We start from the raw sequence: 176,124 nt of genomic DNA on the forward strand, positions 1-176,124 counted from the left end.
GAGGTCGATGGCCGCGGCCGTGTGTTCTGGGAGCTGAACAACCCTGTCGATGTCGCCCGCATCGAACAAGTGATTTAGGAGTACACCATGTCGATCCAGCCGCAGCACGTCAAAACCAAGGTTTTCGAGATCGGTGATTTCAGCCAGCCAAAGATCAAAATCGGCGGCGACGAACCCTTCGTCCTGATCGCCGGCCCCTGCCAGATCGAAAGCCTCGACCACGCCCTGATGATGGCCGAAAAGATCGCCGAGGCCTGCGCCCCGACCGGCACGAAATTCATTTACAAGTCGAGCTACGACAAGGCCAATCGCTCCTCGATCGGCACCGCGCGCGGCATCGGCATGGACGAGGGCCTCGATATCCTGGCCGCTGTCCGCGAGAAATTCGGCTGCCCGGTCCTCACCGATGTGCACGACGCCGGTCAGTGCGAGCCGGTGGGCAGGCAGGTCGATGTCATCCAGATCCCGGCCTTCCTGTGCCGCCAGACCGACCTTTTGCTGGCCGCCGGCGCCACCGGCCGCACGATCAATGTCAAGAAGGGGCAGTTTCTCGCCCCCTGGGACATGAAGAACGTCGCCAACAAGATCGCCAGCACCGGCAATGAGCGCATCATCCTGTGCGATCGCGGCACCAGCTTTGGTTACAACACGCTGGTCAGCGATTTCCGTGGCCTCCCGATCATGGCCCAGACCGGCTATCCGGTGATGTTCGACGCCACGCACTCGGTGCAGCAGCCGGGCGGCCAGGGCACGACCTCCGGCGGCCAGCGTGAGTTCGCGCCGGTGCTGGCGCGCGCCGCCTGCGCCGTCGGTGTCTCGGCGGTGTTTATCGAAACCCACGAAGACCCCGATCATGCGCCAAGCGATGGCCCCAACATGATCTATATCGATAAGATGCAGGAATTGATCACCACCCTGCGCGCCTTCGACGATCTCGCTAAAGGGAAATAATACCGACAGCTTATTCTTGATCAGAAATCGACGGCGATGCCCTTGCGTTCCCAGTCGCCATAGCGCGTCGGTTCGGGACCATTGGGGCCGCCTTCCTCGATGGCCTTGGCGATCTCGGCTTCCTCTTTCGCGCGGCGCTCGGCGGCTTCGGCCAGGGCGCGCTTGGCGGCGGGCGACAGGATCTTGCGCACCTCAAGGGCGCTGAGATCGGCCGGCTTTTCAATTTCAGATGACATTTTCGTAACCGTCTTGCAGGGATGTGCGCGGATTTCCATATCTAGGCTCTTAATCATTGTTTCTCAAGGAGCCTAAACGAAAATGAACCCGTTAAAGACCTGGCTGCTGCTGGCTGGCCTGACCGCGCTGTTTGGCGTGATCGGTTTCGCCCTGGCGGGGCCGACGGGCATGCTGATCGCGCTCGGTATCGCCGTGGCGATGAACGTTTTCAGCTACTACAATTCCGACAAGATGGTGCTGCGCATGTATGGCGCGCAACGCATTGACGCCAATGCGCCCAATGCCCTGCTGCGCGATTACTATGCCGATGTCGAACAATTGAGCCGTCGCGCCGGCCTGCCCATGCCGGCGGTCTATATCATGGAGTCCGATCAGCCGAATGCCTTTGCCACCGGCCGCGATCCTGAACACGCGGCTGTGGCCGCCACCACCGGCCTGCTCAGGATGCTGGAGCGCGAGGAAATCCGCGGCGTCATGGCGCACGAACTGGCGCACGTCAAAAACCGCGACACCCTGACCATGACGATCACCGCCACCTTGGCCGGCGCCATTTCCTCACTGGCCAATTTCGCCATGTTCTTTGGCGGTTCGCGCGATGACGAGGACGGTCACAACAACATCATCGTCGTGATCCTGATGGCTGTGCTGGCGCCCTTCGCCGCCATGCTGGTGCAGATGGCGATTTCGCGCACCCGCGAATATGCCGCCGACCGCATGGGCAGTGAAATCTCCGGCGATCCGGAAAGCCTGGCGCGCGCCCTCAAGAAGATCGAGGTCTATGCAAAAGGCGGCGCGGTCAATCATGGGGCCGAACGCCATCCGGCCTCGGCGCATATGTTCATCATCAACCCGTTGAGCGGGCGCGGCATGGACAATCTGTTCTCGACCCATCCGGCGACGGAAAACCGCGTCAATGCGCTGATCCAGCTCGGCATGGATATGAAACGCCGCGGCACATCCTACGGCCAGACGAGTGTGCCGACCGTCCAGTAACCGCCATGTGCCAGTAACCGTCATGTGATTGACAGGAAGCCCGCAAAAGTGATATCACTTTGATATACCTGTGGAGGGCTTCACGATGGCTGATGATAATATCAAACCCCTGAGCGACCTGGTGGCGCAAGGCTGGGAAATCCTGAACTACAGCGCCACCGATTACGGCGGCGCCAAGGTTGAAAATTTCCTGCTGCGCAAACAGAAGATGCACCGCGTGCTCAGTGTCCGGCCAAAGATGGTCGGCAAGGGCTACGTCGTCAAAGAGTTAGATATCTAGGGGAAAAATCACATGACCGATCAACAAATCAACAGCACACGCGAACAGCCGGGCACCAGCAGCGGCGGCGGCCTGTGGCTGATCATTGTCCTGGCCCTTGTGGTTGCGGGCATAATTTCCCCCATTCTCAGGGGGCCGCCCGGACTCATCCTGTCCATTCCGTTGGTGCTTGCGGCGCTTTTCGTTTCAATAGGCTTCTATACCGTCCAGCCCAACCAGACCGTGGCGCTGACCGTCTTTGGTAACTACAAAGGCAGCGACCGTATTACCGGCCTGCGCTGGGTGCCTTTCTGGTATGGCCGCAAGAAGGTCAGTCTGCGGGTGCGCAATGTCACCAGCGAGGCGCTGAAGGTCAATGATCAGCGCGGCAATCCGATCGAGATCGCCGCCAATATCGTCTGGCACGTTGCGGATTCCGCCCAGGCCCTGTTCGATGTCGATGACTATACCGCCTTCGTCAATATCCAGATCGAGACGGCCCTGCGCGAAACGGCGCGGCAATATGCTTATGATCATGCCGCCGACGGTGAGCCGACCCTGCGTGATGACGCCGATATCGTCGGCGCCCGGCTGCGTGAGGACTTGCAGGTGCGCGTGGCGGTGGCCGGTGTGGCGGTCGATGAGGCTCACCTGATGCACCTGGCCTATGCGCCGGAAATCGCCGGCGCCATGCTGAAACGCCAGCAGGCCGAGGCGGTGATCGCCGCCCGTCAGAAGATCGTGGCCGGCGCCGTCGGCATGGTCGAAATGGCGCTGGAGCAATTATCGCAGCGCGGCGTGGTCGAGCTTGACGAGGAGCGCAAGGCATCGATGGTGTCGAACCTGCTGGTCGTGCTGTGCGCCGATCGTGAAGTCCAGCCGGTGGTCAATACCGGCACGCTTTACGGCTGATGGCTTCGCCCGGCAAGAAAGCCTATCCTTTGAGACTGCCGCCGGAGGTTCTGGCGGCAGTCGAACGCCTGGCCGCCGCCGAACTGCGCTCGACCAATGCGCAACTGGAAATGCTGCTGCGAGAGGCGCTGAAAAAGCGCGGCTTTCGCCTGACCCCGCCGGGGGTGGAGGAGTAGGCGGCGCGGCTGGTGCACACTGACCGATCAGGGTCGGGATATGCAGGCGCGCAGCGCCTGCCTGGGCCAGACCCTGTTTACCTCTGCCAATATGAGCGTCGAAAAACTGATGCAATTGAACAAGGACGTTCAGGCCTTCCGGGAGTCTGTTTCGCACTTTGTTGACGAACGCGCGGAGCATTAAGAGCGGTCGTGACACGTATTATCGCGTCATCTTGTTGTAATGCGACCTAATTCGCACTGTATATTACTAGTAGCTCAACTGTTGCAGACAATGTGAAATGACGAATCCACCAGAAATACATCCTTCCTTTCCACAGCCTGAAGATCCATCACAAGTCATCTGGCGATATATGGACGGGGAAAAATTCCGTTGGTTGTTGGAACACCAGAGGTTGTTTATGCCTACAGCGGACAATTTGGGTGATCCTTTGGAAGGATCAACGCCTCCCGGAGAAATTGAATGGTGGAAACGTGAGGCTGAAAACGCAACAAGTGAAGAGGTGCGCGCAACTATTATTCATAATCGACATTTCATTGCATCTCTTTCCGAAAAATTTCGCAACCAATATTACGTGTCCTGTTGGCACATGAATGGACATGAGAATTATTCAATGTGGCGGTGTTATACAAATACGGAAGAATCAGTAGCAATTAGAACGACATATTCTGAATTAAGAACGGCGCTTCCAGCTCAAGTGTTTATGGGCAGCATTCGATACATTGACTATTCAATAGACCGCCTCCCTTTCGGCAATATGTTTGAGCATATTATGCACAAAGACAACTATTATAGGTATGAAGCAGAGGTTCGCGCAGTTGTGGCTCTACCGCCCACCAACGCGTTTGGGTTGGATGAATTTTTAGTCGATCATTTTAATCTAGCTGACGATGAAAACTTCCGTGTCTATGCACCGCAGCTTGATGTTCGCAAGCTAATCCAAGGTATTGTGTTGCATCCAAAAGTGTCAGATGACTTTGCTGTGGAAGTCCGTGATCTCTGTTCCGCAAGAGGGTTACCTGAGCCAGAGTTGTCACGGGGAACGAAGAAGCCGGTGTATTAGCGCTAACCCTCCGGTCTTTGCTGTGGGCTATCTCTCAATACGTGAACATTGAACGCCATCTTTAACCTGTCAACGGTTGGCCCGTCTAAGCATCTCGCGTAGGTTCCAAGTGCACTATCCCCCCGGATGCAGGCCCGGTGCTTCCTGACCGGTGCGGGCGACATATTCGCTGTAGCCGCCATCATAGCGATGCACGCCTTCCGGCGTCAGTTCGAGCACGCGGTTTGACAGCGCCGCCAGGAAATGGCGGTCGTGCGATACGAACAGCATGGTGCCTTCGAAATCGGCCAGGGCGGCGACCAGCATTTCCTTGGTCGCCATGTCGAGATGGTTGGTCGGCTCATCGAGCACCAGCAGGTTGGGCGGATCGAACAGCATCTTGGCCATGACCAGGCGTGCCCTTTCGCCGCCGGAGAGCACGCGGCACGGCTTTTCGACATCGTCGCCGGAGAAGCCGAAGCAGCCCGCCAGTGTGCGCAAAGCGCCCTGACCCGCCTGCGGGAAGGAGCCATCGAGCGACTCGAAAATCGTCTCTTCGCCATCGAGCAGGTCCATGGAGTGCTGCGCGAAATAGCCCATCCGGACGCTGGCGCCGACCGTCACCGTGCCCTTATCGGCCTCGGTCGCGCCCGCCGCCAGTTTCAGCAGGGTGGATTTGCCGGCGCCATTGGCGCCCAGCACGCACCAGCGTTCCTTGCGGCGCACCTTGAAATCCAGCCCGGAATAGATCGGCAGGCTGCCATAGCTTTTGTGGACGTTTTGCAGGTTCAGCACATCGTCACCCGAACGCGGCGGTGTGCGGAAGTCGAACTGCACCGACTGGCGGCGGCGCGGCGCCTCGACCCGTTCGATCTTGTCGAGCTTCTTTACCCGGCTCTGGACCTGGGCGGCATGCGAGGCCCGCGCCTTGAAGCGCTCGATGAACTTGATTTCCTTGGCGAGCATGGCCTGCTGGCGCTCGAACTGCGCCTGACGCTGCTGTTCGGTGAGGGCGCGCTGTTGTTCGTAGAAATCGAGATCGCCGGAATAGGTGATGAGCGAGCCGCCGTCGATTTCCACCACCTTGCCGATGATGCGGTTCATGAAGGCGCGATCGTGCGAGGTCATCAGCAGGGCGCCGTCATAGTTTTTCAGGAAGGCCTCTAGCCAGATCAGGCTTTCGAGATCGAGGTGGTTGGAGGGTTCATCGAGCAACATGCCGTCCGGGCGCATCAACAGGATGCGGGCCAGGGCGACGCGCATCTTCCAGCCGCCGGAGAGTAAGCCGACATCGCCATCCATGCGTTCCTGCGAGAAACTGAGGCCGGCCAGCACTTCGCGCGCCCGCGCCTCCACCGAATAACCGTCTAGTTCCTCGAAGCGCGCCTGCACATCGCCATAGCGCTCGATAATGGCGTCAAATTCATCCGCCTGATCCGGATCGGCCATGGCCGCTTCCAGTTTCGTCATTTCGGCCGCCAGCGCGCTCACCGGGCCGACGCCATCCATCACCGCGGCGACGGCGCTCTGGCCCGACATCTCACCGACATCCTGGCTGAAATAACCGATGGTCATGCCGGCATCGATGGCGACCTGACCGTCATCGGGCTGTTCCTGACCGGTGATCATGCGGAACAACGTCGTCTTGCCGGCGCCATTCGGCCCGACCAGGCCGACCTTCTCGCCCTTCTGAATGCCCATTGAGGCATCGATGAACAGGATCTGGTGGCCGTTTTGCTTGCTGATATTATCGAGGCGGATCATGGGTGCGGTTTTACTGACTGAAAAAGGGGCGTGACAGGCAGGCCTCTACAGGGGCGCGGCGGATTTGGGAAGGGTGAGTCTGGGCGTATGCCTCTCAAAGGTTGACCCGTCTGTCAGCGGGGCATATAGGACGCCACCTTCCAAGCATCTTAGAAAGCGCGCCCCTATGGCCCCCAATAAGCCGCATGCCGGCAAACCGACCTTCCAGCGCAAGCTCGTCAAGCGCCCGCCGTCAAAAGGCATGGCCGCTAAGATCGCCGCTAAGCAGGCGCCGATCCAACATCCCGAACCGACCGTGAATACCGATGACGACGGCGATATCGGCATGAATGCCCGCATCGCCGCCATGAGCCTGATCGATGCGGCCCTGACCAAGCGCTCCGGTTTCGACGAGGCGGTGACGCGCACGGAATTTCTGGCCCTGAGCGACGGAGAACGCGCCTTTGCCCGCGCCATGGCCCTGCTGGTGCTGCGTCGCCTGGGCCAGCTCGATCACATCATCGAAAAGCGCACGCAAAAGACGCCTTCGGCCGCCGTCTGTGATCTGTTGCGCATCGGCCTGGTGCAGATCGGCTTTATGAATGTGCCCGATTTCGCCGCCGTTTCCACCACAGTGAAATTGGCCGAACGCGCCTCCAATACCCGGCCGTTCAAGGGTCTGATCAATGCCATTCTGCGCGGGGTGCTGCGCGAAGGCGGCCTGCCGGCGCCGATCGCTTCACGATTAGCGCCCGACTGGCTCTATGCCCGCTGGAAAGGCGCCTATGGCGAGGATAATGCCAGCGGCGCGGCCTTCATGCTGACCGAGGAACCGGCGACCGACCTTAGCTTCAAGTCACAGGCCGACCTCGACGCGCATAAAGAGGCGCTGGAAGGTACCGATCTCGGCGGGCTTACCTTGCGCAGTGCTCTGCGTGGCGATGTGCGTGAGTGGTCGGGCTATGCGGATGGCGTGTGGTGGGTGCAGGATGCCGCCGCCGCCGCCGTGGTCAATGTGCTCGGTGATCTCAGTGGTAAGACGGCCATCGACCTGTGCGCCGCGCCGGGTGGCAAGACCATGCAACTGGCGGCGCGCTGGGCGTCCGTGGTGGCGCTTGATCGCTCGAAAAACCGCCTCAAGCGCGTTGAGGAAAATCTCGAGCGTACTAAGCTAGCGGTCGAAATCCAGATGGCCGATGCCGAAACCTTTGAAGATAACCGCAAGTTTGATGTGGTGCTGCTCGATGCGCCCTGTTCGGCCACCGGCACCTTCCGCCGCCAGCCGGACGTTTTGTGGGGCACCAAGCCGACCGATATCGCCAAGCTGGCCGATGTGCAGCATCGCCTGCTCGATTCCGCCGCCAAACGCGTCAAAACCGGTGGTGATCTCGTCTATTCGACTTGTTCACTCGAACGTGAAGAAGGCGAAACGCAAGTATTGGCTTTCCTGCGCCGCCATAAAGAGTTCAGTCTGGTCAAGCTTTTGCCTGAAAAGGCTGCCGATATGGGGATACCGGCCGAATCGATCACACCCGAAGGCTGGGCGCGCCTGCTGCCGCATCAGCGTCCCGGCGGTCAGGATGGTTTTTTCATCGCCCGATTAACCCGTAACCCCGCTTGACCTGATATAGGCAATCTCCTTAACACAGACGATCAAATCCGCGAGTACCCGATCATGACGACCCCGCTCATTTGCCCCTCCATCCTGGCTTCCGATTTCTCCAAACTTGGCGAAGAAGTCCGTGCCATCACCGAAGCGGGCGCCGACTGGGTCCATATTGATGTCATGGACGGCCATTTCGTGCCGAACATCACCATCGGGCCGGACGTGGTGAAGGCGCTGCGGCCGCATTCAAACCTGCCGTTTGATTGTCACCTGATGATCTCGCCGGTCGACAGCTTCCTTGAGGCCTTCCGCAATGCCGGCGCTGACTATATCAGCCTGCATCCGGAAGCCGGGCCGCACCTGCACCGTTCGCTGAAATATATCCGTCAATTGGGGGCAAAGGCGGGCGTGGTGCTCAATCCGGCCACGCCGGTCGAGATTCTTGATTGGGTGATGGACGATATCGACCTGGTGCTTGTGATGAGCGTCAATCCCGGTTTTGGCGGCCAGAGCTTTATCGACAGCCAGTTGCGCAAGATCGAAGTCATCCGCAAGAAGCTGGATGCCGTTGGCCATCCGGCCATTCTGCAGGTCGATGGCGGCGTCAATGCCGCAAATGCCCATCTCTGCGTCGAGGCTGGCGCCACGGCGATGGTGGCCGGTACGGCTGTGTTTAAGGGCGGGCCGTCGGCCTACGCTGTCAATATCAAGCAACTCAAGGGACTTTAAGCGCCCATGCAGGCCTACGAGTCGACGCCCCTGGCCGAAGTGCTGACCGCCGCCACGCCGTGGCAAAAGGTGGTGGGCGCGTGGCTGCGCAAGCAGGCGGGGGCCGAACTCTTTGGCATGCCGGGCTATCGCCTGACGCTGAAAGGCCGGGTGCCCGATGGCTTTCTGGCGACGCCGCATGATGGCCGGCCGGCCAATGCCCTGCTCGGCAAGGCGATCCTTTCCGGCCGCTATACCCTGGCCAATGCGCGCATGAGCGTGCAGGGGTCCGGCGATCCGTGGAACCGTGCTTCGCCGACCCGCGCCTTTGCTATCGAACTGCACCGTTTTTCGTGGCTGCCGCACCTGATGACCCAGGGCGATGACGGCGCGAAGGAAGCCGTGCGGCTTTTTCTGCTATGGCAGAAGACATTCCGAAGCTGGACGCCCTTTACCTGGGGCGAAGAGGTGCTGTCGCGCCGGCTGATCACCCTGTCCATTTTTGCCCGCCGCCTGTCCACCGTGGCCCAGCCGTGGGAGGCGCACGCCTTGGCGCAATCCCTGGCGGAGCAGGGCCGGCATCTGCTGCGCCTGCATAATAACGCCGCCTGGCAGGCCAGCCGCGCCGTGGCGCTGGTGGCGATCGGCTGCGTGCTGTCGGGCAGCGTGGGCGATGGCTTCCGCCGCAAGGGCCTGAAGCGGCTGCCAAAAGCTTTGCGCCGCAGCCTGTTCAGCGACGGCTCGCCGGTTTCGCGCAGTCCCGAACAGGGGCTGGAACTGCTGTATGACCTGTTGCTGCTGGTCGATGGCTTGAGCCAGCGCAGCCAGGCCGTGCCCGACTATATCGAAGAGCATATTGAGCGTTTGTCGCGCTTTGTGCGCACCCTCAGCCATCCGGACGGCAGCCTCGTTTCCTTTCAGGGATCGGAAGCGCTGCTGGAAGACCAGATCGCCCCGGCCCTGACCCATACGGAAGCTAAGGCCGGAGCTACCCTGCCGAACGTGATGGAACAGGGGCGTTATCACCGGATGCTTGGCCGCAGTTTGAGCGTCTTTGTCGATTGCGGAGAAGCCAGGGGCGGCGATTTCGGTTTCGCCGCCTGTGATTATCCGATGGCGTTCGAGGTTTCCGGCGGCCGCGACAAACTGATCGTATCGCCCGGCTGGTCGCCGGCGCAGTCGGACCGGCAGGCGTTTCGCGTTATCGGCGCCGCCAATACGCTCACGCTTGGCGATGAACTGATCCTCAAGCCGATGGCTGGTAAATTCGGCGAACTGCTCAATTTCACGCTCGAAGGGCCGCGCTACAAGGTGCGCAGCCGCCGCGTCGAGGCCGAGGACTCCGGCACCTTGCTGGAGCTGGAGCACGAGGGCTGGCGGCCGAAATTTGGCCTGAAACACGAGCGCCGGCTCTATGTCGATGCCCAGCGCGACGAACTGCGCGGTGAAGAACGCCTGACGCCGATGGCGACGAAAAAGGAAATGCCGGCTTCCGTGGTCTATGCGGTGCGTTTCCTGCTGCATCCGGAGGTACAGGCTTCGCTGGCGCGGGATCGCAAGAGTATATTGTTGCGCGGGCCGGGTGGCCGTGGCTGGTGGCTGCGTCATGATGCCCAGGATGTGGCGCTCGATGAAGGCACGGTCTTTGAAAAGGGTGTGGCGCGCAAAACCACGCTGGTCGTGCTGCATGGCGCGGCGCGGCTTGATACGCCGACACGCCTGCGCTGGAAATTGTCTCCGGCCGAATCCTGAAAACGGGCCGGCTCTTTATATGAGCGTCGTGTCATCCTGACTGCATTCTTATATCGAAAAACGGATACTCCCGGTCAAGTCCGCGCTTGCGAAACTGCGCGCCCAAAGGAGTAAGTACAATGACACGTATCCTGAAGACCACCACTGCCGCCGTATTGAGCCTCGGCCTGATCGCTGGCACAGCCGCGATTCCCAATATGGCCGATGCCTATCCAGCCTATCGCTGCAAATACGAGCAGAAGAAATCCGGCCAGACCGGCATGATTGTCGGCGCTGTCGCTGGCGGCTTGCTTGGCAGCCAGATTTCCAAGAACGAACGCGGCCTCGGCACGGTTGGCGGCGCGGTCGTTGGCGGTGTGGTCGGCAATAAGGTCGGCAAGAACCACGCCAAGAAGAAGTGCGTCGAGGAAGCCGCCTACCGGACGCGCACTGTCTATGAGACCGACAAATACGGTCATCGCCACAAGGTGGTTTACCGCTACGTGCGCAATTAATTTTTGAATGATCGAATCTGAAAAGGCCCTGCCGGTGACTGCGGGGCCTTTTTGCATATGGCGTACAGGCTTTTTAAGGCGTTCTAAAATAAATGCTTTTCTGAACAAGCATGAACATGAAGGTCAAATCCTGTTCAGGTTGGAAGGCTTATAACTGTCCTCATGAACGGCACATCCGATCAACGGAAGCCAAAGACACGAAGGACTAAAGTTATGAGCAAGATCATCAAAAACACCATGGCCGCCATCGTTTCGACCGGCCTGATCATCGGTTCCACGGCCGCTGTCATGGCCCCGACCACCGCTTCGGCTCGCACGACCTATCAGTGCGAGGTCACCAAGGCGAACAGCGCCAAGACCGGCGCCATCCTGGGCGTTATCGCCGGTGGTTTGCTGGGCAGCCAGGTCATCAAGAATGAGAAGGGCCTGGGCGCGGTTGGTGGCGCGGTTGTCGGCGGTTTGCTGGGTAACAAGCTCGGCAAGGACCAGGGCAAGGACACCTGTAACAAGGCCGAGGCCGCCATGGAACGCCAGCGTTACGAAGACCGCCACTATGGCTATCGCAGCCAGCCTGTCCGCTACAACAGCTACAAGCATTATCGCAATGATGATCGCTATGGGTCTCGCTACTAAAATGCTCCCATAAGTAGTTTGAGATTGCGATCATCAGCGAAACCCCCGCCGTGCTCACCCACGGCGGGGGTTTTGTTATATCCCGTCGCAACCCGTTACGGCTTGTTACCCGGTGAGCCTAGTCAAATATGACGGCTTCGTGTACACCGCGCGCATTATTCAGCTCAAACGCCGCATGGCTCCTCGCCCAAAAAACGTATTTGGCTCGGGCGGGCCTTGCCCTAGCCGGAACATTCACATGTTCCGGCGTAACCCACATATACGGATAGCCCATGCCCGCCGCTCCCGATTTCCCGCCTGCCGCCGATCTCGTCACCCCGAAACGCGCGCTGATCTCGCTGTCCGACAAGACCGGCCTGATCGAAGCCGCCCAGGCGCTCGTTGCCGCCGGCGTCGAACTGCTCTCGACGGGCGGTACCAAGGCGGCCCTGCAAAAGGCCAATATTGCGGTGAAGGACGTCGCTGATATTACCGGCTTTCCGGAAATGATGGACGGCCGCGTCAAGACGCTTCATCCGAAAGTCCATGGCGCGCTGCTGGCCTATCGTGACGCCCCCGAACACGCCCAGGCGCTGAAGGATCACGACATCCAGCCGATCGATATCGTCTGGATTGACCTCTATCCGTTTGAAGCGACCGTCGCGGCTGGCGGCACGTTCGAAGCGGCCATCGAAAACGTCGATATTGGCGGCCCCGCCATGATCCGCTCGTCGGCCAAGAACCACCCCTATGTCAGCATCTGCGTCGACAAGGCCGGCATGGATGAGGTGCTAGCGGCGATTGCCGATACCGGCACGACCTCGCTGGCCCTGCGCAAGTCCCTGGCCGCCCGCGCCTTCGCCCGCACCGCGTCCTATGACGCCGCCGTCTCGACCTGGTTTGCCGCTCAGTTGGGCGACGCCTATCCGGAGCGCAAAACCATCGGCGCCACCCGCCTGCAAACCATGCGCTATGGCGAAAACCCGCACCAGTCCGCCGCCTTCTACAAGACAGGCGAGGACCGCCCCGGCGTCGCCACAGCGAAGCAGCTTCAGGGCAAGGAACTGAGCTACAACAACGTCGCCGATACCGACGCCGCCATCGAACTGGCGTCGGAATTCGATCCCGCCGCCTCGGCCGCCTGCGTCATCGTTAAGCACGCCAATCCGTGCGGTGTCGCCACTGGCCCTGACCTGCTGACCGCCTATAAGCGCGCGCTCGAATGTGATCCGGTGTCGGCCTTCGGCGGCATCGTGGCGCTCAACCGCAAGCTCGATAAGGCCACGGCCGAAAAGATCGTCGAGATCTTCACCGAGGTGGTGGTGGCGCCTGACGTCGATGAAGACGCCATTGCCGTGTTCGCCGCCAAGAAGAACCTGCGCCTCTTGATCACCGGCTCCCTGCCCGATCCGCTGGCGGGCGGTCAGGTGTTCCGCTCAGTGGCCGGCGGCATGCTGGTCCAGTCGCGCGACACCGCCCGCATCACCGCGACGGATCTGAAAGTGGTCACTAAGCGCCAGCCGACCCCGGCCGAGATCGAGGACATGCTGTTCGCCTTCACCATCGCCAAGCACGTCAAGTCGAACGCCATCGTCTACGCCAAGGACGGCCGCACGGCCGGTATTGGCGCCGGTCAGATGAACCGCCGCGATTCCGCCCGCATCGCCCGCCTGCGCGCTCAGGAGGCCGCGGAAGGATTGGGCCTGACGGAGTCACTGGCCAAGGGATCGGCCTGCGCCTCGGAAGCCTTCTTCCCCTTCCCCGATGGCCTGCTGGAAGCGGCCGCTGCTGGCGCCACGGCGATCATCCAGCCGGGTGGCTCCATGGGCGACCAGGCGGTGATTGACGCCGCCGACGCGGCAGGCTTGGCGATGGTGTTTACAGGCGTGCGCGTCTTCAGACACTAATTTGGCGAGGTGCTTTTTGCCCCCGAAGGCGCAGTCTGCGCTTGCAGGTACGAGATGTACCTGCGGCGCTTGCCGGCTGTTCGGATGACAAAAATCCCTCACGCCAAACCCGACAGCGATTAAAATAAGAAAATCCCCGGATGTCCGACATCCGGGGATTTTCTTATTTATGTGCCTGAGCTTACGCCGGTGCTTTGATTTCGCCGGTGAAGTGCCCGTTGAAGACAATATCCGACAGCGGCAGGCGCACCGAAGGTGTTTCACGCGTTTGCAGGAAATCGGCCAGGCTCGACGCATCGCCCTGATGACCAATGGCGACGGCCGCCTCGATCTTCAGGTTCTGCGGCAGGCCCAGCACGGCCGGTGCCTTGTCATATTCGATGCCTGCCATGCCGTGCGCGACCAGGCCCAGGCTATGGGCCTGCAAACTGAGCGACATGAAGCTCGAGCCAGCATCGAAGCTGTTGGTGATATTCTGGCGCTCGCCGTCGAAAGTCGTAACCGAGGCGATGAAAATCAACGCGCCAGCTTCCTTGGCCCAGCCTTCGTTGAACGGCACCAACAGGGAAAGAAGGGTGTCGAACTCCGGTGTGCCGCGCAGACCATAAAAGAAGCGCCACGGCTGGAGATTGGAGGCCGACGGCGCCCAGCGCGCGGCTTCCAGGACGGTCAGGATCTGTTCTTCAGTCACGGGTTGCTGCGTGAAGGCGCGCGGCGACCAGCGCTCCAGGAATTGTTTGTCGATAGGGTATTCAGAGGTGCGCGGGGCGGCGGTCATAGGGAACTCTCACAAGGGCTAAATATATTATAGACTGGCTTTTCCGGCCGATTTCTGATTCACCAACAAGGCAGATTGGCCGGAAGACCATTCAGTAACTATATGTGTGACAGTTACGTTTTTTCAAGGAGTATTTGATTGCTCGATACACTTCAGCACCGCTTTAACCTCCTTGAACCTTACCTCACTGCCTACGGCCCGAAGGACGAGACAAAACGACCGGCGGTTTTGCTGTTCCACGCCTGTAACGGGGTGCGCGACCATATCCACGCCTATGCGAAGCAGGTGGCCGATCTTGGGTTTCGCGCCTATGTCGTTGATTCCTTCCTGCCGCGCGGTTGGGATGAAAACGCCGCCATGAGCCTGGTCTGTACTGGCCTTGCGCTCCACGGTTACGAGCGGTCCGGCGATGTGCTGGCGGCGATCTGGGGTCTGGGTCAGCGGCCGGAGGTCGACGCCGATAATATTATCCTGGCCGGCTGGAGCCACGGCGGCTGGGCCATTATGGATCTGATGACCGAAAAACTTACGCGAGACGGCGAAGCCCGCCTGAAAAACCCGACGCCTGAGCCGATGACCGGCGTCAAGGGTGTCTTCCTGGTCTATCCTTACGCCAACTACCCGGCGCGCACCAATATCCACGGCTGGCAATATGCGCCGAAGACCCTGGCGGTGCTGGCGAAGCAGGATTTCCTGACCAATCACAGCCATGCCGATCACCTGTTTACTCACCTGATATCCGAAGGCCTGCCAGTCGAGCGGCTTGATCTCGACTGCACCCACTGTTTCGACGAGGACAGCGCCCTTCATTTCGGCCCGCTGATGTCTTATGATCGCAAGAGCCATGACAAAACCAAGGCGGTGTTCGAGGGGTTCGTGAAGGATATCTTCGCTTAGGTTGGCTAACTCCAGAGTTCGCAGAACTCTGGCAAGGCCGACTGGCCGCCGCGCACGTTTGCGCGTAAGCCATGCGGCGTTTGAGCTAAGGGGGAATAAATGGATACAATGGCGCAGCGCTACGCCCTGCTGGAGCCGGATATGACGGTTTATGGCCCGCAGGATGAAGTCGTCCGGCCAGTTGTGGTCCTGTTTCATGGCTGCGGGGGTATGCGGCCGCATGTTCATCTTTATGCGCAGGCCGTGGCCCTGACAGGCGTGCGCGCCTATGTCATCGACAGCTTCAAGCCGCGCGGCTGGGATCGCAATTTCGCCGTGTCGCTGATCTGCTCCGGCGCGGTATTACAGGGGTATGAACGCGCCGGCGATGTCCTGTCGGTGCTATATGGCCTGCAAAAAAGCAGCCGGGTCGATATGGATAAGGTCATTTTATGCGGATTCAGTCATGGCGGCTGGTCCATCATGGACCTGATGACCTCACCATTGACGAAGGCGGGTAATGTCAGGATCGCCGATCCTGATCCGGCGCTGGTGGACCGGCTAAAAGGGCTTTTTCTGGTTTACCCCTATATCAATTTTCCGGCGCGCTCGAATACGGCGAAGTGGCTGCATAAACCGGAGACCTTTGTGGTTCTGGCCAATAAGGACCACCTGACGCCGATCAGGCATTCACAAAAGGTCTTTGGCAAGCTGAAGGCGCAGGGGGTTGATGTGACGGCTTTGGAACTCGACGCCAGCCATGCGTTTGACGAAGAGGATAACAAGGGTCTGATCATGCAGTACGATCCGGCGATCATGCAGACTTCGCTGGAAGGACTGCTGAGTTTTGTCACCGAGCGGTTTGAACTCACTTAATCATATGGGGCGTGGGGTCTGTGACCCCACAAACTTACCTTATTCCAAAGAAAAACCCGGTCAATCGACCGGGTTTTTCTTTGGAAACAGAGAAGACTTGGGGCCACAGGCCCCGGGGGCGCCGAGCTAAACCCCATTAGTTAGTTGTTGCGCTGATCGCGTTTCGCCGCCACGCGGAGGCGCAGGGCATTGAGCTTGATAAAGCCCGCGGCATCGCGGTGATCATAAGCGACCCTGCCCTCTTCAAACGTCACCAGATCCTGATCGTACAGCGAATACTTGCTTTCGCGGCCGATGACGGTGGTATTGCCCTTGTAGAGCTTGACGGTGACGCGGCCGGTGACCTTCGATTGCGAATAGTCGATGGCGGCTTGCAGCATTTCGCGCTCCGGCGAGAACCAGAAGCCGTTATAGACCAGCGAGGCGTATTTCGGCATCAGCTCGTCCTTCAGGTGCATGGCGCCGCGATCGAGCGTGATCGACTCGATGCCGCGGTGCGCCGCCAGAAGGATGGTGCCGCCGGGAGTCTCGTAAACGCCGCGCGATTTCATGCCGACGAAGCGGTTTTCAACGAGGTCGAGACGGCCGACGCCATTGTCGTGACCCAATTCGTTCAGTTTCGTCAGCAGGGCGGCGGGCGAAAGCGCCACGCCATTGATGGCAACCGGATCGCCGCGCTCGAAATCGATGGTGAAGACGGTCGGGGTATCCGGCGCGGCTTCGGGCGAAATCGTGCGCTGATAGACGAATTCCGGCGCTTCGACGGCCGGGTCTTCCAGCACCTTGCCTTCGGACGACGAGTGCAGCAGGTTGGCGTCGACCGAGAAGGGCGCATCGCCGCGCTTGTCCTTGGCGATCTGGATCTGGTGCTTCTCGGCGAAATCGAGCAGGGCCTCGCGGCTCTTGAAATCCCATTCGCGCCACGGGGCGATGACGTTGATATCGGGTTCCAGGCCGTAATAGCCGAGTTCGAAACGGACCTGATCATTGCCCTTGCCGGTCGCGCCGTGCGACACGGCATCAGCGCCGACCTTGCGGGCGATTTCGATCTGCTTCTTGGCGATCAGCGGACGGGCGATCGAGGTGCCTAGCAAGTACTGGCCTTCATAGACCGTGTTGGCGCGGAACATCGGGAAGACATAGTCTTTCACGAACTCCTCGCGCACGTCTTCGATGAAGATGTTCTCAGGCTTGACGCCGGCAGCCAGTGCCTTGGCGCGCGCGGGTTCGATTTCGCCGCCCTGGCCGAGGTCGGCGGTGAAGGTGACCACTTCGGCGCCGTACTCGGTTTGCAGCCACTTCAGGATGATCGAGGTATCGAGACCGCCGGAATAGGCGAGAACGACTTTCTTGACGGACTTTTGAGCGGGTGCGGACATGGGAGCGTGTGACCTTAGGTTAAAGCAATCACGCGCGCTTTAAGGTTTAAGCCCCCCGGATGCAAGACCGAATATGTGAAACTTACGGGTCAGGGGGCTCGCGCCCTTGTTACACCGTCACCTGCGTGCCCAATTCGACCACACGGCCCGGCGGAATATGGAAGAATTCGGTCGGGTTGGTGGCGTTTTTCATCAGAAAGATGAACAGTTTGTCCTGCCACAGCGGCATGCCCGAATTGGCCGAAGGCACCACCGAGCGTTTGCCGACGAAGAAGCTGGTCGCCATGATGTCGAACTTCAGGCCGAGCTTACGGCAGAGTCCGAGCGCGCGCGGCAGATTCGGGCTTTCCATGAAGCCGTAGCTGAGTGTTACCTTCTTGAAATCGTCATTGATGATCTCGATGGTGACGCGCTTGTCTTCCGGCACGCGCGGCACGCCGATCGTCTTGACGGTCAGGATGATGTTCTTCTCATGCAGGACCTTGTTATGCTTGAGATTGTGCATCAGGGCCACCGGGGCGGAATCGGCGTCCGAGGTCAGGAAGATGGCGGTGCCGGCGGCGCGGTGCGGGGGGCGCTTGCCGAGCATATCGACCAGATCGAGCAGGGCCACGCTGTCGCGTTTCGATTTTTCGGTCAAGGTCTTGGTACCGGTCGCCCAGGTCAGCATGATGAGGATAAGCACCCCACCGAGCATGAGCGGCAGCCAGGCACCCTGCGGAATTTTCAGCAGGTTGGAGCCGAAGAAGACAAGATCGAGTGCGCCGAGCGGGATGAGCAGCAGCCAGGCCTGCCAACGCTTCCATTTCCACACATGGCGCAGGAAGACATAGGCCAGAAGGGTATCGACCAGCATGGCGCCGGTGACGGCGATGCCGTACATCGAGGTCAGGCGGTCGGTCGAGCGGAAGGCGAACAGCAGGACCAGGACGCCGATCATCAGCAGGGTGTTGATTTGCGGCACGAATATCTGGCCTGCCTGGGTTTCCGAGGTGCGCTTGATGTCGATACGAGGCAAAAGACCGAGCTGGACGGCCTGCTGGGTGATCGAGAAAGCGCCGGTAATGACCGCCTGCGAGGCGATGACCGTGGCCATCGTCGCCAGAATGAAGATTGGCCAGTAGGCGACTTCCGGCACCATGCGCCAGAACGGATTTTCCCGCGCCGAAGGGTCGGCCAGGGTGAGCGCACCCTGACCGAGATAGTTGAGCGTCAGGCAGGGCAGGGCGAAGAACAGCCAGGCATACTGGATCGGCTTCTTGCCGAAATGGCCCATATCGGCATAGAGCGCCTCGGCGCCGGTGACGGCCAGGAAGACCGAACCGAGGATGACGAAGCCGGTAAAGCCGTTGGCCAGCAGGAATTTGATGCCGTATTGCGGCATCAGCGCCACCAGAATGCCTGGCTGGTCAAAGATATGAAAGAGGCCAAGGCCGCCAAGGACGAGGAACCACAGCACCATGACCGGTCCGAAGAAGCCGGCCACCTTGGCCGTGCCTTTTGACTGAACCATGAACAGGCCGACAAGGATAACGGCGGAAATCGGCACGATCAGGTGATGGACCTGGCCGCCGATGCCGGGGGCGTCCTTCAGGCCTTCGACAGCGCCCAGCACCGAAACCGCCGGGGTAATGATGCCGTCGCCATAGAAAAGCGCCGCGCCGCAGATGCCGAGGAAGAAGACCGTAGGCGAATATTTGCCGAGCGCCTTTTGCGTCAGGGCCATCAGGGCCAGGGTGCCGCCTTCGCCCTTGTTGTCGGCCTTCATCAGGAAAATGACGTACTTGACCGTCACCACCATGATCAGCGCCCAGAAGACGAGCGAGATGACGCCCTTGACCGCCAGTTCGGCGCTGGTGCCTTCGCGGGTGTGGAACAGGGCCTCGCGCATGGCGTAGAGCGGGCTGGTGCCAATATCGCCGAAGACGACGCCGATCGACCCAACCACCAGGGCCATGAACCCTTCTTTGCCGTGCCCGTGGCTCGATACCGCCTCGGTTTCCGACATATGGGGATCGCCTGGACTCGGAGGAAGGTCGGGATTCGGAGAAGGGGCGTGATTTTCCGGCTGTGTCGTATCCGAGCCGGGGCCAGTGGCCGGCGTCTCAGGAGGGGGGTCCCCAATCATGCGTACTCTCCTGAGGGCGCCAGAAAACAAAGATGACACATAGCCACTCTGGGAGGCCCTCGCTTGAACTCGGCGCTCTTACGCCTATTTATAGACACATTCAATCTCGAATCTGGCTCGCTTCTTCGGCTCAATTTTTGAGGGATCGGGGGGACGGGCGTCTACCCCCTATGAAGATGTCGAGAAATGTCGTATCAAAGCTAGGCAAATGTCTGACAGTCAAAGATTTCCCGTGGCCGCCCACACGCTGGCCTATCTCGCTCACAAAAACGCCTATTCTCGTGAACAGGCGGTATCTTCGTCTGTGCTCGCCGCCTCGATCCCGACAAACCCCGTCGTTATTCGCCGCATGACCACGCAACTGGCCAGAGCTGGTCTGCTGGCTACCTGTTCCGGTGTTTCCGGCGGGGCATGGCTGTTGAAAAGGCCGGAACATATCAGGCTTGATGAGGTGCTGAAGGCCGTCAATGGCTGCGCGCATCTGGGGTCCGCCCCTTTGGGCGCCGAGGGCTGCCCGGTCAGCCAGGCCATTCCGAAGGCGGTCAATGAAGCGATGACGGCGGCCAATATGGCTGCGGCGCAAAGCCTTTCGACCTTCACGGTGGCCGACCTGCTGAAACATTCGGCAGAACTGCCCGTTGAAGTTCTGGTTGGGTAAACTGTTTTAAATCTTGCAATTTTCTTGCAATTTCAACAGCGCTCGTGTTCGATCCGGCTTGATTTTTCAATTGAGGTAACGACGTGGCACGCCGTCTTGTTCTGATCACGGGTGGATCTTCCGGCATCGGCCTGGCCTTCGCCCGCACCTATGCGGCGCATGGCTGGGATGTGGCGGTAACGGCACGACGCGCCGACCGCCTGGAAAAACTGGTCGAGGAAATCCGCCTGCGCTTTGGCGTCGAGGCCCACGCCCTGCCGGCTGATCTGGCTGATCCCGCCACACCGGAAAACCTGCAAAAGAGCCTGCTGGCGCTCGGCCGCACCGTCGATGGTCTGGTCAATAACGCCGGCTACAGCCTGCCCGGTGGTTTCGTCGCCAATGCGCTGGAGCAACATCAGGCTTTTCTGCGGGTGATGATGCTGGCGCCGATGGAGCTGACGCACCGCTTCCTGCCCGGCATGGTCGAGCAGAAATTCGGTCGCATCGTCAATGTGGCGTCGCTGGCCGGATTCCTGCCGGCCTCGCCGGGCGATACGCTCTACGGCCCGGCCAAGACCTTCCTGACGCGCTTCTCGCAAAGTCTGCATTTAGAGATGCGTGATCACGGCATCCATGTCACTGCGCTCTGTCCCGGCTTCACCTATTCGGAATTTCATGACGCCGTTGGCGGGCGCTCCAAACTGAGCAAGGCTATCCCCGAATGGGCCTGGATGGGCGCCGATGAGGTGGCGCGCGAAGGCTATGTCGCCGCTGAGGCCAACCGCGCGGCCTGCGTGCCGGGGGCGCCTAACAAGGCGATGTCGGCCCTGCTCAAGGTGCTGCCGGATGACTGGACGATGGAGTTTTCATCCGGCCAGTTGCGCAAGTTGCAGCGCTGATACCTACTCGTCCGCGATAATAATGGCTGGATTTTCCGGCAGCGGGAAATCGAACAGTCCGAAATCGAGCGCTTTTTGCGGCCGTGCGGCCATCAGCGGGCCTTGCGACAGAGCCGCGATCTCTTCCGGCGTCAAATCCCGGCCGGTCGCCTTCTTGCGCAGATGCCGCGCCTGGCCGATGGGGGGAATGCCGGCGGCTTTCGCCTGCGCCACCGTCATGATCTTCCAGTAGCTTAAAGACAATTGCCACACCGAGGCCACTGGCTCGCGCTTTTGCGGCCAGCGCTGGCCCTCGGCGAAAACCGGCTGCATGGGTTTGGATTTGCCGCGTTTTGGATCACGGATACGGCAGGTTAACACACAGAACCGGTCGCTCTCGGCCGGCATGAAGGTCCGCCCCTTGCGGTCATCCTCGACCAGTCCGGCATAGGCGTCGAGCGCCTCGTTACGCGATTCGTAAACCGGCCCCACGGTCTGGGTCACGAAGGCGACGCGGGCTTTCGCCGCCAGTTCCGCTTCCTTTTCGCGCACGGCGCGCAAGCCCTCGCCCGCTTTCAGGCGGGTCAGGGCCTCATGGGCGTCGGCAGCAATGGGGTAGGCAATAAGCGACATGTGTGTTCACGATTTGATCCGAAGGCAAGATAGACCGTAATACGACTTTGTGGCAAATTTTTCGTGTACGCCTTGATCTATTTTTCATTATTTGTTATTTGCCAAATTAGCAAAATGAAAGCATCCCATGTCCGAAGTCTACAAGGCCCTGTCCGATCCGACCCGCCGCCACATCCTCGAAATGCTGCGCCGGTCCGAGATGTCGGCGGGTGATATCGCTGCTCAGGTGCATGTCTCCAAGCCCACCCTCTCCGGCCACCTCAATGTGCTCAAGGCGGCGGAACTCGTCGATGTGACGCGCCACGGCACCACCCTGATCTATCGGCTGAACACATCGGTGCTCGAAGAGGCCATCTTCGCCCTGATGAGCGCTTTCAAGATCGGCGCACCGACAGGGGGCCACGCTGTAAAGGAGATTAACCGTGCAACTGAGAAGTGAAAAAATCCTGTGCCTGATATTGTTCGCTGTCATGGCGGGTTTTGCTGTTTGGGGTCGCTTCAATCTGCCGGATGTGCCTGTCGCCGTGCACTTCGGACCAGACGGACAGCCAAACGGTTACCAGCCACGCGATATGGCGATGGTCCTCATGCCTGCCATAACCTTTGCCACACTTATTAGCTGCCTGTGGATCTTGCCGCGTTTGCTGCCAAAGAGCGCTTCGCTTGAACGGTCTCAAACAGTCTACGGCATTATCGTGCTGGCTGTAACGGCGCTTCTGGTGGTTTGCTTTGCCGGCATTGTGATGACGGCGGCCGGTAATGCGCCGGATACGCTCAAGATAGTATTGGTCGGAACGGGGCTTCTGTTCATACTAATTGGCAACTACATGCCCAAGATGCGCCGCAACTGGGTGATGGGCATTCGCACGCCCTGGACGCTCGCCGATGAGCGTGTCTGGGACAAGACCCATCGCTTTGCTGGCCCCTTGTTCATGCTGAGTGGGCTGGTGACGACAGGCGGCGCCTTGCTGGCGCCGGTTGACTGGCGCGTGGCTATCCTGATGTTTGCCACTTTGAGCGTCTGTTGCGCCAGCTATATCTATTCCTGGGCGGCCGCAAGACGCCTTCGCTAACCCCATCCGGCCCTGCTTTTTACAGGCGAATCAACTTGCTCTATAGTACAGGTCACAGTGATTCGTATGGATGCCCTGATGGCTATTGCCTCTATCGCCTATACCGCCGCCGCTGGCGGATTGGCCCTGGCCCTGTCCACGACGTGGCTGGCCTTGCGCAACCGTATGCTGTTCATCAAAACCCGTGATCTGCTGGCCGCCGACCTGACCGCCAAGGACGGTATGCTGCGCGAACTCGACTCGGCGACCACGGCCTTCGATGAAGCTTTCCTGGCCGTCGAGGGTGATGTGGTCCGGCTGGTCTGGGGCGAGGATACCCTGCGCCATTGCGGCGAGGCGCTGGGTCTGAAAGACCTCGATCCCTCCGCCGCCATAGCCCCGCAGGTGGTCCAGGCCCTTGGCGACACCTCGCCCGAAGCCGCCGAAAGCCTGAAACAGCTGATCAGCGAGGGCACAGCCTGCCGCTTTGAGGTCTTCGCCGAAATCCCGCCGAACAAGCTCAGCAACACCACCGCCGGCCTGACCCTGATCGTCGAAGGCCGGGCGTCGGGCGCCACGGCCTGGCTGCGCCTGGCGATTGCCGGCGCCAGGGCGTCCCTGTCCTCCGGACCGTTCGCCCAGATGGCCGAGCATCTGCCGGCGCCCTGCTGGATCTGCGCCCGCGACGGCCGCATCGTCTGGGTCAATGCGGCCTGGCTCAGGGCCGCTGAGGCGACGAGCCTCGAACAGGCGCTGAAAAACAACCTGTCGCTTGATCGCAATGCCGACGCTCTCGTCATGGAAGCGCTGGAGCAGCACATTCGCCGCGAAGGCTTCCGGTGGCTGACCATCGGCGGGCAAAGACGCGCCTTTCAGGTGATCGCCGAACCGCTGAACGAAGCCTATGTCTGCGCCTACGCGATCGACGTCACCGAGGCCGAGGAAAGCCGCGAAGCCCTGAAACGCCACGCCAAGGCGCATGACGAAACACTTGACGCGCTGGAAGACGCCGTGGCCATCTTCGGGCCGGAAAAGCAACTGACCTTCCATAACCGCGCCTTTGAAAAACTGTGGGATCTGGAGCCGGCCTGGCTGGCTGAGCGCCCGACGCACGGCGAATGGCTCGATCGCCTGCGCCAGAAGCGCCGCCTGCCGGAAACCGGCGATTACAGCGCCTTCAAGGTCCGTGAACTGGAATTCTATGGCCTGACCCATACGGCCGATGACGAGATGTGGAGCCTGCCCGATGGCCGCTCCCTGCGCGTTGTACGCCAGCCGCATCCGCTCGGCGGGCTGCTGATCCTGTTTTCCGACAAGACCGGCGAACTGAAGCTGACATCCCGTTTCAACAGCCTGATCCAGGTGCAGAAATCGACGCTCGACCAGCTCAACGACGCTGTATCGGTCTATGGCAGCGATGGCCGCCTGCGCCTGCGTAATCAGGCGTTTGACCGGTTCTGGAATATAGAACCAGACGATATGACGGCGGTGATGGATTTCGCCCAGGTGGCCGAACTGTGCCTGCCGCTGGTTCATGATCGCGGCTTCTGGAGCGAACTCAAGGCCCGCGTCACCGATACCGATCCGTTGGCCCGCGCGCCGCAACTGGGCGAGGTCAAGGTCTCCGACGGCCGTCTGGCGCAATGGCGCACCCAGCCCCTGCCCGATGGCGCCACCCTCGTCGCCTTTTCCGATATCACCGCCACCCGGCAACTGGAAACCGCCATCGAGGCGCGCGATGAAGCCCTCAATGAATCGGTGCGGCTGAAGCGCGATTTCGTCGCCAATGTCAGCTATGAACTGCGCACGCCGCTGACCACCATCGTCGGTTACGCCGATCTGTTACAGAGCCAGACCAACGATAATCCCAAGCAGAAAGCCTTCCTCGATTCGATCCAGTCGGCGGCGCAGGAACTGGCGCGCTCGATCGACGATGTGCTCGATATGGCGCAGATCGACGCCGGCGAAATGTCGATCACCCGCAGCGAAATCCGCCTGCTTGATGTCGTGGCAGAGGTCGGTTTGCGTCTCTCCGATGTCTTCAAGGCGCGTGATGTGGCCTTTGATTACACGGGTGTGATCGAGGCCGGCATGGTCCGGGTCGACGCCAAGCGGTTGGCGCAATGCCTCGAACACCTGCTCGGCAACGCCATCCGCAACGCCAGCAACGGCGGCGCAGTCAAGCTGAACGCGCAAAAGGACGATGATAATCTGGTGCTGGAAGTGGCCTATACCGGCCGCGGTATCCCTTATCATGTGCAGGCGCACATTTTCGACCGCTATATTGGCCGCGAACGGGGCGGGCCGGGCCTGGGCCTGGCGCTGGTCAAGGCGCTGGTCGAGTTGCACGACGGCTGGATCACGCTGGAATCCGAGCCGAACGAAGGCGCCAGCTTCAAGATTCACCTGCCGGGACAGGCCCAGCCTGTGCGGGAGACTGCGCCGGACACCGGGCCGAAGCTGGAACTGGTTGAAACCAAAAAGGACACCGGTCATGGCAATGACGCTGCCGGCGATCCGGTCGTGGACGTCGCCTGAGAAAAACGTTTATCCGCAGGTTAACTGGCGTGGAACAGCGCGCGCATCAGGTCGGACTTACTGACCATGCCTTCCAGCCGCCCCTCATCGTCAACCACCATGACATGGCGGCGGTCACCCTTCGCCAGGATATGCAGCAGTTCCGTGGCGGAATCATCGGCCTTCACACGAGCGAAGCCCTGGCGCATGATCTGCCCTGCCGGCAGGCTGGGGTCCGATTTCAAGGCGTCGTCCAGCCGCAACACCCCCATCACCTTGCGACGGTCGTCGATCACCGGCAGGGCCTTGATATCATAGCGCTGCATATTGGCGATCGCCACGCCCAGCGCCGTGCGCGGCGGTATGGTGCGCAGTTTGGTGGTCATGATCTCGCCGCAGGTCAGGTTTGACGCCAGACGCGTATACGCCTGCATCTCGGTCTGTTCGATCAGTTGCTCAACCTCTTCGCGGCTGATATCGAGCGCCCGGTTGTAGCCCAGAAGGGCGGCTTCGAGATCGGACGGATCGAAACGATGCAGGGCCGGTTGATGCGAGGGCGCGTTGATCTGGCGCTGCGGGTATTTCTGGTCCGTCAGCCAGTGATAGATGATGGCGACCAGCACCAGGAGCGCGGCGTTGGCGGCGACCGGGAACAGAATAAAGTGCCAGTCCGCCGTGCCCGACACCACCATGAAAAGAGCCGTGCCGCCGCCAGACGCGTGCAGGGCGCGAAGATACAACATCACTATGGTGGCGACCGCGACCGCCAGGGCGGCGGCCAGCGAGGTTTGGCCGAAAAAATGCAGGCACATCAGGCCGGACAGCGCCGACATCATATGACCGCCGACAATCGGCCAGGGCTGCGACATCGGCGATCCGGGCACGGCGAAGACCTGCGCCGCCGAGGCCCCCAGCGGCGCCATCAGCCACCACTTCAACTGAAAATCGTGGCTGACGAAGCTGCACACCATTGCTGTGATGACGATGCCGATAAAAACGCCGCCCACGATAATGAGGCGCTGACGGGCATCAATACGTGTGGGCGGCGGGACGAAGGCGCCTATGCCCGTAAAGACATCGCGCAGGGTTTTCAGATCAGGCGGGGTCAGGGTCTTTACCGTACCAGTTGATGTTTCTTGTCAGGACCATCACGGTGGCGATGACCACGAAGGCCGCCACGGCGCCGATCAGCAGCGCATAGTCTTCCATTCGCATGAGCGTATAGATCATTCCGTACAGTAAAGAAAAGACCACCAGGGCGGCAAATCCGCGGAGGCGACTTTTAAACACCATGCCGGCATAGACCGAGATCAGCCCCACGGTAGCACCGGCGGCGGCCAGGAAGGCGAAATCAAAGCCGATGCGTTCGGCCAGCGACAGCAGCAACAGGTAAAACGTAATCTGGGCCAGGCCGATCAGGATATATTGCGCCGGATGCAGTTCGCGCTTCGAGGTGCTCTCGAAGACGAAATAGGTCAGGAAGACCAGACCGACAAACAGCAGGGCGTATTTCAGCGACCGGCCGACATTCTTGTAAGGGTTGGTCTGCTCGACGAACGAGACCGACAGTTCCGACTTGCCGAGCGATGACAGGCTGTCGAGATTGATCACCGCCGGCAGGCCGCGCGCGATGAAGGGCACCGACCAGGTGGCCTTGAAGCCTGATTTCAGATCCTGCTCGCCCTTCATCAGCGGGGTTTGCTGATCGTGATGGAAGGCACGCGTCGCTGGCAGGAAACCGCCGCCGAAAGAGGGCGAATTCCAGTCACCTGAGAGCGTCACTTCGGAGGACTTGGCATAGGCCAGCACGCCCAGTTTCTGCGCACCGGTAAAGCTCATATCAAGGGTGATATCGTGTGGTTTGGTTGTGTCGAGCGCCGCCAGTGGACTGGAAAAGAGATCAAGCTGGCCGTTGCCGCCCTCGGTATTGATGTTCTGCGCGCCTTCGGGGGCCGGGGCGAGCGTCACTGGCTGGCCATTGACCACGGCGACGATATCCTTGCGCGCGCCGCGTGAATCGGATGCACCGGAGATGAGCTGGGCACGGCTCCAGTCGAGCGTGGCATTGGCCGGGGCGGTCACCTGCGACAGGTCGAATCGGGCGGTGAAATGCAGGTCGGTGCTGTAGACCGGTACGCGGAACAGGGAGCGCGAACGGACTTCGCTCTTGCTGGTGGCGACCGCGTTGCCCGTCACGGGAAAGACAACAAGCTGGCCGGTTTGCGAGGGCGTCGTGGTCTTGTTGCCCTGGCTGTCGATCTCGGTTTTCGGCGGGGTCGTATAGGGCACGGTGATGACAGGCCCCAGGAAGGTCTGCGGACCGCCCATCAGGCCGCCGATCTCGCGGGTGACCTCCTCGGCGCGGTGGGTGCGGTCAAGCAGCAGCAGGAAGACACAGCCGGCCGGCACCGACATCAGGACGGCGAGGATGCACACGATCAGAAGCTTGGTGCCCTTGCTGCGGCTGATGATCTGGCGCGGTGGAGGGGCATATTGTGGCGTGGATGTAGTGGACATTGAGGTTTCCTTGAGGTGTCCATGACGACAGCATAAACGCTATCAATTGCTATGCTACCACGACGTGAACAATGTTCAAGATATTATTTGAACGTCGTTCATAGCGCCGCTTGCTTAGATGTGGAGCAGTGGAAGGACAAGGCCGAACAAGGCGCATATTGCAATGACTGCGACGACATTGGCCTTGAAGCGCACCAGAGCCAGAGCAGCGATAAGGATCATCACGGCGGCGGTCCAATCGAAGCCATTCCTGAACCCATCAGGCCACAGCACATGATAGGCAAAAAACAGGCCCAGATTAAGAATGACACCGACGACAGCCGCCGTGATGGCCGTCAGCGCCCCCGTAAATTTGAGGTTTTTGTGGGTGGTCTCGATCAAGGGGCCGCCGGCGAAGATGAACAGGAAGGACGGCAGGAAGGTGAACCAGGTCACGACGCAGGCAGCGGCCGCACCGGCCATGAAGAGCTGGTCGGGGCCAAAAATGGCCTTTGTGTAGCCGCCGATGAATCCGACGAAGGTGACGACCATGATCAGCGGACCGGGCGTGGTTTCGCCCATGGCCAGGCCATCGATCATCTGCGGGCCGGTGAGCCAGCCATATTGGGTGACGGCCCCCTGATAGACATAGGGCAGGACGGCATAGGCGCCGCCGAAAGTGAGCAGGGCCGCCCCGGAGAAAAAGACCGCCATTGCGCTTAAGGGGTGCGTCCAGCCCAATCCGTAGCCGAGCATAAGGATCGGGCCGGCCCACAGCACCAGTCCGGCAATACCGACGCGGGCCAGTCCTGACCAGCGAAAGCGGGCATGGAGCGGTGTCGGCGTATCATCATCAATCGCGGCGGGGCCATAGACTGGCCCGGCAGCCCCATGGCCAGCCGTAACCTTAAACGCCCTGTGAGACATCCTGTCGCCGATCAGGCCAACGACGGCAGCAGCGGCGATAATCAGGGGAAAGGGCGTGTGAAAGGCGAAAATGGCGGCAAAGGCGCCGGCGGCGATCAGCCAGAGCGCAGGGTTTTTCAACACCCGGCCACCAATGCGGTGAACGGCCTGAAGAACGATGGCGGTAACGGCGGGTTTGATACCATATAGCAGGCCCGCGACGATCGGCAGGTGGCCAAAGGCGATATAGGCCCAGGAGAGCGTAATCAGCAGAAACAGCGAGGGCAATACGAACAGCCCGCCCGCCATAAGCCCGCCCGCCGTCCGGTGCATAAGCCAGCCGATATAGGTGGCGAGCTGCTGCGCTTCGGGCCCCGGCAGAACCATGCAGTAGTTGAGCGCGTGCAGAAACCGCTTTTCAGATATCCAGCGGCGGCGCTCAACCAGTTCGCGGTGCATGATGGCAATCTGTCCCGCCGGCCCGCCAAAACTGATGCAGCCCAGGATCAGCCAGAACCAGAACGCCTGTCTGAAGCTGGGCGCAGGCGGAGGCGTCAGATTCGCGGCGTCATTACGTTCCATGACAGGCGAACATAGCCATATTGATCGAAATAACAATGACAGCCGCAGCCGCGGATTTTGTCGCGGTGCGCAATATTTCCGCAAAGACATTGCCTCGGCAAAAGCCTTGCGTTATCACGAGTCACGCGCAACCGCCACAAGCCGGTTCGGCGGGGCTAACAGTGTTTGAGGGATAGATCATGACGAATATGGTCACGGTTTTCGGTGGTTCGGGCTTTCTCGGCAAGCAGGTGGTGCGCGCCCTGGCGAAACAGGGCTGGCGCGTCCGCGTCGCGGTGCGCAAGCCGACCTTTGCCTATGACCTGAAGCCGCTCGGCGATGTCGGCCAGATCCAGGTTGTGCGCTGCGATGTGCGCCGCGAAAAAGATATCGAAAGCGCGCTCAAAGGCGCCTCGGCCTGCGTAAACCTCGTCGGTGTCCTTTATCAGACCGCCGGCATCAGCTTCGACGCCGTCCACCGCCAGGCCTCGACCTGGATGGCCGATATGTGCAAGGCCAAAGGCGTCCAGAATTTCGTCCAGATATCGGCCATCGGCGCCAATCCGGATGCCGCCTCGAAATATGCCTCGACCAAGGGCAAGGCCGAACTGGCCGTGAAAAAGGCGCTCCCTTCGGCGGTCATCCTGCGACCGTCTATCATATTCGGCCCGCAGGATGGTTTCTTCACCTCGCTGGCCGGCCAGATCAAGATGTTCCCGATCATGCCGGCCATCGGCGGCGCCAATAACAAATTCCAGCCGGTCTATGTCGGCGATGTCGCGGAGGCCGTGGCGCGCACGCTCGGTAACAACGACGCCTATGGCAAGACCTATGAGCTGGGCGGCCCGGAAGTCTTCGCCTTCAAGGACCTGATCAAATACACCGCCGCCGAAGTGCAGTCTCCGCGTCCCCTCGTGTGGATGCCGATCGTCATCGCGCGCCTGATCGGCCTGGCGGGTGATATCCAGGCGGGCCTCAAGGGTATGGTGCCGGTTATCCCCGCACCGATACTGACCACCGATCAGGTGCTGCTGCTGGCCAATGACAATGTCGTGGCCAAGGACGCCCGGGGCCTGAAAGACCTCGGCATCGCCGCCACGGCGGTCGAATCGATCGTGCCGACCTATCTGTGGCGCTTCCGCAAGAATGGCCAATTCGCCGTTACCGCGTAAGTTGACGTAGCGTCCTTCCGGCGATATGGCTTAGGCCTGCGGGAGGGACTTCATGAAATATCTGCTGTTTGCCGGCGCTCTGATCGCCGCCGCTGTCGCCATGCCTGCGACGGCGCAAGACTGGCCCATGTTCATGGGCGACGCGAGGCACACGGGCCTTGTATCAGCCACACCCACGGATATCGCCAAGCTGAAACCGGTGTGGCGGTATCGCCTGGCGGCCGAAGTCAGCGCCTCGCCCGTGGTCGTCGGCAACCTCCTCTATATCGCAGCCGAGAACGGTAATCTCTACGCTTTCGATCTCACAACGCACAAACAGGTCTGGCTTTATCGCGCCGAAGGCGGGATTGGATCGACGCCCGCTGTCGCCGATGGCCGGCTGTATATCTTAAGTCGCGACGGCTATCTGACGGCGCTCGATGCGGCGTCTGGCAAGGCCTTGTGGCGGTTCAAAACCGGCGGCGAGGCGCGGTTCGGCGTCCCCGGCGGTTACGGTATGCCCAAGGCGGACGGCATAGTGCCCGATCCGTGGGATTTCTGGCTGTCCTCGCCGCTGGTTGAGGGTGGCCGCGTCTATTTCGGCAGCAGTGATCACCACGTCTACGCGCTCGATGTCGTGACAGGCAAAGAGGTCTGGCGTTTCGAGGCCGATGACAGCATCCACGCCGCACCGGCGCTGAGCAATGGCCGGCTGTTCATCGCCACCTGGGGCACGAAGCTCTACGCACTCGACGCCAAAACCGGCGCGAAGCTATGGGACTTCCAGGGCGGCAAGGACGCGGAAACCGGCATTTTTCAGGGGTTCAGCGCCGCCCCTACAATTGATGGCGATACGGTCTATATCGGTTCGCGCGACGGCTATGTGCGCGCCTTCTCTGCGGCTGATGGCAAGTTGCGCTGGGCCTGGGACGCCGAAAAGAGCTGGGTACTGGCTACCGCCGCGGTCGATGCCGACAGCCTCTATTTCCCGACCTCCGACACCACGGTCTTCATCGCGCTCGATAAAAAGACCGGCCGGGAAAAATACCGCACCGACACGAAAGTCTGGACCTATACCTCGCCGGTGATCGCGGGTGATTACGCTTTTGCCGGCACTATGACGGGCGATCTCTATGCCTTTGATAAACGCACCGGTAAAATCCTCTGGCATTATCAGACCGACGACGCGAAGACCGACACGCAAGATCTGATCGACGAGGCGGGCAAGCTGCGTATGGACGGGCTTTTTCCGCAAGGGTTTCCACCCGCGCCTGGCGTGGAAAACGTGAAGGCTCTCGGCGCTTTCGAGGCGTCACCAATATGGGCTGGAAACCGGTTGATAGTGGTCACTGCCAATGGTGAAATTCTCATTTTCAGCGATGGCACTGAATGACGAGTGGCCGGATTGCCACATTGAATCCTTGCAGAATAAACATTTATTTGGCGCCATGGGTGAAGGCTTCAATATTCTCATAAATCGGAAATCGGGCACGGTCCTCACCATGGGTGAGCCGGCGGTAGAGGCCGCCATAACGGCCAGCGAAATCCCGGTGGCCGAACTGTGCCTGTCCGAGCCGGATGACATGCAGGCCAATCTCGAACGCCTGAGCCAAAAACCTCAGCGCCTGCTGATCGGCGGGGGCGACGGCACGATCCGCGAAACGGCCAAATACCTTTCGACGCGCAAAAAAGCCTTTGGCGTCCTGCCCTTCGGCACCATGAACCTGCTGGCCCTGGACCTCGGATTTACCTCGCTGGCGCAGGCGCTTGACGCGTATGCCAACGGGACCTGTGAGGAAGCCATGGACGCCGGCTTCGTCAATGGCGAAATTTTCCTGTGTTGCGCCAGTATCGGCACCATGCCCCAGGCCTCGGTCTACCGCGAGGCCAATCGCATGACCAACAAGCTTCTGCTTCTGCCGCAGATGTTCCTGTTCGTTGCCGATAACATGGCCCGGCATCGCCGCGAGCGCATCGTGGTGGAGGCCGATGGAAAGATGACCCGCTACCGTACGCCGGCGGTGGTGGTCTCGGCCAACCGCTTCGCCGACTCGGAAAAGCTGACCGAAAGCAATTTCAAGCGCGTGTCGCTCTCAGGCGGCGAACTGGCGGCCTATATTTTCAGCACCAAATCACCGGCCGGCCATATCCGTCTGCTATGGCGGCTGATCTTCGGTCACTGGCTGAAAGACCCCGACCTGATCGAACGCACCGGCCCGCGCTTCAGGATCTGGAGCCAGCATCACAGGCCGCTGGTCTCCATCGACGGCGAGGTGATGAAGCTGAAATCGCCGCTCGAATTCACCCTGAAGCCCGATTTCGTTCACCTGCTGATGCCTGTGCCAGAGGCGTCGTCATGACGGCGCGCCAATGGCTGGATGTGCAGATCGGGCGGTTGCCAGCGCCGTTCCGTCAGGAATGGCGGGCGCTTCTGTTGTTTGGTATTATTTTCCTCGTCGCCACCTGGCTGTGTTTCGAGGTCATCGAGGAAGTTTTTCTCGAAAGCGGGGTGTTCGCCCCGGATCAGGCGGTTTATGCCGCCTTGCAGAGCCTGAGGACGCCCTGGCTGGACCAGGTGATGACCGCCATTACGGAACTGGGGGACACGCCGGTGGTGATCGCCATCGCCGTCGTGGTGGCGCTATGGCTGATCCGCGAGCGCGCCTGGCATACCCTGACCTACTGGCTGATGGCCATCGGCGGTGGATCACTGATCAATTCCGCCATAAAGCTCGGTCTGCATCGCGTCCGGCCCGGCGACATGCACTATGACGGCGTCAGCGTCTTTTCCTTTCCCAGTGGCCACTCTACCACCAATGCTGTGCTTTATGGCTTTCTGATCATTATCATGTCGCGTAAACTGCCTTTTCTGGCACGGATTCCGGTGGTTATAACGCTCGTATTACTGGTGGGGCTTATCGCTTTTTCCCGCCTCTATCTGGGGGCGCACTGGCTGTCGGACGTGGCCGGTGGACTGTTCTTCGGCTCCGGCTGGCTGGCCCTGCTTGGCCTGTTCTATATGTGGCGGCAGGCTGAACCCGTTGAACCGCTGAAATTGCTGGCCATAGCTGTGGTAACGTTAGTTATTGCCGGCGGACTGAATATCGTCTTCAATCACAGCGCCGACCTGACCCGCTACGCCGTGCAAAGGGGGCTTACATGAAGATCGCCCATATTTCCGACCTGCATTTCGGCGCGCATGATCCGGTCGTGGTGGATGCTCTGGCGGCGCACCTGATCGAGGCCGGGCCCCATCTGGTCATCGCCAGCGGTGACATTACCCAGTCGGCGACAGAGACCGAATTCGCTGCGGCGCGCGCGTTTTTCGATGCCCTGCCGATGGAGGTCTTCGTCATTCCCGGCAATCACGACCTGCCGGGGATGGACCTGACACGCTTCGTCAATCCCTTCAAACGCTACAAACATCATCTGACCGACGACCTCGATCCGGAACTGGCCGCGGGACCGGTGCATATCAAGGGCATCAATACCGCACGTCGCATCCTGCCGCACTGGAACTGGGCCAATGGCGCCGTAAGTGCAAAACAGCGCCGCGAGATTGCCCGGACCTTCGAGGCGGCCACGGCGCCGTGGCGTCTTCTGGTGCTGCATCACCCCTTGATGAGCCCGAAAGAATTCCCGCTCGATATCACGGTCTTCAATTCAAAAGCGCTGCTCCAAACCATTACCGACCAGCGCGTCGATATCGTGCTCGCCGGGCACCAGCACCATGCCTATATCGAGACGCGGCAGGAAGTGACGCATAAGACCCTGTTTGTCAGCGCCTCGACCGGTACGTCCACCCGCATCCGCCACCAGCCCCAGGGCTTCAACCTGCTGGAATTCACCGACACCACCCTGCGTATCGATCAGTTGCGCTATGCCGATGGCCGGTTCACGACATTCGAGGCCCATACGCATACAAAGCCGGTCGTTTCCGGGTAGCGTCTGACGGCAAATATGCTATGCGACGGCATGTTTTCCCTCATTGATCCGCATACCTACTGGGCGTTTTTCGTCACCATGTTCTTCATGGCCATTACGCCGGGGCCAGCCAATCTCTATGCGATCCGCACGGGGCTTGGCCGCCTCAAACGCAACGTCATCGCCGCCGTGATCGGGCTAAACTGCGCCTCGCTGATCTGGTTCATCGCCTGCGCCTTCGGTCTGCAAGTCCTGCTGACAGCCTTTCCCCTCTTGTTTCAGATGGTGGCTGTGGCCGGCGGGCTTTATCTTGGCTGGATGGCGGTCAAAGGCTTCCGCTCGGCGCTTGATATCAATAATGAAAACATAAGCTCCAGCCTGACCGCCCTGCCGGACCCGGATAAAACCACCAGCGCCACCTTCAGGGAGGGGTTCATGGTTCAGTTGCTCAATCCGAAGGTGACTCTGTTTTTCACCGCCGTCCTGCCGCCGTTCGTCGACATTCACCGCGCCGTGCCGCCGCAGATGGTCGCATTCGCCGCCACGGCCATCGGCATGGATACGATCACCATGACGGGCTATGGCCTGGCCGCGGTCACCCTGTCGCACGTTCTGGCCGATCCACGGAACAAGCAGCTATTCGACCTCGGCGTCTGTCTGATTTTGATGGGGATAGCCGCCATTATCATCTGGCACGCGGCTATGGAACTGCTGCGGCTGTAAAGCGCCTTTATGCCCGCATTACGGACGGCCCAATATTGCCACATTGACGGCCCACTCTCGACGGTTAATATATGCAAAAGTTTTGCATCTGTGGGGAGTTACATCATGAACCGCCTAAGTCTCGCCGTATTGGCCGCCGCCAGCCTGACCGTTCTGTCGGCCTGCGCCACGCCCACCCCTTACCAGCCCGTCGCCGCGACCGCTTCACCGGCCAACCAGCGCGGTTATTCCGAAACGCGCATAGAGGAAAATCGTTACCGCCTGAGCTTCGCCGGCAACGACATGACCAAGCGGGAAACGGTGGAAAATTACCTGCTCTATCGCGCGTCCGAAGTCACGATCAATTCGGGTTATGACTGGTTTGAGGTTATCAGCCGCAATACCGACGAAAAGAAGCGCGCCACCACTTTTGAAGACCCCTACATGAACAGCTTCTCGTGGCGCTTCTACGGCCGCAATCGCTGGAGCCGCTGGGGGGCCTTCGGCGCTGACTGGGGCACGGATACGGTCGTCTATTCACGCTATGAGGCGACCGCCGAAATCCTGATGCACAAGGGCGCCAAGCCCGACAACGACCCGCACGCCTATGACGCCCGCGCCGTGAAGGCCAATCTGGAACCCGGTATTATTCGCCCGGTGGCGAAGTAACCCAGCCAAAAAAGCGCTCCTGACCACGGTCAGGAGCGCTTTTTACTATTAACGGGATTTTTTCGGCCGGATGACCTTCGGCATTTTGAGGCGGCGGCGGTTGGTATGGTCATCGACCTTCTCCACCACCACGCCGGTTGGGTCCGGCTTCTCGCCCTTGAAGTAGAACTTCTGCCAGGCTTCCTTGACCGCATCGGGATCGCGGCGGACGAGGCTGTCATTGAATTCCTGCCGCGTGCGCGCCCACGCGTCGAACTGCTTCTTGAAGTCGGGATCGCTCTCCAGTGACTTGATAACCGGCTGGATGTTGTCCTGACCCTTGTGCTGGACAACCTGAATAAAACAGAACGGTTCGCCTTTTTTGAAGGTGACCATGCCGGGACGCGTCATCAGCCAGTTCATGGTGAAGGGGAAGGGCAGCCAGTCGGTTTCGACCAGGCCGGTGAGCGGGGCGATGCCGTCCTTGACCTGATTAGGCGCGCCGGACGCCAACACGGCGTAGCCCGGCGGGGTGCGGAACATATAGCCGGTGTGGAAGGTCAGGACGCCGTGGGTGAAGTGCGATGACACCACATGTTCGAGATTATAATCCGGGTCGGCGTCGCAGGAGATGATCAGGTCGTTTTTGCCGATGCCGCCGTTCCAGATGATGGTGATATCGGTCGGGCAAAGGATTTCCCAGCCGGTGGTGTTGGCCATGGTCATCGGCAGGCAGCGATAGGGAAAGCGCGCTTGAAAACTGTCCATCCAGTCGCGCTCCGGCCGTCCCGGCACGATTTCCGGCGGATAGGTGGTCATGACAAAGCACTCAAGTTCCATCGGGGCAGTTCCATCGTCAAAAGGATTGCGGTAAAGGCAGTCTCATGACCGATCCCCCTTACACGCCTGAAAAACTGCTCGAAGCCTTAAATGATTTGGGCCTGAAAACAAGCACCCTCACTCATGAAGCCGTCTTTCGTGTCGGCGAAGGCGATGACATAAAGGCAGCTCTGGCAGGCGCGCACACCAAGAACCTGTTCCTCAAGGACGACAAGGGGCAGCTCTGGCTGATCTCGGCCGAGCAATCGACGCAGATCAATCTGAAAACCCTGCCCAGGGTGATCGGTTCGGGGCGTTTGAGTTTCGGATCAGAAGAGCGGCTTTATAACGCCTTGGGTGTGCGGCCGGGATCGGTAACGGCGCTCGGCCTGATCAATGATCCTGAACACAAGGTGCGATTTATCCTCGATAAGACGCTGGCCGATGCGGAGATCGTCAATTTCCATCCGTTGACTAATACAGCGACGACCTCGCTTAGTCAGGCGGATTTCCGGGCGTTTATCGCCTCTCTCGGACGAGAACTGATAATCGTCGATTTTAGCCTACTCACTTGATTCCATTGAAGCGCACGCCCACTTGAGTTAAGCCACACGTAAGAGGTATCACATGGCCAGCAACGACCCCAATATCATCGACGGTTCCGAAAACACCTTCATGGCCGACGTCATCGAAGCGTCCATGACCCAGCCGGTCATCGTCGATTTCTGGGCAACCTGGTGCGGGCCTTGTCGGCAATTGACGCCGGCGCTGGAAAAGGTCATCGGTGAGCAAAAGGGCAAGGTGAAGCTGGTCAAGATCGATGTCGACCAGAACCAGGCCATCGCCGCGCAGATGCGCGTGCAGTCAATTCCCACCGTCTATGCCTTTTTTGGCGGCAAGCCGGTCGATGGCTTCATGGGCGCCAAGTCGGAAACCGAAGTGCGCGCCTTTATCGACAAGCTTGGCGTCGGCCAGGCCGGCCCGACGATCGAGGAAACCCTAGCCCTGGCGGCGCAATCGGTGGCTGACGGCGATATGCCGAGCGCCATGGAAGCCTATGCCTTCATCCTGGAGCAAGACCCGGAAAACCCCAAGGCCATCGCCGGCATGGCGCGAATTTATTTGAAACTGCAACAGCCGGATCACGCCAAGGCGGTGCTCGATCAGGCTTATGCCGACAGTACCGACCCGGAAATCCTCTCCTTGCGCGCCGCGCTGGAACTGGCCGAAGGCGCGCCGACCGATATCGCCGGTCTGCGTGCGAAAATTGCGCAGAATGACCGTGATTTCGACGCCTGGTATGATCTCGGCCGCGCCCTGGCCGGTCAGGGTGAAATGGCCGAGGCCATCCAGTCGCTGCTCGAAATCGTCAAATACGATCCGGAATGGAATGGCCAAGCCGCCCGCACCTATCTTTTCAAGATTTTCACCGCGCTCGGTTCAGCCTCCGAACTGACCAAGGCCGGCCGTCGCCGCCTGTCGTCTTTGCTTTTCAGCTAGGAAACCCCATGACCGATATCGAAACCTACGCCAAAAACGAGCCTCTGAAGGCCGAGCTGGAAGTCGATCCGCGCCTGCTGGAAGCTCTGGTCTGCCCGGTGACGCGCCGCCCCCTGACCTATGATAAGCTAGCTCAGGAACTGATCAGCCCGACCGCCGGCCTGGCCTATCCGATCCGCTCCGGCGTACCGATCATGCTGGTCGATCAGGCGCGCAAGTTCGATCCGGTCAAAGCTTGAGACGGTTCTTGCCAGCTTTCAGCGACCAGGTCTTGCCTTTCCAAACAAATTCGCCGGGCAGACCCGACGGCATATCGATCTCGGTCGTCAGGCCGGACTTCGTTTGGATATAGTTCACACGTACTGGCCCGTATGGCGTCTCCACCGTAGCGGACAAATCTTTCAGATCGCCGAGATGCGGCGCTATCCGCACCCCTGCATAACCAGGCGCCGCCGATTGCACGCCGGCGACAATGGCGAGCAGGTCGGCGGTGGGATGCGCGCTCCAGGCGTGGCTGTCCGAGCGGTCTTCCAGCTTCGCTTCCGGCCAGGTCGAGAAACGCAGCGGCAGCAGGTCGCGCCAGGTCTGCAGCAGATCAAGGTAACGGTCGCTCAGACCGGCATGTTCATAAGCCCGCACCAGATACCATGAGAAATAATAGCTGACGGGGATGAGATCGCCGGCTGGTTCGATACCGCGTCCTGTGATTCGTGTCAGGATATCGATCTGCTGATCCGCCGGTGCCACATCGTAAAGCACAGCCAAAGCATTGGTATGCTGCGAAAACAGCGTCTTCGACGGATCGTCGGCATAGAGCTGGCGTTGCGCATCCCAGCATCTGGCCTGAAGGCCCGCCTTGATTGTTTCGGCCAGGGCTGCGTCTTCATCGCCCAGCCTCACATTACCAAGAGCGTGTTCCAGATCAGCGGCCTGTTGCAGGGCGCCGAGATAGATCAGCGAGGTCAGGCAGGATTCTTCATTGTCATCGAAGCTCGGAAAGGCGTCGCGGTCCTTGCCCACCCAATCAACAAAGTTCCAGGTCGGATTTTTGCCGAGCAGGCCATCGGCGTGGAGATAAGGCCGGAACCAGGCCAGCACTTCGCGGGCGCGCGGCAGGTTGCGCGAAATGATCGTCGTATCCGGCTGGTTCATCCAGTAATCGTGCATCATGCCGAGCCACAACAGCGAGAAAGGCGCAATCGGATTATGACCGCGGCTGGGATAGGCCCCTTCGGTCAGGCCGCCCTCGGTATTCGACCAGCCAAAGGCGTCGATGGCGTTATCCGCCAGTCGCTTGTCGCCTGAAACGGCATAGGAGATCAGCATCTGGATGCGGGTGTCGCCGACATACTGCAACTGCTCCCAATAGGCCGAGTCCATGTAGGTTTCGTGGGCATCCAGCCGTGCCGTACGCCAGCCGATAGTCCAGATGTCATTAAGCACCGGATCGCTGGATTTGAACCGGCCGACGGTTTCAAATGGATAGCCGGTCTCAAAGGTCTTGAAGCCTTCTAGGGTCAGGGGCTGGTTCTGCGTTTCGATATCCAGTTGCAGGAAGCGCCAGACGCGCCAGTGCAGCGACTCGAACGTGGTGGGTTCACCTCCGGCGATAAAGGTGTCGGTCAGGCCGCGAATGACGCGGTCGCCGACCTCGTCCCGGATACCTTTCCGGCCGGCCTTGTCATACAACGCCTCGGCATAGGTCGCCTTAATAACCGCATCCTTACCGCCGGAAACGCGAAGCTGCGGATAGGCGGCCAACATGTTCTCGCGCCGGATCAGCAGGGTGACATGGCTATGAGCCGGAATGATCTGCGGCGCATCGGGAAAATGGCCTTCTCCACGCACCAGATGGCCGTTATCGGTCAGGGCATAGGTCATTTGCGGCAAGGGATCGGACGTTAACGCCCTGGGCTGCGATACTACCACCGACTCCCATCCGCTTACGGCTTGGCGGGCATCGATGGTTTCGGGTGCGCCGGCGACATAATAGCCCACCCAGTTTGGCGTATTAATCCGGGCCATGCTGGGATCGGCGTAACGTCGCTTATCAAGAGCGACCTGCCAATCCGGGCCACTGTTCAGTCCGGCAAAGGCGTCATCCTCGGTCTTGAGATAAAAGCCGGCGCCCGCCGATTGCTGCGAAAGTGGCCCGGTCTGTTTGCTCAGATCATCCTGGTTTGGAATAACGAAATCCCACACAGTAGCGCTGAGAGTATTCTGGCCCGGTTTCAGAAATGGTGCGATGTCGATGCGGGCATAACGCCAGTGCGCCAGGTCGCTGGTTGCCGGACCGGAAGCGGCTCGCCGGCCGTTGACATAGAGCAGGAAGCGATTATCGGCGCTGACATCGACCCACAGATGTGCCGGCGTTTTATCAAACGTGAGAGCCTTACGGAAATGCAGCACAACAGGCGCGGCGGACGATGCCGGAGATGTGATCCAGTCAGCCGCTTTCGCATGGGCAGACGTGGTCAATCCAGCCAGCAGCAAGATCAGCCAAAGCAGCCTCATACAAGCTCGCCCTTCAGCAGCTTCGGCAGGTCGCCCGTCGCCGCGCCAGCGTCTTCCATAACGAACTGGCGCAGGGCCGGCACCTTGTTGAACAGGCCGATGCCGACGCCGCGGACCGCGCGCAGCAAGGGGTTTCCGTTAGAGAACAGCCGCACAAACCCGTCCATGACCACGGAGGTCGAGACATTATCGAAGCGCCGCCACTTGGCATAACGCTCCAGCACCAGATCCGTGCCGATATCCTCGCCGAGGCGCGCCGCCTCGATCAGCACTTCGGCCAGGGCCGCCACATCTTTCAGGCCGAGATTCAGCCCCTGTCCGGCGATCGGGTGGATGCCGTGGGCAGAATCGCCCAACAGGGCCAACCGGCCCTTGTGCATCTCCTCGGCCAACCCCAGGCCTAACGGATAGATGAATTTCTCACCCACCACAGTCAGGTTTCCAAGGAATTCGCCGAAACGCCCGATCAGGTGATCATAAAACAGCTGGTCATCGACCTGCATCAGCGCCTTGGCTTTGGCGTGGGTTTCCGACCAGACAATGCAGGCCTTGTTGTCATTCAGCGGCAGGATGGCGAACGGGCCAGTCGGCAGGAAGTGCTCATAGGCGACGTGGTTATGCGGGCGCTCCATCTGCACCGTGCAGACGACCGCGCTCTGGTCGTAATCCCAGTTAATGTGCTTGATCCCGGCCTTTTCGCGCAGGGACGACCGGCGGCCTTCGGCGGAGACGACCAGCGGCGCGCGCAGGGTTTCACCCGTATCGAGATCGACCTCGGCGAAGCTGCCGCCTTCCCGGTTATCGATCACCGCGGCGGGGCTGATCAGGCGGATGCCCTGCCTGACGATTTCTTCGTAAAGCGCCTTGCGCACCTGACGGTTCTCGACCATGTAGCCCAGCGGTTCGTCGCCGGTGCGATCGGAAATTTCATCGGCCGCGAAATGCAGGAAAAAAGGCAGCGGCGCCGGCGCGGAAGCGCCCGGCAGGTGGCCGTCGGTGACGAAAATCTCGTCCATGCGGCAGGAGAGGGGTTCTAGCACATCGCCGACGCCAAGCGCCTTCCATTGGCGGAAACAGGCATAGGCTATGGCGGAGGCCCGGCCATCGAACGAGACATCAAGCATATCACCGAACGGCTGCCGCTCGACCAGAGCGACCTCCAGTCCTCCCGCTTTAAGGGCCAGGGCCAGGGTCATTCCGGCCATGCCGGCGCCGACGATTACGACATCATAGGTTTTCATGACGGCATCATAGCTTTACCGGCCAAAAGCGCAATGCGTTGCAATGACGCGCCGGGGTAAGAAAGTAAGAAGCCCCAACGCCACATCTCATCCGTCTAAGAAGACGGCCTCCCCGCTTGTCTGGGAGGGGGACCGCGAGCGAAGCGAAGAGATGGCGGGGGTTCTGACTTTTTCCATGTCGAAAGCAAACATCGTAAACCGCTATTAACCCTTTTCATGGCATCTGGTCAGGCTGAGACGTCCGTTAAAAAGCCGCGATACGAGTATCCATGTCCAGCCTGACCATGACCGTTTGGAACGCCTTCGACACCCACATGCGGGCCATGTGGCAATCGCCTTTGATGGCCCGTTTGCGTGGCGCCTTCACGGCTCTGGCGGGCTTCGCCGGCTTTGTCGCGCTGGCCACCTATCACGCTGAAGACGCCAGCCTGAATACCGCTGGTCATGGTGAAATCCATAATGCGCTTGGTTCCTTCGGCGCGATGATCGCCGATATTGGCAGCCAGTCGATCGGTCTGGCGGCCTGGCCCGCCGCCGCCCTGATGATCTATTTCGGCCTGCTGCGCACCTTCCATCCCGATCCCGACCAGACGCGCCTGAAACTGCGTATCCATGCCTTGTGGGCGACCCTGTTCGTGCTGTGCCTAAGCGCCGCCATCGCCCCGATTATGACGTCGGATGATCCGGTGCTCAGGCAGAGCATCGGTGGTTTCTGGGGATCAGGTATCCATAACCTGCTGAAATCCCTGTTCGATTTCATGCACCTGCCAGTCTCCGACATCATCGCTAGCGTAATCTATGCCGGCCTGGCCCTGCTGGGTTTCAACAAGGCGCTGAGCCTGAACATGGGCCATTACCTCCATCTGTCCAGCCTGCTTGGCGCCCTGACCCGCAAGGCCGTGGCCGCTGTCGGTGTTGGTCGCGTGACGACCGGCGTCAGCGATGCCGTCGTCACCAAAGTGAAACGCGCGCCGAAGGTCAAGGTTTCTGTCGATGAAGAGACGTTTGACGAGGCGCCCGCGCCCGACTTCGCGCCGCGCATTTCGCCGAATACGGCCAAGACCGGCGCCCTGCCGCCGTTCGAAGACGAAATGGCGCCCTACGAAGACCCCGATTTCGCCGGCTTAATTGAAACGCCGGTCATGGACGTGAAACCCATCAAGCCTTCGTCACGCGCCGAGGCTGAAAAGCAGCCGGTGTTCGATTTCCTGCGTCCCGGCAATTTCCGCCTGCCGGAACTGTCGATCCTGGCCAAGCCCAAGCCGCGCAACCATACCTTTGACGAAGATAGCTTGCGCCAAAACGCCCGGATGCTGGAAAGCGTGCTGGCCGAGTTCGGCGTCAAGGGGGTGATCGATCAAATTCGCCCCGGCCCCGTTGTTACCCTCTACGAACTGGCTCCGGCCGCTGGCGTCAAGGGCGCCCGTGTCGTTGCCCTGGCCGACGATATCGCGCGTAATATGTCGGCCCGTTCCTGCCGCGTTTCCATCGTGCAGGGCCGCAACGCCATCGGTATCGAACTGCCAAATCAGAAACGCGAAACCGTTTATCTGCGCGACCTGCTGGCCTCCAGCGAATTCGAACGCGCCGGCCATACCCTGCCGATGGCGCTGGGGGAATCGATCGGTGGCGAACCCTACATCACCGATCTTGCCAAGATGCCCCACCTGCTCATCGCCGGCACCACCGGTTCGGGTAAATCGGTCGGCGTGAACGCCATGATCCTGTCGATCCTCTATCGGCTGGACCCGGATCAGTGCAAGTTCATCATGATCGACCCGAAGATGCTGGAGCTGTCGGTCTATGACGGTATTCCGCACCTGCTGGCCCCCGTCGTCACCGATCCGAAAAAGGCCGTCGTGGCGCTCAAATGGACGGTCAAGGAGATGGAAGACCGCTATCGCCGCATGTCGAAGATCGGCGTGCGCAATGTCGCCAGCTTCAACGAACGCGCCCGCGCCACCGCCGCCGAGGGCAAGAATTTCGTCCGCAAGGTGCAGACCGGCTTCGACGAGACCGGCCAGCCAATCTACGAATTCGACGAAATGGTGCCCGAACCCATGCCCTATATCGTCGTCATCATCGACGAAGTAGCCGACCTGATGATGGTGGCCGGCAAGGATATCGAAGGCGCCGTGCAACGCCTGGCCCAGATGGCCCGCGCCGCCGGCATCCATCTGATCATGGCCACGCAGCGCCCGTCGGTCGACGTTATCACCGGCACCATCAAGGCCAACTTCCCGACCCGGATTTCCTTCCAGGTCACATCGAAAATCGACTCCCGCACCATCCTGGGTGAGCAAGGCGCCGAACAACTCCTCGGCCAGGGCGACATGCTCTATATGGCTGGCGGCGGCCGCATCACCCGCCTGCACGGTCCGTTTGTATCCGACGAGGAAGTCGAAGCCGTGGCGCAATATCTGCGCGACCAGGGCACGCCGAACTATCTCGAAGACGTCACCTATGGCGGCGACGAAGAGGGCGGCTCAGAAGGCGGTGCGGGCGAAGGCGGCGGCTCCGGCGACGACCTTTACGACAAGGCCGTCTACTTCGTCACCTTCGACCGCAAGGCCTCGACCTCCTACATCCAGCGCAAGTTGCAGATCGGTTATAACCGCGCTGCCTCGCTGATGGAAAAGATGGAAATGGAGGGCGTGGTCGGCCCCGCCAACCATGTCGGCAAGCGCGATATCCTCGTCGGCCCGCCTCCGGGGCATTAGGGGCAAGCCCCTAGAACCGGAATCGCGACAGCGTAGATTGCAAGCTCATAGTTTTAAGAACGTCCGCCGGGTAACTGGCGGGCGTTTCTTTTATGGCCATTTACAAGGTGATTCAATTATAATATAAATCAGATATAATAAAATTCATGAGGAAATCCGATGTCCAAAACCTTAAAAGCCATTGGCCTGGCGCTTGCCGCCCTGTGCGTCACCACGCCGGTCTGGTCGCAGACCTCCGCCTACCCAAAACCCGGCGCACCGGCCGATTCGACCAAGGCCTATCTCTTCGCCCACATGATGACCGGCGATTATGGCGTTCTCTACTATTCGGTCAGCCTCGATGGCCTGCACTGGACCTTTCTCAATTCCGGCAAACCGGTCTATCCGGCCTATCACGGCCACGCCTCCATCGCCCAGGGGCCGGACAACCGCTTCTATCTGGTCGGCAACAAGAGCGACGACGATCCCGCCATCCGCTTCTGGGTCTCCGATGACCTGATCCACTGGCAGCCCTATGGCGAATATACGCCTGACCTCTCCAAGGCGGTTGATCATCCGCTCCAGCGCATCGGCGCGCCCAAGCTGTTCTTCGACAAGCCCTCCGGCAATTTCATCCTGACCTGGCATACGCCCAATGTCCCCGGCACCCCCGAAGAGCCGGAAACCTACTGGGCCAGCCAGCGCACACTCTATGTTATGTCGCCCGATCTCAAGACCTTCGCCGCGCCGCCGAAGCGCCTGTTCAAATGGGAAATGGCGACCATCGATACGGTCATCCAGCCGAATCCCGAAGGCGGCTATTGCGCCATCCTGAAAGACGAGCGCTATCCGTCCTATAACTGGACGACCGGCAAGACCGTGCGCATCACCTGCGCGCCTTCGATCACCGGCCCTTACCCGGAACCTGGTCCTTCGCTCAGCCCGAACTTCCGTGAGGCGCCCACCATCATCCGCTCGTCAAATGGCGCCGACTGGTATCTCTATTACGAGCAATATGCCGGCACCAGTTACGGCATGTCGATGGGGCCACGCCTTGAGGGGCCGTGGTATCAGGTTTCCGGCAATTCCGGCGTGCCGGAATGGAACCGTTTCGAGATGACTCCGCGCGCCCGTCACGGTTCGATGATCGAAATCACCCGCGACGCATACGACAAACTGGTAAAGGCCTTCCCGGCATCTCAATGACAAATCCTGTCATGTTCGCGGATCAGGAATCCTAACAACGCTTGTAAGTGGCGGGGGCGGCGAACGTGCGCCATCCTGTGCCCCTGTTCAACGGGAGGCACCTTTATGAAAACCACTATCAAGACATCGCTGCTGCTGGCCGCCGCTATCGGCCTGACCTTCGCCACGCCTTTGCTCGCAAAGGATTACAATAACGGCGGCGTCACCGGCGATGAGATCGCCAATGACCTGAAAAGCATCGGTCACAAGGTATCGGTCGGCAAGGATTCGACCGGTGATCCGAAGGTTATGGCGTCCTTCGCCGTCGGCGACACCGACATCAATTATCAGGTCTATTTCTTCGGTTGCAAATCGGACCGCTGCAATGCGATCCAGTACCACGTTGCGTTCGATGGCGACATCAGCAAGGTGGACGAATGGAACAAGACGCGCCGTTTCGCCCGCGCCTATGCCAGCGATGCGACGACCATTCACCTGGAATATGATGTCGATGTCGAAAAAGGCGCCAACACCGTCGCCATTCAGAATTCGGCCGAACGTTTCAAGGCGGTGGTCGTCCAGGGCGTCACCTTTCTTGGCAAATAGGTCTTCGTCCGAGAGACGCGGCATCATCCCAAAGCGGGGAATATAAATGAAACTCGCAGGCTTTATTCTGGCTTCCGGACTGGCTGCCGGATTGGCATTCGCCGCCGGAAGCGGCGCGGCGCAAGCGCCAGAAACGGCAGCGCCAGAAACCTCAGCATCGGAAACCATGACAATCGAAAAGCTTGGCGAAATGCTCGCCATGAATACGGTTCTCAACGAAATCTGCAAGGAGGTGACGGAACCGAGCGTCTATTCGGCCATTCAGTCCGTCAATCATCTGCTGCTGGAGAAATCCGGGGCCAGCGCTGCCGAACTGACCGAGTATGACGCCGGCGCCGTTTCGGGCGCCGCCGTCATATGCGACGGCAAGGCCGAGTGCTGGCGCAGCATCACCAATCTGCCGGAAACCGCCATGGCCTCGGAAGGGGCCAATGTCTGCATGCAGATGCTGACGGAGAGCACCAGCCGGACGACAGAAGGCCTGAAACAGCTTCTGGCGAAGGAATAGGCTCTAATTAGTGATCAGATAAAATCGCGTGGGCCGGTCAGCGGCGTTCTCAACCTCGATACGGAACAGGCCGGTCCACAGCGGCACCCATGTACAGCTTATCCTTTTCGATACACGCGACTGGCGGCACGCCGGCGCGCCGTCGTCGTCGAGGACGGACAGTTGCAGGTTTTCGCCACCCGGCGAGACCACGGCGATATTGGCCTTCTCACCGGCGTTGAAGCTCTGGTGCGTGGCGAAGCGCCCCATCGCCGCGACATCGCGGGCGCTGTAGGCTGGTCCCAGCGTCCGCCCGCGCGATACGGTTGTGCGGATATCAGCGCCAAGGCCGACGGCCGCCTTACGCCAATAGGCGGCGATATCTTCACCGGCTTCAGGATGCGCGCCCAGGCTGTCGAGGCGTTCGGCGGCCCGCAGCAGGGCGGGGCCGTCGTGATCGGCCTCCGCCTGTAATCCCGCGCTCAGGGCCTCGGCCACCAGATCGGCGGGACGCGGCGACGCCTGTGCTGCCAAAGCCATGGGCAGGCCCATCAGCGATAAGACTAAAACCGTCCGCAGATGAACTTTCACGCGTCTCATACCTCTTTTGCCGACACAATGAACCGCGCCCCTTTCCGGGGGGCGTCCGGCTGGGTGTCTTCAATCCGAACGGTGAGATCATGCCTTGCCGCGATGGCGCTGACAAGGGCCAGCCCCAGGCCGTGGCCGGGTTGGCCGCTGGCGCTGCGATGGAAGCGCTGGAATACCAGGTCGCGTTCGTCTTCCGGAATACCGTCGCCGTGATCTTCCACCGTGATGACCGGGCCGGGGGCCAGTGTGAAGCGGACAAAGCCGCCGTCACCGCCGTATTTGAAGGCGTTGTCGAGCAGGTTGACCATGAGCCGCGACATCTGCATGACGTCGCCATGTTGGCACACATTATCGGCGATCCGGCTTTCCAGGGTGATGCCGGCCTCTTCGGCGCTGGCCTGATAGAGGTCCATCAGGCTGCGGGCGGCGACAGACAGGTTGATAGAGTGCAGGCTGGCGGCGTCGCCGCGCCGGGCCTTGGCCGAGGCGATATCGAGCAGGGCATCAAACAGGCGCAGAATGCCCTTGATATGGCTGCGGCTTTTTTCCAGCTCGTCGGCCATGCCGGGGTCTTCGGCATTCTGCTGCGCCGTCATCAGGCTGGCGTCGAGCCGCATGAGGGGGGTGCGCGTCTCGTGGGCGATGTTTTCGGTGACGTCGCGCTGGGCCGTGATCAAGGCTTCGAGCCGCTCAAGCATGGTGTTGACGTTGCCGGCCAGGTGATCCAGTTCGTTGCCCGGATCGCTGACCGGAATCCGCGCCGACAACTGGCCATTCTGCACATTGCCGAAGACCGTATTGATCGCCATGACGCGCCGCTTCAGTCCGCCGGCGGCCATCAGCCCGACCCAGAAGGCGGATACGGCAATCAGGCACAGGGCGAGGGTGAAGGTCAGGGCCACCGTGTTCAGCGCGGCGTCGCGGGTGGCCACTGAGCGGCCCGTCACCAGGGTCAGTCCGTTTTTCAGCCGGGTGGCGCGCGCCAGTATGTGCTCGCCTGACGGCAGGGTAAGGGTGCCCACGCCGGAATGGCCGGCATCGAGCGCGGGCAGGCGGGCGATATTGCCGCTTAAGGCACGGCCGTCCGGACCAGCCAGCAGATAGTAGGGCATCTCGGCGGCCCGCGGCATCAGGCTCAGGCGGTCATCCAGCCGCCTGATGAGTCCACCCTGGCCCTCGGCGGCGTAGATATCGACCAGCCCGGCCATGTCGGTATCGATTGTGGTGACAAGACTGGCACGGCTCTGGGTGGCGAGCAGCGCGTAGACAAGCGCGAACATGACGGCGCAGATGGCGAGGGTGGCGCCGGCTACCCTGAACATCACGGCGAATCCGATGGAGCGCAGAAGCGGGATCACGCCGGTTCCTGGCCATCGGGGCGGCGCATGGCGGCATTGAGGCGGTAGCCGGCGCCGCGCACCGTCTCCAGTACGGGAGTCTCGAACCCGTCCTCAAGCTGGCGGCGCAGGCGGCCCATATTGACGTCGATCACATTGGTCTGCGGGTCGAAGCTGAGGTTCCACACCCGTTGCAGCAGCATGTTGCGCGTCACCACCTCGCCGGAGTTTTCCATGAGGAATTTGAGAATCTCGAACTCCTTCGGACTGAGGGCGAGGTGTCGGCCCTGGCGGTGGACCGTGCGGGCCTTTACGTGCAGTTCGAGATCGCCATACAGCATCACCGCGCTATGGACCTTATGGGCGGCGCGGCGATGCAGGGCGCGGATGCGGGCGATCAGTTCGCCTGGCTCGAACGGTTTTCCGAGATAGTCGTCGGCGCCGTGTTCCAGGCCTTCGATCCGGTCCTCGCTGCGTGACAGGGCCGAAAGCATCAGCACCGGGGTTTCGATACCGGCGCTGCGCAGGCGGCTGATAATATCCATGCCGCTGAGATCGGGCAGCATGCGGTCGAGGATGATGACGTCATAAATACCGGCCCCGGCCTGGCTGAGACCGCTGAGGCCGGTTTCGCACCAGCTTACGGTCTGGCCGTCGCCGATCAGGACGTCCATGATGATCGACGCGGTGTCGCGTTCGTCCTCGACCAGCAAAACCGACACATGACTCATCGCCTCTACGCTCCCTTTGCGCCCAAGTCTGACATTATACCCGCCGCAAGGAAAGGGCCAAGCGGCTTAAAGCCCGGCCTTGATCCGGGCGACAGCCGCAGCGGACACGCCTTTCAGCGCGCCGGTGACATCGGCCTGCCAGACGTCGGGATCGACCACGATATCGTAGGATTTAGTCTTGCTCATGCCGACCCCGCCGAGAAGGCTGATGGCGTTACCGATGGCTTGGCCGGTTTTCTGGCCGGATGTCTGGTTATCCGCCATGTCGGTGATGGCTTCGCTGTCGATCATCAGCGGCGACTGGAGTTCGAGGCGCATACGGCTTTGCGGATCGATCATGGTCGCCTTGGCGTTCGGCGTGATCAGAAACACCTGCGTGGCGACGGGGCGAATGAGCAGGCCGGCCTCGCCCTTGGTTTTGGCGTTGCGGGCGAAGGCGCGCAGGCCCCGGCGATCGCTGGCCGAAAGGGTGGCGAAATCAACGACGGCGCGAAAGCCGATCACGGCCGCGCCCGACTGGCTCATCAGGTCCGCTTCCTTGCGAACGATCGAGGCGTTGCCGATCGCCGTCATCGAACCGCCGCCGGCCAGGTCCGGCAGCATGGTCGGCAGGTAGTAAAAGTTCATGCCGGTGGGGGCGTAGAAGGCGGAGGTGACCGAATTCATGCCCTTGACGATCTCGCCGGAGGGTTTGGCGGCAGCCATGATCTCGCTGTAGGCGCTGTAGGTTTTCGCTTCTTCCGGGCTGACCACTTCAAGGCCGGCCGTCTTGAGATCGGTGACAAAGCTCTGATAGACCTCATCGGTAATGGCCTGCATCTGGGCCGGCGTCGGCCCCTTCAGGCGCATGGCCATTTTCGCGTGCGCCCCGCCGGCGCCCGTCGCGCCAACCTGGGACGCCGTGACGAACTGCACCTGGAAGAAGGGCATGATGACCTTTTTCACCCCCTTTGCGCCGTCGGGCTGGTTGACCCAGAACAGGCTGCCGCCCTCACCGGCATGATCGGCCTGCGGATCGAAGGCGACCGGCGCGAGGATTTTCGCGGTCTTTTCGCCACCGAGGGCGAAGGCCGGCTGGGTCAAGGCACCTGTCAGGCAGGCGGCGCTCAGGGCCAGGACGGCGAAGGTGGGTTTGCTGGAATGGATCATGACGCGTTCCCCTTGGATTATGCCGCATACGATGGCGGCAATGGCGGGGCGGCACAATTAACAAAGACTGTCAGGTGTGGAGGAGAGGCCACATGACGGCCTTTGTCATGTTCGCGGGGCCTTCCCATGCGGCGGATTACCGTCTAGCTTCGCAGAACGCTGATACGGGGAGGGGAAATGACACGCAAACTTAAGGGGGCCATGTTGGCCTCGGCGATGCTGCTGATGCCGGTCATGGCGGCGGCGAGCACGTCATTACACGATCGTCTTCAGGCCGCCTATGTGGCCGACCCGTCGCCGGTTTACCTGCCCGAAGGACAGGCTCAACTCAAGGCGCTTTATGACGAAGCCCTGCGCACGAAAGGCCTGCCGCCGGAGGACACAGTGCGCGCCATGCTGCTCTATGCCGTGGCGGTCAATGAGAAGGGCGATGCCGAGGCGGGACTGGGCCTGGCGACGGACGCAGAAGCCCTGCTGCGGAAAACCGGTCGCGCCGACAGCGATCTGATGGGCGAGGTGCTGCGTGATAAAAGCGTCTACCAGACCCTGAGCGGGCAGGTTGAGGCCGCCCTTGAAACACAGACCGCCGCCCTGGTTCTGACCCGAAAATATAACGGCGACGACAGCCCGGAGGCGGGAAAGCTGATGTGTTCGATGGCCTATGCCTATGGCCTGCTGGGGCGGCTGGGTGATGCCCTGGCCTATTACGACGATGGGCTGAAACGCATGAGCAGCGATCATGACGCCGACGGCAAATATACCGATCCGGGCAGCTACGCCGCCAATCTGGGCAACTATGCCGGTCAGTTGCGGCTGGCGGGGAATCCGGAAAAATCTCTGACCTACAGCCGCGAGGCCCTGCGCGTCGCCTACCAGATGCCCGAAGGGGATCGCGGCGTCAGTTGGGGGATGATGAATGTCGCTTCCAGCCTGCTGAACATGGGGCGGTATGCCGAGGCGGAAAGCCTGTACCGCGAGGCGCTCGATTTTTCGGTCAAATACAGCGGTAAGGTCTCCTACGAGACGGGCAGCTACAGCTATAATTTGGCCCGCGCCCTGATCCGTCAGGGCAAGACGGAAGAGGGTGAAGCCCTGCTGCAAAACGCCCTGGACATCTTCCGGCAGGTCAAGATCGGCTCCAGCCCTTACCTTTCGGGCACGACGCTGAATATCCTCGGCCAACTGGCCTACGAGCAGGGCGACACGGTAAAAGCTGAAACCTACCTCAATGAAAGCTTCACGGTTCTGTCGGCCTTAGGCAAACGCGGCGAGGCGCAGAAAGCGACAGTCCAGGCGGATTTGGCGCTTGTTTTTCTGGCCAAAAAAGACTGGGCGGCGGCGCTAGCTCAGGTCGATCAGGCCCTTGTCTATTATCAGCGGGAAAAACCGGCCTATGAAAAGGGGCGGGTCAGTGCCGAAACCTTACGGGCGTTGATCCTGTCACGCATGGGGCGCCACGATGACGCCCTGACGGAGGCCACGCGGACGGCGGCGGTGATGCGCGCCCGGCTCAGCGAGGCCGGTGTCAGCAAAAGCGATCAGAGCGACACCGCCCGCAGCTATGGCCTCGGCTTTACGCGTATCGCCGATATCGCCCTGTCGGCGGGCAAGCCTGAACAGGCGTTCGAGGCGGCGCAACTGGCGGCCTTCTCCGAAATCGCCGCGACCTCGCAGGCGGTGGCGGCCGGCGCGGCTCTCTCCGATCCGCAGACGACGGCCCTGATGCAGGACCTCACCGCCTTGCAGGAAAAACGGCAGCAGCTCGATCGCGCACGCTCCTTCGCCCTTGGCAAATCAGAGAGCGAAGTAACGCGCCTGGGCGGCGAGATCGCCACGGCGGATGCCGGGCTGGAGGCCTTGCGCGCGAGGCTGGCGGACATCTTCCCGCAATATGCCCGCCTGAGCCAGCCCCAGCCCGTCACAATCGCGGCTGCCGGCGGCGCACTGGCGAAAGGGCAGGCTGTGGTGATGCCGCTGACCAGCGACGACCGCACGCTTAGTCTGGTGCTTACGGTTGCAGGCCTGACCTGGGAGGAAAACCCGCTTGGCCGCACCAGGGTCAATAAGGATGTCCGCCTGATCCGTGAGTCGGTCGATGCCGATCCCTCCGCGTCCGGTACGCTGGGCTTCAATCGCGCCCCGGCCTATGAACTGGGACGCGCCCTGTTTTCGCAAAAGACGCTCGACCGGCTGAAATCGGCAAAGGAGGTGCAGATCTTAGGCGCCGGACCGGTCATGAGCCTGCCGTTCGGCCTGTTGCTGACCAAAGCCCCACAGGGGCGTGACGACGATCCGGCGGCCCTGCGTGACAGCGACTGGCTGATCAGGGCCTTTGCGATTTCGGTCAGGTCCACGCTTGCCGCTGATCCCGGACCGGCCAAAAAGATAAGGACAGGTGGTTTCGCCGGCATCGGCGCGCCCGTGCAAGCCGTGGGGGATGACGGGCAAAAGGCGTGGCCGGCCCTGCCGCAGTCGGTGGTCGAGCTTGAGGCCATCAATGCCGCCCTCAGCCTGCCCGGCAGCACCCTGATCACCGGGGCGCAGGCCACCAAGGCCAATCTGAAATCCGCCGGTCTGGATCGTTATTCGGTCATCGCCTTCGCTACGCACGGACTGGTCAGCGGGGACCTGCAAACCCTGCGCGAACCGGCATTGGTCATGACGGCATCGGGCGATGACGATGGCCTGCTGACGGCCTCGGAAATTGCCGGGCTACGCCTGAAGGCGCAGTGGGTCATCCTGTCGGCCTGCAATACCGGCAGCGCGCGCGAAGCCGGCGGCGCGGGCTATTCCGGGCTGGCCAGGGCCTTCCGCCAGGCGGGGGCGCGCAATGTGCTGGTGTCCTTATGGCCGGTACGCGATGACGTGGCGTCGAAGCTGAGCGTGGCGACCGTCCGGAACTATACGAAGGGCCAGACCCAGGCGCAGGCCTTGCGAACGGCGACGCTCGCCATGATCAATGATCGCGGCGCGCCGAACGCGGGAAATCCCGTGGTATGGGCGGCTTTCTCGTTGGTTTCACCGTAACGGCACGTGGCTAAAATACCAGTTGCAGGCGCGTATGGGCGGTGATGTCTCCGGGGCGGACCGGACCGTTAGGGGCCAGGGCCGCGGCGGCGTCGATCTTGAGCGCGACGTGAGAAATCAGGCGGATATTGGCGCCGATGCCGGCGGAAGCCAGATCGGTATCGCTGCGGGCAAAGTTATCCCGGCCATAGCCGAGGTCGGCGAAGGCGTAAGGATCGATGGAGCCGTTGCCCCAGATTTTGCCACTTATATGCAGTTCGTTGCGCAGGATCAGGGCTGTATCAACCGCGCCGCTGTCGAGGTTGTAGCCGCGCACAAGATAGGCGCCGCCTAAACCGGCCTGTTCGGTGCGCGGCAGGGCCACCGGCGTGAACTGGCCGAAGACCTGCGTCTTCAGGTCGAGATTATCCGCCAGGGCGGTCGTGCGGTTATAGCTGCCGGTCAGGTAGCTGTAGGTCGCGCCGGGCAGGCGGCCTTGCGAATAGAGGGACATCTGTTCGGCGCTGTTGCCGTCGCTGACGCCGCCGGGACTCATGTGCAGGGCCAGATCCCAGTTCGCGGCGCCGGCGGCATCCGAAGCCGCATGGTGCAGTCCGGCATAGAATTGATACACGTCCACCGAAACGTCATAGACATTGATGCCGCTGAAATAAGTCGTGCCGGTCTGGTGGCGCGCCTCGATTCCGAACCGCGCGTCGGTGACGCCGCGATCACCGTATAGCCGCGACAGGGCCGCCCGGTAACCGAAGCTGGCCTCGGTCGCCTTGAGGCGCACCGTGAACGGGTCCGAGGTCTGATATGTGGTAACCGTATCAGCCGTCGCCTCGAACAGGCCGCGCCGCCCGACAGGGAGAGCGTAGTTCAGGGCTACGCTTTGATAATGCGGGTCTGTTTCCCCGGCCAGGGCGTCGCGCGAGGCCGTCGCCTGCACCGACAATACGCTGTCATGGCCCAGCAAACCGCCGGCCGCGCCGCCGATGAAGTAACGGTCGAAGCTGGTCGAGGGCGAGCCATCATTGCTGTAGCCGCCATAGGCCTGCCACGGTTTCGTTTTGCGCACGGTCAGCAGCATGTTGCTGGCGCCCAGATCCTGCCCCGGCGTGAAAGCGGCTTGTACCTGACGGAACGGATAGCGGTTCAGGCCGTCCAGGTCATAGGTCAGTTCGCGGGAATTGATCGCATCGCCCGATTTCAGGGCCACGCGCGACTGCACATAGGCGGCTTCGCGGTCCGAAGCGCCCTTTACCGAAATATCCCCGGCATGAAATTCGATCACCCGCACCTGAAGCCGGCCGCCGTCGATTTCCTGTTCCGGCGTCGACAGGGAGACAAACGGATAGTTCAGGTCACGGTAGTCCTGGGCGATGCCCGCTTCGATTTCGGCGATCAGCTTGCGCGACAGGGCTTGACCGAGGAAGGGTTGCAGGCGCGATCGGAGATCGGCCTGAACGGCGGCGGGTTGCAGGCGGTCCAGCCCCCCCACCGTGATCCCGGCGGTGGCATCGGTGTGGATGGCTTCGTCAGGCCCCAGCAGCACGATGGCTTGCAGGGCAGGCCCGATCGGTGTGGCGTCCTGGTCGTTCGGCACCGCATTGGGGGTGACCAGTGCTCTGGTCGTGACCTGCGGCGTTTCGGGCAGGTGGCGTTCGATGACCTGAGCGTGAGTCTGGACGGCGACAAGCAGCAAGGGGGACAGGCTGACGGAGGCCCGGTGAAGGTTTTTGATCAATGACATGATTTAATAGCTCAGGAAGCTGACATAGCTGGAAAAGGACTGGTTGCCCGGATAGGGCTGGTTGGCGCAGGCGCCGCCGTCGGTACAGGTGGTGGACGACGAAGGGCTGTCGCCGGTGCCGGGTCCGGTCGCCGCCGGAGCGCTGCCACCGGCATTGCCGCCGGATGAACCGCTGTCCGGCCCGCTATTGTCCGAAAACGCGGAGAAGGGTGGTGGCGGCGCAAAGCTGTTCTGGACCGGATTGACGACAGGCTGATTTTGCATACCCGCGGGCGTGATCGTGAACTTCGCACCGATGAAGGTGACAGTGTAATTGTCAGAGGCCGCCAGCGAACCCTGGGTGATGGCATAGGTGCCGGGGTTTTCACCCGTGGCGCGCGACAGGCCGCCGCTAACCGAATCGTTGCCGGCCAAACTGCCCAAGGTCATCTGCCAGGTCAGCAGCGGATCGTTGACGCCGCTGATCTTGCCGATGTCGTCGGCGGTGATCGTAACCGAGCGTTTGTCGATGACACCGACAGCGCCGAAAGCCGAGGTGTTGACGGTGTAATTGCCGGCGTCTTCACCCGACAGGGCCAGACCGGAGACGCTGACTGTCTTGCCCGTGCCGGCATTTTGGTCGGCATAGCTGCCCGAAGCGGGATCATTGAGCGTAACGCTGTCGCCGCCGAACACACCGGTCAGCGTGTAGTTGGCGTTGGTCAGGCTGGCGTCCGTCGTGGCGTCATAGGTCTTTTCGACCATGCCGGTCAGATCCGCAACCAGCGTGGCTTTATTGATAGTTCCCGAAGCGGTCTGGGTCGTGATGGTGTAGTTGCTGCCGCCGTTGCCGTCATTGACGACATAGCCGCCATTGACGCCGAGCGTGCGCGAACCGGCGTTCTTGCTGTCATAGGATTGCGATAGGCCGGTGACCGTATCCGAACCCTGCAAGCCGTATACGCCCACTGTGCCCGATGAGGTGGTGGTGGCGTCATAGGTCCTGGTTCCGGTCACCGCCGCCAGGGACAGGGTCGCCTTATCGATGGTGCCGATCGCCCCGGAGGCCGAAGTGTTGACCGTATAATTGTCCGCATCGCCGCCGGACAAGACAAGGCCCGACACCGAAACCGTCTTGCCCGTCCCGGCATTCTTATCCGCATAGCGGCCCGAAGCGGGATCGTTCAGCGCCACATCATCGGAACCGAACACACCGGTCAGCGTGTAGTTGACCTTGGTCAGGCTGGCGTCCGTCGTGGCGTCATAGGTCTTTTCGACCATGCCGGTCAGACCCGCGACAAGCGTTGCCTTATCGATGGTGCCGACCGCCGCCGATGCGGTTGAACTATCCAGCGTGTAATTGTTCGGGTTACTCGACAGGCTGATATCCGCGGTGACGGTCTTGTCTGTGCCCGCATTCTTCGTGTCATAGCTGGCGTTGTCGATGCTGAACGTCACGCTGTCATTGTCCGACAGAAGTGTGCCGCTGACCGTCAGGCCCGTCGTGTCCGCGTCCGTCGTCGCGTTATAGGTTCTGGTGGCATCGCCGGAGAGTATCGGCGTCAGGCTGGCCGCATAGGCGTAGACGAAATGGTCGCCCGTCGGTACGGCGCTGGCGAAAGTACCCGTGCCGAAGTCATAGGCGTCGTTGTAGTAATTGGTCGCCGTCAGGCCGCCGAAGCTGTTGACCGGCATTGTCCCGGTCGGATCGTAGGCGTCTTGCGTATAAACAGTGAAGCCGCCGCCGGCATTGAGCGCCGTGGCGCCGGCCGTATTGGTGAAGCTTCCGTTGGCGGCCAGCCTAATCGCGCCCATGGTGGCGATCCGGCCACCGACCGTGATGTCGCCAGCGGTCGCCGTGCCGGCCAGCGAGGTCAGGGCGCTTGTGCCGCCCACCGCGCCGGCGAAATCGAGACTTGTGCCGCTGAGCGTCAGGTTGTGCGCGCCATTGATTGTGGAATGGAAAGCCAGCGCATTGTCCGATGTCAGGGTAACATCCCTTCCCAGGGTGACAGCGCTGTTGAAGGTGGCAGCGCCGCCGGTCGTCAGATTGGCGGACAGGATAATCCCGCCGGCCGCCGTGGCGTTCAGGCCGCCGCCGGTCGTCAGTGCCCGGTCGAAATTAAAGGCGCCGTTGGCGGTGATTTTGTAATCGGGATGGGTGAGGCTGGCCAGGGCGCTGGTCAGGGCCGAGTTGCCGAAGGTGGCGGTCAGCCGGCTTTGCAGGTTGCTGTAGCTGGTCGCACCGGTGGTCAGGTCGATCAGGTCGGATGTGATATTGAAATTGACGACATTGCCGCCCGACAGGCTGGGCGCATTGGTATAGCTCAGACCGGAGACGCCCGATGCGCCGTTCAGGGTCAGAGTCGCGCCGAGTTCGGTAGAGGCTGTGGCCGTTCCCGGCGCTGTCACGAAATAATAATAGCCATTGGCGCCGCTGGATGCGCTGCCCAGTTGCGCGCCGCCGGTATAGAACGCCAGTTGCGCCGCGCTGGCCGCCCCGCCGCTGTTATTCTGCGCCGTACCGGTAATCGCCTGGAGGCCGCCAGGATAAAAGGTTTTCAGATAGGGGTAGAGGCCCGTCCCCGTCGCCCAGGCCGATGATGAAAAGCCGGAAGGCAGGCCGCCTTGCAATTGCGCGGTGGTCAGCGTCGTTCCCAAACCGTTGACCGCACCGGTGGTCCCGGAATCGTAATAGCTGTTAGTGATCGTACCGCCATTATCACTTCCCGACAGGCCGCCCATGGCGCCAGTGCCAGTAAGCGCACCGGTGGCGAAGCTGTTTATGATTGTGCCGCCATTGTTGATGCCGGCAAGTCCGCCACCCTGTGTGCGGGCATAAACCGAACCCGTCGCATAACTGTTGCTGATGATGCCGCTACCATTGTAATTGGCAGCGACCAGGCCACCCGCGGTCCAGCCGCCTATGACCGCACCAGTCGCAAAGCTGTTGCTGATGACGCCGGAGTTCGTTTCAACCAATCCACCTGCGCTGCTGCCGCCCATAACGGTGGCGGAACTGAAGGCGTTCTTGATCACACCGCTGTAATTGAACCCGACCAGTGAACCGGTTTCATCGGCCTGAATTAAACCGCCAACCAGTCCAATGTCTCGGATCGTCCCGAAATTAAAGCCAAACAATCCCGTGTAACCGTAATAAGCGGTGATCTTCAGATCGGTGATTGTATTGCCCAGACCGGTGAAGATACCGGTGTGATTGCTGGACGTACCGAAATTGGCGACGACGGACGCAGTATAGCTGCTGGCGGTTGCATCCAGAGACTTCGCCAGCGCGAACTTGCCCGTCGAACCTTCCAGACTGGAAAAATCGCTCAGGCTATACAGCAGGGTATAGGCCTCGCCATTGATATTGAGGCTGGCGCCCGAACCGGTGAAGCTCAGGGAATCGCCGAGCGCGAAATAATAGTCGCCAGATCCGCCGTCGGCACTTTTCAGAGTCACGGCATTGCTGCCTGAAGCGGTCAGGTTGGCGTTTACGTACAGGTTATCATGTGAATCCAGCGTCAGGGCCTTGCTGCCGCCGACCGTGACCGCGCTGTTTACGGTCAGGTCGCCACCGGTCTTGATCGATACCGCACCGCCGCCGGTCAGGGCAGAACCGAGCGTGAAAGCGCCGCTGGCGGTGATCCTATAATCGGGATTGGTGATGGAGGTCAGGGCGCTGCTTAAGGTCGAGTTGCCGAAGGTCGTGCCCAGCAGGCTTTGCAGGCTGCTGTAGCTGGTCGCGCCGCTGGTCAGATCGATCAGGCCGGACTTGATGTTGAAGTCGGTAACATCGCTGCCGGTCAGGGTCGGGCTGTTGGTATAACTGAGACCGGATACGCTCGATGCGCCGCTCAGGGTCAGTGTGCCGCCCAGGGCGGTCGATGACGTGGCCGTGCCAGGAGCGACAATGATGTAGTAGTATCCATTCGCGCCGGTCGAGGCGGAAACACCGAGCGAAGCGCCGCCCGACCAGATGCCGACCGTGGCGGCATTGGCGAATGTGCCATCGGCGTTATAGGCATAACCGCTGATTTTCTGGTCCGCCGTGACCATGCCGAAGCTTTTCAGATAGGGATAGAGGCCGGAAGTGGTGCTCCACGCTGAACCGAAGCCCGAGGGAAGCGTACCATTTTGGAATTGCGCGGTGGTCAGACCCGTGGCGCCGGCGAGGGTGCCGCCTTGAACACCGACCGTCATGCCTGTCGTATCGGTATCGAAGTAAGTATTGGTCAAGGTGCCACTGGAATTGTAGCCGGTAATTCCGCCGGCGTTGCCCCCGGTCGCAGTGACCGCGCCGGTGGCGTAAGCATTGGTAATCGTGGCATACTCGTTGAACCCCACCAGTCCGCCAGTGAAGCCCGTACCGCCGGTGACGGCGCCCGTCGCATAAGCATCGGTAATCGAGCCACCCGCATTGCCGCCGACCAATCCGCCCGTAGAAGACCCATTTGTATTGATTACGCTGGCGGTCGAGTAGGCATTGTTGATCGTGCCGTAACTGATCCCCACAAGACCGCCTACATTGCCACCCTGATTTTCCGAAATGGTCCCCGTTGTGTAGGCATTTTTAACGACACCGGCAGTGTAAACCAGGCCGGCCAGAATGCCTGCCTTGCCCATGCCCATGCCCATATTGCCAGATGTCACAGTGGCATTGGTCACACCAATGTCGCGCAAGGTGCCAGTGACGTAGCCGAACAGGCCGACGTTAGACATGCCATACGCATCGTTGAGGCTAAGGTTATCGATCGCATGGCCCAGTCCGTCGAATGCGCCATAGAAATAGTTGACGACCGAAGCGTTGTAGATGGTGCCGGAGGCGTCAAGCGAGGTCGCCAGTGCGTAATTGCCCGAAGCGCTACTCAGAGCGGCAAAATCGCCCATTGTGTAGAGCAGGGTATAGGGACTGCCGTTGATCGTCAGGCTGCCACCGGCGCCCGTATAGTTCAGACCATTGCCTATAGTGAAATTGTAGTCGCCGCCCGTGCCGCCGTCATTGGTGGTAAGGACCACTCCGCCCGCGCCGGCAACGGTGACATTTCCATTAACGGTAATGCCATGATAGGCGTCGAGCGTCAGGGTATTGCCGCTCGCCCAGGTGATGTCGGAATTTATGATGATATCGCCGTCACCGGAACTGGCCGTGCCTATGGCGCTTGTGCCGGATGCTGTCGTTTGCAACGTCACGTTTGTGCTCGCCAGATTGGTGCTGATGGTCGTGGCCGCGCCGGCATCGATTGTCAGGTTATAGGGATCGATCAGCCAGTTGCCGCCCTTGCCCGCCGCTGCCGAAGTATCGATGCGGGCGCCATTGAAATCGACCGCCGCTCCGGATGTTTCGACAAAGCCGCCATTACCGCCCAGGCTGCCGGCCCGCGCCAAAGCCTTGCCGGCGAAGGTCAGGTCGCCCGAAGCCATGTCGGCGATCACCTTGACCGTGCCGCCATTGCCGTTGGCTGCCGCGCTCGATGCGTCGAGCGTGGTATCTGCTGCGACAGTGATGGTCTGGCCAGTCACCGAGATCGTGCCGCCGTCACCGTTCGCCGCACTGGCCGCGACTGTGCCGCCCGACATAGTAACCGAACCGTTCGTGCCGGCTATCAGCCAGACCTTGCCGTCCTTTTCCGACACACCGGTAGCGCGGATCACGCCCGATGTATTGCCGGCCAGGGCATAGATATTACCGCCCTCGGCGCGCAATTCGGCCGAAGCCGCTGCAATCGCGCCGTCATTGGTCACCGTCGTATCCGCCCCGCCGGTGACGATCAGGAACCGGCCGTCATTGACGCTTGAGTCGCGCAGGATGATCTTATGGCCTGCCAGCAGGCCCGCCGTGCCGTTCGCCGCATCGATCGCGCCGCTGTTTTGCACATTTACGGCCATCAGCGCCACGTCGCCGCCCAGGGCGCCGATCTTGCCGAGATTGACCACCGAGGCCAGTGACGGCCCTGAGAAGGTCAGGTCACCGCCGCTGAGGAAATTGTCGTTGGTTATATCCAGCGCTGAGGCGACGAACCCCCCGCCGACATTGACCACGCCTGTCTTGCCGATGATGACCCCATTGGGGTTGATCAGATAGACCGAGCCGGTGGCGTTCAGCAGGCCGTCAATGCTGGACAGGTTGCCGCCGGTGACCCGGTTCAGCGTCGTGCCCGTGCCGTTGTTGAAAGTGACCTTGCCGCCCTGGCCGATGGAAAAATCCGTCCAGTTGATGATCGCCTTGTCCGAAGACTGGCTGACCATCGTCTGGCTGCCCGATCCGTTAATGGTTGCTGCGCCCGCGATCACCTGTCCGCCCGAAGGCAGGACTGTTTGAGCCAGAGCCTGACTGGATAATAATATGCCGCTCATCAGCAGGGTCGTTGTCAGGAGCGCGGCGCGGGTACGGGCAGGGGCGCAAAAGCGGGCTTGCATGGAGATTTCCTGAAACATGGCCGCGCCCAGGCATTGGGCGAATGGCGAGGCTGGATAGCCGCTTTTCACCGTTGCAAAAAACAACTGTAGCGACATTCCTGACGTAACGGATCAGGCTTAATAAGGCATAAATAATCCAGGCCGCCGCCATTAAATTGCTGTGGGCTGACAGCGGCATTTGACGGTAAATTTAACCGCTATACACCACCTGCGTCAAAACCCGCTCCAACAGGGATTTTCAGAACCACCTTGCCGGAGATCAGGCCTTCGGAACGGGCGGTTATGGTCACGGCCCCGTCGCGCTTTCTTTGCACAATCGCCTGAGCCAGACCGTTGAAGGCCTTGCGATAGAGCGCCTTGTCCGGTTCGTGACTGGTCGGGTTGCCATTGCCAACGCCGATCACCTCCGCCGGGCCTTCGACATCGAAGAAGATCAGGTTGTCGGCCTTGGGCGCCGCCACGCCATTCCTGTCGAAGATTTCGGCGCGCAGCACGGCGATATCGTCGATCCGGTCGGCCGTCAACACCACTCGCGCCGCCGCACCGGCGGTCACACGTTCGGCCTTCATGGCCACCTTGCCCCCGCGATAGCCATAGGCAGTGATCTTGCCGGGCGCAAAAGGCACCGTCCATTCGAGATGAAGGTCCTTGACTACATCCTTGCGGCCGACCGACTTGCCATTGACGAACAGCTCGACCGCCTCACAATTGGAATGGACCCAGACGGGGACGTCCTTGCCCGGCTCCCAGTTCCAGTGCGGGAAGAGGTGCAGCACCGGCTTATCGGACCACCACGCCTGATAGTACCAGAAATTATCCTTCGGGAAGCCGCACAGGTCCATGATGCCGAAATGCGAGGTGACGGACGGCCACCAGTTGAATGGCGTCGGCTCGCCGCGATAATCGAAACCGGTCCAGACAAAGCCGCCGAGCAGGTTGGGCGTCTGGTTATAGAGCGGCCACCAGTTTTCCGCCGTATGTCCCCATTTCGGCGCGGTGACATCATAGGCCGGGACATAGAGCTTGGTTTCCGAACGTTCGTATTCGCCGCGCGTGCAAAGCGTCGAGGCTGTTTCCGTCCCGACCACCGGCAGGCTCGGATATTTTTCGCGCACCGGCCCCAGTCGCGTGACGTAATAGTTGACGCCGAGCACATCGAGCGACTCGGTAATGCCAAAACCCTGGCCATTGTTCATGGCCGCCGTGATGGGTCTTGTCGGGTCGAGGCGCTTGACCAGCCGCACCATGTCGCGGGCGATCTTCGCGCCGCGCGGCGTGCCCTGCTGTGGTTCCTCATTGCCGATCGACCACAGGATGATGGACGGGTGATTGCGCCCGCGCCGGATCAGGGTTTCCAGTTCATCCATGCCTTCCGGCGCTGAGGTCATCAGGCGGTTTTCATCGATGACCATGATCCCCAGCCGATCGCAGGCCTCCAGCACTTCGGGCGTCGCCGGATTATGCGACGAGCGATAGGCGTTCGACCCCATCTCTTTCAGTTGCTGCAAACGCCAGACCTGCAAACCGTCCGGAATGGCCGAGCCGACGCCGGCATGATCCTGGTGATTGTTGGTGCCCTTGATCTTCATGGCCTCGCCATTAAGGAAAAAGCCATCGACCTTGAACACCACTTCGCGCACACCGAAGGTGCTGGCAAACATATCGATGGCTGCGCCATTCTCGATGATTTCGGTGCGGACGCTGTAAAGATGCGGGTCTTTCAGCCCCCACAGACGCGGCGAGGCCAGTCTGGTCGTCTGGTTCGTTGTCGTCTCACCTTGCACCGCCAGATCAACCGGCGTTTCCAGCCGGACCACGGCCTTGCCATCGGCATCGCTGATCGTGGAGGCCAGCGTCACCGTCTTGGCTGTATCGGTGGCGTTGACGATGCGCGTCTCGATATCGACCACGCCGGAAATATCCGATTTGATCCAGGTGCCCCACTGCGGCACATAGGTCCGCGCCGTCTTGACCAGCCAGACATGGCGATAGATGCCGGCGCCTTCATAAAACCAGCCCTCGCCATAGGAGGCATCGACCCGCACCAGCAGGATATTCGGCTTGTCGTCGGTATTGATGAAGTTGCTGATATCGACCTCGAACGGCGTATAGCCGCTCTCATGCCGGTTCAGGATGTAACCATTGAGGATAACGAGTGAGTCTCGGAAAACGCCGTCGAATTCCAGAGTCAGGCGCTTATTCTCATCGCCCTTTTCCAGCTTGAGCACCTTGCGGTACCAGCCGACACTGGTTTCGGGGAACTTGCGACCGACCGGCTTGTAGCCATGGGCGGCGGCCTCGTCCTCTTCATACTCACGGCGCTTGTCCGGCGCTGGCAGGCTGTAGGTGTCGTTATTGACGAAGGGCAGTTCGACCGCCCAGTCGTGCGGCAGGTTGACGGCTCGCCAGGTACTGTCATCGTAATCCGGTTCGGATGCGGTGACGCCGGAAAGGCCTTGCTTGGCATGGGTATATTGATAGGCGCCGAAGCCGAAATCGCGCGTCACGTCAGACGCATGACCAAAAGCGAAGCGCCAGTCATCATCAAAGCGAATGCGCTTTCGGGGCGTCAGGTCGGCTGACACGGGCAGAACGCCGGCCAGGGTCGGTTGCGCCGTCACCTCAGCACTCAGGCCGACACCCAGAACAGCCGCGCCCTGCAGCAGGTGACGACGATGCACTTCGACCATGATTCAAGCCCTCCATAAAACAGCCGCTATTAAAGACGGTTTTTTCCGCGCCGCACAAGCATAAAGTATACGATTTTAAGCTAACGCCGCCATTCACGCCGGGTTCAGCGGTCAGCGGTCAATGTCGCAAATATGCCGCCTTGAGATGTTTTCTGAAGGCATTGGATTTTTACGAATTTTGCTTTTATGGGTAGGCCATGACCGATTTTACCAAACGCACGCTTTTACTGGGCTTCGCCGCCGCCCTGATCACCACGCCTGCCGTCACTCCAGTTTGGGCGCAAAGCGGCAAGAACCAGTTCAGCGGCCTGATCACGCCGCCCAGTTTCAATGTGGCCGACAAGGCGCGCATCGCCAGGGCCACCGCCTATCTGCAAGACCTCGACACCGCGCATGGCCGTTTCGAGCAGACCGATTTCAAGGGCCGCAAGAGCGCTGGGAACTGGTATCTCGCCCGTCCCGGCAAGATGCGCTTTGAATACGATGCGCCGACCTCGCTGCTCATCGTTTCCAACGGCAAGACGGTGAGCATGTGGGACCCGCGCCTGCAAACCTTTGATCAGTATCCGTTGTCTGAAACGCCGCTGTCGCTGTTTCTGGCGCGTCAAATCCGCTTCGATCAGGGCGTCATCGTCACCGCCGTCAGTTCCAACGCCCACGGCTTTACGCTGAAAGCGCGCGATCGCCGCAAATCGAGCGAGGGCACGGTCGTTCTGGGCTTCGATCAGACGGCGAACGGCGCGCTTGCCCTGCGCGAATGGACGATTACCGACGCCCAGAACCGCGCGACAAACCTGAAACTAACCAGTTTCACGCGTGATTCGGCGCAAAAGGCTGATTTGTTTGTGTTAAATAAGCCGCAGAAGAAAAAATAACGGCCGAACAACTTTTTCCTTGCAGTTTTTTATCATGAGTGTTATTTTGAACACATGGAGATGGAACGGCGGATTGTCTCCCGGCCTGGTTTTCCAGGTGTGCGTTTTCCCTTTTTTCTCTTCGTGTTATGTGCCAAAATCTTTAAACCGATCCGTCAGCGCGGATCGGTTTTTTTTGGTTATTACACGGTAAAATCCCTTATGCGCCTAAGTCTTGTCTCCTGGAACGTCAATTCCGTTCGCCTGCGCCTGCCCCAGATCGAACAGTTCCTGAAGGCGAATGATATCGACATTCTGTGTATGCAGGAGATCAAGTGCCAGGAACACGAGTTCCCGCGTGAGGCCTTCGAGGCGCTGGGCTACAGCCATATCCACATTGCCGGACAAAAAGGCTGGCACGGCGTGGCGCTGGTGTCGAAAATCCCATTCGAGAGCCTGCCGGCGCCGGCTTTCTGCCGCCGTGGCGATGCCCGCGCGCAAGGTATCCGTATAGACGGTACCGAAATCTGGAATTTCTATATCCCGGCCGGTGGTGATTTCCCCGATCGCGAGGGCAATGACAAGTTCGACCACAAGCTAACCTTCTATGAACGCCTGATCGAGGATCTGGAACGGCGCGGTACGGACAAGCCGCTGCTGATCTGCGGCGATCTTAATATCGCGCCGGGCGAATTCGACGTCTGGAGCCATCGCCAGATGCTGCGCGTGGTCAGTCATACGCCGGTCGAGATCGAGACCTTCGGCAAGCTGATGCAGGCCGGAGACTTTCATGATCCCTTCCGCGTCACCTATCCTGACCCGCAGAAAATCTTCACCTGGTGGAGCTATCGCGCCGCCGATTTCCGCGCGTCAAATCGCGGCCTGCGCCTCGATCATATCCTGCTCAATCCCGGTTTGATGGGGAAGGTGAAGGGTGATATCACCGCCAAAATTCACGATACTGTGCGCGAATGGGAGCGTCCCTCCGATCACGCGCCGATCCAGACCCTATTCGAGTTCTAAAATGCCCGAACTAACCGAAAGCCGTCTGCCGGCTGATATTCTTGCCAAGGCCGATTTTCGCCATGATGAATATGCCTGGCGCATTGCCGATCTGCCGGAAGTGATCGAAGCGGCGCGCGCCATGGGCCTGCGCAATATCGGCGGCCAACTGCAAATCCGCACGCCCGACGCCATCGGTGAATGTGACTGGGTGCAGATCGATGCCTGTCAGTTGATCCCGCCGGTCCTGCCGTGGGAAGCCCAAGTTGAAATGGCCGCCAATGTCGCCGTGCAGGACCTGCAACTGCTTAAAGCCGAATTCAATTTTGCGCGCGAGATAAAAGACGCCTTTCCGGAACCAGTGGCGAAATTCACAGAAGCCGGCGGCCAGCTTGAGGACGCCATCTGGTTTGTCTGGTATGTCGACGCGGAAGAGGCCTAACGGCGCTTGCTTTTGCGGCTGAACACGATCAAGGCAATTGCCCGGATCAGAACCGTAGCCGCGATAATCGCAATGACAACATATTCAATAATCGTTTGCATGGTGCTGGTCTGAATAAAACTGGCCTAAAAGGCCGGAAATTCCAGCTTGTCGACATCATAGCCCAGTGCTTTGGCCTTGGCGACCATGACGGCACGGGCTTCCGAAGAGGGCACGGCGCGGCTGTAGATCCACAGGTTTTTCATCTTCGGATCGGCGCTGATAAACCAGTCGTGTTCCGGCGCCTCATAAAGCACCCAATAATGCCAGGTGATGAAGAAGGGATAATGCGCTGCCAGCCTGGCATTGTCGCCGCCAGCATCCGTCAGCACCCCGCGCGCCTTGATTGTCTTGAGCTTGCCGGTCGGCATATCCTTATGGCAGCCATCTTCGACCGCGATTTCATTCGGTTTGGCGCCGGGGCTATAGGTGGTGTAGCCGGCGACGCAGCCATCGGTCAGCCACATCGGCCGGCGGGCGATTTCCAGCCAGGTGCCGCTGTAATGGCTCATGGGAACGGCCACCGTCTGGGGCGGATTGGCCGCCGATGGCATGGAGACGCAGGCAGATAACAACAGGGCGCTGGAAGCACCGGCAATGGCGAGTTTCAGAAACATGCGAAATCCTTTGGTTGCCGCCCTTAAAAAGATACGTTGGCGAACCGGATTGGATCACACATGCGAAAGCCGGCATTTCGCAACGCCGGCCTTTGCAGAGTTCAATTTCGTCCGAAAGACAGACTATTTAACCAGCGCAGCTTCCCATCCGTCATATTCTCCGCCCTCTGATACGGCCATAGCTTCAAATTTATGGCTTAGGGGCAGTATATTCGTTTCACTGGGAACCAGTGTTTTATTTGCTGCCAGCGTCCATTCGCTATACCCATCAAGTTGATGAATATCGAAATTGAATCCCATTGCTGAGATTGAATCTCTAAGCGCTTCGGCGTGTGCCTGGGTCGGAAAAAATAAGATAGAAAATGACGTCAGTCGGTTTGGTTGTATCCGAGCCTTGGGTCTTCAATTGGGCAATAACCGATCGATCCGCTTCATCGGCATCCGTTGTTGCGCTTCCCAAAGTCACTGACGACTGATTATCAGCCCATGCGGGATTGTTTTGACTCGGCGCGTTTACCCCGCCAGCCAAACCGACGACCGCCATAATTCGCAGAATTAAGCTATCCAATTTGTTCCCCTCAAACAAATGGGGGCAGGGCCTGTGGCCCTGCTAGAATTGCAACCTATAGCCGCCGGCATCCGTCATCAGCAAACGCGCATTGGCCGGATCGGGTTCGATTTTCTGGCGCAGGCGATAGACGTGGGTTTCCAGCGTGTGCGTGGTGACGCCGGCATTATAGCCCCAGACCTCGGTCAATAGCTCTTCACGGGTGATTGGCTTGCCGCCGGCGCGATAGAGATATTTGAGGATATTGGTCTCTTTTTCGGTCAGGCGCGTCTTCTTCTGCGTCTGATCGACCAGCACTTTCAGCGCCGGCTTGAACTCATATGGCCCGATGCGGAAGGTGGCGTCTTCGCTGGTCTCGTGCGAACGCACCTGCGCCCGGATACGTGCCAGCAGGACCGCGAAGCGGAACGGCTTGGTGACGTAATCGTTGGCGCCGGCGTCGAGACCGAGGATCGTATCGGAATCCGAGACCTGCCCGGTGAGCATGATGACCGGCGTGGTCAGCCCGCCCTTGCGCAGCAGGCGGCAGGCTTCGCGGCCATCCATGTCCGGCAGATCGACATCAAGCAGGATCAGGTCGGCATTGACGCTCTTGCCCAGCCTGAGGCCTTCGGTGCCGTTAGCAGCCTGAATAACCTTGAATTCTTCGTGAAGTTCAAGCTGTTCCGCCAGAGCTTCGCGCAGTTCATCATCATCATCGACGATCAGCAGGGTTTTTTGTTGCACCATGATCCTGTATCTTTAAGTCTTGTCGTTATGAGATTAAGCCGCGATGACAAATAAATGATCAATAAGTTTAGTGCCACCGCCGTTGGCCAATTTTACTCTAATGAACATAGTGTGCGTTGCGCTATTGGGAAAGGGGGCGTTCGCCCCGCAGGCGATAAAAGAGAGGGCGACGGCGCGTCTCCACTTGGAATCTGGCCGATTCGTTATGTTTTCTACCGTCCCGACCGGATTTCGCCGCCCGAAACCGCGCTGAGGCTGGTGCCTTTGTCGCCGGATGACGGCTGGTGCGACGATCCGTCGTCCCCGTTTTATAACCAACATGTGAAGCTGCCCTTTGCGCAGGGCCATGAGAAACTTTGGCGGGATGATCATGTCTATGATGTGATCGTGATATTGGGTCATAATGATGACCCGCCGGTGCCCGGCATAGGATCGGCCATTTTTATGCATCTGGCGCGCACGGATTACAGCGGCACCGAGGGCTGCGTGGCGGTGGCTCTACAGGATATGCTGGATTTTCTCGCTGTGGCCAAGCCAGGTGATGCGGTCGAGATCCGGACCTGAATCATATGGGGTTTGGGGGCCGTGACCCCAAGTCTTCTCTCTTTCAAAGAAAAAGCCCTGCCAAATCGGCAGAGCTTTTTCTTTGAATAAGGCAAGGTTTATGGGGCCGCTGGCCCCAAACCCCATTTGTTTAGTGCGCGAAGCCGAACCACCACACCAGCCCGCTGACGCCGACCACAACCCGCCACAGGGCGAAGAAGCCATAGCCGCGCTTTTGCACGAAGCTGATAAACGGTTTGATGACCAGAAGCGCTGACAGGAAAGCCACGATGAACCCGATGGCGATAAGGCTGTACTGATCGGAGGTCAGTAGTTTGCGACTGTCGGCAAACTCGACCGCGAACGCCCCCAGCATGGTCGGAATGGCGAGAAAGAAGGAGAATTCGGCGCCGGCCGTCTTGTCTACCTTGGCCACCATGGCGCCGATCAGGGTCGAACCCGACCGTGACATGCCCGGAATGATGGCCAGGCATTGGAATAGACCAATCAACAGCGAGGTCTTGACATCCAGCTTGGCGGAATCGTGATGCACCGGCTTGGGCGCATACTTATCGACCGCCCACAGGGCCACGCCGCCGACGATCAGGGCGCCGCAAATCAATGGCACATTGTCGAAAAAAGCGCTCAGAAGACCGGACTTCTTGACGATGACGCCGATCACGACCGCCGGGAAAAAGGCGACCAGCACGCTGATGGCGAAGCGGCGCGACTCCGCCGAGGTCGGCAGGGTGATGACGGCCTTCCATAGCCGGGCAAAGTAAAGCACGACAACGGCCAGGATCGCACCCAACTGGATCATGATGGTGAAATTGCCGCCGGGATCGCTGAAACCCATCAGCTTTTCAGAGATCAACAGGTGCGCCGTGGAAGACACGGGAAGGAACTCCGTGAAGCCCTCGATCAGGCCCAGAAGCGCCGCCAACAGATAGTGCATGGATAAGTCCCTCTCAGAATAGTCAAATCCTTAGAGCACTTCCCAGGCCAAGTGAATCGAAATTATGCGTCTTGCGTGTCGGCGGCTTCGGGGTGGACGCCGATATAGCGCAAACGCGCGCGCGGCGAGGCGCCGGTCTGCATCTGCTCGATGGCATGGGCCAGCCAGCCAGCGCTGCGGCCAAGGCCGTAAAGCGTCAGGGGCGCTTCACGCGGCAGGTCGAGGTGACGGCCGATCAGTGCCAGGGCCAGCGACATGCCGGCGCTCTGGCCGGTCAGGTCTTCGCCGACGCGCAGGATCAGCTTCAGATCCTCACCCATGTGCGGCGCGGCTTCGATCAGGTCTTGCGCCCGCAGGGTTTCCGAGGATGACGGTTCCTTCTCGAAGCCCGGTAGTTCCAGGCCCTTTTCGAGCAGGCCCTTGGCCAGGGCCAGCGGATTGCCATGACGGCGCACCTGGGTGACATAGGATTCCGCCCGCGAAATACGGCCGCCCAGCTTCGGGCTGGTCAGCGTGGCGAAGCCGGCGATCAGCGGAATGGCCAGCGGTCCCATAGTCGCGGCGGCGACGCGCACGGCAAGCGTCGCCTCATCAAGGCTGGTATCGGCCGACAGCACCAGGGCGCGGCGCAGCAGGTCGACATCTTTCAGGTCATAGACCTTCCACGCCCGCGCCAGGCGCTGGTGGAAAAACAGACGCGGACCGCCATTGGTGACCGAATCGAACATTTCGTTGAGCAGGCTGGCGGCTTCGGTGCCAAGGTCGCGCCCGGTATTGATTTCGGACAGGGCGTCTTCTTCCAGGCGGCGGCTCAGCATGGACAACACACGAGTGCGTGGCCCGCCGGGAAAATTGACGTCCGGGCGCGGCTTGAGCGGCCCGAAGGGATTGGGGCTGCCACTTCGCCACAGAAGCGCCGCCACGCTTTCGAAATTCTCGGTTTCGGCCAGCGTAACGAGATCGCGGCCGCGAACATAATGGTGGCCGTGAAGGGTAATGGCGACTTCGGTATCGATGGCCGCTTCGCCGCGCGTGATGGTGCCGCCGGCCAGGCTGGCGGCGGCATGGGGCCGGGGCGTGCCGTGATCAGCCCGCGCTATCCGGCCGGGTGCGCGACGCGACAGCCGCTCGATATCATCGAGTGCGTACAGGCTCAGGCGCGGATGCGTCGGGTCGCTCTTGGCGGCGATGCGCTGGCGGCTGACATAGGCATAGAGGGTTTGCGGCTTGACTTCGAGACGCTTGAGCGCCTCGGTACGGCTGATCCAGACTCGTGACATGTCTACCTGCTCAAAAACGAAACAAAAACACTGCAAATATCAAGATTGATTATTGCGAGACTTACACCCTTTGGCACAAAGTCAAAGATGGATTTACGATTTGTTAACATATTTTTTCATCGTAACGCCGCGGGGTGCGCCACTGATAAACCTCCGCTGGCTTCCGGGCCAAATTGAGACCAGAAACGGGCGGTCGTGCGGCTTTGCAGGGGTGAGCCAAGGTGCTAAGGCAATTCAATGACATCTTCCAAGCCTCTCCACGCCAAGGGCCCTGGCCTGCACAATCTGTCGCCGGAAAATCTGGTCCTGCTGGCCACCTCCCTGTCGGTCGTCGTCGCCTGCGTCATGGTGGCAATGAAGGGCGTGACGCTTTATTTCTCTGGTTCGCAGTCGATTCTGGCGTCACTCGCCGATTCCGGGCTTGACCTGCTGGCGTCTCTGATCACTTTCGCCGCCGTGCGCTACGCCAAGGTGCCGCCGGACAAGGAGCATCCGTTCGGCCACGGCAAGGCGGAAGCCTTCAGCGCCCTGTTCCAGGCCGGGCTGGTGTTCGCATCCGGCGCGCTGATCATGCAATCGTGCATCCATAATTTGCAAAATCCCCGGCCGATCACCCAGTCCGGCCTGGCGATCGGTGTGCTGATCCTGTCGCTGGCTCTGACGGTAGGACTGGTCGTCGTGCAGAACATGGCGCTGAAAAGCAGCCAGTCGGTCGCGGTGTCGGCCGACCGGATGCACTATGTCACCGATCTGGTCAGCAATGGCGTGGCCCTGGTCGGCGTGGTGCTGGCCAGTCTTGGTTTCGGTTTCATGGATGCGGTGGCCGGCTTCCTGATGGCGGCGTGGTTTATCTGGGGCGCCGTCAACGTGCTGAAAGAAGCGGCGGATCACCTGATGGACAAGGCGCTGGGCGATGACGAGGTGGCGCGCATCCGTGACTTGATCGTCAGTGACGATCGCGTACTTGGCGTCCACCAGTTGCGCACTCGCCTGACGGGGCCCTATATCCTGATCCAGGCCCATGTCGAAATGGCGCCGACCTTGTCTCTCGACGCCGCACACCAGATCATTATCGCCGCCGAAAAGCGCCTGCTCGACGCCTTTCCCAATGCCGATATCCTGATCCATCCCGATCCCAAGGGGCTGGCGGAGGCGCATGGCGGCGTTTTCAGTGAAGAACATGCCCCGGATGTTTGACTTGGCTTTGACTTGGATAGTCCGGATAAGGCATAGAGAAAGTCATGACCTCCTATTCGCGCCAGCTTCACCATTTCGCCTTCGACCCGCACTCGCGCATGGTTCGTCTGGCGTTGGGCGAAAAGAAACTGTCGTTTGAGGAAACCCTGGTGCGATACTGGGAGCCGGATGACGCGACCTTGCGCCTCAATCCCTCCGGCCTGCTGCCGATCCTGGTGGAGATGCCGGAACAGGACTCCGGTGGGCAGACCCACCGCATCTGCGAGGACCGCGCCATCATGGAGCACCTCGAAGAAGCCTATCCCGAAATCCGCCTGTGGCCGCAGGACGTCAACGAACGCGCCGAGGCCCGCCGTCTCGTTGGCTGGTTCGAGCGCAAGTTCGATTTCGAGGTCAATGCCCTGCTGCTGCACGAAAAGATGGAAAAGCGCCTGATGGGCGGCGGCGTGCCCGATATTCCGGCCATGCGCGCCGGGCGTGAGGCGTTGAAAGACCACCTGCGCTATTTTGAAAGCCTGCTGGCCGTGCGCAACTGGCTGGCCGGGCATTCGATCTCCTATGCCGATTTCGCCTGCGCCGGGCAGTTGTCCATTCTCGATTATCTCGACGAGATCAACTGGTCGCGCTATCCACACCTTAAGACCTGGTACATGGTGATCAAGTCGCGGCCGTGTTTCCGCCCGCTGCTCAATGACAAGCTGCCCGGCATGGCGCCTTCGGCCCACTATAAAGAACTCGATTTTTAACGGGATGGACCTCGCGGACGCCATTCGTATTGAGGCGCAAAACCTGGGTTTCAGCGCCGCGCGCTTCGCCGAATTACCCGATGTGTGGGCGGCTTCGGATCGCCTGAAGACCTTCGTCGAGGCTGGTTTTCACGGCGATATGGCGTGGATGGAAGAAACGCTTGAGCGTCGCCAGCACCCGCAGAATATGTGGAGCGGGGCGCAGTCGGCGCTGGTTCTGGGCTATAATTACGGGCCGGAAAGTGATCCCCTGGCCCTGTTGCATCAGACCGATATCGCCAATATCAGCGTCTATGCCCGCGGTGACGATTATCACGAACTGATCAAGAAGAAGCTTAAAGCTCTGGCGAGCTGGATCGTCAGCGAAACGGGCTGTGAACTAAAGGTGTTTGTCGATACCGCGCCGTTGATGGAAAAGCCGCTGGCGGCGCTGGCCGGCCTCGGCTGGCAGGGCAAGCACACCAATCTGGTATCGCGGGAATTCGGTTCGTGGTTATTCCTCGGCGTTATCCTGCTCGATCGGGTGATCGAGAGCGATGCGCCGGAACGCGATCATTGCGGCTCGTGCCAGGCGTGCCTCGATATCTGCCCGACCAATGCCTTTGAAGGGCCGTATCGGCTGGACGCCCGCAAATGCCTGTCGTATCTCACCATTGAATATCGTGGTGCCTGGCTTGAACCTTTCCGTAAGGCGACGGGCAACCGCATCTATGGCTGCGATGACTGCCTGGCCGCCTGTCCGTGGAACAAGTTCGCGCAGGCGACCCATGAAATCAAATTGCAGGCGCGGGAGGGTTTCGACGGCCTGAAGCTGACGGAACTGGCCAGGCTGGATGATCCGTCTTTTCGGGCGCTGTTTTCCAAGTCGCCGGTCAAGCGGATCGGCCGCGAGTCGTTCCTGCGCAATGTTCACTATGCGCTGGGCAATCATTTCAAAATGTCACGCGATATGGAAACTAAAACGGCACTGTTGCGCAGCCTGAGTGATGAAAGTGCCGTAGTACGGGGTGCGGCCGTCTGGGCCTTGAAGCAGGGATTGAATGCAGATGATTTCGCCAATGTGCTGGCTGAATATGCGCTATCCGAAACGGACGAAGATGTGCAAAAGGAGTGGCAGGCATGACCTTTTCCCTGATCACCCTCAGCTATCATTCCAAGGCGCAGATCGAGCGCTGCCTGTCGGCGCTGGTAGCGCAGGACGCGGAAATCATCCATGCCGATAATGGCGGCGATCTCGACATGGCCGCACTGGCCAAAAAGTTTCCGACCGTTCGCCAGATGGCCAATCCGGTTAATTTCGGCTTTGCCGTCGGCATGAACCGCGCGGTAGCGGAAAGCGCCGGCGCGTGGATCGGCCTGATCAATCCGGATGCTTTCATCGACGCCGGCTGGCTCAATGCCATGAAAGCCGCCATCGCCCGTTATCCCGATGTGAAGCTCTTTACCTCGCTGCAACTGAACGCCGAACAGCCGGACCGCCTTGATGGCGCCGGCGACGCCCTGACGTTTTTTGGCTTCCCCTATCGTGCCGGTATCAGTCATTCCGTGCCGCCGCACATGGAAATCGCTGAGGTCTTCGCGCCCTGCGGCGCCGCCATGCTGATCCGCCGCGACCTGTGGGATGAACTCGGCGGCTTCGATGAGGATTTCTTCTGCTATTGCGAGGATGCCGATCTCGGTTTCCGCGCCCGGCTGCGCGGCGAACGCTGTCTGTTTGTGCCCGACGCGATCGTCAGCCATATCGGCTCGGCCTCGCTGGGGGTGCGCTCCGATTTCGCCCTCTATCACGGCTATCGCAACCGCCTGTGGCTCTATCTGAAAAACATGCCGCTGGCCCTGTTGATTGCCACCTTTGCCATCCATATTGGTCTGACGCTGATAGGCGCGCTCAAGGATACGCTCAGAGGCAAGGGCGCTCTGGTTTTCCGCGCCCTGCGCGACGCCTTTCAGGGCCTAAGACCAATTTTTGAGCATAGAAAACTTATTCAAAAAACCCGACAGATAGGCTCTTTACGGCTGGCCAAAAGCTTGACATGGAACCTCCAGAAAATCCTTACACGCCAAATTGTCCGCCGTTCAATTGATCACAGGAAATTGCCATGACCCTCGACGCCCTGAAAACCCAGGCCTATGCCGATTCCTCAGTCAAGATCGTTGACCAGTTCAAGGTCGATCCGGATCGCCTGTCGCGCATGAGCCTCGATGTCGCCGGCCTCTTCGTCGATGTCTCCAAGCAGAGCTGGTCGCAGGCCGGTTTCAATACCGCCATCGCCGCCATCGAGCACAGCGGCATCGCGGCAGCGCGCGAGAAGATGTGGACCGGACAGACCATCAATGTCTCCGAAGGCCGCGCCGTGCTGCACGTCGCCCTGCGCGATTCCGATGCCGAAAACCTGCGCCTGCGCGGTGCGGAAATCACCGCCGACGTCAAGACCGCCCGCGACGCCATGAGATCTTACGCCGACGGTATCCATTCGGGTGCCATCGCCGGCGCAACTGGCAAGCCCTTCAAGACCATCATCCATATCGGCATTGGCGGTTCGGACCTCGGCCCGCGCCTGGTCTGGCATGGTCTGGCGCCGCTCAATCCGCAGATCGATATCCGCTTCGTCGCCAATGTCGATGGCTCGGAACTGGCCCTGGCCACCGCCGATCTCGATCCGGCCGAGACCCTGGTCATTGCCGTTTCCAAGACCTTCACCACCCAGGAAACCTTGGCTAACTTCCTGGCTGCCCGCGACTGGCTGATCAAGAGCCTGGGCGAAGAGGCCTCGAAGGCGCACCTCGCCGCCGTCTCCGCCGCGCCCGACAAGACCGGCGCCTATGGTATCCCTGCCGACCGCGTGTTCGCTTTCAAGGATTGGGTCGGGGGCCGTTATTCGCTGTGGTCGGCGGTGTCGCTGTCGGTTATCATCGCCGCTGGTTACGATGTCTATGAGCGCCTGCTCAAGGGCGCGCACGAGATGGATCAGCACTTCCTGACCGCGCCACTGGAAAAGAACGCCCCCGTCCTGCTGGCTGCTGCGCAACTCTATAACCGGATCGGTCTCGATCGCCCGGCGCGCGCCGTCATCCCCTATGTTCATCGCCTGCGCCGCCTCGCTGCCTTCCTGCAACAGTTGGAAATGGAATCGAACGGTAAGCGCACCTCACCGACCGGTGAATTGCTCAAGACCAAAACGTCTCCGGTTGTCTTCGGCGACGAAGGCACCAATGCCCAGCACGCCTTTTTCCAGATGCTGCACCAGTCGGAAGACGTGGTGCCGCTGGAGCTGATCGCCGCGCAGACCAACCAGGAAGCCTCGACCGACATGCAGCAAAAGCTGCTGTCGAATGTGATCGCGCAAGGCGAGGCCTTCATGGTCGGCAAGTCGCTGGAAACCTCGGAAGCCGAATGTAAAAAGCTCGGTTTCGATGATGCCAAGACCGCTCAGATTGCCCCGCAAAAAGTCTGCCCCGGCAACAAGCCATCAACCACCGTTCTGCTTAACGAACTGACGCCCGAAACCCTCGGCGCCCTGCTGGCCATGTACGAACACAAGACCTTTGTTGAAGGCATTGTCATGGGTCTGAACAGCTTCGACCAGTGGGGTGTCGAACTTGGCAAGACCCTCGGCGTCAACGTGCTGAAGGACATCACCGGCGCCGAAATCGCGCCGCATGATCCCTCGACCACGGCGCTGATCAAGCGTATTAAAGGGTAAGACCAGGGTGCTTGCACCCTGCACCCATAAGTGGGAGTAGAACATGTCCAGGCCGGTTGTCGGTGGCGGTGTCAAGAAGGTGCTGTATGCCTTGCAGACGGCCCAGCGCATCGGTCTGGAAAATACGGCCAAGGCATTAACCGCTCACAATACCTGCAAGGCCTGCGGGCTCGGCATGGGCGGGCAAAAAGGCGGCATGACCAATGAGGCGGGTGAGTTTCCTTCGGTTTGTAATAAATCCATTCAGGCACAATCGACCGATATCCAGCCCGGTATTCCGCTAGGCGTCCTGACCCATTCGCTGACCGATCTGCGCGAACTCGACGGCTATGAAATCGAACATCTCGGCCGTCTCGCCATGCCGATCTGGAAGCCGAAGGACAGCGACCGTTATCAGCCCATCGGCTGGAATGAGGCGCTCGATCTGGCGGCGGCGCGTTTCGGGGCGGCCACGCCAGCACGCAGTTTCTTCTATTCGTCGGGCCGCGCATCGAACGAGGCCGGCTTTATCCTGCAATTGCTGGCGCGGGCCTTCGGCACCAATAATGTCAATAACTGCTCCTACTACTGCCATCAGGCGACCGGCGTGGGCTTAGGCTCGACCATTGGCACCGGCACCTCTACCGTTGAGCTGGAAGATCTCGACCGTTGCGATTTCGTCATGGTCGTCGGCGCCAACCCGTCCTCCAACCATCCGCGACTGATCCATAAGCTGAAAGCCGTACGTGATCGTGGCGGCGAGGTGGTCATCATCAATCCGGCGAAGGAGGCCGGACTGGTGCGCTTCGCCCTGCCGAAAAGCGTGAAGTCCATGCTGAATGGTGGCGACTGGATCGCTTCGGATTACCTCCAGCCGCGCATCGGCGGCGACATGGCGGTGCTGAAAGGCCTGGCAAAGGTGGTGCTGGAACGGGGCGCGCAGGATGAGGATTTCATTACCGCGTACAGCAATGGGTTCGATATTTTTCGAGCCGATATCGAGGCGACCGAATGGGCGGAAATCGAAGCGCAATCGGGCCTCAGCCGCGCCGGAATCGAGCGTGTGGCCGGGCTGTATGCCAAATCAAAATCGGCGATCTTCGCTTGGGGCATGGGAATCACGCACCATCTCAATGGCTGCGACAATGTCGAATATATCGCCAATCTCGCCCTGTTGCGCGGCCAGATCGGCCGACCCGGCGCGGGGCTTTTGCCCTTGCGTGGCCATTCCAATGTGCAGGGTATCGGCACGATTGGTGTCAAGCCGGTATTGGCGAAAGAGATCCTGGAAAAGATGGAAGCCGCCTTCGGTATCGAGCTGCCGCAGGACAAGGGGCTCGATACCATGGCCTGCATGAAGGCGGCCCATACCGGCGGTATGGATGCTGCCCTGCTGATGGGCGGCAACCTCTTCGAGGCCAATCCGGACAGCGCCTTTGCCGAAGAAGCGATGGACCGGGTCGGCTTCAAGCTCTACCTGACCACCACGCTTAACAAGGGCCATATCCACGGCTGCGACGAGTCCGAAGCCCTGATCCTGCCGGTGACGGCACGCGATGAGGAGTGGCAGCCGACCACGCAGGAATCGATGTTCAACTTCGTCAGGCTATCGGATGGCGGCATTACCCGTCTGCGCAATGTCCGGCCGGAAAGCGATATTTTGTGCGATCTGGCGACGCGTATGATGCCGGGCAGCCCGATCGATTTCACCGCTTTCAAGCAGCACAAAACTGTGCGCGAAGCCATAGCCCGCATCGTACCTGGTATGGAAGACCTGGCCGATATCGATGTGGCCAAACGCGAATTCCATGTGCGCGGTCGGCTGCTGCATACGCCGCAATTCCATACGATCGACGGCAAGGCCAGCTTCGTTACCCGACCCCTGCCGAAGCGCCGCTACGGCCTGTGGCTGACCACGGTGCGTTCCGAAGGCCAGTTCAACAGCATTATCTATGAGCGCACCGACAGCTATCGCGGCGGCATTGATCGCTGGAGCGTCATGCTCAATGCCGAAGACTTGGCCCAGCAAGGATTCAAGGATGGCGATATCGCCACGGTCGAATCCGATACCGGCGTGATGGCGGATGTCACCTTGCGCGCCTTCGATATCGCCCGTGGCTCGGTCATGGCCTATTATCCGGAGGCCAATTGCCTGACCGGCACAGCGGTCGACCCGCGCAGTAAAACGCCCTCGTTCAAAGCGACCGCGGTGAGGCTTATTTCCCCTGCACGCCCAGCAACTGAATGCGGAAAATCAGCGTTGAGTTAGGTGGAATTTTTCCCTTATCAACTTCACCATAGGCCGCGGAAGCCGGCGTGTAGAGCATCACCTCGTCGCCGACACGCATCAGCGGAATAACCTCCTGCCAGGCTTCAATGACGCCGCCAACCGGGAAGCTGGCTGGCTCATTGCGCACAAACGATGAATCGAAAACCGTGCCGTTGAGGAGCTTGCCTTCATAATGGGTAGTGACCGTGTCATTGACCGTCGGCTGGGCGCCGGGATTGGCGGCATGGGAGACGAACTTGTACATCACGCCAGACGGCAGTTTGATGATACCCGGCTGTTTGGCGATATCGGCCAGATAGGCCTCGCCTTCTTTCAGGTTTTGTGAGGCCGCGGCATCGGCCGAAGCCTGCATGGCTTCAAGCTGGGCGCTGGTGTCGGCGGACTGGCCGCAAGCCGTCAGGGTGAGCAGGCCAGCGAGCACGATAAAAGGAACGATACGCATTACTGATTGATGCCCAGCAATTGCACGCGGAAGATCAGAGTCGAGTTGGGCGGAATTTCGCCGAGGTCGCGTTCGCCATAGGCGGCGGTCGGTGGGGTGTAGAGCACGATCTCGTCACCGACGTGCATCAGCGGAATGACTTGCTGCCAGGCCGGGATCAGGCGGCCGAGCGGGAAATTGGCCGGTTCATTGCGGGCGAAGGACGAATCGAAAACCGAGCCGTCGAGCAGCTTGCCTTCGTAATTGATGGTGACGTTATCGGCCACGGTCGGTTGCGCGCCTGGCCCGGAAGCGCTATCGGGCGAGCGCGAAATGATCTTGTACATCACGCCCGACGGCAGGACACTGACGCCCGGCACCTTGGCGGTCTGCGTCAGGAATTCCTGGCCCTTTTGCAGGTTCTGTTCGGCCACTGTCTGGGCGTTTGTCTTGTCCATGGCTTGTCCACATGCGGTAAGAATGAAAGCGAGGGCGAAAAGGGTGGCTTTTTTAGTCCATCCCCCATTTTTAATCCATGCGTAGGGCATATCCGGTGCTCCTGAGGGCTTCTGAAATTTCAAAGGCGTGGATGGGGCCTTGCGTCTCCACCATGATGTCGAACTCGGCCCCCTTGGCGGGCACATCGAGCACCAGGCGGTTGTGCGCCACATCAACGATATTACCGCCCTTCAGGGAGATGACATCGGCCATGCGTGACAACATGCCGGGGCGATCGTCGCCTAAGATTCGGTAGGTGACAAGGCGTTTTTCGCGGACCAGTTCGCGTTGCAGCACGCTGGCCATCAGGCGCAGGTCGATATTGCCGCCGCAGAGGATCAGGCCGACATTCAGGCCCTCGAAGCGTTCGGGGAAACGCATCACCGCGGCCAGTCCGGCAGCGCCGGCGCCTTCGGCAATGGTCTTCTCGACATTGGCATAGGCGGCGATGCCGCGTTCGAAATCGGCCTCGTCGATGATCAGTACGTCATCGACCAGCGGATTGGCGAGGCCGAATGAGATATCGCCGACCTCTTTCACCGCGATGCCTTCGGCGATTGTGGCGCCGCCCATCGGGATCGGCATATTGCGGCGCCTGGCGGTAAAGGACGGGAACATGGCTGCCTCGACGCCGATGATCTTGATCCACGGCTTGATGCCCTTGGCGGCGATGGCCGCGCCAGCGATCAGCCCGCCGCCGCCGATGGGGACGATGATCACGTCGAGTTCCGGCACGTCCTCAAGCATTTCAAGCACAAGCGTGCCCTGGCCGGTCAGGACCTGTTCGTCATTGAACGGATGGACATAGACCCCGCCTTTTTCAGCGCAGAGTTTTTGCGCAATGGTGGAGGATTCGTCGTAGCTGGCGCCTTCGATGACGACATTGGCGCCGAAGCCCTGCGTCTTCTGTACCTTCACAAAGGGGGTGCCGAACGGCATGACGATGGTGGCCGGAATGCCGAGCCGCGTGGCGTGATAGGCCAGGCCTTGCGCGTGATTGCCGGCGGAGGCCGCGAAGACGCCGCGCCGTTTTTCGTCATCGCTCAGTTGCAGCAGCTTGTTGAGCGCGCCGCGTTCCTTGAAGGCCGAGGTATATTGCTGGTTTTCCGACTTGATCCAGACCTTGGTCTTCGTCGCCGTGCTCAGGCGTTGAGAAAAGACGCAAGGCGTGCGGACAATATGGCCCTTGATGCGTTCGGCGGCGGCTTCGATGTCTTGAAGGGTGACGGTCATGCGGCCTCCATAACAGAGGCGAACAAAAGGCGCTTTCAAAAAATGGGCGCGATTGCAAAAAAGCTAAATAGTTTTAAATGAAACCAAAATGACAAATCAGGCTATCGTATCAGCCATATTGATCAAATTTACGGGCTAAATCCGGATATCGTTCTTATATGATTTGTGATTATCTGTCATTAATGACAAATCATGAATCCTGAATTGCTAAAATGACCAAAAAACTGCAAAATTTCTTTTCTCCGGCCTCTCATGGTTTTGTCCGCATCGCCTGCGTGACGCCGAAAGTGCATATCGCCGATCCGCAGGCCAATCTGGCGGAGCATTTGTCGCTGGCAAAACGTGCCGATGAAGCTGGCGCCGATCTGGTTGTTTTCCCGGAACTTTCCTTAAGCGCCTACGCCATCGATGATCTGTTCACGCAGGAGGTTTTGCTGGATGCGGTGAAGCAAGCGGTCAATGATCTGGCCGAAGCCTCGAAAAAGCTGCGTCCGGTTCTGGTGGCCGGTGCACCGCTCCTGATAGATGGCGCCGTATACAATTGTGCCGTTGTGATCCATCGCGGCCGGGTATTGGGTGTGGTGCCAAAAACCTACCTGCCGAACTACCGCGAATATTATGAGCGCCGCTACTTCGCTTCGGCCGCTGATCTGGCCCCGACCTTTATCGAATTGGCGGGCCAGCCGGTATATGTCGGCACCGATCAGATTTTCCGGGCGCAGGATTTCGAGGCCTTCACCTTCGGTGTCGAGATCTGCGAAGACCTGTGGGTGCCACAGACACCTTCGACCTCTTTAGCGCTTCTTGGCGCCAATATCATCGTCAACCTGTCAGCCTCGCCGGTGGTGATCGGCAAGTCGCGGGCACGCAAACGCCTGTGCGCCGCCGCTTCCGAGCGGATGTTTTGCGCCTATGCCTATTCCGCCGCCGGGCCGGGCGAATCGACCACCGACCTCGCCTGGGACGGTCAGTCGCTGATCTATGAACTGGGCGATCTGATCGCCGAAGGGCCGCGCTTCACCTCTGACAGCGTGACCTTAGCTGATATCGACGCCGACCGTATCGCCAATGAGCGCCTGCGTACCGTCACCTTTAATGACGCCCGCCGTACCAGCGCGACCGATGTCACGATCACTCTGTTCGACCACGAAGCGCATGACCTGACCGATTTTCATCGTCAGGTGGCGCGCTTTCCCTATGTGCCGGCCGATCCGGATCGGCGCGACGAAGACTGCTACGAAGCCTTCAATATCCAGGTGCATGGCCTGATGCAGCGTCTCTCGACCAGCAACACGCAGAATGTCGTCATCGGCATTTCCGGCGGGCTGGATTCCACCCATGCGGTGATTGTGGCCTGCAAGGCGTTTGACCGTCTGGGCCTGCCGCGCGCCAATATCCACGGTTACACCATGCCGGGTTTCGGCACTTCGACCGGCTCACGTAATGATGCGTTAAAACTGATGAAGGCGTTGGGCATCTCCGCCGAAGTACTTGATATCCGTCCGGCGGCGAAGCGAATGCTGCTCGATATCGGCCATCCGTTCTCACGCGGTGAGCGCGTTTACGATGTCAATTTCGAGAACGTTCAGGCCGGCCTGCGCACTGATTTTCTATTCCGGCTGGCGGGTGAAAAGAAGGGCTTTGTCGTCGGCACCGGCGATCTGTCCGAACTGGCGCTAGGCTGGTGCACCTACGGCGTCGGCGACCATATGAGCCACTACAATGTCAATTGCGGCGCGCCGAAAACTCTGATCCAGCACCTGATCCGCTGGGCGGCGATGCGGGAGTTTGACGCAAAAACCGGCCGCATCCTGCAATCGGTGCTCGACCGGGAAATCTCGCCGGAACTGGTGCCGATTGAGGCGGGTGTGATCCAGAAGACTGAGGACAAGGTCGGATCTTATGAGCTTCAGGATTTCAATCTCTATTATATCACGCGCTATGGCCTCAAACCCTCCAAGGTCGCTTTCCTCAGTTATCAGGCGTGGAAGGACAAATATACGCTTCCTGAAATCCGGAAATGGCTGGAACTGTTCCTGTTCCGCTTCTTCACGATCTCGCAGTTCAAGCGCTCGGCGGCGCCCAATGGTCCGAAACTGATCTCCGGCGGCGCTCTCTCTCCGCGCGGCGACTGGCGGGCGCCTTCCGACGGTAATGCGAAAATCTGGCTGGATGAACTCAATCGGAACGTGCCTAATTGATCAATCTATGGCAATGGGAATTTATGACCGAAGATTCTAAATCCGAAAAACCTGCGATCACTATTGAAGAGGCGATGCGGCGAACGCTTGATCGGTATGACGGTGTGTTCAAAGCCCTCGCCGAGCTTGAAAGACGTGAGTTGGCTGAAAGCGGTGACGTAGATTCGGGATCACAGATTTCTCTACCAGATGATCCGCAAACCAAGAAATAAACCACGAATGAACACGAATACGCGCGCTTTCGCGCGTATTCGTGTTCATTCGTGGTTCAAATTCTTACTTCAACATGACGGCCGAACCGTTAAAGCTGCAAGCCAGGCCGTGATAAACCGTGCAGATGCCGCTTTCGGAGACCGTCAGCTTGTCGCCGTCTTTCTTGATAGTGACTATACAGGTTGTCGTTTCGTTGGGCTTGAGAGTCAGGTTCAGTTCGGTCGGAGAGATGTCTTTCGCCGGTTCGCCGCCGGCCAGACCGATATCGCCCGTGCAGCCATCGGCCGTCGCCGCCACCAGCACCACCTTGTGCGCATTCGGCTGGCCGCTGATGCGCACCATCAGATCGCCTTCGTATTTGCCGGGCCAGTGATCTTCCACTGGCGGCGGAGCGACGGCAGATGCTGATGACACCTCCGCTTCCGGTGCTGGCTTCGAGCAGGCGGCGAGTAGGAGAACAAGAGCCATACAGACGATCCGCATCGGCTACTCCTTGAGCTTTTCGGCCAGCAGGCGCGCCTCGGCGGCCCGGCTGGAACCGGCGCGCCAGATGACGACAATATCGCGGAAGGCATGGTCGGAGGCAAGGGGGCGCACACTGACCTCGGAGGCCTTGACCATGCCGGACTCGACCGCCATCGCCGGCAGCAGCGAAACGCCCAGACCAGAGCCGACCATCTGAACCAGCGTATTGAGTGAGGTCGCCGCGAAGCCGCCGCCATGATTGGCCGTGTAGGTCGAGAGCGATTCCGAGGTGCCGGTAGGTGAGGTCCACGAACAGGCGGCCAGGGCATGATCGCGCAGGCAGTGGCCGTCCTCCAGCAGGATTAGCTCCTCGTTCTTCAGGTCTTCCGGTGCGATATGCGAGCTGTTTGACAAATGATGCCCGAACGGCGTGGCCGCCACGATCTCGTCCTTGCAGATAAAGGCGTGATCCAGCCCGGCCAGATCATAGGGCAGGGCGATGACGGCGGCATCGAGCGCCCCGGATTTGAGCGACGTGATCAGCCGCGCCGTCTGATCCTCGCGCAGGAACAGGCGCAAATCGGGAAAGTCCGTGCGCAGTTTCCGTAAGGCCTTGGGCAGCAGGAACGGCGCCACGGTCGGGATGACGCCCAGCCGGAAACGTCCGGTCAGCGGCCGATTGGCGCCGCGCGCCGCCTCCACCATATCTTCGCTGCGCGCCAGGATATCCTCGGCGCGTTTCAAGGTTTCCTCGCCGACGGCGGTCAGGATCACCTGCCCGCGTGAGCGATCGACCACGCGGACGCCGAGTATCTTTTCCAGCTCGGCAATGCCGGAGGAAAGCGCCGGCTGCGACACGAAAGCCGCTTCCGCCGCACCGCCGAAGCTCTTATGTTCGGCGAGCAGCTTGAGATATTGCAATTGTCTGAGAGTAGGGAGCATGATTGTAATATAAGATCAGTTTATTGAGTTGTCAAAATTCATAACCATTTCTAATTTACAGCCGAGGTCCCCATGTCCATTGATACCCTGCAAAGCCTGATCCCCGCCTATGCCCGCGACCTGTCACTGAACCTGACAAATCTGTTGGCTGAGACCCTCCTCAATGACCAACAGAAATGGGGCACCTTCCTGTCCTGCGCGCATGCTGTCGGTGTGCCGGCGGTGGTGAAAAATATCGAGGCCGCCGTTGGTGAGGTTATGACGCCGGAGGCCATCACCGCCGCCAAGGCCGCGGCCGCCATCATGGGGCTGAACAATGTCTATTTCCGCGCCCTGCACCTGATGCAGAACAAGGAATATGAAAAGATGCGCGCCGGGTTACGCATGAATATCCTGGCCAATCCAGGCGTCGACAAGGTCGATTTCGAACTGTGGTCGCTGGCGGTTTCGGCGGTCAATGCCTGTGGCCTGTGCATGGACAGCCACGAAAAGGTGCTGCGCAACCACGACGTCACCGCCGTACAGATTCAGGCCGCCCTGCGTATCGCCTCCACGGTCAATGCCATTTCGGCGGTTATCCGCGCCGAAGCGGCTTTAAAAGCGTCATAAGTAAAATCTATGTAAAAATAAAATAAAACAAATTTGCTCTATTGCGCGTTTTGAGCGATTGTCCCCTCGTACCGCTTAACCCGGTTCCACACTTATCAAGGAAATACCCCATGGCTCTCATCAACACCGCCATCAAGCCTTTCAAGGCGACCGCCTACAAGGCAGGCAAGTTCGTCGACATCTCCGAAGCCGACACCAAGGGCAAGTGGTCCATCTTCTTCTTCTATCCGGCCGATTTCACCTTCGTCTGCCCGACCGAGCTGGAAGACCTGGCCGGCATCTATCCCGAACTGCAAAAGCTGAACGTCGAAGTGTTTTCGGTCTCGACCGACACGCACTTCTCACACAAGGCCTGGCACGACACCTCGCCCGCCATCAGCAAGATCAGCTACTACATGGTCGGCGACCAGTCCGGCACGATCACCAATAACTTCGACGTGATGCGTCCGGGCATCGGCCTGGCCGATCGCGGCACCTTCCTGGTCGATCCGGACGGTATCATCCAGTTCATGGAAATCACCTCGGAAGGCGTCGGCCGTAACGCCACCGAACTGCTCCGCAAGGTGAAGGCTGCGCAATACGTGGCTTCGCACCCCGGCGAAGTCTGCCCGGCCAAGTGGGAAGAAGGCGAAGCCACTCTGGCGCCGTCGCTCGATCTCGTCGGCAAGATTTAGTGATCATGGGGGAAACAAGCTTTCCCCCATGTGCCCCCTTTGAGGGGAGTTCGCTCCCCTCATCATTCTCCTTATGCAGGCTCTGCGGAGCCTGAATATGGACAATGATTTCCCCCTATTACTAACGGAGTACCACCATGCTTGACGCGGGTATGAAGACGCAACTGAAAGCGTATCTGGAAAACCTCCGGATGCCGATTGAACTGGTCGCCACGATTGACGACAGCGCGAAGTCACGCGAAATGATCGAGCTTTTGAATGATATCGTTGAGGCATCCAGCAAGGTTTCGCTGAAGACCGATGGCGCCGATGCCCGCGTGCCGTCCTTTGCTATCGTCCGCCCCGGCACGGATATTTCAGTCACCTTCGCCGGCCTGCCAATGGGTCACGAATTCACTTCGCTGGTGCTGGCGCTTTTGCAGGTCGGTGGCCACCCGCCGCGCGTCGAAGCCGATGTGATCGAGCAGGTCAAGGCGCTGGATATCGACGGTGAGTTGAAGTTTGAAACCTATTTCTCGCTGACCTGCCAGAACTGCCCGGACGTGGTGCAGGCGCTGAACCTGATGAGCGTGCTCAACCCGAAGATCAAGCATGTCGCTATCGACGGCGCCCTGTTCAAGGATGAGGTCGAGGCGCGTCAGGTCATGGCCGTCCCGACCATCCTCGTCAATGGTCAGCCGTTCGGCCAGGGCCGCATGGGCCTGGAACAGATCCTGGCCAAGATCGATACGGGCGCCCAGGCGCGTGAAGCGGCCAAGATCGACGCCAAGTCGGAATTCGATGTGCTGGTGATTGGCGGCGGTCCGGCCGGTGCGGCGGCTGCCATCTATGCGGCGCGCAAGGGCATCCGCACCGGCGTGGTGGCCGAGCGCTTCGGCGGCCAGGTGCTCGATACAATGGCGATTGAAAACTTCATCTCGGTCTCGCACACCGAAGGCCCGAAACTGGCCACGGCGCTGGAGCAGCACGTCAGGGACTACGAAGTCGATATCATGAACCTGCAAAAGGCCACGTCGCTGATCCCGGCGTCCGAGCCTGGCGGCCTGGCGGAAGTGCGTCTCGAAAGCGGCGCCGCCCTGCGCGCCCGCACCGTGGTCATCTCCACCGGTGCCCGCTGGCGCCAGATGGGCGTGCCTGGCGAAGACCAGTACCGCAACAAGGGCGTGGCCTATTGCCCGCACTGTGACGGGCCGCTGTTCAAGGGCAAGCGCACGGCCGTGATCGGCGGCGGCAATTCCGGCGTCGAGGCGGCCATCGACCTGGCCGGCATCGTGGCCCACGTCACCTTGCTGGAATTCGCTCCGGAACTGCGCGCCGACGCCGTCCTGCAACGCAAGCTCTACAGCCTGCCGAACGTGACGGTCATCACCAATGCCCAGACCACGGAAGTGCATGGCGACGGCAATAAGGTCACAAGCCTGACCTACCGCACCCGTCTGCACGACACCCTGCATGATATCGAACTGGAAGGCATCTTCGTCCAGATCGGCCTGCTGCCCAACACCGAATGGCTGAAGGGCACGATCGCCCTGTCGAAGCACGGCGAGATCGAGATCAATGCGCGCGGGGAAACCTCGGCCCACGGTATCTTCGCCGCCGGCGACGCGACGACCGTGCCCTACAAGCAGATCGTCATTGCCATGGGCGAAGGCTCCAAGGCGGCGCTGTCAGCCTTCGATCACCTGATCCGGACGTCGGCGCCGGTGGATATCGCGGCGGAGTAGGTTAAGGCCATGAGGCACAGCCTACCGCGTTTCGGGGTCAAGGGGGCTGTGACCCCTTGCCTTTTCTACTCCTTAGGCGAAGACACGCTGTAACCCGCCGTGCGCAGGCGTTCCAGCACACCACCCTTGCGCAGCAGCAGGGCCAGTGGCAGGACAGCCACGGTCTTACCGGGTTTGCTGGCGGCCGTGGTGATCGCCCGAACGGAGTCGCTGACGCTGCGGTCGAGCATGGCCGAAGCGCCCGAAGAGCCGGACAGGCACTTCATCAGTGCCGAACCCTGATAGTTGGCGCGAACGGTTGAGATATCACCGACCGCCCAGGCCTTGGCGGCGATAGGGGCGCGGTTAAGGTCGAAATCGATATCGTCCAGCGTATAGGTCAGGCAGGCCTGGCTGGCGGCATCATCCATGGCGTTGACCGTCTTGAACAGCGGTCCCATGTCATAGCGCCCGGCCGCGCGGACCGGCACACCTGCGGCGCCGGCCAACCGCTTGACCGCAGATGTCGTGGCGTCGTCGCTCAGGCCGTATTTTTGCAGCACTTCCCGGCGCAGGCGGGCGCCGGCCCAGACCGGTTTGTCACGGGCGAAATCCTTGATCGGAATGCCGGCGCGTTTGGCCGTGGTCTCGTAGCGGGCATAAAGCGCCGGTGGCAGGTCTTCCTTGAGCGTGCGGCGATTGGGCAAACCCTTTTTCGACATCATCAGCCACATGTCGCCGACTCCGGTACTGCTGGCCGGCGGGGTGATCAGGCCATTGGCGCCACGCAGGGCGTTCTCAACGCGCTTTGTGCTCCATGCCTGTTTCTTCGGGAAAACCGGAAGTATGCCAAGAATGATGATCTGGCTATCGCCTTTGGTGACGCGCCACATGGCCGGGCCGGTGGCGATCTTGCCCTTCACGACAATTTCAGCGTCGGGCCAATCTTCCTGCGCCATAGCCATTGGAGGTAGGGCCAAAAGGGCAATTGCAGCGATCAGGGCTTTCAGCATGACGGATTCCAACAGCGGGAATTGTCAGCCTAGCGACCTATTGTGACGGTTTTTACGCTGCCTTGACTGCGCTAACCGCTTCGAACGTCAAAGGTGCGCCCCAGAAGGCTTCGATCAGCGCGGACTGTGTGCGGGGTTCTCCGGTCGTCAGGAAAGTGCGTTCGCCGGTGTCGCCAATGGTGTATTCCGGATGGCGCTCGATATAATCGGCCAGAGCCTTCGATACCGGCGCGGGCTGGTGGATCAGCGGCGTGCCGGCGGGCAGGTGTTCGCAGAAAAGGTCGGCGACCAGTTCATAGTGGGTGCAGCCGAGGATGGCGCGGTCAGGATAGCGGCCGATGCGGATACGCAGGCTTTCGACATGCCCCTTGATCTTGGCGGACAGATATTCGCGCGCCGCCCCCTGTTCAATCATGTCGGCCAGGCCGGAACAGGCTTCGGTGAAGACGGCGATATCCTGACGGCGCTTGTCGATTTCGATCTCATAGACACGCGAACGGGCCGTGGCGACGGTGGAAAAAACGCCGACAACATCCAGTTTCTGAATCTTGTCACCGCGGCGTTCGGCCTCGTGTTCCCAGGGCAGGCCGGTGGCGGCTTCGATGGTGGGGACGATGATCCCCAGCACGTTGACCGGGCGTTTGTAAGTCTTGCGGAATTGCGCGAGCCATGAGGATTGCAGGCGGCGCAGGGCGACGGCCGAAGCGGTATTGCAGGCCAGCACCACCAAAGATGCGCCGGCTTCAAACAGGGTTTCGCAGCCAGCCTTAGTCAGTTCGACGATCTCCTCGCCGGAGCGGTCACCATAGGGCGTATTCTTCTGGTCGGCGAGATAGACGAAATCGGCCTGGGGCATTCGATCGACCAGCGCACGATGGATGCTCAAACCGCCGATGCCGGAATCAAAAACGCCTATCGCCATGAACTGATTTCCTGTGTTACGAAAACTTAATTTGGCCGCGTTTGTTGCGGTCTATAGGTTCATCAGTTACGACTTTTGTCTTGTGCCGTAAACAGGCCTTTTCTGACCTGAACCCATAAAGGAGTTCACAATGCCTTCATCCCATATGAACCGCCGCACGGCCCTCAGCCTGATGGCCGGCACCAGCGCCGCCGCCTTCGTCACCACGCCCACATTCGCGCAAAGCACCGGAGGTGCCGCCATCGCTACTGCTTATCTCACCCAGCCCTGGACTGGCCCTTACGGCGGCGTGCCGCCGTTCGACAAGGTGAAGATCGTCGATTTCGAGCCGGCGACGCTCGCCGCCATGGACGCCATGCGCGCCGAAATCAAATCGATCACCATGAAGCGCTCGCCCCCGACCTTCGAGACCATCATTGAGCCGTTTGAGGTTTCGGGCGCGGAATATGATCGCGTCGGCGCTGTCTACAATGTGTGGGACAGCAATCTTTCAACCGGCGCTTTCCCCGATGTCTCCGCCAAGCTGTCGCCTATCAAGGCGGCCTTCGGCGACGAGATCATGCAGAACCCCGATCTCTTCCAGCGCATTGAGACGGTTTATAATAATCGCGAACAGTTCAAGCTTAATCCACAGCAGGATCGCCTGTTGTGGAAGAAGTACAATAATTTTGTCCGCGCCGGCGCCAAGCTTTCGCCCGAACAGAAGAAGGAAGTGGCCGATATCAATCAGCAACTGGCCACCCTGTTCAACAGCTTCGCCAACAACCTGAAACACGACGAGGCGCAAGCCACCTTCATCACCAGGGACGACCTGGCCGGCCTGCCGGAGCCTTTCATTGCTGCCCTTGCTTCCAAGGCGAAGGAACTGGGAAAGCCGGGCATGTATGCCGTGCAGAACACACGTTCGGCCATGGAGCCCTTCACCACCTATTCGACCCGCCGCGACCTGCGTGAAAAGGTGTGGACCGCCTACATCATGCGCGGCGACAATAACGACCAGTGGGACAACAAGAAGATCGGCGCCCAGATACTGAAACTGAGGGCAAAGCGCGCCAAGCTCTACGGCTACCCGACGCACGCTCACTGGCGCCTCGAAGTCGCCATGGCCAAGACGCCCGAAAATGCCATGAACCTGATGGAAGCTGTCTGGGGGCCGGCGGTCAATCGCGTCCACGAAGAAGTGGCCGACATGCAGAAAATTGCGGACAGTGAAGGCGCCAACATTACCATCGCGCCGTGGGATTACCGCTTCTATTCCGAGAAGGTGAAGAAGGCGAAATACGATCTCGATGAGTCGGAAGTGAAGCCCTATCTCCAGCTCGACAAGATGCAGGACGCCATGTTCTGGACCGCCAACAAGATGTACGGCTTCGAGTTCATCAAGATCACCGATGTGCCGGTCTTCCATCCCGATGTGACGACCTACAAGGTGATGCGCGCCGGCAAGCAGATCGGCGTCTGGTATTACGATCCCTATGCGCGCGAAGGCAAATCTTCCGGCGCCTGGGAAACCGAGTATCAGGGCCAGTCCTATATGCTCAAGCACATCTGCATTTGCTCGAACAACTGCAATTTCATCAAGGCCGAGCCGGGCAAGCCGATCCTGATTTCGTGGGATGACGCCGAAACCATGTTCCATGAGTTCGGTCATGCGCTTCATGCCCTGTCGTCCAATGCCTATTACCCGTCGCAAGGCGGCACGAATACGGCGACCGATTTCGTCGAGTTCCCGTCGCAGCTCAATGAGCACTGGCTGCCGCTGCCGGTGGTGCTGAACCAGTTCGCCATCCACTATGAAACCGGCAAGCCGATGCCGGCCGAATTGCAGGAAAAGCTGGTGAAGTCGTCGAAGTTCAATCAGGGCTTTGCCACGGTCGAATATCTCGCCTGCGCCCTGATTGACATGATGTACCACCTGGCTGGTGAGGTCGATATCGACATCGTCGCGTTTGAAAAGACTGAACTGGCCAAGCTGAACATGCCGAAGGAAATCGTCATGCGTCACCGCCCGACGCAGTTCGCGCATATCTTCGCCGATGACGGCTATTCGGCGGGTTATTACTCCTACCTGTGGTCGGATGCTCTGGTGGCCGATGCCTATGAGAAGTTTATGAAGGAGGGCGGACCTTTCAAGGGGCCGATGGCGAAGCACTATTTCGAGACTATCCTCAGCGTCGGCGACACCGTCCCGCAGGACGTGGCCTATCGCAACTTCCTCGGCCGCGATGTGAACCGTGATGCGCTGATGCGGTTGCGTGGCTTCGCTTAAGCTTATGGGGTGTGGGGTCTGCGACCCCGGAGCCTGCGGCCCCGCATCTTCTCTCCTTCCAAAGAAAAACCCGGTCCAAAAGGCCGGGTTTTTCTTTGGCATAAGGGTTAAGTTTTTGGGATCACGGACCCAAACTTCGTAAGTTTTGCGTAACCATTCCGTTTAGCGCGAAATTAAAAGCGTGATGCCATTCTGACGCGTAATCAGAAGGGGCCGCGCGTGGTCTGGAAATATTCACAATCCGTCGTCCTGGCCGCCGCGTGTGGCTATGTGGTCGCTCATCTGCTTGTTCTCAGCCTGTTTCCTGGCGCAGCAAAGGCTATATCCTATGGCTTTCTGATTCTGGCGCCCCTGCTGGCGGCGGGGGCAGTCCTGGTCTGTGCCCGTTCGAGTCAGGCCGCGCTGAACTGGTACGCCCTGGCCTTGAGCCTTTGCCTGTGGGATGTCGGTATTGTGGCGACCTGGTATATGGATGTCGTCGCGCCTGTGACGACCGATCTCTCCGGCCTGTCGATGCTGTTTTATGTGCTCTACGGCGTGCCGCTTACATTTATTGTCGCTAGTTCGAACGACGAAATCTGGCCGGCCCGCGTGATCGATGCCGTGCTGGCGCTGGCGCTGGGCGGATTGTTCTTTGCCGGCACCTTCACCTTCGCCACCATGGCCGGCGCCAATAATGCAGGCATGTTGCAACTCAGGTTGATGCTGGACGTCCAGAATCTCTTCATTTTCGTGTTCAACTTGGTGCGCTGCCAGGCCAGCACGGACCGCTTTCAGAAGGATTTTTTCCGGATCACCACTGTCTTTTCGGGCGTCTATCTGCTCGTGGCGGCCTATATCAACCATCACGAAATGAACTCGGATTACGGCGGGTCTGTCGATGTCCTGATCGATATTCCTTTCCTGATCCTGGCCGTACTGGCCTCGCGGCGCTTTGCAGGGCCGCCCGAGAGCCGCACCTCGCTGGCTTCGCCGAAAATCAGCATGATCGTGCGCGCCGCCAGCCCGATCATGCTGCCACTGACCCTGTTCGCGATTTCCTGCTTGCTCGTCTTTTACAAACCGGTGCTCGCGGTCCTGGGTTTCGTGATCGCGCTGGTGGGATATGGCGCCCGCACCGTGCTTGTCCAGTTGCGGGTACAGGCCGACAAAAGCCATCTTGAGCATCTCAGTCGGATCGATGGGCTGACCGAACTCGCCAATCGCCGTCATTTCGACGAGACATTGTCGCATGAGTTCAAACGCGCGTTGCGTTCACGCGAAAGCCTGTCGCTGCTTATGGTGGATATCGATCATTTCAAGATGTTGAACGATAGCTATGGCCACCCTGAAGGCGATCAGTATTTGCGCCGGATCAGCCGTGCGCTCAACGCCTGCGCGTCACGTTCAAGCGACCTGGTGGCGCGCTATGGCGGTGAGGAATTCGCCATCGTCATGCCCGGTACGGACGCAGAGGCCGCCGCGCATATCGCGCACAGAATGCTGAGTACCGTAGTAGGGCTTGCCCTTCCGTCACCTTCCGTCAGTGGCGTTGTGACCATCAGTATCGGCCTGGCATCGACAGAAGGGGCCTGGGCCACGGAGGGCGCGCAACTGGTCGCGGCGGCCGACGCGGCGCTCTATAAGGCCAAGCAATCTGGCCGCAATCAGGTTGTGCAGAGTGACGATACCCTGCGCGCCATGGCCGGTCATCCGGCGTGACTATATGATTTGCGAAAAGACCTGTAAGTCCGGCGGGTTTGCGACTATATAGCGCTCAATGACCCGTCCTTTTCTCAAGATGAACGGCCTCGGCAATGATTTCATTGTCATTGACGCCCGCGACACCGCCTTCACACCGGCGCCGGAGCAGATCCGCGCCTGGGGCGACCGCACGTCCGGTATCGGCTTCGATCAGCTTATCTCCATAGAAGGCTCGCCACAGGGCGATGCCTTTATGCGCGTCTGGAACAATGACGGCGGCACGGTTGAGACCTGCGGTAATGCCCTGCGCTGCGTTGCCTGGTATCTCAATCAGGACGCTTCGGACAAGACGCTGAAGATCGATACGCTCGGCGGCCTGACCAAGGCGCGTGTGCTGCGTGCCGACGCCATGACCGGCACGGCCAGCGTCGACATGGGCAAGCCGGGACTCGACTGGCAACAGATTCCGCTTGCCGAGGAAATGAACACCGAACGCCTCGAATTGCAGGTCGGGCCGATCGATGCGCCGCTCTATCACACGCCGGTCGCGGTCAGCATGGGCAATCCGCATGTCGTTTTCTTCGTGCCGGATGTCAATCGCGTCGATGTCGCCGCCACCGGTTCGCTGATTGAAAACCATCCGCTGTTCCCCGAAGGCGTCAATGTCGAATTCGCGCAGATCATCGACCGCCAGACCATCCGGATGCGCGTGTGGGAACGCGGCGCCGGCATCACATTGGCCTGCGGCACCGGAGCGTGCGCCACGCTGGTGGCCGCCGCCCGTCGAGGCCTGACCGACCGATCCGCCACCGTCATCATGGATGGTGGCCCGCTGCATATCGCCTGGGCGGAAAACGATCACGTCATCATGACCGGGCCGATAGAGGTTGAGTTCTCCGGTGAGCTGTCGTGAGTAAAGTCGATATCGTCACCTTCGGCTGCCGGCTGAATTCGTACGAGAGCGAGGTCATCCGCAAGACCGCCGCCGAGGATGGGCTCGACAACGCCATCATCTTCAACACCTGCGCGGTCACCGGCGAGGCCGTGCGTCAGGCGCGTCAGGCCATCCGTCGCGCCCGCAAAGAGAATCCGGACGCAAGGCTGATCGTCACCGGCTGCGCCGCCCAGACCGATCCCGACACCTTCGCCAATATGGCCGAGGTCGATTTCATCATCGGCAATGGTGACAAGCAAAAGGCTGGCAGTTACAAGCTGACGCCGGACAGCGCTCGCATTGTCGTCAACGACATCTTCTCGGTGCAGGAAACCGCCGGTCATCTGATTGACGGCCTGAAAGATCGCGCCCGCGCCTTTGTTGAGGTGCAAAACGGCTGCGACCATCGCTGTACCTTCTGCATCATCCCCTATGGCCGCGGCAATTCGCGGTCGGCCGCCGCCGGTGATGTCATCAGCCAGACGCAAAAGCTGGTGGCGCAGGGCTATAATGAGGTTGTGCTGACTGGCGTCGACCTGACCTCGTGGGGCGGTGATCTGCCCGGTAATCCGCAGCTTGGCCATCTGGTGACGCGCATCCTCAAACTGGTGCCCGATCTCAAACGTCTGCGTCTCAGTTCCATCGATGCCGCCGAGATCGATGATACACTGCTGCGCGCCTTCGCCGAGGAAGAGCGGCTGGCGCCCTATCTGCATCTCAGTCTTCAGCATGGCGACGATATGATCCTGAAGCGGATGAAGCGTCGGCACCTGCGCGACGATTCGATACGGCTGGTCGAGAAGGTGCGGGCCGTTCGCCCGGATATCTCGTTCGGCGCCGATATGATCGCCGGTTTCCCGACCGAAACCGAAGAGATGTTTGCCAATGCCGTGTCGCTGGTCGATGCCTGCGATCTCAGCTTCGTCCACGTCTTCCCCTATTCGCCGCGTCCGCAGACCCCGGCCGCCAAGATGCCGCAACTGGCACGCCCCGTCATCAAGGAACGTGCTGCCCGTCTGCGCGCTAAGGCCGAAGAGGCGCTGACTCGCCATCTGATCCGCCAACAAAGCCGCATGCTGTCCTGCGTGGTCGAAAAACTCGGCTTCGCCCGCGCCGCCGATTTCACGGAAGTGGTCTTTGAGGGCGAGGCACCGGTTGGCGGCATCAGCGATATCCGCATCCACGGCCATGATGGCAAACATGTGCTTGGCGCGGTCGTTAAAACTGAGCTACAGCAAGCGGTATGACTGACGATAAGAAAAAAGGCTGGTTCCAGCGCCTGACGCAGGGCCTTTCCCGCACCTCGACACAACTGACTGAATCCGTCACGCAAGTGTTCCAGCAAAAGGAAGCGCTGGACGATGCCGCGCTTGAGGAACTGGAAGACCTGCTGGTCGAAAGCGACTTAGGCCCGCAGATTGCCGCCACCATCGCCGGCAAGATGGCGCAGCAAAAATTCAATTCCGCCAAGGATTCCAATGCCGTCCGTGCGGCCCTGGCCGAAGCACTGGCGGATGAACTGGTTGACCACGAAGGCACGTTCGACCCGCTCTCCGGTCCCAAGCCCTATGTCGTGCTGTTCGTCGGCGTCAATGGCTCCGGCAAGACGACGACGCTCGGCAAGATCGCTTCTTCGCTGGTCAAGCAAGGCGCGAAAGTCCTGATCGTGGCGGGTGATACCTTCCGCGCCGCCGCCGTTGAGCAGCTTAAAGTCTGGGCCGAGCGCGCCGGCGCCGATTTCATGGGCCGCAAGACCGGCGCCGATGCGGCGGGCCTGGCCTATGACAGCTTCGTCAAGGCGAAGGCAGAAGGCTACGATGTCGTGCTGATCGATACCGCCGGCCGCCTGCAAAACAAGCAGGCCCTGATGGATGAACTTCTCAAGGTCGTACGCGTCATCAAGAAGGTTGATCCGGACGCGCCGCACGAAACCCTGCTGGTGCTCGACGCCACGGTAGGCCGCAATGCGCTTAGCCAGGAACAGATTTTCGGCCGTCAGGCGTTTGTTTCCGGGCTGGTCATGACTAAGCTCGACGGTACGGCGCGCGGCGGTATCCTGATCCCGATCGCCAAGGCCTCCGATGCCCCCATCAAACTGATTGGCGTTGGCGAGGATATCGAAGACCTGCACGCTTTCAAGGCGCGCGATTTCGCCCGGTCGATGGTTGGCCTGGAGCCGCTCGGAGATAAAAATGACGGATGAGCCGAAACTGACCGACGAAATCCGCGAAGGCGACAGGATTGTTGATCGTGCCTTGGGCGCTGCCGCTGAAAAGCTTGGCGAGGCCAATCCCGAACTGGCGCTGGAACCGGGCGAGCCGAAGCAAAACTATGTCAAGATGGCGGTCGATTACGGCCCGCTGATCGCCTTCGGCCTGACTTTTTTTATCTGCAAGATATTCAAACTGGTGCCGGCGGCCGATAGCCTGATCTGGGCCAGCGGCGTGCTGGGCGCGGCGTCGGCGCTGGCCCTGATCGGCGGTCTGCTTGCCGAGCGCCGGATCGCCTGGATTCCGTTGGTGTCCTGCCTGATTACCATTCCGATGACCATCCTTACGGTCGTTTTCCATGACGCCACCTTCGTCAAGATCAAGATGACCATCGTCGATGTGCTGATCGGCGGTATCTTGCTGGGGGCGCTGGCTTTCAAGAAGCAACCGCTCAAACTGCTGCTGGGTGAGGCACTCAAGCTCAAGGATACGGCGTGGCCGAAACTGACGGTCTATTATGCGCTATTCTACCTGGCTATGGCGGGCGTAAACGAAGTCATCTGGCGGACGCAAAGCGATGAGTTCTGGCTGACCTGGAAGCTGGTTTCGATGATCGCCGGCCCAATCCTGCTGTCGATCTGCCTGCTGCCCTTCCTGATGAAGAATATGATCACTGATCAGCCTGCGGACAAAGCCCAATAGTCACTTCCTCCGTGTTCGGATTGAATTGTCGTAAAAGCTACATATAATGATGACACTATCCCAATGGTTCATTCGGAATCGGGAGGGCGTCATGAAGAAGTCAAAGTCAGGCGAAAAGACCATGTCTAAAAACGGGCTCGATGAGTCGCCGTCGCACCTGCTGCACCGCGTTTTGCAGATCGCCCTCGATATCTACAATGCCGAAGCCGGCGAAGGTGCGCTTTCGCAAAGGCAATATGCCGTCCTGAAAGCGCTGGAAGGCACTGAAGGCCTCAGCCAGACCGACCTGGTAAAAGTCACCGGCATTGATCGCTCAACACTGGCCGATCTGGTGTCGCGGATGCTGGCCAAGGAACTGGTGGTCCGTGAACGCTCGGCCACCGATGCCCGCGCCAATCTCGTCCAGATCGCCGAAGGCGGCAAGGCGGCGCTCACCGATATGGAACCGCGCGTTCTGGCGGCTGACGAAAAGATCCTCGCCCTGCTGTCGCCGCCCAAGCGTGACAGCTTTGTCAAGCTGCTGCGCAAGCTGACCCATGCCCGCGAGGAAGGGGCCGCCGAGCCGAAGCCACGCAAGGAGAAGGGCCTTAAGGCTGAAAAGCTGCCCAAGCCGGAAAAGAAAAAGAAGCTGAAAACCAGGCTCAGCGCGCGCAAGCTGAAAAAGCTGCCCTTCCCACCGTTGTCGGAGGGCGTTTCAGACGGAACGGACGAAGAAGAACTGGTCCATTCGCCGGTCGAAAAGACGGTTTAAACCACGATATTGAGGTAGGAGCCGGGCCGGCGCAGGGGCTGGGTGGCGTCCTGTGCGGCGGGCGTCTGAATGGGCATGGGGTTTGCCCTGGCGATATCCGCCGCCGTATAGGTGGCCGGGGTGACTTTTGGCGCGGTGACCTGCTGAAAAAAAGCCTTTTGCGCCTGGAGCGCGCTCACAAAACTGCTTTCGTCCGGTTGCGGCGCGGCTTTCGCGACAGCGTGAGCCTGCGGGTTCAGCATTTGGGCGAGGGAGGGCCGGATGGGTGTGGTCATGCCGCGAACTCTACGCAGAATCAGGTATTTAAATGGTTAACGTATTTTAAGGCCGGGTTAATTTCAGTTGGATTCGCGGGACGGTAGATGCGTATGGCGTTCAGTGGTCACGACCATCGCTACCTAACGCAAAAACGATGTGTGGACCCTGATGGGGTTCAATGGTCTCTGACCATAACCCTAACGCAAAACGATGTATGAGACCCTGATGGGGCGCAATGGTCCCAAAACGCAAAACGGAGACCATTGGGGGGCAATGGTCTCCGTCGCATGCCACCGGTTTCGAGGGGGGGGTGATCCCGGTGACGAACTTGTAGCTTCAATTGTCAGCTATACTGACTTTCGACTCGTATGATGAGTTATAGCTTCAAACTCTTACTTAATACTTTATGCGAAAAATGCTAGTGCGATGCACAAGATATCTCCGCATTTTATGGGATAAACTCCCAGTCTCACGCTTTTTTGAACATATTCTTGCATGAGGCCGGATTCGCGCGTCAGGCGAACAGTTTTGCCCAGCGCGGTTTAACGCGACCCTGCCAGGCGCCGCGGTGATAGGCGTCGGAACCGATCAGCGGCACGACCGTGGTGGCTTCGGCGAAGACCATCTGTTCATAGGTAGTGTTGACCTTGCCCCATGAGGCGGCTTCTTTCAGCGTCGAGGACGAGCAGGCGCCGTCACGTACGTCAGCGACGGTGATCTGGACAGCGTATTTGTGCATCTCGGCTTCGACGCCGAGGATTTCGGCGCAGACGACCGTATCCTGAGCGAAGTTCTTCGGCACACCGCCGCCGACCATGAACAGGCCGGTGGTGCCGGCAGCGATCTTAATGTCGGTCAGTTCGCGGAAATCGGCCACGGCGTCGATCATGACGTAAGGCTGCTTGGCGGCGATGCGTTCCTTCTGGTGCTTGACCAGACCGAAACCCGCCGAGGAATCGACAAAGGCCGGGCAGAAGATCGGCACGCCTTCTTCATAGGCGGTCTGGATCAGCGAGCCGGGCTTTTTGGCATTGCCCTCGGAGAGCCACTTGCCCATTTCCCAGATGAATTCACGCGAGGAATAGGCGCGCGGCTCCAGGCGGTTGCAGATTTCCAGGATCGTGTGATCGCAGTTCTGCAACTCTTCTTCATCGATATAGGTGTCATAGATGCGGTCGATGTAGTTGTCGCGCAGCACATTGTCGTCCACCGGACCGGCGGCCTGATAATGCTTGAAGCCAAGGGCCTCGAAGAAGTCCATGTCAACAATCGAGGCGCCGGTGGCGACCACGGCGTCGATCATGCCGAACTTCACCATGTCGCGGTAGACGTGCATACATCCGCCGGCCGAGGTCGAACCGGCCAGGATCAGCCAGGGCGAGCAGGACTTGTCTTCCAGCGCCATGTTGAAGATGTCGGCGGCGCGGGCGGTATCTCGGCTTGAGAAGCTCATCTTGCGCATCGAATCGATGATCGGGCGCGCGTCGTAGGACGTGATGTCGACGTGCTCAACCGTATCGGCGAGCAGGACGGCTTTCATATTCGATTGGGGGGTATCAGCGTTCATCTCTTGCTTCCTTGTGAACAGGATAAGGTGGACGCCCGTCATTGGCCCTTGATCCCCCAGACGGTGCGATGGGGCGGGAAGCGGGCGCTATAACGCATAGCTGATCGTTTTGCAATTCTTGTGACAGCCGTTTTTGCCGTATGAGCGCCGCGAAATTAAAACTCGAAATAAGGAGCTGGTAAGAAATTGTGGCGGGTTGCGAGGCTGGCGCAAGGCTCAAACAAACCAGTGTCTTTTCTTTATTTGCTTGTATTGAATATTATCAAAGCAATCCTGTGTCAGGTATGGATAACACCTTTCGACTTATGGCTAATTTAGGAAAAACGGCATAAATAACTATCACTAAAGGCTTTGTGCTTAATGATCAGGTGGATTATGTGCAAAGAATAGACATTTTTTTGCAAGGCGGACTTCCCTATTATTGCCGGAGAGCCGCTTCCTTTTTACAGGAGGTGCTTTTGCTTTACTTCCTTGCCGATTCCATTGGGCGGTGTGCGAGATGACAGATTTCGGGCTGAAACTGAACAATGCCGCGGGGCCAATGCCGAACCATCTGCATCTGGCGCGCGATTTCATGCACCACGAGGCGCGCAATAATCCGAGCATGGGGACGGTGGCGCGGGCGGCAAATATCAGCGTCCGCACTCTGGAAACCAGTTTTCGCTTACATATGGATGTCACGCCACACGCCTACCTGCGCACCCTGCGGCTGAAAATGACGCACGAGGCCTTGAAAGATATCAATGATGTCCGGCCGATCGCCGATGTGGCCGCCGATCATGGCTTCCCGCACGCCGGTCGCTTCGCGCAATACTACACTCAGTTGTTTGGTGAAACGCCGTCACAGACTCGCCGCAAGGAATCGAGCGCCGGCTGACCAGGGAGCAACTGTGTTTAGCGCCGCTTTTCACGTCCCATTGGCGGCGATAAGCTCAAGCCTAACGGCCTGACTTAACGACGCTAAACACAGTTGCATATTAGTAGCGGTAGTGATCCGGCTTGAACGGCCCATCCACCGGGACGCCGATATAATCGGCCTGTTCCGGATTGAGCACGGTCAGCTTGGCGCCGAGCTTGGCCAGGTGCAAAAGCGCGACCTTTTCATCAAGGTGCTTCGGCAGGGTATAGACCGACTTTTCATACTTGGCCGCATTGGTCCACAGTTCGATCTGGGCCAGGGTCTGGTTGGTGAATGAAGCCGACATGACGAAGGACGGGTGGCCGGTGGCGTTGCCGAGGTTGACCAGACGGCCTTCCGACAGCAGGATGATCTTCTTGCCGTCGGGGAATTCGACGTGGTGAACCTGCGGCTTGATTTCGTCCCACTTGAAGTTCTTCAGGGCGGCGACCTGAATTTCCGAGTCGAAGTGACCGATGTTGCAGACGATGGCATTGTGCTTCATCTCGCGCATGTGTTCGAGGCGCAGCACGTCCTTGTTGCCGGTACAGGTAACGAAGATGTCGGCGGCAGAAGCGACCTCTTCCATGGTGCGGACCTCATAGCCTTCCATGGCGGCCTGAAGGGCGCAGATCGGGTCGATTTCGGTGACGATGACGCGGGCGCCGCCGTTGCGCAAGCTTGCGGCAGACCCCTTGCCGACATCGCCATAGCCCAGCACGACGGCGACCTTGCCGGCCAGCATCACATCGGTGGCGCGGCGGATGGCGTCGACCAGCGATTCACGGCAGCCGTAAAGGTTGTCGAACTTCGACTTGGTGACCGAGTCGTTGACGTTGATGGCCGGGAAGGGCAGTTCGCCCTTTTGCGCCATGGCGTAAAGACGGTGAACGCCGGTGGTGGTTTCTTCCGAAACGCCGGTGATCGCCTTGGCGATGGCCGAATAGAAACCGGGCTTTTCCTTGATGTAGCGCTTCATCACCTTGTAGAGCGCTTCTTCTTCCTCGTTCTGCGGATTGGCCAGCAGCGACAGGTCTTTTTCAGCTTTCGGCCCAAGCACGCACAGCAGGGTGGCGTCGCCGCCGTCATCGAGGATCAGGTTGGGGTAACCGCCGTCATGCCATTCAAAGATCTTGTGGGCATAGTCCCAGTATTCTTCCAGGGTCTCGCCCTTGATGGCGAAAACCGGCGTGCCGGTGGCGGCGATGGCGGCGGCGGCGTGATCCTGGGTCGAGAAGATATTGCACGAGGCCCAGCGCACTTCGGCGCCGAGGGCTTGCAGGGTTTCGATCAGCACGGCGGTCTGGATCGTCATGTGCAGCGAGCCGGCGATGCGGGCGCCCTTGAGGGTCTGCGTCGGGCCGAATTCGGCGCGCGTGGCCATCAGGCCCGGCATTTCGCCTTCGGCGATGTCGATTTCCTTGCGGCCAAAGGCGGCGAGCGAGATGTCTTTGACTATAAAATCTTGGTCTTTGGCGGCCATGTTGGGATTCCGTTTTGTAAGATATGAAGCGGCTTATAACGGCCTGCCGACGGATTGGCAATAAAGATATAAAGATATCTTTATATGGACGGCCTCAATTGCCGGTTCAGTGCGCGCTCGGCAGCAGGATGCAGAACTTCGCGCCGACAATTTGTCCCTTGTCATCCTTGCGATTTTCGACCCAGATCTTGCCGTTGTGCGCCTCGATGATCTGGCGCGAGATCGACAAGCCGAGGCCGGAATTCTTGCCGAAGCTCGTGCCCTTGGGGCGTGAGGTATAGAAGCGCTGGAAGATGGTTTCCAGATTGTCTTCCGGAATGCCGGGGCCATCGTCCTCAAAAACAATGCTTATCGGCCGGGCCGGATCGCTGGTGCCGTGCGCCAGCGTGACGCGCACTTCGCCGCCTTCCGGGGAGAAGGAGCGGGCGTTATCGATGATATTGCGGAAAACCTGACCAAGCGGACCCTCGCGGCCGCTCACACGGGCAGCGGCCGGCGACAGGGTGCGCGTAAGGCTGACCGCCACCTGGCCGGCGATATGGCTCTGCTGGTAGAGCGAGATAATATCTTCCAGCAGGGTGCCGACCTCGACCTTTTTCGGCGTGTCGCGCGACAGCTCGGCATCGAGGCGCGAGGCGTTGGAAATGTCGGTGATCAGGCGGTCGGCGCGGCGCACATCCTGGTTGATCACCGCCATCAGACGCTCTTTAGCCTCGTCACTCTTGACCAGCGGCAGGGTTTCCAGCGCCGAGCGGATGGAGGTCAGCGGATTCTTGATCTCGTGCGACACATCGGCGGCGAAGCGGTCGATCTCCTCCATGCGCCGCCACAGGGTATCGGTCATCGATTCCAGTGAGCGGGCCAGTGTGCCGATCTCGTCCTTGCGGCTTTCCAGATCGGGCAGGGAAATGGCACGGGTGCGCGCCAGCCGGACGTTATCGGCGGCGGCGGAGAGGCGATGGATCGGCCGGCTGACCAGCCAGTTGAGCAGCAGCGACGACAGCATGGTGACGCCGAACGCGACGAGGATAAACGGCAGCATGGCCCAACGCTGCGCCGCCACGATCTTGTCGACATCACCGCGCTCGATGGTGAGGACGCCGAGCACTTCTTTCACGTGACGCAGGGGCACCGATACCGACACCACCTTGATGCCGCGTTCATTGTGGCGAACCACGGCGGTGGGCGGCGAGCCGGACAGGGCCATCATGACCTCACCGCGCAGTTGCTGTTCGGCGATGGCGCGGCGGGCCTGACGCTTGGCAGATTTATCTTCCGGCGGTGGGTCCTTGGGGCTGCGCGCCGGCGGCAGGCGCGACACGTCGATCATGTCGGACACCGCATAGGAATCGGAGATCAGGTTGCCTTGCTCGTCAAACAGCCGCGCGCGCTGGCCCGACGGAATGAACCTGGCCAGCACCACAGCAGCATTTTCCGCTTCGAGATGCGGTTCCGGCACGCCCTCGGTAGCGACCTCGGCGATGACCTCGCCCATCAACTGGGCCTGCGAGAGCAGGGAATCGCTCTGCGCATTGATCAGGCCGCCGCGGAAATCGCTCAGCACCAGAGCGCCGATGACGATGATGATCAGCCCCAGCACATTCAGCCCGAAGATCAGCCGTCCCAACCGGGACTGACCGAAAGGGAGCCGTTTTAGCCAAGGCTTACTCATTCGTCTTTAAATCTCTCTATAGCGATAACCGACGCCGTAGAGGGTTTCGATCGAATCGAACGTCGGATCAACGACGCGGAACTTCTTGCGCATCCGCTTGACGTGGCTGTCGATGGTGCGGTCATCGACATAGACCTGATCGTCATAGGCGGCGTCCATCAGGTTGTCGCGACTCTTGACGAAGCCGGGGCGCTGAGCGAGCGCATGGAGCAGCAGAAATTCTGTGACCGTCAGGCGGACCGGCTTGCCGTCCCAGGTGCATTCGTGGCGGGCGGCGTCCATCACCAGCTTGCCGCGCTTGAGCGACTTGGCGTTCAGCGCCTCGGTGACTTCCGGGGCCTCGCCCTGTTCGACGATGCCGGCGCGGCGCAGCACGGCCTTGACGCGCTCCAGCAACAGGCGCTGCGAGAACGGTTTGTGCATGTAGTCGTCGGCGCCGAGATTGAAGCCCAGCACCTCGTCGATCTCGTCGTCCTTCGAGGTCAGGATGATGACCGGCAGGTTCGAGGTGTTGCGCAGGCGACGCAGCACTTCCATGCCGTCCATGCGCGGCATCTTGACGTCGAGGATGGCGAGGTCGGGCGGGTCTTTTTCAAGCGCGGCCAGACCGGCGGCGCCGTCATAATAGGCCTCGACGGTGTGACCGCCGCTTTCGAGCGCGAGAGACACGCTGGTGACAATGTTCTCGTCGTCGTCCACCAAAGTAATCTTGGCCATGTGATCTCCGATTGAAAAACTATTCTCTTAAATAAACGCATATCGCCAAAGTTCAATTGAACTTTGCCGTGTAAAACCCCCATCGGTGGTTTGTTATCTGCACTAAACGCATGGCTGCGGTCTTTTCAGGGCGGCAACACGGCGTTTTTATGCCTTGGGCCGCTCAATTCGGGCCTAAATCATAATTTAACGTCATGTGTGTAATAAATCCATGCAGATCAAGCACTAACGATTTCAGGCACACCATGAGTCACCATCAGGTGCATTACGAGTTATTCACCCGTCGCACGCCGCAAGCGTCATGGGTGCTGGAGATGGCCGGAGAATCGCGGGAAAGCGTTACACTGACTGCCGAGGAGCTGTTGAAAAGCGGTCGGTCGGCGGTGCGCGTCACCAAGGAAACGCTCGATCCGGAAACCGGTGAATACCGCAGCCTGACCCTTCTCGACAAAGGCGTCTCCGCGCCGCAAAAGAAAGTCAAGCTGCCGCCCGCCACCGATACGGTCTGCATCAGTCCGCAGGATCTATACAGCGTCCATTCGCGCGAAAAGATTTCGCGGCTGCTCGAAGACTGGCTCAAACTGCAAGGCGTGACCACCTTCGAACTGCTGCACAGGCCCGATCTGGCGGAAAGGCTGGAGGCCTCCGGCAGCGAACTGCTGCATGTGGTGCAAAAGCTTTCCGTGCCCGAAAGCCACGAGACCGGCCAGGACCTGCATGAACTGATGCGCCGCTGGACCGGCCTGATCGACCGCGCCTGCACGCGCCTGATCCAGGATGGACGAAAGGCGCTTTTCCCGGTGATGACGCCGGAAAACTGCCTCAGCCTGATCGACAGGCTACATGAGCATCCGGAACGCGCCTATATCTTCGGCGGCGCGCTGGCGGCAGTGCTAAAAGGTCAGCGGCGCTCTTCGACCAAGCTCGAAATCCTGCTGAGCTACGCCAAGCTCATCACGGCCTATCTTGAGGCCCACGCCGACCACGAATGGGCGCTGCAGGTGGTCGAAATACCGGTGACCGAAATCTTCGGCCTGCGCGCCAGCCTCAATGAAATTCTCGGCCAGAACGCCGATCTCGGCGACGCAATGACGGTCATGACGCGTATGGCGGCCGGGCGCGAGGTGGCGGTGATCGCCCGCAGCGACGCCCGCGTGGCGCGGCTGATGCCGCCGCTCGCCGGTGTGCTCGGCGGCTATCACGATCTGATCCGCGACGGCCATTTGTCGCAACTCAGTTTTCATATTTCAAAGCGCCTGGTGGAGGAACTCAAGAGTCCGCGCCGGCTCAAGCCCAGCGATCCTGAAGCCGAGATCGAGACCCTGCGCGTGCTGGCCCTGTGCATGACCGCTGCCGGGCGCGATGAGGCCCAGCGCGACGACATCAAGGACGCCTTTGTCGAACGGTCGAAAAGATTGGTCTCGGCGGAATTCGTCACCAGCCTGCTGGAAACCGCCGAAACGCCGGTCGAGGAAGCCGATCGTTTGATCTGGCTATGTGAAAACATGGTCGGCGCCGCCAATAAGCGCCAGGCGGCGCGCTGGCTGTCGCAGATCGTCGGCACGGCCAAGTTCGAGCGGCATATGCGTGAGAACAGTCAATCGGCGGCGCAGCGTTTGCTGGCCCTGGCGCAGATGCAGGGCCGGGTCGCGGCGGCGGCGCTGGTCGATCAGGATGGCCGGGAGGTCAGCCAGAAACTGGGTGAGATCGGCAATCTGATTGCTACCGATGTCAAGCTGCTGGCCCATATCCTGCGTGGCGGCGCGTCGGCGATGCAGAAGTTTTCGATGCTGCTGAGCTTCGCCGCAGGCCAATCGGCGCCATTCGGTCCGCTGAGCGATCAGGCCAGGGCAGAGGCGATGAAGATGCTGCGTGACCCGGATATCCGGTCGGGGCTTTCCTCGCAGCCGCAGGTGCTCGCCACGCTCAAACCGATGATGCAGGCAGCGGGACTAGCCGCCTAATATCGAAAATTCAGTTCCAGCAGCACGTTATTGGGATCGACGACGAATAGCTGCGTCAGATTGATTTCCGGCAGTTCGGCGCGCTCATAGCGCAGGCCTTTCGTCTCAAGCCGCGTCACCATGTCATCAAGGCTGTCGCACTCGAAAGCGATATGGTGGATGGCACCGGTCGTGCCGCCGGGAATGACCTCGCGCACATAGGTGTTGTCCGTGCCGAAGAGATTAAGGTGGATAACGGCGCGCTCGCCGGCATAGAGCCACTGACGCTCAGCGGGTTTGCGGCGCGGCGCGGTCTTCGCCACCAGACCCAGCAGGTCTTCGTAAAAGCGGATGGTCTCAGCCATGTCGCGGGTCTGGATATTGATATGGTCGAGGGTTTTGACGGTCATGGCCACCATTACGCGTCGTCCCTTATCTTCTGTCAATAAATCCTGACTGATTATTTACGCGCCAAGGTCGCACCTGTCGTCAGATTAACCGATCACAGGGAGATATGATCATGGATGACAAGGCCGGATTCGATACGACACAAGGTAATGGTGGCGAGACCCATCAGCAGGTGCATCATGACGGGTCTACCCGCGAGGTACACCTGACGACCAATCAGGGCATCCGCATATCCGACAACCAGAACAGTTTGAAGTCCGGTGCGCGCGGCCCGACGCTTCTGGAAGATTTTGTCCTGCGCGAAAAGATTTTTCATTTCGACCATGAGCGTATCCCCGAACGCATTGTCCATGCCCGCGGTTCCGGCGCGCACGGTTATTTCGAACTGACCGACTCCCTGGCCGATATCACCAAGGCCGATCTGTTCCAGCGCGTCGGCGAAAAGACGCCGCTGTTCACGCGCTTTTCCACAGTGGCTGGCGGCGCCGGATCGGTCGATACGCCGCGCGACGTGCGCGGCTTCGCGGTCAAGTTTTATACAAAGGAAGGCAACTGGGATCTGGTGGGCAACAATATCCCCGTCTTCTTCATCCAGGACGCCATCAAGTTCCCCGATCTGGTTCATGCGGTGAAGATGGAGGCCGACAAGGCCTATCCGCAGGCGGGCAGCGCGCATGACACCTTCTGGGACTTCGCTTCGCTGATGCCGGAAACCACCCATATGCTGATGTGGGCCATGTCCGACCGCGCCATCCCGCGTAGCTTGCGCATGATGGAAGGCTTCGGCGTTCACACCTTCGTCATGGTCAATGCCGAGGGCAAGGAAAGCTTCGTCAAGTTTCACTGGCGGCCGAAGCTTGGCGTGCAATCGACGGTGTGGGATGAGGCGCTGAAGCTACAGGCGGCGGATAATGATTATCACCGCCGCGATCTTTATGAAGCCATCGACACCGGTAATTTTCCGGAATGGGAGTTGGGTCTTCAGGTGTTCGATCAGGCCTTTGCCGATTCACAGCCCTATGATGTGCTCGATTCGACCAAACTGATCCCCGAAGAAGTCCTGCCCTTGCGTATCGTCGGGCGGATGGTGCTCGACCGCAATCCGGATAACTTCTTCGCCGAAACCGAACAGGTCGCTTTCTGTCCGGCCAATATCGTGCCCGGCATCGATTTCTCCAACGATCCCCTGCTGCAAGGCCGGCTGTTCTCCTATCTCGATACGCAGAAGTCGCGGCTCGGCACGGCCAACTTCCACCAGATCCCGGTCAATGCGCCGAAATGCCCGATGCACAATTTCCAGCGCGACGGCCTGATGCAGACGCAGGTGCCGAAGGGCCGCGCCAATTACGAGCCGAATTCCCTAGCCGATAATGGCGAGATCGGCGGGCCGCGCGAATGTCCGGCGACCGGTTTCACCAGTTTTGAGGGACGTGCCGAACAGGATGAGCAGGGGCCGAAACTGCGTATCCGCGCTGAACTGTTCGCCGATCACTATTCCCAGGCGGGGCTGTTCTGGCAGTCGCAGACTGACAATGAACGCGCCCATATCGCTTCGAGCTTCGTGTTCGAATTGTCGAAGGTAGGGGTCGCGCCGGTCCAGACGCGCATGGTCGCCAATCTGCGCAATGTCGATGAAGACCTGGCCAAACGGGTCGCCGCGGGCCTCGCCATCGACCTGCCAAAGGCCAGTCAGGCGGCGCGCAAACCGATCGATATGGCCCCGTCACCGGCCCTCAGCATTCAGAAGAAGATGCTGGAAACGCTGAATGGCCGTCAGGTCGGCATCCTGATCGCTGATGGCAGCGACGCGGCGGAACTGACCGCGCTGATCGAGGCGATTACGGTTGAGGGCGGTAAGGCCGTAGTGGTGGCGCCCAAGATCGGCGCGGTGAAACTGGCGGATGGGTCGGTGGTCAAGGCCGACGGCCAACTGGCCGGATCGCCGTCGCAGATATTTGACGCCGTGGCTGTGCTGCTCTCCGAAAAAGGGACGCAAATGCTGCTGAAGGAATCGGCGGCGGTCGAGTTTGTGATGAACGCCTTTGGCCACCTGAAGGCCATCGGCCATACGCCGGAAGCCAAGCCCTTGCTCGATAAGGCGGGCGTGGTCCCCGATGCCGGTATCGTCAGCATCGAAGACCTGCCGAAGGCTGGCGCGAAGCGTTATTTCGACCGCGAGCCGAATGTGCGTATGCTGGCTTAAGCGGCTCTGACGTGCGCCAGGAAGCTGTTGATCTGCGTGCGCAGGTTGGCCGCCTGCTGGGCTAGTTCGCCGGAAGCAGAAAGCACCTGAGCGGCGCCGGCGCCGGTTTCCTCGGCCATGCGGGCCACGCCGGTGATGTTCGAGGTCACCTCCTGCGTACCTATCGACGCCTGATTGACCGCCTGTACGATCTCATTGGTGGCCGAGCCTTGCTGCTCGACGGCAGCGGCGATGGTGGAGGACGAGTCGTTGATATCGCGGATCGTGCCGGTGATATTTTCGATGGCTTCAACGGCGCGTTTCGTGGTCGACTGGATGCTGGCGATGTGCTGGCTGATCTCGGCGGTGGCGCGGCTGGTCTGGCCGGCGAGGGCCTTCACTTCCGAGGCGACGACGGCGAACCCGCGACCCGCCTCACCGGCGCGGGCCGATTCGATGGTGGCATTGAGCGCCAGCAGGTTGGTCTGCGAAGCGATGCCGGTAATCATATCGACAATGCCGTTAATGCGGTCGGCGGCTTGGGACAGTTCGAAAACAATCGCGGCGGTGGCGTCGGCTTCACGCACGGCCTCACGCGCCTTTTGCGAGGAGTGCTCGACCTGACGGCCGATTTCCGAAACCGAGGCGCCCAGTTCTTCGGCCGAACCGGCGACCGAGGTGACATTGGTGCCGGCTTCTTCGGCGGCGGCGGAAACCGAGGTGGCCTGGGCGGCGGACTCTTGCGCCGATGAGGTCAGTTGCGAGGCCGTGGCCTGCATTTCTGTGGCGGCGGAGGACACCATCTCGACGATGCCGCCGACGGCGTTCTCAAACTGATCGGCCAGGTCATACATGGTCTTCTTGCGCTCGGCTTCGGCTTCGGTGCGCAGGCGTTCCTTGTCGGCTTCGGCGGTATTGTGGGCGTGCAGGGCGGCCAGCAGGAATTCGCCGGCGGTGGACATCTGCTTCAGTTCGCCAACCTCGTCCTTGCACGGCACGACGACCGAGGTATCGCTGTTGCACAAGCGGGTAAAGGCGGCCGCTAGTTCTGCCAGCGGCTTCGAAATGCCCATGATCATCAGCCAGCCGATGACGACGCAGAAAGCGGCGGTGACGCTGAGCGCGATCATGATGAGAGTGATGGCGGCCTTGCCTTGCGCCACGCCGGCCATGGCAGCCTTGTTGCCTTGATCGAGCTGGAAAGCGCGGTCGGCGCGGATGGCCTTGCGCACGGCATTGGCGTTGTCCTGCATATCGCCCTTATAGCGCGCCACCGATCCGACCATGTCACCGGCATCGACCTCGGCGATCAGGGGGGCATTATCAGCGACATAGGTAGCCATGGCGGTCTTGATCGCTTCGGCCATCTGGCGCTCTTCGCCCTCCGTCGTCAGTGGCTCGTAGGCTTTCAGATCGGCGGCAATGCGGGTCTCGGAATCGACCAGCTTGTCCTTCATTTCAGCGCGACCCTCGACAGGGACGAGGATGAGCTGGCCCTGGCGGGCGCGCATTTGCTCGAAATCCTGCGACAGATCGCCCAACACATTGGCGGCCGGCAGCCAGTTGGTGGCGACGTCCTTTGCCGAGGTATTGACCGCATTCAGGCGCTGGATCGCGAAGACGCCCAATGCGACAGCGGCGCAGAGCACAAGCGCGAAACCAAGAATAACCTTGGCGCGGATGGTGAGTTTTTTCAGCATGACGAACGCAAATCCCCTGGACCGACACAAATACACGTCGCATCCAACAGCCTGCGTTATGCTGTACTGGATCGGTTTTGGCCCTGAAAACGCAGCCCACATCGACACTGAAGGTGGTCATACGTCCGACATGGTAAAAAACGGATTAAGGATATTGGCCGCGCGAAAATATTAATGCGCCTCGTCCCAGTTGAGGGCGGCGTGGGCCTCGACGACCAGCGGCACGCTCATTTCCAGCGCCGGCAGGGTGGCGTCGGACATGATGCGCTTGATCAGCGGGATCACGGCCTCGACCTCGGCATCCGGCGCCTCGAAGATCAGTTCATCGTGGACCTGTAACAGCATCTTTGTGGTGAAACCGGCATCGGCGAGCGCCTGCGGCATCCGCATCATGGCGCGGCGGATGACATCGGCCGCGGTGCCCTGGATCGGCGCATTGATGGCGGCGCGCTCCGCGAAGGACTTGATCGCGCCCTTGCCGTTGATTTCGGGGATATGGATCTTGCGGCCCATGAGGGTGGTGACAAAACCGTTGGCGCTCACGAAGGCTTTTGTTGAGTCCATATAGGCCTTGATGCCGGGGAAGCGGTCGAAATAGGTCTCGATATAGCGGCCGGCCTCTCCGCGTTCGATGCCGAGCTGATTGGCCAGGCCGAAGGCGGAAATGCCGTAGATGATGCCGAAATTGATCGCCTTGGCGCGCCGGCGGATTTCGGAGGTCATCTCTTCCATAGGCGTCGAGAACATTTCCGAGGCGGTCATGGCGTGGATATCGTCGCCACGGGCGAAGGCGGCCTTGAGCTGCGGAATGTCGCCGATGTGGGCGAGGATACGCAGTTCGATCTGGCTATAGTCGGCGCTGATCAGCTTGTGGCCCGGTCTGGCGATAAACGCCTGGCGGATCTTGCGGCCTTCGCTGGTGCGGATCGGGATATTTTGCAGGTTGGGTTCGTTGGAACTGAGGCGCCCGGTCGGGGTGGCGGCGAGATGGAAGCTGGTGTGGATGCGCTGGGTGTTCTTGTCGGCATAGCCGGTGAGGGCGTCAGTATAGGTGCCTTTCAGCTTGGCCATCTGGCGGTAATCGAGCAGCATCTTGGCGAGCGGCTGACCGCTTTCAGCCAGTTCTTCCAGCACCTTGACGTCAGTGGCCCATTGGCCGGAGGCCGTGCGCTTGCCGCCGGGGAGCTGCATTTCATCGTAGAAGATCTGGCCGAGCTGCTGCGGGCTGTTCATGTTGAACGGCCGGCCGACAAGCGCCTGCGCTTCCTGTTCGATGGCGTTCATACGCGTGCCGAAATCATGCGACAGGCTTTGCAATATGGCCGGATCGATGCGGATGCCGGCCAGTTCCATCTCGGAAAGGGTAGCGGGCATCCCGCGCTCCAGGGTCTCATAAACGGTCAACAGGCTTTGCTGGGCCAGGCGCGGTTTGAGGATGTGCCACAGGCGCAGGGTGACATCGGCGTCCTCGGCGGCGTATTCGGTGGCTTCTTTCAGGGCCACATATTTGAACGACTTGGCTGACTTGCCGGAGCCGGCCACCTGCTTGAAGGTGATCGGCGTGTGGCCGAGGTGCAATTCGGAAAGTTCGTCCATGCCGTGGCCGTGCAGCCCGCCTTCGAGCACATAGGAGATCAGCATGGTGTCGTCATAGGGCGCGACATCGATGCCGTGACGGTGCAGGACCGACAGGTCGTACTTGATGTTTTGCCCGACCTTCAGGATGTTCGGATCTTCAAACAGGGGCTTGAGCGCGGCGATAGCCGTCTGGAAATCGATCTGCTGGAGGCCGCCACCGTCGCCAAAATCAAAACCCTCATTGCTGGTGTGGGCCAGCGGAATATAGCAGGCCTGATTGACGCCGACGGCCAGCGAAATGCCGACCAGTCCGGAATGGGAGGCGGAAAGATCGTCGGTTTCCGTATCGATGGCGATGACCTGAGCCTCATAGGCGCAGGCGATCCACTTTTCGAGCGCTTCCTGGGTCTGGACACATTCGTAAGTTTCGCGGTGAACCGGCTGGATAGCGGCCTCGGCCGGGCCTTTCTTTGGCGCGCCGTAAAGCGGGCGCAGAATCGGTGCGGTCGGCAGCTTGTCGAGCGCTGAAGAGCCTTGCAGCAGGCTCAAGGCATTGCCGCCGACGCGCTTGGCCAGTGAATTGAACTCCATCAATCCCAGGAAGGTCAGCAAGACGTCCTGTTCCGGCTCCTTCAGGATAAAGCTGTCGATATCGACCGGCGTGGGCGAGTCACAGCGCAGCGTCACAAGCTCGCGCGACAGCAGGATCTGATCCCTGAAGTCGATCAGGGTCTGGCGGCGCTTCTCCTGTTTGATCTCACCGGCGCGCGCCAGCACGGCGTCGAGATTGCCGTATTCGAGCAGCAGTTGCGCGGCGGTTTTGACGCCGATGCCGGGGGCGCCCGGCACATTATCGGCCGAATCCCCGATCAGGGCCTGGGCATCGACCACCAGTTCGGGCGGTACGCCGAACTTCTCGATCACCCCTTCGCGGCCAACGAGCGTGCCTTTTACCGGGTCCATCAGGCTGACATCGTCATCGACAAGCTGCATCAGATCCTTGTCCGACGAGATGATGGTGACCTTGAAGCCGTCTTTTTTCGCCAGGTGGGTATAGGTGCAGATCAGGTCGTCAGCCTCGAAATTGGCCATTTCGACCGCCGGCACACCGAAGGCGCGGGTGGCGTCGCGGATCAGGGGGAACTGCGGGATCAGGTCTTCCGGCGCCGGCGGACGGTGGGCCTTGTACTGATCGTAAAGCTCATTGCGGAAGGTCTTCGAGCCGGCGTCGAAAATGACCGCCAGGTGCGAGGGCGCGTCATCGCCGCGGTTTTCCTTGATCAGCTTGAACAGCATATTGCAGAAGCCAGCCACAGCGCCGACCGGCAGTCCGTCCGACTTGCGCGTCAGGGGGGGCAGGCCGTGATAGGCGCGGAAAATATAGCCGGAGCCGTCGATCAGGACGAGGCGTTTTTGCTTTTCGGGGACGGCTTCAGACATAGGTGCTCTGTTCGGCTGGGAATCGGCGTTGGCCTTTCATAAGGCCATATGATCCCTATACCAAATCAAAGCTGCTGACCAAATCAAGTCACCATCGTTCGCGGCAGGCGAGATAGACGACGAGCACCAGACCCACTGGCAGCAGGGCAAAGGCTTTCGCGGCGTCTAAAAGGGGTGAGTGGTGGTCGGTGGCAATAGCGGCCCTGGTCATGTCAGCACCTCAAAACATACTATGTGCGGACGTCGCAAACCCTGCGGCAGTCTGGCCGTCTCTTCAGGCGGCCAAATCAAAAAACGCCGTTATAGAGGCAAAGACAATCCACAAATCCGTGATAGCTAACACCGCATTAAGTTTACCGACAGGGTGTGGTTTTTGGGTGCGAGGCAGTCATTCGCCCTCCCCGTAAATGGGGCGGGCGAGATTTACCAGTTCTACCAGCTTCCGGTATTGGCCATCGAGGCCCACGGCTCTGCCGGTTCGAGCGCGCCGTTCTTTTGCAGCAGTTCGACCGAAATGCCGTCAGGTGAGCGGACAAAGGCCATATGGCCGTCGCGTGGTGGGCGATTGATGACCACGCCCGCATCGGCGAGATGCTGGCAGGCGGCGTAGATGTCATCGACCTCATAGGCGACGTGGCCGAAATTGCGGCCGCCGGTATAGGTCTCGGCGTTACCGTCGGCGTCCGGCCAGTTCCAGGTCAGTTCGAGTTCGGGCGCGTTGAATGACCGCGCCTGGTCTTCATCGCGCAGGCCCGCCAGATAGATCAGCGTGAACCGGCCTTTCTCTGATTCCATGCGGCGGGTTTCGATCAGGCCAAGACCCTGGCACCAGAATTTCAGCGAGGCATCGAGATCATGCACCCGCACCATCGTATGTAAAAAGCGCAATTAGTGCTCGCCTTCCGGACGTGGCGCCGGATCATGATAATCGTTGGCGTGGCTCTGATGAACAAACTTGCGGTCGCAATAGCCACATTCGGCCGTACCGTCCTCGCCCAGGTCGTAATAGGTCAGCGGATGGCCGAGCGCGCCGCCGCCGCCGTTGCAGGCGACCTTATGGGCGTCGACATAGATGACTTCGGGGGGAGGAATGGTGTCGCTCATGAGACTTGATACCTTGCGGGAGACGGTTGCTGATCCTTAAAACAAACCGCCTTGTCTCGTCAATTGAACTGTGAAAGCTTCGGCGCATGAAACAGGGCAATAACAAACTGGGTTCCATCCTCGGTGGATCGATCGGCAATCTGGTCGAGTGGTACGACTGGTACGCCTATTCGGCCTTTGCCCTCTATTTCTCGCCGGCCTTCTTTCCCAATGCCAGCCCGACGGCGCAACTGCTCAATACAGCGGCGATTTTCGCGGTCGGCTTCTTCATGCGGCCGATCGGCGGTTGGCTGCTCGGCTGGTATGCCGACCGCTATGGCCGCAAGTCCGGGCTGACGGTTTCTATCCTGCTGATGTGCGCCGGCTCGCTGATCATCGCCCTCACGCCGGGCTACGCCACCATCGGGATCGCCGCCCCGGCGCTGTTGTTGCTGGCGCGCTTGCTGCAAGGCCTGAGCGTCGGCGGCGAATACGGCGCCAGCGCCACCTATCTGTCGGAAATGGCCGGCAAAACCCATCGCGGTTTCTGGTCGAGCTTCCAGTATGTCACCCTGATCATGGGTCAACTGATCGCGCTGGGCGTGCTGATCCTGTTGCAGAAGTGGCTGCTGACGCATGAGCAGCTTGAGGCCTGGGGCTGGCGAATTCCGTTTGTCATCGGCGCCTTGCTGGCCCTGGCGGCGCTGTTTATCCGCCGTCATATCAGAGAAACGGCTTCCTTCGAGGAGAGCCGGAAATTTACCGGCAACCGCACTTTGACGCTCCTGAAAGAGCATCCGTGGCAGGCTTTGCAGGTCGTCGGCCTGACCTTGGGCGGCACGGTCGCCTTCTATACCTACACCACCTACATGCAGAAATTTCTGGTGAATACCGCCGGCTGGAGCAAGACCGAGGCGACGAGCCTATCGGCGCTGACCCTGTTTCTCTACATGCTGGCTCAGCCGCTTTTTGGCGCCCTGTCCGACCGGATAGGCCGCCGCCCCCTGCTGATCGGTTTCGGCGTGCTTGGCGTGATCTTCACCGTGCCGATCATGACGGCGCTGGCCCATGTGCAAAGTTTCTGGGCCGCCTTCGGGCTGGTCATGGCGGCGCTGATCATCGTCAGCGGCTACACCTCGATCAATGCCGTGGTGAAGGCGGAACTGTTTCCCTCGCATGTCCGGGCGCTCGGTGTCGCCTTGCCCTATGCGGTGGCCGTGTCGGTCTTTGGCGGCTCGGCGGAATATGTGGCGCTATGGCTGAAACAGGCGGGCGTGGAGCAGAGCTTTTTCTGGTACGTCACCGCCTGTATTGCCGTATCGCTGCTGGTCTATCTCTTCACGGCGGATACGAAGGCGAAAACAGCCTTTCATCCGGATGAGGGCTAGCAAGAAACCCCACCACCACCACGCCTTCGGCGCGGTCCCCCTCCCCGACAAGTCAGGGAGGTATAGGAAGGTTTCGAAACTGCTATTACTTCTGCGCCGCTGGCTCGATAATGCGGAACTCGCCGCTCAGGTGCATCAGGCTCATCAGGTACAGCATCCCGTCGAAATAGCGCTGCTCGCCGGCCGGCACGGGCATATCCCACAACTCTTTCAGGAAGGCATCGGACACCGCGCCCGGCGTTGCCGCCAGGCTGCCGACGGCGGTGGCCGCCACCATGCCGGTGGAATGGCGATCGGACATCGGCTTGCCGTCCAATGTGTAACGGTCGGCGAAGGTGTCGATACCCTGGCCATAGAGGAAGGTCTGGATATGGTCGCTGCGGGTTTTCGCCCGCGCATCCTTGCCCCACCAGCTGTAATCGACCGACCAGTTGCTGGCCGTGCGCCAGCTGTCATAGGCGAACTGGCTCGGCTTGCCATCCCAGCCCATAGCCGGCTGGCCATCAAATTCGCTGCGGTCTGGCGTCAGGCCGGTTTTCGGATCGGCGACGGTTTCAAAGAAATTACGGCTGACATCGGCAGCTCTGGCCCAGAAGGCGCGATCCTCGACCGGCCCCCAGCGCGCCCAGAGTTCGTAAAAGGCCGGCAGGTGGTAGGAGGCATCGGTGCCGGGTATGCTGGTTTCAGGCACGAAGCGGATCATGGTGTGGTCTTCATCGACCATCGGCCCGACCGTCACCGAACGCGGGGCGCGCATCGGCCGATAGGGCGGCCACGACTTGCCCTCTTTCAGCGCCTGCGTCTGTGCCGTCCGGTTATTCGGGCTGGGCCACGGCGTCTCCGGCTCGACGAATCATTGGGATGGATACGGAAGGGCGTCGTGGCGGTCTTGACCGGATGGTGGCGCATTCCGCTCAGGATCTTGTCGGCCTCCGCCTGATAATTATAGATGCCTTTGCCATTGCCCCAACGGTGCGCCGCGAAATAGAGCGCCATGACGTAATATTCCTCGCCATCGGGCGCCGCACCGACCGCACGCGCCGAGCCGTCGGTGCCCATCGACCAGGCGAAATAGCCCTGTGACGGATTTTCCGGGTCGGTGGTCAGCATATAGGTCTTCGACCAGTTCCACAGGGCGTCGAATTCGCGTTTTTTATCAAGCTGCACGGCGATCATCATGCCGTAGCTCATGCCTTCGGAGCGGGCGTCATTATTGGCCCAGTCGGTGATATAGGCGAGGGGGCCATCGGCATTGGCGCCGGTCTCGAAATAGACGCGCTGTTCCTGACCATCACCGTGGAAAAGCTGCTGGAAGGTCTGTTCAATCTTCTGGCGGCTTTCGGCTTCGGTGTGGCCCAGCCGCTCATTGAACAGGTTGTGATACTGGCCGGTTTTGTAAGCGCCTGAGCCATCGGTCACTGTGGCTGTAGCGGAGGCAGTGGCCAGAGCGGTCACCGGCAGGGTCAAGGTCAATATGATAGCGGTAACATTTGCGATTAGAACGCGGCGCGTTTTCATGTCAGTCGTCCTCCCTGGGCAGTTGCGCGAGGCTGAGGTGCTGCCCTCATTAAACCCGCGCTGGTCCGTTTCCGGATACCTACATGACATGCAATCCATCTCAGGAAAAGAGCAGAGCATAAAATCGCGCCCTCTTCGCGGGGGAGCGAAGAGGGCGCTTATGCCGGCGCTTATGATTGTGTTTATGCCGGGTCTTATTCGTAACCGTGGGCGGCCTCGTTGATGACCAGTGACGGCATCCGGGAGAAATCGACCCTCACCGGGCGAGCGGCCTGCGCCTGGAAGGTCTTGAGCGCATGGTCGAGGCGGCGGGTCACTTCACGGGCGGCTTCGCTGTTGGGGTCGAGGTTCAGCGGCGCCAGGCAGTAGGCGATGATCGAGGCACGATTGCTGGTCTCCATTATCATATCTCCTGTTTGGGTTGATCTCCAAGGGCAACGCCCTTGGCAAGCGCGACCGCGCGCCGCGCACGTTTGCGCGTCTCTTCGCGGCCTATTCGGCCGCTACGGTAAATTGCGCGGTTTCGGTTGAGGCCTTCATGGCCGTGGTGGAGGATTGCCCATTGCTGATCGTCATGGCGACCTTGTCGAAATAACCTGTGCCGACCTCGCGCTGGTGACGGGTGGCGGTGTAGCCGGCCGCTTCATTGGCGAATTCGCGCTGTTGCAGCTCGGAATAGGCCGCCATGCCGCGATCGCGGTAGCCGTCGGCCAGCTCGAACATGGCGTTGTTGAGCGAGTGAAAGCCGGCCAGGGTGACGAACTGGAACTTGTAGCCCATGGCGCCGAGTTCGCGCTGATATCTGGCGATGGTGGCCTCATCCAGCTTGGCTTTCCAGTTGAAGGACGGCGAGCAGTTATAGGCCAGCAGCTTGCCGGGATGGACCTTGTGGACGGCTTCGGCGAATTTGCGCGCGTCCTCCAGGTCGGGGTGCGAGGTTTCCCACCACAGCAGGTCGGCAACTTTCGCATAAGCCAGGCCGCGGGCGATGCAGTGATCGAGGCCGGTGCCGGGTTTCAGGCGGAAGAAGCCCTCAACCGTGCGGTTGCCGCGCTCGATGAACGGATGGTCGCGTTCATCGACATCGGAGGTGATCAGTTGCGCCGATTCCGCGTCAGTGCGGGCGACGACCAGGGTCGGTGTACCCATGACGTCGGCGGCGAGACGGGCCGAGGTCAGGGCGCGTTCGTGGGCCTGTGTGGGGATCAGCACCTTGCCGCCCAAGTGGCCGCACTTCTTTTCCGACGCCAGTTGATCCTCAAAATGGACACCGGCGGCGCCCGCTTCGATAAAGGCTTTCATGATCTCGAAACAGTTGAGCGGCCCGCCGAAACCGGCCTCGGCATCGGCGACGATGGGCGCGAACCAGTCGCGCTTGGCGCCACCCTCACTATGCTCGATCTGATCGGCGCGCTGCAGGGTCTTGTTGATGCGCTTGCACAGCTCCGGCGCGGCATTGGCCGGATAAAGCGACTGGTCGGGGTACATGGAAGACGCGGTATTGCTGTCGGCCGCGACCTGCCAGCCGGAGAGATAGATGGCCTTCAGGCCGGCGCGGACCATCTGCATGGCCTGGTTGCCGGTCATGGCGCCCAGTGAGTTGATGAAGGGTTCCGAGTGCAGCAATTCCCATAACTTGTTGGCGCCGCGTTCGGCGAGCGTGTGCTGGATAGGGAACGAACCGCGCAGGCGCAGGACGTCTTCGGGGGAATAGGGGCGCTCAATGCCGTCAAAGCGGTCTTTCGGGGCGGAGGGGACTAAGTCCTGAAATGTGGTCATGGTCATTTATCCTTGCTGGGGAGGTTGAGGAGTCGTTTGTTCGGTCTGGCGGCGGGCAGCCATCAGGAGACCGGGGGCGAACAATCCGAAGGCGGCGGCATAGACGGTGGCCATGTCCCAGGGAGTGGTGATGGGTGTGGATTTAAGCTTTTTTGTCATAATATGTCTCGTTTCAGACAGCGTGCCGTCAGTGTGCTTAAAAGCATAAAGCGCTTATACTGTTTGCAAAGATAGGTGCGTGGGTCCACAAATGGCGTCATTTGGAAAATTGTGACATTGTGCTTTTTGTAAATTTATGACAATATTTGCCATGGAGACATCACATGGCCGAACTCGATCGCAAACTCTTCCTCGGCGGACGTCTCAAGCGGCTGCGCTATGATCTCAGCCTGACCCAGACCCAGATGGCGGCCGATCTCGGCGTATCGGCCTCCTATCTCAACCATCTGGAGCGCAATCAACGACCCGTCACCGCGCAGGTGTTGCTCAAGCTGGCCGCCACCTACGATCTCGACCTGCGCACCTTCACCGACGACTCAGAACCGGCGGGCGAGGCCGATCTGGTCGAGATTTTCGCCGATCCGCTGTTCAAGGATCTCCACCTGCCGCGCCGGGAAATCTCGGAACTGGTGGCGTCATCTCCCATGGCCGCCGAGGCGGTGACGCGACTCTATCGCGCGTATTCCGAGCGCCGCAAACGGGATGCCCTGGTGGCGGTGCCGGAAGAGACCGAGCAGTCCCCCACCGACTGGGTGCGTGACCAGATACAAAGCCATCATAACTTCTTCCCCGAACTCGACGAACTGGGCGAGCAGCTTTTCGCCACACTCGGCGGCGATCCCCATACGCTGGAAGAAGTGGCGCAGGCGCGCTTGAAAGATCAGCACGGCATCGAGATCCGCCTGATGCCGGCACAGGTGATGATGATGTACCAGCGCCGGTTCGATCCGCATCGCCGCCGCCTGATGATCTCGGAAACGCTCGGCCCCTCCTCGCGGCGCTTCGCCATCCTCTACCAACTGGCGCTCAGCGCATATGGCGCCGAGATCAATGCGTTGACGGAAAAGGCAAAAGCCCCCGACCTGGCCACGGCACGCCTCTACAAGATCGCGCTCCTGAATACACTCGCCGCTGCCACACTCATGCCCTACGGCCGCTTTCTCAACGAAGCCGAAAGCAATGCCTACGATATCGAGCTTTTGCGCGCGCCGTTCGAGGTCTCCTACGAGCAGGCGGCCCAGCGCCTGACCACGCTCTCCCGACCCGGCAGCCGCGGCGTCCCCTTCTTCCTGATGCGCATCGATTCCGCCGGCAATGTCTCGAAACGCTTCGCCGCCGGACATTTCCCGTTTTCCCGCTATGGTGGCGCCTGCCCGCGCTGGAATATCCACCAGGCCTTCCAGACGCCCGGCCGGATCATCACCCAGGTGATCGAGACGCCGGATGGCCTGCGCTATTTTACTCTCTCCCGCACCCTCGACCGGCACTTGAGCGCCTATGTCGACGGCGCCTATTCGCAACAGGCCATCGGCCTCGGCTGCGAGTTGAAATACGCCGAGAAGCTGATCTATGCGCGTGGGCTTGATCTGGTCCAGCCGAACGCCGTTCAGACCGGACCGATGTGCCGGCTGTGCGAACGGCCGAACTGCCGCGAACGCGCCGCCCCGCCGGCGGTCAAGGCGCTGGTCATCGACGAATGGATCAAGGGCGTGACGGCTTTTCCTTTTTGAAGGGCCATGGGCCCTTCACCCATAACTCGACAACGCGCGTGGCAGTTTACAGCGCTACATAAACCACATAGGCTTTAAATTGAAGGAGGACACATGGCCGGAGCTACGCTGAAAGACATTGCCCGCGAAGCCAATGTGTCCATCGCCTCGGCCTCCCGCGCCATCAATGGCCTCGATAACGTCGCCGATGATGTGAAGCAGCGCGTGCTCGAAATCGCCAAGCGCCTGCGTTATGTGCCGCACGGCGGGGCGCGCTCACTGGTCATGTCGCGCACCAACACCATCGGCGTGCTGCTGCCCGATATCTATGGCGAGTTCTTTGCGGAAATCATCCGGGGCATCGATGTGGCGGCGCGGGCGCGTGGCTTGCACCTCCTGGTCTCCGGCTCGCACAGTAATCCGGACGAGGCCCTGCGCATCATGCGCGCCATGGGCGGCCGGGTCGATGGCCTGCTGGTCATGTCGCCCTTCGTTGAGTCGCATGACCTGGCTGCTGTCCTGCCGCTCAATCTGCCGGTGGTGACCATCGCCAGCCGCATCGGCGCCGATCAGAGATCTATCAGCGTCGATAATTTCGGCGGTGGGGTCACGGCGGCAGGGCACCTGCGCGAACAGGGTTGTCAGCGGCTGGCTCATATCTCCGGGCCGTTGCGCAATTTCGAGGCCCAGGAACGCCGGCGTGGCTTTCTGTCGGTATGCGAAGGCGCGCCGCTGTTTGAGGGCGATTTCACCGAGGAATCCGGCTATCGCGGCGCCAAGGCCTTCCTGACCCTCGATGAGCGGCCGGATGGCATCTTCGCCGCCAATGACGTGATGGCGGTCGGTTGCCTGCTGGCCCTGCGCGAGGCGGGGCTGACCGTGCCGGGTGATGTGGCGGTGGTCGGTTTTGACGATATCCCGATCGCGCGCTTTACCTCGCCGCCGTTGACCACCCTGCGCGTCGGGATTTTCGATCTCGGCCGGCAGGGTCTGGAAATGCTGGTGGCGGCGCTGGAAGCGGGCGAACAGACGGCGAGCGAAGGCATTATCGTGACGCCGGAACTGGTGATGCGCGACAGTTCGCGCCACAAATCAGGATAATCGCATTTTTGCGGTTGAGTGCCGGGCCGCTTTCGCTTAGGTAGCTCTGGCCCCTTATAGCGGCACCCGTAGCTCAGCTGGATAGAGCGCTGCCCTCCGAAGGCAGAGGTCACAGGTTCGAATCCTGTCGGGTGCGCCATATTTTATAAAGGCTTGCTGAGGATTTGCTCGGCAAGCCTTTATTTCACGGAAGCACCACGGAAGCAGCCAGCTTAGTAATTGTTTTGCTGTCGCTCCGAGGGATAGCCCGACTATGCAGCATGGCCGCCTATTTACGCCTTTTGACGGCAAATTACTGATTTGCTTGGAAAAGGTTTTGCCTGCGGAGAAATTCGATGTCCGAGGCTTTTCTCGCCATGTACTTCAAGACTTCGTTCAATTTTTCCCTCAGAACAAACGTCGCTGGCAGAGGCCGATGAGGCAAGCGTAGGCGATCGGCTGTCTGCCAAATTGGACGATTAACGACCAGTCCGCCTTCATTTAAGAAAATCAGATCACCAACAATCCTGGCCCGGCTAGCGCTATGAATTCTCCGACTATCCATCATGGCGAGCAGCGCAGGGTTTCGGACGAGAAATGCCCGTGCAACTTGGCCGCCGACTCGTGTGAATTGGTCAATCGCATAGGCCGGAACCTGATCTATCATTTTAGTTTCTGGAATGAGATCATCAGTACTCGGCACTTCTCGCTCCTTCATCCACTCCAACCAAATGAACGGCAGCAGGAGGGCCATTGGGTTGCGACACAACCGCCATGCGGCCTGGCAGGTGACGAAGACATGGGAACTAAATCCAATGCCTTCCAGTGCCCTAAAAACGGCTGCTGCTTGGTGAAGGGGTTGTTCTTCGGCAAGCCCACCTCCTAGAGCGAGTGCCGCCTCCGCCCGCTCCATCAATTCGGCATCGCCGTCACGAATAATGTCCACCAAATCGGCGGGATTTCGATCCATTGCGGCGATTCTGCTGCCTTCACGTAACGGATCATTTGTCAGTCGCATCAGGAGATCACAAGCCGCTTGGCAATGCCTCTCAGCGGCCATTTGACAAACAAGGACCGACGCTGCCCGCCAATCACCTCCAAGTAGGGCACGCCATTTGCGGTTTCGACCGGCTGCAACGACGCGGGCCACCGTATCAATTCCAGCGGCCCCAATATCCTCCAGCGCTATAACCGTCAGGTGCCGCCAGATGCCTTCGCCAACTGCTTCAAATAGCGTAGCCAAGGCTGCCAAGGCTATGTCGGCCTCACCTCGCCGGATTGCCTTTTGTAGAGCGCTGCGAGCTATCCATCGATCGCAAGGTATAGGGTGAGTGATGATAATTTTGGCGGTGGTGATTTCTTCAGCCAAACCGGCAAGTACGAAATCGAACAAATCTTCTGGCCACATAGCGGCTCGGCACGCTGAGGGGCGATATCAGCGTTCATGCTGGCAATAATCGTCCGCTTTAAAACTCTGATTTCCTCATCGGTTCGAAGCATTTCGGAGGTTGAGTTTTTATCGATAATTTCCAAGGCGCCGAAGCCGTCGCCGGCATCGAATTTCGATTTGGCCTGGTTCAATATTTGTTCGCGGCTTATGTGCGGGGCTTGACGATTTGAACCCGACGGTTTCGAGCACATTGACAACAGCCCTATAAGGACTGCCACACATAGCGCCAGCATTATAAGAGCAATGAAAGGTTTTCTCTGCTCCATTCGACGAATAGCTTCTGCTTGTGAAATTACCGGCTTCATAATGTTCCCCATTTGTAAGTGACTTGCGGGGATTATAGACCTGTGCCACCTCATTGCAATGTTAGTGCAATTAATTGCAATTCCGTATTTTGACTTCATTCTGACTAGGCACTATTCGGGCTACCCATGTCCGAAAGCCATGTTAGATGAATTAAAAAAGAGATTCGGTTCCCTGGTGGCTGCAAATCGCAGGCAAAAAGGGTGGACGCAGCGTCAATTGGCCGAAGAAGCCGAGCTTACTGGGTCAGTTTTGAGTGATATTCAACACCCGTGCAAACCGATGGCTATTTTCCTAGTTCTGCCTTGAGACCGATATTGAAAAACGTAGGATTTCTTCCCTGATGGAAACACCCTGAGGCCAAAGCCTGGAAAGGTTTCGTCCCAAATTACGTACTCTTTTTCTCGAATATCTACCGCATCAACAGTGCGCTTTGTAATTCTGACCATATTGTTCTCACGGAAGCGTCACGGAAGCGCGGGGACGGAAAATAAGAGAAATGAGAGGAATGTTATGCTGTGTTATATACAATTAAAGCTATGAAATATATAAATAAAAGAATGCGGAAGAATTTTACGGCTAGATAGATTGTTGCCCTCCGAAGGCAGAGGTCACAGGTTCGAATCCTGTCGGGTGCGCCATATTTTGAATTGATGAGGTGAGGTGGATATAATCCGCGTTCACTTGGGCACTTCAATCACGAATTAGGTTAGATCAATTTCCATAAAGTCCGCCACTTCGGGCAGCCAGCGGGTCTGGACAAAGGCGATATGGTCCGGATGGTTGTTATAAGCCTGATAGGCGGCTTGGTCGGCAAAGGTCATCGAGACGCAGAAATCGAAATCGTTTTTCGGGCTGATCTGGCGCAGCAGTTCAAACTGTTCGACGCCGGGGATATCGGCCAGCTTGCGGTTGGCGGCAAGGAAGCCGGCTTCCTCGGCTGAGCCTCTGGCGTGTTTCAGGCGGAACGGAACGATGTGACGGATCATGGTGTGTTTCCTTTTTTAGCCAGCTTACAGGTTCGGGCGCATAAGGAAAGTCCGGTAAAAGGCCGTTCTGCGTGATTATTTGCACCTATGGATTGTAATTTCCGCGCGCTTGCGTTTGATTGGGGTTATGTTAACTATTCCCGTACCGATTGAATGTTTCGCGTTTGGGTTGTTAACGCAATCATGCCCCGCGTGTCAGCCACGGAGCCAGCCATGTCAAAACCCATCAGGACCACGCCGCATATCGTTGATGTCGCGGTGGGGGCCAATATTCGTCAGCGCCGCCGCGCGTTGAAAATTACACAGGAAGCGCTGGCCGAAGCGATCGACCTCACCTTCCAGCAGGTACAGAAATATGAACGCGGCGCCAATAGGGTCAGCGCGTCGTGCCTGTATGAAATCTGCCGGATGCTCAAATGCCATCCGTCGGACCTGTTGCCGGCGCCAGACTGGTATCGTGACGAGACGACGCCGAAATGGATGACAGATGCGCGTGTGCTGCACGCCCTGCATCCACGCCTGTTCGAAACCCTGATCGCCTTGCCGGAAGAGAATTTGCGCCTGCTGGTTGCCGGATTGCAGGCATTGACGGCCGAATTGCCGACGAAGGGTGCCCACAACCGCCAGCTTATTGCATGACTGTGCATTGGTTGATATGGATTTAAAAAGGTTGATTTTTTAGCGATAGCGTTTGCGTTGGTCTCGTTGATGATGGCGGTATGAGACGACACGCCGCCAAAGATCCCGCCTTCGCCTCCGCCATGAAGCTTCTGCGCCAGCGCGCCGGCAAGTCGCTGGTCGAATTACAGGCCGATGTCGGCGTTTCGGCCCAGGCGATGAGCCGCTGGGAAAACGCCGCTGCTGCCTGGCCGGAAGAGCGGGTGGCGCTCTACCTGCGGGCGGTCGGTGCCAGTGAGGCCGATCTCGACCGCGAACTCTATTCCGTTTCCGAAGACCCGTTCGCGGCGCGTTTTCAGCGAACATCATCATGGTGGCAAGGTTTTCCGGCGGAACTGGAAAGCCATATCGTCTCCGATGAGAGCATGGCGCCGTGGTGCGAGCCGGGGGAAAAGGTCTTCTTTCAGCGTGGTCGCCAGCCCAAACGCCTGGAAGGCTGCGTGGTGGAAATGAAGGATGGCGCCACCTTGGTCCGGCTTTACGAACGCGAGCGCGATGGTTTTCTTTATTTCAAGCGGGTGAATCCGGAAAGCACCGAGCAGGTGCTGCATTCGCAGGTATTGGCGCTCCATCGTATTCTTTTGCGTGGTGATTGACGCTGGTTGATTTGGGTGATAATTTAAACTTCATGGTTGAAATTATCACGTGGAGAAGTGGTGAGCGGGAATAAGCGAAAAGGACCGCACGTCGTCGATGTCGCGGTTGGGGCCAATATCCGACGGCGCCGGCGCGATCTGCGGATTTCGCAGGAAGCACTGGCGGCCGCCGTCAGCCTGACCTTCCAGCAGATTCAGAAATACGAACGTGGCGCCAATCGGGTCAGCGCCTCCATGTTGTATGAGATCAGCCGGGTGCTGAACTGCGACGCCGGCGATCTGATGCCGCGTGGAGACTGGGACGCTGATGTGCCGGGTTGTGGCTGGCTGCATGATGCACGCGCCTTGCATGGCCGCCATCCGCGCCTGTTCGAGCAATTGCTGGCATGGCCGGAAGACCGGTTGCGCGTTCTCATGCTGGCGACGCAGGCGCTTCGGCCGCTGTCAAAAGCATGTGAATAGATGATGACATGTCTTGCAAAGGGACGGGAGCGGCCTACCTGTGACGGATCTCCCCTTATGACAGGATAAATGCCATGTTCCGATGCGAAGCCTATGCCGCGCCCGCCAACGATAAACCCCTTGGCCCGCTGACCATCGACCGGCGCGACCCGACGCCCGAAGACGTCCAGATCGATATCCTGTTCTGCGGTGTCTGCCACTCCGACCTGCACACGGCGCGCAACGAGTGGGGCATGACCACCTATCCTGTGGTGCCGGGCCATGAAATCCTCGGCCGTGTCGCCAAGGTCGGCTCCAGCGTGACGAAATTCAAGGTGGGCGATCTGGTCGGTGTCGGCTGCATGGTCGATTCCTGCCGCGTGTGCAGCAACTGCAAGGAAGGCCTGGAGCAATATTGCGAGGTCGGCAATATTCAGACCTTCGGCTCGCCCGACAGGCATCTGGGCGGCACGACCCACGGCGGCTATTCCAAGAGCATCACCGTCTATGAAGGCTTCGTGCTGAAAGTCTCCGAGAAGCTCGATCCGGCGGCGGTGGCGCCGCTGCTCTGCGCCGGCATCACCACCTGGTCGCCACTGCGTCACTGGAAGGTCGGCCCCGGCATGAAGGTCGGCATTGTCGGTTTGGGTGGTCTTGGTCACATGGGCGTCAAGTTCGCCCATGCCTTCGGCGCCCATGTCGTGCTGTTCACCACCTCTCCCGGCAAGATCGAAGACGGCAAGCGTCTCGGCGCCGATGAGGTCGTGGTGTCGAAAAACGCCGATGAAATGGCGGCTCATACCGCGTCGTTCGATTTCATTCTGGATTGTGTGTCGGCCGATCACGACATCAACGCCTATCTCATGCTGCTCAAGCGCGACGGGACGATGTGCCTGGTTGGCGCGCCGGAGCGGCCGATGCAGGTGGCGGCCTTCCCGCTGCTGATGGCGCGCCGCTCATTCGCCGGTTCGGGGATCGGCGGCATCGCCGAAACGCAGGAAATGCTCGATTTCTGCGCCGAACATGGCATCACCGCCGATGTCGAAGTCATCAATATCAAGGACATCAACGCCGCCTATGAGCGGATGCTGAAATCGGACGTCAAGTATCGCTTCACCATCGATATGGCGACGCTCGGCGCGCCCGCCTTGTAAAACGCTGAAGATTCCCCATTTAGACTATATAGAACGGCGGCTCTGCGAAGGGCCGCCGTTCTGATTCACGGCGCTAAAATGCCCGTTTCCCCCGCACAATGCGTATGACCGCCTGGCGCCACGCTTGTCCACACGTGTGGATTATTCGGACGCTACATATAGATATGTTGTGGACAGATGGAATTCCCCTGCCACCATATATTGCGGTTTTTAACTTTTCGTTTACCATCTGTTGATGACTGGGGAGCAAGTCCCTTCGGGAACATCTATATGTTGTGGTTTCATTAATTTTGAATCGCAAGCGATTATAGAGAGCATGGGAGAGTGAGAAAAATGAGCTGGACCGACGAACGCGTTGAGACCCTGAAAAAGCTCTGGCAGGAAGGCCATTCCGCCAGTCAGATCGCCAAGCAATTGGGTGGCGTTACGCGTAATGCCGTCATCGGCAAGGTGCACCGTCTCGGCCTGTCGGGTCGCGCCGCGCCCTCGCAACCAACCCGTCCGCTGTACAAGCCGGCCCGTCCGTCGCGCCCGGCCGCTTCAGCGTCGCCACATGCGGAACGTCCCGCGGCTCAGCCAATCCGCCGCACCGAGCCGGCCCTGGCCCGCCCGGTGATCAGCGCTGTCGTAGTGCCCTATGTCGAGTCGCCCGGCACCGCCACGGTGCTAACGCTCGGCGCCAAGATGTGCAAATGGCCGATCGGCGATCCGTCGTCAGTCAATTTCTCTTTCTGCGGCCGCCGTTCGGATGATGGTACGCCCTATTGCGTCGAGCACGCCCGGGTCGCCTATCAGCCGTCGCAAAAGGCCAAGAAACGTGACGGCGGCAGTGATCTTTCCCGCAACCTGCGCCGCTACCTGTAAAAACGCGATCTTTGCGGGGCGGCCCGTCAAAGCTCAAGCTTTTACGCATGGGTGTTTGAAACTTGAAAAGGCTCGCAGTCTCCAGACTGCGAGCCTTTTCAGTTCAGTGTCCGCCTGGCGTTCGGCAGGTCGAGCGAAAAGGTCGGGATAATGACCTTCAGGGGGCGCCCCTCATCCGTCTCGAACATGTAGTAGCCGCTCATCGAACCGGACGAAGTGCTTAAAGGGCAGCCGGACGAATAGCTGAAGGTGTCGTGCGGCCTGAGCACCGGCGTTTCGCCGACCACGCCAGAGCCGTTGACATATTCGACCTGGCCGCGCGCATCCATGATCGTCCAGTGGCGCGTCTTGAGTTGTACCGTTTCGTCGCCGCCATTCATCAGGGTGATGTGATAGGCCCAGACGTGACGCGTCTCAGGTGCATGATTATGCGCCTCAGGCGGAACGTAATCGACCTCGACGCGGATAGTGATATCGTGACTGGTGTGCTGATAGAACATGTTACTACTTGCTGACTCGTGTAAGCTCTCTTAAATGGTGCGCCCGATCATGAAAAGAGAATAGCGACTCTGATGTCTTTGAAACCTGTCCCTGTCGAAGAGCCCGCAGCCCAAGGCATATTGCCGATGCAGAGCCTGGCGGCGCTTGTAGATGAGGGCGCGGTGATGAGCACGTCGCCACTCGATGATAATCAAATCCAGCCGGCCAGTATCGATCTGCGCCTGGGCGACCGCGCCTGGCGGGTGCGGGCCTCCTACCTGCCGCGCGCCCGCACGGTAGCCGATCGCCTGCGCGATGTGCAGATGCACGAAATGGACCTGACCAGGGGCGCGGTGTTTGAATCCGGCTGCGTCTATATCGCCGAACTGAAAGAGTCGCTGAACCTGCCGAAGGGCATTTCGGCGCGCGCCAATCCGAAATCCTCGACCGGCCGGGTCGATGTTTTCGTGCGCCTGCTGACTGATTATGGCTGCGCCTTCGATGATGTGGCAGAGGGTTATTCCGGTCCGCTCTATATCGAGATCGCGCCGCAGACCTTTTCGGTGCTGGCGCGTTCGGGCACGCGCCTCAACCAGTTGCGTCTCAAGCGCGGGATATCGCCGAAGCTGCGCACCTCCGATTGCGGCGTCGACCTGACCGGCGAACTGGTCGGTTTCCGTGCCCGCCGCCACGCCGGCATCATCGACCTCGACCATATCGACGGCCACGATCCGAAGAAGTTCTGGGAACCGCTCTATCATGCCGGCGGCGAACTGCTGCTCGATCCGGGCGAATTCTATATCCTGGCGTCGAAAACCGATGTCGAGATTCCGGCGATGGAGGCGGCGGAAATGCTGCCGATCGATCCGGGCGTCGGTGAATTTCGTGTGCACTATGCCGGCTTCTTCGATCCCGGTTTCGGTACGGCGGAAGCCGCCGGCACGGGGTCAAAAGGCGTGCTGGAAGTGCGCTGCCACGAAACGCCGTTTCTGCTGGAAGACGGTCAGACCGTGGCGCGGCTGGTCTATGAACCGCTGACGGCGCGTCCGGACAAGCTTTACGGGCAGCTTGGTTCGAACTACCAGAAGCAGGGATTAAAGCTTTCCAAGCATTTCAAGCCCTGGTAAAGCGCCATCTTTGGACGATTGCGTCGCAGTCGTCGCTAGCGGGTACTAAAGTGTACCCGCGTCGCTAGCCGGCTAGCACTCGCCTCAAACCTGACGCTTTACTACAACGGCGCATCTTAAAGTCACCCTTTCGCCTCATCAAGATGCAGGTCCTTTTCGCCGGCCTCGTTGCTGCCATCTGCGCGTTTCAGGCGGCTGAAGATCAGGGTCGAAATCAGGGTAAAGCCGCCCAGCACAAAGAAGGCCTTGTGCAGGCCGTCGATCATGAGTGAAGGCGCTGCGGTCGCCTCGGTCGGCAGGAAAAAGACCGTCGTCAGGCCCGCCACCGCCACGCCGAAGGACACCGATAACTGCTGCAAGGTGCTGGCGATGGTGCTGGCGCCGCTCGACTGGTCGCGCGGCACGTCGGCATAGACGAGGGTGTTCATGCTGGTGAATTGCAGCGAGGTCAGCACGCCATAGACCAGCGCCTGAACCACGATCACCCAGATTGGCGTATGCCTTCCGATGGTGCCGAATAGCATCAACATGCAGCCCAGGGCCAGTGTATTGCAGATCAGCACATTGCGGTAACCGAAGCGTTCGAGCACGCGCGGTAGCAGGAATTTCGTGCTCATCGAGGCGAGGGCCTGCGGCATGATTAGCAAGCCGGACTGCACCGGCGTCAGGCCGAGGCCAATCTGGTAGAGCATGGGCAGAAGAAACGGCGCGCCGCCGACGCCCAGCCGTGTGATGAAGCTGCCGTTGACGGCGGTGGCGAAGGTGCGGATGCGGAACAGGGTCAGGATGAGCAAGGGGAAGGCGGTCCGCGCGGCATGCAGGCCGTAGCCCAGGATCAGCAGCAATGAAATGGCTAGCAGACCGAGGATGCCGCCGGCGCCGAGGCGATGCTCGCCGAAGACCTCCAGCACGTAGGACAGCAGCGCCACGCCGGAACTGAACAGGATCAGGCCCAGCACATCGAGCGGTCGTGGCGCCCCGCGGTAGTCCGGCATCTTGAGCCAGACGAGGATGGCACCGGCGATGCCGACCGGGATATTAACGAGGAAAATTACCCGCCAGTGCAGGTAATCGACGATCAGCCCGCCGACGAGCGGCCCCAGCATCGGCGCGATCAGCACCGGCACGGCGACGAAACTCATGGCCTTGACCAGTTCGGAACGCTCGAAAGTGCGCACCATCACCAGGCGGCCGACCGGGGTCATCATGGCGCCACCCATGCCCTGCAGGATGCGGCAGGCGACCAGCATATGAATATTGGTCGATAGTCCGCACAGCAGCGAGCCGAGGGTAAACAGGGCGATGGCGGCGGCGAAGACATTGCGAGTGCCGAAGCGGTCGGCCATCCAGCCGCTGATCGGGATGAAGACGGCGAGGCTGAGGGTATAGCTCGACAGCACCGCCTTCATGCTGAGCGGCGTGACCTCCAGCGCCTGTGCGATCACCGGTACGCCGGTGTTGAGGATGGTGGTGTCCAGCGCCTCCATGAAGAAGGCGACGGCAACCAGCCAGGGCAGGATGTGCCGGGTCATTTCGGGGGTCGGCTCGGCCTTGATCAATCCGGTAATCCTGTCGTGGTGCGCTCCGGATCATTATGCGGCGGCGGATTTTTCTATGCAAGACGATACCGTCACGCAGCAATCGAACGGATAACCCGCGCCGGATTCCCGGCGACAAGTGTATCGGCAGGCACGTTCTTCGTGACGACGGAACCGGCGGCGACGACTGCATTTTCGCCCACGGTCACACCGCCGATGATCGTCACGCCGGCGGCGATCCAGACGTTTTTCCCGATCACGATTGGCTTTGCAATCACGCCGTCGCGCCGTCGGGAAGGCTCAATTGGATGGCTTGATGTGATGAGGCTGACATTCGGCCCGATCATCACGTCATCGCCGATATCGATTCCGCCCAGATCGTACAGGGTGCAGTTCTGGTTTATGAAGACATTGCGGCCAATACGGATATGCTCGCCGCCGGTCGTATAGAAGGGCGGGATCAGTGAAAAGCTGTCGTCCACCGGGGCGCCGATAAGATCGCTGAACACAGTTCGGATTTCTGTCGCATCGTCGAATGTCAAACGGTTGAGAATCGAGGTCATCGTCATGGCCCGTTTGACGCTGGCGACCATGGCCGCTGATTCCGGCGTCCGTCTGGCAATGATTTTGGTGCGATCGTCATTTGGCATCCGGTACTCCTTAAAGAACTTCAGCCTGAACCTACTTATCCGTCTCTTCAAAACAAACTCATTTGTGGGTCGCCGCCGCGAAACTGGCTGATATCGAGCGGGTGGCGGGGCTTGTCGAGCCCGTAGCGCTTGATGGCCAGTTTCAGGCGGCTCTGGATCAGGTCGGCATGGGGGCCGGTGCCGCGCATCCGGCTGCCGAATTCGGCATTATAGAGCTTGCCGCCGCGACATTCGCGGATGTGATTGAGCACCTTGTCGGCGCGATCGGGGAAATGGGCGCGCAGCCATTCCTCGAACAGGGTCTTGATCTCGTGCGGCAGGCGGATCAGTACGCCACCGGCCCGCGTAGCCCCCGCTTCGGCTGCCGCTTCCATGACCTTTTCGATCTCGTGATCGGTCAGGCCGGGAATAACCGGCGCCATCAGCACGCTCGTTGGGATGCCGGCGTCGGTCAGGGCGCGCACCGTATCGAGCCTTCGTGACGGCGTGGCGGCGCGCGGTTCCATGACGCGGGCCAGGTCGCGGTCAAGCGTGGTAATCGATAGGGTGGCCTTGAAGAGGTTCAGTTCCGCCATGGCGCTGAGGATATCGATATCGCGCTGGATCAGGGCCGATTTGGTGACGATATGGACCGGATGGCGGAATTCATGCAGAACCTCCAGAATGCCACGCGTCAGTTTTTCCGAACGCTCGGTCGGCTGGTAGGCGTCGGTATTGATGCCGAGTGCGATGGGAGCGGGGGTGTAATTGTGTGCCGACAGTTCCTGACGCAGGGCTTGGGTGGCATCCGGCTTGCGAAAGATGCGCGTTTCGAAATCCATGCCGGGCGACAGGTCGAGATAGGCGTGGGTCGGGCGGGCAAAGCAATAGATGCAGCCGTGTTCGCAGCCCTTGTAAGGGTTTATCGAGCGGTCGAATCCGACATCGGGCGAGGTATTGCGGGTGATGATGCGCCGGACGCTATCGACGCCGAGGATGGTGTGGCGCCGGGCTTTCGCCCAGTCCTCGCGCTCATGGTCGCTCCAACCGTCATCGATCTCGTAACGGTCGGCCACGCCGAAGCGATGGCTCGGCCGGTTGGACACCGACCCGCGCCCCTTGCGAGGCAGGTCGGGCAGGGCTTCGTTATCTTTCGTACGCGTATCTGGCGGGGGAGCGGGCATGGCCGCACCCTATACCCGAATAAGAACAAATCAAGAACAAAATATCAGGCGGCTTTTTCGCGCTTTCGGACGACGGGCGCAACAAACGGCCTGACGCCCTCATCGTAAATGATGGTTCCGGGGCGCTTTGGATCGAGCGAAAAGGCAGGCGTCAGCGGACTCTTGTGACCCTTGAAGCCGCCGCTGAACAGCTTGTAGGCGCGGGCGAAGGCGATCTTGAACGGCTCCAGTATCTTAGGCGATTTCGCCACGCTCGGATTGAGCCCGAACAGGCGACGCAGCAGGCCATTGGCATAGATGACATTGGCGTGCCACAGGGCGCGCGGCGTCATGAATTCGATGGAGAGGGACACATTGACCATATCGCCATTGACGATGCGATGCGGCGCGTTCTGCGGCCAGGTCAGCATTTCGCCCGGCTTGAGGTGGTGGACCAGCGCCTTGTCGTCGAAGGCGGTGTCATAGGGCAGGTTCTCGTCGCTTTCGCGCAGGGCGATGCCTTCGATCTGGCGGTCGGTGAAGAAGCCAGCGTCGGCGGGGTAAAGATAGACCTTTTTCACGCCGCGGATCTGCCACAGCATGACCATCGGCATATCGAGGTGATAGACGACATGGGCGTTGGGCGAGGAGATCAGCAGGCCGAGATCGGTCTTGAGATTATGTGTGCCGGTCTTTTCCGCCACCTCGGCGAAGATACGGTCACACAATTCGCCGACGGCTGGATCGGCATGGTTGACGCGGCGCAGATTGAGCCACAGGCGGCCGTGTTTCACGGCTTCCATCAGGGCGCGGCCATCCAGTTCGGTGCCGTCTTTCGTTGTCTTGCGGCCGAGATACCATTCGCCGAAAACCGTCTGGTCATAGCCCATGGTGAAGACCTCGACGCTGTCACGCGGATAGCGGTCGATGAGGGCGATCAGCGCCTCTTCGCTAAAGAGTTCGCTGGCCGCGATGCTGTGCGTGAACAGCAGGTTTTCCTTCGTGAAGGCGCGTTGCTTTTCCGGTGTCCAGTTGATCAGGGTCATGGCTTTATCTTCTTGTCTTTTTTGAGCAGTACCTGCCCGTAAAATTTCATCTTGAAGGGCGGGAACCACAGGGTCTTGCCGAGGCCGCGCGCCGCCTTATCGAGCACAAAGGCGCGGCGCGGATGGCGGAGAGCGAACAGGACAAGGCTCGCCAGGCCGAACACCGCGGCCTGGATCAGGCCTTGCGCCATCCAGCCGGCGCAGGCGAGATAGCGGCCATTGACGCCACTGGAATGACTTGGCCCCTGGCCGTAGGCGAAGCCGCGCTTCAGCGTGTACGCCAGGGTAGCGCGGGCGGGCGGCACGTCCTCGAAAACCGGCGCATCGGCGGCCCATGCCATGATGCGGCCCTCAGCCTTCATGGCGGTGAAGAGGATATCGTCTTCGCCGCCCATCTCATTCTGCAGCGTGCTGAAAGGCGTTTTCGAGGTGAGCGCGGATGTCTTCAGTAGGGAATTGCCGCAGCCATAATAGTGCGGCAGGATTTCCGATTGCGCGGGGCCAAAGCGCGAGAAGAAGTGTTCGTAATAGGGGCGGTTATGGCGCGTGTTTTCCGTCAGACGGGCGGTGACCGGGCCGAAAATAACATCAGCATTGAACAGCTTTTGTGCGGCCATCAGGTGGTTGAGCCAGCCCGCTGGCGCTTCTTCGTCGTCATCGAGAAAGGCGATGAAATCAGCCTGACAGGCGCTGACGGCGCTGTTGCGTGCATTGGCGACACCGGTTTGCGGTTCATGAATATAAATGACAGAAAAGGGTGCGGCAAAGGCTTCGACCTGAGCGCGCGCCGAGGCTTCGGGGCTGTTGTCGCAGACGATCAGGCTGAGGGCATGGGTGCCGGTTTGCGCCTTGATTGACCGCATCGCCGTTTCCAGCCCCTGCGGACGCCGGAAGGTCGGGATAATGACGCAGACGCTTTCGGGGCGTTTGATGGTTTTTTGGGACACAAAGGCCTGCGGACTGCTGTCGGGCATATGGGAAACGAAAGCCTTCGGGATTCGGAATGATCGAAAAAACCGAGACCTGCAAGGTCCGGGCCATGCCGCACTCTGCCGCAAAAGGGTAAATTTCAGGTGTGGCGGCAGGCTTAACGGTCGTTAACAGACAACTGTACATGACCTTTTGACAAGCGAGCTTGACAAGGTCTGTGCATATATGTAAAGCATCCTTGTCAGTTATCGGGAGGATGGTTATGGCTGGGTCCAAATGGAAATTCGCTGGTGGCATTTTCGTGCTGGCGCTGGTCGGTGGCCTGCTGGGCGGCTTCAATATGAGTTGGAGCCGGGAGGCGTCGTTCCCGCTCTACGGCGCTATCATAGATGTATGCGCCATGCCGGTCGTGATCATGCTCATCCTGTATGTGCGAAAACTGAAAGCGGCCTCGACCGACGAATTCAGTGTAGCCAAGAAGCGCTATGCCGCGCAGAACGGTTTTATAATCGGTTTCGCGCTCTTTCTGATCAGCGGCGTGTTTCCGATTTTCTTTCCCGACCTGTATCATCAGTTCATCGCCAGTCTTGATGGCGCACATGAAGGCTTTCTGATGGGACGCGTGACCGGTATGGCGCCGTTCGTGCTCGGCCTGCTGATCGGTCAGGTGAGCGCCTGGCTGAAATATCGCTGAGTATGGAGGGGAAAATGCGTGAACCCGAAAGTCGTCAAAGTCCGCCAGTGGACAGTTGGCTTGCCTTTGCCATCAGGTGCATAGGCGCTGTTGCTTTCTACATATTAAGCTTTTGTGCGCAGAACTATATGGATGACGTCAGTCGATCAATCGTCGTGCGTTGTTTAGCTGTCCTGGGCTATGTTTTTGGGTTAAGCATAGCCCTTATATGGCTATATCGATGGGCTAGGAGAGCCGATGAGTACCAGAGGCTACTGACCTTTCGCAATCTGGCCATGGCGTTGATATCCAGCATGGGCATATTCATCGCCATACATATTGTATATGTTTTTGATAATCCACCCAGCCATGATTGGCCAATCATGGGGATGCCGGCTTACGGAATCCTGTTTGCCGTCATAGGGTCGCGACCCAAGAAATCATGAAAAACCGTCTGAAAATTTTACGTGCCGAGCGCAACTGGTCACAGGCCGATCTGGCCGGGCGGCTGGCTGTGTCGCGTCAGACGGTCAACGCCATCGAGACGGAAAAATACGATCCGTCCCTGCCGCTGGCCTTTAAAATTGCCGAGCTGTTCGCTTTACGCATAGAAGATATTTTTACGCCCGTTTAGGGCCTTTGGGGGGCTGCATGATTTCCAGACTGAAAACCGGCCTGCTGGCCGCCGTACTGTTCGTCAGCGCCTTCGCGCCCATGGCGGCACCGGCAAAGGCACCCGAAGTGGCGGTCAAGCCGGCCATGTGGGTGATCAGGGACGCCGACTCGACCATCTACCTGCTGGGGTCGATCCACGTCATGAAACCGGACACGGTCTGGCTGACACCGGCGATCCAGAGCCGGTTCGACAGCGCCGAAGATGTCTGGTTCGAGATTCCTGACCTCGATGACAAGGCCGCCGCGGCTCCGATGGCGCAGAAATATATGTTCGATCCCATTGGCGATATGAGCGCAGGCCTGACACCGGAAGAAGTCGCCGGGGTCGATGCGTTGCTGAAACCGATGGGGCTGAATACGGCGGCGCTGAAAGCCATGCGCAAATGGGCGGTCGGGCTGATCATTACCCTCCAGCAGATCAACAGCCTGGGCTACACGACCGAAACCGGCGTCGATGTCACCCTCATGAAGCAGGCCCGCGCGAAGACAAAAACGGTTCATGGTTTCGAGACGATGGAATCGCAGATGCAGGCCCTGGTGCCCGATAATGAAGCCGATGAACTGACCGCCTTGCGCACCACGCTGAAAGACATAGACACCATGCCGCAGGACATCGGCGATTTGTTCGCCGCCTGGGAGCGGGGCGATGCGGAAGCGCTCAACCATCTGATGATCGACAAGATGCAGGCGGAAGATCCGAAAAGCTATCAGCGCCTGATCGTTCAGCGCAACGCCGCCTGGGCGCCGCAGATCGAGGATATCCTCGCCGGCAAGGGCACGGTTTTCATCACCGTCGGGGCGGGGCATCTGGTCGGGCCGGACAGCGTGATCGCCATGCTGAAAACGCACGGCATTGCCGCCGAGCGCGTAGCGTACTGACTGTCCCGATCTGAAAGGTTAAGTCTGGCCCAAAGCTTGCAGTTGTCCGTCTCAGGTATGTTTCAACCGGAGATCGGCAATGCGGGTAATTCCTTACGCGGACGGTGCTTTCGCCAAGAAGAGAAAGCGGTCGTCCCGCTGGCTGGTCGAGGCGGGTATCATCATGGGCGCGGCTGTCGGCATCGCCATTGTCGTGCCGCCGCTCGGCATGTGGTGGCATCGTTCGCATAATTCCGACGCGACCGTCGTGGCTTTTTCAGCTGCCGCCGATCCGGACGCCGCCGAAGCTCTGGCCGGCCCGACCGGATCGCCCCTCCTGTGGGTCATGAAGACCGGCGATTCCACCGTCTATCTGTTTGGTGGTTTCAACAGCGCGGACAACATCGCCTCCGGCTGGATGGATCAGCGCCTGTTCAAGGCTTTTGACAATGCCGATACGGTCGTCTTCGAGGTCGGCGCCTACCCCGATGCCCTGCCGGCGGACAAGGTGACGCTGCGCCCGGACGCCGCGCTTTTCCAACGCGCCACGGCGCTGAGAAAGATGACGCTCGGTCTCGATGGCGGCGCCGAAGCGGGGCGCGTTACCGCCGAAGGCGTGACCGATGACGGTTTTGTCCTGCCGGCTGACGCCTGGCGGAACGGAGACCAGAAAGTCCTGACCGACACCCTGGCCCTGCTGGCCGAGGCCGATCCGGCGGGCTATGACAGCCTGATCGTGCAGCGTAACCGCGCCTGGCTGCGGGCGATCGAAAAAGCGCTGAGTGAAAAGGGCACGACCTTCGTTACGGTCGGGGCGACGCATCTCATCGGTCCGGATGGACTGGTGGCGCAATTGCGCGGTCACGCTTACCCGGTCACGCGGCTAGATTTCGTGGCCAAACCGGTGATAGCGGGCTGACCAGCGCCTGTGAATATCATTGACAATACGGCGATTATTCGACAAAAGGCCCGCCTAAGCCCCCAACAGCTTAGACGCCTTCTTTCCCTTGCGTAATATGCGCAGGGTTTTTCGCCGTTTTTTGGGGTAATACCATGGCTCAGTCGGAAGATCATTTGTTCGGTGTGTATGCGCGGGCGCCTATCGAGGTGGAACGCGGTGAAGGCAGCCGACTGTATGACCGATCGGGCCGTGAATATCTCGATTTCGTGCAGGGTATCGCCGTCAATGGTCTGGGCCACGCCAACCCGATCCTGATCGACGCCATGACTGCACAGGCGAAGAAGCTGTGGCACGTCTCGAACATTTTCCGTATCCCCGGCCAGGACGAACTGGCCGGCAAACTGTGCGATGCCTCCTTTGCCGATCAGGTGTTCTTTACGAATTCGGGCACCGAGGCGATCGAGTGCGCCCTCAAGCTGGCGCGCAAATATCATGCCTCCAGGGGCCATGACGAACGCATCGACATCATCGGCTTCCAGGGCGCCTTTCACGGCCGCACCTATGCCGCCGTGACCGCCGCCGGCAACCAGACCTATCTCGACGGTTTTGGCCCGCGCCTGCCGGGCTTCGTCAATGTCTCGCTCGATGACCACGACGCCATCCGCGCGGCGGCCGAGGCCCCGACCGCGGCAGCCATTCTGGTCGAGCCGGTGCAGGGGGAAGGTGGCGCACGCGCCCTGACCGACGCCGAACTGCATATGCTGCGCGACCTGTGTGACGCCAACGGTCTGCTGCTGATCTTCGATGAAATCCAGTGCGGCATGGGGCGGACCGGCAAGCTGTGGGCCTATGAGCATTCCGGTGTGGCGCCTGATGTCATGTGCATCGCCAAGGCGCTGGGCGGTGGTTTCCCGATCGGCGCCTGTCTGGCCACGCGTGAGGCGGCCTCCGGCATGGTGGTCGGTTCGCACGGCTCGACCTTCGGTGGCAATCCGCTGGCCATGGCGGTCGGGATCGCGGCTTTCGATGAAATTTCGAAGCCGGCACTGCTGGAAAATGTCGTCAAGGTGTCGGGTTATCTCAAGCAGCAGCTTGAAGGACTGAAGCAGGCTTATCCGGACATGATTGTGGATGTGCGCGGCAAGGGCCTTCTGGTCGGCATCAAGCTCAAGCCGAACAACCGCGAAATGATGGCCCTGGCGCGTGATAACGGCCTGCTGGTGGCCGGCGGTGGTGAAAACTGCATCCGCCTGCTGCCGGCGCTGAACATCACCGAGGCCGATGCCCGCGAAGCGCTCGACCGTCTGGAAAAGACGTTCGTGGCTACCCGTGAAAAGGCCAAAGAAACCGCATAACGCAACCATTTTCGTCTCCTCCATTTATGGGGGAGGTGGCGCGGCGCTTGCGCCGTGACGGAAGGGGCAATTCCATCGTCTCTTAGCCCCTTCCACCATCGCTTGCGATGGTCCCCCCTCCCCGTAAACGGGGTGGGCGAAGGAAAAAAATCTCAGGAGTCCTCCATGACCCGTCATTTTCTCGATATTTCCGACCTGACCAGCGAAGAGTTGCGCACCATCGTCGATGACGCTCACGCCCGCAAGCGCCTGCGCCGCGATTGGCCCAAGGGCAAGCCCGACGCCGATGTCCCGGCGAAGGATCGCGTGCTGGCGATGATCTTCCAGAAGAACTCGACACGCACGCGATTCAGCTTCGATGCCGCCATTCGTCAGCTTGGCGGTCAGGCCATCATCTCGACTGCGAACGACATGCAGCTTGGCCGTGGCGAACCGATCGAGGATACCGCCAAGGTGCTGTCGCGCATGGTTGACGCCATCATGATCCGCGCCAACGCGCATGACGACGTGCTGCGCCTGGCCGCGGCCGCCACCGTGCCGGTGATCAACGGCCTGACCGACGCCTCGCACCCGTGCCAGATCATCGCCGATATACAGACGATCGAGGAGCATCGCGGCGCCATCGAGGGCAAGACCCTGGCCTGGATCAGTGACGGCAACAATGTCTGCAACAGCCTGATCCATGCGGCGGCGCGTTTCAATTTTACGCTGAAGATCGCCTGCCCGGCGGCTTACAAGCCATCACAGGCCGCCATGGTCTTCGCCTCGGAAACGCGCGCCCATGTGACGGTGACTCAAAGTCCGGAAGAGGCCGTGCGCGGCGCCGATGTCGTGCTGGCCGATACCTGGGTCAGCATGGGCGATCTCGATCACGAGGAGCGCCTGGCGGCTTTCCACGACTATCAGGTCAATGCCGGGCTGATGAAACTGGCCAAGGACAATGCGCTGTTCCTGCACTGCCTGCCCGCCCACCGGGGCGAAGAGGTGACGGATGATGTCATCGACGGTCCGCAGTCGGTGATCTGGGACGAGGCCGAAAACCGCATTCATGCACAAAAGGCCATACTCGCCTGGTGCTTCGCCGGTTAGTCAAATCGCGGTCTTGGCCGATTGCGTCGCAGTCGTCGCTCGCAGGTACAATCTTACCCGCATCGTCTGGCCGGCTGGCACTCGACGCAAGTCTCACGATTTTACAGCGCCTGCGTAGTGTTAAAGAGCAGGCAGAACTTAATAGCGAGTCGGCGGCTTGGTCTGGATGCCCACAAGGTTGAGCAGGTGGACGATCAGGAACAGGGTCGCTGTGAAAAACAGCAGCATCAGGAGACTCCACGGCACCATGCGCGGGCCCTTGTGCGGGTTCATCGGCCGGGTGCCCATATATCCGAACAATGCGGTAAAAAGGCCGCAGACAATCGTGAGAATCACGGTAAGGGGTAAGGTGAGTTCCATCCGCCGCATATGTCGCGGAATGGCGTCGCGGGCAAGATGGCGGGCGATTTTATCGCGCTTTTCCGCCTGACTGTGGCATTTCCCGCATCCGGTATATGGGGTTCGCCAGTTTTCCCCAGAAGATTAACGCCTCGCCATATATAGTGGTTAACAAGGTGTTTACACCCCACATAATGTTGTCTACGCTCGCCACCTGACGAAGTTAGGGGAATCGCATGAGCGCGAACGCACCGTGGAGTGTGAAGGGTATTGACGCCAGGGCGCGCGAAGTCGCCAAGGATCTGGCGCGTCGCTCAGGCATGACTCTCGGTGAATGGCTGAACCAGATGATTCTCGAAGGTGAGGATGTCGGCGCCCTGATCAGCCACGAAAGATCCCGCACCGAACGGCCCGCCTATCGTGATCCCTATAATGAACCCGAAATGGGAGGCCGCATGGCCCAACAGCCCCGCAAACCAGCCGCCCCCTATTCACCGGCGGCCAGGCCCTTAAGCTCGCATGATCTGCGCCGCAAATCGATCTTTGCCGAACGCCCGGTCTATGACGACGGCTACACCGCCGAGGAAGCGCGTTATGAAGCCGCCTCCAGCGACCTTAGCCGCGTCGCCCGCGCTTTGGAAACGCTCGGTGCGCGCATGGAAACTTCCGAAGCGCGGTCGGCCACCGCCGTGCGTGGCGTTTCCCATGCCGTCGAATCGGTGCTGAGCCGGCTGGAACAAAACGAAGCCGCCCTCGACGCCACGCGGGCCGAAGTGCAGGGGCGCGGCGAAGACAATCACGGCCTGTTCGCTGAGCGGCTTGAGCAGGCCGAACGCCTGATCGACGCCCAGGCCGAGCGCCTCGAAGGCCTCTCCGGTCATGTCCGTGAGGCGCGTGAGCGCGCCGCCAGAATCGAGCAGGATCTGGCGTCGCCGCAGGTGCATGAAGCCGTCCACGCCGTCGAAGGCGCGCTCGGCAAGCTGGCCAATCAACTGTATGAAGGCGAGGCCCGCGCCCGTGACAGCCTGACCGGCGTGCGTGAGGATATGGTCGGTCTGTCGCACCGTCTGTCGCAAATGGAGATGCGTGACCCGGACCGGGCGGCGCAGGGCCTGATCGACAAGGTGGTGGCGCAACTGGCGCACCGCCTCGACGCCGCCGAAGCCAATACCACCGGCGCGATCCGCACATTGGAGCAGGCGTTCAAGACGCTCGAAGGCCGCATGAACCATGTGGAAGAGGGCGGCGACGTCACCGATCCCGAAACCATGAAGTCGCTGACCGGCCTGGCCGCCGACCTGTCGCGTCGCGTCGAGGAATCGCGTCAGGACCTGTTCAGCGCCCTGCACACCGGCAAGCAGGAAACCATCGAACTGGCGGTCAAGGTCGTCGGTGAACGGATCGAGCAGTCGGAAAAGCGCTCCGCCGGCGCCATCGAGCGCATGGGCCAGGACGTGCTGCGCATCGCCGATAATCTCAACCGCCGCATGTCGGGCGTCGAAAGCAGCAGCCATGATGGCCTGACTCGCGTCAGCCGCGATGTCCAGCGCATCGCCGATACGGTTGAAGGGCGCTTCAACCGCGTCGAAGGCAGCCACGCTCAGGCGCTGGAACGCCTCGGCGGCGAGATCGCTCGTATTTCCGAGCGCCTGAGCGGCAAGATGGCGGAATCCGAACGCCGCGCGGCGGAAGTCGTGGGCGCGGTAGGCGAACAATTCGAACGCCAGCGCACGGATCTGTCCGACCGTATCCGCGCCAGTGAGGAACGCACGGCGAAGCTGCTGGAAGAGACCCGCGCCCGTATCGATTCGCGCCTGGCCAAGGTGCAGACGGAGAGTCTGCTGGCCGAAACCGTGGCGAAACCGGCCCCGCATGATGATGATATCAATGGCGGCCTGCCTAATCCGTTCGCCGCCGTGCCGCAGGAAAAGCCTGAACCGGCGGCGGAAGTTGCGCCTGCTTTGCGGGAAGAAGAGGCTGACCTGACCGGCCGTCTGCTCGATCTGGGGAGTTTCGGCGAGCCGGATTTCAAGCCCGATTTCGATCCATTCGAGGAAGATGACCTGGAAGCCGAACTGGTGATGAACGCACCGCTGACGGCGGCTGCCCCGCGCATCAAGACGCCGCTTCCGGTTCTGGAAGAAGAAGACGACAGCGATCCGTTCGCCGATATCGAAGTGTCGCGCAAGACGGCGCCGCGTCATGCTGTGCACATGGAAAGCATTCCGCAACAGCCGATGATCAGTGAAGAGATTCCGGTCGCGCGCAATCCGTTCGATGATGAGGATGATGCGGATTTTGGCGCGACGCCAGTGTCGGTATCGACGCGTGACGCCCTGGCCGCAGCCCGCGCCGCCGTCCGCGCCAGCATCGAAGGCAATGACGACCGCAAGTCGCGCGGACTGAGCCTTGGGGGCGGTTTGGGTCTGCTGAAAGCCGGCCCGTCGCGCGCCAAAGATGTCAAGCCGGAAACGCCCAAGACCAAGGGCGGCAGTACCTTCCTCAATGCCGTGAAGGCCTCGTCCATCGCCGTGGGCGTGGTGGCGGTCGGCGCCGCCGGCTGGGTAGTCACCAACAAGCTGGCCAATGACCAGAAGGCTCCGGCGCCGATCGCCGCCTCGGCGCTGACGGTCAGCGCACCGACGGTGCAGGATCAGCAGCTTCTCAAAACGCGCTATGATCTCGCGCTCCAGGCTTTGAAGGCCCGTGATCCGAAGTCGGTCGATCTGATGAAGGTCGTCGCCAATCAGGGCTATGCGCCGGCGCAATACATGCTGGGCACGATTTACGCCGGCAAGGACAATCTGGTCGAGGTCAACAAGACCGAAGCGCGCGCCTGGATCAAACGTGCGGCCGAAGGCGGCGTGCCGGACGCCATGAACCAGTACGGCTATATGTTCTATAATGGCGAAGGCGGGGCGCAGGATCGCCCGACGGCGGCGCTATGGTTCCGCAAGGCGGCTGAACGCGGCGTGGTCGACGGCCAGTTTAATCTGGCCCAGCTCTACCAGACCGGCAAGGGCGTGCCGCTCAATCCGAGCGAGGCCTACAAGTGGATGAAGATCGCCGCCAATAACGGCGCAGATGGGGCGAAGGCCTATGCCGCCGATCTCGGTGCGCAACTAAGCGACGAACAACGCGCCCGCTCCGATGATGCGGCGGCGCGCTTCACCCCGATCAGCGATGGCGCGGCGGTGGCCGGTTCGGAATCGGCTGGCTGATCCCGATCTGTGATTTGACCCGTTACGCCCCCGCAGCAGAACCGCGGGGGCATAATTTTCACAGTTTGTTCCTTTTAATCCGGTGCGGCGCACGTTAAGCTTTGGCCGTGAGTGAAGACGTAACCCTGAAGTCCCCTGAAACGCCTATTGGGACGCCTGTCTGGTGGCGTGACCACGCGCCGAAGATGGCGCTGGGCTATTCGCCGGTGCGCGCCTGCATACAGGGGGATGACGGCCGCGATCTGCTGCCCAATGAACTGCGCGAACTGTGGGGCCGTGACAACCTGATCGTCGCCAATGCGGCGCTGGTCCGCACCCGTCTGTTCGGCAATCGTACTCACCGTGAGGCGAAGCATTTCGATGTGCTCGAACTGTTCGCCTTTGTGCGTCCGGCACAGTTTTGCGCGCCATCGGCGGCTGGCCTGGCCCTGGCCTTCGGCTTTCCCGAACCACAGACACCGGAAGCGCAGGCGCGGGTGCTGTTCGATGTCGTTTCCAGCCTGTGCGATGAACTGAAAAGCGCGCCGCTCGGTTTCCGGCTGGTGGCGCAATCGGGCGTGCGGCTGATGGAAAAGCAAGGCTGGCCCTGGGCGCCGCTGTTGCAGGCCGTGCTCGACCAGAGCCAGATTCCGGCCGACTATATTCCGCCGCCGGCGCTGGATGTCTGGACCCTGCTGGAGGAGTGGGAGGACCAGCCGCCCGAAGGCCAGGCCCGCGCCGTATCGCTATCGGACGAAGAGGTGGGCGAGGCGCTTGATGCTGACTTGGCGCGCGCCGGGCTGGATGAACGCCGGCCGGAACAACGTGAATTCGCCATGAAGGCCAAGGATATTTTCGCGCCGAAATTCATGAAAGATCAGCCGAACATGTTGCTGGCCGAGGCCGGCACAGGCGTGGGCAAGACGCTGGGTTACCTGGCGCCGGCCCATGCCTGGGCGCGCAAGGCGCAGGGCCAGGTTTGGGTCTCAACCTTCACGAAAGCCTTGCAAAAGCAGATATATAACGACACCCGCGCCCTGTTCGACAGCGCCAATGAGCGCGCCGAGCATGTGGTGGTGCGTAAAGGTAGAGAGAACTATCTGTGCCTGCTCAATTTCCAGGAACGGCTGAACGGCGCGCACAGCCAGCCGGAGATCATCATGGCGGTGCTGATGGCGCGCTGGGTGCTCTATAGCCGCGATGGCGATATATTGAGCGGCGATTTCCCGACCTGGTTGCCGTCGCTTTTGCCGCCGACTTCACCGGCGCATGTTTTCCAGACCCTGACGCCACAGGCTTTGGTCGATCGCCGGGGCGAATGTACCTATGCCGCCTGTCCGCATTATCGCGTCTGCTTTATCGAAAAGTCGGTACGCAAGGCGAAGTCGGCGACTCTGGTGATCGCCAACCACGCTCTGGTCATGGCGCAGGCGGCCTATGACCTGCGTGACGTCGCCCGCGCCGAAATGGAGGCCGAACTGAATGGCGAGGACATGGCCGAGGAACACGCCATGCCCGCCCTGTCACGGCTGATCTTTGACGAAGGCCACCACGTTTTCGAGGCGGCGGACAGCGCCTTCGCCACGCGGCTTTCCGGGCTGGAGGCGTTTGAATTGCGGCGCTGGATTCGGGGTAATGAAGGCCGGTCGCGGCGGGGGCGGGGACTGGAAGCGCGGCTCGGTGATCTGTTGTCGGGCGATGATACCTCGAAGACCGCCATGCAGGAGCTGGTGCGCGCGGCGGCGCTCCTGCCAGCGGAGGGGTTTTCGCAACGTATCACCGTGCGTACACAGGATGGCGGCGGGCTTGATCCGGTCGGGCCGATCGAGGCGCTGCTGGTCGAAGTCTACAGGCAGATCGATGTGCGCCTCGGTGAAGTGCGCGTCCGCTCGCGGTTTTCACAGGACGCTGAGCAGGGTGGCGAATGCGAGGCTCATCCCTGCCTCGAAAGCGTGGCCCTGGCGGCCAAGACGGCGGCGCGCGCTTTGGCGGCGATCGAAGCGCCGCTACTGGCATTGGTGCGGGCGCTGGAAGATCGTTTGAGTAACGGTAAGGAAGATATCGAGCCCGCTGACCGTATTCGCATCGAGGGCGCTCTGCGCGGGCTGGAACGCCGGGCGCGGATGCTGCTGCCGGCGTGGCGGTCGCTGCTGCAACAACTGACGCTCGGCGATGAACCGACGCCCGAAGGCGCGCAGACCATCGACTGGTTCTCGACCGAGGTGATCCGCGGCCGCGTAGTCGATGTCTGCCTCAACCGCCACTATGTCGATCCGTCTTTGCCGCTGGCCGAATATGTGCTGAAACCGGCGCATGGCGTGCTGGTCGCCTCGGCCACGCTCAGCGATGGCGCCAAGGATGGCGAAACAGACATTTTCGCGCTCGCCCGCCAGCGCACCGGCGCCAACCATCTGGTCATGGGGGCAAAGGCCATCCGCGTCGCTTCGCCGTTCGATTATGCTTCGCAGGCCCGGTTGTTCGTCATGACCGATGTCAGCCGCGAGGATACCCGCTCGGTGGCTGCCGCCATGCAGGCGCTTTTTATCGCGGCGAAGGGCGGCGCGCTGGGGCTTTTCACCGCTATCCGCCGTCTGCGCGCCGTCTATGACCAGATCAACAAGCCCTTGGGTGAGCAGGGCCTGTCGCTCTACGCCCAGCATGTCGATCCGCTCGATGTCTCGGATTTGATCAGTGTCTTCCGCGCCGAGCACCATTCGTGTCTGCTGGGCACGGACGCGGTGCGAGATGGCGTCGATGTGCCGGGGCAGGCGCTGCGGCTGATCGCCTTCGACCGGATACCATGGCCGCGACCGGACACGCTGCACCGCGCGCGCCGCCAGCATTTCGGGGCGAAGCTCTATGATGACGCCTTGACCCGTGGTAAGCTGGCCCAGGCTTTCGGCCGCCTGATCCGTCGCAAGGACGACAAGGGCGTGTTTGTTATGCTCGATTCCGCCGCCCCGACGCGGCTGTTCTCCGGTCTGCCGGAAGGGGTTCTGGTGCAGCGTTGCACGCTGGCGGAAGCGATTACGGCGATTGAGTTGTTCCTCTTTCCAGCAATTTAAGAACTGGCCGAATTGACTTTGTGAAGACCGGCGTGTTTGGTTAATGCAATGGCGGTTTTCTTCGCCTCCCCTGTTTACGGGGGAGGTGGCATTGAGCGCAGCGAAATGACGGAGGGGGCAATTCCACAGCCTTAAGCCCCTCCCACCATCGCAAGCGATGGTCCCCCCTCCCCGTAAACGGGGCGGGCGAAGTATTTGGGACTGCCAGTGGTATATAATCCGAGGACCTCACCGTGACAGACGACCTGACCTTGCCCGCCAAGCCGCAAAAGAAAGCCAGCCGTTGGGGTCTGTTCGGGCCGGTGCTCCTGCTGGCCATTATCTGCGCGGCGTGGAGCGGTTACTGGTTCTATACCGCCCAGCGCATCCAGACACAGGTGCTGCAACATCAGAAAGTCCTGATCGCTGCCGGCTATCAGGCCAGTTTCGACCCGATCCGGGTGACGGGCTTTCCCTATCGCATGGTGATCGATTTCCACCGCCTTAACATTATTTCGCCGTCGGGGAAGGGCCTTTCGGCGCCGGAGGTGCGTGCCGAGGCCTATGCCTATGCGCTCGATGACTGGGTGGCGGAGGCGCCGCAGGGCCTGACCCTCTATCGCGGCCGGACCGGCGGGATAGACCGTGGCAAGGTCTCGGTCATGGGCACGCAGTTGCGCGCCAGCGCCTTCAACCTGTCGAAACCGGTTCCGACTGTCGCCATTGAAGGCGATGATCTGATCCTGGCGGCTTCGGATGCCGGTTATCCCCTGCCGTTCACCACGGCGAAAGCGCTGGAATTCCATTTGCGGCCGACCGCGAATGTAGCCGACAGCGCCGATATCATGCTCAATTTCACCGGTGCGCAGGGCCAGCCGAAAAGCCTCGCCGGCGACTTCGGATCAGCCAGGGCGCTATCCATGCAGGTCGAAGGCGCTATCAGCCATGTCTCCACCATCCGCGACGTCGGCATTGCCAGCGCCTGGGCTGCCAAAGGCGGGCAGGTGTCGGCTTTCCGGCTGAAACTGGTGCAGGGTGGATTGACGCCACTGCCGACAGGCACCTTCACCACGGGCTGTCAGGGCGGTAATGCGGGCGGCGACCTGAATGTCTGCGCCAGCAGTGATCTCCTGACCCCGGAGGCTACGGGACACGTCAACGGCAAACTGAATATCGAGATGGCAGGCACATTCAACCCGATCGATGTGCTTGGCGCTTTGAACCTCATTTCGCCGGATAACATGACCATCGCCAGGCCCTTGCTCAACATGACCCTGGCGACGCAGGGCACACAGACATTCACGGTCGAATTCCATGACGGCGGGGCCTATATCGGGCCGCTGAAAGTTTCAGATGCACCTATACTGCCGTAATACTGCCTATGTGCGCTTTTTGGCCCAAACAAGACTTGTGATGGCTTTATTACCGGCCTAAAGTCAGGTTCCTATCGTTTAATGGGATCTGGTTTATTGAGTACTCTTGCCGACCTTCGCACTCAGATTGACGCCCTCGATGCTGAATTGCTGCGCCTCGTCGATGCCCGCGCTGCGCTTGGCAAGGCCATAGGCGAGGCCAAGGCCAGCGAAGGGAACGCGAACGCGCAGGTCTCGCTGCTGCGCCCGGACCGTGAAGCCATGCTGATCCGCAAGCTGCTGGCCATGCCGCGCCAGGCTGCCAGCGAGAACGTGGTGGTGCGTATCTGGCGTGAGCTGATTTCCGAAAACCTGCGTATTCAGGGGGCCTCCAATGGGGGCCTTCATTTGAATCTGAGCACCGCCGAGCACTCGAAAGAGGTGCTGGTGTGGGCGCGCGAACGCTTCGGTTTCGCGCCGTCTTTCGGCTATGTCAATGATGCGACGGCGGCGATCCAGGCGGCGCGCGATGTCCGCCATATCTCTGTGTTGTCACTTGATCCGCGTGGCGGCGCGTGGTGGGCGCGTCTGCTGGCCGAACCGAAGGTGCGTATTATCGCCGCACTCCCCGAATTATCGAGCGCCCGGCCGCACGCCGTGGCGCTCGCTTCGATTCAGCCAGAGCCTACCGGCGACGACATGACCTTCTGGGTCAGTGATTCCGCCGAACACGAAAACAAGATCATAGACGCACTCGGCCAGCGCGGTTTCGCCGCAGAATGGCTTTGCACGGCGCAGGGATTAAAGCTATTTGGTCTCATCGGCTATGTGCAGGAGCATGACGAACGGCTGGTGACGAAAACGCTTGGCAGCCTGTCGGGCATTATCGGCGCGGCGCCCAGAATATAAAGCAAGAGACCTCCCATGACCAAGACCGCTCCTGCCCCGAAGGCGGGCATACTGGATATCGCCCCCTATGTCGGTGGCAAGTCGAAGATCGAGGGCGTGGCCGAACCGATCAAGCTGTCGTCTAACGAGAACGCATTGGGCTGTTCGGTCAAGGCGATCGAGGCCTATGAAGCCGCCAAGGTGAAGCTGTTCCGTTACCCGGATGGCCATGCCGCGCCATTACGCGTCGCCGTCGCCGAATATCACGATCTGGAGCCGGAGCGGTTGGTGTTCGGCAATGGCTCGGATGAGGTGTTCGCCCTGCTGAATCAGGTCTATCTCGAAGCCGGTGACAATATCGTCACCGGTGAGCATGGTTTCCTCGCCTATCGCATTTCGGCGCTCGCCTGCCAGGCCGAGGTGAAACTGGCCGAGGAACCGGATCAGCGTGTTTCCATCGACAAGCTGCTGGAACTGGTCGATGAGAAGACCAGGATCGTCTACATCTCCAATCCGGCCAATCCGACCGGCACCTGGAATACTCAGGAAGAGATCGCCGACCTGCGCGCCAGGCTCGATCCATCCATCCTGCTGTGTATCGATGAGGCCTATGCCGAGTTTGTCGATGAACCGACCTGGGAAACGGCGTTTCCGATGGCGCGCGATCATGACAACATGGTCGTCACGCGGACCTTCTCGAAAATCCACGGACTGGCCGGCCTGCGCATCGGTTTTGGTTATTGCCCGGTCGATGTGATTGCCGCCATCGACCGTATCCGCCTGCCGTTCAACGCCAACCTGCCGGCGCAATATGCGGCCGTGGCGGCGTTGTCGGATGCCGTTCACATCGAGGCGTCGCGCCAGCAGATCCTCAACTGGCATCCGCGTTTGCGTCAGGCCATCAGCGGTTTGGGCTTTGAGATACGCAAGAGTATTGGCAATTTCGTACTGATCTATTTCAGGGATGCGGCGGAAGCGGCGCGGGCCAATGAATTCCTGATGTCGCAGGGGATCATCATCCGTCATGTAGCGAATTACGGCCTGCCGCAATGTTTGCGTATCACCATCGGCAAGGATGAGGAAAACCAGGCGTTCCTTGAAGCGCTGGGTAAGTTCGCGGACCAAAGATAAGCAAGGCCCCCTACCACCAAAGCGTTTTTGCGTATTGGTGGTAGGGCATCTCACTTTCTTCCCACAGTGCGCAAATGCCGCGCTGTTTGCGGTTTCGCGTTATGCTATCTATATTGCCCGCATAGCTTACAAATGAAGACTCTCATGCCTGATCAATCCGCCCCTGCCGCTGCTGCCAAGATCGTCTTCGGACAGGGCTTCCTGAAGGACTGCTGGTGGTTTGCCGCGCTTTCAGGCGATCTGGTGGCCGGCAAGCTGCAACGCTATGTCATCCTCGGCGAACCCGTCATGCTGGCGCGTGATCTCGACGGTCGTGCCTACGCCATGCGCGATATCTGTCCGCATCGCGCTGCACCCTTATCCGCCGGTGAGATGATCCGGGATGGAAAAGATGGGGGCTGCGTGGTGCAATGCTGCTATCATGGCTGGACTTTCGACACGCAAGGCACCTGCAAGAGCATCCCGTCGCTGACCGTTGACCAGCCGATGGATGTCGAAAAGATCAAGGTGCGATCCTACGAAATCCGCGAGCAGCAGGGCATTGTCTGGATCTATATCACGGCCGATCCGCGCCGCCCCTCTGAGCCGGATCATGAGCCGCCCATGCTTCCGGGCGTGGTCGGAGGCAAGCCGATCATCGTCGAGACGATGAATTTCGACAGTCATATCGATCACGCCGTTGTGGGCCTGATGGACCCGGCGCATGGCCCCTATGTGCATCAGCAATGGTGGTGGCGGTCGGCCAAGAAACAGCTTTCGAAGATCAAACAATTCGAGCCGCGCGAATACGGTTTCTCGATGGTGCGTCACGCGCCGTCATCCAACAGCCGCGCCTACAAGATCCTGGGCGGCGCACCAGCCACCGAGATCACTTTCCGCCTGCCGGGCATCCGCTACGAGCATATCGAGATCGGTAAGCAGCAGGTACTGGGGCTGACCTGCCTGACTCCGGTCGACGACACCACAACGCGTATCACGCAGATATTCTGGTCGGATCACGGCCTGTTCCGCTTTATCGCGCCGTTGTTCCGCTTCGGCGCCAAGGCCTTCCTCAGGCAGGACGGCGATATGGTCAATCTGCAAAACGAAGGGCTGAGGTACGACCCGGCCCTGATCTGGATCGACGACGCCGACACGCAGGCCAAGTGGTATCAGCAGATCAAGAAGGAATGGATGTCGTCTCGCGCCGAAAAGCGGCCGTTCGTCAATCCAATCAAGCCTACGACGCTCAAGTGGACGAGCTGACAAAAAAAGCCTCCAATCGGATGATTGAAGGCTTTTTTTGTATTATTTCGTCAGTGATCAGGCGGCTTTTAATCCCGCAACGACGAGGGCGATCTGGGCAGTCAGGCTTTTCGCCAGCTTGTCCATGTCGAAAGCGCCACTTTCATCGCTGGCCTGATAGGCGCGGCGCAGGTTAGCCAGGCACAGATCTTCCAGCACCTCGGCGGCGACCTCAATGTCAACGCCCTGCGGCACTTCCTTATGCGCCTGGGCTGATTTCAGCGTATCGAGCAGAACGAAACGGATCAGGTCGCTCATCTGGCCGACCTGATTGACCGGTGACTGGCCCTGGCTCCATTTCATCACGAAGGCGGACAGCACGATGCGGGCGTTATGCTGGGTGGCTTCGTAGCCGCGCATGAGTTGTGTATGCAGGCGGGCGACGAGATCGAGTTTTTCGTTATGGGCGTCACGCATGGTCCGGATAACGCGGCTGTTCTCGCTTTCCAGCACGGTCAGGAAAATTTCGTTCTTGTCGGCGAAATTGGCGAACAGGGCGCCGGTGGAAAGGCCGGCGGCGCGGGCGATGTCGCGCAGGGTGGCGGCCTCGAAGCCGCGCTCACGGAAAAGTGTCGCCGCTGATTCCAGAATCTTCAGGCGATTGCGTTCCTTGGACTTGGCGCGGTTGCCAGTCGGTACGGGCTTGTCGCTGGTGATGGCGGGTTCACTCGCAGAAGTGGTTATGTGGTTTGGGTCATACATACGCGGCTACTCACACACAAAAATTAAGTTTACTTACAGGGAAGGATTCTCGTAAGATTTTTCCCTACTTAGTATGGGCTATCCCGTATTACAAGGATGACGCCGTTATTTCCGTGCGTGGCTTTTCAGTACGCAGGGAGACGGGAAGTTCAACGCAGGGCGATGAAAAGTCCGTCGCTCTTGCGGATATAAAACTCGACTTTTGGCTATAAAAGGGCGATTTAGCATCATGACCAAAATACTTTTCTATCTCGCGATTATCGCCATGTTCGCCGTACTTGTTGTGCTTGGCGCCGGCATATTCAGTCTGGTGCGCGGCGGCGCCTTCCGCGAAAACTGGTCGAACAAGCTGATGCGCTTGCGCGTGCTGTTCCAGGCCATCGCCATCGGTTTGCTGGTGATCCTCGCCTGGGCGATGAGGCATTCTTCTTAGAGAGTATACGCCGCAACGGCGGGCGGTCGCCCTTGCCCAATCTCAATGAATGAGACTTGGAGGCTGCCTGTAATTTCGATGAAAGCATTATGGTCAAACTCAACAAAATCTACACCCGCACCGGCGATGACGGCACAACCGGCCTGGCGGACGGTACGCGCCGGCCAAAGGATGATCCGCGGCTGGTCGTTATCGGCAGCGTCGATGAAACGAATGCGGCGTTGGGGCTGGTGCGGCTAAACAGCGCCAGCGATCCTGCGCTCGACGCCCTGTTGGCGCGTGTGCAGAATGAACTGTTCGATCTCGGCGCCGATCTCGCCACGCCGTCGGATAATATCTCGTGGACGCCGCTGCGCATCAAGACACATCAGGTGGCGGCCCTGGAAGAAGCGCTCGACGCCTATAATGCGCCGATCGGGCCGCTGACCTCCTTTATCCTGCCCGCCGGATCCAGCTTAAGCGCGCATCTGCACCTGGCGCGCACCGTGGCCCGCCGCGCCGAACGCGATTGCGTCACTCTGGCGAAAATCGACGGTGAAAGAGTCAATCCGGAGGCATTGAAATACCTCAATCGTCTGTCCGATCTGTTGTTCGTGCTGGCGCGCCATGCTAACGATCAGGGCCGTGCCGACGTGCTGTGGGCGCCGTCGAAATAATGACCGGGAGATACGGATGTCGAAAACCTTAGCCGCGATGGCGTTGATCCTGCCCTGTTTGCTGCTGACGCAATGCGATGTCGTCAAGAAAGTGACGGGAGGCGCCAATCCCGAAAACCCGGCCGTTGCCTTTGATGTGGCGATCGAAATGACTCCGGCCGCGGCGGCGCGTTTCAAGGCGACGGGTGACACCCTGGTGGTTGATGTCGCCTATTACGGTTACCCGACCGAGGCGGCGCGTCCGAAAGTCAACAATCTACAGCAGATCGATCTGGGGCAGGACCTGGTGGGCGTTATCCCGACGACAGAGAAGGTGCATGTGCCCGGCGGCGGGCTTAATCAAAAAGCCTTGCCCGATGTCATGGGGGGTAACGTCATGGTGCTGGTTGACGGCTACAGCATCACGCCGGACAGTAATCCGGACGGTCAGGTCAAGTGCAGTTATTACCGCGACCGTTTGGAAATGGCGCGTACCCGGGCGGCTATAAAATGCGATATCGAAACGCCGTAATTATTGCGAAGCGGCGGCGCTGTTTACGGCTCTGGCGTTGCTCGCCTTGAGTGCGTCGTCATGATAATCGACGGTGGCCGTTTCGCCGTCCTTACGCCCGGTGATGGTCGACAGGGCGATAGGGGCATAGCATTGGCGGTCCTTCCACGAGAACCAGCCTTCGGCGGCTTCGCACTTCTTGCGTGGAATATCGTAAAGCCAGCCATAGCTGACGATGGCCACACTGAACAGGCCCAGAACGATGACGAAAATGTATTTCAGTTTGCCGATCTGGCTGGGCATAGGCGGGGTTTTCCGAAGCTATAACTTGACGTGAACGTAAAGATGTGGTTGTTCCTTTATGCGCTAATACGGGCGCAAGGGCAATTGAAAAGCACCACCCCGGTCACTGAAAACACCCGCAAAATACCAAACAACAATTGACTTTGCGGGCATTGATCGTCATTTGATCCCCAACCGAATACGCCCGATAAGGGCAACAGGAAACGAACTGCCAGAGGTGAAAACCATGAAGATTTTGGTCCCGGTGAAGCGGGTGCTGGATTACAACGTCAAGGTCCGCGTCAAATCGGATCAATCAGGCGTCGATCTGGCCAATGTCAAGATGTCGATGAACCCGTTCGATGAGATCGCGGTCGAGGAAGCGGTCCGCCTGAAGGAAAAGGGCGTCGCCACCGAGATTGTGGCCGTCTCCATCGGGCCGGCGCAGGCCAAGGACACCATCATCACCGCCCTGACCATCGGCGCCGATCGCGGCATCCTGATCCAGACCGACCAGGACGTCGAGCCGCTGGCCGTCGCCAAGCTGTTGAAAGCCGTGGCCGAAGCCGAAAAGCCCGACCTGATCATCATGGGCAAGCAGGCCATCGACGGCGACAACAACGCCACCGGCCAGATGCTTTCGACCCTGCTGGATTGGCCGCAAGCCACCTTCGCCTCGAAGGTCGTGATTGAAGACGGCGAGGCGCATGTCACCCGCGAAGTCGATGGTGGTCTGCAAACCCTCGGCGTCAAGCTGCCGGCGGTGATCACCACGGATCTGCGCCTGAACGAGCCGCGCTATGCCTCGTTGCCCAACATCATGAAGGCCAAGAAGAAGCCGCTGGAAATCAAGACGGTCGCCGATTACGGCGTCGATGTCACGCCACGCCTGAAAGTGCTGAAAGTGACCGAGCCGCCGAAGCGTTCCGCCGGCATCAAGGTGGCCGATGCCGCCGAACTGGTCGCCAACCTCAAGTCCGCAGGAGTTCTGTAATGGCTGTTATCGTAATCGCCGATCACGACGGCGCCCATCTGCGCGACACCACCAACAAGACCGTCACCGCTGCTTTGGCCCTGTCGTCCGATGTAGACGTTTTGGTCTATGGCGACGGTGTGCAGTCCATTGCCGATGCGGCCGCGAAGATCGCCGGCGTCCGCAAGGTGCTGCTCAGCCAGTCAGCCGACCTCAAGCAGGATATCGCCGAGGACGTCGCCACGCTGGTGGCCGGACTCGCCGCGAACTATGATGCGGTCGCCATTCCGGCCTCGTCGGCGGGTAAGAACTATGCGCCACGCGTCGCCGCTTTGCTTGATGTGTCGCTGCTGTCGGACGTGATGGTGGTGGTCGACGCCAACACCTTCACGCGTCCGATCTATGCCGGCAACGCGCTGGAAACCGTCCAGACGGCTGAGGTCAAAAAGGTCATGACTGTACGAACGACCGCCTTCAAGGCGGCGGGCGAGGGCGGATCGGCGGCGGTCGAGACGGTCGCCGCACCCGCTTCCAAGGCCGGTACGCGCTTTATCTCGGAAGAGAAGGTCGTGTCGGATCGTCCGGAACTGGGCGCGGCGAAGATCGTCGTTTCCGGCGGCCGGGCGCTCGGCTCGAAAGAAGAATTCGACGCGGTGATCGATCCGCTGGCTGATAAACTCGGGGCGGCGGTTGGCGCGTCGCGTGCGGCGGTCGATGCCGGTTATGCCCCCAATGATTACCAGGTCGGCCAGACCGGCAAGGTGGTGGCGCCGGCGCTCTATATCGCCATCGGTATTTCCGGCGCCATCCAGCATCTGGCGGGCATGAAGGATTCGAAGGTCATCGTCGCCATTAATAAAGACCCGGAAGCGCCGATCTTCTCGGTCGCCGACTACGGTCTGGTGGCCGATTACAAGACCGCCGTGCCTGACCTGATGAAGGCTTTGGGATAGCAATTTCTGTACCTCCCTGGCTTTGCCGGGGAGGGGGACCGAAGCGCTTTTGCGCTTTGATGGTGGGGTTTCTTGCTTACTAAGAAAGTAAGAAACCCCACCACCGCATCTAACCGCTGCGCGGTGTCGTGTGGTCCCCCTCCCCATCAGAGATGGGGAGGTACAAGTTTATTGTGCGTCTCTTTTCCTTATTGCCTTGCGCCATCACGCGCATTATTCCCATATAACGTACAGACTTCACGTAAGGCGGACAGTATGACCACGATCAAGACCGTAGGCATTATCGGCGCGGGCCAGATGGGGGCGGGGATCGCCCAGGTTTGTGCGCAGGGCGGATATGATGTCCTGCTCTATGACGCCTCCGCCGATGCCGTGAAGGCCGCGCTCGCCCGCACCGAAAAGGGTCTGAACCGTCTGGTCGAGAAGGAAGTCATCACCCAGGCCCAGGCGACCGATGCGCTCTCGAAGCTGATCCCGGCCGGCGCCATCTCGGAACTGAAGAATTGCGATCTGGTCATCGAAGCCGCCACTGAAAAGGAAGAGGTCAAGAACGCCATCTTCAAATCGGTCTGTGAGCACCTGAAGCCGGAAGCTCTGCTGGCCTCCAATACCTCGTCGATCTCGATCACCCGCCTGGCCGCCGCCACCGACCGACCCGGCAAGTTCATCGGCCTGCACTTTATGAACCCGGTGCCGATCATGAAGCTGGTCGAGATCATTCGCGGCATCGCCACCGATTCCGACACCTACGAAATCGCCGTCAATTTCGCCAAGTCGCTTGGCAAGATCACCGCCAATTCCGAGGATTTTCCGGCCTTTATTGTCAACCGCATCCTGATCCCGATGATCAACGAGTCGATCTATACGCTGTATGAAGGCGTCGGCACGGTCGAGGCCATCGATACCGGCCTGAAACTCGGCGCCAATCATCCGATGGGGCCGCTCGAACTGGCCGACTTCATTGGGCTGGATACCGTGCTGGCGGTGATGAACGTGCTTTATGACGGCCTGGCCGACTCGAAATATCGCCCGTGTCCGCTGCTGACCAAATATGTCGAGGCCGGCTGGCTGGGCCGCAAAACGGGTCGCGGTTTCTATGATTATCGTGGCGAAAAGCCGGTTCCCACGCGCTAGATGGAAAATCCGGCGCTCAGCTATCGTCAACCGGAACTGCGCTGGATGATCATCGCCGGTGTGGCCGCCCTGTGCCTGCATGGCTTTTGCTGGTTTGTGGTGCGCCTCCTGGTGGGCGATGCCCATGCCGCTGATGAAACCCAGCGCCAGGTGACGCTGGCCCTGTTCTGGATGGTCTGCACCCTGATCGCCTGGAAAATCAGCCCGCCGCCATCGCGCCTGCACGCCACGTTCGGCGTGCTGATGTATGCCCTGTTCCTGATCCTGCTTGGCAGCGTGGCCGCCCTGATCAAGTTGGCCTTTATCGACAAGGTGCCGCTCGATGCGCCCTTGCTGAAATCCTTTTCCCTGCTCAGCATCATGATGGTCCTGACCCATATGTGCCTGGCCGTGCCGTCGGCCATCCTGTTGCAGGCGGTGGCCTTGAAGCGTTCGCCGGCGAAATGACCGCGCGCATCCGCACACTGGATCATGTGCGCGGCCTGAGTATCCTGGCCATTCTGCTGGTCAATTCGATCGCCTTCGCGCAGCCTTTTGCCGTCTACAGCCAGCCGGAACTATCACCCCTGCCGCTGACGCCTGACGATCTGACTGTCTGGTGGATCACCGAGACCTTTTTCAAGGAAAAGTTTATCACCTGCTTTACCCTTTTGTTCGGGGTGAGCGTCTATCTGGTGGGGCGTGATCGCAACCCGGCCGATCCGGTTTATAAAACGCCGCTGTTTCGCCGGCTGTCGTGGCTGGTGGTGTTTGGCCTGATCCACGGGGCGTTGATCTGGCATGGCGATATCCTGCTGGCCTATGCCGTGACCGGGTTTGTTTTCTGGCGCTGGCAGGACGCCTCGGCGCGCAAGCTTCTGGTGTGGGGGCTTGGCCTGTTTGTGGCGGGCGCGGCGCTGCTGCTGGGGCCGAATATCGCCACCTCTCTAAGCGGCGAACACGTCACGGCGGCCAATGGCGACCTTATTGGCCTCACCGAGCGGATGCGCGGGCCTTTCCTGGTCTCGATGGCGCAGAACGCCGCCGTCTGGGGGCAGGGCGCCATACAGGAAGTATTGGCCTATATGCCGACCACCCTGGGCCTGATGATGATCGGGCTTGGCCTTTTCAAGTCGGGCCTTCTGCGGGGCGAGGCACGGACGCGGGCCTATATTCTGCTGATGGCGGCAGGGGCGGTCAGTCTGGTGCTGATCGGCTGGCAAGTGCGAGTAACGATGGCGGCGGGTTTTCCCTATCCGGAGATTTTCGGCCTCTACGCCCTGGCCAATAATCTTTTGTGCCTGCCGGTGGCGCTCGGCTATGTCGGGGCGCTGGTTCTGATCGGCCGGACACAGGTCGGCGGGGTGGCGCTTTATCCGCTGGCCTGCGCCGGACAGATGGCCTTCACCAACTATCTGATGCAGTCGCTGATCATGACGGGATTGTTCTATGGCGGGCGCGGGCCGGTCTGGTTCGGTGAAATGAACCATGCGGCGCTGGTGCCGATCGTGATGGTGATCTGGATCGGACAACTGGTTTTCAGCACGGTTTGGATGTCGCTCTTCCGCTACGGGCCGTTTGAATGGGGCTGGCGGTGTCTGACCTACCAGCGCTGGATGCCGATTTTGAAGTAAGAAACCCCATCACCATTTGGCTTCGCCGAACTTCGTTTCGCTGCGCTCATGGTCCCCCTCCCCAATAAATTGGGGAGGTATAAGAATGGCAGCTAATATATACCTCCCCGATTTGTCGGGGAGGGGGACCGACGCGCCCTTGCGCGTCGGTGGCGGGGTTTCTTGCTTTCTTACACTACTCAGCCAGCAGTTTATCCAGCAGGGCCTGAACCTCCGGCGTGTCCCACTTGGCCTCGCCATCGAGGCGCGCCACCTGGCGGCCCTGCTTGTCGAGGATCAGGGTGCCCGGCATACCGGTGATGCCATATTTCGACGGCGCCTGGAATTCCTGGTCAGCATAGACCTCCAGCGGTTGCTGCACGTCCATGAAGGATTTGACGTCGGCGAACTTTTCCTCGGTATCGACGCTGAGCGGCAGGATTTTTACGCCCTTGCCGGCGTAATGCGCTTGCAGTTTCGCCAGGGTCGGCATCTCGAACCGGCACGGCGCGCACCAGGTCGCCCAGACGTTCAGCACCACCACCTGGCCCTTGAAATCACTGAGTTTGACCGGTTTCTGGTTGCGGTCGATGAAGGAAATATCCTCGATGGCGACCGGCACCTCAGACGTTACCAGCTTGGAAAGCGCGCCCGTCGCGTAGACGGCCAACGGTCCCTTGGCGACGGGGGCGACGGCGCTCGTGACGGCGGCGATCTGCGGCGCTTTGTCCGCAACGCCCGACTTCGCCAGCAGCCGCCAACTGATCAGCCCGATCAGCGCCAGAACCACTATGGTTACAACGGCAATCACTGCCGCAGGCGGACGCCGCATTTTTCGTGCCGTAACAGTATCTCGACGCTTGGGTTCCTCGGCCTTGTCGGCTATAGGCTGGCCCTGATTATCAGATTCCGTTGAGGGCTGCGGCATTGGCTCGCCATCCTCATTCAACCTGGGTTCCGTCATGACCGATCCATCCGCCAAAAATGCCCCGAATGCGCAAGCCCCTCAAGAAGGGCAAAAAATGTGGGGCGGTCGTTTTACTGCCCGACCCGATGAGATTATGCAAGCCATCAATGTCTCCATCGATGTCGATAAACGCCTTTGGCAGCAAGACCTTGCGGGATCAAAAGCCCACTGCGCCATGCTGGCGAAACAAGGTATCATAAGTTCGGAAGACTCCCAAATCATCCTGAACGGGCTGGAAACCATAACGGCCGAAATCGAGGCCGGCACCTTCCCGTTCCGCGCCGAATTCGAGGACATTCACATGAATGTCGAGGCGCGTCTGCGCGAACTGGTCGGGCCTGTCTCCGGCCGTCTGCATACCGCTCGCTCCCGCAATGACCAGGTGGCGACCGATTTCCGCCTGTGGGTGCGCGATCAGGTCGATATCACCATCCAGCAGTTATATGATCTGCAAGGCGCCTTGCTGAAGCGCGCGGAGGAGTATGCCGACGCCCTGATGCCGGGCTTTACCCATTTGCAGCCGGCGCAGCCGGTGACTTTGGGCCATCACCTGATGGCCTATGTCGAGATGTTCGGCCGTGACCGCACGCGCTTTATTGATGCCCGTGCCCGCATGAACGAAAATCCGCTCGGCTCGGCGGCGCTGGCCGGTTCGCCCTTCCCGATCGACCGTCACATGACCGCCGCCGCGCTCGGTTTCGACCGCCCGACCGGCAATAGCCTCGATGGTGTGTCGGATCGTGATTTCGCGCTGGAATCTTTAAGCCACGCTGCCATCTGCGCCGGGCATCTGTCGCGTCTGGCAGAAGAAATCGTGATCTGGACGACGCCCTATTTCGGCTTCATCCGCCTGTCGGATTCGTTCTCGACCGGTTCGTCGATCATGCCGCAGAAGCGTAACCCTGACGCCGCCGAACTGGTGCGCGCCAAGACCGGCCGCATCACCGGCTCGCTGATCGCGCTGTCCACCGTCATGAAGGGCCTGCCGTTGGCCTATTCCAAGGACATGCAGGAAGACAAGCCGCCGGTTTTCGAGGCCTTCGATGCGCTCGATCTCGCCCTGCGGGCCATGACCGGCATGGTGCTCGACCTGGAAGCCAATACCGCCAGAATGGCCGCTGCCGCCGGGGCTGGTTTCTCGACCGCGACCGACCTGGCCGACTGGCTGGTGCGCAATCTGGGCATCCCTTTCCGTGACGCGCACCATATTACCGGGGCGGCGGTCAAGCGGGCCGAAACGCAGGGTGTGGATTTGGCGCAACTAAGCCTTGGCGATCTGCAAAATCTGGAAGCCAGGATCACAGATGATGTGTATAAGGTCTTAACGCCTGAGGCCAGTTGCGCCAGCCGTCAAAGCTACGGCGGCACGGCGCCCGATCAGGTTCGCCTGCAAATCCAGCGCTGGAAGGATCAACGCTCATGATGACCGTCAAAAAGACCCGCTTCGTAATCTCGGTCGCCCTGGGCGCGGCGCTGTTGGGAGCCTCCCTGCTGTCGGCCTGCGGCAAGTTGGGTGACCTCGAAAAGGCGCCGCCGATGATGAACAAGAAGGCGGCGGCCGAATGGTCGACCTCGCATAATCCCGATGGCGGCGTCACCACCACGACCGAGACATCGACCTCGCGCGCGTCCGAAAAGGCCCTTCCGGACGCCGACTCGAAAAACAGCATGGAAAACCCCTATGCCGTCAACAAGCGCATCCAGGATGTGCCGCTGGAAGGCACGGGCAGCAATAACGGTTTCCGCGACGCCCCAAATCAATGAACCACTTCGAATACAATGACGGCGAACTGTACTGCGAACAGGTGCGTTTAAGCGAACTGGCCGAGATGGTCGGCACACCACTTTATGTCTATTCCTCGGCGACGCTGGAACGGCATTATAATGTCTTTGCTGACGCCCTGTCGTCGAAGCCTGAACTGCGCAGTCCCAAGGGCGAGGCGCCGCTGGTGGCCTATGCTGCCAAGGCCAATTCCAATCTGGGGGTTCTGGCCACTCTGGCGGCGCAGGGCTGCGGCGCCGATACGGTTTCCGAAGGCGAAATCCGCAAGGCCTTGAAGGCGGGCATTCCCGCCGAACGCATCGTTTTTTCCGGCGTCGGCAAGACCGATTCGGAAATGGCCTTCGCACTTAAGGCCGGCATCTATCAGCTCAACGTCGAATCGCGGCCGGAGCTGGAACGCCTGGCGCGCGTGGCGGCCGAACTCGACATGGTGGCGCCCTTCGTCATCCGCATCAATCCGGGCGTCGGCGCCGGTGGTCATGAAAAGATCACCACAGGCGGGGCCAAGGACAAGTTCGGCATTTCGGCGGCGGAAGCGCTCAGCCTCTATGCCGGTGCAGCGGGGCACCCGAACCTCGCCCCGATGGGCATCGCCTGCCATATCGGCAGCCAGATTCTCGATCTCAAGCCGTTGCAGGAAGCCTTCACGAAGATGCGTGGCTGGGTGGAACAACTGCGCGCCGAAGGGCTGAGTGTCGAGCGGCTCGATCTCGGCGGCGGGCTGGGCGTGCCGTATTTCAATCAGAAAGAACCGGCCAGCGTGGCCGACTATGCCGAAATGGCGGCGCTTGCCGCCGGCAATCTCGGTGTGCGTTATACCTTCGAGCCGGGCCGCCTGATCGCCGCCAATGCCGGCGTGCTGATCTCCAAGGTCATCCATGTGCATGAGCGGGAAGATTCAGGCCAACAGTTTTTGGTGCTCGATGCGGCGATGAATGACCTGCTCCGTCCGGCGCTTTACGATGCCTTCCACGATATCCGACCGGTTGCCCGTCCGGGTAATGAAACGGCGACCTATGATGTCGTTGGGCCTATTTGCGAGACCGGTGATACCTTCACGCGTGGCCGCGACCTGCCGGTGATGCAGGCGGGCGATCTCGTCGCCTTCATGAGCGCCGGCGCCTATGGGGCGGTGATGGGAAGCGAATATAATTCGCGGCCACTCGCGCCGGAGGTGTTGGTGCGTGACGCCGACTGGTCTGTCGTGCGTCCTCGACCGAGCTACGAAGAGATGATGGCGCGTGAACCTTTGCCGGCTTGGTTGTCTCCATCTCCTAAAGTAAAGACGGCTTAATTTGTACTAGGGGGGCCTATGCAGCCAAGCAATAAATCACCGCTGGCGCCGCTTAATCGCGGGCTTTTCCTGACGCAGGCGACGATGATCTGGGAGCGCCTGCTGTTGCCGGCGATCTTTCCGTTCCTGCTGCTGGCCCTGCTGGTGGCGGTGGCCGGACAGTGGGGGCTGTTTGCGCTTGTGCCGAAGCCGGTGCATATCGCCGTTCTGGCTGTTGGACTGGTGATTTGCGTCGTGGCGGCGGTGCGTCTGGCCCTGCGTTTCCGGATGCCGACCTTCACCGAGATCAATACGCGCCTGGCGGTCGATAACGATCTGCGGCCTGAGCGCCTGCTGGCCATGCGACATGAAAGGCAACAACCGTCATTGAAGGTTGGCAAGGCCAAGGCGGGGATTGCGGCGTCTGATCCGTTCGCCCTGCGCTATGTGGCGCTGGCGGCGGCGATACTGGGGTTCCTGATCCTGGGGCCGGTATCGGTCGATCAGGTCGCCAGCGGATTTATGCCGCTGGGCGGGACTATGCAGAGCCTTGCCGCGCTGAGTATTAAGTAAGAAACCCCACCACCATCCGTCTTCGCCTAAAGGCTACGCCGGACGGTCCCCCTCCCCACCAGAGGTGGGGAGGTATAGGAAGGCACTTTGTCTTGTACCTCCCCGCTTGTCGGGGAGGGGGACCGCACGACGCGCGTAGCGCTAGATGCGGTGGTGGGGTATCTTGCTAATCCAATACCCCGATGTAGGGCAGGGCACGGAAGCGGCCGCCGTCGTCCAGCCCATAGCCGACCAGATAGCGCGCCGGGGCTTCCCAGGCAGAAAAATCGGCTTCCATTTCGCGGACCTGGCCGTCTTTCAGCGGATCAGGCTTGCGGGCGAAAACCGCCGTCAGCACCTCTGCCGCACCGGCTTCCCGCGCGATTTCGCAGGCGATTTTCAGCGACGCGCCGGTATCGAGCACATCGTCCATGATCAGTACCTGACGGCCCTCGACCGACCGCTGCAAGGGCGCGCGGATCAGCATGGCGCCGCCTTCGCGGCCATCGGCATAAGAAGACAGCCACAGGGCGTCGAAGGCGATATCGCGGCCGGCACGATTGAGGGCGCGGCTGAGATCGGCGGCGAACCAGATGCCGCCGGTGAGCAGGCAGACGCCGACGCAATTGGGCTTGATATAGTCGCTGAGCAATTCGGCCAGCGCGGTGACGCGGCCCTGAACCTCGTCTTCATTCAGCAGAACAGCAGGCAGGGCGTCGGTCATATCGGGTACTCGAAACTGGAAGGGTTAGCCGGTGTGGGAAAGGCTGGAACGCAGGACCGGCGCGGGCGGGGCGGACCCCACCGGATCGGTAATTTCGGCGTGTGCCGGCGCGGGGGCCGGGGTCTCCGCCTGTGGGGGTTCGGGTTCGGCATCTGCGCCATGGCCGGTCACCGGCGTGACGCGCAGATTGGGGCCGGCGCTTTTCATCTTCTTCATCGCCACCAGATCGAAATCGAGATCGAGCGATGAAGTGAGGTTTTTCGGGTCGGCGACATCAAACACCAGGGTGCGCGTGGCGTGGGGCGCGACGACCAGTCCGCCCGAAGGCATCAGCACCGAATCGAATTCCTGCAAGGCGCCGTCAAGCAGCTTGACGCGCACGGGGGGCACCGGCACCGCCTTATCGCTGGTGTTCCTGACCTGAGCTTTCACGGTCACCACGAAGCGCCCGCCCTTGAAGCCGGCGTCGGCGGTCTTGTCACCGAAGACGAGGTGGGTGCCGTTGACCTTCAGGCCGGCCATGGCGTAGGCGCCGGCGATGCGCGGAAAGGCGCGGACGATATCGACGCGCAGGAAGAAGCCGAGCGCCAGGATCAGCACGAAGGCGGCCGCCATGCCGCCCCAGACCATGCCCTGGGCCGCCAACGCCCTCATGCGCTTCTTGTCTTCGAGAATGGCGCGGTATTTCAGCGGCAGTTTCTTGGCCTTGACCTTGTGCAGGTCCTCGACGGTTTCCTTCTCGGACTTCTTGACGTCGCTGAAGGACAGGTCGATCGGCTTTTCGGGACGTTCGGCGTGCCAGGTCGTCTTGCACGCGGCGCAACGCACCGTGCGCCCGCGAATCCCCAATTGGGATTCGTTGAGCGTATATTTCGTCGCGCAATTAGGACAGCTCAGGATCATGATCAGTATAAGTCGAACCGCACCGAATCAGTACATAAACCCCGTTAACCACATACGGGTTCTTAACCTTATGTCCTCAAAAGTCTTAACAACTGATCAAGCAGGGGCTTCCAGCCGTTAGATGACGACCGCGCCTTCAGACACCGATGATCGCCTGCCCCCCGGCAGAGAACGTGACGCCGTGCCAAATGCCGTGGTGGCCTTCCATGACGTGTCGCTGGGCTATGATCTGGGGATGCCCAAGACGCTGGCCGCCGGCCTGAATGAAGATGACCTGATCCTGAAAAACCTCAATTTCGAACTGCCGGCAGGGTCATTCCATTTCCTGACCGGGCCATCGGGATCGGGCAAGACCTCACTGCTCAAGATGATCTATCTGGCGCAAAAGCCGACGACCGGGGCGATCGAGCTGTTTGGTGAAACGATCCGGCCACATGATCGCGCCCAGACCGCCGGTCTGCGCCGCCGGCTCGGCATCATCTTCCAGGATTTTCGCCTGCTTGAGCATTTAAATGTCTTTGATAATGCCGCCCTGCCTTTGTTCGTCCACGGCGCGCATTTCCGCGAATATCATGATGATGTCACCGAACTGCTCAACTGGGTGGGGCTGAAAAACCGTCTGGACGCCATGCCGAATGTGCTTTCCGGCGGCGAAAAGCAGCGCCTGGCCATCGCCCGCGCCGTGGTGACGCGCCCGACGCTTATTCTCGCCGATGAACCGACCGGCAATATCGACTACGCCATGGGCCTGCGCATCATGCGCCTGTTTATTGAGCTGAACCGGTTGGGCGCCACGGTGCTGATCGCCACGCACGACGAGGGATTGGTGAAGGCCTCGGGAATGCCGGTGCTCGAACTGCGCCACGGCCAGATATTCCAGCGTGACCTGTCGCGAAATACCGGAGTGACGGCGCTATGATCGGCCCGCTCGTTACCCGACTGGGGGCTTTGAAGGCCGGCCGCCTGCTGCCGCAGCAGGATCAGCGCGAGGTGGCGCTGCATTATGTCATCGGCGTGCTGTGTTTCCTGGCCTGCATGGCGGCTATGGTCGTCATGGCGTCGGACCGCGCCGCGCACGGTTGGTCACGCGATATCCGCGCCGAAGTGACGGTGCAGGTGCGCCCGACCGGCCTCGAAAGCGGTTCGATAGCGGCAGCCAAGGCGGCGGAGGTGCTGGCCGGCGTCAAGGGGGTGGGGCAGGTGACGGCGCTGGAGCCGGAAAAGGCCAAGGCATTGATCAAGCCGTGGCTGGGCGACGCCGTGCTCGATGACCTGCCGATCCCCAATCTGGTCGAGGTCACGCTCGACCAGCGCCACCCGGCGACACCGCAGGCCATGATGAACGCGCTGACCAATGCCAGCATTGACGCCAGCATCGATGATCATTCGACCTGGCTGAAGGATGTCGAGCAGAGTGCCCTGACCATCCGGCTGATTTCTCTGGGGATTTTCTTTATTATCTTTTCCGCCACCGGGGCTGTGGTCGGCTTCGCCACGCGCGCCAATCTGACCGCCCGCGCCGATATTGTCGATGTGCTGTCGCTGTGCGGCGCCAGCGATATCTTCATCGCCGAGCGCTTCCAGTGGCGCTTCGCCCGCATGACCTTCGAGTCGGGCTTGCTCGGCGCCGGTCTGGCCGCCGGGGTCATGGCGCTCATAAAAGCCACAGGTTCCTCACAAAGCTTCGCCATAGCCCTTCCCTTTTCATGGTCGGACCTGTTAATATTAATTCCGTGTCCGTTCCTGGTGGCGTTGATCGGCGCGCTGACCGCGCGTATGGTGACCCTGCGGTTGCTGGCGCATCATGACTGAACTGCATTAAGGGGGAGGCTGTCATTATCAAGCATATGCGCACCCTGATCGCCCTGTTCGTGGTCCTGCTGCTATGGACGGCGGGGCTGTTCGCCTTCGCCGACCGGGTGATCGATTCGACCCCCGCCACCATGCCGGCCGAGCCGGCGGAGGCCATCGTCGTACTGACAGGCGCATCAGACCTGCGCCTCAAGGCGGGGATGCGGCTTTTGGAACGCCGCAAAGGGGCGCGCATGTTCATTTCCGGCGTCAATCCGGAGGTCAGGCGGCCGGAATTGCTGGCGGTCACCGAAGGCTCGAAGCGGCTCTATGAATGCTGTGTCGATCTCGGCTACCAGGCGGAAAACACCGTCGGCAACGCCCACGAAATCGCCGACTGGGCGCGCGGCCATGATTTCTATACCCTGATCGTCGTCACCTCGGATTATCACATGCCGCGCTCGCTGCTGGAGCTTAAGGCCGATATGCCGGGCGCAACCCTTCTTCCCTATCCCGTCGCCACGCCCGATCTCGACGCGCGCGGCTGGTGGAAATCCCGTAAAGGCCAACGCATCATCGTGCTCGAATATTGTAAATACCTCGCCATTCTCGGCCGTGACGCCATCTTAAGCGTGTCGCGTAAGTTTGGCGACAAGGGCGGCGTGCCGGAACCCAAGGCCGGAACCGAAGACGCACTGGCTGTGAGTTCGGCTTCGTGAGTTTCCTGATGACACGCGTGCGTTCGCTGCTTTTCATATTGTGGCTCTACGGCACGATGGCGTTTTTCGGCATCATCTGCTCGCCCCTGCTGCTGTTTCCGATTTCCGCCGGCATGGCGGTGATCCGCTGGTGGGCGGGATCGGTGCTGTTTGGCGCGCGCTGGATCGTCGGCGTCAAGGTCGTGTTCCGCGGGCTGGAATACCGCCCGGACGGCCCGGCCCTGATCGCCGGCAAGCACCTCAGTATGCTCGATACCATCGCGCCGTTCACCATATTGAATCGCACCTGCTATGTGTTGAAAAAAGAGCTGATCTACCTGCCTTTCCTCGGCTGGTTCGCCTGGCGGACAAAGATGGTGGCGGTCAATCGCGCCGACGCCGCGAAGGCGCTGAAACTGATGGTGGCGGCCTGCCGCGCCCGTTTGAGCGAAGGGCGACAGATCCTGATCTTTCCCGAAGGCACGCGGTCAGAGGTCGGGGCCGACGCCGATTACAAGCCGGGCGTGGCGGCGCTTTACCGCGACCTGGAAGTGCCCTGCCATCTGCTGGCGACCAATAGCGGGCAGTTCTGGCCGGGGCACGGCATCGATCGCAAGCCCGGCACGGTGGTGTTCGAGTTTCTGCCGCCCTTGCCCGCCGGCCTGAAACGCGGTGAGTTCATGACGCAGATGAAGGCGAAGCTGGAAGAGGCGTCGAACCGCCTTATCGCGGAAAATTCATAACGAACATCCAGATGGCCATGGCGACCATCATCAGGTTTTCGGTCAGTGACACGAAGCCGAGCGGCACGTTGCTGTCGCCGCCGACGCAGGCGCATTTCAGCGCGCGCTTGTCGATATAGACGGTCGCAAGCGGCGGGCTTTACGCTGGAACAGACCGGTGAGTTGCTGGCGCTTGATGCCGGCGAAGACAGGGCGCGCGCCCGTATCCTCGCCAGGGAACGGATCGCGGCGCTTGATACACAGATCGCCGGGCTGGAGGCGGCGCGGAAATCCCTGCGCCGCCTTGCCCATGAATGCGAGACGAATGCGGCCGGGCCGTGCCCGATCATCGCCGCCTTCGATCAATAGCTTACGACAGGACGACGATAACCACGCGGCGGTTGGCGGCTCGGCCTTCGCGGGTGTTATTCGGCGCCACCGGCTGTTCGGCCCCGTAGGAGATTGCCGACATGCGGTTCAAGGCCACGCCCTGCTGGTTCAGGAAGCGGCGAACGCTGTCAGCGCGAGCCTGTCCGAGGCGGTAGTTGATGTCATCCGTGCCCGTGGCGTCGGTGTAGCCCTGGATTTCGAGATAGACATTCTTGTTGTCGGTCTTGAGTTGCTCGGCAAGTTGCGTCAGCTTGGCCTTGGTGTCTTCGGAAAGGACGGCCTTGTCGATATCGAATTTCGCGGAATCGTCACTCAGCACAACCGAATAGACGAACTTGCCTTCGGCCAGCTTGCCGGCGGAGGTGGCGCGATCGAGCGCTTCCTGGGTAGTCTTGTCGAGTTGAGCGAGATGGGTGTCGTTCTGATCGATACGGCCATTCACCGTGGTGATCTTTTCATCGACATATTTATGGCTGGCGCAGCCGGAGACGGCGATCATAAGCGGCAGGGCCGCCAGGAGCGCAATGGATTTGAAGTGTGTCATCAAAGACCTGTCGGTTATAGTTGGCCCCTCAGCCAGTCGTGGATTCTCTATAAGCGGCAAAAAACGACAGAAAAAAGGCATTTTAATAAGCGGTTAATAAGGGGTTGCGTGTCACCGGTAGGTCGTTGCCATAAAATGACAAAAAAGAAGCGGAGCGGTTTAGGGGAACCGCTCCGCCGTTTCCGGAACAGGCTGGGGGGTGAGGAATGCCGGTTCCGAAAGGTGTATTTTGTTTCCAGACGTCAGTGCAGGTTGCTCATATCGACCGGGCCTTTGGGGCGCGGGACGATCCAGACGATCAGCGCGCAGGCGGCGAACAGAACGGCGGCGCCCATGAAGACGCTGTTTGTCGAGATCATCAGGGCCTGTGCGCTGACCAGCCGGTCAAACAGACCGACCGCCGCCTCCGGCGAAACGCCGTGCTGGGTCAGGAGTTGAACCGATTGAGCGCCATCTATGCCATTGACCATCTCGGCGCGGTTGGACGTGGCGCCGTTTTCCCAGATGGTGAGCACGAAGGAGGTGGCGACGGCGCCCGACATGGTGCGGATGAAGTTTTGCAGGCCGGCGGCATTGGCCGTTTCTTCCGGCTTGACCGCCCCCATCGTGATTTGCAGCAGCGGCATGAAGAAGAAGGGCATACCGACGCCGGTCAGGAAGATCAGGAAGGCGATCTGGCCGAAGCTCATATCCATCGTCGACAGGCCGCGGATGAAGGTGATGATGGCCAGCCAGCCGACGCCTAAGAAGATAAGCCGGCGCGGATCGACCTTGACCGCAAGCTGCGCGGCGATGGGCGCGGCGAATATGGCGAGCACGCCCACCATGCCGGTGGCGTTGCCGGCCCAGGAGGCTGTCCAGCCGAGGTTATTTTGCAGCCACAGCGGTCCGATGACATTGATGGCGAAGAAGGAGCCGATCATCAGCGCCATGCAGACCATGCCGATGGAGAAGCTTCGGTAACGGAAGACGCGCAGATCGACGATCGGATTTGAATCGGTCAGTTCCCAGATCAGGAAGGCGATGAAACCGAGCAAGGCGACGAGGCCGAGGGTGACGATCAGGGGCGAGGAGAACCACTCGTTTTCCTTGCCGAGGTCGAGCATCAGTTGCAGCGCACCGACCCACACGACCAGCAGGCCGAGGCCGACCGTATCGACGCGTGCCTTGGTGGTCTTGGTTTCCTGGCTGAACAGCACGCGCCAGACGAGGAAGCCGGCGCCGATGGCGACGGGCACGTTGACGAGGAAGATCGATCCCCAGCCGAAATTATCGCACAGGGTGCCGCCGAGCATCGGCCCGGCGACGGGCGCGACCAGGGTGGTGATGGCCCAGATGCCCATTGCGGCCGGTTGCAGCTTCTTGGGGAAAATGGTCAGCAGCAGGGTTTGCGACAGCGGCATCAGTGGTCCGCCGCAGAAGCCCTGCATGATGCGCGCCATGACGAGGATTTCCAGCGACGGCGAGATGCCGCACAGGAAGGAGGCGATGCCGAAGCCGATCAGGGCGACGGAGAAGACGCGGACGGTGCCGAAGCGCATGGCCAGCCAGCCGGTCAGCGGCACGGCGATGGCCTCGGCGACGGCATAGGAGGTGATGACCCAGGTGCCCTGCGAGGTCGAGACGCCGAGCGCCCCGGCGATATTGGGCACCGAGACATTGGCGATGGAGACATCGAGAATGGCCACGAAATTGGCCATGGCCAGCAGGATGCCGCATAGCCACAGCGTGATGCCGGTGAGCGGTACGGGGTCTTTGTAGGTATCGGCGGTAGCTGAAGCGGACATGGGACGCAACTTTCCGATGACGGTGGGATTGGATAAAACCCCTCACCTCACCCCAACCCTTCCCCTCAGATGGGGAGAGGCGGTTTTAGCGGTGATTCAGCAAACTCTGATTTTCGACTTATCAAGAATAAGCTGAAATCCAGGGCGCACTCTCTCTATCCCCTCTCCCAGAGCGCTCAAGCAGCGCAGTGGTAGCGCAACTCAAATGCCGGGGAGAGGGCCAGGGTGAGGGGGTTGGCAGACAAAAAGAACGCAGACGTTCGGAGTTACTCTTTAATGCTGATCGTGGCCTTCATGCTCATGCCGACGCGCAATGGATGTTGCTTCAGTTCGGTCGGATCGAGCGAGATGCGGACGGGCAGGCGCTGGACCACCTTGATCCAGTTGCCGGTGGCGTTCTGCGCCGGAATGATGGCCATCGAAGAGCCGGTGCCGCCGCTGAGGCCGGAAACCTTGCCGTGGAACTTGACGCTCGAACCGTAGGTGTCGGCGGTCAGCATGACCGGCTGGCCGATATGGACCTTCTTGAGCTGCACTTCCTTGAAGTTGGCGTTCACATAGGCGTTTTCGATCGGCACGATGCTCATCAAAGCCTGGCCGACCTGGACGCGCTGGCCGACCTCGACCGTATTGCGCGAGACGATACCGGTGATCGGCGAACGGATGACGGTGCGGTCGAGATCAAGCTGGGCCTGTTCGACCTTGACGCGGGCCGCGACGACCTGCGGATTTTCCGCCACGGCGACGCCGGAGATCAGGGCGGTATTCGACGCCCGCTGGCCGATGGCGGCCTGTGCCTGTGCCTTGGTGGTGGCGAGCGCGGCCTGGGCCTGATCCACCGCCGTTTTGGCGTTTTGCAGGTCTTCGCCGGAAACAGCGCCGGATTCGACCAAGGCCTTGCGGTCGTTATATGACTTCACCGCCTGGGCATAGGTCGCCTGGGCGTTATTGACCTGGGCGGCGCTGGCATCGGCCTGGGCTTTCAGGGTGGCGTCGTTTTCGTAATAGGTGCCGACCTGGCGGATAACCTGATCGAGCTGGGCCTGGGCGGCGGCGAGGGCCAGTTTCGCGTCGGTGTCATCGAGCACGACGAGCACGTCGCCGGCCTTGACCGGCTTGGTCTCGTAGATATCGGCCTGTTTCACCGAGGCCGAGACCAGCGGCGTGATCGAGGCGGTCGAGGCCTCGACATAGGCGTTGTCGGTTTCGACCGACTTGCCGCCCTCGATCAGGGTGTAGGCGCCGAAGGCGAGGCCGGCGAGAACAATCACGCCGCCGAAGATGAGGAAGAGCGGGCCGCGCGCCTTGGAATTAACGGGCTTGGCGGTGGCGGCAGTGGCGGCGGTAGCCGAGGGGGAGGACTGATCGGGCATGATGCTGAACTTCGTGCTTAATTCGATTGAAAGCCGCCGCCGAGAGCGGCGATGAGGCTGATGCGGTTGTTATAGGCCTGGGCGGTCAGGTCGGACAGGTCGAGTTCGGCGGAGGTCAGCTTGACCTGTGCGTCGATCAGGTCAAGCTTGCTGGACAGGTTGCGCTGGACGCGCAAATTAACGAGGTCATAGGCCTGTTTCGCACTGTCGACGCGGGTTTTCGCCTCGCCGATCTGGTCGGCCGTCGATTTCGTGTTGATCGCGGCGTCGGAGACCTGATGCAGGGCGGTGACCAGCGCCTTGTTGTAGTTGGCGACCGCCGAGTTGTAATCAGCTTCGGCGCCGCGATACTGGGCGCGCAGACGGCCTTGTGCAAATAGCGGCAGGCTGATGGCCGGGCCGATATCGCCGATGATCGAATCGTGTCGGGTCAGGCCTTCGAAATCCAGCGTCTGGATACCCCAGTCGGCGTTGAATTTCACGTCGGGGTAAAAGCCGGCCTTGGTGTATTTGACGTTCTGCGCTTGGGCTTCCACCATCAAACGGGCCGCTTCGACGTCCGGGCGGCGGCCGAGCAGGTTGAGGCTGGCATCGGCGGGCAGGGAAGCGAATTCGACCGGGGCGAGGTTGGGACGCTGGATCGTCAGGCCGCGATCCGGACCGGCGCCGACAAGGGCGGAGATCAGGTTGTTTTGCAATTTTATGGCGGCCTCGGCGCCAGACAGCCGGGCGGCCAGGCGGGCCTGATCGTCCTGATTCGTCAGGATCGAGTCCTTCGGTTCCAGATTGTGGGCAGCGCGGGCCTGCATCAGGTGCAGGCGGGAGTCGCTGTTGGCCTTGACCGAGGCGAGATCGTCGCGTTGCTGATACAGCCGGTCGAGTTCGACATAGGCGCGGGCGACGGCGACAGCGATATCCTGGCGGGCGGCGATGCTTTCGACCTCGGCGCCCTTGCCCTGGGCGAAGGCGCCTTTGCGGGCGGCCTTCGCCTTGCCCCACAGACCGAGATCATAGTTGGCCCCGATGGTGGCGCGGGTCAGCGGATGATAGCCCTTCGGCAGGAAATCACGGAAAGCGGCCGGATAGCCCATATTCAGGCTGGACTGCGTTTCGGTGATCGAGCCGTTGAATGACAGGCTGGGCTTGAGTGACTCAGCAATCTGGTCGCTGCTGGCGACGGCCTTCAACAGGCGGGCGTCGGCGGTCTGGATATCGGGCGAATTGGCGAAGGCTTCGTCGATCAGGGCGTTGAGCTGCGGATCATTGAAACCTTTCCACCAGTCCTGCGACGGCCACTGACCGGCATTGGGTCCATTCTCAGACGGCAGGCTCTGCGTGGCGGCCAGATCGGTGCGTGGCGCGATGGTCTGGGAATCGGGCACTGAGGCGCAGTTGGCCAGCAGGGCGGCCGCGATGGCGAGCGTGCTCAGGCTGGCCGCTTTTTTCAGGAAAGCGGGCGCGAAAACCGGCGCGTTAAAGGTCTTAGGGGAGGGCATCGGGAGGAGGTCCTGAAACACAAAAAGGTGAACCGTACTGTACAGTTCGGTTTATTTGCGCTACACTTCAAAATGAGTCAAGCGCTAACTGTACAGTATGGTACAATTTTTTATGGAAATGCCAACAAAAACCATGCGGGACGCCCCAACTTTTAAAGATCCCCCCTCTTTCAAGGATCCCCCCTCTTTCAAGGATCAACGCCGCGAACGCATCATTCAGGTAGCGCGCAGCGTCTTTTACGAGGTCGGTTACGCCGGCGCCAGCATGTCGATGATATCGAGCCGCCTGGGTGGTTCGAAAGCGACCCTCTATGCCTATTTCAACAGCAAGGAAGACCTGTTCGAGGCCATTATCCGTGAACAGTGCGGGCAGATGGCCGACCTGTTCCTGGCCCACACCGGCACCGAGGATCTGCGCACGACGCTGAGCGTCATGGGCCGCGAACTGCTGACGGCGGTCATGTCGGATGAGGCGATCCGCACCTTCCAACTGGTTGTCGAGGAAAGCTATCGTAATCCGCAACTGGCCGAGATGTTTCACAATGTCATCCAGAGTCAGGGACGTTCCAACCTGACCGCGCTGTTGCAGACCGCCCATGACAAGGGCCAGATCAATGCGCCCAACATTATGGAAGCGACGATGGTGCTGAAAAGCCTGATCTTCGGCGACTGCCATTTCAAGCGCATCAT

The 176,124-nt window shown here is 60.2% G+C and carries 168 protein-coding genes, 1 tRNA gene and 1 pseudogene; 101 read left to right on the top strand and 69 right to left on the bottom strand.

Annotation, left to right across the window (positions count from 1 at the left end; translation table 11 throughout):
* Window positions 1-87: 87 nt before the first annotated feature.
* Complete coding sequence (gene kdsA / locus VL130_RS03200) at window positions 88-951, top strand: 3-deoxy-8-phosphooctulonate synthase (protein ID WP_325361118.1); 864 nt, start codon at window positions 88-90, stop codon at window positions 949-951.
* 20 nt (window positions 952-971) lie between these two features.
* Here the strand turns inward: kdsA and VL130_RS03205 are convergent, their stop codons facing one another.
* A complete protein-coding gene (locus VL130_RS03205; RefSeq protein WP_325361121.1) occupies window positions 972-1,187 on the bottom strand; it encodes a succinate dehydrogenase assembly factor 4 in 216 nt (71 codons plus the stop codon).
* Between the two features lie 82 nt (window positions 1,188-1,269).
* On the opposite strand from VL130_RS03205, the gene htpX reads away from it, so the two are divergent.
* The 6 genes from htpX (at window position 1,270) to VL130_RS03235 (ending at window position 4,592) form a co-directional block, all read left to right on the top strand.
* Entirely contained in the window at window positions 1,270-2,181 is a 912-nt protein-coding gene (htpX, locus tag VL130_RS03210) for a zinc metalloprotease HtpX (protein WP_325361123.1), read from the top strand.
* Between the two features lie 85 nt (window positions 2,182-2,266).
* Window positions 2,267-2,461, top strand: a complete 195-nt coding sequence (locus tag VL130_RS03215) for a hypothetical protein (RefSeq protein ID WP_325361125.1) — start codon at window positions 2,267-2,269, stop codon at window positions 2,459-2,461.
* A gap of 12 nt (window positions 2,462-2,473) precedes the next feature.
* Complete coding sequence (locus VL130_RS03220; RefSeq protein WP_325361128.1) at window positions 2,474-3,352, top strand: SPFH domain-containing protein; 879 nt, start codon at window positions 2,474-2,476, stop codon at window positions 3,350-3,352.
* On the top strand, window positions 3,352-3,528 hold the full coding sequence (locus VL130_RS03225) for an Arc family DNA-binding protein (protein ID WP_325361130.1): 177 nt from the start codon (window positions 3,352-3,354) through the stop codon (window positions 3,526-3,528). Before VL130_RS03220 ends, VL130_RS03225 begins: the two co-directional genes overlap by 1 nt.
* Window positions 3,529-3,568: 40 nt before the next feature.
* Window positions 3,569-3,712 carry a hypothetical protein gene (locus VL130_RS03230; protein ID WP_325361132.1) on the top strand — a complete coding sequence of 48 codons (144 nt, stop codon included), beginning with the start codon at window positions 3,569-3,571 and terminating at the stop codon, window positions 3,710-3,712.
* 97 nt (window positions 3,713-3,809) lie between these two features.
* Complete coding sequence (locus VL130_RS03235; protein WP_325361134.1) at window positions 3,810-4,592, top strand: hypothetical protein; 783 nt, start codon at window positions 3,810-3,812, stop codon at window positions 4,590-4,592.
* Between the two features lie 114 nt (window positions 4,593-4,706).
* Here VL130_RS03235 and abc-f read toward each other — a convergent pair whose 3' ends face one another.
* Window positions 4,707-6,335, bottom strand: coding sequence for a ribosomal protection-like ABC-F family protein (gene abc-f / locus VL130_RS03240; RefSeq protein ID WP_325361136.1), 1,629 nt, complete (start codon window positions 6,333-6,335; stop codon window positions 4,707-4,709).
* Window positions 6,336-6,501: 166 nt separating this feature from the next.
* Here abc-f and VL130_RS03245 point away from each other — a divergent pair, with 166 nt between their 5' ends.
* The 6 genes from VL130_RS03245 to purH all read left to right on the top strand — a co-directional run bounded on the left by VL130_RS03245 (window position 6,502) and on the right by purH (window position 13,393).
* On the top strand, window positions 6,502-7,935 hold the full coding sequence (locus VL130_RS03245; protein WP_325361138.1) for an RsmB/NOP family class I SAM-dependent RNA methyltransferase: 1,434 nt from the start codon (window positions 6,502-6,504) through the stop codon (window positions 7,933-7,935).
* Window positions 7,936-7,989: 54 nt separating this feature from the next.
* Window positions 7,990-8,649 (top strand): ribulose-phosphate 3-epimerase, encoded by a 660-nt coding sequence (gene rpe / locus VL130_RS03250; RefSeq protein WP_325361140.1) that lies wholly within the window; start codon window positions 7,990-7,992, stop codon window positions 8,647-8,649.
* A 6-nt stretch (window positions 8,650-8,655) separates the two neighbouring features.
* Window positions 8,656-10,380 carry a heparinase II/III family protein gene (locus VL130_RS03255; RefSeq protein WP_325361143.1) on the top strand — a complete coding sequence of 575 codons (1,725 nt, stop codon included), beginning with the start codon at window positions 8,656-8,658 and terminating at the stop codon, window positions 10,378-10,380.
* 119 nt (window positions 10,381-10,499) lie between these two features.
* Window positions 10,500-10,874, top strand: coding sequence for a glycine zipper 2TM domain-containing protein (locus VL130_RS03260; protein ID WP_325361146.1), 375 nt, complete (start codon window positions 10,500-10,502; stop codon window positions 10,872-10,874).
* Between the two features lie 213 nt (window positions 10,875-11,087).
* Window positions 11,088-11,507, top strand: coding sequence for a glycine zipper 2TM domain-containing protein (locus tag VL130_RS03265; protein WP_325361149.1), 420 nt, complete (start codon window positions 11,088-11,090; stop codon window positions 11,505-11,507).
* 272 nt (window positions 11,508-11,779) lie between these two features.
* Window positions 11,780-13,393: a bifunctional phosphoribosylaminoimidazolecarboxamide formyltransferase/IMP cyclohydrolase gene (purH, locus tag VL130_RS03270; protein ID WP_325361151.1), complete on the top strand. Its 1,614-nt coding sequence runs from the start codon at window positions 11,780-11,782 to the stop codon at window positions 13,391-13,393.
* 181 nt (window positions 13,394-13,574) lie between these two features.
* Here the strand turns inward: purH and VL130_RS03275 are convergent, their stop codons facing one another.
* Window positions 13,575-14,171, bottom strand: a complete 597-nt coding sequence (locus VL130_RS03275) for a nitroreductase family protein (RefSeq protein ID WP_325361154.1) — start codon at window positions 14,169-14,171, stop codon at window positions 13,575-13,577.
* 138 nt (window positions 14,172-14,309) lie between these two features.
* Between VL130_RS03275 and VL130_RS03280 the strand changes: the two genes are divergently transcribed.
* Both VL130_RS03280 and VL130_RS03285 read left to right on the top strand, forming a co-directional pair.
* Window positions 14,310-15,068, top strand: coding sequence for a dienelactone hydrolase family protein (locus tag VL130_RS03280; RefSeq protein ID WP_325361156.1), 759 nt, complete (start codon window positions 14,310-14,312; stop codon window positions 15,066-15,068).
* A 99-nt stretch (window positions 15,069-15,167) separates the two neighbouring features.
* Complete coding sequence (locus VL130_RS03285) at window positions 15,168-15,923, top strand: dienelactone hydrolase family protein (RefSeq protein WP_325361158.1); 756 nt, start codon at window positions 15,168-15,170, stop codon at window positions 15,921-15,923.
* Between the two features lie 140 nt (window positions 15,924-16,063).
* Here the strand turns inward: VL130_RS03285 and VL130_RS03290 are convergent, their stop codons facing one another.
* Both VL130_RS03290 and VL130_RS03295 read right to left on the bottom strand, forming a co-directional pair.
* Complete coding sequence (locus VL130_RS03290; RefSeq protein ID WP_325361161.1) at window positions 16,064-17,302, bottom strand: argininosuccinate synthase; 1,239 nt, start codon at window positions 17,300-17,302, stop codon at window positions 16,064-16,066.
* 109 nt (window positions 17,303-17,411) lie between these two features.
* Window positions 17,412-19,430, bottom strand: a complete 2,019-nt coding sequence (locus tag VL130_RS03295) for a potassium transporter Kup (protein WP_414636204.1) — start codon at window positions 19,428-19,430, stop codon at window positions 17,412-17,414.
* Window positions 19,431-19,638: 208 nt separating this feature from the next.
* On the opposite strand from VL130_RS03295, the gene VL130_RS03300 reads away from it, so the two are divergent.
* Together VL130_RS03300 and VL130_RS03305 are read left to right on the top strand one after the other, a co-directional pair.
* On the top strand, window positions 19,639-20,088 hold the full coding sequence (locus tag VL130_RS03300) for an Rrf2 family transcriptional regulator (RefSeq protein ID WP_325361165.1): 450 nt from the start codon (window positions 19,639-19,641) through the stop codon (window positions 20,086-20,088).
* 83 nt (window positions 20,089-20,171) lie between these two features.
* Window positions 20,172-20,969: an SDR family oxidoreductase gene (locus tag VL130_RS03305; RefSeq protein ID WP_325361167.1), complete on the top strand. Its 798-nt coding sequence runs from the start codon at window positions 20,172-20,174 to the stop codon at window positions 20,967-20,969.
* A gap of 3 nt (window positions 20,970-20,972) precedes the next feature.
* Here VL130_RS03305 and VL130_RS03310 read toward each other — a convergent pair whose 3' ends face one another.
* Window positions 20,973-21,581 (bottom strand): hypothetical protein, encoded by a 609-nt coding sequence (locus tag VL130_RS03310; RefSeq protein WP_325361170.1) that lies wholly within the window; start codon window positions 21,579-21,581, stop codon window positions 20,973-20,975.
* 127 nt (window positions 21,582-21,708) lie between these two features.
* On the opposite strand from VL130_RS03310, the gene VL130_RS03315 reads away from it, so the two are divergent.
* The 3 genes from VL130_RS03315 (at window position 21,709) to VL130_RS03325 (ending at window position 25,171) form a co-directional block, all read left to right on the top strand.
* Window positions 21,709-22,020: an autorepressor SdpR family transcription factor gene (locus VL130_RS03315; protein WP_325361174.1), complete on the top strand. Its 312-nt coding sequence runs from the start codon at window positions 21,709-21,711 to the stop codon at window positions 22,018-22,020.
* Complete coding sequence (locus tag VL130_RS03320) at window positions 22,004-22,654, top strand: SdpI family protein (RefSeq protein ID WP_325361177.1); 651 nt, start codon at window positions 22,004-22,006, stop codon at window positions 22,652-22,654. Before VL130_RS03315 ends, VL130_RS03320 begins: the two co-directional genes overlap by 17 nt.
* 78 nt (window positions 22,655-22,732) lie before the next feature.
* A complete protein-coding gene (locus VL130_RS03325) occupies window positions 22,733-25,171 on the top strand; it encodes an ATP-binding protein (protein ID WP_325361180.1) in 2,439 nt (812 codons plus the stop codon).
* Window positions 25,172-25,191: 20 nt separating this feature from the next.
* Here VL130_RS03325 and VL130_RS03330 read toward each other — a convergent pair whose 3' ends face one another.
* The 3 genes from VL130_RS03330 to chrA form a co-directional block, all read right to left on the bottom strand.
* Entirely contained in the window at window positions 25,192-26,259 is a 1,068-nt protein-coding gene (locus VL130_RS03330; RefSeq protein ID WP_422652913.1) for an HPP family protein, read from the bottom strand.
* Window positions 26,246-27,667 carry a cell envelope integrity protein CreD gene (creD, locus tag VL130_RS03335; protein ID WP_325361186.1) on the bottom strand — a complete coding sequence of 474 codons (1,422 nt, stop codon included), beginning with the start codon at window positions 27,665-27,667 and terminating at the stop codon, window positions 26,246-26,248. The genes VL130_RS03330 and creD overlap by 14 nt, the downstream gene beginning before the upstream one ends.
* A 114-nt stretch (window positions 27,668-27,781) precedes the next feature.
* On the bottom strand, window positions 27,782-29,134 hold the full coding sequence (gene chrA, locus VL130_RS03340; RefSeq protein ID WP_325361188.1) for a chromate efflux transporter: 1,353 nt from the start codon (window positions 29,132-29,134) through the stop codon (window positions 27,782-27,784).
* Window positions 29,135-29,313: 179 nt separating this feature from the next.
* Between chrA and VL130_RS03345 the strand changes: the two genes are divergently transcribed.
* The 7 genes from VL130_RS03345 (at window position 29,314) to VL130_RS03375 (ending at window position 35,559) form a co-directional block, all read left to right on the top strand.
* Window positions 29,314-30,285 (top strand): complex I NDUFA9 subunit family protein, encoded by a 972-nt coding sequence (locus VL130_RS03345; RefSeq protein WP_325361191.1) that lies wholly within the window; start codon window positions 29,314-29,316, stop codon window positions 30,283-30,285.
* 52 nt (window positions 30,286-30,337) lie between these two features.
* The gene (locus tag VL130_RS03350) at window positions 30,338-31,657 is read left to right on the top strand and encodes a PQQ-binding-like beta-propeller repeat protein (protein ID WP_325361193.1); all 1,320 of its coding nucleotides are present in this window, start codon (window positions 30,338-30,340) and stop codon (window positions 31,655-31,657) included.
* 28 nt (window positions 31,658-31,685) lie between these two features.
* On the top strand, window positions 31,686-32,624 hold the full coding sequence (locus tag VL130_RS03355) for a diacylglycerol/lipid kinase family protein (RefSeq protein ID WP_325361195.1): 939 nt from the start codon (window positions 31,686-31,688) through the stop codon (window positions 32,622-32,624).
* Window positions 32,621-33,427 carry a phosphatase PAP2 family protein gene (locus tag VL130_RS03360; RefSeq protein ID WP_325361197.1) on the top strand — a complete coding sequence of 269 codons (807 nt, stop codon included), beginning with the start codon at window positions 32,621-32,623 and terminating at the stop codon, window positions 33,425-33,427. The genes VL130_RS03355 and VL130_RS03360 overlap by 4 nt, the downstream gene beginning before the upstream one ends.
* Window positions 33,424-34,209: a metallophosphoesterase gene (locus VL130_RS03365; protein WP_325361199.1), complete on the top strand. Its 786-nt coding sequence runs from the start codon at window positions 33,424-33,426 to the stop codon at window positions 34,207-34,209. Before VL130_RS03360 ends, VL130_RS03365 begins: the two co-directional genes overlap by 4 nt.
* A 30-nt stretch (window positions 34,210-34,239) precedes the next feature.
* Complete coding sequence (locus tag VL130_RS03370; protein WP_325361201.1) at window positions 34,240-34,911, top strand: LysE family translocator; 672 nt, start codon at window positions 34,240-34,242, stop codon at window positions 34,909-34,911.
* Window positions 34,912-35,016: 105 nt separating this feature from the next.
* Complete coding sequence (locus VL130_RS03375) at window positions 35,017-35,559, top strand: CC0125/CC1285 family lipoprotein (protein ID WP_325361203.1); 543 nt, start codon at window positions 35,017-35,019, stop codon at window positions 35,557-35,559.
* A gap of 48 nt (window positions 35,560-35,607) precedes the next feature.
* Here the strand turns inward: VL130_RS03375 and VL130_RS03380 are convergent, their stop codons facing one another.
* A complete protein-coding gene (locus VL130_RS03380) occupies window positions 35,608-36,378 on the bottom strand; it encodes a DUF6065 family protein (protein WP_325361205.1) in 771 nt (256 codons plus the stop codon).
* Between the two features lie 44 nt (window positions 36,379-36,422).
* On the opposite strand from VL130_RS03380, the gene VL130_RS03385 reads away from it, so the two are divergent.
* From VL130_RS03385 to VL130_RS03395, 3 genes are read left to right on the top strand one after another with little or no spacing between them, the layout of a single operon-like run.
* The gene (locus VL130_RS03385; RefSeq protein ID WP_325361207.1) at window positions 36,423-36,932 is read left to right on the top strand and encodes a prolyl-tRNA synthetase associated domain-containing protein; all 510 of its coding nucleotides are present in this window, start codon (window positions 36,423-36,425) and stop codon (window positions 36,930-36,932) included.
* A 52-nt stretch (window positions 36,933-36,984) separates the two neighbouring features.
* The gene (trxA, locus tag VL130_RS03390) at window positions 36,985-37,857 is read left to right on the top strand and encodes a thioredoxin (RefSeq protein ID WP_325361209.1); all 873 of its coding nucleotides are present in this window, start codon (window positions 36,985-36,987) and stop codon (window positions 37,855-37,857) included.
* Between the two features lie 8 nt (window positions 37,858-37,865).
* The gene (locus VL130_RS03395) at window positions 37,866-38,096 is read left to right on the top strand and encodes a Trm112 family protein (protein WP_325361211.1); all 231 of its coding nucleotides are present in this window, start codon (window positions 37,866-37,868) and stop codon (window positions 38,094-38,096) included.
* Here the strand turns inward: VL130_RS03395 and VL130_RS03400 are convergent.
* Both VL130_RS03400 and VL130_RS03405 read right to left on the bottom strand, forming a co-directional pair.
* Complete coding sequence (locus VL130_RS03400; RefSeq protein WP_325361213.1) at window positions 38,086-40,371, bottom strand: alpha-L-rhamnosidase C-terminal domain-containing protein; 2,286 nt, start codon at window positions 40,369-40,371, stop codon at window positions 38,086-38,088. The genes VL130_RS03395 and VL130_RS03400 overlap by 11 nt on opposite strands.
* Window positions 40,368-41,612, bottom strand: a complete 1,245-nt coding sequence (locus VL130_RS03405) for a UbiH/UbiF/VisC/COQ6 family ubiquinone biosynthesis hydroxylase (protein WP_325361215.1) — start codon at window positions 41,610-41,612, stop codon at window positions 40,368-40,370. The genes VL130_RS03400 and VL130_RS03405 overlap by 4 nt, the downstream gene beginning before the upstream one ends.
* A 269-nt stretch (window positions 41,613-41,881) precedes the next feature.
* Between VL130_RS03405 and VL130_RS03410 the strand changes: the two genes are divergently transcribed.
* The 4 genes from VL130_RS03410 to VL130_RS03425 all read left to right on the top strand — a co-directional run bounded on the left by VL130_RS03410 (window position 41,882) and on the right by VL130_RS03425 (window position 46,610).
* Complete coding sequence (locus VL130_RS03410; RefSeq protein WP_325361217.1) at window positions 41,882-44,332, top strand: DNA translocase FtsK; 2,451 nt, start codon at window positions 41,882-41,884, stop codon at window positions 44,330-44,332.
* A gap of 159 nt (window positions 44,333-44,491) precedes the next feature.
* Window positions 44,492-45,517 carry a hypothetical protein gene (locus VL130_RS03415; protein ID WP_325361222.1) on the top strand — a complete coding sequence of 342 codons (1,026 nt, stop codon included), beginning with the start codon at window positions 44,492-44,494 and terminating at the stop codon, window positions 45,515-45,517.
* Between the two features lie 105 nt (window positions 45,518-45,622).
* Window positions 45,623-46,102 (top strand): YbjN domain-containing protein, encoded by a 480-nt coding sequence (locus VL130_RS03420; RefSeq protein WP_325361225.1) that lies wholly within the window; start codon window positions 45,623-45,625, stop codon window positions 46,100-46,102.
* A gap of 46 nt (window positions 46,103-46,148) precedes the next feature.
* Window positions 46,149-46,610: a hypothetical protein gene (locus VL130_RS03425; protein WP_325361227.1), complete on the top strand. Its 462-nt coding sequence runs from the start codon at window positions 46,149-46,151 to the stop codon at window positions 46,608-46,610.
* Window positions 46,611-46,613: 3 nt separating this feature from the next.
* Here the strand turns inward: VL130_RS03425 and VL130_RS03430 are convergent, their stop codons facing one another.
* The 4 genes from VL130_RS03430 to VL130_RS03445 form a co-directional block, all read right to left on the bottom strand.
* A complete protein-coding gene (locus tag VL130_RS03430) occupies window positions 46,614-47,129 on the bottom strand; it encodes a hypothetical protein (RefSeq protein ID WP_325361229.1) in 516 nt (171 codons plus the stop codon).
* 56 nt (window positions 47,130-47,185) lie between these two features.
* Window positions 47,186-48,538, bottom strand: coding sequence for a HAMP domain-containing sensor histidine kinase (locus VL130_RS03435; protein ID WP_325361231.1), 1,353 nt, complete (start codon window positions 48,536-48,538; stop codon window positions 47,186-47,188).
* Window positions 48,535-49,248, bottom strand: a complete 714-nt coding sequence (locus VL130_RS03440; protein ID WP_325361233.1) for a response regulator transcription factor — start codon at window positions 49,246-49,248, stop codon at window positions 48,535-48,537. Before VL130_RS03440 ends, VL130_RS03435 begins: the two co-directional genes overlap by 4 nt.
* A 66-nt stretch (window positions 49,249-49,314) precedes the next feature.
* Window positions 49,315-50,397, bottom strand: coding sequence for a hypothetical protein (locus tag VL130_RS03445; RefSeq protein WP_325361235.1), 1,083 nt, complete (start codon window positions 50,395-50,397; stop codon window positions 49,315-49,317).
* Window positions 50,398-50,574: 177 nt separating this feature from the next.
* Between VL130_RS03445 and VL130_RS03450 the strand changes: the two genes are divergently transcribed.
* Window positions 50,575-53,424, top strand: coding sequence for a CHAT domain-containing tetratricopeptide repeat protein (locus VL130_RS03450; RefSeq protein WP_325361237.1), 2,850 nt, complete (start codon window positions 50,575-50,577; stop codon window positions 53,422-53,424).
* Between the two features lie 10 nt (window positions 53,425-53,434).
* On the opposite strand, the gene VL130_RS03455 is transcribed toward VL130_RS03450, so the two are convergent.
* The 3 genes from VL130_RS03455 to galA all read right to left on the bottom strand — a co-directional run bounded on the left by VL130_RS03455 (window position 53,435) and on the right by galA (window position 64,248).
* Complete coding sequence (locus VL130_RS03455) at window positions 53,435-55,159, bottom strand: ShlB/FhaC/HecB family hemolysin secretion/activation protein (protein WP_325361239.1); 1,725 nt, start codon at window positions 55,157-55,159, stop codon at window positions 53,435-53,437.
* 3 nt (window positions 55,160-55,162) lie between these two features.
* Window positions 55,163-61,558 carry a YDG domain-containing protein gene (locus VL130_RS03460; protein WP_325361241.1) on the bottom strand — a complete coding sequence of 2,132 codons (6,396 nt, stop codon included), beginning with the start codon at window positions 61,556-61,558 and terminating at the stop codon, window positions 55,163-55,165.
* A gap of 197 nt (window positions 61,559-61,755) precedes the next feature.
* Window positions 61,756-64,248, bottom strand: coding sequence for a beta-galactosidase GalA (galA, locus tag VL130_RS03465; RefSeq protein WP_325361243.1), 2,493 nt, complete (start codon window positions 64,246-64,248; stop codon window positions 61,756-61,758).
* Between the two features lie 197 nt (window positions 64,249-64,445).
* Between galA and VL130_RS03470 the strand changes: the two genes are divergently transcribed.
* The 3 genes from VL130_RS03470 (at window position 64,446) to VL130_RS03480 (ending at window position 66,546) form a co-directional block, all read left to right on the top strand.
* Entirely contained in the window at window positions 64,446-65,123 is a 678-nt protein-coding gene (locus VL130_RS03470; RefSeq protein WP_325361245.1) for a LolA family protein, read from the top strand.
* A gap of 201 nt (window positions 65,124-65,324) precedes the next feature.
* Window positions 65,325-66,125, top strand: a complete 801-nt coding sequence (gene xth, locus VL130_RS03475; RefSeq protein ID WP_325361247.1) for an exodeoxyribonuclease III — start codon at window positions 65,325-65,327, stop codon at window positions 66,123-66,125.
* 1 nt (window position 66,126) lies between these two features.
* Window positions 66,127-66,546, top strand: coding sequence for a hypothetical protein (locus tag VL130_RS03480; protein WP_325361249.1), 420 nt, complete (start codon window positions 66,127-66,129; stop codon window positions 66,544-66,546).
* Between the two features lie 125 nt (window positions 66,547-66,671).
* Here the strand turns inward: VL130_RS03480 and VL130_RS03485 are convergent, their stop codons facing one another.
* The 4 genes from VL130_RS03485 to VL130_RS03495 all read right to left on the bottom strand — a co-directional run bounded on the left by VL130_RS03485 (window position 66,672) and on the right by VL130_RS03495 (window position 68,499).
* A complete protein-coding gene (locus tag VL130_RS03485) occupies window positions 66,672-67,202 on the bottom strand; it encodes a lipocalin family protein (RefSeq protein WP_325361251.1) in 531 nt (176 codons plus the stop codon).
* Between the two features lie 123 nt (window positions 67,203-67,325).
* Window positions 67,326-67,589: a ribonuclease E inhibitor RraB gene (locus VL130_RS19490; protein WP_414636209.1), complete on the bottom strand. Its 264-nt coding sequence runs from the start codon at window positions 67,587-67,589 to the stop codon at window positions 67,326-67,328.
* Window positions 67,519-67,770 (bottom strand): hypothetical protein, encoded by a 252-nt coding sequence (locus VL130_RS03490; RefSeq protein ID WP_325361253.1) that lies wholly within the window; start codon window positions 67,768-67,770, stop codon window positions 67,519-67,521. Before VL130_RS03490 ends, VL130_RS19490 begins: the two co-directional genes overlap by 71 nt.
* Window positions 67,771-67,812: 42 nt before the next feature.
* Window positions 67,813-68,499: a response regulator transcription factor gene (locus tag VL130_RS03495; protein ID WP_325361255.1), complete on the bottom strand. Its 687-nt coding sequence runs from the start codon at window positions 68,497-68,499 to the stop codon at window positions 67,813-67,815.
* A gap of 54 nt (window positions 68,500-68,553) precedes the next feature.
* Here VL130_RS03495 and VL130_RS03500 point away from each other — a divergent pair, with 54 nt between their 5' ends.
* Window positions 68,554-69,063, top strand: coding sequence for a L,D-transpeptidase family protein (locus VL130_RS03500; protein WP_325361257.1), 510 nt, complete (start codon window positions 68,554-68,556; stop codon window positions 69,061-69,063).
* Between the two features lie 130 nt (window positions 69,064-69,193).
* Here the strand turns inward: VL130_RS03500 and VL130_RS03505 are convergent, their stop codons facing one another.
* Window positions 69,194-69,997: an undecaprenyl-diphosphate phosphatase gene (locus VL130_RS03505; protein WP_325361259.1), complete on the bottom strand. Its 804-nt coding sequence runs from the start codon at window positions 69,995-69,997 to the stop codon at window positions 69,194-69,196.
* Window positions 69,998-70,059: 62 nt separating this feature from the next.
* Entirely contained in the window at window positions 70,060-71,277 is a 1,218-nt protein-coding gene (locus VL130_RS03510; protein WP_325361261.1) for a citrate/2-methylcitrate synthase, read from the bottom strand.
* Between the two features lie 237 nt (window positions 71,278-71,514).
* Here VL130_RS03510 and VL130_RS03515 point away from each other — a divergent pair, with 237 nt between their 5' ends.
* Genes VL130_RS03515 through VL130_RS03540 form a run of 6 tightly spaced genes read left to right on the top strand, consistent with a single transcriptional unit; the run spans window position 71,515 to window position 79,172 of the window.
* Window positions 71,515-72,474, top strand: coding sequence for a cation diffusion facilitator family transporter (locus VL130_RS03515; RefSeq protein ID WP_325361263.1), 960 nt, complete (start codon window positions 71,515-71,517; stop codon window positions 72,472-72,474).
* Between the two features lie 44 nt (window positions 72,475-72,518).
* On the top strand, window positions 72,519-73,220 hold the full coding sequence (locus VL130_RS03520) for a glutathione S-transferase family protein (protein ID WP_325361265.1): 702 nt from the start codon (window positions 72,519-72,521) through the stop codon (window positions 73,218-73,220).
* Window positions 73,221-73,224: 4 nt separating this feature from the next.
* Window positions 73,225-74,343 (top strand): tRNA epoxyqueuosine(34) reductase QueG, encoded by a 1,119-nt coding sequence (gene queG, locus VL130_RS03525; RefSeq protein WP_325361268.1) that lies wholly within the window; start codon window positions 73,225-73,227, stop codon window positions 74,341-74,343.
* Window positions 74,340-75,323, top strand: a complete 984-nt coding sequence (locus tag VL130_RS03530; protein ID WP_325361270.1) for a glycosyltransferase family 2 protein — start codon at window positions 74,340-74,342, stop codon at window positions 75,321-75,323. The genes queG and VL130_RS03530 overlap by 4 nt, the downstream gene beginning before the upstream one ends.
* Window positions 75,320-76,924 (top strand): glucose-6-phosphate isomerase, encoded by a 1,605-nt coding sequence (pgi, locus tag VL130_RS03535; protein WP_325361273.1) that lies wholly within the window; start codon window positions 75,320-75,322, stop codon window positions 76,922-76,924. Before VL130_RS03530 ends, pgi begins: the two co-directional genes overlap by 4 nt.
* A 43-nt stretch (window positions 76,925-76,967) precedes the next feature.
* The gene (locus VL130_RS03540; RefSeq protein WP_325361275.1) at window positions 76,968-79,172 is read left to right on the top strand and encodes an FdhF/YdeP family oxidoreductase; all 2,205 of its coding nucleotides are present in this window, start codon (window positions 76,968-76,970) and stop codon (window positions 79,170-79,172) included.
* Here VL130_RS03540 and VL130_RS03545 read toward each other — a convergent pair.
* The 3 genes from VL130_RS03545 to VL130_RS03555 all read right to left on the bottom strand — a co-directional run bounded on the left by VL130_RS03545 (window position 79,120) and on the right by VL130_RS03555 (window position 81,345).
* Window positions 79,120-79,635 carry an FKBP-type peptidyl-prolyl cis-trans isomerase gene (locus VL130_RS03545; RefSeq protein ID WP_325361279.1) on the bottom strand — a complete coding sequence of 172 codons (516 nt, stop codon included), beginning with the start codon at window positions 79,633-79,635 and terminating at the stop codon, window positions 79,120-79,122. The genes VL130_RS03540 and VL130_RS03545 overlap by 53 nt on opposite strands.
* The gene (locus VL130_RS03550; RefSeq protein WP_325361281.1) at window positions 79,635-80,072 is read right to left on the bottom strand and encodes an FKBP-type peptidyl-prolyl cis-trans isomerase; all 438 of its coding nucleotides are present in this window, start codon (window positions 80,070-80,072) and stop codon (window positions 79,635-79,637) included. The genes VL130_RS03545 and VL130_RS03550 overlap by 1 nt, the downstream gene beginning before the upstream one ends.
* A gap of 70 nt (window positions 80,073-80,142) precedes the next feature.
* Window positions 80,143-81,345: a threonine ammonia-lyase gene (locus VL130_RS03555; RefSeq protein ID WP_325361284.1), complete on the bottom strand. Its 1,203-nt coding sequence runs from the start codon at window positions 81,343-81,345 to the stop codon at window positions 80,143-80,145.
* A gap of 212 nt (window positions 81,346-81,557) precedes the next feature.
* Between VL130_RS03555 and VL130_RS03560 the strand changes: the two genes are divergently transcribed.
* Window positions 81,558-83,546, top strand: coding sequence for an NAD(+) synthase (locus tag VL130_RS03560; RefSeq protein WP_325361286.1), 1,989 nt, complete (start codon window positions 81,558-81,560; stop codon window positions 83,544-83,546).
* Between the two features lie 23 nt (window positions 83,547-83,569).
* The gene (locus tag VL130_RS03565; protein WP_325361287.1) at window positions 83,570-83,758 is read left to right on the top strand and encodes a hypothetical protein; all 189 of its coding nucleotides are present in this window, start codon (window positions 83,570-83,572) and stop codon (window positions 83,756-83,758) included.
* A 64-nt stretch (window positions 83,759-83,822) separates the two neighbouring features.
* Here VL130_RS03565 and VL130_RS03570 read toward each other — a convergent pair whose 3' ends face one another.
* Together VL130_RS03570 and VL130_RS03575 are read right to left on the bottom strand one after the other, a co-directional pair.
* Window positions 83,823-84,227, bottom strand: coding sequence for a hypothetical protein (locus VL130_RS03570; protein WP_325361288.1), 405 nt, complete (start codon window positions 84,225-84,227; stop codon window positions 83,823-83,825).
* Between the two features lie 18 nt (window positions 84,228-84,245).
* On the bottom strand, window positions 84,246-85,166 hold the full coding sequence (locus VL130_RS03575; RefSeq protein ID WP_325361290.1) for a hydrogen peroxide-inducible genes activator: 921 nt from the start codon (window positions 85,164-85,166) through the stop codon (window positions 84,246-84,248).
* 72 nt (window positions 85,167-85,238) lie between these two features.
* Between VL130_RS03575 and VL130_RS03580 the strand changes: the two genes are divergently transcribed.
* From VL130_RS03580 to ahpF, 3 genes are all read left to right on the top strand, one after another.
* Window positions 85,239-85,775: a carboxymuconolactone decarboxylase family protein gene (locus VL130_RS03580; protein WP_325361292.1), complete on the top strand. Its 537-nt coding sequence runs from the start codon at window positions 85,239-85,241 to the stop codon at window positions 85,773-85,775.
* Between the two features lie 110 nt (window positions 85,776-85,885).
* On the top strand, window positions 85,886-86,449 hold the full coding sequence (ahpC, locus tag VL130_RS03585; RefSeq protein WP_325361294.1) for an alkyl hydroperoxide reductase subunit C: 564 nt from the start codon (window positions 85,886-85,888) through the stop codon (window positions 86,447-86,449).
* A gap of 137 nt (window positions 86,450-86,586) precedes the next feature.
* Entirely contained in the window at window positions 86,587-88,173 is a 1,587-nt protein-coding gene (gene ahpF, locus VL130_RS03590) for an alkyl hydroperoxide reductase subunit F (RefSeq protein WP_325361296.1), read from the top strand.
* A 65-nt stretch (window positions 88,174-88,238) separates the two neighbouring features.
* Here the strand turns inward: ahpF and VL130_RS03595 are convergent, their stop codons facing one another.
* Together VL130_RS03595 and VL130_RS03600 are read right to left on the bottom strand one after the other, a co-directional pair.
* Window positions 88,239-89,165, bottom strand: coding sequence for a TraB/GumN family protein (locus VL130_RS03595; protein ID WP_325361298.1), 927 nt, complete (start codon window positions 89,163-89,165; stop codon window positions 88,239-88,241).
* Between the two features lie 52 nt (window positions 89,166-89,217).
* A complete protein-coding gene (locus VL130_RS03600; protein WP_325361300.1) occupies window positions 89,218-90,087 on the bottom strand; it encodes a glutamate racemase in 870 nt (289 codons plus the stop codon).
* 130 nt (window positions 90,088-90,217) lie between these two features.
* Between VL130_RS03600 and VL130_RS03605 the strand changes: the two genes are divergently transcribed.
* The 7 genes from VL130_RS03605 (at window position 90,218) to VL130_RS03635 (ending at window position 98,636) form a co-directional block, all read left to right on the top strand.
* Entirely contained in the window at window positions 90,218-92,356 is a 2,139-nt protein-coding gene (locus tag VL130_RS03605) for a M3 family metallopeptidase (protein WP_325361302.1), read from the top strand.
* A gap of 219 nt (window positions 92,357-92,575) precedes the next feature.
* Window positions 92,576-94,057, top strand: a complete 1,482-nt coding sequence (locus VL130_RS03610) for a diguanylate cyclase (protein WP_325361304.1) — start codon at window positions 92,576-92,578, stop codon at window positions 94,055-94,057.
* A 58-nt stretch (window positions 94,058-94,115) separates the two neighbouring features.
* The gene (dapF, locus tag VL130_RS03615; RefSeq protein WP_325361306.1) at window positions 94,116-94,952 is read left to right on the top strand and encodes a diaminopimelate epimerase; all 837 of its coding nucleotides are present in this window, start codon (window positions 94,116-94,118) and stop codon (window positions 94,950-94,952) included.
* Window positions 94,949-96,220 carry a tRNA (N(6)-L-threonylcarbamoyladenosine(37)-C(2))-methylthiotransferase MtaB gene (mtaB, locus tag VL130_RS03620; protein WP_325361308.1) on the top strand — a complete coding sequence of 424 codons (1,272 nt, stop codon included), beginning with the start codon at window positions 94,949-94,951 and terminating at the stop codon, window positions 96,218-96,220. Before dapF ends, mtaB begins: the two co-directional genes overlap by 4 nt.
* Entirely contained in the window at window positions 96,217-97,176 is a 960-nt protein-coding gene (gene ftsY / locus VL130_RS03625; protein WP_325361310.1) for a signal recognition particle-docking protein FtsY, read from the top strand. Before mtaB ends, ftsY begins: the two co-directional genes overlap by 4 nt.
* Entirely contained in the window at window positions 97,166-97,885 is a 720-nt protein-coding gene (locus VL130_RS03630; RefSeq protein ID WP_325361312.1) for an inner membrane-spanning protein YciB, read from the top strand. Before ftsY ends, VL130_RS03630 begins: the two co-directional genes overlap by 11 nt.
* 91 nt (window positions 97,886-97,976) lie before the next feature.
* Complete coding sequence (locus tag VL130_RS03635) at window positions 97,977-98,636, top strand: MarR family winged helix-turn-helix transcriptional regulator (RefSeq protein WP_325361314.1); 660 nt, start codon at window positions 97,977-97,979, stop codon at window positions 98,634-98,636.
* Here the strand turns inward: VL130_RS03635 and VL130_RS03640 are convergent.
* Together VL130_RS03640 and VL130_RS03645 are read right to left on the bottom strand one after the other, a co-directional pair.
* Window positions 98,633-98,911, bottom strand: coding sequence for a hypothetical protein (locus VL130_RS03640; RefSeq protein WP_325361317.1), 279 nt, complete (start codon window positions 98,909-98,911; stop codon window positions 98,633-98,635). The two genes, VL130_RS03635 and VL130_RS03640, sit on opposite strands and share 4 nt — an antisense overlap.
* A gap of 497 nt (window positions 98,912-99,408) precedes the next feature.
* Entirely contained in the window at window positions 99,409-100,461 is a 1,053-nt protein-coding gene (locus tag VL130_RS03645) for a 1,9-bis(guanidino)-5-aza-nonane synthase (protein WP_414636205.1), read from the bottom strand.
* A 499-nt stretch (window positions 100,462-100,960) separates the two neighbouring features.
* Between VL130_RS03645 and VL130_RS03650 the strand changes: the two genes are divergently transcribed.
* Complete coding sequence (locus tag VL130_RS03650) at window positions 100,961-101,338, top strand: helix-turn-helix domain-containing protein (RefSeq protein WP_325361323.1); 378 nt, start codon at window positions 100,961-100,963, stop codon at window positions 101,336-101,338.
* Window positions 101,339-101,438: 100 nt separating this feature from the next.
* Here VL130_RS03650 and ahcY read toward each other — a convergent pair whose 3' ends face one another.
* The 3 genes from ahcY to VL130_RS03665 all read right to left on the bottom strand — a co-directional run bounded on the left by ahcY (window position 101,439) and on the right by VL130_RS03665 (window position 105,231).
* Complete coding sequence (ahcY, locus tag VL130_RS03655; RefSeq protein WP_325361327.1) at window positions 101,439-102,842, bottom strand: adenosylhomocysteinase; 1,404 nt, start codon at window positions 102,840-102,842, stop codon at window positions 101,439-101,441.
* Between the two features lie 106 nt (window positions 102,843-102,948).
* On the bottom strand, window positions 102,949-104,514 hold the full coding sequence (locus VL130_RS03660) for an ATP-binding protein (RefSeq protein ID WP_325361329.1): 1,566 nt from the start codon (window positions 104,512-104,514) through the stop codon (window positions 102,949-102,951).
* A 6-nt stretch (window positions 104,515-104,520) separates the two neighbouring features.
* Window positions 104,521-105,231, bottom strand: a complete 711-nt coding sequence (locus tag VL130_RS03665) for a response regulator transcription factor (RefSeq protein WP_325361331.1) — start codon at window positions 105,229-105,231, stop codon at window positions 104,521-104,523.
* A gap of 245 nt (window positions 105,232-105,476) precedes the next feature.
* On the opposite strand from VL130_RS03665, the gene VL130_RS03670 reads away from it, so the two are divergent.
* Window positions 105,477-107,195 (top strand): hypothetical protein, encoded by a 1,719-nt coding sequence (locus VL130_RS03670; RefSeq protein WP_325361333.1) that lies wholly within the window; start codon window positions 105,477-105,479, stop codon window positions 107,193-107,195.
* On the opposite strand, the gene VL130_RS03675 is transcribed toward VL130_RS03670, so the two are convergent.
* Window positions 107,192-107,584, bottom strand: coding sequence for a VOC family protein (locus tag VL130_RS03675; protein WP_325361335.1), 393 nt, complete (start codon window positions 107,582-107,584; stop codon window positions 107,192-107,194). The genes VL130_RS03670 and VL130_RS03675 overlap by 4 nt on opposite strands.
* A gap of 110 nt (window positions 107,585-107,694) precedes the next feature.
* On the opposite strand from VL130_RS03675, the gene VL130_RS03680 reads away from it, so the two are divergent.
* Window positions 107,695-109,785: a catalase gene (locus tag VL130_RS03680; RefSeq protein ID WP_325361338.1), complete on the top strand. Its 2,091-nt coding sequence runs from the start codon at window positions 107,695-107,697 to the stop codon at window positions 109,783-109,785.
* On the opposite strand, the gene VL130_RS03685 is transcribed toward VL130_RS03680, so the two are convergent.
* The 5 genes from VL130_RS03685 to VL130_RS03705 all read right to left on the bottom strand — a co-directional run bounded on the left by VL130_RS03685 (window position 109,782) and on the right by VL130_RS03705 (window position 115,586).
* Window positions 109,782-111,464, bottom strand: coding sequence for a methyl-accepting chemotaxis protein (locus VL130_RS03685; RefSeq protein WP_325361340.1), 1,683 nt, complete (start codon window positions 111,462-111,464; stop codon window positions 109,782-109,784). The two genes, VL130_RS03680 and VL130_RS03685, sit on opposite strands and share 4 nt — an antisense overlap.
* A gap of 171 nt (window positions 111,465-111,635) precedes the next feature.
* Window positions 111,636-114,482: a DNA polymerase I gene (gene polA, locus VL130_RS03690; RefSeq protein WP_325361342.1), complete on the bottom strand. Its 2,847-nt coding sequence runs from the start codon at window positions 114,480-114,482 to the stop codon at window positions 111,636-111,638.
* A gap of 88 nt (window positions 114,483-114,570) precedes the next feature.
* A complete protein-coding gene (locus tag VL130_RS03695) occupies window positions 114,571-114,693 on the bottom strand; it encodes a hypothetical protein (protein WP_325361345.1) in 123 nt (40 codons plus the stop codon).
* A 221-nt stretch (window positions 114,694-114,914) separates the two neighbouring features.
* Entirely contained in the window at window positions 114,915-115,370 is a 456-nt protein-coding gene (locus VL130_RS03700; protein ID WP_325361346.1) for a VOC family protein, read from the bottom strand.
* Window positions 115,371-115,586: a zinc-finger domain-containing protein gene (locus VL130_RS03705; RefSeq protein WP_325361348.1), complete on the bottom strand. Its 216-nt coding sequence runs from the start codon at window positions 115,584-115,586 to the stop codon at window positions 115,371-115,373. It lies immediately after the preceding gene.
* A gap of 86 nt (window positions 115,587-115,672) precedes the next feature.
* Here VL130_RS03705 and VL130_RS03710 point away from each other — a divergent pair, with 86 nt between their 5' ends.
* The gene (locus VL130_RS03710; protein ID WP_325361350.1) at window positions 115,673-116,953 is read left to right on the top strand and encodes an MFS transporter; all 1,281 of its coding nucleotides are present in this window, start codon (window positions 115,673-115,675) and stop codon (window positions 116,951-116,953) included.
* An 85-nt stretch (window positions 116,954-117,038) separates the two neighbouring features.
* On the opposite strand, the gene VL130_RS03715 is transcribed toward VL130_RS03710, so the two are convergent.
* The 5 genes from VL130_RS03715 to VL130_RS03735 all read right to left on the bottom strand — a co-directional run bounded on the left by VL130_RS03715 (window position 117,039) and on the right by VL130_RS03735 (window position 120,409).
* The gene (locus tag VL130_RS03715; protein WP_325361353.1) at window positions 117,039-117,710 is read right to left on the bottom strand and encodes a glycosyl hydrolase family 8; all 672 of its coding nucleotides are present in this window, start codon (window positions 117,708-117,710) and stop codon (window positions 117,039-117,041) included.
* Between the two features lie 32 nt (window positions 117,711-117,742).
* On the bottom strand, window positions 117,743-118,471 hold the full coding sequence (locus tag VL130_RS03720) for a glycosyl hydrolase family 8 (RefSeq protein ID WP_325361355.1): 729 nt from the start codon (window positions 118,469-118,471) through the stop codon (window positions 117,743-117,745).
* A 194-nt stretch (window positions 118,472-118,665) separates the two neighbouring features.
* Complete coding sequence (locus VL130_RS03725) at window positions 118,666-118,872, bottom strand: hypothetical protein (RefSeq protein ID WP_325361358.1); 207 nt, start codon at window positions 118,870-118,872, stop codon at window positions 118,666-118,668.
* Window positions 118,873-118,963: 91 nt separating this feature from the next.
* On the bottom strand, window positions 118,964-120,250 hold the full coding sequence (aceA, locus tag VL130_RS03730) for an isocitrate lyase (protein ID WP_325361360.1): 1,287 nt from the start codon (window positions 120,248-120,250) through the stop codon (window positions 118,964-118,966).
* Window positions 120,251-120,256: 6 nt separating this feature from the next.
* Window positions 120,257-120,409 (bottom strand): hypothetical protein, encoded by a 153-nt coding sequence (locus VL130_RS03735; protein WP_325361362.1) that lies wholly within the window; start codon window positions 120,407-120,409, stop codon window positions 120,257-120,259.
* Window positions 120,410-120,573: 164 nt separating this feature from the next.
* On the opposite strand from VL130_RS03735, the gene VL130_RS03740 reads away from it, so the two are divergent.
* The 3 genes from VL130_RS03740 to VL130_RS03750 all read left to right on the top strand — a co-directional run bounded on the left by VL130_RS03740 (window position 120,574) and on the right by VL130_RS03750 (window position 123,199).
* Window positions 120,574-121,980 carry a helix-turn-helix domain-containing protein gene (locus tag VL130_RS03740; RefSeq protein WP_325361364.1) on the top strand — a complete coding sequence of 469 codons (1,407 nt, stop codon included), beginning with the start codon at window positions 120,574-120,576 and terminating at the stop codon, window positions 121,978-121,980.
* 93 nt (window positions 121,981-122,073) lie between these two features.
* Window positions 122,074-123,060: a LacI family DNA-binding transcriptional regulator gene (locus VL130_RS03745; protein WP_325361366.1), complete on the top strand. Its 987-nt coding sequence runs from the start codon at window positions 122,074-122,076 to the stop codon at window positions 123,058-123,060.
* Window positions 123,061-123,122: 62 nt separating this feature from the next.
* Window positions 123,123-123,199, top strand: a tRNA-Arg gene (locus tag VL130_RS03750).
* Between the two features lie 153 nt (window positions 123,200-123,352).
* Here the strand turns inward: VL130_RS03750 and VL130_RS03755 are convergent.
* From VL130_RS03755 to VL130_RS03770, 4 genes are all read right to left on the bottom strand, one after another.
* A complete protein-coding gene (locus VL130_RS03755) occupies window positions 123,353-124,432 on the bottom strand; it encodes a hypothetical protein (protein WP_325361368.1) in 1,080 nt (359 codons plus the stop codon).
* The gene (locus tag VL130_RS03760) at window positions 124,342-124,794 is read right to left on the bottom strand and encodes a hypothetical protein (protein ID WP_325361370.1); all 453 of its coding nucleotides are present in this window, start codon (window positions 124,792-124,794) and stop codon (window positions 124,342-124,344) included. The genes VL130_RS03755 and VL130_RS03760 overlap by 91 nt, the downstream gene beginning before the upstream one ends.
* A gap of 261 nt (window positions 124,795-125,055) precedes the next feature.
* The gene (locus tag VL130_RS03765) at window positions 125,056-125,241 is read right to left on the bottom strand and encodes an Arm DNA-binding domain-containing protein (protein WP_325361372.1); all 186 of its coding nucleotides are present in this window, start codon (window positions 125,239-125,241) and stop codon (window positions 125,056-125,058) included.
* Window positions 125,242-125,496: 255 nt separating this feature from the next.
* Window positions 125,497-125,781 (bottom strand): Dabb family protein, encoded by a 285-nt coding sequence (locus VL130_RS03770; protein WP_325361374.1) that lies wholly within the window; start codon window positions 125,779-125,781, stop codon window positions 125,497-125,499.
* 213 nt (window positions 125,782-125,994) lie between these two features.
* On the opposite strand from VL130_RS03770, the gene VL130_RS03775 reads away from it, so the two are divergent.
* The 5 genes from VL130_RS03775 to VL130_RS03795 all read left to right on the top strand — a co-directional run bounded on the left by VL130_RS03775 (window position 125,995) and on the right by VL130_RS03795 (window position 129,514).
* Window positions 125,995-126,420, top strand: a complete 426-nt coding sequence (locus VL130_RS03775) for a helix-turn-helix transcriptional regulator (protein ID WP_325361376.1) — start codon at window positions 125,995-125,997, stop codon at window positions 126,418-126,420.
* An 80-nt stretch (window positions 126,421-126,500) separates the two neighbouring features.
* On the top strand, window positions 126,501-127,055 hold the full coding sequence (locus tag VL130_RS03780) for a helix-turn-helix domain-containing protein (protein ID WP_325361378.1): 555 nt from the start codon (window positions 126,501-126,503) through the stop codon (window positions 127,053-127,055).
* Between the two features lie 60 nt (window positions 127,056-127,115).
* A complete protein-coding gene (locus tag VL130_RS03785; protein ID WP_325361380.1) occupies window positions 127,116-127,517 on the top strand; it encodes a helix-turn-helix domain-containing protein in 402 nt (133 codons plus the stop codon).
* A gap of 74 nt (window positions 127,518-127,591) precedes the next feature.
* Window positions 127,592-128,650: an NAD(P)-dependent alcohol dehydrogenase gene (locus VL130_RS03790; protein WP_325361382.1), complete on the top strand. Its 1,059-nt coding sequence runs from the start codon at window positions 127,592-127,594 to the stop codon at window positions 128,648-128,650.
* 333 nt (window positions 128,651-128,983) lie between these two features.
* A complete protein-coding gene (locus tag VL130_RS03795; protein WP_325361384.1) occupies window positions 128,984-129,514 on the top strand; it encodes a GcrA family cell cycle regulator in 531 nt (176 codons plus the stop codon).
* A gap of 98 nt (window positions 129,515-129,612) precedes the next feature.
* Here VL130_RS03795 and apaG read toward each other — a convergent pair whose 3' ends face one another.
* Window positions 129,613-130,014, bottom strand: coding sequence for a Co2+/Mg2+ efflux protein ApaG (gene apaG, locus VL130_RS03800; RefSeq protein WP_325361386.1), 402 nt, complete (start codon window positions 130,012-130,014; stop codon window positions 129,613-129,615).
* Between the two features lie 72 nt (window positions 130,015-130,086).
* Here apaG and VL130_RS03805 point away from each other — a divergent pair, with 72 nt between their 5' ends.
* The gene (locus VL130_RS03805) at window positions 130,087-131,121 is read left to right on the top strand and encodes a 2'-deoxycytidine 5'-triphosphate deaminase (protein WP_325361388.1); all 1,035 of its coding nucleotides are present in this window, start codon (window positions 130,087-130,089) and stop codon (window positions 131,119-131,121) included.
* 122 nt (window positions 131,122-131,243) lie between these two features.
* Here VL130_RS03805 and VL130_RS03810 read toward each other — a convergent pair whose 3' ends face one another.
* The 5 genes from VL130_RS03810 to VL130_RS03830 all read right to left on the bottom strand — a co-directional run bounded on the left by VL130_RS03810 (window position 131,244) and on the right by VL130_RS03830 (window position 136,471).
* Window positions 131,244-132,680 (bottom strand): DHA2 family efflux MFS transporter permease subunit, encoded by a 1,437-nt coding sequence (locus VL130_RS03810; protein WP_325361390.1) that lies wholly within the window; start codon window positions 132,678-132,680, stop codon window positions 131,244-131,246.
* A gap of 71 nt (window positions 132,681-132,751) precedes the next feature.
* Window positions 132,752-133,309, bottom strand: a complete 558-nt coding sequence (locus tag VL130_RS03815; RefSeq protein ID WP_325361392.1) for a sugar O-acetyltransferase — start codon at window positions 133,307-133,309, stop codon at window positions 132,752-132,754.
* A gap of 47 nt (window positions 133,310-133,356) precedes the next feature.
* Window positions 133,357-134,472 (bottom strand): PA0069 family radical SAM protein, encoded by a 1,116-nt coding sequence (locus VL130_RS03820; RefSeq protein WP_325361394.1) that lies wholly within the window; start codon window positions 134,470-134,472, stop codon window positions 133,357-133,359.
* Window positions 134,473-134,516: 44 nt separating this feature from the next.
* Window positions 134,517-135,497, bottom strand: coding sequence for a hypothetical protein (locus VL130_RS03825; RefSeq protein WP_325361397.1), 981 nt, complete (start codon window positions 135,495-135,497; stop codon window positions 134,517-134,519).
* A complete protein-coding gene (locus tag VL130_RS03830) occupies window positions 135,494-136,471 on the bottom strand; it encodes a glycosyltransferase family 2 protein (RefSeq protein ID WP_325361399.1) in 978 nt (325 codons plus the stop codon). The genes VL130_RS03825 and VL130_RS03830 overlap by 4 nt, the downstream gene beginning before the upstream one ends.
* Window positions 136,472-136,689: 218 nt before the next feature.
* Between VL130_RS03830 and VL130_RS03835 the strand changes: the two genes are divergently transcribed.
* The 7 genes from VL130_RS03835 (at window position 136,690) to argF (ending at window position 141,978) form a co-directional block, all read left to right on the top strand.
* Window positions 136,690-137,121 carry a hypothetical protein gene (locus VL130_RS03835; protein ID WP_325361401.1) on the top strand — a complete coding sequence of 144 codons (432 nt, stop codon included), beginning with the start codon at window positions 136,690-136,692 and terminating at the stop codon, window positions 137,119-137,121.
* 14 nt (window positions 137,122-137,135) lie between these two features.
* On the top strand, window positions 137,136-137,546 hold the full coding sequence (locus VL130_RS03840) for a hypothetical protein (protein WP_325361403.1): 411 nt from the start codon (window positions 137,136-137,138) through the stop codon (window positions 137,544-137,546).
* Window positions 137,543-137,734, top strand: a complete 192-nt coding sequence (locus VL130_RS03845; RefSeq protein WP_325361405.1) for a helix-turn-helix transcriptional regulator — start codon at window positions 137,543-137,545, stop codon at window positions 137,732-137,734. Before VL130_RS03840 ends, VL130_RS03845 begins: the two co-directional genes overlap by 4 nt.
* A gap of 17 nt (window positions 137,735-137,751) precedes the next feature.
* Window positions 137,752-138,654 carry a TraB/GumN family protein gene (locus tag VL130_RS03850; protein ID WP_325361407.1) on the top strand — a complete coding sequence of 301 codons (903 nt, stop codon included), beginning with the start codon at window positions 137,752-137,754 and terminating at the stop codon, window positions 138,652-138,654.
* A 79-nt stretch (window positions 138,655-138,733) separates the two neighbouring features.
* Window positions 138,734-139,552 carry a TraB/GumN family protein gene (locus tag VL130_RS03855; RefSeq protein WP_325361409.1) on the top strand — a complete coding sequence of 273 codons (819 nt, stop codon included), beginning with the start codon at window positions 138,734-138,736 and terminating at the stop codon, window positions 139,550-139,552.
* Window positions 139,553-139,686: 134 nt separating this feature from the next.
* Window positions 139,687-140,889 carry an aspartate aminotransferase family protein gene (locus VL130_RS03860; protein WP_325361411.1) on the top strand — a complete coding sequence of 401 codons (1,203 nt, stop codon included), beginning with the start codon at window positions 139,687-139,689 and terminating at the stop codon, window positions 140,887-140,889.
* A gap of 165 nt (window positions 140,890-141,054) precedes the next feature.
* Window positions 141,055-141,978 carry an ornithine carbamoyltransferase gene (argF, locus tag VL130_RS03865; protein WP_325361413.1) on the top strand — a complete coding sequence of 308 codons (924 nt, stop codon included), beginning with the start codon at window positions 141,055-141,057 and terminating at the stop codon, window positions 141,976-141,978.
* 138 nt (window positions 141,979-142,116) lie between these two features.
* Here argF and VL130_RS03870 read toward each other — a convergent pair whose 3' ends face one another.
* On the bottom strand, window positions 142,117-142,251 hold the full coding sequence (locus tag VL130_RS03870; RefSeq protein ID WP_325361415.1) for a hypothetical protein: 135 nt from the start codon (window positions 142,249-142,251) through the stop codon (window positions 142,117-142,119).
* Between the two features lie 302 nt (window positions 142,252-142,553).
* Between VL130_RS03870 and VL130_RS03875 the strand changes: the two genes are divergently transcribed.
* The 6 genes from VL130_RS03875 to VL130_RS03900 all read left to right on the top strand — a co-directional run bounded on the left by VL130_RS03875 (window position 142,554) and on the right by VL130_RS03900 (window position 153,177).
* Window positions 142,554-145,538 carry a hypothetical protein gene (locus VL130_RS03875; protein ID WP_325361416.1) on the top strand — a complete coding sequence of 995 codons (2,985 nt, stop codon included), beginning with the start codon at window positions 142,554-142,556 and terminating at the stop codon, window positions 145,536-145,538.
* Between the two features lie 101 nt (window positions 145,539-145,639).
* The gene (locus tag VL130_RS03880; protein ID WP_414636206.1) at window positions 145,640-148,582 is read left to right on the top strand and encodes an ATP-dependent DNA helicase; all 2,943 of its coding nucleotides are present in this window, start codon (window positions 145,640-145,642) and stop codon (window positions 148,580-148,582) included.
* Window positions 148,583-148,815: 233 nt separating this feature from the next.
* Entirely contained in the window at window positions 148,816-149,934 is a 1,119-nt protein-coding gene (locus VL130_RS03885; protein ID WP_325361418.1) for a DUF2125 domain-containing protein, read from the top strand.
* 96 nt (window positions 149,935-150,030) lie between these two features.
* Window positions 150,031-150,822, top strand: coding sequence for a chorismate mutase (locus VL130_RS03890; protein WP_325361419.1), 792 nt, complete (start codon window positions 150,031-150,033; stop codon window positions 150,820-150,822).
* Window positions 150,823-150,837: 15 nt separating this feature from the next.
* Window positions 150,838-151,932 (top strand): histidinol-phosphate transaminase, encoded by a 1,095-nt coding sequence (hisC, locus tag VL130_RS03895; RefSeq protein ID WP_325361420.1) that lies wholly within the window; start codon window positions 150,838-150,840, stop codon window positions 151,930-151,932.
* 144 nt (window positions 151,933-152,076) lie between these two features.
* Entirely contained in the window at window positions 152,077-153,177 is a 1,101-nt protein-coding gene (locus VL130_RS03900; RefSeq protein ID WP_325361421.1) for an aromatic ring-hydroxylating dioxygenase subunit alpha, read from the top strand.
* Between the two features lie 57 nt (window positions 153,178-153,234).
* Here the strand turns inward: VL130_RS03900 and VL130_RS03905 are convergent, their stop codons facing one another.
* Window positions 153,235-153,918, bottom strand: coding sequence for a TetR/AcrR family transcriptional regulator (locus tag VL130_RS03905; RefSeq protein WP_325361422.1), 684 nt, complete (start codon window positions 153,916-153,918; stop codon window positions 153,235-153,237).
* A 229-nt stretch (window positions 153,919-154,147) separates the two neighbouring features.
* Here VL130_RS03905 and VL130_RS03910 point away from each other — a divergent pair, with 229 nt between their 5' ends.
* From VL130_RS03910 to VL130_RS03920, 3 genes are all read left to right on the top strand, one after another.
* Window positions 154,148-154,351, top strand: coding sequence for a twin transmembrane helix small protein (locus tag VL130_RS03910; RefSeq protein ID WP_325361423.1), 204 nt, complete (start codon window positions 154,148-154,150; stop codon window positions 154,349-154,351).
* 89 nt (window positions 154,352-154,440) lie between these two features.
* Entirely contained in the window at window positions 154,441-155,007 is a 567-nt protein-coding gene (locus VL130_RS03915) for a cob(I)yrinic acid a,c-diamide adenosyltransferase (protein WP_325361424.1), read from the top strand.
* 16 nt (window positions 155,008-155,023) lie between these two features.
* On the top strand, window positions 155,024-155,518 hold the full coding sequence (locus VL130_RS03920; protein WP_325361425.1) for a hypothetical protein: 495 nt from the start codon (window positions 155,024-155,026) through the stop codon (window positions 155,516-155,518).
* Here VL130_RS03920 and VL130_RS03925 read toward each other — a convergent pair whose 3' ends face one another.
* Window positions 155,519-155,800, bottom strand: a complete 282-nt coding sequence (locus VL130_RS03925) for a hypothetical protein (RefSeq protein ID WP_325361426.1) — start codon at window positions 155,798-155,800, stop codon at window positions 155,519-155,521.
* 226 nt (window positions 155,801-156,026) lie between these two features.
* On the opposite strand from VL130_RS03925, the gene VL130_RS03930 reads away from it, so the two are divergent.
* From VL130_RS03930 to VL130_RS03950, 5 genes are all read left to right on the top strand, one after another.
* Window positions 156,027-156,773, top strand: a complete 747-nt coding sequence (locus VL130_RS03930) for an electron transfer flavoprotein subunit beta/FixA family protein (protein ID WP_325361427.1) — start codon at window positions 156,027-156,029, stop codon at window positions 156,771-156,773.
* Window positions 156,773-157,705: an electron transfer flavoprotein subunit alpha/FixB family protein gene (locus VL130_RS03935; RefSeq protein ID WP_325361428.1), complete on the top strand. Its 933-nt coding sequence runs from the start codon at window positions 156,773-156,775 to the stop codon at window positions 157,703-157,705. The genes VL130_RS03930 and VL130_RS03935 overlap by 1 nt, the downstream gene beginning before the upstream one ends.
* Before the next feature lie 255 nt (window positions 157,706-157,960).
* A complete protein-coding gene (locus VL130_RS03940; RefSeq protein ID WP_325361429.1) occupies window positions 157,961-158,839 on the top strand; it encodes a 3-hydroxybutyryl-CoA dehydrogenase in 879 nt (292 codons plus the stop codon).
* Window positions 158,840-159,286, top strand: a complete 447-nt coding sequence (locus tag VL130_RS03945) for a hypothetical protein (RefSeq protein ID WP_325361430.1) — start codon at window positions 158,840-158,842, stop codon at window positions 159,284-159,286.
* Window positions 159,283-160,452 carry a DUF418 domain-containing protein gene (locus tag VL130_RS03950; protein ID WP_325361431.1) on the top strand — a complete coding sequence of 390 codons (1,170 nt, stop codon included), beginning with the start codon at window positions 159,283-159,285 and terminating at the stop codon, window positions 160,450-160,452. The genes VL130_RS03945 and VL130_RS03950 overlap by 4 nt, the downstream gene beginning before the upstream one ends.
* A gap of 175 nt (window positions 160,453-160,627) precedes the next feature.
* Here VL130_RS03950 and VL130_RS03955 read toward each other — a convergent pair whose 3' ends face one another.
* The gene (locus VL130_RS03955) at window positions 160,628-161,263 is read right to left on the bottom strand and encodes a TlpA disulfide reductase family protein (protein WP_325361432.1); all 636 of its coding nucleotides are present in this window, start codon (window positions 161,261-161,263) and stop codon (window positions 160,628-160,630) included.
* A 130-nt stretch (window positions 161,264-161,393) separates the two neighbouring features.
* On the opposite strand from VL130_RS03955, the gene argH reads away from it, so the two are divergent.
* Genes argH through VL130_RS03975 form a run of 4 tightly spaced genes read left to right on the top strand, consistent with a single transcriptional unit; the run spans window position 161,394 to window position 165,027 of the window.
* Window positions 161,394-162,821: an argininosuccinate lyase gene (gene argH, locus VL130_RS03960; RefSeq protein ID WP_325361433.1), complete on the top strand. Its 1,428-nt coding sequence runs from the start codon at window positions 161,394-161,396 to the stop codon at window positions 162,819-162,821.
* On the top strand, window positions 162,818-163,162 hold the full coding sequence (locus VL130_RS03965) for a hypothetical protein (protein ID WP_325361434.1): 345 nt from the start codon (window positions 162,818-162,820) through the stop codon (window positions 163,160-163,162). The genes argH and VL130_RS03965 overlap by 4 nt, the downstream gene beginning before the upstream one ends.
* Window positions 163,159-164,475, top strand: a complete 1,317-nt coding sequence (gene lysA / locus VL130_RS03970) for a diaminopimelate decarboxylase (protein ID WP_325361435.1) — start codon at window positions 163,159-163,161, stop codon at window positions 164,473-164,475. The genes VL130_RS03965 and lysA overlap by 4 nt, the downstream gene beginning before the upstream one ends.
* A gap of 18 nt (window positions 164,476-164,493) precedes the next feature.
* Window positions 164,494-165,027 carry a DUF4175 family protein gene (locus VL130_RS03975; protein ID WP_325361436.1) on the top strand — a complete coding sequence of 178 codons (534 nt, stop codon included), beginning with the start codon at window positions 164,494-164,496 and terminating at the stop codon, window positions 165,025-165,027.
* A 166-nt stretch (window positions 165,028-165,193) separates the two neighbouring features.
* On the opposite strand, the gene VL130_RS03980 is transcribed toward VL130_RS03975, so the two are convergent.
* Window positions 165,194-165,730, bottom strand: coding sequence for a phosphoribosyltransferase (locus VL130_RS03980; RefSeq protein ID WP_325361437.1), 537 nt, complete (start codon window positions 165,728-165,730; stop codon window positions 165,194-165,196).
* Window positions 165,731-165,754: 24 nt separating this feature from the next.
* Complete coding sequence (locus VL130_RS03985) at window positions 165,755-166,633, bottom strand: MJ0042-type zinc finger domain-containing protein (RefSeq protein ID WP_325361438.1); 879 nt, start codon at window positions 166,631-166,633, stop codon at window positions 165,755-165,757.
* A 121-nt stretch (window positions 166,634-166,754) separates the two neighbouring features.
* Between VL130_RS03985 and VL130_RS03990 the strand changes: the two genes are divergently transcribed.
* The 4 genes from VL130_RS03990 to VL130_RS04005 are packed head-to-tail and all read left to right on the top strand — an operon-like array spanning window position 166,755 to window position 169,865.
* Complete coding sequence (locus tag VL130_RS03990) at window positions 166,755-167,552, top strand: cell division ATP-binding protein FtsE (RefSeq protein ID WP_325361439.1); 798 nt, start codon at window positions 166,755-166,757, stop codon at window positions 167,550-167,552.
* Complete coding sequence (locus VL130_RS03995) at window positions 167,549-168,445, top strand: ABC transporter permease (protein ID WP_325361440.1); 897 nt, start codon at window positions 167,549-167,551, stop codon at window positions 168,443-168,445. The genes VL130_RS03990 and VL130_RS03995 overlap by 4 nt, the downstream gene beginning before the upstream one ends.
* 35 nt (window positions 168,446-168,480) lie before the next feature.
* A complete protein-coding gene (locus tag VL130_RS04000) occupies window positions 168,481-169,143 on the top strand; it encodes a YdcF family protein (protein WP_325361441.1) in 663 nt (220 codons plus the stop codon).
* 8 nt (window positions 169,144-169,151) lie between these two features.
* Window positions 169,152-169,865 carry a lysophospholipid acyltransferase family protein gene (locus tag VL130_RS04005; protein ID WP_325361442.1) on the top strand — a complete coding sequence of 238 codons (714 nt, stop codon included), beginning with the start codon at window positions 169,152-169,154 and terminating at the stop codon, window positions 169,863-169,865.
* On the opposite strand, the pseudogene VL130_RS19450 reads toward VL130_RS04005, so the two are convergent.
* Window positions 169,846-169,986 (bottom strand): annotated as a pseudogene (locus tag VL130_RS19450) (glutaredoxin); the annotation flags it as partial. The gene VL130_RS04005 and the pseudogene VL130_RS19450 overlap by 20 nt on opposite strands.
* 41 nt (window positions 169,987-170,027) lie before the next feature.
* Here VL130_RS19450 and VL130_RS04010 point away from each other — a divergent pair.
* Entirely contained in the window at window positions 170,028-170,213 is a 186-nt protein-coding gene (locus tag VL130_RS04010; protein ID WP_325361443.1) for a hypothetical protein, read from the top strand.
* A 1-nt stretch (window position 170,214) separates the two neighbouring features.
* On the opposite strand, the gene VL130_RS04015 is transcribed toward VL130_RS04010, so the two are convergent.
* The 4 genes from VL130_RS04015 to VL130_RS04030 all read right to left on the bottom strand — a co-directional run bounded on the left by VL130_RS04015 (window position 170,215) and on the right by VL130_RS04030 (window position 175,434).
* Window positions 170,215-170,778, bottom strand: coding sequence for an OmpA family protein (locus tag VL130_RS04015; protein ID WP_325361444.1), 564 nt, complete (start codon window positions 170,776-170,778; stop codon window positions 170,215-170,217).
* Between the two features lie 242 nt (window positions 170,779-171,020).
* A complete protein-coding gene (locus VL130_RS04020) occupies window positions 171,021-172,565 on the bottom strand; it encodes a DHA2 family efflux MFS transporter permease subunit (RefSeq protein ID WP_325361445.1) in 1,545 nt (514 codons plus the stop codon).
* Between the two features lie 266 nt (window positions 172,566-172,831).
* A complete protein-coding gene (locus tag VL130_RS04025) occupies window positions 172,832-173,938 on the bottom strand; it encodes an HlyD family efflux transporter periplasmic adaptor subunit (protein WP_325361446.1) in 1,107 nt (368 codons plus the stop codon).
* 17 nt (window positions 173,939-173,955) lie between these two features.
* Complete coding sequence (locus VL130_RS04030; RefSeq protein ID WP_325361447.1) at window positions 173,956-175,434, bottom strand: efflux transporter outer membrane subunit; 1,479 nt, start codon at window positions 175,432-175,434, stop codon at window positions 173,956-173,958.
* Between the two features lie 112 nt (window positions 175,435-175,546).
* Here VL130_RS04030 and VL130_RS04035 point away from each other — a divergent pair.
* Window positions 175,547-176,124: TetR/AcrR family transcriptional regulator (locus VL130_RS04035; protein WP_325361448.1), on the top strand; the 578-nt coding region annotated here is incomplete at its 3' end.

The sequence above is a fragment of the Asticcacaulis sp. genome (genome assembly GCF_035497195.1).
Lineage (GTDB): Bacteria > Pseudomonadota > Alphaproteobacteria > Caulobacterales > Caulobacteraceae > Asticcacaulis.

Bases quoted from the DNA above. Each gene is read 5' to 3' on its own strand.
- hisC (WP_325361420.1), top strand. From the start codon at position 150,838: ATGACCAAGACCGCTCCTGCCCCGAAGGCGGGCATACTGGATATCGCC.
- VL130_RS03715 (WP_325361353.1), bottom strand. From the start codon at position 117,710: ATGCGCGCCCCGCGTTCGGTGACGGTCGGGCCGATGGTCGATGAAGAC.
- VL130_RS03595 (WP_325361298.1), bottom strand. From the start codon at position 89,165: ATGCTGAAAGCCCTGATCGCTGCAATTGCCCTTTTGGCCCTACCTCCA.
- VL130_RS03505 (WP_325361259.1), bottom strand. From the start codon at position 69,997: ATGCACTATCTGTTGGCGGCGCTTCTGGGCCTGATCGAGGGCTTCACG.
- VL130_RS03255 (WP_325361143.1), top strand. From the start codon at position 8,656: ATGCAGGCCTACGAGTCGACGCCCCTGGCCGAAGTGCTGACCGCCGCC.
- pgi (WP_325361273.1), top strand. From the start codon at position 75,320: ATGACCCTCGACGCCCTGAAAACCCAGGCCTATGCCGATTCCTCAGTC.
- VL130_RS03395 (WP_325361211.1), top strand. From the start codon at position 37,866: ATGACCGATATCGAAACCTACGCCAAAAACGAGCCTCTGAAGGCCGAG.
- VL130_RS03920 (WP_325361425.1), top strand. From the start codon at position 155,024: ATGTCGAAAACCTTAGCCGCGATGGCGTTGATCCTGCCCTGTTTGCTG.
- VL130_RS03370 (WP_325361201.1), top strand. From the start codon at position 34,240: ATGTTTTCCCTCATTGATCCGCATACCTACTGGGCGTTTTTCGTCACC.
- VL130_RS03775 (WP_325361376.1), top strand. From the start codon at position 125,995: ATGTCAAAACCCATCAGGACCACGCCGCATATCGTTGATGTCGCGGTG.
- VL130_RS03955 (WP_325361432.1), bottom strand. From the start codon at position 161,263: ATGCGGCGTCCGCCTGCGGCAGTGATTGCCGTTGTAACCATAGTGGTT.
- VL130_RS03850 (WP_325361407.1), top strand. From the start codon at position 137,752: ATGATTTCCAGACTGAAAACCGGCCTGCTGGCCGCCGTACTGTTCGTC.
- VL130_RS03275 (WP_325361154.1), bottom strand. From the start codon at position 14,171: ATGACCGCCGCCCCGCGCACCTCTGAATACCCTATCGACAAACAATTC.
- VL130_RS03710 (WP_325361350.1), top strand. From the start codon at position 115,673: ATGAAACAGGGCAATAACAAACTGGGTTCCATCCTCGGTGGATCGATC.
- VL130_RS03580 (WP_325361292.1), top strand. From the start codon at position 85,239: ATGTCCATTGATACCCTGCAAAGCCTGATCCCCGCCTATGCCCGCGAC.
- VL130_RS03285 (WP_325361158.1), top strand. From the start codon at position 15,168: ATGGATACAATGGCGCAGCGCTACGCCCTGCTGGAGCCGGATATGACG.
- VL130_RS03680 (WP_325361338.1), top strand. From the start codon at position 107,695: ATGGATGACAAGGCCGGATTCGATACGACACAAGGTAATGGTGGCGAG.
- VL130_RS03980 (WP_325361437.1), bottom strand. From the start codon at position 165,730: ATGACCGACGCCCTGCCTGCTGTTCTGCTGAATGAAGACGAGGTTCAG.
- VL130_RS03350 (WP_325361193.1), top strand. From the start codon at position 30,338: ATGAAATATCTGCTGTTTGCCGGCGCTCTGATCGCCGCCGCTGTCGCC.
- VL130_RS03790 (WP_325361382.1), top strand. From the start codon at position 127,592: ATGTTCCGATGCGAAGCCTATGCCGCGCCCGCCAACGATAAACCCCTT.
- VL130_RS03600 (WP_325361300.1), bottom strand. From the start codon at position 90,087: ATGGCGATAGGCGTTTTTGATTCCGGCATCGGCGGTTTGAGCATCCAT.
- htpX (WP_325361123.1), top strand. From the start codon at position 1,270: ATGAACCCGTTAAAGACCTGGCTGCTGCTGGCTGGCCTGACCGCGCTG.
- VL130_RS03570 (WP_325361288.1), bottom strand. From the start codon at position 84,227: ATGGCTCTTGTTCTCCTACTCGCCGCCTGCTCGAAGCCAGCACCGGAA.
- ahcY (WP_325361327.1), bottom strand. From the start codon at position 102,842: ATGGCCGCCAAAGACCAAGATTTTATAGTCAAAGACATCTCGCTCGCC.
- VL130_RS03480 (WP_325361249.1), top strand. From the start codon at position 66,127: ATGCCCGAACTAACCGAAAGCCGTCTGCCGGCTGATATTCTTGCCAAG.
- lysA (WP_325361435.1), top strand. From the start codon at position 163,159: ATGAACCACTTCGAATACAATGACGGCGAACTGTACTGCGAACAGGTG.
- VL130_RS03820 (WP_325361394.1), bottom strand. From the start codon at position 134,472: ATGCCCGCTCCCCCGCCAGATACGCGTACGAAAGATAACGAAGCCCTG.
- VL130_RS03645 (WP_414636205.1), bottom strand. From the start codon at position 100,461: ATGAACGCTGATACCCCCCAATCGAATATGAAAGCCGTCCTGCTCGCC.
- VL130_RS03430 (WP_325361229.1), bottom strand. From the start codon at position 47,129: ATGGCTTTGGCAGCACAGGCGTCGCCGCGTCCCGCCGATCTGGTGGCC.
- VL130_RS03405 (WP_325361215.1), bottom strand. From the start codon at position 41,612: ATGAAAACCTATGATGTCGTAATCGTCGGCGCCGGCATGGCCGGAATG.
- VL130_RS04020 (WP_325361445.1), bottom strand. From the start codon at position 172,565: ATGTCCGCTTCAGCTACCGCCGATACCTACAAAGACCCCGTACCGCTC.
- kdsA (WP_325361118.1), top strand. From the start codon at position 88: ATGTCGATCCAGCCGCAGCACGTCAAAACCAAGGTTTTCGAGATCGGT.
- VL130_RS03805 (WP_325361388.1), top strand. From the start codon at position 130,087: ATGTCTTTGAAACCTGTCCCTGTCGAAGAGCCCGCAGCCCAAGGCATA.
- VL130_RS03740 (WP_325361364.1), top strand. From the start codon at position 120,574: ATGGCCGAACTCGATCGCAAACTCTTCCTCGGCGGACGTCTCAAGCGG.
- VL130_RS03565 (WP_325361287.1), top strand. From the start codon at position 83,570: ATGACCGAAGATTCTAAATCCGAAAAACCTGCGATCACTATTGAAGAG.
- galA (WP_325361243.1), bottom strand. From the start codon at position 64,248: ATGGTCGAAGTGCATCGTCGTCACCTGCTGCAGGGCGCGGCTGTTCTG.
- VL130_RS03900 (WP_325361421.1), top strand. From the start codon at position 152,077: ATGCCTGATCAATCCGCCCCTGCCGCTGCTGCCAAGATCGTCTTCGGA.
- aceA (WP_325361360.1), bottom strand. From the start codon at position 120,250: ATGACCACATTTCAGGACTTAGTCCCCTCCGCCCCGAAAGACCGCTTT.
- VL130_RS03410 (WP_325361217.1), top strand. From the start codon at position 41,882: ATGTCCAGCCTGACCATGACCGTTTGGAACGCCTTCGACACCCACATG.
- VL130_RS03910 (WP_325361423.1), top strand. From the start codon at position 154,148: ATGACCAAAATACTTTTCTATCTCGCGATTATCGCCATGTTCGCCGTA.
- VL130_RS03965 (WP_325361434.1), top strand. From the start codon at position 162,818: ATGATGACCGTCAAAAAGACCCGCTTCGTAATCTCGGTCGCCCTGGGC.
- VL130_RS03520 (WP_325361265.1), top strand. From the start codon at position 72,519: ATGACCTCCTATTCGCGCCAGCTTCACCATTTCGCCTTCGACCCGCAC.
- VL130_RS03660 (WP_325361329.1), bottom strand. From the start codon at position 104,514: ATGAGTAAGCCTTGGCTAAAACGGCTCCCTTTCGGTCAGTCCCGGTTG.
- VL130_RS03300 (WP_325361165.1), top strand. From the start codon at position 19,639: ATGTCTGACAGTCAAAGATTTCCCGTGGCCGCCCACACGCTGGCCTAT.
- VL130_RS04025 (WP_325361446.1), bottom strand. From the start codon at position 173,938: ATGCCCGATCAGTCCTCCCCCTCGGCTACCGCCGCCACTGCCGCCACC.
- VL130_RS03385 (WP_325361207.1), top strand. From the start codon at position 36,423: ATGACCGATCCCCCTTACACGCCTGAAAAACTGCTCGAAGCCTTAAAT.
- VL130_RS03450 (WP_325361237.1), top strand. From the start codon at position 50,575: ATGACACGCAAACTTAAGGGGGCCATGTTGGCCTCGGCGATGCTGCTG.
- VL130_RS03290 (WP_325361161.1), bottom strand. From the start codon at position 17,302: ATGTCCGCACCCGCTCAAAAGTCCGTCAAGAAAGTCGTTCTCGCCTAT.
- VL130_RS04015 (WP_325361444.1), bottom strand. From the start codon at position 170,778: ATGACACACTTCAAATCCATTGCGCTCCTGGCGGCCCTGCCGCTTATG.
- VL130_RS04000 (WP_325361441.1), top strand. From the start codon at position 168,481: ATGCGCACCCTGATCGCCCTGTTCGTGGTCCTGCTGCTATGGACGGCG.
- VL130_RS03215 (WP_325361125.1), top strand. From the start codon at position 2,267: ATGGCTGATGATAATATCAAACCCCTGAGCGACCTGGTGGCGCAAGGC.
- VL130_RS03635 (WP_325361314.1), top strand. From the start codon at position 97,977: ATGAAGAAGTCAAAGTCAGGCGAAAAGACCATGTCTAAAAACGGGCTC.
- VL130_RS03640 (WP_325361317.1), bottom strand. From the start codon at position 98,911: ATGACCACACCCATCCGGCCCTCCCTCGCCCAAATGCTGAACCCGCAG.
- VL130_RS03925 (WP_325361426.1), bottom strand. From the start codon at position 155,800: ATGCCCAGCCAGATCGGCAAACTGAAATACATTTTCGTCATCGTTCTG.
- VL130_RS03780 (WP_325361378.1), top strand. From the start codon at position 126,501: ATGAGACGACACGCCGCCAAAGATCCCGCCTTCGCCTCCGCCATGAAG.
- VL130_RS03225 (WP_325361130.1), top strand. From the start codon at position 3,352: ATGGCTTCGCCCGGCAAGAAAGCCTATCCTTTGAGACTGCCGCCGGAG.
- VL130_RS03760 (WP_325361370.1), bottom strand. From the start codon at position 124,794: ATGAAGCCGGTAATTTCACAAGCAGAAGCTATTCGTCGAATGGAGCAG.
- VL130_RS03205 (WP_325361121.1), bottom strand. From the start codon at position 1,187: ATGTCATCTGAAATTGAAAAGCCGGCCGATCTCAGCGCCCTTGAGGTG.
- VL130_RS03630 (WP_325361312.1), top strand. From the start codon at position 97,166: ATGACGGATGAGCCGAAACTGACCGACGAAATCCGCGAAGGCGACAGG.
- dapF (WP_325361306.1), top strand. From the start codon at position 94,116: ATGACCCGTCCTTTTCTCAAGATGAACGGCCTCGGCAATGATTTCATT.
- argH (WP_325361433.1), top strand. From the start codon at position 161,394: ATGACCGATCCATCCGCCAAAAATGCCCCGAATGCGCAAGCCCCTCAA.
- VL130_RS03950 (WP_325361431.1), top strand. From the start codon at position 159,283: ATGACCGCGCGCATCCGCACACTGGATCATGTGCGCGGCCTGAGTATC.
- VL130_RS03855 (WP_325361409.1), top strand. From the start codon at position 138,734: ATGCGGGTAATTCCTTACGCGGACGGTGCTTTCGCCAAGAAGAGAAAG.
- VL130_RS03530 (WP_325361270.1), top strand. From the start codon at position 74,340: ATGACCTTTTCCCTGATCACCCTCAGCTATCATTCCAAGGCGCAGATC.
- VL130_RS03380 (WP_325361205.1), bottom strand. From the start codon at position 36,378: ATGGAACTTGAGTGCTTTGTCATGACCACCTATCCGCCGGAAATCGTG.
- VL130_RS03315 (WP_325361174.1), top strand. From the start codon at position 21,709: ATGTCCGAAGTCTACAAGGCCCTGTCCGATCCGACCCGCCGCCACATC.
- VL130_RS03940 (WP_325361429.1), top strand. From the start codon at position 157,961: ATGACCACGATCAAGACCGTAGGCATTATCGGCGCGGGCCAGATGGGG.
- VL130_RS03575 (WP_325361290.1), bottom strand. From the start codon at position 85,166: ATGCTCCCTACTCTCAGACAATTGCAATATCTCAAGCTGCTCGCCGAA.
- VL130_RS03420 (WP_325361225.1), top strand. From the start codon at position 45,623: ATGAAAACCACTATCAAGACATCGCTGCTGCTGGCCGCCGCTATCGGC.
- ftsY (WP_325361310.1), top strand. From the start codon at position 96,217: ATGACTGACGATAAGAAAAAAGGCTGGTTCCAGCGCCTGACGCAGGGC.
- VL130_RS03325 (WP_325361180.1), top strand. From the start codon at position 22,733: ATGGCTATTGCCTCTATCGCCTATACCGCCGCCGCTGGCGGATTGGCC.
- VL130_RS03975 (WP_325361436.1), top strand. From the start codon at position 164,494: ATGCAGCCAAGCAATAAATCACCGCTGGCGCCGCTTAATCGCGGGCTT.
- VL130_RS03875 (WP_325361416.1), top strand. From the start codon at position 142,554: ATGAGCGCGAACGCACCGTGGAGTGTGAAGGGTATTGACGCCAGGGCG.
- VL130_RS03685 (WP_325361340.1), bottom strand. From the start codon at position 111,464: ATGCTGAAAAAACTCACCATCCGCGCCAAGGTTATTCTTGGTTTCGCG.
- VL130_RS03860 (WP_325361411.1), top strand. From the start codon at position 139,687: ATGGCTCAGTCGGAAGATCATTTGTTCGGTGTGTATGCGCGGGCGCCT.
- VL130_RS03675 (WP_325361335.1), bottom strand. From the start codon at position 107,584: ATGACCGTCAAAACCCTCGACCATATCAATATCCAGACCCGCGACATG.
- VL130_RS03990 (WP_325361439.1), top strand. From the start codon at position 166,755: ATGACGACCGCGCCTTCAGACACCGATGATCGCCTGCCCCCCGGCAGA.
- VL130_RS03485 (WP_325361251.1), bottom strand. From the start codon at position 67,202: ATGTTTCTGAAACTCGCCATTGCCGGTGCTTCCAGCGCCCTGTTGTTA.
- VL130_RS03545 (WP_325361279.1), bottom strand. From the start codon at position 79,635: ATGCGTATCGTTCCTTTTATCGTGCTCGCTGGCCTGCTCACCCTGACG.
- VL130_RS03400 (WP_325361213.1), bottom strand. From the start codon at position 40,371: ATGAGGCTGCTTTGGCTGATCTTGCTGCTGGCTGGATTGACCACGTCT.
- VL130_RS03375 (WP_325361203.1), top strand. From the start codon at position 35,017: ATGAACCGCCTAAGTCTCGCCGTATTGGCCGCCGCCAGCCTGACCGTT.
- VL130_RS03815 (WP_325361392.1), bottom strand. From the start codon at position 133,309: ATGCCAAATGACGATCGCACCAAAATCATTGCCAGACGGACGCCGGAA.
- VL130_RS03470 (WP_325361245.1), top strand. From the start codon at position 64,446: ATGACCGATTTTACCAAACGCACGCTTTTACTGGGCTTCGCCGCCGCC.
- VL130_RS03460 (WP_325361241.1), bottom strand. From the start codon at position 61,558: ATGCAAGCCCGCTTTTGCGCCCCTGCCCGTACCCGCGCCGCGCTCCTG.
- VL130_RS03510 (WP_325361261.1), bottom strand. From the start codon at position 71,277: ATGTCACGAGTCTGGATCAGCCGTACCGAGGCGCTCAAGCGTCTCGAA.
- VL130_RS04030 (WP_325361447.1), bottom strand. From the start codon at position 175,434: ATGCCCTCCCCTAAGACCTTTAACGCGCCGGTTTTCGCGCCCGCTTTC.
- VL130_RS03985 (WP_325361438.1), bottom strand. From the start codon at position 166,633: ATGATCCTGAGCTGTCCTAATTGCGCGACGAAATATACGCTCAACGAA.
- VL130_RS03230 (WP_325361132.1), top strand. From the start codon at position 3,569: ATGCAGGCGCGCAGCGCCTGCCTGGGCCAGACCCTGTTTACCTCTGCC.
- VL130_RS03455 (WP_325361239.1), bottom strand. From the start codon at position 55,159: ATGTCATTGATCAAAAACCTTCACCGGGCCTCCGTCAGCCTGTCCCCC.
- VL130_RS03260 (WP_325361146.1), top strand. From the start codon at position 10,500: ATGACACGTATCCTGAAGACCACCACTGCCGCCGTATTGAGCCTCGGC.
- VL130_RS03765 (WP_325361372.1), bottom strand. From the start codon at position 125,241: ATGGTCAGAATTACAAAGCGCACTGTTGATGCGGTAGATATTCGAGAA.
- VL130_RS03915 (WP_325361424.1), top strand. From the start codon at position 154,441: ATGGTCAAACTCAACAAAATCTACACCCGCACCGGCGATGACGGCACA.
- VL130_RS03835 (WP_325361401.1), top strand. From the start codon at position 136,690: ATGGCTGGGTCCAAATGGAAATTCGCTGGTGGCATTTTCGTGCTGGCG.
- VL130_RS03670 (WP_325361333.1), top strand. From the start codon at position 105,477: ATGAGTCACCATCAGGTGCATTACGAGTTATTCACCCGTCGCACGCCG.
- VL130_RS03540 (WP_325361275.1), top strand. From the start codon at position 76,968: ATGTCCAGGCCGGTTGTCGGTGGCGGTGTCAAGAAGGTGCTGTATGCC.
- VL130_RS03310 (WP_325361170.1), bottom strand. From the start codon at position 21,581: ATGTCGCTTATTGCCTACCCCATTGCTGCCGACGCCCATGAGGCCCTG.
- VL130_RS03745 (WP_325361366.1), top strand. From the start codon at position 122,074: ATGGCCGGAGCTACGCTGAAAGACATTGCCCGCGAAGCCAATGTGTCC.
- VL130_RS03705 (WP_325361348.1), bottom strand. From the start codon at position 115,586: ATGAGCGACACCATTCCTCCCCCCGAAGTCATCTATGTCGACGCCCAT.
- ahpF (WP_325361296.1), top strand. From the start codon at position 86,587: ATGCTTGACGCGGGTATGAAGACGCAACTGAAAGCGTATCTGGAAAAC.
- VL130_RS03295 (WP_414636204.1), bottom strand. From the start codon at position 19,430: ATGATTGGGGACCCCCCTCCTGAGACGCCGGCCACTGGCCCCGGCTCG.
- polA (WP_325361342.1), bottom strand. From the start codon at position 114,482: ATGTCTGAAGCCGTCCCCGAAAAGCAAAAACGCCTCGTCCTGATCGAC.
- VL130_RS03840 (WP_325361403.1), top strand. From the start codon at position 137,136: ATGCGTGAACCCGAAAGTCGTCAAAGTCCGCCAGTGGACAGTTGGCTT.
- purH (WP_325361151.1), top strand. From the start codon at position 11,780: ATGCCCGCCGCTCCCGATTTCCCGCCTGCCGCCGATCTCGTCACCCCG.
- VL130_RS03365 (WP_325361199.1), top strand. From the start codon at position 33,424: ATGAAGATCGCCCATATTTCCGACCTGCATTTCGGCGCGCATGATCCG.
- VL130_RS03235 (WP_325361134.1), top strand. From the start codon at position 3,810: ATGACGAATCCACCAGAAATACATCCTTCCTTTCCACAGCCTGAAGAT.
- ahpC (WP_325361294.1), top strand. From the start codon at position 85,886: ATGGCTCTCATCAACACCGCCATCAAGCCTTTCAAGGCGACCGCCTAC.
- VL130_RS03245 (WP_325361138.1), top strand. From the start codon at position 6,502: ATGGCCCCCAATAAGCCGCATGCCGGCAAACCGACCTTCCAGCGCAAG.
- VL130_RS03665 (WP_325361331.1), bottom strand. From the start codon at position 105,231: ATGGCCAAGATTACTTTGGTGGACGACGACGAGAACATTGTCACCAGC.
- VL130_RS03845 (WP_325361405.1), top strand. From the start codon at position 137,543: ATGAAAAACCGTCTGAAAATTTTACGTGCCGAGCGCAACTGGTCACAG.
- argF (WP_325361413.1), top strand. From the start codon at position 141,055: ATGACCCGTCATTTTCTCGATATTTCCGACCTGACCAGCGAAGAGTTG.
- VL130_RS03445 (WP_325361235.1), bottom strand. From the start codon at position 50,397: ATGATCCATTCCAGCAAACCCACCTTCGCCGTCCTGGCCCTGAGCGCC.
- VL130_RS03220 (WP_325361128.1), top strand. From the start codon at position 2,474: ATGACCGATCAACAAATCAACAGCACACGCGAACAGCCGGGCACCAGC.
- VL130_RS03650 (WP_325361323.1), top strand. From the start codon at position 100,961: ATGACAGATTTCGGGCTGAAACTGAACAATGCCGCGGGGCCAATGCCG.
- VL130_RS03265 (WP_325361149.1), top strand. From the start codon at position 11,088: ATGAGCAAGATCATCAAAAACACCATGGCCGCCATCGTTTCGACCGGC.
- VL130_RS03830 (WP_325361399.1), bottom strand. From the start codon at position 136,471: ATGCCCGACAGCAGTCCGCAGGCCTTTGTGTCCCAAAAAACCATCAAA.
- VL130_RS03555 (WP_325361284.1), bottom strand. From the start codon at position 81,345: ATGACCGTCACCCTTCAAGACATCGAAGCCGCCGCCGAACGCATCAAG.
- VL130_RS03795 (WP_325361384.1), top strand. From the start codon at position 128,984: ATGAGCTGGACCGACGAACGCGTTGAGACCCTGAAAAAGCTCTGGCAG.
- VL130_RS03930 (WP_325361427.1), top strand. From the start codon at position 156,027: ATGAAGATTTTGGTCCCGGTGAAGCGGGTGCTGGATTACAACGTCAAG.
- trxA (WP_325361209.1), top strand. From the start codon at position 36,985: ATGGCCAGCAACGACCCCAATATCATCGACGGTTCCGAAAACACCTTC.
- VL130_RS03720 (WP_325361355.1), bottom strand. From the start codon at position 118,471: ATGAAAACGCGCCGCGTTCTAATCGCAAATGTTACCGCTATCATATTG.
- VL130_RS03360 (WP_325361197.1), top strand. From the start codon at position 32,621: ATGACGGCGCGCCAATGGCTGGATGTGCAGATCGGGCGGTTGCCAGCG.
- VL130_RS03515 (WP_325361263.1), top strand. From the start codon at position 71,515: ATGACATCTTCCAAGCCTCTCCACGCCAAGGGCCCTGGCCTGCACAAT.
- VL130_RS03550 (WP_325361281.1), bottom strand. From the start codon at position 80,072: ATGGACAAGACAAACGCCCAGACAGTGGCCGAACAGAACCTGCAAAAG.
- abc-f (WP_325361136.1), bottom strand. From the start codon at position 6,335: ATGATCCGCCTCGATAATATCAGCAAGCAAAACGGCCACCAGATCCTG.
- VL130_RS03905 (WP_325361422.1), bottom strand. From the start codon at position 153,918: ATGTATGACCCAAACCACATAACCACTTCTGCGAGTGAACCCGCCATC.
- chrA (WP_325361188.1), bottom strand. From the start codon at position 29,134: ATGGAACGTAATGACGCCGCGAATCTGACGCCTCCGCCTGCGCCCAGC.
- xth (WP_325361247.1), top strand. From the start codon at position 65,325: ATGCGCCTAAGTCTTGTCTCCTGGAACGTCAATTCCGTTCGCCTGCGC.
- VL130_RS03995 (WP_325361440.1), top strand. From the start codon at position 167,549: ATGATCGGCCCGCTCGTTACCCGACTGGGGGCTTTGAAGGCCGGCCGC.
- VL130_RS03735 (WP_325361362.1), bottom strand. From the start codon at position 120,409: ATGACAAAAAAGCTTAAATCCACACCCATCACCACTCCCTGGGACATG.
- VL130_RS03605 (WP_325361302.1), top strand. From the start codon at position 90,218: ATGCCTTCATCCCATATGAACCGCCGCACGGCCCTCAGCCTGATGGCC.
- creD (WP_325361186.1), bottom strand. From the start codon at position 27,667: ATGTCCACTACATCCACGCCACAATATGCCCCTCCACCGCGCCAGATC.
- VL130_RS03345 (WP_325361191.1), top strand. From the start codon at position 29,314: ATGACGAATATGGTCACGGTTTTCGGTGGTTCGGGCTTTCTCGGCAAG.
- VL130_RS03560 (WP_325361286.1), top strand. From the start codon at position 81,558: ATGACCAAAAAACTGCAAAATTTCTTTTCTCCGGCCTCTCATGGTTTT.
- VL130_RS03725 (WP_325361358.1), bottom strand. From the start codon at position 118,872: ATGGAGACCAGCAATCGTGCCTCGATCATCGCCTACTGCCTGGCGCCG.
- rpe (WP_325361140.1), top strand. From the start codon at position 7,990: ATGACGACCCCGCTCATTTGCCCCTCCATCCTGGCTTCCGATTTCTCC.
- VL130_RS03770 (WP_325361374.1), bottom strand. From the start codon at position 125,781: ATGATCCGTCACATCGTTCCGTTCCGCCTGAAACACGCCAGAGGCTCA.
- VL130_RS03440 (WP_325361233.1), bottom strand. From the start codon at position 49,248: ATGAGTCATGTGTCGGTTTTGCTGGTCGAGGACGAACGCGACACCGCG.
- queG (WP_325361268.1), top strand. From the start codon at position 73,225: ATGGACCTCGCGGACGCCATTCGTATTGAGGCGCAAAACCTGGGTTTC.
- VL130_RS03695 (WP_325361345.1), bottom strand. From the start codon at position 114,693: ATGACCAGGGCCGCTATTGCCACCGACCACCACTCACCCCTTTTAGAC.
- VL130_RS03825 (WP_325361397.1), bottom strand. From the start codon at position 135,497: ATGACCCTGATCAACTGGACACCGGAAAAGCAACGCGCCTTCACGAAG.
- VL130_RS04005 (WP_325361442.1), top strand. From the start codon at position 169,152: ATGACACGCGTGCGTTCGCTGCTTTTCATATTGTGGCTCTACGGCACG.
- VL130_RS03415 (WP_325361222.1), top strand. From the start codon at position 44,492: ATGTCCAAAACCTTAAAAGCCATTGGCCTGGCGCTTGCCGCCCTGTGC.
- VL130_RS03495 (WP_325361255.1), bottom strand. From the start codon at position 68,499: ATGGTGCAACAAAAAACCCTGCTGATCGTCGATGATGATGATGAACTG.
- apaG (WP_325361386.1), bottom strand. From the start codon at position 130,014: ATGTTCTATCAGCACACCAGTCACGATATCACTATCCGCGTCGAGGTC.
- VL130_RS03935 (WP_325361428.1), top strand. From the start codon at position 156,773: ATGGCTGTTATCGTAATCGCCGATCACGACGGCGCCCATCTGCGCGAC.
- VL130_RS03500 (WP_325361257.1), top strand. From the start codon at position 68,554: ATGATCAATAAGTTTAGTGCCACCGCCGTTGGCCAATTTTACTCTAAT.
- VL130_RS03425 (WP_325361227.1), top strand. From the start codon at position 46,149: ATGAAACTCGCAGGCTTTATTCTGGCTTCCGGACTGGCTGCCGGATTG.
- VL130_RS03945 (WP_325361430.1), top strand. From the start codon at position 158,840: ATGGAAAATCCGGCGCTCAGCTATCGTCAACCGGAACTGCGCTGGATG.
- VL130_RS03870 (WP_325361415.1), bottom strand. From the start codon at position 142,251: ATGAACCCGCACAAGGGCCCGCGCATGGTGCCGTGGAGTCTCCTGATG.